Here is a 225,972-nt window from a genome sequence, read left to right as displayed (position 1 = left end):
TGGCCCTGGGCGGCCATCAGCCGGGCCAGCTTCTTGGCGATGATGGCGGCGATCTTGCGGCCGGCGCCGATGTCGACCAGCAGCTGTTCCGTGCCGGCACTGCCCGCCCAGGCAGCGAGGTCGTGCCAGATGGCGGCGGCCGGGTCGTCCACCTCCAGGCTGGGCAAGGCCAGGCCCTCCACGCGCATGGCCTGGGCCAGCATCTTCTCGCCCAGTTCGCGCGACTCCTCCTGCTCCAGGTCCTTCAGGTAATGGCGGATCTTGGAGCGCGCCCGGCCGGTGCGCACGAAGCTCAGCCAGGCGGGGTTGGGGCTGGCGCCGGGCGCCGTGATGACCTCGACGATGTCGCCGCTCTTGAGCTCGGCCCGCAGCGGCACGGCCTCGCCGTTGACCTGGGCGGCCACGCAGTGGTCGCCGACGTCGGAGTGGATGGCGTAGGCGAAGTCCACCGGCGTGGCCCCCTTGGGCAGGGCCATGATCTTGGACTTGGGCGTGAAGACGTAGATCGCGTCCGGGAAGAGGTCGATCTTGACGTGCTCGAGGAATTCGTTGGCGTCGCGCGTCTCGTCCTGGATGTCGATGAGGCTTTGCAGCCAGCGCGCATTGGCCTGCTGGGCGATCAACGCCGAGGCCTGCTTGCCGCGGCTCTTGTAGATCCAGTGCGCCGCCACGCCCTGCTCGGCGATCTGGTGCATGCCCTCGGTGCGCAGCTGGAACTCCAGCGGCGTGCCCAGCGGCCCCATCAGCGTCGTGTGCAGCGACTGGTAGCCGTTGTCCTTGGGGTTGGCGATGTAGTCCTTGAAGCGACCCGCCTGCGGCTTGTAGAGCTGGTGCAGCACGCCGAGGGCCGTGTAGCACTGCAGCGGCTCTTCGGTGAGGATGCGAAAGCCGAAGATGTCGCTGACCTGGGCGAAGCTCATCAGCCCCTTCTCGCGCATCTTCTTGTAGATCGAATAGACGGTCTTCTCGCGCCCGTGCACCTCCACGCGGAGGTTGGCCTTGGCGAAGGCCGAGCGGATCTCGCCCTCGATGCGCGAGACCAGGTCGCGCCGGTTGCCGCGGGCCTTGGCCACCGCCTTGGACAGCGCGGCATAACGCCATGGATGGAAGTACTGGAAGGACAGGTCCTCCAGCTCGCGGAAGGTCTGGTTCAGCCCCAGGCGGTGGGCGATGGGCGCGTAGATGTCGAAGGTCTCGCGGGCGATGCGGCGGGCCTTGTGCGGCGCCATCGCGCCCATGGTGCGCATGTTGTGCAGGCGGTCGGCCAGCTTGATGAGGATGACCCGCAGGTCGCGCGCCATCGCCAGCAGCATCTTGCGGAAGGACTCGGCCTGCGACTCCTCCTTGGTGGAGAACTGCAGCTTGTCGAGCTTGGTGAGGCCGTCGACGAGGTCGGCGGTGGTGGCGTCGAAGCGCTCGATCAGCTCGGCCTTGGAAACGCCGCAATCCTCGACGACGTCGTGCATCAGCGCGGCCATCAGCGCCTGCACGTCGAGCCGCCATTCGGCGCAGATGCCGGCCACCGCGATGGGGTGGGTGATGTAGGGCTCGCCGGTGGCGCGCTTCTGGCCGAGGTGGGATTCGTCGGCGAACTTGTAGGCCTCGCGCACGCGCTTGACCTCCGCCTTGCTCAGGTAGCCGAGCTTGGGCAGGAGGGCGTCGAACGAAGCCGCCTCCGCCGTGGTCGGAGGCGCCGCCTGGCGCAGACCGGGCAGCGTGAACCAAGCGGTGAGGGAGCGTTGGGCCATGGGGCGAATTTAGCCTATGCCCCAAAGGCAACGGGCGTCCAAGGACGCCCGTCATGCTGGGGAAACTTCGGGTTAGACCGGAACCTTGCGCAGCATCTCCACGCCCACTTCGCCGGCGGCGATCTCGCGCAGCGCGGTCACGCCCGGCTTGTTCTTGCTCTCGATGCGGGGGCTGTGGCCCTGGCTCAGCATGCGGGCGCGGTAGGTGGCGGCCAGCACGAGCTGGAAGCGGTTGGGGATCTTCTGCAGGCAGTCTTCGACGGTGATGCGGGCCATGGTGTTCCTTGAAAGATGCGGGTCGGAGCGCGATCAGGGCAGATCGAGCGCCTGAAAGACCGCCGAGCGGTTGCGGCGCTGAGCCGCGTATTTTAGCCGCTGGGCGTGGACGATGGTCTTGAGGTCGAAGACGGCGGTGTCGAACACCGCGTTGACGACGATGTAGTCGAAGTGCTGGGCCTGGGCCACTTCCAGGCGGGCATTGTTCATGCGCTTGGCGATCACCTCGGGCTCGGTGTCGCCTCGGCGGGCCAGGCGCAGCCGCAGTTCGTCCCAGCTCGGCGGGAGGATGAAGATCAGCACGGCGTGCGCAAAGAGCTGCTTGATCTGCAGGGCGCCCTGGAAATCGATCTCCAGCACCACGTCCTCGCCGCCCTGCAGCCGGCTCTCGATGCCGGCGCGGGACGTGCCATAGAGGTTGCCATGCACCTCGGCCCATTCGAAGAAATCCCCTCGCTCGGCCATGGCGCGGAATTCCTCCGGGGTGATGAACCAGTATTCCCGGCCGTGCTGCTCCTGACCCCGCGGTGCGCGGGAAGTGTGGGAGATGGAGACGGCCAGGCGGGCGTCGAGTTCGAGCAGGGCCTTGACGAGGCTGGACTTGCCGGCACCACTGGGTGCGGCGACGACGAAGAGATTGCCGGGGTATTCCATGGCGGAGCGGGGCGGTGTTCTGGGACCCGGGCTCGGTTGGCCGGGTCGGTGGCGGCGAGCCGGGACTGTAGCGCGCAGTCCTGCGGGACATCCCGGCGATGCGGCAAGCAAGCCCGTGCGTCGGCAACTATTGCCGCCGCGGCGGGCGCGGGGCGCCTTGGACGCCTCAGGGCGTCGATCCGGCAAAGCTGATCCTCAATTTGCCGCCCACCACCTTCACGTCGCGCACCGCCTGCCTGGCGAGCGCGCCCTTGGCCGTCGTGGTGTCCAGGGTGTAGACGGGGTGCGACTCCAGCGCCTGCCGGGCCGCCAGGGCGCCACGGGCCTTCACGAACTCGGCGTACTCGGGCGCCAGGCCCTCCAGCTCCAGCGTGCTGATCTCCAGGTCGTCGAGGAAGAGCTGCCCCTCCTGCGGGACATAGCGCGGCCGGCCGGACAACTCCAGCCGCCCCGCGCGCTCGCGCGTGCCCAGCAGTACCTTGACGTCGGCGGTGAGGCCGAGGCGGTCCTCGCCGTCCCGCAGCACCACCAAGGGATGGGACAGCTCCAGGCAGACGATGACGGCCTTGCACTGGCGCAGCGGGAAGCGCGGCGCAATGCGGGCCTGCAGCTGGGCCTGCTCGATGTCGAGGTGTCCCGTGGCCATGTAGCCGGCGATGCCGCAGCTGAGCAGCACGATGGCGGCGCACAGCGCCGCGGCGGCGAGGGACAGTCGGCGGATCATGGGATGGAGCGCAGGCGTGCCGGACGGAGTGCCGCGAGTATCGGGCCCCGAGTCGTTCGCGGCATTCGCGCTCGACGAGCGGGGTCATGAGCTGAAGTCGAGGCGTTAGCACGCCAGTGCATTCCCGGCAGAATGGGGTACAGGCATGCCGCTTGCCGGGCGGCATCGCACCGCTGCCAGGGAGGCTGCGCGATATGGCTTGCGTCAGACGAGAGCTTGCGCTTGGAGGCTGGGTGGCAGATGCCGCCCCGGGCCATCGTGGCTGGGCCGTGCGCCGCTTTTGTGCCCGGTTCGCTCTCGCCATGGCCTTCTTCTCGGCGCCGGCCATGGCGCAGGGGCGTGCCGCCTTGCCGGCCTTGAACAGCTATGCGCAGCCGCCGTTCACCAGGCCCGAGGGCGGGGGCCTGGCGGCGACCTTTGTAACGCTGCTGAACGAGGAAGCCATGCCAGGCGGCGCCAGGGCCTTCGTCGAGAGCATTCCCAGGCGACGCCTCGAGGCGGTGCTGAGTGAGCCGGCCTTCCAGGGCATGGCCCTGTTCCTGGCGCCAGAGTTCCTGCCCAAGGCCTTTTCGCGGCCGGTGCAGTGGTCGGCGCCGGTCATGGTGGACGAGAACCTCATCGTCAGCGTGAGGCCGCTGGCCATCACCTCGCTGGACGAGCTTTCGGGCCTGCGCTTCGGGGCCGTGGCGGGCCACGTCTACCGCCTGGTAGGGCCTCTCGTCGAGGCGGGGCGCGTGAAGCGCGACGATGCCCTCGACCACGTGGCCAACCTCAGGAAGCTCTGCCTCGGCCGAGTCGACTTCGTGGTCATCAGCAGGTCGGAACTGGCCGGCACCGTGCCCCTGGTGCAATGCCCGGTGCCGCTGCGGCCGACGGCCTTTCCGGAGCCGCAGGTGATCGTCCGCCGCGTGGCCGTGCGCATGGCCGACCCCCATGACGAGCAGGCTGTGCTCGATGCGCTCGCCCGCGTGGCCTGCAGCGACCGCTGGCTCGGCGCCCTGTCCGCGCTCGGGCTGTCGAGCGCGGGCTGCAGCTCGCGGGGGCGTTAGTGACCCGTGGTGCGCAGCGCCCGGGCTGCGGATTTGTGTCGCGCGCTATTCGAGGTTTTGCACCTGCTCGCGCATCTGCTCGATGGCCACTTTCATTTCCACCGAGATATTCGTCAGCTCCAGCGCCGCGGATTTCGAACCCAGGGTATTCGCTTCACGATGTAATTCCTGAATCAGGAAATCCAGGCGTTTGCCGAGTTCGCCGCCTTTTTTGAGCAGGCGACTGAGTTCGTCGAGGTGGGCGCGCAGCCGTGCCAGTTCCTCGGCCACGTCGATGCGGATGGCGAAGGCCGCAGCCTCGTTGAGGGCCCGCTCCTGCAGGGCTTCCTGCGGCACCGTGTTGGACGCGCCGGTGGCCGCCAGAGCCTCCTGCCAGCGCTCGAGGAAGCGCTGCTGCTGGCGGGCCACGACGGCCGGCAGCAGGGGCTCGGCCTCGTCGGCAAGCTGGCGCAGGCGCTGGATGCGTTCGTCCAGGATGGCCACCAGCTTCTCGCCCTCGCGCTCGCGGGACTCGGCCAGCCCCTCGACGCAGGCCCGGGCCGCTTCGAGGGTGGCGGTGTCGAGCTGGGCGGGCGCATTGCCTCCGCTCTTGCACCAGTTCAGCGCCTCGTGCACGGACAGCGGCGCGGCCTGCGGCAGCCAGGCCCGCACCTTGGCCTCCAGGCTGGCCAGGCGATTGAGCTGCTCGGGCTGGGGCTGCGGCCAGCTGCCGTCGGCCTCGCGCTGGGTGTTGATGCGCAATTCGATCTTGCCGCGCTTGAAGCGGGCCGCGACGAGTTCGCGCAACTGCGGCTCCAGCCCGCGCAGCTCTTCGGGCATGCGCATGGACAGGTCCAGAAACCGGCCGTTGACGGAACGTAATTCGACGCTGACGGCAGCCGGCGCGGTAGCGCTGCCATCTTCGGCTTTAGGGGGTTGCGCCAGGGAATTGGCGTACCCGGTCATGCTGTAGACTGGCATTTCGCACTCGCAAAACAGACGTTAACCAAGAGATTTAACGCGATTATGTCCAAGCCGAAGCCGGCGCCCCTGCCCGCAGGCACGGTGGTTGGGGGCTACCAGATCATCAAGCGACTGGCGGCGGGCGGTTTCGGTGTGGTCTACCTCGCCGAGGACCCCGACCATCACCTCGTCGCGTTGAAGGAATATCTGCCCTCGTCGCTGGCCGAGCGCTCGCCGGGCGAACTGACCCCTCGCGTCAAGCCCGAGAAGCAGCCGCTTTACCGGCTCGGCCTGAAGAGCTTCTTCGAGGAGGGCCGTTCGCTGGCGCAAATCTCGCACCCGAGCGTCGTGTCGGTGCTGAACTTCCTGCGCGAGAACGAGACCGTCTACATGGTCATGAACTATCTGCAAGGCGACACCTTGCAGGACTTCATCGTGACCGCACGCGACATGAAGCGCGACAAGGTCTTCCGCGAGTCGACCATCCGCAGCCTCTTCGACGAGATCCTGCGCGGCCTGCGCATCGTCCACCAGCACAAGATGCTGCACCTGGACATCAAGCCGGCCAACATCTTCATCACCAACGACAACAAAGCCGTGCTGCTGGACTTCGGCGCCGCGCGCGAAGTGCTGAGCAAGGAAGGCAACTTCATCCGTCCGATGTACACGCCCGGCTTTGCCGCCCCGGAGATGTACCGCCGCGACGGCTCGCTGGGGCCGTGGACCGACATCTACGCCATCGGCGCCTGCATCTACGCCTGCATGCAGGGCTACCCGCCCAACGACGCGCCGCAGCGCCTCGAGAAGGATCGCCTCTCGCTCAGCCTGTCACGGCTGCGCAATGTCTATTCCGACAACCTGCTCGAAGTCACTGAGTGGTGCATGTCGCTCGACCCGCTGTCGCGCCCGCAGAGTGTGTTCGCGCTGCAGAAGGAACTCGCCCGCGAGACCGAGAGGCGCTACACCAAACTTTCCTTCAGCGAGCGCCTCAAGCTCCAGTTGGAAAACCTCAAATCCGGGGCGAAGGCGTGAGGTTCAGCGTCTTCCAGGTCAGCCGCCGCGGTGGCCGTGAGACCAACGAAGACCGCATGGGCTATTGCTTCACGCGGGAAGCGGGTCTTTTCGCCCTGGCCGATGGCATGGGTGGCCACCCGGAGGGCGAGGTCGCGGCGCAGATCGCGCTGCAGACGCTGGCGGCCCTGTTCCAGCAGGATGCCCGCCCCGTGCTGGACGACCCCCAGCGCTTCCTGCAGGAAACCATCGTCATCGCCCACCACCAGCTGTTGCGCTATGCGCAGAGCAAGGGCCTGTCGGACACACCCCGCACCACCGTGGTCGCCTGCATCCTGCAGGGCAACCAGGCGTGGTGGGCCCACTGCGGCGACTCGCGCCTGTACCTCGTGCGTGCCGGCAAGCTGATCGCCCGTACGCGGGACCATTCCTACTCCGAGCTGCAGGAGGCCCTGGGCCGCGTCGGCCGCGGCGTGGAGCCTTTCAACCGCAACGTGCTCTTCACCTGCCTGGGCAGCCCCGGCAAGCCCATGGTGGACTGCCAGGGCCCACTGGTGCTGGAGCCGGGAGACCGCATCCTGCTGTGTTCCGACGGCCTGTGGGGTAGCGTGGAGGACCACGAGATCGTCCAGCAGATGGCCGACCAGGTCATCTCCGAGGCCGCGCCTGAACTCGTCGAGCAGGCCCTGCGCCGTGGCGGGGCGCGCAGCGACAACGTCACCGTGCTGTCCGTCGAATGGGAGGGCGAGGGCGACCCCTCGGGCGACACCACCCAGAACCTCGGCAATTCCGGTTTCGCCTCCACCATCCAGGGCGCGCTGGACGCCGACCTCGTCGCCGGCATGGACGAAGAGGAGATCGAGCGCTCGGTGCGCGAGATCAACGAAGCCATCCGCCAGTCCGGCCGCGGCATCCATCGCCGCTAACCTTTCTTCCGCCATGACCCAGAACTACACGCGCAGCGCAGGCCGCGCCGCCAACCAGTTGCGTCCCGTGCGCATCACCCGCGGATTCACCGTGCATGCCGAAGGCTCGGTGCTGATCGAGTTCGGCGGCACGCGGGTGCTGTGCACCGCCTCCGTCGAGGAACGCGTGCCGCCGCACAAGCGCGGTTCGGGCGAAGGCTGGGTGACGGCCGAATACGGCATGCTGCCGCGCGCCACCCATACCCGCGGCGACCGCGAGGCCGCCAAGGGCAAGCAGAGCGGGCGCACGCAGGAGATCCAGCGCCTCATCGGCCGCTCCCTGCGCGCGGTCTTCGACCTCGCCGCCCTCGGCGAGCGCACCATCACGCTGGACTGCGACGTGCTGCAGGCCGACGGCGGCACGCGCACGGCGGCCATCACCGGCGCCTTCGTGGCGGCCCAGGATGCCGTCAACAAGCTGCTGGCGGACAGCAAGCTTTCGCGCTCGCCGATCAAGGACTCGGTCGCGGCCATTTCGGTCGGCATCGTCGACGGCGTGCCGCTGCTGGACCTGGAATACGTCGAGGACGCCGCCTGCGACACCGACATGAACGTCGTCATGACCGGCTCCGGCGGCTTCGTCGAGCTGCAGGGCACGGCCGAGGGCGTGGTGTTCACGCGCGACGAGATGAACGCCCTGCTGGATCTGGCCGAAAAGGGCATCCGCGAGCTGCGTGCGGCCCAGCAGGCGGCGCTGGCATCGTGAAGCTGGTCCTCGCCTCCAACAACGCCAAGAAGCTCCTGGAGCTGCAGACCCTGTTCGCGCCGCTCGGCATCGAGCTGGTCAACCAGGGCAGCCTGGGCATCCCGGAGGCCGAGGAGCCGCACGCCACGTTCGCCGAGAACGCCCTGGCCAAGGCGCGCCATGCCGCCGCCGCCAGCGGTCTTCCGGCCCTGGCCGACGACTCGGGGCTGAGCGTCGCCGCGCTCGGCGGCGCGCCGGGCGTGCGGTCGGCCCGTTATGCGCTCGACGCTGGTGGCGACAAGGGCGATGCGGCGAACAATGCCCGGCTGCTGGCCGAGATGGCCGGTGTCGCCGACCGTCGCGCGCGCTTCGTCTGCGCCCTCGTCGCCGTGCGCAGCGCTGACGACCCCGAACCCTTGATCGCCATGGGCCGTTGGGCCGGCGAGATCCTCACCGCGCCCCGCGGCGAAGGAGGCTTCGGCTACGACCCGTTGATGAGCATTCCCGCGCTGGGCCAGACCGTGGCCAGCCTGCCGGCCGAGGTCAAGAACCGGCACAGCCACCGGGCGCTTGCCGCGGCCCAGCTGATCGCCCAGTTCCGCGAGGTCTGGCAGCTCGGTTGATCGCATGGCTGACCTGGCCCACCTGATGCGCCCCGGCACGCTGCAGCTGCCGGCATTGCCGCCCCTGGCCCTGTACGTGCACCTGCCCTGGTGCCTGCGCAAGTGCCCCTATTGCGACTTCAATTCGCATGAGGTGCGGGACGGCGCCCTGGCGGCCGACACGGCCGAGGCCTATCTCGCCGCCCTGCGCGCCGATCTGGAGGCCGCCTTGCCGCTGGTCTGGGGCCGGCCGGTCGTCAGCATCTTCATCGGCGGGGGCACGCCCAGCCTCTTCGACCCCGAGCAGATCGCGCGGCTGATCTCCGACATCCGCGCCCGACTGCCGCTGGAGCCGGGCTGCGAGATCACGCTGGAAGCCAACCCCGGGACCTTCGAGCGCGAGCGCTTCCGGGGCTTTCGACAGGCGGGCGTGACGCGGCTGTCAGTGGGCGTGCAGAGCTTCGATGACACCCAGCTCAAGACCCTCGGGCGCGTGCATAGCGCCACCCAGGCCCGCGAGGCCCTGGCCGAGGCGGCTGCCTCGTTCGAGACCTTCAACCTCGACCTGATGTACGCCCTGCCGGGCCAGACGCTGGACGATCTCGCCCGCGAGCTGGACACGGCCCTGTCCTTCGAGCCGCCGCACCTCTCGATCTACCACTTGACCATCGAGCCCAACACGGTGTTCGCCACGCGCACGCCGCAGCACCTGCCGGACGCGGACCTCGCCAGCGACATGCTCGACCTCATCACCGAGCGCACCGCCGGCCATGGACTGGCGCGCTACGAGGTCTCGGCCTATGCCCGCGAGGGCCATCGCTGCCTGCACAACCTCAACTACTGGCAGTTCGGCGACTACCTCGGCATCGGGGCCGGTGCCCACAGCAAGCTGAGCTTCCCGCACCGCGTGCTGCGCCAGGTGCGCTGGCGCGAGCCGGCGGCCTTCATGGCCCAGGCCGACAAGGTCAGCAACGAGCACGAAGTGGCGCGCAAGGACCTGCCCTTCGAGTTCATGCTCAATGCGCTGCGCCTGAAGGATGGCGTCGCGATGACGCAGTTCCTCGAGCGCACCGGCCTGCCGCCCTCGAGCATCGCGCCGGCCCTGCGGACGGCGCGCGGCCGCGGCCTGCTCAGCGCCGATCCGGCCCGCATCCAGCCGACCGAGCGCGGCTTCGACTTCCTCAGCGATCTGCAGCAGCTGTTCCTGTGACGGCGCCGGCCCCGGGGGCCTCGTTGAGCTGCTGCTGCAGCGTCGCCACTTCGGCATGCAGCCAGTCGCAGAAGGCGCGCACCGCCGGGTCGCTGCCCAGGGCCTCCGGGTAGACGACCTGGTAGTCGCGGGTGGCGTCCTCGTCGATCGCCTGGGCCGACACGCGGACGAGGCGGCCGTCGAGCACCGCGTCCGCGGCGAACAGCTCGCGCGTCAGCGCCAGGCCCATGCCCTGCTCGGCCGCCTGGCCCAGCAGGGCGGCATCGTTGAAGGTGGCGACCGGCGGCGGCACCGCGGCCTTGCAGCCGGCCTGGGCGAACCATTCGCGCCACAGGTCGGCGTCCCCCAGCAGCGGCTGCTGGGCCAGCAGTTCAGGCGGCTGGCCGATCAGGCGCTGGGCCAGGGCCGGCGCGGCGACGACGATATGGGGCGAGTGGAACAGCGGCTCGCTGGCCAGCCCGGGCCAGGGCCCGCGCCCGATGCGCAGGCCAAGGTGGAAGCCCTCGCGTTCCAGGTCCACCACCTGCTGCGAGGCGTGCAGGTCCAGCGCGATGCAGGGCTGCAACGCCTGCCAGCGTGGCAGCCGCGGCAACAGCCAGCGCTGGGCGAAGGAGGGGAGGGCGGTCACGCGCAGCGTCTGCGCGGCGCTGCCGTGCGCCTGCGCGGCGGCGGCGAGGCCCGCCTGCAGCTCGGCGAACACCTTGGTGACGGCGCGCTGCAGGGCCTGGCCCGCCGGGTTCAGCGCCAGGCGGCGGCCCTGGCGGGTGAAGACCTCGAAACCGAGCTGCGCTTCCAGGCCGCGGATCTGTTGGCTGACGGCACTGTGCGTGAGGTGCAGGCTCTCGGCCGCGGCGCGCAGGTTCTCGGTCTGGGCGGCGGCGCGGAAGGCCGCCAGGTAGTGGAGGGGAAACCGGTCGAGGGACGCCATCTGGTTAGCCGTTTGAACCAATCAGTGAAGAAAACAGCGCTTCTGGACTGCTCATTGGTTGCCTAGCATAACCAGCGCAACAAAAGGACTCGTCATGAACACCTCGCCTCGCTGGATGAACGCCCTCGTGATCGGCCCGCTCGCCGTCCTGACCCTCCAGGGCCTTACGGTCAATGCTTTCGCGCTCACCGACACCAATGCGGAACTCAGGGAGGCCGCGGCTGACCGGCAGGCCCACGTTGCCGCGCCCGCCACGAAGGCGGCCCGGCCCGCTCAGGTGGCCTGGGTGCCGGTCTCGGCCAAGCGCCTGGACGGCTTCAAGCCTGTGCTGCCGGCCGAGCGCGGTGACGTGCCGAGGCAGACCCTGGCCAGGGCCGATGCGCGCTGAGGCGGGCCCGGGCCGCTGAACCAGGAAGGGTCAGACGCGGTTCAGCGAGATGCCCGAGGTGGCGCGCAGCCGCTCCAGCACCTTGGCGGCGATCTGGTTGAGCGGCAGCACCTCGTCGGCCGCCCCGGCCGCGATGGCCTCGCGCGGCATGCCGAAGACGACGCAGCTCGCCTCGTCCTGGCAGTAGTTGTAGGCTCCGGCGTCCTTCATGACCTTCATGGCCCGTGCGCCGTCCGCGCCCATGCCGGTCAGCATGATGCCGATGGCGTTGGGACCGACGACCTTGGCCGCCGACAGGAAGAGGGCCTCCACGGACGGCTTGTGGCGGTTGATGGGCTCGCCGTCCTGGACGCGGGCGACATAGTTGGCGCCGCTGCGCTCGATGGTCAGGTGCAGGCCGCCGGGCGCGATGTAGCCGTGGCCGGGCAGGATGCGCTCGCCGTCCTGGGCCTCCTTGACGCGGATCTTGCACAGGCCGTCCAGACGGGCGGCGTAGCTCTTGGTGAAGCCGGGCGGCATGTGCTGGGTGATGACGACGGCGGGGCTGTCGGCCGGCAGGTTGATGAGCACGTCCTTGGTGGCTTCGGTGCCGCCGGTGGAGGCGCCGATGAAGATGAGCTTCTCGGTCGACGCCTTGCCGAGGCTGGCCATGGTCACCGGCCGCACGGGGGCCGGGGCGGGCGCGCCCGGTGCGGGCGGCGGCGGCGCGCGGCGGATGTGAGCCTTGGAGGCGATGCGGATCTTGTCGGTGATGTCCTGGGCCAGCAGCCGGATGCCGTCGGCCACGCCGATCTTGGGCTTGGCGACAAAGTCCACCGCGCCCAGCTCCAGGGCCTTGAGCGTCACCTCGGCGCCGCGCTCGGTCAGCGTGGACACCATCACCACCGGCATGGGCCGCAGCCGCATCAGGCGGGACAGGAAGTCGAGGCCGTCCATGCGGGGCATCTCGACGTCCAGCGTGATGACGTCGGGGTTGAGGTTGCGGATCATCTCGCGCGCCACCAGCGGATCGGAGGCGGCGCCTATGCATTCCATGTCGGGCTGGCGGTTGATGATCTCGCTGAGGATGGAGCGCACCAGCGCCGAATCGTCCACCACCACGACCTTGGTCTTGGGCATGTCGACTCCTAGAACAGATCGATGGAGCCGCCGCTGCTGGCCACCGGCTGCACCTTTTGGATGGCCGCCCGGTCCTGCTGGACCAGGGCTTCGGTATTCGTGGGCGCGAGGCGCTTGACCATCGCCTTGCCGCTGGCCGGCAGGAAGCAGACCTTGCGCGGGTACACGTCCATCACGTCCTTGGACACGATGGGAATGCGCTCGAGCTTCAGGTAGTCGATGACGAAGTTGGTGTTGCGCTCGCCGACGTTGAGGGAGTTCATGCCCGAGATGACGGCGCCGCCGCCGAAGATCTTGGCTTCCATGCGGGCCTTGCTGGCGCCGCGCTTCATCATTTCGTTGATCAGCAGTTCCATCGCAAAGGAGCCGTAGCGGCCCGAGTCGCCGTTGCCCTCGGGCAGCATGAAGTGGTTCATGCCACCGACGCGGGCCACGCGGTCCCACAGGCAGGCGGCGATGCAGGAGCCCAGCGTCGTCATGACCAGCAGGTCCTCCGTGTCGACGAAGTACTCGCCCGGCAGGATCTTGACGGCGGCGTTCTTGAAGTGGGCGTCGTAGAAGAAGAAGGAGGCCTCGCCCTGCTTGCGGGGCTGGGCCTTGAGCTGGTTGACCTTGGCCAGCGCGGCGGGGTTGCCAAGGGTGGACGCCGAAGCGAGGGGCGTGCTCATGATCAGACCCGTTCGTAGATGGTTTTGCCGCGGAGCTTGAACAGGTCGCGCGATTCGGTGAAGTTCTCGGAGTGGCCGACGAAGAGCAGGCCGCCCGGCCGCATGACGCGATGGATGCGCTCCAGCACCTTGCGCTGGGTGGGTGCATCGAAATAGATCATCACGTTGCGGCAGAACACCATGTGGAAAGGGTCGCCGAGCTGCCACTGGGTATCCATCAGGTTCAGCGGCCGGAAGTCGACCCAGCGCTGGAGCTCCGGCTTGACGCGGATCTTGCCCGCGTTGGCGCCCGTGCCGCGCATGAAGAAGTTCTTCAGCCGCGTGGCGTCCAGCCCGCGGGCGTCGGCGTTGTAGACCCCGCGCTTGGCCGTGGCCAGCACGTTGGTGTCGATGTCGCTGGCCACGAGCTGCACCGACGCGCCTGGCCCCAGGGCCTCGCTGCAGGTCATGAGGATGGAGTAGGGCTCCTCGCCGGTCGAGGCCGCGCAGCACCAGATGCGCACGGGCTTGCCGACGAAGGGCTTGAGGTCTTCCTTCAGCGCCTGGAAGTGGTGATCCTCGCGGAAGAAGGAGGTCAGGTTGGTCGTCAGGCAGTTGACGAATTCCTGCCACTCCGCCGCGCCGGAAGCGCCGGTGGAGGCTTCCAGCCACTGCAGGTAGTTCGCAAAGCTCTTGTGGCCGGTCTCGCGCAGGCGGCGCGACAGCCGGCTGTAGACCATCGCATGCTTGCCGTCGTGCAGGCTGATGCCGGCGTGCTTGTAGATCAGCTCGCGCACGCGATCGAAGTCCGCCTTGCTGAAGCTGAACTCGTGATCGAGCGAATCCGTGCCGTGGGCGAGTTCGGGTGCGGGCATGTCGTGAGATCGAATTTGTGGGTGCTCGCAGCAGTTCTGGCGTGGCGCGCCGATTCTGCATCGCCGGGCCCTTGTACGGCCTCCGGCCCGGGCCAGGATAGTGCAAACAGCCCGCAGGAACGTGCCTGTTTCACGACCTGTGCGAGACAGGGCCGCTGCTAGACTGCCCGCAAACCACAATCCGTCACCCGCTCAGTCAGACCGCCCCTTTGGAACACAGCCTGTCCGACCCTGTGCTGATCGACGCCGCCGCGCTCGATCTGAACCAGGCCCTGCAATTGCTGCAGCAGGCCGGTGCCCTGCTTCCGGACGAGGCACCGCGCAGCGCCGCGTGGCTGCAGGCCGTGATCGCCGCGCTCTGCGACCTCTCCAGCAAGGATGCGCTGACCGGCCTGGCCAACCGCCGCAGCTTCGAGATGGCCCTGGCCCGCGAGGTCGACCGCGTCGCGCGGGCGGGCGAGGCGGCCCTGCTGCTGATGCTCGACATCGATCACTTCAAGGCCGTCAACGACACCTACGGCCACGGCGTGGGCGACCACGTCATCCGCGGCGTGGCCGCCACCATCGCCCAGACCGTGAGGCCCATGGACTTCGTCGCCCGCATCGGCGGCGAGGAGTTCGCCATCATCCTGCCCAGCTGCGCCACCCACGTCGGCCTGGCCGTGGCGGAGCGGGTGCGCGAGCGGGTGTCCGAACTCAGCATCGATCTCGGCGGCGGCCAGGTGCTCAAGGTCACCGTCAGCCTGGGAGGGGCCTTCGCGCCGCCCTGGGTGCGTTCATCACCGCTGCTGTGGACGGAGCGCGCCGACCGCCAGCTCTACCGCGCCAAGGCCGAGGGCCGCAACCGCGCCTGCCTCGAGCCGCAGATCGATTCGCTGGTCAGCGCCGAAGAGAAGGGCCTGCTGTTCGCTCCCTTGAATCCCGAAATGCAACAGGACACGCCATGAGCATGACCCCCGATCCTGCTGCTCCCGCCTCGTCGCCCGGCCAGCCGCCGCGCCAGCCGCGCACTGGTGCCCGCACCCTGGCCATCACGAGCGGCAAGGGCGGCGTCGGCAAGACCTTCGTCACCGCCAACCTCGCCGCGGCCCTGGCTGCGCGCGGCCTGAAGGTGCTGGTGCTGGATGCCGACCTCGGCCTCGCCAACCTCGACGTGGTGCTCAACCTGCACCCCAAGCTGACGCTGCACGACGTCTTCACCGAAAAGGCCACGCTGGAGCAGGCCATCCTGCCGGCCCCCGGCGGCTTCTCCGTGCTGCTGGCTGGCTCGGGCATGGTCGAGTACTCCCGCCTGACGCCCGAGGTGCGCGACAAGCTGCTGCACATCATCGACCTCGTCAAGCCGCGCTTCGACTGGGTGCTGCTCGACACCGGCGCCGGCATCTCCGACGTGGTGCTATACGCCATCTCGCTGGCCACGGACGTCCTCGTCGTCGCCACGCCCGAGCCCACCTCGCTGACCGACGCCTACGCTACCATCAAGGTGCTCGCCACACAGCAGGAGCGCCGCCAGGTGGGCCTGCTCGTCAACCAGGCCAACCGCGTCGGCGAAGGCAAGCTGATCTGCGGCCAGTTGCAGCAGGTGCTGCAGCGCTTCGTCGGCCAACAGCCCGGCCAGCCCTTCCGACTGGAGTTGATGGGCGAGGTCAAGGCCGACCCGGCCGTGCGCCAGGCCGTGCTCAAGCGCCAACTCGTGCTCGAGCACTACCCAGGCTGCGACGCGGCCCAGGCCATCAAGGCGCTGGCCGCCAAGCTCCTTGGCTGACACCCCCGCGACGGCCTTCGACTGGCTGGGTGGCGAGGTGCGCGTGCGCGAGCTCGTCGACCGCTTCTACGACCTGATGGACCTGGAGCCCGCCTATGCGCGGCTTCGCGCCGCCCATGGCGCCTCGCTCGAGTCGGCCCGCGACAAGCTCTTCTGGTTCCTGTGCGGCTGGCTGGGCGGCCCCGACCACTACGTCAGCCGCTTCGGTCACCCGCGGCTGCGGGCGCGCCATTTGCCCTTTCGCATCGGCATCGTCGAGCGCGACGAGTGGCTGGCCTGCATGGCGCAGGCGATGCAGGAGACGGGGGTGGACCCGGCGCTGCAGGCGCGCCTGGCCGAGTCCTTCGCGGGCACGGCCGACTGGATGCGCAACGTCGGCGGCTAGCAGCCCCGGCCGCCGTGGCGGCAAGATGTAACGTCGTTTGCGAGCGGAATCTGCTCACGTAGCATGGCGTCGATGAGCCCTGCTGCCGACCCGCCCGATGTCCTGGTCGTCGACGACAACCCCGACGCCGCCGAGGTGCTCGCCCTGTTGATCGGCACGGAGGGCTTCAGCACCGCGACGGCGCATGGCGTGGCGCAGGCGCGCGAACAGATCGCCCGGCAGCGACCGCGCATGATCTTCCTGGACCTTCACCTGCCCGACGGCAGCGGCATGGAGCTGCTGGCCGAACTGAAGGCCGACCAGCTGAGCGCGGGCATCGAAGTCGTCGTGCTCAGCGGGCTGATGGAGGATGCGCTCAAGGAGCAGGCCCATCTGCTGGGTGCCTCGGCCTTCCTGCTCAAGCCGCTCGACCCCGAGCAGCTCACGGCCCTGCTGACCCGGGCGCGCTAGCGTCGCACGTCGGACGTCGGCCTGCCGGAGATGGATGGCCTGTCGCTGGTTCGCACCCTCCGCCGCCAGCCGCGCAACGCCAAGCTACCGGCGGTGGCGCTGACCGCCTTCGCCATGCTGTCCGACCGGCAGGCCGGCCTGGCCGCGGGCTTCCAGCGCTACGTCGCCAAGCCCATCGACATCCGCGAGCTGGGCGACGCCGCCCGCGGTGCCCTGCGCATGCCCGTCGACCTGGGCCGCGCAGGCGCCTGACTCACTCCAGCCGGAAGGCGAAGTCCTGCTGGAACATGGCGTCGCCCTGGCATTGGTAGCCGGCCAGGGCCGACTCCACCGAGCGCTGCAGGGCGCGTCGCGACCTCGCGTCAAGCGCGCCCTGGGCCACGCGGAATTCGCTGGCCACGACGCGCCCGCCGCGCACGGTAGCCAGCACCTGCAGCACGGCCTCGCCGCTCCAGTTGACCGAAGGCACCTCGGGCCGCGGCATCACCGAGCAGACGGCGCCCGGCGCGGCGATGCGCGGCCCTTCGGCGGCCTGGGGCTGCACCTGGGCGGCGCGGGTCGGCCCGGTCGACGGGGGCGGCGTGTCGGCGGTCAGCGGCGTGGTGGTGACGCTGTTGGCCGCCGTCGGCTCGATGAGGATGGGCGGCACCGGCACCTGGATGGGTTGGGGCACGTTCAGCACGGGTTTGTCGGCCTTGAACGGTTCCGGCAGGCGTGGCGGCTCCTTCGGCACCTCGGGAATCGGCGGCAGCAGGATGGTCGCCTCGTGCGGCTTGCCCGGCGGCTTGATCAGGCCGGCGCTGAGCGCATAGATGCCCGCGAGATGCAGGGCGACGACCAGGCCGATGCCCGCGTAGCGGGTGGGCGCAGGGGAAGGGCGGGACAGGTCCATGGGCTCTCCTCGAGGTGGGCTGGGGGAAACCGTCGTCGCGCGCCGTGGGCGGCTTTGGCCCAGGCTACTGCGGCCTAACGCCACCGGTCAATGGAGGTCCGTCCGCGTCGGCCGGGCGCCACGGCTGACCCTCCAGGCTAGGTCCGTCAGGGCGGTGTCAGGCCGTGCCGTTGAGCAACACGATGAGGGCGCCGGCGCCGCCTTCGCTGGCCCGGGCCTGTACGAAGGCCAGCACCTCGTGCTTCTGCACCAGCCAGCGCCTCACGCGGCCCTTGAGGACCGGTTCGCGGCCCGGCGAGCCATGCCCCTTGCCATGCACGACGCGCACGCAGCGCAGGCCGCGGCGGGCGCTGTCGTGGATGAACTGGCCCAGGGCCTCGCGCGCGGCGTCGCGCCGCAGGCCGTGCAGGTCGAGCTGGCCCTGCAGCGCCCAGTGGCCGCGGCGCAGCTTGCGCACGACCTCCAGGCCGATGCCCTCGCGGCGGAAGGAGAGGGTCTCGTCGGTGTCGAGCAGGCTGTCGATGTCGATCTCGTCGGACAAGGCCTGCAACAGCACGGCGCGCTCGTCGGCCTCGCGCTGGCGCGGCTCGGGCGTGGGTTGCTCGCGGTCGTGGATGACGCGGTCGACGCGGCGCAGCGGCGTCACCGGGCCGACCGTCAGCTCGAAGACCCGCCTCTCCTGCTCGGCCAGCCGCATGGCCGCGGCCAGGCGCTCGCGCTCGATCTCCGCGGCCAGGCGCGCCGAGGCCAGCTCGCGCGCCAGCGGCTTGAGGTCGGACAGGCTGCGCACCACCTTGGTCACAGCAGTCCCCGCTCGGCGAACGAGACCACCTCGCCGGCGCCGACGACGAAGTGGTCCACGACCTTCACGTCCACCAGCGCCAGCGCCTGCCCGAGGTGGCGGGTCAGCGATTCGTCGGCGCGCGAGGGTTCGGCGTGGCCGCTCGGATGGTTGTGCGCCAGGATGACCGAGCCCGCACCGAGGGCCAGGGCCCGCTTGACGATCTCCCGCGGATGCACGGTCGTCTGCGTGAGCGAGCCGTGGAAGAGCGTCTCCATCGCGATCAGCCGCAACTGCGAGTCCAGGAAGAGCACGGCGAAGACCTCCTGGCCGAGGCTGCCCAGGTGCAGGCGCAGATAGGCCTTGACGGTGTCGACGTGGTTCATGGCCGGCTTCTCGGCCAGGCGCTGGGCGAGCGAGCGGCGCGCGATCTCCAGCACGGCCGCGATCTCGGCCCGCTTGGCCGGGCCCAGGCCCTTGATCTTGGCGAGGTCCTGCACGCCCGCCGCCAGCAGGCCGGCCCAGCCGCCGAAGCGGTCGAGCAGGCTCTGCGCCAGCTGCAGGACGGGCAGGCCCTGCATGCCGGTGCGCAGCAGCAGGGCGAGCAGTTCGGCGTCGGCCAGCGCCTGCGGGCCGCGGGCAAGCAGCTTCTCGCGCGGGCGAGCGTCCGGGGGCAGGTGGGTCAGCGACATAAAATCCGCCCCCAGTCTAGCCAAGCGTTTGTCGTCCCCTCGCATGAACCCCATCCAGGCCGGGTCCTTCCTGACCTTGCATTACCGGCTCACGGGCCCGGACGGTGCCGACATCGTCAACACCTTCGGCGCCTTGCCGGCCACCCTGTCCCTGGGCGCCGGCCAGCTGTCGCCCGCCATCGAGGCGCGGCTCGTCGGCCTGCCCGAAGGCGCTCACGAGCGCTTCGAGCTGGCCCCCGGAGAGGCCTTCGGCGATCGCAATCCCGAGCTGCTGCAGCGCGTGAAGCTCACGCTGCTGCGCCAGCTCGGCGACCCGGACGAGGTCTACCACGTCGGCGACGTGGTGCAGTTCCCCGGCCCGGACGGGCAGGGCGGCTATGCCGGCGTGGTGCGCGAGCTCGGCGAGGAGTCGCTGCTGTTCGACTTCAACCACCCGCTGGCCGGCCAGCCGGTGAGCTTCGAAGTCCAGGTCATCGGGGTGCTGTGATGAACGAGATCGTGCATCCCCAGGAAGTGCTGCTGGCCGAGCCGCGCGGCTTCTGCGCCGGCGTGGACCGGGCCATCGAGATCGTCGAGCGCGCGCTCGTGAAGTTCGGCGCGCCCATCTACGTGCGCCACGAGATCGTCCACAACACCTACGTCGTCAACGACCTCAAGTCGCGCGGGGCCATCTTCATCGAGGAGTTGTCCGAGGTGCCGGCCGGTGCGACGCTGGTCTTCAGCGCCCATGGCGTCAGCCAGGAGGTCAGGCGCGAGGCGGCGGCCCGCGGCTTCAACGTCTTCGACGCGACCTGCCCGCTGGTGACCAAGGTGCACGTCGAGGTGGCCAAGCTGCACCGCGAAGGCTACGAGTTCATCATGATCGGCCACAAGGGCCACCCCGAGGTCGAGGGCACGATGGGCCAGCTCACCGAGGGCATCTACCTCGTCGAGGACGTGGCCGACGTCGCCAAGGTCCGCGTGCGCGACCCGGCGCGGCTGGCCGTCGTCACGCAAACGACGCTGAGCGTGGACGACGCCGCCGACATCCTCGCCGAGGTCAAGCGCGTGTTCCCCCAGGTGCGCGAGCCCAAGAAGCAGGACATCTGCTACGCCACGCAGAACCGCCAGGACGCGGTCAAGCTGCTCGCTCCCCAGGTCGACATCGTCATCGTCGTCGGCAGCCCCACCAGCTCCAACAGCAACCGCCTGCGCGAGCTCGCGGAGCGGCTCGGCACGCCGGGCTACATGGTCGATGCCGCGGAAGACCTGCGCGCCGAATGGCTGCAGAACCGCTCGCGGGTCGGCCTCACTGCCGGGGCCTCGGCCCCGGACGTGCTGGTGCAGGCCGTCATCGACCGCCTGCGTGCCCTCGGCGCGACCACCGTGCGCAGCCTGCCGGGCGTGGAGGAGCATGTGCGCTTCCCTCTGCCCCTGGGCCTGGGCGACAAGTCCATGGCCGAGGTGAGCGCCTCCCGATCTTGAAGCCGGCGCACCCAGCCTGCGGCGGCGCCTGACATCGGCGCCGCTTTCGTCTGTCGAATTCCGAAGGACATCCATGCTCGACATCACCCAGCTGCGCAAGGACCTCGACGCCGTCATCGAGCGCCTGAACGCACGCAAGAACCCGCAACCCTTCCTCGACGTCGACCGCTTCAAGGCGCTCGAGGCCGAACGCAAGGCCGTCCAGACCCGCACCGAGGAACTGCAGGCGCGCCGCAACAGCCTGTCCAAGCAGATCGGCATGGCCAAGGGCAAAGGCGAGGACGCCTCCGCGCTGATGGCCGAGGTCGGCGGCATCGCCGACGAACTCAAGGCCGGTGCCGAGCGGCTGGATGCCATCCAGGCCGATCTCAACGAGATGCTGATGGGCGTGCCCAACCTGCCCGACGCCAGCGTGCCCGCGGGCGCCGACGAACATGGCAACGTCGAGGTGCGCCGCTGGGGCCAGCCGCGTCAGTTCGATTTCGAGGTCAGGGACCACGTCGACCTCGGCGCTCCGCTGGGCCTGGATTTCGAGACCGGCGCGCGGCTCTCGGGCTCGCGCTTCAGCTTCCTCAAGGGGCCGGTCGCCCGCCTGCATCGCGCCCTCGCGCAGTTCATGCTCGACGTGCAGACGACCGAGCACGGCTACACCGAGTGCTACACGCCCTACATCGTCAACCGCGAGATCCTCGAAGGCACGGGCCAGCTGCCCAAGTTCAAGGAGGACATGTTCTGGGTGTTGCGCGGCGGTGATGCCGAGCATCCCGAGCAGTACCTGATCTCGACCTCGGAGATCTCGCTGACCAACACCGTGCGCGACAGCGTGCTCAAGGCGGAGGACCTGCCCGTCAAGCTCACGGCCCACAGCCCCTGCTTCCGCTCCGAAGCCGGCTCGGCGGGCCGCGACACGCGCGGCATGATCCGCCAGCACCAGTTCGACAAGGTCGAGATGGTGCGCATCGAGCAGCCCGAGCACAGCATGGCCGCGCTCGAGGAGATGACGCTGCACGCCGAGGCCATCCTGCGCAAGCTCGGCCTGCCTTACCGCACCATGCTGCTGTGCACGGGCGACATGGGCTTCGGCGCCACCAAGACCTACGACCTGGAGGTGTGGCTGCCGGCGCAGGACACCTACCGCGAGATCAGCTCCTGCTCGAACATGGGCGCCTTCCAGGCCCGCCGCATGCAGGCGCGCTTCAAGAACGCCCAGGGCAAGAACGAGCTGGTACACACCCTCAACGGCTCCGGCCTGGCGGTCGGCCGCACGCTGGTGGCGGTGCTCGAGAACTACCAGAACGCCGACGGCAGCATCACCGTGCCCGAGGCACTGCGGCCCTACATGGGCGGCGTGGAGGTGCTGCGCGCCTGACCGGTTGGCGGGCCAGAATTTCCGGCTACAATGCCGGGCTTCGCTCGCACCGAATCAGGAGAGGTGGCAGAGTGGTCGAATGTACCTGACTCGAAATCAGGCGTACGGTATCCCCGTACCGAGGGTTCGAATCCCTCCCTCTCCGCCAAGACAAGCCCGCCGGTTACCCCGGCGGGCTTTTTCTTTGATGCGCCGTCAACCTCGTTGCAGCCACGCCCGCGGGGACTGGCCCGTCTGCTGCGTGAAGCGCCGGCTCAGGGCCGACGGGTTGGCATAGCCGAGCTCGGCGGCCAGGACCTTGAGCGGCTTGCCCGCGCGAAGCTCGCCCCGTGCGATGGCCAGCCGCCATTGCGAGAGGTAGTCGGCCGGCGTCTGGCCGACCGCCTCCTTGAAGGCGAGGGCGAAGCGGCTGCGGGACATGCCGGCCTCCGCCGCCATCTGCGCCAGGCTCCAGGGGGCGCCCGGAAGCGAGTGCATGGCGGTGAGCGAGCGGGCGAGCCGCGGGTCGGCCAGGCCACGCAGCAGCCCGAGGGGCAGTGCCGCGTCGCGCTGGTCGAGCATCCATCGCAGCAGTTGCAGCAGCAGCACCTCGAAGAGACGATCTGCGAGCAGACGCTGACCGCAGCGCACCCGCTCCGCTTCTGCGAACAGCAACTGCAGCGTCGCCGCGATGCCGTCGACGCGGGCCAGCGGCAGCACAACCAGCGGGGGCAGGGCCAGCACGAGGGGATGGGCCTCGCCGGCGTCGAAGTCCAGGGTCGCGCAGACGAAGTCCGAGCCTTCGGCGGGCGCGTTGTGGAAGTCGTGGGCCAGGGGCCGCGGGTAGAAGACCAGGCTGGGCTCGGTCACCGACAGCCGCTGCACGAGGCCGCTGTCCGCCTCGTGGCGGATCTCCATCTCGCCGCGCCGCATGACGTGCAGGAAGCCGCGGCCGGGGTGGGCGTCGAAGTGGGTGACGCCGCACAGCGGCCCGGCGTGGAAGAGGCTGGCCCGCACGCGGAAGCGCTCGAACAGCGGGCTGAGTCGGTCGAGAGGGATGTCGGCAGGCACGGGACGAATGGATGTTTTTCTGAGACGGGATGGTACCTATCGTCCCGCGTCGGCGGCGACAGTGGAGGCCTTCATCCACTGCAACCGAAAGGTGATCCATGACCTCCCGAGTCCCTCTCGTTTCCGGCAACGACACGCCCGCCGCCAGCCGCGCCTTGCTCGACGCCGTCAACGGCGCCTTCGGCGCCACGCCCAACATGTTCCGTGCCGTGGCCAATTCGCCGGCCGCGTTGCAGGCGATGTGGGGCTTCTTCGGCGCGTTGGGCGGCGGCACCATCCCGCCCAAGCTGGGCGAGCAGATCGCCGTGGCCGTGGCGGACCGCAACGCCTGCGAGTACTGCCTGGCCGCCCACACCGCGCTGGGCCGCAAGGCCGGCGCGACGCCGGCCGAGATGAGTGCGGCGCAGGGCGGCGAGTCGGCCGACCCCGCGACTGCAGCGGCGCTGCGCTTCGCGCTGAAGCTGGTCGAGCAGCGCGGCCAGGTGGCGGACTCCGACGTGGCGGCGCTGCGTGCCGCGGGCTTCAGCGACGGCCAGGTCGTCGAGATCCTGGCGCACGTGGCGCTGAACCTGTTCACCAACTACGTGAACGTGGCGTTCGCCGTGCCGGTCGATTTCCCCGGCGTGAAGCTGCGCTCGGCAGCTTGAAGCCCGGGGTGGTGCAGCGATGATGGCGACCATGACCAAGACCGCCCTGGCGTTGCGCCACCTCGCCTTCGAAGACCTCGGGCTCATCGCGCCGCGGCTGTCGGCGCGGGGCCTGGAGGTGCGCTATCACGACGCCGGCGTCGACGACTTCCGTGCCGTCGACCTTGACGGAGTGGACCTGCTCATCGTGCTCGGCGGGCCGATCGGCGCGGAGGACGAGGCGCGCTTCCCCTGGCTCGCCGACGAACTGGCGCTCATCCGCCGCCGGCTCGACAGCGGGCGGCCCTTGCTGGGCCTGTGCCTGGGCGCGCAGCTCATGGCCCGGGCGCTGGGCGCGCGAGTGAAACCCATGGGAGTCAAGGAGATCGGCTTGTCGCCGGTCAGGCTGACAGAGGCGGGCAGGGCGTGCGTGCTGGCCGAACTCGGTGACCAGGCGGTGCTGCACTGGCATGGCGACCGGTTCGAGCTGCCGGCCGGGCTGGCCTCGCTCGCCTGGACGCCCACCTGCGACCACCAGGCCTTTGCGCCGCACGCCAGGGCGCTCGGCCTGCAATTCCATCCCGAGGTCGACCCCTCGCGTTTCGAGCAGTGGCTGGTGGGCCATGCGGGCGAATTGGAGCAGGCCGGCCTCTCGCCGGTTGACCTGCGCGCGGCGATGGCGCGCGAGTCCGATGGCTTGCGTGCCGCCCTCGGGCGGCTCATGGACCGATGGTTAGACCAGGCCCTGCTTTGACGCCAGCACGGCCGCCTCGGCGCGGCTGGACACGTTGAGCTTCTTGTAGATGCTCTTGATGTGGTCGTTGACGGTGAACCACTTGATGCCCATCAGGTTCGCGATCTCCTTGATCGTGAAGCCCTTGCTGAGGTAGGTCAGGACTTCGCTTTCGCGGGGCGTCAGGCGCTCCCATTCGGGCGGCGGGTCCAGCGCGACGCTGCGGCTGTTGCTGAAGGGCGCGTGCGAGGAGGACAACGAACCGAAGCCGGAGTTCAGCGGCATGGTGCCGCTGTCGCTGGAGGCGGGCCGGAAATGGGTCAACAGGCGGCGCGCGATGGCGGGCGACAGCGGAGGCTGGCCGCGCACGATGCGTTGCAGCTCTTCCACCAGGACCTCGAAGCGGTCCTCCTTCAGCAGGTAGCCGTCGGCGCCGCATTGCAGGGCGGGGAAGAGGTGGTCGTCGTCGGAGTAGAGGGTCGTGACGATCTTGATGGCCGTGGAGCCGGTGAGTTCGGTGAGGAACTCCATGCCATTGCCGTCAGGCAGCTCCAGGTCGACGAGGATGAGCTTGAAGCCTGCGTCGGGCGCGTTCGCGAACTTCGCAACTTGGCGGCGTGCGTTCTCGAGGTCGCCGACCTCGGTGATCTCCAGGGCATCGCTGAAGCTCTCTCGTACCACGCGGCACAGGAAGCTGCGGGCGACGGGGTTGTCTTCGATGATCAGGACTTTGACGGTCATGGCGATGCAAGGCGGCGGGGGGACGACTCGATCGCCGAATGTAGCCCATCGCCCTCGAAACACGCAGCGAGAACGCGGGGGCGACGCCCCCGTTTCAGGCTTCAAGCGACGGTAAGAACCACCTTGCCGACGACCTCGCGAGCCGCCATGCGCGCGAAGGCGACGGGCAGTTGCTCCATGGGCAGGACGCGGTCCAGCACCGGCTTGATCTTGCCCGCGGCATACCAGGCGGCCAGTTCGGCCAGCATGCGCGCATTGCGCGCTGGCTCCCGTTTGGCGAATTCACCCCAGAACACGCCGACGAGCGACGCGCCCTTGAGCAGGGCCAGGTTCAGCGGCAGGGCGGGGATGGCACCCTGGGCGAAGCCGATGACGAGGTAGCGACCACGCCAGGCGATGGAGCGGAAGGCCGGCTCGGCCAGATCGCCGCCGACGGGGTCATAAATGACGTCCGGCCCTTTGCCCTGCGTAAGGGCCTTCAGCTCGTCGCGCAGGTTGCCGCTGGCGTAGTTGATGGTGGCGTCGGCGCCGAGGGCTTTGCAGGCTTCACACTTGGCATCGCTGCCCGCCGCGGCGATGACGCGGGCGCCGGCCGCCTTGGCGATCTGCAGCGCCGCAGTGCCCACGCCGCCGGCTGCGCCGAGGATGAGGACGGTCTCGCCCGGCTGCAGGGCGCCGCGGTCCATCAGGGCGTGGTGGCTGGTGGCATAGGTGCAGATGAAGGCGGCGGCGTCTTCGAAACCGAAGCCCTCGGGCAGGGGCATGGCGAGCTGGGCCGGTATGCACACCTCGGTGGCGAAGCCGCCCAGGCCGCCGAAGGCGGCGATGCGCTGGCCGATGGCGAAGCCCTTGACGCCTTCGCCGACCTCGGTGACGACGCCCGAGAACTCCGTGCCGGGCACGAAGGGCAGGGGCGGCTTCATCTGGTACTTGTTCTGGACGATGAGCAGGTCCGGGAAGTTCAGGCTCGCGGCCTTGATCTGCACGCGGATCTGCCCGGCCGCCAGGGCCGGGGCGGGCAGTTCGCGCCATTGCAGCGCCTCGACGCCTACCGGGTTGTCACAGACCCATGCCTTCATCATCGTCTCCTCATTGGCTGAACCACCCATGATAGGAATCCGGAGGGTTACACCCGGTCTCGGAGGTGACGCCCTCCCTACAATTGGCCCACCATGCGCATCCTCATCTCCAACGACGACGGCTATCTCGCGCCGGGCCTCGCGGCCCTGGTGAAGGCCTGCGAGGGCCTGGGCGAGATCGACGTCATCGCCCCCGAGCAGAACGCCAGCGGCACGTCCAACTCGCTCACCCTCGGCCGCCCGCTGAACGTCTACCGTGCGGCCAACGGCTTCCGCTACGTGAACGGCACGCCGTCGGACGGCGTCCATCTGGCCCTGACCGGCCTGCTGGGCTACCGGCCCGACCTCGTCGTCTCCGGCATCAACAACGGCGCCAACATGGGTGACGACACCCTCTACTCCGGCACCGTCGCCGCGGCGACCGAGGGCTATCTCTTCGGCATCCCGTCCATCGCCTTCTCGCAGGTCGAGAAGGGCTGGGGCGAGCTCGATGCCGCCGCCCGCACGGCGCGGAGCGTCATCGAGAAGGTGCTCGAAGGCGGCCTGGAGCGGGGCTTCCTGCTCAACGTCAACATCCCCAACGTGGCGGATGCCGACAAGCTGCCGCGCCGCATCACGCGGCTGGGCCGGCGCCACGCCAGCGAGGGCATCATCGAGCAGATCAACCCGCGCGGCGAGACCATCTACTGGATCGGGCCCGCGGGCGACGCGCGCGACGCGGGCGAGGGCACGGACTTCCATGCCACCGCCAACGGCCAGGTGTCGATCACGCCCTTGCAGGTGGACCTGACCGAGCACGCCTCCCTTGCTTCCTGGGCCCAGCGCCTGGGGGCCTGAATGAGCGCACCCAAGCGCTTCCCGGCCTCCCTCAAGCCGGCCGCCGCGCCGCAGCGCGAGCTGCTGATGCCCCAGCGCCACCTGCGCCAGGCCACCGCCGACGCCGCGCGCCTGGCCCGGCCCAGCGGCACGGGGCTGGATAGCGGGGCGGTCCGCCAGCGCATGGTCGACCGGCTGCGCGCCGAGGGCAAGTTCGACGAGCGCGTGCTCGCCGCCATGGCGGCCGTGCCGCGCCACGAGTTCGTCGACAGCGCCCTCGCCGCCCAGGCCTACGAAGACACGGCCCTGCCCATCGGCCATGGCCAGACCATCTCCAAGCCCTCGGTCGTCGCCCACATGCTGGGCCTGCTCTTCGCCGGCCCGGCGGCGCGCCAGCGCGGCTCCCTCGGGCGGGTGCTGGAGATCGGCACGGGCTGCGGCTACCAGGCCGCCGTCATCTCGCTGCTGGCGCGCCAGCTCACGTCCATCGAGCGCCTGCAGGGCCTGCACGACAAGGCCAAGCTCAACCTCCAGCGGGTGGCCCTGTCGCGTTCGCCGCGCCTCATCTGGGGCGATGGGCGCGTCGGCCATGCGGCCAGCGGCCCCTTCGACAGCATCATCGCGGCGGCCGGCGGCGAGGACATTCCCTCCGCGTGGATGGAGCAGCTCGCACCGGGTGGGCGCCTCGTCGCGCCCACCGCCGCGGGCGGCCGGGGGCAGGTGCTGGTGGTGCTCGATCACGTCGTGGAGGCGGGCATCAGCCGCTGGGTTCGGAGCGAGCACGAGGCAGTTCTGTTCGTCCCCCTAAAATCTGGCGTTGTCTGACGGGGCCGCTGGCGCACCGCGCCACACAATCCGGGCGGCCTTCAAACGTGCGTTAGCCACACGATGCCCTCAAGCCTGCGCTACACCTTTCTCGTCCTCACCTCCTCACTGCTGCTGACTGCCTGCGGCACCTCGCTGCACCGCGCGCCGGTCGAGGACCGCAACCCGCAGCAGCCCAAGGCCAGTGCTCCCGCCGCGCCGGCCTCCGCGGCGTCGGCCGCGTCGGCGCCCGAAGTCAAGTTGCCGCCCGGCGCCGAGAACGCCGGCAAGCCGGGCTACTACACCGTCAAGCCGGGCGACGCTCTGGCCCGCATCGCCCTGGACAACGGCCAGAGCTGGCGCGACCTGGCGAAGTGGAACAGCCTCGACAATCCCAACCGCATCGAGGTGGGCCAGGTGCTTCGCGTGGTGCCGCCGGGCGTCGATGCCTCGGCTGTCACGGCCAAGCCGATTGCCAGCGCGGGCAAGGTCGAGGCCCGGCCGTTGGATGCCAAGCCGCCGGCGTCTTCGGCCAGCGCGGCATCGGCGCCGGCCACCCCCGCCGCACCGGCGCCGAGCCGCGAGGCGCCGGCTTCGGACGACGACAACCTCAACTGGGGCTGGCCCGTGGCCCAGCCCGTGACGGCCGGTTTCGACGAGCAGCGCAACAAAGGCCTGGACTTCGCCGGCAAGCCCGGCGACCCGGTGCTGGCTGTCGCCGATGGTCGCGTTGTTTACGCCGGTTCGGGGTTGCGCGGCTACGGCAACTTGGTCATCATCAAGCACAACAACACCTACCTGACGGCGTATGCCCACAACCGGGCGATGCTGGTCGAGCAGGATCAAGTCGTACGCAAGGGCCAGAGGATTGCCGAGATGGGTTCCACCGAGAGCGACACCGTCAAGCTGCACTTCGAAGTGCGCAAGCTCGGCAAGCCCGTCGATCCGGCCAAGCTGCTCCCTCCGCGCTGAGCGAGCGGCCAGTACCCTTGCACCGGGCCAGCGAACACGCCATGAAACGCGCTGTGCCCAAACTCAACGGTCACCATGACAGCGGCGCGCCCGGCGTGATGTTGTCCGCACTGGGTGGCGCCGAGCCTGATGCCGCCGCAGCGCCCGCGCCCGACGAGGACGTACAGGTGCTGCGCGGCGGCAGCGACGAGGTCGAGGTCGGCAACGCCCTGCAGGCCTATCTGCGCGACATCCGGCGCACGCCGCTGCTGACGCCGCAGCAGGAGTTCGACACCGCCCAGGCCGCACGCGCGGGCGACTTCGATGCCCGCCAGGCGATGATCGAGCACAACCTGAGGCTCGTGGTCAGCATCGCCAAGAACTACCTCGGCCGCGGCCTGCCGATGAGCGACCTCATCGAGGAGGGCAACCTCGGGCTGATGCATGCGATCAGCAAGTTCGAGCCGGAGCGGGGCTTCCGCTTCTCGACCTATTCGAGCTGGTGGATCCGCCAGAGCATCGAGCGGGCGCTGATGCACCAGGCCCGCCTCGTGCGACTGCCGGTTCACATCGTCCGCGAGTTGAATCAGGTGCTCAAGGCCCGGCGGGCCCTGGAGGCCCTGCAGAGCGCCCAGGGCGCCGAAGGCCGCGTGCGCGCCGAGGACGTCGCCCAGGCGCTGGGGCGCCCGGTGGAGGAGGTGGCTGAACTGCTGGCCTACGCGGAGTTGCCGAGTTCGCTGGACTCGCCGGTGGACCGCAACGGCGAGGGCGGTGAATCGATGCTGGACCTCGTCGCCGACGAGCAGGCCATCGACCCGATGGGCCTGCGCCTGTCGCACGAGGTCGAGGAGCTGCTGCGGCATGGCCTGGCCAGCCTGAACGACCGCGAGCGCGAGGTACTGGCGGGCCGTTACGGCCTGTCCGACCGGGAGCCGGAGACGCTGGATGTGCTGGCGATCCGCCTCAAGCTCACGCGCGAGCGCATCCGCCAGATCCAGATCGAGGCGCTGGCCAAGCTCAAGCGCAACATGATGCGCCACGGCGTGGACCGGGACAGCATCTTCTAGGTCCGCCGGGATAATCCCGGCCCTATGAATCAGACAACGGAATGGCTCAAGGTCGATTCGCTCGACCTCGAGGCGCAGGGCGTCGCGCACAACGCCGAGGGCAAGGTGGTCTTCATCGACGGCGCACTGCCAGGCGAGGTCGTGCAGGCGCAGATCGCCCGGCGCAAGAACAACTGGGAGCAGGGCACGCTGTCGGCGATCAAGAAAGAGAGCGCCCAGCGCGTGACGCCGGGCTGCCCGCATTTCGGCCTGCATGCGGGCGCCTGCGGCGGCTGCAAGATGCAGCACCTGCACCCGGCCGCGCAGGTGGCGGTGAAGCAGCGGGTGGTGGAGGACAACCTTTGGCACCTGGGCAAGGTGAAGGCCGAGACGCTGCTGCGGCCCATCGAAGGGCCGACCTGGGGCTATCGCTACCGCGCGCGCTTCTCGGTGCGCTACGTGGCCAAGAAGGGTGCGGTGCTGATCGGCTTCCACGAGCGCAAGAGCCGCTACGTGGCCGACATGCAGGTCTGCAAGGTGGTGCCGCGCCGGGTCAGCGACCTGCTGCTGCCGCTGCGCGGGCTGATCATGGCCATGGCCGAGCGCGACCGCCTGCCGCAGATCGAGCTGGCGATGGGCGACGAGGTCATCGCCCTGGTGCTGCGCCACCTCAACCCGCTGCCGCCCGGCGACCTGGCCCTGCTGCGCCAGTTCGCCGCCGAGCACGGCGTGCAGTGGTGGCTGCAGCCCAAGGGGCCGGACAGCGTGCGGCTGCTGGACGAGGGCGGCCCGCAACTCGCCTACGCGCTGCCGGAATTCGGCATCCGCATGCCCTTCAAGCCGACCGACTTCACCCAGGTCAATCCGCACATCAATGCGGCCCTGGTCGGCCGGGCGCTGCGCCTGCTGGCCGTGCGGCCTGGGGAGCGGGTGATCGACTGGTTCTGCGGCCTCGGCAACTTCACGCTGCCGCTGGCCACGCAGGCGCGCGAGGTGCTGGGCATCGAAGGCAGCGAGGCCCTGGTGGAGCGCTCGCGCGAGAACGCGGCGGCCAACGGCCTGGCGCACAAGACGAACTTCGTCGCCCGCAACCTCTTCGAGATGACGCCTTCGCTGCTGGCGGCCGACGGCATCGCCGACCGCTGGCTCGTCGACCCGCCGCGTGAAGGCGCATTCGCGCTGGCCAAGGCCGTGGCCGACATCGTGCAGGACCCCTCCCTGGCCCCGGGCTGGGCGCCACCCAGGCGCATCGTCTACGTGAGCTGCAATCCGGCGACCCTGGCGCGCGATGCCGGTCTGCTCGTGAACCTGGCGGGCTACCGCTGCACGGCGGCCAGCGCCGTGAACATGTTCCCGCACACGGCCCACGTGGAGAGCGTGGCTGTCTTCGACCGAGATGCGATGGCCTGAGGCGTTTTCGCCTTTTTAGTAAACACTCCCTTCGTCTTTGGCGGCATTGGAGGCTCATTGCCTCGATGGGCATCGGGTCAACCCGAGCTTTGTTCTGCAGGAATCTGCGGAAGAATAGATAAACAAAGAAAGTTTGTTTAGCTCTTCCGCCGGAGCCGGGATTCACTCGGCCCGGTGCCGTGAACCCTCAGGAGACCAAGAGGCCGGCCATGTTCCTCCGATCGAAACTCCCCCGCATGCTGGGCGCCGCCTGTCTGGCGCTCGGGCTGATCTCGTCCGCGTCCGCCCAGGGCGTCGACCTGCCGGCGCAGGCGCTCAAGCGCGGCGTCAACATCCTGGGCTACGACCCGCTCTGGACCGACCCGGCCAAGGCCCGCTTCCAGATGCGGCATCTGCAAGCCATCCGCGAGGGCGGTTTCGACCACGTGCGGCTCAACCTGCAGGCCTTCGAGCACATGGATGCCCAGGGCAGGCTGGCGCCGGCCTGGTTCAAGACGCTGGACGAGGTGCTTGCCTCGGCGCTCACTGCCGGCCTGCAGGTCATCGTGGACGAACACAACTTCACGGACTGCGCCAAGGCGCTGGACAGCTGCCGGGCCAAGCTCAAGGCCTTCTGGCGCCAGGTGGCGCCGCGCTACCGCGATGCCCCCGATGCGGTGCTCTTCGAGATCCTGAACGAGCCCAACGGCGAGGCCGATGCGCTGTGGAACGACATCCTCGCCGAGAACCTGCAGATCATCCGCGAGACGAACCCGAAGCGCCGCGTCGTCGTCGGCCCCAAGTTCTGGAACTCGATGGATCACCTCGACAGCCTCAGGCTGCCCGAGGCCGACCGCAACCTCGTGGTGACCTTCCACTACTACTCGCCATTCCCTTTCACCCACCAGGGGGCGCACTGGGTGGCGGACTTGAAGAACACTTCCGGCGTCACCTGGGGCGCGGCGGCCGAGCAGGAGCAGATCAAGAAGGACTTCGACAAGGTCAAGGCCTGGGCGCAGAAGACCGGCCGGCCCATCCTGCTGGGTGAATTCGGCGCCCTCGAGACCGGCCCGCTGGCCCAGCGCGTGGCCTGGACGTCCGCCGTCGCACGGGCCGCCGAGGCGCGCGGCTTTGGCTGGAGCTACTGGCAGTTCGATTCCGACTTCATCGTGTGGGACATGAAGGCCGATGGCTGGGTCAAGCCCATCCTGAATGCCCTCATTCCCTCGCCCGGCGCACCCGTGGCCACCGGCGCGGCGGCGCGCAGCAGCGACCCGGCGCTGGACCATCTCATCAACTCGGCCAAGGTGAGTGCCTGGTCGGTCTACGGCGATGGCCAGTCCACCCAGCAGGTGGCCTGCGAGGCCACCGGCAAAGCCTGCCTGCGCGTGGCGCTGCAGGGCCGGCGCCCCAACCCCTGGGACATCGGGGCCATCGCGCCCGTCACCGGCGACATCCGCAAGGGCGACAAGCTGCAGGTGCTGCTGTGGGCGCGCCTGGATACCGACGACACCAAGGCCCAGGCGACCGCGCCGGTGTCCCTTCAGCTCGGCGCTCCGCCCTACACGGCTCTCCTCTCCGGCTCGGCCGTGCTGACCGGCAAGCTCGAACCCGTCGTGCTGAGCGGCACGGCCCAGGCGGACCAGGCCGCGGGCACCGTCAACCTGTCGATGCAACTCGGCCAGGTCGGCCAGCCCGTGTGGCTGAGCGCGCCCTTCGTGCTGCGCAACTACACGCCGGCCAAATAAGGCTGCCGCTGGGGGGGCTGTGCCGGCAGCGAGCCGGCCACGAAAAAGGCGGCCCGCGGGCCGCCTTGTCACTTCGGGCGATGCGCCCGTTCAGTCGCGGTCGCCGCCGAAGATGCCGAGCAGGGAAAGCAGGCTCTGGAACACGTTGTAGAGGTCCAGGTAGATGTTCAGCGTCGCGCTGATGTAGTTGGTCTCGCCGCCGTCGATGACGCGCTTCACGTCGTAGAGCATGAAGGCGGAGAACACGCCCAGCGACAGCACCAGCACCGTCAGCAGCAGGGCCGACGACTGCAGGAAGACCGTGGCGATGCCCGCCACCATCAGCACCACCGCGCCCACCGTCAGGAACTTGCCCAGGGCGGAGAGGTCACGCTTGATGACGGTGGCCAGGCTGGCCATGGCGAAGAACACCGCCGCCGTACCGCCGAAGGCCGTCATGACCAGCGAGGTGCCGTTCTTGAAGCCGAGCACGTAGCCGATGAGCCGGGACAGCATCAGCCCCATGAAGAAGGTGAAGGCGAGCAGGGCGCCGACGCCCGCGGCCGACTCCTTGGTGCGCTCGATGACGAACATCAGGCCGAAGGCGCCGACGAAGAACACCAGCATGCTCACGCCGGGGCTCATCAGCCGGAACAGCCCGGTGGCGACGCCCACCCAGGCGCCCAGCACCGTGGGGACGAGGGACAGGGCCAGCAGCCAGTAGGTGTTGCGCAGCACGCGCTGGCGGTCGGCGGCTAGGCCCGCGCCGCCGTAGGCGTATTGGGTTTGCAGGCTTTCGTTCATGGTCGCGAATCTCCGAGGGATCGACAGGAAACAGCACGGATTCTAGGTCCGGGCCGGACGGCTACATTGGGGCCTTCCGCATGCAAATCAAGACCATGAAGCCGCAGATCCAACTTGAACTCGAAGACGTCAAGCGCATTGCCGCCGCCGCCGAAGCCCATGCCGTGAGCAAGGGCTGGGCCGTGTCCATCGCCATCGTCGACGCCGGCGGCCATCTGTTGTGGCTGCAGCGCCTGGACGGTGCGGCGCCCATCTCCGCCCAGATCGCTCCGGCGAAAGCCCATACCGCCGCCCTCGGTCGGCGCGAAAGCAAGACCTACGAGGACATGATCAACCAGGGCCGCGTCTCCTTCCTGAGCGCACCCGGCCTGCAAGGCCTGCTCGAGGGCGGTGTGCCCGTCCTGGTGGATGGCCAGTGCCTGGGCGCGGTCGGTGTCAGCGGCGTGAAGTCGTCCGAGGACGTGGAGATCGCCCGCGCCGGCATCGCGGCACTTTGAGGCGTCACGAGTGGGTCACGAAGCCTCCGTACTAACCCCAGTCGGCTATACTCGATGGGTTTATCTGAACCCCACTCGCTGCCCGCGCAAACCCACTCGGTTTCTTCAAGCTGATCCATCCTCGGACGGGTTGACGCTGGGCACGCCCCACTTGCGGAGACCTTTGTGCTGGCTGACCTCCTCCACCCCCCTCAGGCGATCTTGGCATTGGCGGATGGGACGGTGTTCCGAGGCCAATCCATCGGCGCGACGGGCCAGACGGTCGGCGAGGTGGTCTTCAACACCGCCCTGACCGGCTACCAGGAAATCCTGACCGATCCGAGCTACTGCAGGCAGATCGTCACGCTGACCTACCCGCACGTCGGCAGCTACGGCGTGAGCGAGGAGGACGTCGAGTCCGCCAAGGTCTTCGCCGCCGGCCTCGTGATCAAGGACCTGCCGCTGCGCGCGTCCAACTTCCGTTCCGGCCGCACCCTGGATGCCTATCTGCGCGAACAGGGAACCGTGGCCATCGCCGGCCTCGACACCCGCCGCCTGACCCGCGTGCTGCGCACCCGCGGCGCCCAGAACGGCTGCATCCTGGCCCTGGCGGCCGGCGAGGCGCTGACCCAGGCGCACATCGACCAGGCCGTCAGCGCCGCCAAGGCCGCGCCCTCGATGGCGGGCCTGGACCTTGCCAAGGTCGTGAGCCGGACCGGTCGCGAGGTCTGGACGCAGACGGAATGGAAGCTGGGCAGCGGCTACGGCACGCAGACCGCGCCGAGGTTCCACGTCGTGGCCTACGACTTCGGCATCAAGCACAACATCCTGCGCATGCTGGCCGAGCGGGGCTGCAAGGTCACCGTGGTGCCGGCCCAGACGCCGGCCAGCGAGGCGCTGGCCCTCAAGCCCGACGGCGTCTTCCTGTCCAACGGCCCCGGCGACCCGGAGCCCTGCGACTACGCCATCGAGGCGACGCGGCAGCTGATCGACTCGGGCCTGCCCGTCTTCGGCATCTGCCTGGGACACCAGATCCTGGCCCTGGCCAGCGGCGCCAGGACGTTCAAGATGAAGTTCGGCCACCACGGCGCTAACCACCCGGTGAAAGACCTGGACACCGGACGCGTGGGCATCACCAGCCAGAACCACGGCTTCGCGGTCGACCCCGACACCCTGCCGGCGAACCTGCGTGCCACCCACATCAGCCTGTTCGACGGCACGCTGCAGGGCATTGCCCGCACCGACAAGCCGGCCTTCAGCTTCCAGGGGCACCCCGAAGCCAGCCCCGGTCCGCACGACATCGCCTATCTGTTCGACCGTTTCGTGGCCTTGATGAGCAAGGCCTGAGGAGGCTGCGCATGTTCGGCATCACCGACCTCGGCACCTACCTGGCAGCGGCGATCTTCATCATCCTGCTGCCCGGGCCCAACTCGCTCTACGTGCTGTCCGTGGCGGCCCAGCGTGGCGTGCGCGCGGGCTACACGGCGGCCTGCGGCGTGTTCGTCGGCGACACGGTGCTGATGACGGCGGCCGCGGCCGGCGGCGCCTCGCTGCTGATGGCCAGCCCGCAGGTCTTCTTCGTCGTGAAGATGGCCGGCGCGGTCTACCTGGGATGGCTGGGCCTGCAGCTGCTGCGTGGCGGCCTGAAGAGCTGGCGCGGTGAGGCGCAGTCCGAAGCGCCGCGCGTCGTCGACGCTCGCCAGCCTTTCCGCAAGGCCTTGGTCGTCAGCCTGCTCAACCCCAAGGCCATCGCCTTCCTGCTGTCCTTCTTCATCCAGTTCGTCGATCCGGCCTACCCGCATCACGCGCTGACCTTCCTGATCCTCGGCACCATCATCCAGGTACTGAGCTTTCTCTACCTCTCGACACTGATCTTCGCCGGCGCCCGCCTTGCCGCGGCCTTCCGTGCCCGCCGTCGACTCTCTGGCGCCGCCAATGCCGGCGTCGGTGCACTTTTCGTTGGGTTCGGGGCCAAGCTGGCCACGGCCACGCTCTAAGCCCACTCGCAAGCCATGCCAAAACGTACAGACCTCAAGAGCATCCTCATCATCGGCGCCGGCCCGATCATCATCGGCCAGGCCTGCGAGTTCGACTATTCCGGTGCCCAGGCCTGCAAGGCGCTGCGCGAGGAGGGCTACAAGGTCATCCTGGTCAACAGCAATCCGGCGACCATCATGACGGACCCGGACACCGCGGACGTCACCTACATCGAACCCATCACCTGGCAGGTCGTCGAGAAGATCATCGCCAAGGAGCGGCCCGACGCCGTGCTGCCTACCATGGGCGGCCAGACGGCGCTGAACTGCGCCCTGGACCTGCACAAGCACGGCGTGCTGGCCAAATATGGCGTCGAGATGATCGGCGCCAACGAGACCGCCATCGAGAAGGCCGAGGACCGTCTCAAGTTCAAGGACGCGATGACCAAGATCGGCCTGGACTCGGCCAAGTCCGGCATCGCCCACACGCTGGAGGAGGCCTGGGCCGTGCAGAAGCGCATCCAGGCCGAGATCGGCGGCAGCGGCTTCCCCATGGTCATCCGCCCGAGCTTCACCCTCGGCGGCACGGGCGGCGGCATCGCCTACAACCCGGAAGAGTTCGAGACCATCTGCAAGCGTGGCCTCGACCTCTCGCCCACCAACGAGCTGCTCATCGAAGAGAGCCTGATCGGCTGGAAGGAGTACGAGATGGAGGTCGTCCGCGACAAGGCGGACAACTGCATCATCGTCTGCTCCATCGAGAACCTCGACCCCATGGGCATCCACACCGGCGACTCCATCACCGTGGCGCCCAGCCAGACGCTGTCCGACAAGGAATATCAGCTGCTGCGCAATGCGTCCCTCGCCGTGCTGCGCGAGATCGGCGTGGACACCGGCGGCTCCAACGTGCAGTTCTCGATCAACCCGAAGAACGGCCGCATGATCGTCATCGAGATGAACCCGCGCGTGTCGCGTTCGTCGGCGCTGGCGTCCAAGGCCACGGGCTTCCCCATCGCCAAGGTCGCCGCCAAGCTGGCCGTGGGCTACACGCTGGACGAGCTGAAGAACGACATCACCGGCGGCGCCACGCCGGCGAGCTTCGAGCCGAGCATCGACTACGTCGTCACCAAGATCCCGCGCTTCGCCTTCGAGAAGTTCCCGATGGCCGATTCGCGCCTGACGACGCAGATGAAGTCCGTGGGCGAGGTGATGGCCATGGGCCGGACCTTCCAGGAGTCCTTCCAGAAGGCCCTGCGCGGCCTGGAGACCGGCATCGACGGCCTGACGGAACGGTCCACGGACCGCGAGGAGATCGTCCAGGAAATCGGCGAAGCCGGCCCCGAGCGCATCCTTTTCGTCGCCGACGCCTTCCGCATCGGCATGACGCTGGATGAGATCCACGACGAGACCGCCATCGACCCGTGGTTCCTGGCCCAGATCGAGCAACTCGTGTGCATCGAGGCTGATCTCAAGGGCCGCTCGGTGGACTCCCTGAGTGCAGCTGAGCTGCGCCTGCTCAAGACCAAGGGCTTCTCGGACAAGCGCCTGGCCCAGCTGCTGGGCACCCACCAGCACGCCGTGCGCGCACGGCGCCATGCGTTGAACGTGCGGCCGGTCTACAAGCGCGTGGACACCTGCGCGGCCGAGTTCGCCACCCAGACGGCCTACCTCTACTCGACCTACGAGGGCGAGGACGCCGAGTGCGAGGCCCAGCCCACCGACAAGAAGAAGATCATGGTGTTGGGCGGTGGCCCGAACCGCATCGGCCAGGGCATCGAGTTCGACTACTGCTGCGTGCACGCCGCGCTCGCCATGCGCGAGGACGGCTACGAGACGCTGATGGTCAACTGCAACCCCGAGACCGTCTCGACCGACTACGACACCAGCGACCGCCTCTACTTTGAGCCCGTCACGCTGGAAGACGTGCTGGAGATCGTCGACAAGGAAAAGCCGGCCGGCGTCATCGTGCAGTACGGCGGCCAGACGCCGCTCAAGCTCGCGCTCGACCTGGAGCGCGCCGGCGTGCCCATCATCGGCACGACGCCCGACAGCATCGACATCGCCGAGGACCGCGAGCGCTTCCAGAAACTGCTGCACGAGCTGGGCCTGAAGCAGCCGCCCAACCGCACCGCGCGCACCGAGGAGCAGGCCGTGCAACTGGCCAACGAGATCGGCTACCCGCTGGTGGTGCGCCCGAGCTACGTGCTGGGCGGCCGCGCGATGGAGATCGTGCACGGTGACAAGGACCTGGAGCGCTACATGCGCGAAGCCGTGCGCGTCAGCGAGAAGTCGCCTGTGCTGCTCGACCACTTCCTGCAGGACGCCGTCGAGGTCGACGTCGACTGCATCTCCGACGGCACCGACGTGATGATCGGCGGCATCATGGAGCACATCGAGGCTGCGGGCATCCACTCCGGCGACTCGGCCTGTTCGCTGCCGCCCTACACGCTGGCCGCGGACGTGCAGGACGAACTGCGCCGCCAGACGGCCGCGATGGCCCGCGCGCTCAAGGTGGTGGGCCTGATGAACGTGCAGTTCGCCATCCAGGGCGACGTCGCCCGGGGCCTGGAACACTGCACGATCTACGTGCTGGAAGTGAACCCGCGCGCCTCGCGCACGGTGCCCTACGTCTCCAAGGCGACGGGCCAGCAGCTCGCCAAGATCGCCGCTCGCTGCATGGCCGGGCAGAAGCTCGCCGACCAGCGCGACCGCAAGGGCCGCGTGCCGGCCGAGGTCGTGCCGCCTTACTTCAGCGTCAAGGAAGCGGTCTTCCCGTTCAACAAGTTCCCCGGCGTGGACCCCATTCTCAGCCCCGAGATGCGCTCCACCGGCGAAGTCATGGGCTCGGCCCGCACCTTCGGCGAGGCCATGCTGAAGAGCCAGATCGGTGCCGGCTCCCGCCTGCCCCGCGAGGGCAACGTGCTGATCACGGTGAAGAACAGCGACAAGGTCCGCGCCGTGGAGGTGGCCAAGGAGCTCCATGCCCTCGGGTTCGGCGTGGTGGCGACGCGCGGCACGGCGGCGGCCATCGCCGAGGCCGGCGTGCCGGTCAAGCAGATCAACAAGATCAAGGACGGCCGGCCGCACATCGTCGACGCCTTGAAGGGCGGCGACATCCAGCTCGTCTTCACGACGGTGGACGAGACGCGCACGGCGATTGCCGACAGCCGCTACATTCGCCAGGCGGCCCTGGCCAACCGCGTGACCTACTACACCACGATGGCCGGCTGCGAGGCGGCGGTCGAGGGCATGAAGCACCGCGACGGCCTGCTCGTGCAATCCCTGCAAGAGCTGCACGCCGAGCTGGCTTAAACTACAGCCCAACGATTCCGCCGCAGCAGCCCTGAAACGGGGCCGCAGCGGCGGAACTCTTTTTGCCATCGAGTTTTGACATGACGACCATTCCCCTGACCAAGCGTGGCGCCGAGGCGCTCAAGGCCGAGCTGCACCGCCTCAAGACCGTCGAGCGTCATGCCGTCGTCCAGGCGATCGCCGAGGCGCGGGCCCAGGGTGACCTGAGCGAAAACGCCGAGTACGACGCCGCCAAGGACAAGCAGGGCTTCATCGAAGGCCGCATCCTCGAGATCGAAGGCAAGCTCGCGGCGGCGCAGATCATCGACCCGGCGGCCCTGGATGCCGGCGGCCGCGTGGTCTTCGGCGCCACGGTCGACCTGGAGGACGAGGACAGCGGCAAGGCCGTCACCTACCAGATCACCGGCGACGACGAGGCCGACATCAAGCTCGGCCGCATCTCCATCAGCTCGCCCATCGCCCGCGCCCTGATCGGCAAGGAAGCCGGCGACACGGCTGAAGTGCAGGCGCCCGGCGGTATCCGCCGCTACGAAATCATCAACGTCCGCTACGAGTGATGTTCGCCCGGGTGCAAGCCCTGCTGGCCGCCCTCTGGGGCGGCTTTTTGCTGTGCATCGCCTTCGTGGCGACGCCGAGCGCTTTCGCCGTGCTGGAGCGGGCGCAGGCAGGCGCCTTCGTGGCGCGCGTGTTCGCCATCGAAGCGCAGGTCAGCCTGGCCGTGGGCCTGGTGCTGATGATGATCGAGCGCCGCATCGCCCGGGACACCGTCGAAGCGGGCGGGCCGAGCCGGCAGTTCTCGATGCGGCTGCTGCTGCCGGTGGTGGCGCTGTTCTGCACCATCGCGGGCTACTACGGCCTGCAGCCGCTGATGGCGAGCGCTAGGGCCGGCACCGGCGTCGCGTCCTTCGCGGCCCTGCACGGCGTGTCGCTGGCCTTCTTCGGCGTGAAGGGCCTGGCCGTGCTGGCGCTGGCCTGGATCAGTCTGCGACGGACTTCTTGACGCTGGTCGGCTTGCGCTTCTTGGCGCGCTTGATCTCGCCGCCTTGGGTCACGCGCTCGTTGCCCATGACCTTGACCTTGGCAACGGTCGGCCGGGCATTGCCGCTCTTGGAGAACTTGACGATCTTCACGACGCGGGGGCCGGGCATCGCGCCTTCGCGCTCGGAGCGGGCCTTCTCGGGGATGGGGCGCCACAGCACCAGCAGCTTGCCGATGTGCTGGATGGGCGCGGCGTTCAGCTCGTCGCAGAGCTGGGCCAGCATGGCTTCACGGCCATCGCGGTCGTCGCTGAAGACCCGGACCTTGATGAGGCCATGGGCGTTGAGAGCGGCATCCGTCTCCTTGACGACGGCAGGGGTCAGGCCCTCGCCGCCAATCATCACGACCGGGTCTAGATGATGGGCATCGGCGCGCTTTTCCTTGCGCTGGGCGGGGGGCAGATTGATTTGAGGCATCTCCGTATTATCCGGTGGGTATGAAAACGCAGACAAAGAGCAAGAAGGTCAACAAGGCGTGGTTGAACGACCACGTCAACGACCCGTACGTGAGGCAGGCCCAGAAGGAGGGCTACCGGGCCCGTGCCGCTTACAAATTGAAAGAGATCGACGAGGAACTGCGCCTGATCAAGCCCGGCCAGGTCGTCGTGGACCTCGGCGCCTCTCCCGGCGCCTGGAGCCAGTACCTGCGGCGCCGGTTCGCCCCCAAGGAGGCGGGGCAGGGCGGGGCGGCGGTGGGTCAGCTCAACGGCACCATCATCGCGCTGGACCTGCTGGACTTCGAGCCCATCGAAGGCGTGCAGTTCATCCAGGGCGATTTCCAGGAGGAGGCCGTTCTCGCCCAACTGGAGCAGGCCCTGGCCGGCCGGCCGGTGGACGTGGTCGTGTCGGACATGGCGCCCAACCTGTCGGGCATCGCCTCCACCGACGCGGCACGCATCTCCGGCCTGGTCGAACTGGCCGTGGACTTCGCCGGCCGCCACCTCAAACCCGACGGTGCGCTGGTGGCAAAAGTCTTCCACGGCAGCGGCTACAGCCAGCTGGTGGACCTCTTCAAGGCGAACTTCCGCACGGTCAAGGCCCTCAAGCCCAAGGCCTCGCGGGATCGCTCTTCCGAGACATTTCTGGTGGGCCTGGGGTTGAAAAACCGCTGATTACAGGGGTAGCCCCCTTGCCTCACCTAAAATCACCCCCACTGTCCTGAAACCCGCGCTGGGCCATCAGGGCCAAGGAGTCGCAGTGAACAATCAGTGGTTTTCTAAGTTCGCCGTCTGGATCGTGATCGCATTGGTGCTGTTCACGGTCGTCAAGCAGTTCGGTGGAGCGACGGCGCCCGGCAACCAGATCGGTTACTCGGAGTTCCTCGACGAGGTGCAGGCGCGCCGCATCAAGCAGGTCACGCTGACCGAGGGCGGGGCCAGCGGCGCCGAGATCCTGGCGGAGACCACCGACGGCAAGAAGCTGCGCGTCACCGCCACTTACCTGGACCGCGGCCTGATCGGCGACCTGCGCAACAACGGCATCAAGTTCGACGTCAAGCCGCGCGAGGAGCAGAGCTTCCTGATCAGCATGCTGATCAACTGGACGCCCATGCTGCTGCTGATCGGCGTGTGGGTCTACTTCATGCGGCAGATGCAGGGGGGCGGCAAGGGCGGGGCGTTCAGCTTCGGCAAGTCCAAGGCCCGCATGCTGGACGAGGCCAACAACAGCATCACCTTCGCCGACGTGGCCGGCTGTGACGAGGCCAAGGAAGAGGTGAAGGAACTGGTCGATTTTCTGAAGGACCCGCAGAAGTTCCAGAAGCTCGGAGGCCGCATCCCGCGCGGCGTGCTGATGGTCGGCCCTCCCGGCACCGGCAAGACGCTGCTGGCCAAGTCCATCGCCGGCGAGGCCAAGGTGCCCTTCTTCACGATCTCGGGCTCCGACTTCGTCGAGATGTTCGTCGGCGTGGGCGCTGCCCGCGTGCGCGACATGTTCGAGCAGGCCAAGAAGAGCGCCCCTTGCATCATCTTCATCGACGAAATCGACGCCGTCGGCCGCCATCGTGGCGCGGGCCTGGGCGGCGGCAACGACGAGCGCGAGCAGACCCTCAACCAGATGCTCGTCGAGATGGACGGCTTCGACACCAACCTGGGTGTCATCGTCATCGCGGCCACGAACCGCCCGGATATCCTCGACCCCGCGCTGCTGCGGCCGGGCCGCTTCGACCGCCAGGTCTACGTCACGCTGCCGGACATCCGCGGTCGTGAGCAGATCCTGAACGTGCACATGCGCAAGGTGCCCATCGGCCAGGACGTGAACGCGTCCATCCTGGCGCGCGGCACGCCCGGCATGAGCGGTGCCGACCTGGCCAACCTCGTCAACGAGGCCGCGCTGTTCGCCGCTCGCCGCAATGCCCGCCTCGTGGAAATGATCGACTTCGAGCGCGCCAAGGACAAGCTCTACATGGGCCCCGAGCGCAAGAGCATGGTCATGACCGAGGACGAGAAGCGCGCCACGGCCTATCACGAGTCCGGCCACGCCGTCGTCGCCGAACTGCTGCCCAACACCGACCCGGTCCACAAGGTCACGATCATGCCGCGCGGCCGTGCGCTGGGCGTGACCTGGCAACTGCCCGAGCGCGACCAGCACAGCCTGTACTTCAAGCAGATGCTCAACAGCATCAGCATCATGTTCGGTGGCCGCATCGCGGAGGATCTGTTCGTCCACGACATCTCCACCGGCGCGTCCAACGACTACGAGCGCGCCACCCGCATGGCCCGCGACATGGTCACGCGCTACGGCATGAGCGAGCTGCTGGGCCCGATGGTCTATGCCGAGAACGAGGGCGAAGTCTTCCTCGGCCGCAGCATGACCAAGACGGCCAACATCAGCGAGAACACGCAGCAGAAGGTCGACGCCGAGATCCGCCGCATCCTCGACGAGCAGTACGCCGTTGCGCAGAAGATCCTGGAGGACAACCGCGACAAGGTCGAGGCGATGACCGAGGCCCTGATGAAGTGGGAGACCATCGACCGCGACCAGATCCTCGACATCATGGCCGGCCGCCCGCCGCGCGAGCCGGGCGGCACCCAGACGCCCAGCAGCGGCCCGACGGGCGGCACGCCGCCTGTCAGCACCGACGGCGCTCCCGCCGCGGCCTGACCCCCACCCCACTCGACGGGCCCGGCTTCCACCGGGCCCGTTGTCTTTGCGAACCCGCCCATGCACTGGCAGACCCGCCGCTTCCGCATCGACCTCAGCCGCCCGCGCGTGATGGCCATCGTCAACGTGACGCCCGACTCCTTCTCGGACGGCGGCCGGCACGGCGACAGCCGCGCTGCCATCGCCCACTGCGAGCGCCTGGTGGCCGAAGGCGCCGACATCCTGGACATCGGCGGCGAATCGACCCGGCCCGGCGCGCCACGCGTCGATGCCGACAGCGAATGGGCCCGCATCGAGACGGTGGTGACGGCCGCGGTGACCCTGGGCGTGCCGGTGTCCGTCGACACCTGCAAGACCGAGGTGATGCGCCGGGCCTTGGACGCGGGCGTCGACATCGTGAACGACGTGCAGGCGTTGCAGCAGCCGGGAGCGCTCGCCGCCGTCGCCGGCAGTGGCGCGGGCGTGTGCCTGATGCACATGCGGGGCGAGCCGGCGTCCATGATGGAACTCGCCGCCTATGACGACGTCGTGGCCGACGTTGCGGCCTTCCTGGCGCAGCGGGCCCGCGTGGCGCGCGAATCCGGCATCCCGGCCGAGTGCATCGTGCTCGATCCGGGCTACGGCTTTGCCAAGACCTCGACGCACAACCTGCAACTGCTCGCCGGCCAGCGCCGGCTGCTCGGCCTGGGCTATCCGCTGCTGGCGGGCTGGTCGCGCAAGCGCACCCTGGGCGACATCACCGGCCGGCCGGTGGACCAACGCCTGGCGGCCAGCCTGGCGGCGGCCTTGCGGGCCGCCAGCGCCGGCGCGAGCGTGCTGCGCGTGCACGATGTCGCGGCAACCGTGGACGCGCTCAAGGTCTGGGCCGCCGTCGATGCGGCGACAATTCCGGCCACTGAATATGAGGAAGAAGCTCGATGAGCCGCAAGTATTTCGGGACCGACGGCATTCGAGGCACGGTCGGCCAGGCCCCCATCACGCCGGATTTCATGCTGCGCCTGGGCCATGCCGTCGGCCGCGTCCTGCGCAAGACGGCCAAGCGCCCCACGGTATTGATCGGCAAGGACACGCGCATCTCCGGCTACATGATCGAGTCGGCCCTGGAGGCCGGTTTCGCCTCCGCCGGCGTCAACGTGCTGCTGACCGGCCCGCTGCCCACGCCGGGCGTCGCCTACCTGACCCGCGCCCTGCGCCAGGATCTCGGCGTCGTCATCAGCGCCTCGCACAACCCCTTTGCCGACAATGGCATCAAGTTCTTCTCCGCCAAGGGCGAGAAGCTGCCGGACGCCTGGGAGCAGGCGGTCGAGGCCGCCCTCGACGAAGCGCCCCAATGGGTGGATTCCGCCAGCCTCGGCCGCGCCAAGCGGCTGGAGGACGCCCGCGGCCGCTACATCGAGTTCTGCAAGAACAGCTTCGGCTCGGACCTGACGCTCAAGGGCCTGAAGATCGTCGTCGATGCGGCCCACGGTGCGGCCTACCACGTCGCCCCTGACGTCTTCCACGAGCTGGGCGCCGAGGTCGTGGCCATCGGCTGCAAGCCCGACGGCTTCAACATCAATGCCGGCTTCGGCGCGACGGCGCCTGCGGCGCTGGTCGAGGCCGTCAAGGCCAACGGCGCGGACTATGGCGTGGCGCTGGATGGCGACGCCGACCGGCTGCAACTCGTGGACGCCCAGGGACGCCTCTACAACGGCGACGAACTGCTCTACGTGATGGTGGCCGACCGCCTGGCCCAGGGCCAGCGCGTGCCGGGCGCCGTCGGCACCTTGATGACCAACATGGCCGTCGAGCTGGCCCTGCGTTCACGCGACGTCGAATTCGTGCGAGCCAAGGTCGGCGACCGCTACGTGCTCGAGGAACTGGCCGCCCGCGGCTGGCAACTGGGCGGCGAGGGCTCCGGCCACCTGCTGGCCCTGGACAAGCACACGACGGGCGATGGCATCGTCAGCGCCCTGCTGGTGCTGCAGTCCGTCTGCCGCAGCGGCCGTAGCCTGGCCGAGCAACTCGACGGCGTGGAACTCTTCCCGCAGACCCTGATCAACGTGCGCCTGTCGGCTGGCCAGGACTGGAAGGGCAGCACGCGTCTGGCCGAAGCCGAAGCCGCCGTGACGGCCGAGCTGGCCGACCGCGGACGGGTGCTGATCCGCGCCTCGGGCACCGAGCCGCTGCTGCGCGTCATGGTGGAGGCCTCGGACGCCGCACTGGCCCAGCGCTGCGCCCAACGGCTGGCCGAGGCCGTGGCCGCCTGAGGCCCAGGCGCCCGCCGCCCCCTCCGAAGCCGCCTTCGAGCGGCTTTTTCGTGTCCGCTGCGGAAAATGACAGTACGGTGACGGCCGAATGACGTTGTCACAAAAGGCGCGAGATGGCTTCACAGAGGATGTGCGACGCGCTCCAATGGCCCGATGCGTGAATCGATGGTCACCGATTCGTCACATTGCATCCCTAGGATGCCAGTCATCGTCAAACCCGCCACGCGGAAGGTGCTTCAGATGAATATGGTCCAGGTCAGCAAGTCGTTCGCCCTCGTCGCGGGGCTCCTCGGTGCCCAGGTGGCATTTGCCCAGGACGTGACCGGTGCCGGCGCGACTTTCCCCGCGCCGATCTACGCCAAGTGGGCCGACGCCTACGCCAAGGCGACGGGCGCGCACATCAACTACCAGTCCGTGGGCTCGGGCGCCGGCATCAAGCAGATCAAGGCCAAGACGGTCGACTTCGGCGCCTCGGACATGCCGCTGAAGGACGAAGACCTGGCCAAGGATGGCCTGCTGCAGTTCCCGACCGTCATCGGCGGCGTCGTGCCCGTCGTCAACATCAAGGGCATCGCTGCCGGCCAGATGAAGCTGACCGGCACCGTGCTGGCCGACATCTACCTCGGCAAGGTCACCAAGTGGAACGACCCCGCCATCACGGCCCTGAACCCGGGCGTCGCCCTGCCGGACGCCGCCATCGCCCCGGTGGCCCGCGCCGACGGCTCGGGCACGACCTTCATCTTCACGAACTACCTGTCCAAGGTGAGTTCCGAGTGGAAGGAGAAGGTCGGCGAAGGCACCACGGTCAAGTGGCTGGCCGGCACCGCCGGCAAGGGCAATGAAGGCGTGGCCGCCTTCGTGCAGCGCCTGCCCAACTCCATCGGCTACGTCGAGTACGCCTATGTGAAGCAGAACAAGATGACCTACGTCCAGCTGAAGAACAAGGACGGCCAGTGGGTCAGCCCGAACGACGACGCCTTCAAGGCCGCCGCCGCCGGCGCCGACTGGAACAAGACCTTCTACCAGATCACGACCGACCAGCCCGGCAAGGCCGCCTGGCCCATCACCAACCCGACCTACATCCTGATGTTCAAGTCGCAGGACAAGGCCGCCAACGCCAGCGCCGTGCTCAAGTTCTTCGAGTGGGCCTACAGCAGCGGCGACAAGATGGCCGACGACCTCGACTACGTGCCGCTGCCCGCCTCCGTGAAGGACCTGGTGCGCAAGCAGTGGGGCGAGATCAAGGACACGTCGGGCAAGGCTGTTTCCTACAAGTGATTCCTGGGGCGCTCGGCCCGGCCCGGCAATGCCGGGCTTTGCCACATCCGCGGCGCCCCTCACTCCTCAACACCTCGGAGGTTCCTTGGCCGCCATACTTCCCGCCGACAGCGCCGGCGCTGATCGCAGCGAACCTCAGCCGGACACCACTCCCATGAGCCCCCGGCCCGAGCGCCGCCGCGTGGCCCCCTGGGCCGATGCCCTGTTCGCGGCCCTCTCGCAGGGCGCGGCCTGGCTGACGCTGGCCCTGATGGTGGGCATCCTCGTCTCACTGATCGCCGGTGCCGCCCCGGCGCTGAAAGCCTTCGGGCTGGGGTTCCTGACCAGCGCGGAGTGGGACCCGGTGCAGGAGAAGTTCGGCGGCCTGGTGATGATCTACGGCACGCTGGCCACGTCCCTGATCGCCCTGGTCATCGCGGTGCCGGTCAGCTTCGGCATCGCCATCTTCCTGACCGAGCTGTCGCCCGGCTGGCTCAAGCGGCCCCTGGGCATCGCCATCGAACTGCTGGCCGCCGTGCCCTCCATCGTCTACGGCATGTGGGGCCTGCTGGTCTTCGGGCCCATCCTCGCCACCTTCGTGCAGGCACCGTTGCAGGCCGTCTTCGGCGGCGTGCCCCTCATCGGCTCGCTGTTCTCGGGCCCGCCGGTGGGCATCGGCATCCTGTCGGCCGGCATCATCCTGGCGATCATGATCATCCCGTTCATCGCCTCGGTGATGCGGGATGTGTTCGAGGTGACGCCGCCCATGCTCAAGGAGAGCGCCTACGGCCTGGGCGCCACGACCTGGGAGGTCGTCTCGCGCGTCGTGCTTCCCTTCACCAAGACGGGTGTCGTCGGCGGCATCATGCTCGGCCTGGGGCGTGCCCTGGGCGAGACGATGGCGGTCACCTTCGTCATCGGCAACATGAACCAGCTCAACTCGCTGTCGGTCTTCGAGGCCGCCAACAGCATCACCTCGACGCTGGCCAACGAGTTCGCCGAAGCCGGCGAAGGCCTGCACCAGGCCTCGCTGATGTACCTCGGCCTGGTGCTCTTCCTGATCACCTTCGTCGTGCTGTCCATCTCCAAGCTGCTGCTGCTGCGGCTGAAGAGGAACGAAGGGGCCCGTTCATGAGCACCGCAGTGCAACGCAGGGAGATTCGCTGATGTCCTCGGCACTCGACGCACGCCGCCTGGCGATGCACCACAAGCGCAAGCGCACCAACATCGTCGCGCTGACCCTGTCGCTCGGCGCCATGGCCTTCGGCGTGTTCTGGCTGGTCTGGATCCTGTTCGAGACCATCTACCTCGGCATCGGCGGCCTGAACTGGGCCATCCTGACCGAGATGACGCCGCCGCCGCAGGGCGAAGGCGGCGGGCTGGCCAATGCACTCTTCGGCAGCTTCGTCATGGTCGGCCTCGCCACCCTGGTGGGCACGCCCATCGGCATCCTGGCCGGCGTCTACCTCGCCGAATACGGACAGAAGAGCTGGCTGGGCAGCGTCGTGCGCTTCATCAACGACATCCTGCTCTCCGCGCCGTCCATCGTCGTCGGCCTCTTCGTCTATGCCGTCGTCGTGGCGCGAATGAAGAGCTTCTCGGGCTTCGCCGGCATGCTGGCCCTGGCCCTGCTGGTCATCCCCGTCGTCATCCGCACGACGGAGAACATGCTCTCCCTCGTGCCGAATGCGCTGCGCGAAGCCGCCTACGCCCTGGGCACGCCGAAGTGGAAGGTCATCCTTTCCATCACCCTCAAGGCGGCCCGCGCCGGCGTCATCACCGGCATCCTGCTGGCCCTGGCCCGGGTGTCGGGCGAGACGGCGCCGCTGCTCTTCACGGCGCTGTCCAACCAGTTCTGGACCTCCAACCTCGGTGCGCCCATGGCCAGCCTGCCGGTCACCATCTTCAAGTTCGCGATGAGCCCCTACGAGAACTGGCAAAAGCTCGCCTGGGCCGGCGTCTTCCTGATCACGATGGGCGTGCTGCTGCTGAACATCGTGGCCCGCGTGCTCTTCAAGAACAAACACTAAGGACGAACCGACCATGGACGCCAAGATCGAAACGCCCGTGGGTGAACGCGCCAAGCTCTCGGTGCGCAACCTGAACTTCTACTACGGCAGCTTCCACGCGCTGAAGAACATCAACCTCGACATCCCCGAGAAGAAGGTCACCGCCTTCATCGGCCCGTCGGGCTGCGGCAAGAGCACGCTGCTGCGCACCCTCAACCGCATGTTCGAGCTCTACCCCGAGCAGCGTGCCGAAGGCCAGATCCTGCTGGATGGCGACGACATCCTGTCCAGCAAGGACGACGTCTCCCTCATCCGCGCCAAGGTCGGCATGGTCTTCCAGAAGCCCACGCCCTTCCCGATGTCCATCTACGACAACATCGCCTTCGGCGTGCGCCTGTTCGAGACGCTGCCGCGCGTGGAGATGGACGAGCGCGTGGAGTGGGCGCTGAAGAAGGCGGCGCTGTGGACCGAGGTCAAGGACAAGCTCAACCAGAGCGGCTCGGGCCTGTCCGGCGGCCAGCAGCAGCGCCTGTGCATCGCCCGCGGCATCGCCATCAAGCCCGAAGTGCTGCTGCTCGACGAGCCCTGCTCGGCGCTGGACCCGATCTCCACCGGCAAGATCGAGGAGCTCATCCACGAGCTCAAGAGCGACTACACGGTGGCCATCGTGACTCACAACATGCAGCAGGCCGCGCGCTGCTCCGACTACACGGCCTACATGTACCTGGGCGACCTCATCGAATTCGGCCCGACCGCCGAACTCTTCATGAAGCCCAAGCGCAAGGACACGGAAGACTACATCACGGGCCGTTTCGGCTGACCCGCTAGGAGAACGGTATGGTGGACAAGCATCTCTCGACCCAGTTCGACGCCGAACTCAGCGGCATCTCGACCCGCGTGCTCGAAATGGGCGGCCTCGTGGAAGCCCAGGTGGCCCAGGCCGTGCAGGCGCTCAGCGACTTCAGTGCCGAGTCGGCCGACGAAGTGCTGGCGCGCGAAGGCCGTGTCAATGCGATGGAGGTCGAGATCGACCGCGACCTCTCCAGCATCATCGCCCGCCGCCAGCCTACGGCCCGCGACCTGCGCCTGTTGATCGCCATCTCCAAGAGCATCGCCAACCTCGAGCGCGTCGGTGACGAGGCGGCGCGCATCGCGCGCACGGTGCAGCGCCTGGTGGCCAGCGGCGTCTCCAGCCGCATGCGCGTGCCCATGTCCGACCTGGCCTTCGAGGCCGAGCTGGCGACCGGGCAACTCCGCAAGGCGCTCGACTCTTTCGCCCGCCTCGACGTGGAGCGGGCGCTGGACGTGCTCAAGCACGACGACGAGATCGACAAGGAGTTCGACGGCCTGCTGCGCAAGCTCATCACCTACATGATGGAAGACCCGCGCACCATCTCCTCGTCCATCGACCTCGTCTTCGTGGCCAAGGCCATCGAGCGCGTGGGTGACCACGCCAAGAACCTCGCCGAGGTCGTCATCTATGTGGTCAAGGGCACCGACGTCCGGCACAACAGCCCGGAGACCGTCGAGACCATGGTGCGCTGACCGCCACAAGGCAAAGGGGTGAACGAATGAGTCGAATTCTGGTGGTGGAAGACGAATCGGCGATCGCCGAGCTGATCTCCATCAATCTGCGCCATGCCGGCTTCGAGGTGACTCTGGCCGGCAGTGCCAGCCAGGCCCAGTACGAGGTGGACCGCGTGCTGCCCGACCTCGTCGTGCTGGACTGGATGCTGCCCGGGCAGAGCGGCGTCGCCCTGGCCCGCCAGTGGCGCGGCGCGGCGCGCACCAAGGAACTGCCCATCATCATGCTGACGGCCCGCGCCGACGAGGGCGACAAGATCGCCGGCCTCGACGCCGGTGCCGACGACTACGTCACCAAGCCGTTCTCGACCAACGAGCTGCTGGCGCGCATCCGGGCCGTGCTCAGGCGCAAGGCGCCCGAGGCGCTGGACAGCGCCGTCGAGGTCGGTCCGCTGCTGCTGGACCCGGGCACGCGTCGCGTCAGCCGCGACGGCGTGGAGGTCAAGCTCGGCCCCACCGAGTTCCGTCTGCTGCATTTCCTCATGACCCATCCGGAGCGCGTGCACAGCCGCTCGCAACTGCTGGACCGAGTCTGGGGCGACCATGTCTTCATCGAGGAGCGCACCATCGACGTCCACGTCAAGCGGCTGCGCGAGGCGCTTGAGCGCGTGCAGTGCGCGCGCATGATCGAGACCGTGCGCGGCGCCGGCTACCGGCTGACACAGCAGAGCAGCGTCCTTTCCGCCTGAGCCCCGTCCGCAGTACATGACCTGGTTGTTGCCTCGACTGTTGCTGGCCATCGGGGCGGCATTCGTTGGATTCATCGTCGGCGCTGCTGTGCATTCGGCCACCGGCTTCGAGGCCCTGGGCCTCGGCCTGGGCGTCACGAGCGGTGTCGCGCTGCTGCTGGTGGTCGACGCGGTGCGCGGCCACCGCCTGCTGAACTGGCTGCGCGGCAACCAGCAGGACAACGCGCCGCGCGATACCGGCCTGTGGGGCGAACTCGGCTACCGCGTGGAGCGCGCCATGCGCGACCGCGACCGCGCCCTGGCCCGCGGCCGGCTGGAGCTGGAGCAGTTCCTGTCGGCCATCGAGGCCTCGCCCAACGGCGTGCTGATGCTCGACGCCCAGGAGCACATCCTGTGGTGCAACCGCGTCGCGGCCGACCATTTCGCGCTGGACCCCCAACGCGACCTGCAGCAGCGCATCACCAACCTCGTGCGCGCGCCGGCCTTCGTCGCCTACCTGCAGGCCGGCCGTTATGGCGAGCCCCTCGTGCTGGGCAACGGCCGGGGGCCGGGCACACTGTCCATCACCGTGCGCGAGTACGGCGAAGGCATGCGCCTCGTGCTCTCGCTGGACGTGACCGAGCGCATGCGCAACGACGCCATGAGGCGCGACTTTGTCGCCAACGTCTCGCATGAGATCAGGACCCCGCTGACGGTGCTCTCGGGTTTCATCGAGACCCTGCACACGCTGCCGCTGACGGCGGTCGAGCGCGACCGCGTGCTCGTGCTGATGACTCAGCAGACCCAGCGCATGCAGACCCTCGTCGCTGACCTGCTCACCCTGGCCCAGCTGGAAGGCAGCCCCCGCCCGGCGTCCGACCGCTGGGTGGGCCTGGACGGCCTGCTGATGCGCGTGGCGGCCGACGCGGAGGCGCTTTCCGCCGGCCGCCACGCGCTGCGGCTGCGGCCCGAGACGCACGCCGAGCTGGCCGGCATCGAAAGCGAGCTGCTCAGCGCCGTCGCCAACCTCGTCACCAATGCCGTGCGCTACACGCCTGATGGCGGCGAGGTCGACGTGGCCTGGCGGCTGCTGGAAGACGGCAGCGGCGAGCTGACCGTCATCGACACGGGCCTGGGCATCGCGCGCGAGCACATCCCGCGGCTGACCGAACGCTTCTACCGCGTGGACGGCAGCCGCTCACGCGAGACCGGCGGCACGGGCCTCGGCCTGTCCATCGTCAAGCACGTCATGCAGCGCCACGGCGGCGAGCTGCTGATCCAGAGCGAGGTCGGCAAGGGGTCGCGCTTTCGCCTCGTGTTTCCCGCCGCGCGGGTGCGCCAGGCCAGCGACTCGGCCCTGGGCGACGAAGCGGCCTTCGGCGGCGCGGCCCTCTCCAACCATTGACCCCGGCGTGCCGGGCCCCGTTCAGGGCTTGCGCAACAGCACGAGGCCGGCGCTGCCGCTGCGGTCGGTCGGCCGCCTCACCTGGGCGACGACCTGCCAGCCGGGCGGCGTCGGCTGGCCGGCACTGATGACCGCATTGGGGCAGGCCGTGTGGGCCAGCGTGCCGCGACCCTGCACCTGCCAGCCGCCATGCCACTCCAGCGCCGACAGCGTCGCGAGGTTCTGCCCGGGGGCGGCCAGGCAGCCGGCGTCGGCCGGCATGTGGGCCTTCAGGCGCGACACCAGCGGCTCCAGGCTGCGGGCGTAATCCAGCGGCGGCAGCAGCAGGCTCATCACCAGCAGCCAGCCCAGCGCCACGCCGCCGGCCGGCAGGGCCAGGCTCTTCCACAAGGCGTGGCGATGCCGTGCCGTGCGCCAGCGCACCAGGGCCAGCCAGGCGGCCGTGGCGGCGATGGCCAGCACCAGCGCGACGAGGCTGAAGCGCGGCTCGAAGCCCTCGGCCAGGCGGCGCAGGTTGGCCAGCGGACGCTCCGGCCAGCCGGTGTGCATGGACACGTAATAGAGCCAGAAGAACAGCGCGGCGGCGCTGAAGAAGAACACCGAGAACCAGTCGACGGCCGCCGAGAAGCCACGGCTCAGCGTCGGCAGCGCGAAGGCCGCCAGGATGGCGAGCGAGGGCAGGGCCAGCAGCAGGGCGCGGTCCGAGCCGTCCATGGCGACGCAGGCCACCAGCGGCACGAGCAGGGCGATGGCCGGCACGGTGATGTGGCGGCGCAGGCCGTGGCGACGCCAGCGCCACAGCGTCCACAGGGCCAGCGGCCCGGCCGGCCAGCAGAACCAGGCCAGCAGGCGCAGCAGCGACGGCAGGTCGAGCCCGGGCTGGACACGCCAGGCCCAGCCGTTGAAGAACCAGGCCGCCACCACCGCCAGCGTCAGGGCGCCGAGCAGCCAGGCGCGCTGGTCCTTGGCTTCCTGGTAGCTGGAACGGTGGTTGAGCAGCACGCCGAGGACGCCCAGCAGGCAGGCCACCATGGGCGCGCCGCTGGCGGCCAGCACCGGCAGGGCCAGCAGCACCGCCAGGCGGGAGCGGCGCCGGCGGAAGGGCGCCGCCGCCAGGCCGTAGAGGTAGACCGACACGGCCAGCAGTTGCAGCAACTCGGGCGTTGTCTCGTGGCCGAGCTGCAGCAGCCCGAGCGAGGCCATCAGGGCGAGCAGGGCGCCATCGGCCAGCGCGCGGGCGTAGTCCACCACTTGCGCCTCGCCGCCGAAGGCGAAGGCGACCGGCTGCGCGGCCTCGGTGCGTGCGAGGTGGAAGCAGGTGTACCAAACGGCGATGAGCACGCCTACCAGCACGAAGGCATAGGGCAGGCGGGCGGCGACGGGGGCGTCCAGGAAGGGCAGGGCCTTGATGGCCAGGGCACCCAGCCAGTAGGGCAGGGGGCCGCCATCGGCGGGGATGCCGGCGATGGCCGGCTGCCACCAAGGTGCGCGGCCCTCGGCGATGCTGGCCATGAAGCCGAAGGCCGTCAGGTCGGCGTTGCGCCAGGGGTCGCGGCCGAAGATGCCTGGCAGGACATAGGCCGCGCACAGCAAGATCAGGGCCAGGCGAGGCAGGCGCTGGACGCCGCGCTCGGCGACGATGGCGGGGGTGGGGAGATTCACGCGGGGAACTTCGATGAGCCGGCCGGCATCATGCCGTCAAACGCCGCCCGGCAAAGCAAAAGGGCAGCCGAGGCTGCCCTTTGTCGTTGGCGCGGCGAAACAGCCGCGGCCCGATCACTTTTTGAGGTGGGCGAACTTGTTGCGGAACTTCTCGACGCGGCCACCCAGGTTGTCCACGCTCTTTTGCGTGCCCGTGTAGAAGGGGTGCGATTCGCTCGTCGTTTCCAGCTTCACCAGCGGCAGGGTCTTGCCATCGATCTCGATGGTTTCCTTGGTCTGGACGGTGGAGCGCGTCACGAACTGGAAACCGTTGGACAGGTCGACGAACGCGACGTCGCGGTAGTTGGGGTGAATGCCTTCTTTCATGGGAACCTCTCAGGTCTTCGGGAGCCACGTCGCGCCTCGAGGGGGCCAAGGCTTGGCGACGCACTTTCCAGGGTGTCAGGGCGGAAAACCTGCGATTGTAGCGGGCTCCCGTGGGGCTTGGCTAGTCGTTGGCTGGAAGGTCAGCCGCCGCGCCGCATCATGTCGAAGAAGTCCAGGTTGTTCTTCGACGCCTTCATCTTGTCGAGGATGAACTCCATCGCCTCGATCTCGTCCATGTTGTAGAGGAGCTTTCGCAGGATCCAGCTCTTCTGCAGGATCTCGGGCTTGAGCAGCAGTTCCTCGCGACGCGTGCCGGACTTGTTGATCAGGATCGAGGGGTAGACCCGCTTCTCGGCCATGCGGCGATCCAGGTGGATTTCGCAGTTGCCGGTGCCCTTGAACTCCTCGTAGATGACCTCGTCCATCTTGGAGCCGGTGTCGATGAGGGCAGTGCCGATGATGGTCAGCGAGCCGCCTTCCTCGATGTTGCGCGCCGCGCCGAAGAAGCGCTTGGGGCGCTGCAGGGCGTTGGCGTCCACGCCGCCGGTCAGCACCTTGCCGGAGCTGGGCAGCACGTTGTTGTAGGCGCGGGCCAGGCGGGTGATGGAGTCCAGCAGGATGATCACGTCCTTCTTGAGCTCCACCAGGCGCTTGGCGCGCTCGATGACCATCTCGGCCACCTGCACGTGGCGGGCGGCAGGCTCGTCGAAGGTGGAGCTGATGACCTCGCCGCGCACGGTGCGGACCATCTCGGTCACTTCCTCGGGCCGCTCGTCGACGAGCAGCACGATGAGGTGGCAGTCCGGATGGTTGGCCACCAGCGCATGCGCCAGGCTCTTCATCATCTCGGTCTTGCCGGTCTTCGGCTGCGACACGATCAGTGCGCGCTGGCCTTTGCCGATGGGGGCGATCAGGTCGACGATGCGGCCGGTGATGTTCTCCTCGCCCTTGAAGCCTTCACGCTCGAGCTTGAACTGCTCCTTGGGGAACAAGGGCGTCAGGTTCTCGAACATGATCTTGTTCTTGCTCTCCTCCGGCGTCTGGTTGTTGACGCGGTCGACCTTCACGAGAGCGAAGTAGCGCTCGCCGTCCTTGGGCACGCGCACCTCGCCTTCGACGAGGTCGCCGGTGTGGAGGTTGAAGCGGCGGATCTGGCTGGGCGACAGGTAGATGTCGTCCGTGGAGGCCATGTAGCTGGCCTCGATCGAGCGCAGGAAGCCGAAGCCGTCAGGCAGGACTTCGAGCACGCCATCGCCGAAGACCTGCTCGCCAGCCTTGGCGCGCTTCTTCATGATGGCGAACATCAGCTCCTGCTTGCGCAGGCGGGTGACATTGTCGATCTCCAGCTCTTCGCCCATCTTGATGAGGGCCGAGACGTGGAGGGCTTTCAGTTCGGAAAGATGCATGGGTGAACACCCGTCATGGGCCGCAGCACCAGCCAAGGCGCTTGCGGCGTTGTCACGGCCGCCCCGGAACAGGACCGAAAGGCTGTCGCTCAAACGGCGAGCGACGCGGATTCGACTTCTAGATTGGAGGGAGGGGGAGCCGAGTCCACGCTGGCTGGGCCTTGGAAACCCGGGGCGTGTTGGCTTTGGCTGCTGCGGCGGGGCGCCGAGAGGCGCCAGGAGCGCCGCAGCAGTTGGGCGCGATTATAGGTTCGCGTCGAGGAAGGCGGTCAACTGCGCCTTGGAGAGGGCGCCGACCTTGGTGGCGGCGAGCTGGCCGTCCTTGAAGAGCATCAGTGTCGGGATGCCGCGGATGCCGAACTTGGCGGGCACTTCACGGTTCTCGTCGACGTTCATCTTGGCGATCTGCAGCTTGTCGCCGTAGCCCGTGGCGACCTCGTCCAGGATGGGCGCGATCATCTTGCAGGGGCCGCACCATTCGGCCCAGTAGTCCACCAGCACCGGCTTGCCGGACTGGATCACGTCGGCGTCGAAGGACGCGTCGGAAACATGCTTGATCAATTCGCTGCTCATGGGAGGGTTCCTTGGCCTCAAAGGGGTGGCGGTCGCGCCGGGGCGCCGTCCGAATAGGCAAAATCATTGTGACATAGCCACTTTTGCCCCGACGGTCGCGAGGGTACCGAAAGCATGGCGAAGATGAGGGTGGAGGCCCGGTTTGCAATCCATGAGCCTGGGCCTGGTCCCTGGAGAAGACATCGACGGTTTCTGGCGCCGTGTTGCCGCCATCTGCGGCGACTGGCTGGCCGCGCAGGGGGCGCCGCTGCGCGACGCGGTGCTGCTGCTGCCCTTCGCCCAGCAACTGGCGCCGGCCCGCCGCGCCTTCCTGGCCCGCGGCGGCTGGCTGCCCGTGCTCGCGACGACGCACAGCCTCGCGTCGGCCCTGGGGCCTGCCCCCCTGGCCGCGCCCGGCCAGCTCAGCGGCGATGCCCCCGTCGACGCCCTGGCGGCCGATGACCTGCTGGCCCAGCAGTCATGGGCCCAGGCCCTGAAGCGCGACGACCCGCGCGCCTATCGCCTGGCGCTCGCCCGCCTGGTCGAGACGGCCCATGCCTTCGCCCGCGTCACCGGCCAGCGCGACCCCGCGTCCCGCGCGGCCTGGTTCGAGGCCGCCCGCCGCCACCTCGGTGACGACCCCGTCGGCGGCGTCGAGCGGGCGCTGGCCCTGGTCGCCCTGGTCTGGGCGGCCTCCGACGAGCGCGCGCCGGCCACCGACGCCCTGTTCCGCCATCGGCCCAGCGCGTGGATCGTCCTGCAGGCCGGCGGCCCCGACCCGCTTGCCGAGGCCCTGCTGGCGCGCTCGGAGGTGCCGGCGCTGCACCTGGTCGCCGACCTCGACCTGGACGGCCTCGCCGAGCCGCCCGCCCGTGTCGAGGAGGCCCTCTGCGCCGACTTCGAGACCCTGGCCCAGGCCAGCGCCGTCGCCGTGCTGCAGCATCTCGCCGCCGGCCGTGCGCCGGTCGCGCTGATCGCGCAGGACCGGGTCGTCGTGCGCCGCGTGCGGGCCCTGCTGACGCGCCAGGGCGTGCCCCTGCACGACGAGACCGGCTGGACCCTTGCCACCACGCCCGCCGCCTCGGCCCTGATGGCCCTGCTGCGTGCCGCCCTCGGCGGCGGCGCGGTGGACGACTGGCTGGCCTGGCTCAAGCTCTCGGCCGAGCCCTCGGCGGCCCTCGATGCCCTCGAAGCCTTCTGCCGGCGCCGCCACATCCGCCGTGCCGAGGCCCTGGACGCCTTCGACGCCCCGCCGGCCAAGGGCCTGTGGCAGTCGCGGCGCCAGGCCCTGGCGCCACTGTCGAGCGGCGGCCGGCGCACGCTGGCGCAGTGGCTCTTCGAACTCAAGCGCGCCCTCGGGCCCGAGCCGCTGGCCGGCCTCGAAGGCGGCGAGGGCGTGCTGACGGCGCTCTGGCTGTCGCGCAACCCCTGGCCGGGCAGCGCCCATGAAGGCGTGCTGGCCGGCGCGCGGCTGGACGGCTCGGGCTTCCTCGCCTGGGTGGGCGAGGTGCTCGAGAACGGGCAGTTCGTGCCCGACAACGCGGGCCAGGCCCCCGTCGTCATCACGCCGCTGGTGCGGGCCATGCTGAGGCCCTTTGGCGCCCTGGTGCTGCCGGGTGCCGACGCCGAGACCCTCGGCCGCGCCGGCCGCCCGCTGAGCCTCATCAGCGACGCCGATGCCGCCGCGCTGGGCCTGCCCACCCAGGCCGCTCAGCGCGAGGCCGAGGCCCAGGCCTTTGCCCAGGCGCTGCGCGCGCCGGTGTTGACGCTGCTGCGCTGCACGCGGGCCGGTGCCGAGCCGCTGCCCGCCAGCCCCTTGATCGACCGCCTTGCCGCGGCGGCCCGGCGCGACGGCCGGGCGTCACCGCTTCAGCCCTGGCGCGACGAGCGCCTGCCCCAGGGCGTCCCGCCCCGGCCGGCGCTGCGCGCCAGCACCGGCGCTGTGCCGCTGCCAGCCACGCTGAGCGCCAGCGCCGTCGAGGCGCTGCGCCGCTGCCCTTACCAGTTCTTCAGCCGGCATGTGCTGGGCCTGCAGGAGGCCGACGAGCTGGAGGCCGAGCCCGCCAAGCGCGACTACGGCACCTGGCTGCACGCCGTGCTGCATCGCTTCCACACCGCGCGCCAGCCCGGCGACGCGGCGGCCCAGCTGCGCGCCGCAGCCGCGGCCGAGAGCATCGGCCTGGACGATGCTGACTTCCTTCCCTGGCGGGCCAGCTTCGAGCGCCTGCTGCCGCGCTATGTCGACTGGCTGCGCGAGGCCGAGGGTCGGGGGCAGCAGTTCTCGCAGGGCGAACTCGACCGTGAGTGCCGGCCCTTCGAGGGCGCCGTGGCCGGCCTGGTGCTGCGCGGGCGCATCGACCGCATCGACACCACGCCGGCCGGCCAGCGCCTGCTCCTGGACTACAAGACCGGCAGCGCCAGCGGGTTGAAGGACCGCGTCGCCGAGCCGCTGGAAGACACGCAGATGGCCGTCTATGCGCTGCTGATGGAGGCGGCGCCCGACCTGGCGGCGGCCTACCTGGCGCTGGACGACCCGGGTGGCGTCGTCGCCATCGAGCATCCCGACGTGTCCGCGACGGCGCAGCGCCTGCGCGAGGGCCTGCAGTCCGACCTGTCGCTGGTGCAGCACGGCGCGCCGTTGCCGGCCCTCGGCGAGGGCAGTGCCTGCGAGCACTGCGAGGCTCGCGGCCTGTGCCGCCGGGATGATTGGGCATGAGTCCTTCCTACGCCTATCACGCCGACGGCCTGCTCGTGCCGCGCGAGCGCTTCTATGCCCTGGCCTGCGATCCCGCGCGCAGCGCCGTCGTCGAGGCCTGCGCCGGGGCCGGCAAGACCTGGATGCTGGTGTCGCGCATCCTGCGGGCGCTGCTCGCGGGCGCCCGGCCGCAGGAGATCGTCGCCATCACCTTCACCCGCAAGGCGGCCGGCGAGATGCGCGAGCGGCTGCTGCAATGGCTGGCCGAGTTCGCCGCCGCCGATGAGTCGCGGCGCGTGGCCGAGCTGGTGGCTCGCGGCATGTCCGACGCCGAGGCCCATGCCGCCGCGCCGCGGCTGGCCGTGCTGCAGCAGGAGCTGTTGCGCGGCGGCCGGCCGGTCGAGATCCGCACCTTCCATGGCTGGTTCTCGCAACTGCTGCGGGCTGCGCCGTTGGCACTGCTGCAGGCCGAAGGCCTGTCGGCCGAGCTGCAGCTCATCGAGGACGAAGCCGAGCTGATGCCGCCGCTGTGGCGGCGCTTCCATGCCCGCGTGCTGGCCGACGCGGGCCTGGCCGACGCCTTCCAGGCGCTGACCGAAACCCGGGGCCGCAACAACCTGCGGGAATGGCTGATGGCGGCCTTCGGCAAGCGGGTGGAGCTGCGCCTGGCCGCACGAGCCGGCGTGCTGGCCGACAGCATGCCCGACGTGCCGCGAGCTCTGGACGCCCTGGCCGGGCTGCGTCCTCGGCTCGCCGCCCTGGCGCGCCAGCTGGGCGCGGCCAAGGGCGTCAAGGCGCGCGACGCCGCCACGGCCATCGAGCAAGCCCTGGCGCTGGCCGACGACGCGGCCTTCCCGGCCTTGTGGAGCGCGCTCTTCACCAAGACGGGTACGGCCAAGAAGGGCCTGGGCGACTCGCCCGAGCAGCTCGACGCCGTCGCCGCGCTGGAGGCCATCGCCGCCGACCTCGCCCAGCACGAGGCGGCCGTGGAGCACGCTCGCATGGCGCGCCTGGCCGAGGTGCTGGTGGACGAGTTCGAGGCGCTCAAGCGCGAGCGCGGCCTCGTCGACATGAACGACCTCGAGCGCGGCGCCCTGGCGCTGCTCTCCCGGCCCGAAACGGCCGGCTGGGTCCAGCAGCGCCTGGATGCCCGCGTGCGCCACCTGCTGATCGACGAGTTCCAGGACACCAGCCCCCTGCAATGGCATGCCCTGCACGGCTGGCTGGCGGCTTATGCCGGCGCGGGCGGCAGCGCCATCAGCGTCTTCATCGTCGGCGACCCCAAGCAGAGCATCTACCGCTTCCGCCGAGCGGAGCCGCGGGTGTTCGCCGCGGCCGGCGATTTCGTCCGCGATGGCCTGGGCGGCGTGAGCCTGGCTTGCGATCACACGCGCCGCAACGCGCCCGAGGTGCTGGCAGCCGTCAACGCGGCCTTCGAGGCCCGCATGCCGGGCTTTCGCGCCCACACGACGGAGCAGGGCGCCGACACCGTGGCCGGCCTGTTCTCGCTCGACGGCCCGCTCGCCGCCGCCCTGGAGGGCACGGCCGCCGACCCCGAGCGCTGGCGGCCCAGCCTGACGGAGCCGCGCGTGGAGGCCGAGGTCGCCCGCCGTGCGCCCGAATGCGAGCGCGTGGCCCGCTTCGTCCGCAGCCTGCTGGCCCAGGGCTCGCGCCCGAGCGAGGTCTTCGTGCTGGCCCGCAAGCGCGAGCCTCTGCGCCAGCTGGCCGAGGCCCTGCTGGCCGCCGGCATCCCGCATGTGGCGCCCGAGGACAACCGCCTGGCCGACCTGCCCGCCGCCCAGGACCTCATCGCCCTGCTGGATGCGCTGGCTTCGCCCGGCCATGCCCTGTCGCTGGCGCAGGCCCTGCGCAGCCCGCTCTTCGGCGTCGACGAGGCCGACCTGCTGCGCCTGGCCGAGGCCGCCGGCAGCGCGGCCTGGCTGGGTGCGGCGCCGCGCGAACGGCGCAGTTGGTGGGACGCCCTGGACGCCGTCGCCGGGCAGCCCGACGCCGGCCCCGCGCTGGTGCGGGCGCGCGGCCTGCTGCTGGCCTGGCGGGAGGCCGCCCGGCGCTGCACGCCTCACGAGCTGCTGGACCGCATCGTCAGCGAAGGCGAGCTGGTGCCGCGCCTGCTCGCTGCGGCGCCGCCCTCGGAAGCGGCCCGCCGCGTCCAAACCGTCAACGCCGTGCTGCAGGCGGCGCTGGAGCTGGACGGTGGCCGCTTCGCCGAGCTCTACGGTTTCGTGCGGGCGCTGAAGAGCCGCTCTCCCAAGCTCGCGCCCGCGCCGGCCGAGGAGGCCGTCCAGCTGCTGACCGTGCATGGCGCCAAGGGCCTGGAGGCCGAGGTCGTCATCCTGCTGGACGCCGACTGCGCCCCCCCGCGGGCCGAGTCCCTGGCCCTGGCCTGCGACTGGCCGGTGGCCTCGCCCATGCCGGCACGGCTGGCCTTCCTCGTCTCCGAGCGCCGCCCCCCGCCAGCCCTGGCCCGCCTGGTGGAGGACGAGCGCGCCCTGCGCGAGCGCGAGGAGCTGAACGCCCTCTACGTGGCCATGACCCGGGCCCGGCGCCGCCTCGTCGTCAGCCGCACGCCGCCGCGCCGCGGTGCCTCGGAGTCGAGCTGGTGGGCGCGCCTGGCGCCGCTGGCCCGCCCGCTGGACCTGCCCGAACCCGCCGACGATGCGCCGCTGGCCCAGGCCGTGCCGGTCCATCTGCCGCTGCCGGCCTGGCAGGCGCCGCCTGCGTCCCTGCGCAGCGGTGCGGCCGACGATGCCGAGCAGGCCAAGCTGGGCGAGGCCCTGCATCGCGTGCTCGAATGGGTCAGCGCCGCCGGCCAGAACCAGCCGTTGGAGGTGTTGGTTGCCTCGTCTGGCCAGGCCTTCGGGCTGGACGCGCCGTCGCGCCAGCGCCTGGCCGCCGCCGCCGAGGCCATCCTGCAAAGCGCCGACTGCCGACCCTTCTTCGACCCTGCGCGGCTGCGCTGGGCGGGCAACGAGGTCGCCATCAACGCCGGCGGCGAGGACCGCCGCATCGACCGCCTCGTGCTGGCCGACGACGGCGTGTGGTGGGTGCTGGACTACAAGCTCGGCGCCACGCCGGAGCGCGAACCGGCCTATCTGGCGCAGATGCGCAGCTACGTGGCCGCCGTGCAGGCCCTGCAGCCCGGGGAGCCGGTGAGGGCGGCGCTGATCAGCGGCACCGGCCGCTTCGTTCCCGTCGACTAGAATGCGCGGCTTGTTCGGGGCGTAGCGCAGCCTGGTAGCGCATCTGCTTTGGGAGCAGAGGGTCGCGAGTTCGAATCCCGCCGCCCCGACCAAACCCTTTCCAACCCGCCGCGGCCCCGTGCCACGGCGGGTTTGTCTTTGTGAGGCCCCCGCATCCCGGGGCCCGGAGACTGGGGCATCCCCGAGGCCCGACCGATCGGTCGACCGGGACAATCCCCGGCTTTTGCTGCAACCCTGGCGCCGCCACAAGCCGCGCCCGAGATTTCCATGGCTCTCCAACACCTGACCGACGAGCAGATCGCCACCTGGACGCGCGCCCAGAAGGACGAGTGGTGGCTCAAGAACGTCTACCGCGGCGACATGGCGCAGTTGACGCTGCGCTCCGGCCTGACGGGTTTTCTGCTTGGCGGCATCCTGTCCGCCACCGGCCTGTACATCGGCGCCAAGACCGGCATCTCGCTCGGCGTCGGCCTCACGTCGGTGATCCTCGCCTTCGCGCTGTTCCGCGCGCTGCATTCGGCGGGCCTGGCGCAGGACTACACCATCCTCGAGAACAACTGCACCCAGTCCATCGCGACGGCCTCGGGCTATGTCGTCATGCCGCTGATTTCCAGCCTGCCGGCCTACATGCTGGTGACGGGCGTGGTGCCGCCCTGGTGGCAGCTGGCGATCTGGATCCTGCTCATCTCCGTCACGGGCGTGCTGGTGGCCTTCCCGCTGAAGCGGCGCTTCATCAACGAAGAGCAGATGCCCTTCCCGGAGGGCCGCGCCTGCGGCGTCGTGCTCGATTCGCTGTACCACGGCCAGGGCAGCGAAGGCATCTTCAAGGCCAAGCTGCTGGCGGTGGTGGCCGGCGGCGCGGCCTTCGTGCAGATGCTGCTGGGCGAAGGGTGGATGAAGCTCATCCAGTTCAAGCTGCTGATGCTCGACAAGTGGGCCGGCGTGACGGAGGTGTGGCACCTCCACGAGCGCATCGACGACTACTACTACGCCTGGGCGGCCAAGACCCATGCCTGGGTGCCGTCCATCATGGGCACCGACTTCAAGACGCTGGGCCTGCGCATCACGCTCGACGCCGCGCTCATCGGCACGGGCGGGCTGATGGGCATCGCCGTGGCCAGCAGCTGCTTCCTGGGCACGGTCATCAACTTCTGCATCCTGGCGCCCTGGATGATCCAGCGTGGCGACATCGCGCCGCGCATCGGCCTGAACGGCGCGCTGGTGCCCCTGAGCCGCATCGAGATCATGAACCAGTGGTCGCTGTGGTGGGGCGTCACCATCATGGTGGTGGGCGCCCTGGTGGCCCTGCTGGCCAAGCCGGAGATCGTCACGAGCCTGTTCAAGCGCAAGTCCGCCGCCAAGGCGGATGGCGGCAGCGACCTGCTCAAGGGCATCGAGGTGCCGCTGTGGGTGTCCTGGGTCGGCGTGCCGGTCTTCGCGGGGCTGGCCTGCTACGTGACGCACCTGTTCTTCGGCGTGCCGCTGTGGCTGACCGTCGTGTCGCTGCCGCTGATCTTCGTGCTGGCCATCATCTGCGCGAATTCCATGGCGCTCACGTCGTGGACCCCCACCGGCCCGCTGGCCAAGATCACGCAGTTCAGCATGGGCGTGCTGGACCGCAGCAACCCCGGCTCCAACCTGCTGCCGGCCGGCATGACGGCCGAGATCGCGGCCAACGCCTCCAACCTGCTGTCCGACATCAAGCCCGGTTACATGCTCGGCGGCAAGCCCCGCCACCAGGCCATCGGCCACGTCATCGGCAACGTGGCGGGTGTGCTGGTCTGCGCGCCGCTCTTCTTCCTGCTGTTCGTGAAGACCGACGCCCATGGCGCTGCGAGCGTGGCGGGCATGGTGTCCGACCAGTTCGGCTTCCCGGCGGCGCTGCAGTGGAAGGGCGTGGCCGACATCATCGCCAAGGGGCTGAAGAGCCTGCCCACGTCGGCCCTGATCTCGATGGGTGTCGCCGCCGTGGCGGCGGTGGCCATCGAGGTGATGCGCATCGTCAGCAAGGGCCGTTTTCCGGTCTCGTCGGTCGCCATCGGCCTGGGCGTGACGCTGCCGCCGCAGGCGCCGATCATGATGTTTGTCGGTGCCGTGCTGTTCTGGTTCATGGCCCGCAAGCACAAGACGCCGGGCACCCGGGGCCACCGCATCTGGGTCGAAGGCATGGAGCCCATCTGCGCTGGCCTGATCTCCGGCGCCGCGCTGATCGGTATCGGCGACGCCATCATCAATGTGCTGATCTAATCCGCCCCATCTGCCCGTAGCTCAACTGGATAGAGCAGCTGCCTTCTAAGCAGCAGGTCGGGGGTTCGAGTCCCTCCGGGCAGGCCATCACGGTGCTCGCGCCTCAGCTGCGCGAGGGCTCCGCGGCACTTTTCCGACCCGCTCGGCGCCGCCATCCTCCACCTCTTTTTTCTCCCAGGCCCGCTGGCGCCCGGCTCCATGGACATCGTCGTCAACGAAGAACTCAAGGCCTACATCGACCCATTGACGCCGCAGGAGTACGAATCCCTGGAGCGCAGCATCCTCGCCGAGGGTTGCCGCGACGCCCTGGTGCTGTGGGGCAACGTGCTGGTGGACGGCCACAACCGCTACGGCATCTGCCGCAAGCATGGCCTGCCGTTCCAGACGGTGCAGAACCCGCGCTTCAAGTCCATCGAGGACGTGCACCTGTGGATGATCGACCAGCACCTGGGGCGGCGCAGCATCTCGGACTTCCAGCGCGGCGTGCTCGCCCTGCGCAAGCGCGAGATCGTCGCCGCTCGGCGCGAGGGCGCTGCCGCGGCTGCCGCGCCGGTGGCCGAAGCGGAGGCACCGCCGGCTGCGCCCGTGCCGGATGCGCCCGCCCAGGACAGTCTGCAGACCCGGGAGGCGCTGGCCCGCGCCGCGCGCCTGAGCAGCAGCCAGGTCGTGCTCATCGAGAAGATCCAGAAGCAGGGCGCGCCCGAGCTGGTGGCCGCCGTCAGGGCCGGCGCCATCTCCATCAACGCGGCGGCGGCCGTCGCCACGCTGCCGGCCCAGGAGCAGGCGGCTGCGGCGGCTGCGGGCGCCGACGAACTCAAGCAGGTGGCCAAGCGGGTGCGCGAATCCCGGCGCAGGACGCCCGCTGCGGAGCCGGCGCCGGCCGAAGCGGCATCGGTTCTGAGCGACCCGCCCGCGCCGGTCGACACCGTCGAGTCGCTGCGTCAGCGCGTCGCCACGCTCGAGGCCGAGAACGCGGCGCTCAGGCAGGAGCTGTCGGCCCTTCGCGGCATGACGTCCTGAACGGCAGCCAAAAAAACCCCGGCGCAAGGCCGGGGATGAACACCATCGGAGTTGACTTCGCGCGGTGCCCTGCGAGGGAGGAAAGCAGGGGCCCGAAGGCGTGATCCAGTCTAGGCAGTTCGCCTGACCCGGGCTTGACGGCGATCAATCGGCGGGGCTCGCCCCGGGCAAACTGCCCACTGGCGCCGGTTCGAGCCATCGGCGCTAACGCCTGTGCGCCTAGACTGCGGCGTCCCGGCCCCTGACTTCGCCATCTTGCTGACACGCGCCCTCCTCGTTGACGACCATCCCATGTTCCGCGAGGGCCTGGCCCTGCTGCTGGCCCACGAATTCCCGCAATGGCAGCTGCTGCAGGCCGGCAGCCTGGAGCAGGCTGCGGCCCGCCTGGCCGAGACGCCGGACATCGGCCTCGTCATCCTGGACCTCTCGCTGCCCGATAGCACCGGCCTGGCCACGCTGACCCGGTTGCGGCTGCGCGCGCCGGCGCCGCGCTACGTGGTGTTGTCGGCCAACGACGACCCGGAGCTGGTCGTCGGCGCCGTCGAGCAGGGGGCGGCCGGCTTCGTGCCCAAGAGCTCGCAGACGGGCGCCATGCTGGGCGCCATGCGCACGGTGCTGGACGGCGGCGTCGTGCTGCCGGCACCGTTGGGCGCAGCCTCCACGGCACCAGCGCGTTCGGCCACCGAGGCCCTGGGCGTGTCGCCGCGGCAGAGCGAGGTGCTGCGCCTGCTCATCGAGGGCAAGACGAACAAGGCCATCAGCCGCGAACTCGGCATCGCCGAGTCCACCGTCAAGACGCATCTCGAAACCCTCTACCGCAAGCTGGACGCCACCTCGCGCACCCAGGCCGTGGTGGCGGCCGCGCGGCTGGGCCTGCGGCTGGACGGCGCCGAGCGCAGCGACGGTACGGAGCCTTAAGCCAGCTGCGCCAGGGCCACGCGGCCCAGCCAGGCGCGCAGCGCGGCCGGGCTCACGGGCTTGTGCATGACGGGGAGGTCGCTGGCCGCAATGTCGATGAGCTGGCTGGCGGTCACGTCGCCGGTGACGATGAGGGCGGGCACGTCGCTGGCGAGGCGTTCGCGCAGCCGGCCCACCAGCTCCACACCCGTGCCCTGCTCGAAGCGGTAGTCGCAGACGATGGCGTCGGGCGCCTCGGCCGCCGCGGCGAGGCGGGCCTCGGCCTCGGCGCCGTCGCGCGCCGCCAGGCATTCGCAACCCCAGGCCTCCAGCAGGCCCTGCAGCGCGAAGCGGATGGGGGCCTCGTCGTCGATCACCAGCACGCGCAGGCCGGCGACCGGCTCGGCCGGCGGGGCGGCGGCGGGCTGCGCTTCCTCCGGCGACGCTGGGGTGCTGCGCGGCACGACGAGACGGAACATCGAGCCGCGGCCCGGCCGCGACCGCACCTCGATGCGGTGCCCCAGCAGCTCGGCCGTGCGCCTGACGATGGACAGGCCCAGCCCCAGGCCCAGGCTGCGGTCCCGCTGCGGGTTGTGCAATTGCACGAATTCCTCGAAGACGGCGTCGAGCTGGTCGGCAGGAATGCCGATGCCGCTGTCCCACACTTCCAGCGCCAGGCCGTCGCCGCGCGGGCGCACGGCGACAAGCACGCCGCCTTGCGCGGTGTAGCGCAGGGCGTTGGCGACGAGGTTGTCCAGCATGCGGCCGAGCAGCACGCGGTCGCTGCGCAGCCAGGAGTCGGCGGCCGCCGCCCGCACTCGCAGCCGCAGCCCGCGCGCGGCCGCTTGGGGGCTGAACTGGCGGTCGATGCGCTCCACCAGTTCGCCGGCAGATAACGGGATCAGCTGGGGATGCTCGACGCCGGCGTCCAGCCGGGAGATGTCCAGGATGCCGTTGAGCAGCGATTCCATGGCTTCGGTGGACTGGCCGATGCGTTGTACGAGGTCGGGCACGCCGGGACCGCTGGCGCGCTCGCCGAGCAGGCCGGTGAGCAGGCTGATGGCATGCAGGGGCTGGCGCAGGTCGTGGCTGGCGGAGGCGAGGAAGCGCGTCTTGGCCACGTTGGCCTGCTCGAGGGCGTGGGTCTTGGCGGTCAGCTCGCCGACGAGCCGGGTGTTCTCGAAGCCCAGTTCGATGGCCCTCACGAAGCCGCGGTGGAAGGCCCGGCCATAGCCGATCAGCGTCCACATCAGGATGGCGAAGCCGGCGGCGATGCTCCAGGCGATGGTGCCGCCGCGCAGGGCATAGATGGCGGCCAGGCTGCCCAGGCCCGACAGCTGGAAGCCGTAGAGCATGGGCAGGTGGTGGGCGCTGAAGACGCTGCCCGCCGTGAAGATCACGCACAGGGCCAGGACGACGAAGGCCTCGTAGGTGAAGTCGTCGGGCCGCACCAGCACGACGCAGGCGGCCCAGGCCAGGCCCAGCACCACGCCGAGGACGGCGTAGCCGCGCAGGAAGCGGTGGTCGCTCGCCCGCGACAGCAGCCGCGGAAAGGCCAGTTGCAGCGCCAGCAGCATCAGCATGCCGCCGGCCCAGGCCGTGATGGCGGCGTGGCTGGCGTGGGCGTATTCGGCGAAGGCGACGACGGCCACGGCGCCGATCGAACCGAGCGCGTCGGCCAGCGTGCCTTCCTTCAGCAGCCGCCGCTCCTCGCCGGCGATGGCCTGGGGCAGGGGAAGCGGGGCAGGGCGGCTCGGGGGCATGGGGGAAGGTGGGACGGAGGCAGGGCTCGCATTCTCGGTGCGGCCCCGCCCGCCCGCCGTCCGTGTCGTCACTTGTCGATCGACACCGTCAGGAAGTGCTTGGTCGGCACCGAGCTCACCGTCATGACGAAGCCGCCGAACGGCAGCTGCACCACGCCGTTGCAGTTGAAGGCGCCGCCGGTAGACGATTTGCAGCCGCTGGCGGCGCGGTAGCGCGTGCCGTCGAACGGCGTGTTGAAGCTGACCGTGTCGGTGTGGCTGTCGGAGGCGAACTTGCGCGTCGCCGTGTTGGCGGCGGTGTCGACAGCCGTCACGGTGTTCGAGTCCTCGGTGATCGCGCTGAGCCCGGCCGTGTTGACCGTGAACTGCCAGTAGGCCGTGGCCTTGTCCACCGCCGGCAGGGCCAGCTTGTCCTTGCTGGCCAGGGCGATGAAGGTGCCGTCGGCCTCGGCGCCGATCAGCAGCATGCGGCCCGAAGCGTTGCGGAAGCCGAAGACTCGGGCCTGCGAGACACCGTTCTCCACATAGTCGAAGCCGCCATTGGCGTTGGCGACGAGCTTGCCCTTGGACTGCGTGTCCTTCACGCAGGCGCCGTAGCCCTGGGGGCAGTTCATCGAGACGCCGTTCTGGCCGTCGGCGGCGAACTCGGTGTCGCCGAACTCGCCCACCGTGGCGTCGAAAGCCGCCTGGTTGTACTGCACGCGGTCGTAGCTGCCGGCGACGGCGGCGACGTCGAGCTTCTGCTCGGGCACGGCCACCAGCACGTTGCCGCTCAGGCCGCTGCCCTGCAGCAGCACCGCGATGCCCGAGCGCGAGACCAGCACGCGGGTGGCGGCGGCGTCGTTGAGCTTGTAGCCGCAGGCGGCGGTCTTGGTGAGGGTGTACTTGGTGCCGCCCAGAGTCGCCGTCAGCGCCACGGCGTCGACCTGCACGAGGCTGCTGGAGCCGTTGGAGAAGTCCACCACGCGCAGCGTGCCGCTCTTCATGCCGCTGCAGTCCGGCACGGCCGGCGCCAGCACCGTGCCGATGGTGGAGGTGCCCGTGGCGCTGCCGAGCTTGCTCGTGGAGGCGACCGCGGCGGTCAGGTCCGCCAGCGTCGTGCCGGCGCTGGTCACCGTGGCCTTGAGCTTGTCCAGCACGCCGTCGTAGCCGGTGCCGCTGCCGGCCGTCAGCGCGCCGCCGACGATGTCGCCGACGGTTGTGGTGTCCACGCCTGCGGCGGTCAGCGTCTGCAGCAGGGCGGTCTGCGCGGTGGTGACGTCAGCCGTGCTGATGGGCGTGGTAGCGGTGAACGAGGCGACGAAGCTCTTGGGGTCGGTGCCGGCCAGGCGGGCGACGAGCAGCTCGCTCAGCGGCGTGATGTTGGCCGTGGTTTCGGCCTGGCCGGTGCCGGCGGCGACGGAATGCAGCTCGGTGGCGCCATCGCTGCTCGTGGCCGTTAGCACGCAGGGCAGGGCGCCGTTGGTGATGCTGACCGTGAAGCTGCCGTTGGCGCCGGCCGTGGCGGTGGCCGTGCCCGTGGCGCAGCTGACCTTGACGGCGGCATTGGCCATGGCCGCGCCCGTGGCCGCCGTGCCCTTGAGCGTCAGCGTCGTGGACACCGGCGTCGATGGCGCCGGGGCGCTGTCGCTGCTGCCGCCGCCGCAGGCGGCCAGGGCGGCGGGGAGGGCGAGAAGGGCGAACCGGCGAACAAGCCGGGCGTTGGACGTTTGCATGGGCACCTCTGTCGGGGTTTTTGAGAAGGGTGGGCGGGCGCCGTGGCCCGTGCCGCGGCGCATTTCAGGACGCCCTCGCGACCCTCGCCATCCGCCATCCGGCGGAGTGCCGCGTCAGAACGCGGGCAAGCGTGAACTTGTTGCCGGCCCCCGGAGGTTGCGACGTTCAAACGCTTTTTTTGATCGCACTCAATAAACGTGCAATTGTTTGCAGAGCGCTTTTATCAAAAATATCAAAAACCAGTTTGCATCCGGTAACCTGAATCCACTCTGAACCAGGACAACGGCGTTCCGCCACCCCGAAAGGCTCGTCAATGAACTTCTCTTCCATGACCGTCCGTATGAGGCTCACGGTTGCGTTCGGCACCCTCGCAGCTTTGCTGCTGCTGATCGCCGGCCTCGCATGGAACGCCTTGCAAACCCAGAGCCGGAGCTTCGAGAGCTTCGTGACCGGCATCAATGCCCGGGCGAGCGTGGCCAACGCGGTGCGGCTGGCGGTGGACGAGCGCGCCGTCGCGGCCCGCAACCTCGTGCTGGTGACCCGGCCCGAGGACCTCCAGGTCGAGCGCGCCAACGTGGAGCGGGCCCATTCGGCGGCGGCGACGCAACTGGCCAAGCTGGAGCAGATGTCGCAGGGCGAGGGCGTGTCGCCCCAGGCGCGCCAGCTCATCGCCGAGATCGCCCGCGTCGAGCAGCGCTATGCGCCGGTGGCCCTGGACATCGTCAAGCTCGCCCTCGACCAGAAGCGTGACGACGCCATCCGCCGCATGAACGAGGATTGCCGCCCTCTGCTGGCCGAGCTGGTGAAGGCGACCAACGCCTACACCGAATTCACCGCCAACCGGGCGGAAGAGTCGATCCGGGAGTCCATGGACCACGTCGCCGGCCAGCGCAATATCTTCGTGGCGGTCGTCATCGGCGCGCTGCTGCTGGCCACCCTCAACGGCGTGCTCATCGTGCGCAGCCTCTCGCGCGCCCTCGGTGCCGAGCCGGCCGACCTCAGCGCCGCGGCCGGCAAGGTGGCCACGGGCGACCTGGGCCCCGTGCCCGGCAGCGACCAGGCCCCGGCCGGCAGCGTGTTGGCCTCGCTGGGCGCCATGCGAGCCAACCTGGTGGGCATCGTGAAGCAGGTGCGCGACGCCTCCGAGTCCATCGCCACCGGCTCGGCGCAGATCGCCTCGGGCAACGCCGACCTGAGCCAGCGCACCGAAGAACAGGCCAGCGCCCTGCAGCAGACCGCCGCCACCATGGACGAACTCGGCACGACGGTGCGCAACAACGCCGACCACGCCGAGCAGGCCAGCCAGTTGGCCCGCAACGCCACGGACATCGCCAACCAGGGCGGCACGGTGATGGGCGACGTCATCGCCACCATGCGTGACATCGACGCCGGCTCCAAGAAGATCGCCGACATCATCGGCACCATCGACGGCATCGCCTTCCAGACCAACATCCTCGCCCTCAACGCCGCCGTCGAGGCCGCCCGAGCGGGCGAGCAGGGCCGGGGCTTCGCCGTCGTCGCCGGCGAGGTGCGCACCCTGGCCCAGCGCAGCGCCGTGGCCGCCAAGGAGATCAAGAGCCTGATCGACTCCAGCGTCGCCCACGTGGGCCGCGGCTCCACCCTGGTGGACCAGGCCGGCGCGACCATGCAGGAAGTGGTCGGCGCCATCGGCCGCGTCAGCAGCATCGTCCAGGAGATCAGCGTGGCCAGCCGTGAGCAGAGCACCGGCGTCGGCCAGGTCGGCGAGGCCGTGTCGCAGATGGACCAGGTCACGCAGCAGAACGCCGCGCTGGTGGAAGAGAGCGCTGCAGCCGCGGAGAGCCTGCGCCAACAGGCGGCGCAGCTTGTCTCCGCCGTGGGCGTGTTCTCCCTCTGACCTTCGGAAACGTACAACGCGTCGTTGTCCTACAAGGGCGGCCCGACCCAGGCCCTAGATTGGCGTCCGGGCGCAACGCCCCCTGCTCTTTCCCTCCCTGGAGCAGGCATCGCCGCCAAGCAGGCCGGCGATGTTCCTCACCCCGGCCCCGCGCCGGGGTTTCTTTCTTTTTGGCTCCACCCCCTTTCGGGGGAGAGGCGGGGGATGGAGGTGACGGCGGGCGCCGCCACCCCCTGACGTCCACCCCTAGGGCCGATGGCTCGGCGGGCCCGTTCTTCCGAGACTGCGTCATCGCTGCCCCGCCATCCCGGCGGGCCGCCATGGGAGGAGCCCCCGATGACCGACGCCCCGTCCACCCTTTCCACTCCGGCCATGCGGTCCGGCGCCGTGACCCCGCCGCCCGAGCCCCAGGTCGCCCGGTGGGAGTTCGATCCCGTCACCGGGCTGATCCTCGCCTTCGACGGCGACAACCGCCGCGTCATGTCCATCGCCGCCCATCCGCTCTTCGGACCGCGTCTGGCCGCGGCCTTCAGCTCGCCGGCCCCGCAGCCGCGGGCACGCAGTTTCGTGGGCCTGATGCTGCCGCCGCGTTGACCGGCGCCGTGCAAGGACCGGGCGGCCTCCTTATGCGCCGCTAACGGGTGGCCGAACACAGTGGTGGCTCCCACCACCACCGTGTTCCTCATGAACGCCCTGTACTTCCCGTCCGACCATCCCTGGCTCGCCGCGCTGGCCGTGGCTCTGCTGCTTGCCCTGGTCATGCACCGCCGCGTGCTGCGGCTATTCGGCTTCGTCATCGTGCCCGACGACTCCATCGGCACGGTCACCAAGAAGTTCGTCCTCTTCGGCCGCCACCGCGAACTGCCGCCCGGCCGCATCGTCGCGCTGTTCGGCGAGGCCGGCCTGCAGGCCGACACCCTCGCCCCCGGCCTGCACCTGGGCCTGTGGCCGTGGCAATACCAGGTCGAGCTCGTCAAGTTCACCATCGTGCCGGACGACGCCATCGGCATCGTCGAGGCCTGCGACGGCCTGCCCCTGCCCGACGGCCGCGTGCTGGCCCGCCATGTCGACTGCGACAACTTCCAGGACGCCCGCGCCTTCCTCGCCGGCGGCGAGCGCGGCCTGCAGATGAGCGTCGTGCCGCCCGGCGCCTGGCGCATCAACACGCTGCTCTTCACCGTGCACCTGGAGCGCATGACCGTCATCGAGCCCGGCAAGATCGGCATCGTCGAGGCCCGCGACGGCCGGCCCCTGGCCGGTGGCCGCGTCATCGGCCGCGCCGTGGCCTGCGACAGCTTCCAGGACGCCCGCGCCTTCATGGCGGGTGGCGGCGAGCGCGGCCCGCAGATGACCGTCATTCCGCAAGGCAAGTACCGCATCAACCCCAGCCTCTTCAAGGTCGTGCAGGTGCCAGTGACGGACGTGCCCGACAACCAGGTCGGCATCGTCACCACGCGCGAAGGCGCCTCGCTGCCCACGGGCGAGATCGCCGGCCCCGAGGTGCCCGGCCACAACCTCTTCCAGGACCCGCAGGCCTTCGTCGATGCCGGCGGCACCAAGGGCCTGCAGGAGCAGGTGCTGCTGGCCGGCCGCTACTTCATCAACCCGATGTTCGCCACCGTGGAGATCATCGCCATGACCGAGGTGCCCATCGCCTCCGTCGGCGTGGTCGTCGCCTTCGTCGGCCGGGCCGGCGAGGACGTGACCGGCGAGGGCTTCCGCCACGCCAACATGGTCCGCCGCGGCGAGAAGGGCGTGTGGGTGGACGTGCTCGACCCCGGCAAATACGCCATCAACACCTACACCCACAAGGTGCGCATCGTGCCGACGGCCAACGTCGTGCTGAACTGGGCCACCGGCAAGACGGAGGCCCACAAGCTCGACGCCAACCTGTCCACCATCACCGTGCGCTCGGCCGACGGCTTCACCTTCAACCTCGACGTGAGCCAGATCATCCACATCCCGCGCAACGACGCGCCCAAGGTCATCGCCCGCTTCGGCAGCATGGAGGCCCTGGTCACCCAGGTGCTGGAGCCCACCATCGGCAACTACTTCCGCAACGCCGCGCAGAACTCCGACGTCATCGACTTCCTGAAGAAGCGCAGCGAGCGCCAGGCCGAGGCCAAGGCCGCCATCGCCGCGGCCCTCAGGGCCTACGACGTGGGCGCCGTGGAAACGCTGATCGGCGACATCGTGCCGCCCGCCGAGCTGATGAAGACCCTGACCGACCGCAAGCTCGCCGAGCAGGAGAAGGTCACCTTCACCACGCAGATGGAGGCCCAGGGCGTGCGCCAGCAGCTCGAGCAGGCCACGGCCCTGGCACGCACCCAGGCTCAGGTCGTCGACGCCGAGCGCAAGGTGGCCATCGCCGAGTTCAGCGCCCAGGCCGCGGTCAAGACGGCCGACGGCGCGGCGCGCTCCAAGAAGATCACCGCCGAGGCCGACGCCGAGGTCACCCGCGTGACCGGCCAGGCCGAGGCCGGCCGCACGCTGGCCATCGGCGAGGCCGAGGCGGCCGTCATCCGCCAGAAGATCGACTCCATGGAGTCCGGCAACTACGCCATCGTGCAGGTGGCCCAGGCCCTGGCCGGCGCGGGCGTCAAGCTCGTGCCCGAGGTGCTGGTGGGCCAGGCGGCCGGGCAGGGGGGCGGCACCCTGGTCGACGTGCTGCTGGCCGGGCTGGTCAAGGACCGTATCGCCCGGCCCGCGCCGGTGCTGACCGACGTCGTGGGGGCCCCCTAAACTGGGCGCCCCCATGCTGCCCCGTCCCCTCGTCCAGTTCCTGCCCTGGATCGCCACCGGCTCGTTGATGGCCCTGGCCTGGGTGGGCTGGAAGCTGCGTCGCGCCTGGCGCGGCCTGCGCGCGGCGCAGCGGGCGGCCCGGCTGGAGCGGGCCCTGCGCGAGTTCGGCGACCTGATGCGCGACGCCGATCGGCCCGAAGTCCACGTCCACGAGCTGCTGCAGGCCCTGGCCACGCTGACCGGCCTGCCCGTGGCCGCCCTGCTGCGGCCCGGGCCGGGCGCGCAGGACGTGGTCATCGGCGACCCCGACGCCAACGCCCTGGCCGGCCTGCAACTCTGTGCCGACGCCGGCCGGGCGTTGGGCCCCGGCACCGCCCACCATGCCGGCGAACCCGACCTCTACCTGCCGCTGCGCGGGCGCGACGCCGCCCTCGGCGCCGTCACCCTGCGCGGCCTGGGCACGGCGGCCCTGCCGCCCGACCACCTCGCCCACGCCCAGGCCCTGTGCGACCAGATGGGCCTGGCCCTGCAGCGCCGCCTGGCCCAGGACGAAGCCCGGCGGGCGGGCGAGCTGGCCCAGACCCAGTCCACCCGCAACGCCCTGCTCGCCGCCATTTCCCACGACTACCGCACGCCGCTGGCCACCATCATGGGTTCGGCGTCCGCGCTGCAGGCCCAGGGCGAGCGGCTCACGGTGGCCCAGCGCGGGGAGCTGGCCGGCCGCATCGTTGACGAGACCGCCCGCCTCGTGCGCCTCACCGACAACACCCTGCAACTGGCCCGGCTCGGTGCACCCGGCGTGGCCCTGCGCTGCGACTGGGAATCGGCCGAGGAGATCGTCGGGGCGGCGCTGCGGCGCGTGCGCCGCCGGCCCGACGGTGCGCGCGTCAAGGCGCGCGTGGCACCGGCGCTGCCGCTGCTGTGGTGTGATGCGGCCCTGATGTCACAACTGCTGGACAACCTCATCGACAACGCCCTCAAGTACAGCCCCGCCGCCGCGCCGGTCGAAGTCCTGGTGCGCCCCGCCGGCCAGCAGGTCCTCGTCGCCGTGCGCGACCGCGGCCCCGGCATCGAGCCGGCCTGGCGCGAGCGCGTCTTCGACGCCTTCCAGCGCGGCGACCTCGCCGCCTACGCCCAGCGCCCGCCCGGGGCCGGCGTGGGCCTGGCCGTGTGCCGGGCCATCGCGGAGGTGCATGGCGGCGAGCTGTCCATGCGACCGCGCGGCCATGGCGGCTGCAGCTTCGAGTGCCGCCTGCCCCTGCGCGCCGCGCCCGAGATGCCGGAGGTGGCGTGAGGCTGCTGCTCGTCGAAGACGACCGCGAACTGCGAGTGACCCTGCGCGAGGCCCTGGCCGTGGAGGGCTACGAGGTGCTGACGGCCGCGAGCCTGGCCGACGCCATGGCCCAGCTCGCGCATGCCGGCGCGCTGGACGCCGTGCTGCTCGACCTCGGCCTGCCCGATGGCGACGGCGAGGAGCTGCTGCGGGCCCTGCGCCGCGACCGTGCCACGCCCCTCATCGTCATCTCCGCCCGCCAGGTGGAGGGCCAGAAGATCCGCCTGCTCGATGCTGGCGCCGACGACTACCTCGTCAAGCCCTTCGGCATTGGCGAGCTGCTGGCCCGGCTGCGCGTGGCCCTGCGCCACCGCGGCACGGTCGCCCAGCCGGCCGTCACCCTGTACCGCCGCGCCGGGCTTGAGGTCGACCTCGCCGCCCACCGTGTGAGGCGCGAGGGCGCCGACGTCCATCTCACCCCCACCGAGTTCAAGCTGCTCGCCCGCCTCGTGCGCCAGGCCGGCCAGGTGGTCACGCACCGCCGCCTGCTGGCCGACGTCTGGGGGGCCGACGCCACCGAGCAGACCCACTACCTGCGCCTGTACATGGCCCAGTTGCGCGCCAAGCTCGAGGCGGACCCCGCCGAGCCCTGCGTGCTGCTGACCGAGCCCGGGGTGGGCTATCGCATCGCAGAGCCGAGCTGAAGTGAAACGGCCCCCGGCCCAACCCCGCGCGCTGAACGCGGCGCGTGTCTGGTCCGCCCCCCGAGGGGGCGGCGATGCTTGCGGCATCGAGCCGCAAGCACATCGCCAGCGCGGGCCGGCTCGGGAGCGGCCCAGCGCTCGGCCCGCAAGACACTCGTTTCATGCGTCGTGCGTGCCGTGAACACGGAACGGACAACTGAAGCCATGCAGATCACCCACTGGATCCCCGTCGACGGCGCCGAGCTGGCCGTCGAATACCGCCCCCACGCCGACGGCCGGCCGCCGCTCGCCTTCCTGCATGCCGGCGTGTCCGACGGGCGGCTGTGGGACGGCGCCATGGCCGCCGCCGCGGGACAGCGTTCGGCCCTGCGCATGGACCGGCGCGGCTTCGGGCAGACGTGCGTGCTCGCCGCCCGGCCGCACGCGATGGCGGCCGACCTGCTCGCCGTGCTCGATGCCCTGGCGCTGCCGCACGTGGAGCTGGTCGGCTGCTCGCAGGGTGGGCGGCTGGCCATCGACTTCGCCCTGGCCCACCCTGACCGCGTGGCCGGCCTGACCCTGGTCGCTCCCGCGGTGACCGGTGCGCCCACGCCAGACCTGGACGCCCAGGTGCAAGGCCTCGCCGACGCCATCGAGGCCGCGGAGCAGGCCGGCGACCTGGACGAAGTCAACCGCCTCGAAGCCCGGCTCTGGCTGGACGGGCCGGCGGCGCCCGAAGGCCGCGTTGCAGGCGCCGCGCGTGCGCTCTTCCTGGACATGAACGGCCGCGCCTTGCGCTCGCCGCTTGCCGGCGATCTCGTCGACGCGCCGCCGGCCTGGCCAAGGCTGGAGGCTCTGCCAGGGCCGGTGCGGCTGGTGTGGGGCGACCTGGACCTGCCGCATCTCGTCGAGCGCTGCGAGCAGATGGCGCAGCGCCTGCCCGGCGCGCAGGCCTGGCGGCTGCGGGGCGCGGCCCACCTGCCGTCGCTGGAGGCGCCGCAGCGCTTCAACGACGTGTTGCGCGAGGCCGGCCTGCTGACGGCGTGACAGAGCGGCAGAGAGCCTGCTAGGCTGCCGCCCGCCATCGTTGGCGGAACGGGAGCGACAGGCATGGCGGAATTGACGGTCAACGGCAAGCGGGTGCAGTTCGAGGCGGAAGCCGACACCCCGCTGCTCTGGGTGCTGCGCGAGCAGCTCGGCCTCACGGGCACCAAGTACGGCTGCGGCGTCGCCCAGTGCGGCGCCTGCACGGTGCACATCGACGGCGCGGCCGTGCGCAGCTGCGTGATGCCGGCTTCGGCCGTGACCCCGGCGCAGAAGATCACCACCATCGAGGGCCTGGCCCCCGGCGCCTCGCATCCGCTGCAGAAGGCCTGGGACGCCCTCGACGTGCCGCAGTGCGGCTTTTGCCAGAGCGGCATGCTCATGGCCGCGGCGGCCCTGCTCAAGGACAAGCCCAGGCCGACCGACGCCGACATCGACGCCGCCATGACCAACATCTGCCGCTGCGGCACCTACAACCGCGTGCGCGCCGCCATCCACCTCGCCGCCGGACAGTTGGCGCGCAAGCAGATTCCCATCGTCATCGAGGGAGGCCAGGCATGAGCCCCGCCCTGAACCGGCGCGCTTTCCTGCACGCCACCTCGGCCGCGGCGGGCGGCCTGATGGTGGGCTTTCACGTGCCCGGGCTGGCGCAGGCCCAGGCCGCGCCGGAACTCAACGCCTGGGTGCAGGTGCTGCCCGACGAGACCACCGTCATCCGCATCGCCCGCTCGGAGATGGGCCAGGGCACGCTGACCGGCCTGGCCCAGCTCGTCGCCGAGGAGCTGGAGTGCGACTGGAGCAAGGTCAGGACCGAGTACCCCACGCCGGGCCAGAACCTCGCTCGCAACCGCGCCTGGGGCAGCATGAGCACCGGCGGCAGCCGCGGCATCCGCGAGTCGCACGAGTACGTGCGCAAGGGCGGGGCGCTGGCCCGGGCCCTGCTCATCCAGGCGGCGGCCAACCGCTGGAACGTGTCGGTGGTGGAGTGCTCGACGGCGGCCGGCTGGGTTGTCCATGGCAGCAAGAAGTTCAGTTATGGACAGCTCGCTGCCGAGGCTGCCCAGCTCGCCGCGCCGGCCGACATCGCCCTCAAGCCCGCCAAGGACTGGAGCCTGGCCGGCCGGCCGATGAAGCGGCTGGACACCCGCGCCAAGCTCGACGGCTCGCAGGTCTACGGCATGGACCTCAAGCTGCCCGGCATGCTCAACGCGGCCATCAAGGACTGCCCCGTCTTCGGCGGCCGGCTCAAGAGCTTCGACGCCGCCGCCATCGAAGGCCGGCCGGGCGTGAAGAAGGTGGTGAAGGTGGGCGACTCGGCGGTGGCCGTCGTGGCCGACACCTGGTGGCGGGCGAGGACCGCGCTCGAAGCCCTGCCCGTCGTGTGGGACGAGGGCCCCAACGCAGGCCTGAGCAGTGCCGACGTGGCCGCCACCCTGAAGGCGGGCCTGGACGCCGCCGATGCCGCCGTCGGCAGCAGCCAGGGCGACGTGGCCGCGGCGCTGGCCGGCGCGGCCAAGAGGGTCGAGGCCGTCTATGGCGCGCCCCACCAGAACCACGCCACCATGGAGGTCATGAACGCCACGGCGCGTTGGACGCCCGAGCGCTGCGAGGTCTGGACGCCCACGCAGAACGGCGACGCGGCCCTGGCCGCCACCGCCGAGGCCGCCGGCCTGCCGCCCTCGGCCTGCGAGGTCTACAAGCTGCACCTGGGCGGCGGCTTCGGCCGTCGCGGCGCCGTGCACGACTGGGTGCGCCAGGCCGTGGCCATCGCGCGCGAGCTGCCGGGCACACCGGTCAAGCTGATCTGGAGCCGCGAGGAGGACATGACCCACGGCCGCTACCACCCGGTCACGCAGTGCAAGCTGACTGCCGGGCTGGACGCGGCCGGCAAGCTCACGGCCCTGCACATGCGCATCTCGGGCCAGAGCATCCTTGCGAGCCTCTTCCCGCAGAGCATCAAGGACGGCAAGGACCCGGTCGTCTTCCAGGGCCTGAATGCCGGCGGCACCGAAGGCGCCTTGGGTTATGCAGTGCCCAACCTGCTCATCGACCATGCCATGCGCAACCCGCCGGTGCCGCCCGGCTTCTGGCGCGGCGTGAACCTCAACCAGAACGCCGTCTACCTGGAGTGCTTCATTGACGAGGTGGCCCACGCCGCCGGGCGCGACCCGCTGGAGCTGCGCCGCGAGCTGCTGGCCGGTTCGCCCCGCCACCTGGCCGTGCTCAACGCGGTCGCGGCCAAGGCCGGATGGGGCAAGCCCAGGGCCAAGGGCCGCCACCTGGGCCTGGCCCAGATCATGGGCTTCGGCAGTTATGTGGCCGCCTGTGCCGAGGTGTCGGTAGACGGCATGGGCGAACTCAAGATCCACCGCATCGTCGCGGCCACCGACCCCGGCCATGCCGTCAACCCGCAGCAGATCGCCGCCCAGGTCGAGGGCAGCTTCGTCTACGGCCTGTCGGCGGCGCTGTTCGGCGAGATCACGATCAAGGGCGGGCGCGTCGAGCAGCAGAACTTCGACACCTACCCGGTCATGAAGATGGCCGACATGCCGGCCGTCGAGGCCATCGCCATGCCGTCGGGCGGCTTCTGGGGCGGCGTGGGCGAGCCCACCATCGCCGTGGCCGCGCCGGCCGTGCTCAACGCCGTCTTCTCGGCCACCGGCAAGCGCATCCGCGACCTGCCGCTGCGCAAGCACAGCTTGGCCTGAAGTGAAACAGCCCCCGGCCCAGCCCCGCGCGCTGAACGCGGCGCGTGTCTGGTCCGCCCCCCGCGGGGGCGGCGATGCTTGCGGCATCGAGCCGCAAGCACATCGCCAGCGCGGGCCGGCTCGGGAGCGGCCCAGCGCTCGGCCCGCAAGACACCCGTTTCATGCGTCGTGGGTCGCGCACCGCGCGGTGGAGCAACTGAGATGGAACTGCCCCCGGCCCAGCCCCGCGCGCTGAACGCGGCGCGTGTCTGGTCGTCTTGCAGACCGCGCAGCCGGCAGTGCGGCTGCCCTTCGGCAGGCACGACAAGTCCACAGGACTTGCCGTGTCCGGCCTCAGCCCCCGCGGCGGCGGCGATGCTTGCGGCATCGAGCCGCGAGCACATCGCCAGCGCGGGCCGGCTCGGGAACTGGAGTCGGACACAAGCAGTCCCTGCGGACTGCTTGTGCCTACGACAGGCCAAGGGCCTCTGGCCCTTGGCAGCCTAGCGCTCGGCCCGCAATATCTAAGTTTCATTTGCTGAGGGTGGTGGCAAGCACCATGGATAACTGATGCGTGCCCTGTTGGCGCTCGCCCTGGCCGCCAGCGCGCAGGCGGGCGACGTGGAGCGAGGCCGCGCCCTGCTGGCCGACCGCACGCAGAGCCTGTGCCTGCTGTGCCACGCGCTGACGGCGGCGGGCGACCCCAACCAGGGCAACCTTGCGCCGCCGCTGGACGCGGCGGCGGCCCGGCTGTCACGCCAGGACCTGCGCGAGCGCATCGCCGACATGCGGCGCTTCAACGCCACCACCGTCATGCCGCCCTTCCGCTCGACCGAAGGCCTGCGCGACGTGGCGCCGGCCTGGCAGGGCCGCCCGGCCCTGACCGAGCAGCAGCTCGACGACCTCGTGGCCTATCTCACCACCCTGACCCCACCATGAGGCGGCGCGAACTGCTGGTCTCGGCGGTCGCCTTCGCCGCCCTGCCCGAGGCACGGGCCACCGAGGCGGCGATGCAGGCGGCCATCCGCGCCTGGGCCGGGCGCGAGCCCGAGGCCGGTCCGCTGAAGATCGAGATGGCCGAGCTCGTGGAAAACGGCAACGCCGTGCCCGTGCGGGTGCAGGCGTCGGAGCCGGTCGCGGGCCTGGCCCTGTTCACGCCGCTCAACCCTGAGCCTGGGGTCGTGCAAGTCGCCTTCGGCCCGGCCGTGGCCCGGCCGGAGTTCAGCACCCGCATGCGGCTGGCGCGCAGCCAGCGCATCGTCGCCGTCGCCAAGGCCGCGGACGGCCGCTGCTGGATGTCCGGCCTGGACGTCATCGTGACCCTGGCCGCCTGCGTGGAGCCCTGATGGCCGTGCGCGCCGTCATCACCCTGCCGCCGGCCGTCCGCGCCGGGGAGCCCTTCGAGGTGCGCGCCACCGTCGCCCATGCGATGGAGACGGGCTACCGCAGCGGCGACGACGGCGCACGCTTGGCGCGCGACCTCGTGCGCCGCTTCGAGTGCCGGCTCGACGGCGAACTCGTCTTCGCCGCCGACCTCTTCGCCGCCGTCTCGGCCAATCCTTACTTCGCGTTCTGGCTGCGGGCCGAGCGACCGGGCGAGCTGAGCTTCGCCTGGCGCGGCGACAACGGCTTCGAGCACCGCGAGGTGCGGGCCTTGAGTCCCACATGAAACCAAATACAAAGGCAACCACAGAGGCACAGAGGCACGGAGGCGGCGCGGGAACAGTCTCTCTGTGGCTCTGTGCCTCTGTGGTTGCATTCCTGCTTTTTGACGGGAGCGCCCGAGCCGACGACCGCCGCTCCGGCCGCGACACCATGAGCCCGGCCCTGCGCACGCTGCAGGCCGACGATGGCCAGCATCCGGCGCAGCTCGCCCTCGCGCTCGGGCGGGAGCTGTGGGCCGCGGGTGCCAGGTCTTGCGCCAGCTGCCACGGTGAGCCCGAGAAGCTGCGCGGCGTGGCGGCGCGCTACCCGGCCTTCGACGAGGGCCTCGTCGACCTGCCCGGCCGCATCCAGCGCTGCCGCGTGCGGCACCAGCAGTTGCCGGCCTGGGCCCCCGAGGCCGAGCCGTTGCTGGCGCTCACGGCCCTGGTGGCGCAGCAGTCGCGCGGGCTGCCGCTGCAGCCGCCGCGCGGCCCGGCGCTGGATGCCGCGGCGGCGCGCGGCCAGCGCCTCTTCACGGCGCGCACCGGCGCCCTCAACCTCGCCTGCGCCCACTGCCACGACGAGCGCGCCGGGCTGCGCCTGGGCGGCAGCCTCATCCCCCAGGGCCATGTCGACGACTACCCCGTCTACCGCCTCGAGTGGCAATCCCTCGGCAGCCTGCAGCGCCGCCTGCGTGGCTGCCTGAACGGCGTGCGCGCCGCGCTGCCCGCGTGGGACAGCGACGAACTGCTGGCCCTGGAGGTCTATCTTTCGCGCCGTTCCGCCGGCATGCCGATGCAGCCACCCGGCGTGCGTCCCTGATCCAGGTCAAGGCCGGCGCGCTCCCGGCCCGCGGCCCGCCGCGGTTCCCTCCGATTGAGGATGGCCCGCTGCCCAGTCCCTAACAAGCAGGATGACCGCGCCGCGGCCCCTTCCTAGGATGGGCTCGCCCTGGGTCCACCGGGGCGGGAGACCCGGTTGAACCACCCGTGCAGGCGAGGCCACTGATGGCCCGGTACGCAGCGATCCGCGCCGTCGGCGAGAGCGTGCTGGAGATGATGCGCGAGGCCTGCCCCGTGGCCGAGCTGCAGCTCGGCGCCTCGCCCCGCTTCGAGCTCGCCTCGCTGGGCAGCCTGACCGAAGGCCAGGCCGCGCCGGCCGAAGGCTTCTACCTCATCCTCTGGCGCGTGGGCATCGGCGGCTCGCCGCGCAACCTGCCGCCCCGCCGCACGCGTGACGGCCGCGTCTTCAAGCCCTCGCTGCCGGTGGACCTGTACTTCCTGCTGCTGCCCATCGCCGCCACGGCCGACAAGCAGACGCAGATGCTGGGCTGGGCGCTGGCCTTCCTGCACCAGATGCCGGCCCTGAGCGGCGCGGCCATCAATCGCTACACCAAGGGCAGCCCCGAGGTCTTCCAGCCTGAGGAGACGGTCGAGCTCATCGCCGACCCGCTCAGCACCGTCGACTACCTGTCGCTGTGGGACCGCGTCAAGAGCGGCTTCCAGGCCGGCATGACCTATGTGGCCCGCATGGTGCTGCTCGACATCGACCAGCCCGAGTCACCTGGCGCGCCCGTCACCGAGCGCCGCTTCGGCCTGGGCCGGCCCGGGGAGGATGCCTGATGCCCACCGCCCTGCTCGACGCGCCGCAGGACCTGCTGCGCCTGCCGGCCGGCGATGCCCTCGGCTTCGTCGACGCGGCCACCGGCGAGACCGTCACCACTGGTCTGAGCTGCACGTTGGTGCTGCGCCGCGGCGGGCGGCTGCTGGGCCGCGCGCAGGCCACGCGCTCGGGCCTGCACCATTGGCCCGAGCTGGCCGAGCGCTGGCGTGACCCCGCGCCGGCCGCGCCGGTGTTCGCCGACGTCCTCGTGCGCGACGCGCTGGAGCGCTTCCTGCCGCTGAGCCTGCCCTGGCCGCTGCCGGCCTCGCCCGTGGGGCAAGTCATCGGCGGCGCCGTCTTCGACGGGGCGCGGCTGCTGCGGGTGAGCCTGCTGTCCGCGCCCGGCCGCGCCGCCCCCGCGGGCCTGGCCAGCGCCTACGGCCTGCTGACGTGGCAGTCCAGCGGCGCCGCAGCCGCCTGGGCACGCGTCAGCTTCACCGACGGCGAGGGTCGCGTCTACGCCGGGGGCTGCGACGCCGAGGGCCGGCTGGCCCTGCACCTGCCCCTGCCGCGCCCCGACAGGCCGAGCCTGCCGCCCGGCCCGGCCGCCCGGCTGCGCGTCTTCGCCGACCCCGCCCTCGCCACGGCCGCCCTCGCCCTCGGCGCCCCCGACGTGCTGGCCTTCGCTGCCCAGCCCGAGGTGCTCGCCCTGGCCAATGCCGGTGGCGATGCGGCCTATGCGCCCCCCGTTTTCGTCCCCGGCGAGCCTCTCGTCCTCGCCACCCAAGGCCTGCCGCCGGCGCATCGCGAGCTGCGCCTCGCGCCGATCTGACCCAGAAGGAGACCGTCATGCCCGAATATCTTGCGCCCGGTGTGTTCGTCGAGGAGGTGTCCTTCCGATCGAAATCCATCGAGGGCGTCAGCACGACGACGACAGGCTTCATCGGCCCCTGCCGCTACGGCCCGGTGACCGAGGCGCCGGACATCCTCACCAGCCTCACCGAGTTCGAGCGCAGCTACGGCGACGGCAGCCTCATGGCCTTCGGCGCCGATGGCAGCACCACCGGCGCCAACTACCTCTGGCAGGCCGCGCGCAGCTTCTTCGAGGAGGGCGGCAAGCGGCTCTACGTGAGCCGGGTCTTCCGGCCGCGCAGCGGCAGTTACCCCACCACGCTGAGCGACGCCTTCGGCGCGGCGCCCTATGCCGACGGCCACGGCCGCCTGCTCGTGGGCAGCGCGCCCGATCAGTTCCGCATCGTCGCCCGCTACCCGGGGGCCATGGGCAACCTGCAGGTGCGCTTCGGCGTCAAGCTGGGGCCCAACGTGCTGGGCGCGCTGCCGGACCCCGGCGGCGGTGGCGGCCTCGTGCCGACGCTGGCCAACCTCGCCGACGGCGACGTGGTGTGGATCAGCACCGCCGGCGCCCACCTGGCCACGCCCGCCACCGGCGCCCATCCACCGGCGGCCGTGCGTGGCATCGGCGACCTGCCGCTGTACGTCGCCCGCCGGAGCGTGGCCGGTGTGTGGAGCTTCAGCGCCGGCGTCAGGCCCGATGCCGCCGCGCCCGCCGCCACCACGTTCTCGCTGGCCGACTTCGCGTTGACGCTCACGCCCGGCAGCGGCGACGCCATCCGCCCCGTGTCGCTGAGCCTGGAGGTGCTGACGGCCGACGGTCGCTCGCTCGGCGCCTGGGGCGGCCTGCCGCTGGAACCGGCGCACAAGACGGCCGGCGTACCCGATGGCGTCTTCGACCTCTTCAGCCTCGCCGGCCCGACCAGCGCGGGCCTGCCCGTCGTGCTGCTCAACGGCAGCGACGCCACGTCCAACCTCATCGACAACGGCAGCGATCTGCTCAAGGCCCTGGACGCGCTGAGCACCGGCCTGGACCTGAAGATCACCCAGATCGAATGGGACGACGCCGGCCAGAACGAGCTCGAGTCGCTGCGCCGCAAGTTCGAGCGCGGCCTCTCGGCGATGGCCTGGCTGGCCGGCGGCAACGACGGGCTGCTGCCCGGCCGCACCGAGTACGAAGGCCGGGCCGACCCGACCCAGGACTACGCCACCGGCCTCAAGCAGTTCGAGGCCATCGAGGACATCTCCATCGTCGCCGCGCCCGGCTCGACCTGGAAGGCGGCCTCCCGCGCCGACGACGTGGCCGCCATCACCAACCTGCTGATCGCCCACGCCGAGAAGATGCGCTACCGCATCGCCGTGCTGGACGCGCACGAGGGCATGAAGATCGCCGACGTGCGCAAGCTCAAGGCCAAGCTCGACAGCAAGTACGCCGCCCTCTACTACCCCTGGGTCACCGTCTTCGACGGCATCACCCGCCAGCCGCTGAACCTGCCGCCCTCGGGCTTCGTCGCCGGCATCTACGCGCGCAACGACACCGAGCGCGCCGTCTACAAGGCGCCGGCCAACGAAGTGGTGCGCGGCGCCATCGGCTTCGAGACCCTGATCAACACGGCCCAGCAGGAGGTGCTCAACCCCGAGGGCATCAACTGCTTCCGCTTCTTCGAGGGCCGCGGCAACCGGCTCTGGGGCGCGCGCACCATCAGCTCCGACCCCGAGTGGAAGTACGTCAACCTGCGGCGTTATTTCGCCTACCTCGAGCGCAGCATCGACAAGGGCACGCAGTGGGCCGTCTTCGAGCCCAACGGCGAGGCCCTGTGGGCCAACGTGCGCGCCACGGTGCGCGACTTCCTCGTCAATGAATGGGCCGGCGGGGCGCTGCTGGGCGACAAGCCCGACAAGGCCTTCTTCGTGCGCTGCGACCGCTCGACGATGACGCAGAACGACCTCGACAACGGGCGGCTGGTCTGCCTGATCGGCGTCGCGCCGCTCAGGCCGGCCGAGTTCGTCATCTTCCGAATTGGCCAGTGGACGGCCGATCAAAAGTCTTGATCCCAGGAGCACACCATGGCCGTCGTTCGTGATCGCCCCTACGTGCAGTTCAACTTCCACGTCAACCTCGGCGACGGGGTGACCAACACGCCCCAGGCCGGCTTCCAGGAAGTCAGCGGCATCGGCATGGAAGTCACCATCACCGAGTACCGACCGGGCAACTACGCCTTCAACAACGTCATCAAGACCGCCGGCCTGAACAAGGCCACCGACGTGACGATGAAGCGCGGCGTCATCGGCTCGCTGGACCTCTACAAATGGCTGGACGATGTCCGCAACGGCTCCACCAACGGCCTGCGCACCGTCACCGTCGAGCTCAAGAACGAGGACCGCAGCCAGACCGTGCAGACCTGGCGCCTCATCAACGCGCGGATCATGAAGCACGTTTCCGGCCCCTTCAACGCCAAGGGCACCGACGTGGCGATGGAGGAGCTGACCCTCTCCTACGAACGCCTCGAGATGGAGTGAGGCGGGCCATGGCCGTGGGCGTGCGCATCGTCGACGACCCGTCCCCCGGGGGCGACGGCCTGCCCGTCATGGACGTGCCCGTCTTCGTCGGCTTCGCGGCCAGGGGGCCTCTGCACCGCCCCGTGGCGCTGGACAGCGCCGCCGCCTATGCCGAGGTCTTCGGCGGCGGCCTCGACCTCGTGCAGGCGGGGGGCGACCCCGCCGAGCGCCTCGTGGCCCACCTGCCCGCGGCGGTCGAGGCCTTCTTCGCCGGCGGCGGGCGGCGCTGCCACGTCATCCGCGTCGCCGCAGGCACCGCCTCGGCGGCCCGCTTCACGGTGCCCGGCCTGCGCCTGGCCTCCCGCGACAGCCAAGGGCACTGGCAGCTGGCCGGCGCCGACTTCCCGCTGCGGGCCGCCAGCCCCGGCGACTGGGCCGACCGGCTGCAGCTGTCAGCGCGCTTGCGCAGCCAGGCCCTGCACGCCGCCGACCGCGTCGCGCCGGGCGACCTGCTGCGGGCCAGCCAGCCATCGCGTCCCGGCGTCGCGGCCTGGACGCGCGTGGCCCTGGCCGGCTCGCTCGTGCAGGCCCTGGCCTCGGAGTGGCTGTGGCCCCAGGGAGGGGCGGTCCCCATCGACGCCGAGGCCTGGCTCATCGAGCGCGTGCAGGTCGATCTGGCCCTGCGCGCACCCGGCCAGCCCGTGCAGCGCCTCGACGCCTGCGGCCTCGCCCCCGGTGCCGACAAGCTGCCGTGGTGGGCGCCCGATGCCGACGGCCTTTACGACGCGGGCGCCGAGCCTGCCGGCTGGCCGCTCGCCGGCATGGGAGGCGCACCGGCCGGCGACTGGCTGCTGCTGCCTCTCGCTATGGCCGATGACTTCGCTGACTGGACCCCGGCCGCGACCGACGGCCGCGACGCCCTCGCGCGCAACGGCCTGGACAGCTTCGGCCCGGCCCTCTTCGTGGACCCGGCCTGGACGCCCGGCCTGCGCGGGAGCCGGCTGATGGCCTGGGCCGACGAACTGCGCTTCTTCGGCGACGCGCCGCGCCGCCTGCGGGGCCTGCACGGCGCCCTCGGCCGCGACGACGCCTGCGCCGCCGAGGCCAGCTGGGTGCTGGTGCCCGATGCCGTCCACCCGGGCTGGGCCCGGACGGCGCCGCTGCCGGGCCGCGACATCGTCGTGACGACGACGCCCGACCCCGTCTGCACCTGCCCGCCCACCACCTTCGACGATTGCGCGCCGCCGCCGCCCCAGCCGCCGCAGCCGCCGCGCATCGGCTTCGATCCGGGCGTGCCGGGCCTGCCGGCGGTGCTGCCGGCCGACCGCGACGTCAGCCTGCGCCTGCGGGCCGACCCCACCGACGGCGGCGGTGCCCAGCTGCTGGAAGTGCAACTCGCCGGCCAGCCCGATTTCTCCGACCTGCGCGTCGTGGCCAACCTGGTGCCTGCGGCCGAAGTGACGCTGCGCCTGTCGGCCGGCGCCTGGTGGCTGCGCGCCCGCGCCCGGCGCAACGGCCTCTCCAGCGGCTGGAGCACCACCGCCGAGCTGGACGTGCGCGCCAGCGGCTGGCGGGCGCTGGCGGGCGCCGCCGCCGTCGATGCGGCCACGCCGATCAATGCGGCCCTGCTGGCCCTGTGCGCCGCCTCGCGCGAGCACTTCGCCTTGCTGTCGGTGCCGCTGGACTGGCCCGCGCCGGCCATCGCCGGCCACGTGGCTGCGCTGCGCGACGAAGCGGGCCGCGTGGACAGCGCCGAGGCCGGCAGCGCCGCCAGCTTCGCGGCCATCCACCACCCCTGGCTGCTGCAGCGCGACGCCGACGACCGCCTGCGCCGCCACCCCGCCGCGGGTGCGCTGATGGGCCTGCTGGCGCGCCGCAGCCGCCTGCATGGTGCCTGGGGCGCGCCCGGCGCCGAGCCGCTCGCCACGGCCCTGCAGCTGGCCGGCGAACTGCAGGACGCGGCGACGCTCGAAGCCCTGGGCGCCAACCCCCTGGCCCTGCGCACCGACGCCAATGGCACCGGCATCGCCGCCGTGCGCAGCCAGACCCTGTCGCAGGACGCCGACTGGACGGCCCTCGGCGTGCGCCGCCTCTTCATCCTGCTGCGCCGCCTGTGCCGTCGCGAGGGCCAGCGCTTCGTCTTCGAGCCCAACGACCTGGCCCTGCGGCGCGGCCTGGAGCGCAGCTTCGACGCGCTGCTGCACCGCCTGATGCAGCGCGGCGCCTTCCGCGGCGCCGACGCCGCTTCGTCCTACCTGCTCAAGACGGCGGCAGGCGCCGACGCCGCGCGCGAGATGGAGCGCGGCGAATGCAGCCTGCTCATCCAGGTGGCGCCCAGCCGCCCGCTGCGCTTCCTGACACTGCACCTGCGCCGCAGCGGCGAGCAACTCGTGATCGAGGAGCGGTGATGGTGCCCCCACGTTCACTTCATTCACGGCCCCCCGAGGGGGCGTCATCGCCCTTGGGGCGGCCCGGCGGACGATGATGACGGACGCCTGGCAACCCTTCCCGGCCTTGAACTTCGTCGTCGAGATCCTGCCCGACGGCGACAGCAAGCCGCTGGCCGGCGCCGCCTTCTCGGACTGCGACGGGCTGGAGGTGTCGCAGGAGGCCAAGACCCTCAGGGAGGGCGGCAACCCCAACCGCGTGCACCGCCTCGCCGGCGCCGTCAGCTTCGGCCAGCTGACGCTCAAGCGTGGCGTCACGCGCGGCACCGACCTGTGGAAGTGGTTCGACCGTTCACTGGCCAACCCCTCCCTGCGCGCCGGCATCACCATCAGCGTGCTGCGCCACGACAAGAGCGAGTGGGGCCGCTTCGTGCTGTCGCGCTGCCTGCCCATCAAGCTCAAGGCGCCGGTGCTCAACGCCCGCGACGGCAACGTGGCGGTCGAGGAGATCCAGGTCGCCTACGAGGCCTTCAAGTGGGAGGACAAAAGTGGCGCCTGATTTGAGACCCCCGCTGCACGCCGCGCGTGCGGGCGCCACCAGCGGCCCGGCGCGCCGGGTCCGCTCGAACCCACGGAGCTGCCATGCCTGAGTTGGAGATCCAGCACGCCAAGCTCATCGAGCTCAAGGACGACCTCAGCGACGTGATGCCCGGCGGCAAGTCGCTGACGGTGCAGTTCAACCCCGAGACGCTCAAGCTCTCCTACGCCAACCAGGTCAAGGAGCAGCCGAATTCCTCGGGCGGGGCCAGCGGCGGCGGGGCAGGGCGGGGCAATCAGAGCCAGGGCAGCGCGGCGCGCCAGTTCGTCGGCACCGGCACCACCAAGCTCTCGGTGCAGCTGTGGTTCGACGTGGCCGCGGCGACGAGCGCGCCCTTCATCGTCGACGACGTGCGGCGCATCACCGCCCAGGTGCTGTACTTCATCAAGCCCAAGGCCGCGCCAGCCGGCGCGCGCGACACCGCCCAGCGCACGCCGCCGGGCCTGCGTTTCTCCTGGGGCAACTTCCTGTTCGATGGCATCGTCGAGTCCATGGAGGAGAGCGTCGAGTTCTTCTCGCCCAAGGGCGAGGCCCTGCGCGCCAGCATGGCCATGACCCTCGTCCAGCAGGAGATCCTCGTGCCCGCCTTCAGCGGCGACGGCACCGTGCCCGGCGCGCGGCCGTTGTGGCCAGCCGGTGGCGGGCAGTCGCTGCAGGCGCTGCAGGACGCGGCCCGGGCCTCGGGTGCGGCGCCGTCGGGCGCGGCCGGCGGCAGTGCGGGGCTGGGCACAGGTGGCGGCCTGGGTGGCAGCCTCGGGGGCGGACTCGGCGGTGGCATCGGCGGTGGCATCGGCGGCGGCATCGGCGGCGGCATCGGCGGCGGTGCCGCCCTCGGCCTCAGCGCCGGCGCGGCCTTCCAGGGCGGGGGCTGGCAGGCCGTGGCCCTGGCCAACGGCATCGAGAACCCGCGCGCCATCCCGCCGGGCCAGCTCATCGACCTGTCCGCCACCAAACCCCGCATCGTCAGCGGTTGAGGAGCCCGGCCATGCCCGTCGAGATCCACGAATTCGAAGTCAGCCCCGCCCCGGCCCCACCGGCAGCACCCGGAGGCGGCGCACCCGCACCCGCTGCGGCGCCGGCCCACGAGCCCGACCTGGAACACCTCGCCCGCGCCCGCCGCATGGCTACCGCGGTGCGCGAGCTGCAGCTGCGCGTCTTCAGCCACTGAAGCCCATCGACTGCCATGCCCATGCCCATGAACACAGCCACAGAGACACAGAGACACGGAGAGACCTGGCACTGTCTCTGTGCCTCTGTGTCTCTGTGGCTGTGTTTCTTGTGCGAATGCGTAGAGCCACATGCCTGAAGCCTCCATCCCCCTCGGCAGCGGCCGGCCTACCCTCGCCATCGAAGGTCAGGTCGCCTCCGACCTGGCCGCCGCGCTGGTGGCGCTGGAGGTGCGCGAGCGTATCGACGGGCTGGCCCAGGCCCAGCTCGCCTTCGGCAACTGGGGCACGCGTGACGGCGCGCCGGGCTACACCCTCTTCGGCCGCGACCGGCTGGAGTTCGGCAAGCGGCTGGAGGTCAGGCTGGCCGACGCCGTGCTCTTCGCCGGGCGCGTCATGGCCCTGCAGGCCCGCTTTCCCAAGGCCGGCGCCGGCGAGGCCGAACTCGTCGTCCAGGTGGAAGACGCGCTGCAGGACCTGCGCATGAAGCGCCGCAGCCGCGGCTTCGAGCAGGCCTCGCTCGCCGACGCCGCCCAGCGCATCGCCAGCGACCACGGCCTCACGGCCAGCGTCGAGGCCGACGCGCCCACGCTGCCCCTGCTCGCCCAGGTCAACCAGAGCGACCTTGCCTTCCTGCGCGGGCAGGCCCGCCGCTGCGAGGCCGAGGTCTGGCTCGACGGCACGACCCTGCACCTGGCCGCCCGCCGGCGCCGTGGCGGCGAGACCCTGTCGCTGGACTATGGCGGCCGGCTGATGGGCTTCGACGTGCGGGCCGACCTCGCGCTGCAGCGCACCGAACTCAGCGTGGCCGGCTGGAGCGTGGCCGACAAGCAGGCCGTGAAGGAGACCGCCGACGCGGACAGCCTGCTCGGGGCCGAGGTGAGCGACGGCGAGGCCGGCGCCGCCCTGCTGCGGCAGAAGCTCGGTGCGCGGCCCGACACCGTCGCCCACCTGCATCCCGGTTCGGCCGACGAGGCCCGCCAGCTGGCCGAGGCCTGGCTGCGCCAGATCAACCGCCGCTTCGTCGTGGGCCATGGCATGGCCCAGCCGGACGCGCGGCTGCGCTGCGGCGCCAGCGTCGAGCTGACCGGCCTGGGGCCGTTGTTCAGCGGCAAGTACAGCCTGTCCGAGGTGACCCACCGCTTCGACATGGCCGAGGGTCTGCGCACCGAGTTCGTCGCCGAGCGGCCGTGGATCGGAAGGGGAGGGTGATGGGCGAGACGGTGTGTATCCCATCGAGGGCCGGCCATGTCGCTGTTTGACCTCAGCCCCGCCGAGGCGCTCTACGCCGACCGCCATCCGCAAGGCTGGGGTGGCCGCTGGTATGGCTGCCACGTGGCCGAGGTGGTGGACCTCGTCGACCCCGACGGCCAGGGCCGCGTCAGGATCGCGCTGCCCTGGGCGCCCGACGGCGACGGCCAGCGCTACGAGGCCTGGGCGCGCATGGCCACGCTCTTCGCCGGCAAGGACCGCGGCGCCTGGTTCATGCCCGAGGTGGGCGACGAGGTGCTCATCGTCTTCCAGGGCGGCGACCCGCGCTGGCCCTTCGTCGTCGGCGGGCTCTGGAACGGCCAGGACACGCCGCCCGAGTCGGCCAGCGCGCAGAACCACCACAAGGTCATCAAGAGCCGCAACGGCGTCGTCATCACGCTGGACGACCAGGACGGCCAGGAACGCGTGCAGCTCGAAACCCCCGGCGGCTGCAAGCTCACGCTGAAGGACGGCCCCGGCTCGGTCACCGTCGAGGACAGCAACGGCAACAGCATCAAGCTGGAGACCGCCGGCATCACGGTCACGGCCTCGGCCAAGGTCACGGTCAACGCCAGCCAGGTAGCGGTGTCGGCCGGCATGGTGCAGGTGGATGCCGGCATGTCGCGCTTCTCGGGCGTGGTGCAGGCCGACACCGTCATCACCAACACCATCATCGCGGCGACCTACACGCCCGGTGCGGGGAACATCCTGTGAGGACGCCGTGAACGCCCCGCACGTACTGCGCTGGGTCGGCGGCCAGAGCTTCGTGGCCGCGCCGGTGGACGGCGCGCCCACGCTGCTGCGCTTCGACAGCGACGACTTCATGGACCGGCTGCTCGCCATGCTGGCCGAGGCGCCGCAGACGCTGCCCGAGTTCGTCGCCCGGCCCGAGTCGTGGCAGCAGCTCGGCGAGCCCACGCCGGCTCCGGCGCTGGCGCCGCCCACGTCGGCGCCGGCCCGCGCCCTCGCGCGGCGGCGTTCGCTGCTGGGCTTCCGGCGCGAGGTGCCCCCGCCACCGCCGCCCTCGGCGCTCAAGACGCTCAAGCTCTTCCAGCCCGTGCACCAGCGCTTCTACGTCGCGGCGGCCCATCTCGTCTGCGAGAAGCCCGGGCTGCCCACGCGGGCCACTTCGGGTGGCGACAAGAGCGGCATGCTGCTGCGGCGCCTGCTGCCCGGGGGGCGCGAGGCGGCCTTCGTGAAGCGGCCCGGCCAGCCCGGCCGCTGGCAGCCCCTGGACGACGCCGGCCAGCCCCTGCCCGGGGAGGAGTGGCTGTCGGTCTTTCCGCTGGCCTACACGTCGCCCGACGGCCATCCGCGCAAGCTGCTGGCCGGCCTCGTGCCGGCGGCGCGGCACGACGATTTCCGCTTCGCGGCCCTGCAGCCGGCCAAGCTTCCCACCGTGGCCGACGACCTCAAGGCCGGTGCGCGCATGACCTTCATCGCGCCCTGGCAGGGGCTGATCGAGCGGGCGCGCGCCACGCGCGACGCGGCTGGCGGGCCGGTGGCGGATGCGCCGTGGAGCGACGACTCCGGCGCCCGCGACGCCGCGGCCCGCAGCAGCCTGCCGGTGGCCAACGACCAGTTGCAGGAGTCCTCATGGCGGCTGCTGCAGGACATGAACGACTGGCTGGCCGCCCACCTGCCCGACGTCCACGCCCGGCTGGCGGGGGGCACCACGGGCCGGGCGAAGGCCGACCGCCTGCTGCTGCGCCTGCAGGGGGCGGTCTTCGATGCGGCCAGGCGGGCCGAGGCCGGCTTCAAGGACGTGTTCTCGCCGAACGTGCTTCCCACGGCGCGGAACATCGCCGCCGTCACCCATCTGCGTGCGGCCTTGGCCCGCATCGGCGAGGTGTCCGACGCGCTGGACGCGCTGGCGACGGCTTTCCCCGCCAAGGCGGCGGACGGCCACGACCCCTGGCCCAGCTGGGCCTTCCCGCTGGCCGTGGCCACGCGGGGCGGCGCCCTCGAAGGGCCGTTCTGGTCCTGGTCGGCCTCGCCGCCGGACGTGCTGGCCGACAAGCAGGACGAGGCGAATGCCCTGCTCGAGCTGTTGCAGGCCGACCTCGAGGCGGCCATCGACGAAGCCTTTGCCGCCGGCCGCCTCGGCCCGGCGCGTGCCCAGGCGCCGGAAGCCGCCCGGCTCGCCCACGAGCTGGCGGCCACCCTGGAGGCTGACGCCGGACCACCGCGTTATGTGCTGCGCTTCGTGCACCAGCGCTGCGACTGCGGCCCGCTGCATCCGGCCGTCATGTCGGCGCCCAGCGAGGTGTTCGAGCTGGCTGGCTTCTTCGACGTCGAGGCGCCGCTGCGCCCCATCCGCATCGCGCTGCCCTTCGACACCTCGCCCGGCGGCCTGCGCAAGTTCGGCAAGAACAGCGCCTTCATCATGAGCGACCTGTTGTGCGGGCAGATGAAGCGGGTGCGGCGGCTGGGCTTCGGCGACCTGGTGCTGTCGGTGCTGCCCTGGCCTTTCCACAAGGACTTGTCGGTGTCCGACGGCGGGCCTTGCGGGGGCACGGGCGCGGGCAGCTTCGGGACGATCTGTTCGCTGTCGATCCCGATCATCACGATCGTGGCGTTCGTGTTGTTGATCGTGATTGCGACGCTGCTGGACCTGATCTTCCGCTGGCTGCCTTTCCTGATGGTGTGTTTCCCGGTGCCGGGGTTGAAGGGGAAGAAGCCATGAGGCGGGCGCGGTGCGTTGTGTCCTTGGATGCTTTTGCGAGGAGCCTTTCGACTCGGTGCACCGAGCCGGGAGTCCGCCCCGGCGGGCGGGTAACTTTTCTCTGTCGCGCCAGAGAAAAGTCACCAAAAGAGAGGCGCTCTAAAGCGATCGCCCCGGCGCGCTTGAAGCTCAGGCCGGGCTACAAGCGACCCGCTTCGCTCTCGCTGCTGTCCTTATCCCGAGCACCATCCATCGCGTCGCATGGCCGCCTAACGCGCGGCTGCACGCCGTGCTCACGAGTGGAAAACCAAGCGCCGCTCGGGCGGCGCGTCGGCGCATGGGGTGCCTTCATTGGTGAGCCCGGCGTGCAGCCGGCGTTAACCGGCGTGAAGGCACGATCTGTGATGTCCTGGATAGGGACAGCGGCGAGAGCGAAGCGGGTCGCCTCGGGGCGCTTCTCGCCGTTCAACGCATCAAGGCGCTGGGTTTGGAGCGCCTCTTCTTTGGTGACTTTCTTCTGGCGCCGACAGAAGAAAGTTACCCGCCCTCGCGGGGCGGATTCCCGCGGCGGTGCACCGAGTTGCAAAGGCTCGAAGCAAAAGCAACCTACGACAAACGGCCCGAGTCCAAGAGCCCCCGGCAACAGCCCCCAGAGCCCACAAGGCCAGCAGGCCCCCACGCCATGACCGACCAAGCCGCCCTCTACGGCCGAGGCGTCGCCTTCCCCCCGCGCCTCACCCCCGAAGGCCGCCTCGCCTGGAGCGACGGCGAAGCCAACGTGCGCGAGTCCATCCGCATCCTCCTGCTCACCGCCCAGGGCGAACGCCTGCGCCGCCCCGACTACGGCGCGGGACTGGAGCGCTTCCTGTTCGAGCCCAACGTGCCCACCACCTGGCGCGCCATCGAGGAATCCATCCGCCGCCAGCTCGCGCGGTGGGAGCCCCGAGTCCAGGTCGAGGCCCTCAAGGTGGCCGCCGACCCGGCCGACCCCGAGGCCGCCATCGCCGAACTCAGCTTCACGCTCGTCGCCACCGCCCAGGCCGGCCGCATGAGCCTGTCCATCCCGGTCCAGGGGAGGTGAACTCGCCATGCCCATCCAGCTCCCCGCCATCGACGACCGCGACCATGCCGCCCTCGTGCGCGACACGCTGGCCCTGGCCGCCGTGCATGCGCCCGAGTGGACGCACACCGGCCCCAGCGACCCCGGCGTCACCCTCGTCGAGCTCTTCGCCTTCATGGCCGAGAGCCTGCTCTACCGCGCCAACCTCATCCCCGAGCGCAACCGGCTCAAGTTCCTGCAGCTGCTGGGGGTGGGCCTGCGGCCTGCGCAGCCGGCACGCGCCCTCGTGCAGTTCGCCAACGAGTCCGGCGAGCGCAAGACCCTGACGCTGCCCTCGGGCCTGCCGCTGCTGGCCGGCGCCGTGCCCTTCCTCAGCGACACCGGGCTGGACCTACCGCCCGTCACCGGCCTGGTGGTCTTCAAGCGCGTCGCCGGCACGCCCGACCCCGCGGTGCTCGACTACTACCGCCAGCTCTACGAGGCCACCGGCCGCGACTTCGCCGGCAACGCCGTTGCCGGCGTCGAACCCGTGCTCTACGACAGCGTGCAGCTGGCCGACCTCGCCGGCCCCATCGACCTGGGCGCCGAGACGGTGGACGGCGCGCTGTGGATCGCGCTGCTGGCGCCTCCCAAGCCGAGCGCCGCCGACCTCACCCAGGCGCGGGCGGAACTGGCCGGACGCACCCTGTCCATCGGCCTCGTGCCCCAGCCGCCCGAGACGCGCGCCCGCATCCAGCCCGGGCGGCCGGCCACGCCGCCGCCCAGCCTCAGCGCCTGGATACCCAAGGCCAACGCCGTGGGCAGCGGCACGCCCGGCGAATACCGGCGGCTGGATGCCGTGGCGCCCACCGGCTTCCCGCAGCAGGCCGGCATCCTGCAGGTCACGCTGCCGGCCCATGCCGACGACATCGGCACCTGGGCCGAGGCCGAGCCGCTGGAGGCCGGCGTGGGCGAGCTGCCGCCCCAGCTCACCGACGCGGCCCTGGCCGACCGGCTCCTCACCTGGCTGCGCATCGACGGCCTGGCGCCGGCCGGCGTGCAGCTTGCCTGGGCCGGCACCCACTGCGCTGCCGTGCGCCAGCGCAGCCGCGTGATCCGCGAGCTGCTGCCGCCGGGCGACGGCTCGCCCGAGCAGCGCCGCCGCCTGAGCCACGGCCAGGTGCTGGCGGATTCCGTGCAACTCCTGGTGGGTGGCCAACTCTGGGCGTTGACCGACGAACTCGAAGCCGCGCCCGCCGAGGGCCAGCCCGGCGCCCAGGTTTTCGCGCTGGACGCCGAGGGCGGCGAGCTGCGCTTCGGCGACGGCATGCGCGGCGCGCGGCCGGCGGCCGGAGCCGAGATGGCCGTGCGCTTCGACTGGTCGTCAGGTGCGGCCGGCAACGTCGCCGCCGGGGCCATCAAGCTCGGGCCGACGCTGCCACCGGGCGTCAAGCTGTCCAACCCGCGGCCCGCCGACGGCGGCATCGACGCCGAGAGCGCCGCCGACGGCGAGAAGCGCATCCCCCTCGTGCTGCGTCACCGCGAACGCGCCGTCAGCGCCGAGGACTTCGACGCCATCCTGCGCGAGACGCCGCAGGCCGACGTGGGCCGCATCGAGGTGCTGCCGGCCTGGCATCCCGAACTGTCGCCGGGCCTGCCGGGCGACCAGCCGGGCGTCGTCACCTGCATGGTCATCCCGCGGCAGGACCCGCGCCGGCCCGACTACCCGCTGCCCGACGCAGACTTCATCGACGCCCTGTGCGCCTGGCTGGCGCCGCGGCGCCTGGTCACCTGCGAGGTGCTGCTGCGCGGCCCGGCCTACGCCGGGCTGTGGATCAGTGTCGGCATCGAGCTGCACGCCGGCCAGGGCGTGGCCGAGGTGCGCGAGCGGGTGAAGGCTGCGCTCAAGGCCTTCCTTGCGCCGCTGCCCGGCCCGGCGAGCGCGAGCGGCTGGCCCCTCTTCAAGGCCGTGGCCGCGCTGGAGCTGGCCACCGTGGCCGCCCGCGTGGAGGGCGTGCTCGGCGTCACCGGCCTGCTGCTGGGCGACTCGACCGGCGCCCGGCGCGACAGCGTGCCCCTGGCCGGCCTGCAACTGCCCCTGATCGCGGGGCTGTCGGTCTCCCTCGGCGACCCGGTGCCGCTGTCCGACCTCATCGGCCAGGGCACGGGCAGCGCCGATGGCGCTCCCGCCGCGGCCCTGCGCCTGCCCGTCCCGCGCGTGCCGGAGAACTGCTGAGATGGACGCCAAACAAAGCCACAGAGGCACAGAGGCACAGAGGCAGCGGGACCAAGGTCCCTCTGTGTCTCTGTGCCTCTGTGGCTGTGTTTTCTTGCTGCACGCCGACTCGTGTTTCATGTGCCGCGAACGCGGGATGGACCGCTGACATGGACGCCAACGGCAGCCGCTACCACGCCCTCGTCACCCGGGGCGACTGGACGGAGGCCGCCCAGCCGGACGAGCACTGGGCCTGGCGGCCCGCGGACCCGGCCCACCCGGCGGCCCTGGGCCAGCTCGTGCTCAAGCCCCTGCTCTTCGAATTCAAGGCCAGCAGCGCCGCGCCCCTGCCTGAGCCCGGTGCGCGTGCCGGCGCCAGCTTCGATGCCTACGGCAACCTTTATGCGCTCGATGCCGACGGCAGGTCCATCCGCGTCTGGTCCAGCGGCAGCGGCACCATCACCGACTTCTGGCCCCTGCCGCAGGCGCCGGCCGCAGAGGCCGAGGCAGGCGCCTTCGGCCCCTGCGCACCGGCCGGGCCGGCCACGCCGCCGCGCATGGATGCCCTGGTGGTGACCACGGGCCACTACCTCGTCGCCGCGAGCCGCGAGGCCGGCGGCCTGCTGATCTTCGACCTGCATGGCGGCGGCCCGCCGCTGCCCCAGCCCTGGCCCCACATGCCCGCGCCCGAGGCCCTGCTGGCCCTCGACGATGGCGGGGTCGCCCTCTTCGCGGCCGGGGTGCTGCACCGCCTCGGGCCCGACCTGCGGCCCTGCCTGCCGCGCACCGCCAGCCCCACCGCGTTCTCGCCCGGGCCGGCCCCGCTGCCGCCGCCCGCCGAGCCGCCCTGCCAGCTGGTGCTCGGCGCCGATGCCACCGCCGTGGCGGCCTTGCCCGCGAGCCGTTTCCTGGTGCTGCGCGTCAAGATGGACGGCCTCTACCTGTCGGTCATCGACTGGGCCGGCACCGAGGGCGTGTCCGTCGGCCCGCTGGAGGAGCAGATCGAGCAGGCCACCGCCGACCAGGAGCCTACCCTGCTGTCCACGCGGACCCTGGCCATCGAGTGGCCGGCCGATGCGGCGACCGAGGGCTTCGACGCCGTCGTGCTGGCCGCCAGCGGCGACCAGGCCTTCCGCTTCGCCGCGTCCGAGACGGCTCCCGGCACCTGGACCTTCGAGCTGCAGCGCGACTTCATCCCGCTGCGGCGTTACGAGGCCGGCGGCCTGGCCAGCCTGGCGCGCGGCCAGGTGCTGCATCGCTTCCCGTCGGCGCGCGCCTTCTACGCCGGCGCCGGCCGCTGGCTGCCGCTGCTGACGCTGCCGCGCCCGCGCTGCGAGCGCGAGGGCGTGCTCGTCGGCCCCGTGTGGGACAGCGCCGTGCCGGGCTGCGTCTGGCACCGCGTGGCCCTCGATGCCCGCCGCCCGCCGGGTGGCGCCCTCAGCCTGCAAAGCCGCGCCGCCGAAACGCCCGAGGGCCTGGCCCTGCAGCCCTGGCGCGCCGAGCCCGAGCTGCTGCCACACCCGGCCGGCTCCGAGCTGCCCTGGCGCGACGCCGCGCACGGCAGCTGCGGCGAAGTGCAGACCCTGACCTGCCTGCTGCAAGCCGCCACCGGCCGCTACCTGCAACTGCGCATCCAGGCCAGCGGCGACGGCCAGCAGAGCCCGGGCCTGGCGACCCTGCGCGCCTGGTATCCGCGCTTCAGCTACCTGCAGCACTACCTGCCCGCCGTCTACCGGGCCGACGCGGCCGGCAGCGCCTTCACCGAACGCTTCCTCGCCTTGTTCGAGGGCGAGTTGACGCGCTGGGAGGACCGCATCGCCGCCGCCCAGCTGCTGCTGGACGCACGCACCGCGCCGCAGCAGACCCTGCAATGGCTGGCCGGGTGGCTGGCGATGGAATTCGACGGCTCCACCGGCCCCGCGCGCCGCCGCGCCCTGCTGCGCCATGCGGCGAGCGTGCAGGCACGCCGCGGCACCGTGCCGGGGCTGCTGCTGGCGGCGACCCTGGCCTGGGAGCCCGACGAGGTCGACGCCGAGGCCTGGCTGGCGGCGCCGCAGAACCTCCCCGAACGGCTGCACGGCCTGCGGCTGCAGGAGCTTTTCGGCCTGGCGCCGCCGTTGAGCGGCAGCGCCTGGCGGCCGGCGCAGGGGCGGGCGGTGCTGCTGGCGGCGCTGAATGGCGAGGAGTCGCTGCTGGCCGACGCCGCGACGCTGCAGAAGGCGTTGGGCTTCCTGCCGCGCGCGGCCCGCGAAGAGGCGGCGCTGATGGCGTCCTGGCGGCTGGCTGAGCTGCCCGAGGACGAGCCCCGGCCGGCCGGGGGCGACGAGGCGCTCGCCTTCGACGCCTACCTCGCCGCCACCCAGGCCTGCGCGCCGCTGCGCCAGCGCTGGCAGGACTACCTGGCCCGCCGTTGGCGTGGCATCCAGGCGCTGAACGCGGCCTGGGGCACCGGCTGGCGGGGCTTCGACCGCATCCCCAGCCCGCTCTACCTGCCCGCGGGCTCGGCGGCGCTGGCGGACTGGTGGCGCTTCGAGGCCCAGGTCGTGCGCGGCCTCGGGCCGGCCCATCGCTTTCGCGTCGTGCTGCCGCTGCCCGGCGACACGGCGGCGCTGGACTTCGACGAGTTGGCCCGCCGCCGCGCCGCCGTCGAGCGCGCCGTCGAGCGCGACAAGCCGGCCCACACCGTGGCGGAGATCCGCTTCGGCTTCGAGCTGTTCCGCGTCGGCGAGGCCCGGCTGGGCCACGACACGCGCCTCGAACACGGCCTGCTGCGCCGGCCCGAGCTGGCCGCGCTGGCCACCCTCTCCATCTGGCCGCCCCTCGTGCTCGGCGAGCGCGATCTCGGGGGCGGGCAACTCACGCATCCGCGACCCCTGCCACCGCCCGACCGGGTGGGGCTGGACCGCTGAACTTCCGGGAGACCCACCATGGGCTGCTGCACAGGCTCCACTTTCACCCCCGCCCCCGACGCCGCGCTCGACCCGCTGCAGCGCGTCAACTACAGCTTCGGCATGGTGCTGGGCGTGGACGACTTCCGCCAGGAGCACGCCTACCTGGCCGCGCGCGACGAGCGGGCGCTGCGCGAGACCATCGGCTACGGCGTCATCACCGGCCTGGGCGTGGCCGCGCCCAAGCCGGCCTCGGCCAGCGAGGGCCAGCAGGTGAGGGTGGCGCCCGGCCTGGCGCTGATGCCGGACGGGCACCTCGTCGCCGTGGCCGCCGAGCAGTGCGCCAACCTGCAGGCCTGGCTGGACGCCGAGAAGGCGCGCGACGCCACCACCGCCAGCCGCCCCACGGTCTACGTGCTGCTGCGTTTTGCCGAGGCCAGCGGCTCGCCCGTGCCCATCCCCGGCGAGCCCTGCCGCGACGAGAGCGAGCTGAGCGCCGACGCCCGCGTCGTCGACGGCTTCGCGCTGGACTTCGCCTGGACGCCGCCGGATGCGAGCGAGGACCTGGCGCTGCGTGCCGTCGTCGCGTGGATACGCGGCATCAAGGTCCGCCCGACGGCGCCGGCAGGGCAGACGCTGGCCAGCTTCCAGCGCCAGGTGGAGGCTGGGCTGAAGGAGGCCATCACGGCGGCCTGGGGCGACCCGCACGCGCCCACGCCGCCCATGCCGGCCGCCGCCACGCCGCCGCTGCCCCTGCCCAGCCACGTCAGCCTGCCGGCGCCGCCCACGGAGCTGCAGATTCCGCGCGCCGAGGTGGCGGCCTACTACGCCGCCGCCTTCGAGGTCTGGACGCGGCTGCTGCGCTCCGGCTTCATGGCCCACCATGGCCCGGTGCCGGGCGCCGAACCACTGGCCGAGCGGGCCCTGCTGCTGGCCGCCGTCGATGCCAAGGCCGGTGCCGACGGCACGCGCGCCGTGCGCATGCTCGGCCGGCCGCAGCTGCTGCACCTGCGCCTGCTGCAGGAATGGCTGCTGCGCGACGGCAGCCAGGACGCCCCGCGTGAGGCCCACTACGTGCTCGGCAAGGGCGACCCCGAGCTCGACCATGCCCAGGACCTGCTGGCCGACTTCGCCGCTGCCAACCACGCGATGACGCGCATCGACATCGTGCCCGACACCACCGACGGCGGCAGCGGCAACAAGGCCCGCATCGTGCCGGCGGTGAAGTGGCCCGGCGGCGGCCCTGGCGGCGGGCCCGACTACTACGGGCCGGGCATGAGCCAGCCCATCCCGGTGGCCGATGGCGGCACCGGCCAGGCCGTGGCGCCCGCCACGGGGGCGCTGCTGGTGGGCCGGGCAGCCTCGGGCACGGCGCCGGCGCGCTTCGAGTTGGGGGGCCTGGCCGGCGCGCCGCTACCCAAGCCGGCCGCGCCTTCGCCCAACATCCTGGTCGACGCCACCGGAGCCGCGCCCACCATCCGGCTCGACACCGTGCAGGACATCGGCACCGACGCCAGCCCCAGCTTCGCGAGCCTGGACCTGAGCGGCGACCTCGGCGTGGCCGGGGGCCTCTCGGTTGACGGCGAGGTGGTGCTGGGCCAGCCGCTGAACCGCCTGTTGGCGACCGACGAGCAGGGTGTCGTCGTCGCGGCCCGGCCCTGGGACGGCGACGAAGGCGCGCTGGACGCCGGCAAGCCGCCGCCCTACGCCTACCAGCCCAACCAACCGGCGCCGGTGCGCATCGAGGATGGCGGCACCGGCCTGCAGCAACGGCCCCGGCAGCTGCAGGTGCTGGTGGGGCTGGAGCCTCGCATCGACAGCCTGCGCAGCCAGGGCGGCGACTACGTGCTGGCCACGCTGACGCCGGGCGCCAACACCGACATCACGCTGACCCAGGGCGAAGGCCGCGACTGGCAGCTCGTCGTCGAAGCCGGGGGCGGCACGGCGACCCAGGTCGTCGCGGCCGGCGACGCCAGCTCGCCGCCGAGCCTGACCGCGGTGACCAATGGCAACGTCGTCACCATCGACACCGTGCAGCCCCTGCACACCGCGGCCTCGCCCCGCTTCTCCGCGCTCAGCCTCAGCCGGCCGCCCCGGTCAGAGGCGCCCGACGCGATGGTCGGCTGGCGCAAGCAGGACGGCCAGCTGGTGCTGACGCAGCCGCCGCCCGCGGCCGACGTCGGCGTGCAGCCCATCCGCTACATCGGGCGCGCCGAGGAACTCAAGCTCGTCAACGACGACCACGTCGTCGTCGTCGCGGCCATGCCCCTGACCCGCCTCGTGCAGTTGGCCCTGCCTGAGCCGAAGGCCGGCGGCTTCGACGAGGGCCGGGTGATCACCGTCAAGGCCCTGGGCGGCCTCGCGGTCAGCGGCGTCGAGGGCGACAAGCGCATCGGCCTGGAGGCCGGCAACTCGGTGACGCTGATCGCCTCGGTCCGCATGGGCCAGTGGCTGGTCATCGGACGGAGCTGAGCCATGGCCACCGTGCTGAACGCGCGCCTGAACCAGGTCGTGGCCGTCGATGGCGAGCCGCGCAGCTTCTTCTTCAACGGTCGCCTGCTCAGCGCCGAGGACCTGAGCCGCGAACAGGCCGCGCGCGACGGCGCCGAGCGCCGGCTGGCGCGGCTCATCGGCTGCGGCGTGGCCGAGGGCCTGACGGTGACGGCCGGCACGGGCAGCCTGCTGCACATCGCGGCGGGCCTGGGCGTCACGCCCTCGGGCGCCGTCATCGACATCGGCAACCTCGACCTCGACCTCAGCAGCGCCGGCCGCGGCGCCTCGTTCAGCGGCTTCGGCAACTGCGCGGCGGGCCTGGCCGAGGGCCAGCCGCTGGCGGGGCTCTACCTGCTGACGCTGACGCCCGCCTGGGCCGGGCAGGGGCGGGCGGCGACGCTGCTCGGCGAGGTCGGGGCCTGCAACCGCCGCACCGAGCAGCCGGCCGTGCGTGCGCGCCTCGTGGAGGTGCAGCCGCCGGCCGGGCTGTCGGCCGCGTCGGTGCGCAACGAACTGGCCGTGGCGCTGCTGTCGCCCGGCTGGGGCCTGGGCGCCGTGCCCGAGGGTGCGCGGGTGGGCTGGTGGCTGCGCCAGCGCATCGGCGGCGGCGCCGCGGCGCCGGGCCTGGGCGCCGACGAGCTGCCCCTGGCCCTGCTGCAGATTGACGCTGCCGCCACGCCGCTGTGGCTGGACACCGACAGCGCCCGCCGCCGCCTGGCCGTGCCGCCCGGCGGCGCGGGCGATGCGGCCTGGCCCGAGTCCTGGGCCGTGGAGATGCAGGCCTTCGCGGCCCAGTTCACCGCCGAGCTGATGGAGGCCCGGGCCACAGGCGCCGCCTTCGCCTGGCTGCCGCCCACGCTGCCGCTGACGGCGGCCGGGCTGGCTCAGTTCCGCAAGTTGATCGGCGGCCTGCCGGCGGCGCCCGAACTGCTCAACCGCACGCAGTTCGCGCGCGCGCTGCTGGACGGCTGGCAGGACGTGCCGCTGCGCCGCGGCGCCGCCCGGCTGCACCTGGCCCAGCTCGAAGGCCACCCGGAACGGCTGCTGCTGCGGGCCACCGCCCTGGAAGACGCCGACGGGCGCCTGCCGGGCGGCGGGCCGGGAGAAAGGACGTCGGCGCGCGTCGCCTCCGCGGCGGCGCGCATCCTCAACGCCGGCCGCCGCGGCGAGGGCCGGCCGAGCAAGGACGAGCTGTCGGTGGCGGCCTCGGCGCTGACGCAGGCGCCCGATCGCAAGCGGCGTTAGGGCCATGGCCGGGCTCGCCATCCGCAAGCTCAGCGCGCGCACGCCGGCCTCGGCCGAGCCCGTGGCGGCGCGCCTGGCCTTGCAGGCGTTGGCCGCCGACCTGGAGGACGCCCTGCCACCCGGCCTGCCGCCCCAGGCCCTGCTGTGGCTGCGCCGCCTGCAGCTGCAGGCTCCCGAGGCGGCGCTGCGGCGCCTGCCCGCGGCGGCCGGCCGGCGCGACTGGATCGCCCGTGGACGCGAGCAGCTGGAAGCGGCCTGGATGCAGGCCGCGCGGCCCGCGCTCGGGCCGGTGCCCGAGACGGCGCCGGCCGTGCTGTTCGCGGACGCGGCCGAGATGCTGGCCTGCCTGGCGCTGGCCGCTCAGGCCGGGCAGTTGGACCGCTGGTGGTGGCGCGGCCTGCTGGGCCGGGCCTGGCCCCGATGGCAGCAGGCCTGGGCCGCGCGGCCTCAGGCCCAGGCCGCGGCGGTGCGGCTGCTGATGCGCAGTGGGCAGGTGAAGCCGGCGGGGCAGGTGCTGCCGGTGTCGCCGTGGATGCTGCCGCAGCACGCCTCGCGCGAGGCCGGGGCGCCCTCGCTTTCGGCAGTGGCGCCCACCGCTGCGGTCCCGGAGCCGGCCACAGGCGCGGGTCCGAGGGCGGACCTTGCCGTGGGCACGGTCCGTCAGGCACAAGCACCGGCCGCGCCTTCGGCCCCGGCTGCCGACAACGCACTGCGAGCGCCACCGTCGAGCGGCAAGCCTCGGGCCGGCACCGCTGCGCAGCGCCGCGTCGATGTCGCGACGCCGCGCACTTCGACAGCGCTGCGCACGGACGGCCCGGCCCCTTCCGGCGCCGGGGCCGCAGCGCCCGGGCGGCGCCCTGCCGCTGCCGTCGACAGCGGGCCGTGGCGCCCGCCCGAGTCGCCGGCCGTGGCCGCGCCGGCTCCGCCGGACCCCGGGTCGCCCACGCCTCGGCAGGTGGCCGGCGAAGCTGGGGAGGCGCCAGTCGCCGTACTTCCGGCCGCGGCGGCCGAGCCCTCAGTGGCCGCCACGGCCCGCCTCCAGTCCCCGGCCGCCTTGCCATCCACGCGGCCCATGGCCGTGCCTGGCGCCGTCAACGAGCCGGCCTCGGGCCGCCTCGTGGAACCCGGCCTCGGCGTTGCGGCCCCGGCCCCGCCAAGCCCATCGCCCGGGCCTGGTCTCCTCGTGGCCGATGCCGCCATGGCCTGGCCCTGGCCGCAGGCGCTGGCCAGCCGGCAGGCGCCGCTGCTCTTCATCGTCAATGCGCTGCTGGAGGACGGCCTTTACCCCGACTTCACCCGCCCGGCCGACCCCGGCCTGCCAGTGCCGCTGTGGGCCTTGCTGGCGGCCCTGGCCCGCGCCTGGCGGCTGCCGGCCGACGACCCGCTGCCGGGCGTGCTGGCAGCCGCCTGTGCCGGCTGGACGGCGCCCGGGGTCATGCCGGCGGCGCCGGGCGTTCCGGCCGGCCTCTGGCCCGCCTGGTTGGCTGGTTATGCCCGCACGCTGCGGCGGCGCCTGTGCCGGCGCCTGGGCCTGCGCGCCTCGGCCTGGCGGGCTGCCCTGGTGCTGCCGCGGCCGGCGCGCCTGTGGTTGAGCGAGGCGGAGTGGGTGGCCGAGTTCGACCTCGCCGCCCATGACCTCGCCTGGCGCCTGGCCGGGCTGGACCGCGATCCCGGCTGGCTGCCGAGTGCCGGCCTCACGCTGCGTTTCCGCTTCGTCGGCTGACACCGCTATGCGCGCAGAAGCCCCTCCCGATCTCTGGCCCGAGGCCGCGACGGCCTTGCAGGCCCTGCTGCTGGCGGCGGCCTGGCGGGTGGTGAGCGATGCGCAGGAACTGCTGGGCGAGGCGGAGCTGGTGGAGCGTTTCGGCTTCGCTCTGGGCTATGCCTCGGCCTTCGAGGCCCTGGGGGACGAGCCGCCCCGCCACCCCGGCCTGTCGGCCCTGGCGCGCGACTGGCCGGAGCAGGCGGTGGCGCTGTGGCTGGTGCACGGCCTCGTCGAGGAGGACCGGCGCTTCGGCCTGCTGTTCGAGGCCCTCAACCAGGCCCTGGGCGAGGAGGGTGCCCAACCCGGCCCGGCCTGGCTGCAGCGCAGCTTCGGCAGCCTGCCGGGCCAGGGCCTGAGGCCGGCGCTGCGGGCCTTGCTGCAGGCGGGCGTGCTCAGGCCCGAATCGCCGGGGCAGCCGCGGGCGGCGCAGCGCTTCGAGGTGGACGAGGCCTGCTGGGCGGCCTTGCGCGGCGAGCCCTTCGCCGAGCCGGCACCGGGCCTGCGCCTGCAGCCTTTGGAGGCGGCGCCAGCCCTGGACGAGCTGGTGCTGCCCGAGGCCGCCCGCGAGCGCCTGGCCGGCTGGCGCCCGGGGCAGGCGCTGCTGGTGCGCGGCCCCGAGCACAACGGCCGCGGCAGCCTGGTGGCGGCGCTGGCGCGCGAGTGGGGCCGGCCGGTGCTGGCCTGCCGGCTGGAGGCCGGCAGCGCCCCGCCGCCGACGCTGGGCGCCCTGGCGGCACTGTGCGGCGCCCTGACGCTGCTGCGCGTGGAGGCCGCGCCCGGCGAGGCGCTGCGCCTGCCGGTGCTGGCCGAAGCGCCCGCCATCGTCGCGGCCGAGGAGGACGGCCTCGAAGGCCTGCCGGCCGACGCGCTCGTGCTCACCCTGCCGCTGCCCGACCATGGGCTGCGGCTGGCGCTGATCGAACGGCTGCGGCCCGGCCTGCCCGATGCTGCGGGCCTGGCGGCGCGGCTGCACCTGGCCTGCGGTCACCTGCACCGGGCGCTGAACAGTGCGGCCGGTGCCGACGAGGCCGCGCTGCGCGAGGCGGCGCTGGCCGGTGGCGCGGCGGGGCTGGCCCGCTTGGCCCAGCGGCTGGACCCGGAGCAGGCGCCGCCGCAGGCCCTGGTGCTGGACGAGGTCCTCAGCCGCGACCTGGCCGCGCTGGCCGCGCGCTGCCAGCAGCGCGACCGGCTGCGCGGGGTGCTGCCGGCGGCCTTTGCGGCCCGGCTGAATGCGGGCGTGCGGGCCCTGCTGGCGGGGCCTTCGGGCACGGGCAAGACGCTGGCGGCCCAGGTGCTGGCGCGCGAGTTGGGCCTGCCGCTGTACCGGCTGGACCTGTCGGCCGTGGTGAGCAAGTACATCGGCGAGACGGAGCGCAACCTGCATCGCCTGCTGTCGGCGGCTCAGGCGCTGGACGTGATGCTGCTGCTGGACGAAGGCGACGCGCTGCTGGCGCCGCGCACGGAGGTGGGCTCCAGCAACGACCGCTACGCCAACCTGGAGACCAACTTCCTGCTGCAGCGGCTGGAGAGCCACCAGGGGCTGGTGCTGGTGACGACGAACGCGCAGGCGCGCATCGACCGGGCCTTCATGCGGCGCTTCGATTTCGTCATCCCCTTCCGCGCGCCGGAGGTGGCGGAGCGCCTGCGCCTGTGGCAGGCCCATCTGCCGGCCGACCATGCCTTGAGCGAAGCGCAGCTGGCGGCGGTGGCGGAGGCCTGCACGCTGGCGGGCGGGCAGGTGAGGAATGTGGTGCTGGACGCGGTGTCGGCGGCGTTGGCGCGGGGGCGGGGTGTGGACGCGGAACTGGTGTTCGAGGCGTTGCAGAGGGAGTACAGGCGGGGTGGGGGGTTGTGTCCGTTGAAGGGGTTGTGATGGGGGCGCGGTGCGCTGTGTTGTTGGTTGCTCGTGCCGAGGGCCTTTTGGCTCGGTGCGTTGGTGGTCGGGGTGCTTTTGCATGGAGCCTTTCGACTCGGTGCACCGAGCCGGGAGTCCGCCCCGGCGGGCGGGTAACTTTTCTCTGTCGCGCCAGAGAAAAGTCACCAAAAGAGAGGCGCTCTAAAGCGATCGCCCCGGCGCGCTTGAAGCTCAGGCCGGGCTACAAGCGACCCGCTTCGCTCTCGCTGCTGTCCTTATCCCGAGCACCATCCATCGCGTCGCATGGCCGCCTAACGCGCGGCTGCACGCCGTGCTCACGAGTGGAAAACCAAGCGCCGCTCGGGCGGCGCGTCGGCGCATGGGGTGCCTTCATTGGTGAGCCCGGCGTGCAGCCGGCGTTAACCGGCGTGAAGGCACGATCTGTGATGTCCTGGATAGGGACAGCGGCGAGAGCGAAGCGGGTCGCCTCGGGGCGCTTCTCGCCGTTCAACGCATCAAGGCGCTGGGTTTGGAGCGCCTCTTCTTTGGTGACTTTCTTCTGGCGCCGACAGAAGAAAGTTACCCGCCCTCGCGGGGCGGATTCCCGCGGCGGTGCACCGAGTTGCAAAGGCTCGATGCAAAAGCAACCGAAAAGCGTGGAGTCCAACTGGCTCGATGCAAGGGCAAGCCGGCGCCCTGACGCCCTGAAGGCCTGACCATGCTCGCCCCCCGCACCTTCGCCCCCCGCGTCGCCAAACCCAAGAGCGACCCCCGCTTCGTCGCCGTCACGGAGCAGGCCAAGGCCGCGTCGCAGAAGCTGAAGCAGCATCCCCCCGCCGCCCGGAAGATCAAGGAGGCCAGCAAGTCCGCCAAGCCCCCCGCCAACGAACGCCTCGCCGGCGCCAAGGCCAAGGTCGTCGATGCCGTCAAGGAGGCGCCCGCGCCCAAGCCGCAGCCTGCCTCCTTCAAGGCCCTGCTGCGCGCCGAGATCGACAAGGCCATGCCCAAGACACTGGGCGACACCGAGAAGTTCATGGAGGGCGGCGCCCAGGGCCAGATGAAGGAGGCGGCCAGCGGCGGCGTGGCCCGGCAGAAGGACGCCGCCACCGGGCCCGCCGACCAGGCGGTGAAGCAGGCGCCCAACCCCGGCGCCGTGCCCGAGCAGCCGAGCACGCCCCTGCCCGCGGAGGCGCCGGCCGCCGCGCCACCCATCGCCGGCGACAAGGCCATGCCGCTGCCAGCCACGGCCCAGGAGGCCTCGCTGCAGGAGACCAAGAAGGACACCGACCAGGCCCTCAAGGACGAGAAGGTCAAGCCCGAGAGCCTGGCCCGGGCCAACGACCCGCGTTTCTCGGCCGTGGCCGAGGCCAAGGGCAAGGTCGCGAGCCAAGCCGACCGCGCGCCGGCCCAGTTCCGGGCCAAGGAAGGCGCGGTGCTGGCCGGGGCCGGGGCGAAGGCCGCCAGCTCGGCGCGCAACGGTGCGCTGCTGATGGCCGGCCGCCGGGGCGCCGGCCAGGCCAAGGTGCTGAGCCGCCAGCAGCAGCAGGCCGCCAAGGAGGAGGCCGAGCGCGCCAAGGTCGCCGCCAACATCGAAGGCATCTACGCCCGCACCAAGGCGCGCGTCGAGGCCAGGCTCGGCGGGCTGGACGCCGAGGTGGGGGCACTCTTCGACCCCGGCGTGGAGGCGGCCATCGCGCAGATGAAGCGCTTCGTCGACGACAAGCTCTTCGACTACAAGCTGCGCCGCTACCTGAGCATTCCGCTGGTGGGCCTGGCGCGCTGGCTGCGCGATGCGGCCCTGGGCCTGCCGGACGAGGTCAACGTGTTCTATGCACAGGGCCGGGCGCTCTTCACCAAGGCCATGGACGCGCTGATCGACCGCGTGGCGGCCCTGGTGGAAAGGCGCCTGGCCGAGGCCAAGGCCGACGTCGCGGCGGGCCAGGCCGAGATCCGGGCCTACGTGGCCTCGCTGCCCGCCCAGCTTCAGGCCGCGGGCAAAGCGGCCGAGAGCGCCGTGACCGACCGCTTCAAGGAGCTGGAAGCCGGCATCGAGAGCAAAAAGAACGAGATCGCCCAGGGTCTGGCGCAGAAGTACAAGGAGGCCTTCGACAAGGCCGACGAGGCGCTCAAGCAGATGCAGGAGGAGAACAAGGGCCTGGTGGCCGGCTTCCTCGAAAAGCTCGGCGAGATCGTCAAGGCGCTGATGGAGTTCAAGTCCAAGCTGCTGGGCCTGCTGAAGAAGGGCATGGAGACCATCCAGCTCATCCTGGACGACCCCATCGGCTTCCTCGGCAACCTGCTGGCGGCGGTGAAGGGGGGCTTCAACGCCTTCATCGGCAACATCTGGACCCACCTGAAGGCGGGCTTCTTCAAGTGGCTGCTGGGCTCGCTCGCCGCGGCGGGCATCACGCTGCCCAGCGACCTGAGCCTGATGTCGGTGTTCAAGCTGGTGCTGGACGTGCTGGGCATCACCTATCCCAAGCTGCGGGCCAAGGCCGTCAAGCTCATCGGCGAGACGGCGGTGACCGTCATCGAGAAGCTCGCCGAGTACGTGCAGGCACTCTTCCAGGGCGGCGTGGCGGCGCTGTGGGAGAAGGTCAAGGACGACCTGTCCAGCCTCAAGGACATGGTCATCGGCGCCATCCAGGACTGGCTGATCGAGACGGTGGTGAAGCAGGCGGTGACCAAGATCGTCTCGATGTTCAACCCGGCCGGCGCCATCGTGCAGGCCATCATCGCCATCTACAACGTCGTCATGTTCGTCATCGAGAAGGCGCAGCAGATCATGGCCTTGGTCGAGGCCGTCATCAATTCGGTCCATGCCATCGCGACCGGCGCCATCGGCGGGGCCATTGCCTGGATCGAGAAGTCGCTGGCGGCGGCCGTTCCGGTGGTCATCGGCTTCCTGGCGCGGCTGCTTGGCCTGTCAGGCATCAGCGACAAGATCCGCGGCTTCATCCAGAAGGTGCAGGCCAAGGTGGACGCGGCCATCGACAAGGTCATCGGCAAGATCGTCGGCGTGGTCAAGAAGCTCTTCGGCAAGCTCAAGGCCGGCGCGGCCAAGGTGGTGCAGTGGTGGCGGCACCGCAAGGCCATCAACGTCGAGGGCAAGCGGCTGACGCTCTACACCGAGGGCAGCGAGGCCAGCACGCGGGTGCTGGTGGCCAGTTCGCCCGGCGTGCCCTGGTCCACCTATCTGGCGCGCAACAAGCCGGCCAAGGCCGCGGCGCCGGCACTGAAGGCGGCGCATGCCACGGCCTCGGGCCTGGCCGCCAAGATCGAGGCCGGCAAGCCGCACGGCGGCGACGCCGCCGTGCACGCGCAGAACGTCGAGCAGTGGTTCAACGAGCTGGCCGCGCAGATCGAGATCCTGAACAAGGACGAGGACAAGCCGGCTTCCGTCATCACCTACGGCGGCACCGACGGGCAGGGCGGCGGCATCCATGCCGAAGCGGTGGTGCTCAGCCACAAGCACCCACCCGGCAACCCGCCCGGCGACAACGCGCCGATCTGGGACCGTCTGGCCGACCTGGGCGCGGGCAAGGGCAAGTCGGTGCGCGGCTCGCACTACGTGCAGGGCCACCTGCTCAACCACAACCTGGGCGGACCGGGCCTGCGCTTCAACCTCACGCCCATCACCAAGCGTGCCAACAACAAGCACAAGGCCGACGTCGAGAGCACCATCAAGGACGAGGTCAACAAGGCCAAGGGCAAGGTCATCTATTACAAGGTGACGGCCCTGGGCCAGCCGCCGCGCGGCGCCAACCCGCGCCTGGCCGAACTCAAGGCCAAGCAGGCCTCGCAGAAGGCCAAGGGGCGCGACCTGACGAAGAACGAGCAGGCGGAGATGCTGTCGCTCAAGGCCCTGGGCATGCTGACCTCGGGCTTCAAGTGCCAGGCCTGGGAGCTGGAGAAGGACAGCAGCGGCGAGTGGACGAAGAAGGGCAAGATCCTCGGCAAGCTCACCACCACCATCGAGAACAACATCGAGGACGGCGGCCGGACCTACGGCTACTGAGGCTCAGCGCTGCTCGAGCTGGCGCTGGCCGAACAGGGCCTCGCGGGCCTTGTCGTCAGTGAGCGGCCTGCGCGCGCCGGCCAGCACCTCCAGGCCGCGCTGCACGGCCGGGCGCTTGGCGATCTCGTCGAACCAGCCCTTCAGGTGCGGGTAGTCGGCCATCTGCACGCCCTGGTTCTTCCAGGAGCGCAGCCAGGGGAAGACGGCGATGTCGGCGATGCTGTACTCGTGGCCGCCGAGGTAGGTGGAATGCGCCAGGCGCTTGTTGATGACGCCGTACAGCCGCCGGGCCTCGTTGGTGTAGCGCTCGACGGCGTAGTCGATCTTCTCGGGGGCGTAGATGCGGAAGTGGTGGGCCTGGCCGAGCATGGGGCCGACGCCGCCCATCTGGAACATCAGCCACTGCAGCACCTCGTACTTGCCGCGCACGTCGGCAGGCAGCAGGCGGCCGGTCTTGCCGGCGAGATAGAGGAGGATGGCGCCGCTCTCGAACAGCGAGATCGGCTGGCCGTCGGGGCCGTCGGGGTCGGTGATGGCGGGGATCTTGTTGTTCGGGCTGATCGCGAGGAAGGCAGGCGAGAACTGTTCGCCGGCGCCGATATCCACGGGATGGACCCGGTAGGCGAGGCCGCACTCCTCCAGCATGATGTGCACCTTGTGCCCGTTGGGGGTGGGCCATGAATACACTTCGATCATTCGTCGCCTCCGTCCGGTGCGCTCCAGGTGAACCCTGGCAAGCGGCCCCATTCTCAGACTTCTCACGACTCATGGTGGTAAAGCAAGTCAAGCACTGGCTGGTGACGCGCGCCAACGCTGCGCGCTGGCGGCCCATCCAGGACTGGGCCGAGGCGCGCGGCGCCGCATTCAACCAGACGCGCGACGGCCAGGGCTTCCTGATCGAGCAGCCCAAGGCACAGCCGGGGCCGTTGCGCATCGAATGGGGCGTGTCCCAGCGCAGCTACCTGCCGGGCACGGAGCTGCGCATGCGCTGCGAGATGGGCCTGCACCACGACCTGCAACTGATGGTGCTGTGCCGTACCCTGATGGAGAACCTCGAGCGCGCCGTCTTCGAGGCCTACACCGACACGCTCAAGACCCGCATCGACACCGACACGCCGGAGGAGATGCGCTGGCTGGTCATGTTCCCGAAGTTCAACGGCGCCGGCTCGCAGCTGCTGCGCCAGCGTTACGGCCTGGTCGGCGTGACCAAGGAGCTGACGGGGGCGTGGGTCGAGGGCGAACTCGGCGAAGCCCTGGTGCAGGCCAGCCAGGACCTGCTGCCCGACGGCCATCCCTTCGTGCTGATGTGCATGCGCGGCAACCTCTACCTGCGCACCGAGATGACCGAGCCCGACCTCTCCCGGCTGCAGGCCTTCGTGCGGCTGCTCGAGTGCGCGGCCCGCGAGGCCCAGCGCATCAGTGGCCGGCTCTCGGAGGCGGGGGCGTGGCCCACGACGACGTCCATCGCCTGGACGCACTCGACGCGCCCCGGCGACGCGAGCTGAAGGCGGGCGCTCAGTCCTCAGGCCCTCAGGCCTTCTGGGCGAAGCTCCAGGCCAGCTCGGACAGCGGCCGGGCGCTGGCCGCCGTCTCGCGGGCCTGGGCGCTGGAGGCGGTGCCGTCGACGACGCGCTTGGCGATGCCCTGCACGATGGCCGCGATGCGGAACATGTTGTAGGCCATGTAGAAGTTCCAGTCGGCCATGACGGCGTCGACGTCGGCCCGGCCGGTGCGCTCGCAATAACGCTGCACGTACTCGCGCTCGCTCGGGATGCCGAGCTCGGCGAGGTTCTTGCCGCCCAGGCCGCGCGCGGCGCCCGAGGTACGGATGTGCCAGCTCATGCAGTGGTAGCTGAAGTCGGCCAGCGGATGGCCGAGGGTGGACAGCTCCCAGTCCAGCACGGCGATGATGCGCGGCTCCGTCGGGTGGAAGACGACGTTGTCCATGCGGTAGTCGCCATGGACGATGGCGACCTCGGCCTCGTCCCGCGCCGAGGCCGGGATGTGGGCGGGCAGCCATTGCAGCAGCGCGTCCATCGCCGGGTTGGGCTCGGTGATGGAGGCGAGGTACTGCTTGCTCCAGCGGCCGATCTGGCGCTCGAAGTAGTTGCCCGGCTTGCCGTAGTGCTCCAGTCCGACGGCCTTGAAGTCGACCTGGTGGAGGGCGGCGATGACGCGGTTCATCTCGTCGTAGAGCGCCGCCCGCTCGGCATTGGCCATGCCGGGCAGGCTCTGGTCCCACAGCACGCGGCCGGGCATGAACTCCATGACGTAGAAGGCGCGGCCGATGACGGATTCGTCCTCGCACAGGGCCAGCATGGCGGGCACCGGCACGTCGCTGCCGGCCAGGGCGCGCATGACCTGGAACTCGCGCTCGATGGCGTGGGCCGAGGGCAGCAGCTTGGCCACGGGGCCGGGCTTGCTGCGCATCACGTAGCGCGCGCCCGGCGTCGTCAGCAGGTAGGTGGGGTTGGACTGGCCGCCCTTGAACTGCTCGATGGACAGCGGCCCGGCGAAGCCATCGACGTGCGCGTGCAGCCAGGCCTCGAGGGCCGCGGTGTCCAGGGGCTGGGCGAGGGGACGGGTGCCGGTGAATGCTTCCATCCGGGGATTGTGCAAGTGCAGTGCTCGCCAGCCTGTCCCGCCAGTGTCATGCAATGCCGGGCCGAGCGCCGGGCCGCCCCAAGCCGGCCCGGTGGCGATGTGCTTGCGGCTGGATGCCGCAAGCATCGCCGTCCCCACGGGGGACCGACCAGTCAGCGCGCGTTCAGCGACGCCGGACTGGGCGAGGGGCTTCAACGAGCCGCTGCGGCCAGGAGCTTTTCGCGGCTCAGCACGACGAGCCGGGTCGGCTCGACGCGCACGGCGCCCTCGCGCTCGAAGGTCTTGAGCTCCTGGTTGACGCGCTGGCGCGAGGCGCCGAGCAACTGGGCCAGGTCTTCCTGGGCCAGCTGCAGGCCGATGCGGATCTCGTCGCCTTCCTGCACGCCGTAGGACCGCGCCAGCAGCAGCACCTGCTTGGCCAGCCGGGCGGCCAGGGGGCGGGTGTTGAGGTCCTCGATCATGTCGAACATGAGGCGCAGGCGCCGGCAGTTCAGGCGCAGCAGGGCGTCGTAGAGCTCGGAGTGGGCCTGCAGCAAGGCGCGGAAGTCGGCCTTGCGCACGCACAGCAGCGTGGTGTCGCCATGGGCGTAGGCGTCGTGGGTGCGGGGCAGGCCATCGAACAGGGCGATGTCGCCGAACCAGGTGCCGGGCTCGACATAGGTCAGGGAGATCTGCTTGCCGGCCAGCGAGACGGAGCTGACGCGCACGGCGCCCTTGGCGACGCCGCACCATTCCTCGGCGGGCTCGCCGCGGTGGGACAGCATGGTCTCGTCGGCCAGGCGCCTGACGTAGGCGCGTTGCAGGATGTCGTTGCGCAGCGCCTCGGACAGCCTGGAGAACCAGGCGCCTTGGTCGATCTGCTGGCGTTCGGCGGGAGTGAGGCTGAGTGCGTTCATGGCTGCCTGACATTGTGACGCGTGGAGGCGGGCGCCCCGTGGCCCCCGCGGTGCCGGCGTCGGGATGGCGTCAGGGTGCCCATGCTAGAGTGCCCGCGCTGTTTCAACCCTTCGTTCAACCGCATCGCTAGCCGCCTGCAGCCAATGCCCTTCACGGCCCCGCGCCCGTCGTTGCTGGGTGCTCTCACTCCCGCCTTGGCACTGCTGCTCGGCCTGGCGCCCCAAGGCGCCCAGGCCCTGGGTGTGGGCCGGCCGCAGGTGCAGTCGGCCCTTGGCAAACCGCTGGACGTCAGCCTGCCGCTGACGCTGGCCGATGGCGAAGCACTCAGCGACGGCTGCCTGCGCGCCGAGGTCATGGCAGGCGACGCGCGCGTGCCGGCCGGCCTGCTGCAGCTGCGCGTCGAGGGCGAGCCTGGCGACCGACGCATCCGGCTGCGCAGTGTCGTTCCCGTCGAAGAGCCCGCACTGCGCATCACGCTGGCCCTGGGCTGCCCGGTGCGCCTGACGCGCGAGTTCAATGCCTTCGTCGACCCCCCGGCTTCGGCCGCCGCGCCTGCGGCTGCGCAGCCGGCTCCGGCGCCGGCACCGATGCCCGCCGCCGCCGTGCCCGCCGAGCCGCCGAGGGCCGTGGCGGAGGCGCCCGCCGCGCCGCGGCCGCGTCCGCCGCGGCGCACGAGGCCGCAGGCCAGCGGTCCGCGGCTGGTGCTGGAACGGCCGGAGGTGCTCGTCAGCCAGGCGCCGCAGCGGCCGGCCGCCGCCAGCGCCCCCGAGATGGAGCTGACGCCCGAGCTCGAAGCCCAGATCAGCCAGCTGGAGCAGACCGTCGCCCAGCTCAAGGCCGAGCTGGAGGCGCGGCAGGCGGCCTCGGCGGCGGCCTCCATGCCGGCCTCGGCGGCCGTCGCCGCCACGCCTCCTGCTTCCGTACCCACCGCGCCCGTCGTAGCGGCAACGGTGCCCAGCCCGCATGTCGCGGCCTACCGCGACCCCTGGACGTGGTTGTTGACCCTGGGCCTGGGCCTGGTGGCGGGCACGGCGGCCTTCCGCGCCGGCCGCTGGATGGACCAGCGGTCCCGCCGCGAGACCGCCTACTGGCGGGCCCTGGAGGCGACGGCCGAAGGCGCCGCCGTGGCGCCGCCGCCCACGCCCGCGTCGCCCGGCATGGCGCCGTCGGTCCAGGCCGGCACGGCTTATCCGTTGCCCGACGAGGGCCAGCACACCGCCACGCGCCCCCAGCCCCGGCCGATGGCATGGCCGCCTCCGCCGCCTGCCATGCCGCCCGTGCCGGTGCCGGCCCGAGGCGCCTCCACGCCCGACCCGGCCATGATGGCCACGCAGCCGCTGCCGGTCCAGGCCGCCGCCGCGCCTGTGCTGTCGCAGGAGCTGGCCGTGGCCGACGAACTGCTCGACCTGCAGCAGCAGCTCGACTTCCTGCTGCTGCTCGGCCAGCACGAGGCCGCGGCCGAACTGCTCGCGACGCGGATCAGGCAGGGCGCGGGCAGCCCCATGCCTCACCTGATGCTGATGGAGCTGTGCCAGCAGCGCGGCGAGCCCGAGGCCTTCGCCGAACTGGCCCGGCAGTTCGCGCAGCGGTTCAGGTTGCCGGTGCCGGCGTGGGAGCACAGCCTCTCCCAGGGCCGGACGCTCGATGCCTGCACCAGCGTCATCGCCCACATCCAGGTCGCATGGGCCGACCCGGCTGCGGCGATGCAGCTTCTGCAGACCTTGCTGGCGCAGGGCGGCGGCCCCGGCGTGCCCAGCTTCGAGCTGCCGTCCTACCGCGACCTGCTGACGCTCTATGGCGTGGCGCGCGACCTCTACGAGGCTGGCCTGCGCAGCGACGGCGTGGACCTGATGCTGCCGCTCGATTCGCAGTTCTAGGGCCTGTTCACACTACGGCAGGGGTCGCGAAGGCCATCCCCCAGGGGCCAATCAAGGCGCAGCGCGCCGCCCGCATTGATATGCGGGCAAGCGGTGCAACGCCGAGTGGCCCCTGGGGGATGGCCTTCCCTTCGGGTTGTGACCAAAAGGCCCGCGCGCGGCGTTGCGAAGCCTCGCTTGGGGCCTACCCAAGCTTCGTTTCGCGCCTTGCTCGCGGGCCTTTTGGTCGCAACGCGACCCCTGCCGTAGTGTGAACAGGCCCTAGTCCACCGCGTCACAGGCTGAAGTCGTCGGCCTCGCCGGTCATGGCCTTCTCGATGAGCTTGCGGCTGAGCCGGTCCGACAGCAGCTCGGCGAAGGCGTAGACGTAGTTGCGCAGGTAGGCGCCGCGCTTGAAGGCGATGCGCGTGACGTTGCTGCCGAGCAGCGTGCCCAGGGGGCGCGCGACAAGGTCGCTCGTCGGTGGCTCCTCGCGCATGGCCATCTCGGCGACGATGCCCACGCCCATGCCGAGGCGCACATAGGTCTTGATGACGTCCGAGTCGATGGCCTCCAGCACGACATTGGGTGTGAGATGACGCGAGGCGAAGGCCTTGTCGATGCGGGTGCGGCCGGTGAAGCTCGGGTGGTAGGACACCAGGGGCTGTGCCGCCAACTGCTCCAGGCTGACGCGCTCGACGCCCGCCAGCGGATGGTCGCGCGGCACCACCATCACGTGCTGCCACTCGTAGCAGGGCAGGGTGACCAGCTCGGGATACTGAGCCAGCGACTCGGTGGCCAAACCCAGGTCGGCCGTTTCGTCGATGAGCATGCGGGCGACCTGGTCGGGGCTGCCCTGGTGCAGGCTGATGCGCAGCTGCGGCAGCTGCTTGCGCAGTTGCGCCACCGGTGCAGGCAGCACGTAGCGCGCCTGCGTGTGCGTCGTGGCGATGGAGAAGGTGCCGCTGTCCTGGCGCGAGTATTCCTCGCCGATGCGCTTCAGGTTGGCCACCTCGCGCATGATGATCTCGATGCAGGCCAGCACCTGCTGGCCCGGCTCGGTGATGCGGCGCAGCCGCTTGCCGTGGCGCGAGAAGATGTCCACGCCCAGCTCCTCCTCCAGCTCGAGGATGGCCTTGGACACGCCCGGCTGCGAGGTGAACAGGGCCTTGGCCGTCTCGGTGAGGTTGAGGTTGCGGCGGGCGGCTTCCTGGACGAAACGGAATTGGTGGAGGTTCATTCGAGCTTGCTGAGGCAGGCGTCACACATGGCCTGGAGAACGGCGTCGTGCTCGCCGAGCGGGGCGTGCAGCAGCCATTCGACGGCGTCGCCGTGCCGGGCGCGCAGGCGGTCCAGGAGGAGGGGCACGTCGCGGCGCACATGGCCGCCGGTGCCGAGGAACAGGGGCAGCACGTGCACGCGGGTGCAGCCCCCGGCGGCGAGCTGCGCCGCGGCCTCCTCCATGCCGGGCGACATGAACTCGAGATAGGCCAGCGCCACGGGCGTGCCGGGCCGCGCGGCGCGCAGCCGCTCGGCGACGGCCTCGAAGGGGCGTGCCCAGGCCGGGTCGCGCGCCCCGTGGGCAAACAAGAGCAGCCCCTCGGTCATCGATAACGCACCAGCCAGGTGAAGGCCGCCATCGACAGGCCCAGGTAGAGCAGGCTGGGCGTGGCGGCCACCACCCAGGGTGTCCAGTTCTTGAGCAGGCCGAGGTGGCCGGCGACGTTGTTCAACAGCACGAAGCTGATGCCCAGCATGATGCCGCCGAAGACCTTGATGCTGATGCCGCCCGAGCGGCCGTGGAGGTAGGCGAAGGGCAGGGCCAGCGCCACCATGACGAAGCAGGCGAACGGATAGAAGGCCTTGCGCCAGAACTGGATGTTGTGGGCCTGCGCCGACTGCTCCTGCGCCGACAGGTGCTTGGTGTAGCGGTAGAGCTCGAGCGTGGACATCGACATCGCCGGCAGCACCGCCGCGGCGATGACGCCGGCGTGCAGCGAACTCTGCCAGTCGAACTTGTCGAACTGCTGCTCGCTGACGACGACGTCCCCGACCGGGTTGGCTTCGGCGGCGGCGCCGGGGTTCCAGATCGTGCGGCGCACCGACTGCAGGTGCCACACGCCCTGGGCGTCGACGTCGACCTTGCCGGCCTGGGTGCGTGAGATCAGCCGGCCCTCGGGGTCGAACTCGTAGATGTGCACGTCTTGCAGCTCGCCGCCGCCGCCGACGCGACCGACCTTGACCGAATAGCTGCGCTCCTGGCCGTCGACCTTGCGGTGGTCCTTGAGCCAGGCGCCGCGGTTGTCCGTGCTGGCGTCGTGGCTGAAGCGGGCGCGCATGTCGTCGCTCTTGCGCTCGACCTGGGGCGCGACGTAGTCGCCGACCGCGAAGGTCAGCACGGCGAACACGGCGGCGAGGCCCGCGAGCAGGGACAGGGCCCGCGCCGGCCCGAGCCCGCCGGTGCGCAGGATGGTGAACTCGCTGCTCTGCGCCAGCCGGGCCAGGGCGAGGATGGCGCCGATCAGCACGGCGATGGGGAAGAGCTCGTAGAAGCGCCCCGGCGTCTGCATGGCCGCGAGCAGGGCCGCCTTGCCCGCACCCGCCCCGACGCGCGACATGCGTTCGAGCTCGTCGACGAAGTCGAAGAAGAAGAACAGCGACAGGAAGGCCAGGGTCACGAGGACGATGGAGCCGACGATGTCCTTGTAGAGCAGGCGGCGCACGGTCCTCATGCGGCGGTCTCCTTGGCGCGCCGGCGCAGGCAGAAGCGGTTGCCGTTGTCGCGCAGCCAGATGGCCGCCAGGGCCAGCAGCAGCGCGCCGCCGTGCAGGCCGACGAGGGCGCGGGGCAGGCCGACCCGGCCGTTGCCCACCCAGTTCTGCGACAGGTTGATGAGGTTGAAGTAGACGATGAAGGCCAGCAGTGCGAACAGCAGGTTCCAGTTGCTGGCGCGGCGCGGGTTGCTGGCCGACAGGCCGATGCCCAGCAGCGCCATGTTGATGCCGCCGAGGATCATGCCGAAGCGCCAGGCCAGCTCGCCCTGGTTCTTGGCCGTCGGGGCGCGCAACAGGTCGAGCGTGGCCATGGCCTTGGGCGGCAATTGGCTGGCGTTGCTCGCCACCGGCGCGTCCGTCATGACCTGGTAGCGCTCGAAGCGCGCCAGGCTCTTCTCGCCGGTCTTGAGCTGGGTCTCGTTGCGCTGGCCGTGGTCCAGCACGAGGAAGCGGTCGTCGCCCTCGATCTCGATGCGGCCTCGCGCCGACGTGGTGACCGATTCGCGGTCGTTCTGGTTGGCGAGGATGAAGACGTTGCGGCCGACGGTGGCGTCGTCGCCGTCGCGCTCGATGAAGAAGACGCGGCTGCCGTCGCGCGAGGTCTGGAACTGGCCTGGTGCCACGCGCGAGAGGTCGCCGCGCTTCTGGTAACGGTCGCGCAGCTCGGCGCTGTTCTGGTTGCCCCAGGGCCAGACGAAGAGCATCAGTGCCACCACCGCCAGCAGGATCGGCCAGGCCGTGCGCAGCACCGGCCGCACGAAGCGCGCCAGCGGCACGCCGCTGGCGAACCAGATCGTCATCTCGGATTCGCGGTAGATCCGGCCGAGGGTGGCGACGACGGCCACGAACAGCGACAGGATCAGCATCGTGGCCAGATGGGAGATGGAGGCATAGCCCATCAGCAAGACGACGTCCTGCGGCGCCACATTGCCCCCCGCCGCCTGGCCCAGCGTGCGGATCAGGATGGACGTGAGCACGATGGTGAGGATGACCACCAGCGTGACGCCGAAACTGCGTGCCAGCTCGGACCGCGTCGATGAATCGAATAACATCAAATCACTCTATCTACTTCCAGTCATTATGGACTTCAAGATTCAAACCGCAGAGCTGGACGGCCTTGCGGGCGCGGGGGCTGACGCCCTGATCGTGGTGATTGGTGGCGAGGCCCTGCCCAAGGGGCTGGACGCCGCCGTCGCGCGGCACGCGCAGGCCGCCGTCAAGCTCGGCGATTTCGATCTCAAGGCCGGCCAGGCGTTGACCCTGGTGCAGGCAGAGGGCGTGAAGGCGCCGCGCCTGGTGCTCGTGGCCAGCGGCAAGACGACGCTGGCCGCCGCGCGTGCGGCCCTGGCCGCCGGCCTGGCCCAGGTCAAGTCGCGGGGCGCGGTCAGTGCGGCCGTCGCGTTCGCGGGCTTCGAAGCCGCGCTCGCGGAGTCGCTGGCCGAGCAGGCCGCGCTGGCCGCGACGGATGCCGTCTATGTCTACCGCCACACCAAGCCGAGCGCCCCCGCGGCGCCCAAGCTGGCCAAGGTCAGCCTGCTCGTGGGCAAGGCCGATCTCAAGGCCGCCAAGGCCGGCCTGGCGCGCGGCCAGGCCATCGCCGCCGGCGTCGAGCTGGCGCGCGAGTGCGCCAACCGGCCGGCCAACCATGCCACGCCGACCTATCTCGGCCAGGTCGTGCAGCAACTCGGCAAGACCCATGGCCTCAAGGTCGAGGTGCTGGACCGCAAGGCGGTCGAGAAGCTCGGCATGGGCAGCTTCCTGGCCGTGGCCCAGGGCTCGGACGAGCCGCTGCGCTTCATCGTGGCCCGCTACGACGGCGCCCCCAAGACCGTGGCGCCCGTGGTGCTGGTGGGCAAGGGCATCACCTTCGACACCGGCGGCATCTCGCTCAAGCCCGGTGCCGAGATGGACGAGATGAAGTTCGATATGGGCGGCGCTGCCAGCGTCATCGGCACGCTGCGCGCGGTGGCCGAGTTGAAGCCCAGGCTCAACCTCGTCGTGATCGTCGCGGCCTGCGAGAACATGCCCAGCGGCCGGGCCGTCAAGCCGGGCGATGTGGTCACGTCGATGTCGGGCCAGACCATCGAGATCCTGAATACCGATGCCGAGGGCCGCCTCATCCTCTGCGACGCGCTGACCTATGCCGAGCGCTTCAAGCCCGCGGCCGTGGTCGACGTGGCGACGCTGACCGGCGCCTGCGTCATCGCCCTGGGCGGCGTGCGCAGCGGCATGTATGCCAGCGACGACGAACTCGCCGGCGCGCTGACGGCCGCCGGCGATGCGGCCCTGGACCCCTGCTGGCGCATGCCCCTGGACGACGACTACGCCGAAGGCCTGAAGAGCAACTTCGCCGACGTGGCCAACATCGCCGGCCGGGCGGGCGGCTCCATCACGGCGGCCAAGTTCCTGCAGCGCTTTGCCGGCAAGTACCGCTGGGGCCACCTCGACATCGCCGGCACCGCCTGGAAGGGCGGCGCCGCCAAGGGCGCCACGGGCCGGCCGGTGGGCCTGCTGACCCACTTCGTGCTCAGCCAGGCCAAGTAAGGCCGTGGCCCTGCAGGTCAGCTTCTACAGCGACGCGGCCGACCCGCTGCATTTCGCCTGCCGGCTGGTGCGGCGCGCGCTGGCTGCCGGCAAGCCGGTGGGCGTGCGCGTGCCCCCGGCCCAGGCAGCGCGGTTGGACGGCCTGCTGTGGAGCTTCGAGGCCGCCGAGTTCATCCCGCACCGGCGCTGGGACGGCGTCTCGCCGGCCGTGCCCGGCGAGGTGCTGCTGGTCGACGATGCGGCACGCCTGCCGCATCGCGGCCTGCTCCTCAACCTTGCGGACGAGATGCCCGAGGCGGCCTTCGAGTTCGAGCGCATACTCGAAGTCATCGGCCGGGAGGCCGACGGCGTTAAGGCGGGGCGTGTGCGCTATCGCGTCTACCAGCAGGCCGGTGCCAGGCTGGACCACTTCTCCGCAGCGGGTTGACAACGTCGCTTCCACGCTTTCCCGAATGAGAGCCCCCCGGATTTGGGGTATGTTCAATTGGTTGAAAACTCAACGTTCGTCTGTTCGTTCCTTTCCATTTCAAACCGGAGTTGATCCATGCAAGTCAAAGTGAATGTGGTGGTGGGTGCCGTCGCCGCGCTGCTCAGCGGTGTCGCGATGTCCCAGGAGCTGGTGGTCAAGATCGGTCACGTCGGCCCGACCAGCGGCCAGATCGCCCACCTCGGCAAGGACAACGAGCTGGGCGCCCGCCTCGCCATTGAAGACCTCAACGCCAAGGGCCTGACCATCGGCGGCAAGAAGGCCAAGTTCGAGCTGCTGGCCGAAGACGACGCCGGCGATCCCAAGCAAGGCACGGCCGCCGCCCAGAAGCTGGTCGACGCCAAGGTCAACGGTGTCGTGGGTCACCTGAACTCCGGCACTTCCATCCCGGCCTCCAAGGTCTACAGCGACGCCGGCATCCCCCAGATCTCGCCGTCCGCCACCAATCCCAAGTTCACCCGCAACGGCTACAAGACCACCTTCCGCGTGGTGGCCGACGACGTGCACCTGGGCGGCACGCTGGGCAAGTACTCGGTCACGCAACTGCACGGCAAGTCCATCGCCGTGATCGATGACCGCACCGCCTACGGCCAGGGCGTGGCCGACGAGTTCGAGAAGGGCGTCAAGGCCGCTGGCGGCAAGGTCGTCGGCCGCGAGTTCACCAACGACAAGGCCACGGACTTCACCGCCATCCTGACCTCCCTGAAGGGCAAGAAGCCCGACGTCGTCTTCTTCGGCGGCATGGACGCCGTGGCCGGCCCGATGCTGCGCCAGATGAAGCAACTGGGCATCGAAGCCAAGTTCATGGGCGGCGACGGCATCTGCACGGGTGAGCTGCCCAAGCTGGCCGCCGGCACCATGGGTGACGGCCAGGTCGTCTGCGCCGAGGCCGGCGGTGTCGAGGGCGAGGCCAAGAAGTCCATGGACGACTTCAAGGCCAAGTTCAAGTCCAAGTTCAACGTCGACGTGCAGATCTACGCTCCCTACGTCTACGACGCCGTCAACGTGATGGCCGCCGCCATGGTCAAGGCCGGTTCCGCCGAGCCGGCCAAGTACCTGCCGGTGCTGGCCAAGACCTCGGGCTACAAGGGCGTGACGGGCACCATCTCGTTCGACGAGAAGGGTGACATCAAGAACGGCGCCCTGACGCTCTACACCTACAAGGGCGGTGCCCGCGAGCAACTCGCCGTCGTGCGCTGATCTTCAGCTCTCCCGAGCAAACGCCCGCCGTCCGGCGGGCGTTTTTCTTTTGTGCGCCCAGCATGGGCGCATTCCTACGGGTGCAAGTCCCGTCGTAAGTTGATCACGACGAACGAAGCGAAGCGCAACTGCGTGAGGGCGACCGAGCGTGGGAAGGAAGCGTGAAGCGTAAATCGCGAGCCGATGAACAAGAACTGCATAGAAGGCGCTGCCAAGCAGGGCGAGCGGGCAAAAGGCCGCAAAGCTCTTGTGATCAAGGCGAGGTGGCGTAGATGCTGCGGCTGTGCGATGAAGGAGTGCGCGCCTTACCTGGGGACGCCTCGCCTTGCGGCTGAAGGGCCGACGGCGGTGCCGGAGCGAGGTCTCAGCAGAGGTCGTAGTAGCTGGGTAGCGGGGCCGCTGAGGCCGCCAGCGAGAGGCGAAGGACCGAACGAGAGCAAGTGACCGAGGACGTGGGAATGTCAAAGGCCATGCGTCAGACGCTGGAGCAATCCGGGCGGGCGGGTGTAGCGCGCGGTGAAGCCGGGCGTGATCCTGCCAGCGACGAAGCCTGCGGCCCGTTCCGCGAACACCAGGGCACAGGGTCGGCAATGCCGAGGGCAGGGGCTGGCACCCTGCTGGAGGCGGCGCTGACGAGAGAGAACCTGCAGGCGGCTTGGAAGCGGGTCAAGGTCAACAAGGGCGCCGCGGGCGTGGACGGGCTCGACATCGAGCACACCCAGCGTCTGCTGCAAACGACGTGGCCACGGATTCGCCAAGAGCTGCTGGAGGGGAAGTACCGGCCGATGCCGGTACGCAGGGTGATGATCCCGAAGCCGGATGGCAGCCAGCGCGAACTGGGCATCCCGACGGTGACGGACCGGTTGATCCAGCAGGCACTGCTGCAAGTGCTGCAACCACTGATCGACCCTACCTTCAGCGAGCATAGCCACGGGTTCCGGCCGGGCCGGAGTGCGCACGACGCGGTCAAAGCCGCACGGGCCTACGTCCAGTCCGGCAAACGCGTGGTGGTGGACGTGGACCTGTCGAAGTTCTTCGACCGGGTGAACCACGACATCCTGATGGACCGGCTCTGCAAGCGCATCCCGGACAAGGCTGCTCTGCGGCTCATCCGTGCGTACCTGAACGCCGGCATCATGGATGGCGGGGTCAAGGTGGAGCGGCACCTGGGCACGCCGCAAGGCGGGCCGCTGAGCCCGCTGCTGGCCAACGTGCTGCTCGACGAAGTGGACAAGGCACTGCAGGCGCGAGGCTACGGCTTCGCGCGCTACGCCGACGACTGCAACGTCTATGTAGGCAGCATGAAGGCGGGTGAGCGGGTGATAGCGTGGCTGAGGAAGTTGTACGGCAAGCTGAAGCTTCAGATCAACGAAGCCAAGAGCGCCGTATGCAGCGCCCTCGGGCGCAAGTTCCTGGGCTATGAGCTGTGGGTGGCCAAGGGGCGCGAGGTGAAATGCAAGGTGGCCCAAAAGGCCATGAGCACCTTCAAAGCGCGCATCCGACAACTCACGAGTCGCTCAGCTGGACGCAGCATGGAGCAAGTGGTGCAGAGGCTGCGGCCCTACCTGCTGGGCTGGAAGGCGTACTTCGGGCTGGCGCAAACGCCCAAGGTCTGGCGCGAGCTCGACGAGTGGCTGCGCCACCGACTCAGGGCGATCCAGCTCAAACAATGGAGACGTGGCACGACCATGCACCGGGAGCTACTAAAACTGGGTGCTACGCCCACTGTTGCTCGACACGTGGCGGCCAACGGTCGCTGCTGGTGGCGCAATAGTGCCATGGCGCTCAATACCGTGCTCACCCTCGCCTGGTTCGACGGCCTGGGACTCCCGCGCCTCTCATGACCTCAAACTCTCGAACCGCCCGGTGCGGACCCGCACGCCGGGTGGTGTGGCAGGGGTGCTTCCTATGATGGGAGCCCCCTATGCCGATTGCGCGCCGGAAATCCAGCCGGCATATAGGCAGACGACAAATCCAGGCCGGCTGCGACGGCATTTCCGGAAGAATCTCGGTTCCGGTGTGCCTGCAAATACTTGTGGAATATTCACGGCCGGCGCACGACGCCGTCCAATCCTGGTTAGGGCGGGGTGTCCGAAAACCGGTTTCGTGCGGTTCCAGGCGGCGGCCCGTGCGATCCGCACGCTTTGCGACCCCTTCCGGCGGCAGGCGTCATGGTGGCGTCGCCGGCTTTGCGGTCTACTGCCGCCCGTCGTGAAAACGACCGTTGCCTTCCTCTGACGGACGAGACGGATTCAAGGGGCACGCCCCCTCCAAACGGGGGGCTTTCAAGCCCTGGGGCCAGAGGCATGATGCCGGCGCGATCAAGGTCGGGCTGACCGGTGTTCGCTGTGGCGTCAAGCCCGGGACATCCTCAGTCCGGCCCGGTGTCTGCCCGGAGTCCGTCATGGCGGGGCCGGAGGTCGGCAGGCGATGCGAGGGGCGGTCGTTGCGACGGAGTCGGGAATATCGATATTCAATCGAATTTCCAGTTCCGAATGCGAATGCCGGAAAACACCAAGCAGAAGTGATCGGGGATGTAGATGATTCGAATATTCAACCATTACCTGCACAAGCAGACCCTGCTTCAGGTCTTCTTCGACCTCGGCCTCATCGTCTTCGCCGTCATTGCCGTGGTCCTGAGCCAGGGGGAGGCTGCACAGACGGTGCTGCCCTTCGCTGCATCCCACGGCCTGTCGCTGGCCGGTTGCATGTTCGTGATCAATTCGGCTACAGGTTTCTACCAGCACGTGCACAACCGCTCGATCACCGAGTCCTGCGCACGCGCCTTGTTCGGCCTGCTGTTCGGCCTGCCGCTGGCCTATGCCATCTTCAGCCTGGTGCCGTCCAACACCAGCCACCGCGACCTGCTCACCCTCGTGGCCATGGCCGCCGTCGCTGCCGTCATGATCCACCGCGTCTATGCCGCCCATTCGGGCGCCCAGGCGCGCATGCGCAGCCGCATCCTCATCTTCGGCACCGGCGCGGCGGCTCGCGCGGTCGGCAACACGCTGCGTGCGTCCGACCCGCATGCCCAGATCGTCGGTTACTACGCCGGCCCGAACGAAGAGCAGCATGACGTGCCGGGCTCGGAGATCATCAACGACGGCGCCAACCTCACCGAGGCCGCCCTCAGGCACAACGTCGATGAGATCGTCGTCGCGCTGACCGAGCGTCGCGGTGGCAGCATGCCGTTGCGCCAGTTGCTGGACTGCAAGCTCTCCGGCGTGCGCGTCGTCGACATCGCCACCCACTTCGAGAAGACGCTGGCGCAGATCAACATCAAGCACGTCAACGCGGGCTGGCTGGTGTTCGGCGACGGCTTCAGCCAGGGCATGCTGCGCGCGGCCATCAAGCGTATCTGCGACATCGTCTTCGCGACGCTGATCCTCATCGCCACGCTGCCCATCATGCTGTTCACGGCCCTGGCCATCCGCCTGGAGTCGCGCGGCCCGGTGCTCTACCGCCAGGAGCGCGTGGGCCTGAACGGCGTGCCCTTCAAGGTGATCAAGTTCCGCAGCATGCGCACCGATGCCGAGAAGGACGGCAAGCCGCGCTGGGCCACCAAGAACGACGACCGCGTGACGCGCGTCGGCCGTTTCATCCGCAAGGTGCGCATCGACGAGCTGCCCCAGCTCTTCAACGTGCTCTGGGGCGAGATGAGCATGGTCGGCCCGCGCCCGGAGCGCCAGTTCTTCGTCGACGAGCTCATCGCCAAGATCCCCTACTACGCCGTGCGCCACAGCGTGAAGCCGGGCGTCACCGGCTGGGCCCAGGTCCGCTACGAATACGGCTCGACGATCGAGGACTCGGTCGAGAAGCTGCAGTACGACCTCTACTACGTCAAGAACCACTCGCTCTTCCTCGATCTGCTGATCATGCTGGAGACGGTGGCGGTGGTGCTGACGGGCAAGGGCGCCCGTTGAGCGTCTCGGCGTAAGCGCCGATGCCCCGCGTGCTGGGGCGTGCTTGAATCCTGCATGCCTCTCGCCGAATCGGACTCCCCCTCCAGAGGCGCCTTCATCGAGGCCCTCGCCCCGCTCGCCTCCCTGGGCCACCTGGGCGATCTGGTCTGCAGCGTCGCTTACGGCGTGTTCGCGCTGTACTTCGCGCAGCGGCTGCTGCGTGGCAGCCTGCCCGTCAAGGCGCTGGCCCTCGTGTTCCTGGCCGCCCTGGTGGCCAGCTCGGCGTGGGCCGCCGCCGCCCTGGTCGAAGGCCTGAGCCACTGGTCCAGCCGCCCGCCCGCCTGGCTGGTGCCGGGTCTTGACCTGTTGCGCTTCGCGCTCTGGTTCGCCTTCATGCTGATGCTGCTGCCGGCCAGCCGCAACGGTGCGGAGCTGGGCTGGGCCCGGCCCGTGGCCGCGGCGGAGGTGCTCCTGCAGCTGGGCGTCGTCGTGGCCGGGCAGTGGATGCCCGCCGAGGCGCTGGCGCGGCCCCAGGCCTTCACGGCGCTGGGCCGGGCGGTGCTCGGCCTCGTCCTCATCGAGCAGATGCTGCGCAACGCCTCGGCGGATGCGCGCTGGAACGCCAAGCCCGTGGCCCTGGGGCTGGGCGCCATCTTCGTCTTCGACCTCTTCATCGGCTCGCAGGCCGCGCTGTTCGAGCGTTTCGACGGCGACGCCGTCAGCGTGCGCGCCCTCGTGCACGCAGCGGCGGTGCCGCTGCTGTACGTGGCCTCGCGCCGGCATGCCGACTGGCTCGGCAAGCTGCACGTGTCGCGCGCCGCCGTCTTCCATTCCGCGGCGCTGCTGCTGGTCGGCGCCTACCTGCTCGTCGTGGCGGGGGTGGGCTACTACGTGCGCTACACGGGCGGCGAGTGGGGCAGGGCACTGTCGGTGGCCTTGGTGTTCGTCGCGCTGGTGGCGCTGGCGCTGCTCGTGGCGTCGGGCTCGATGCGCTCGCGGCTGCGCGTCTACATCAGCAAGAACTTCTTCAGCTACCGCTACGACTACCGGGAGGAGTGGCTGCGCTTCACGCAGCTGCTGTCCAGCAGCGCCGCGCCGCAGGACACCGCCGAGACCGTCGTGCGCGCCCTGGCCAACCTGGTCGAGAGCCCGAGCGGCATGCTGTGGCTGCAGCGCTCCGCCGACGCCGACTTCGCCCAGGCCGCGCGCTGGAACCTGCCCGCCCAGGCCGGCAGCGAGCCGCGCGACGGCGGGCTCGCCAGCTTCTGGCGCGAGCGGGCCTGGATCATCGACGTGGACGAATGGCGCGAGCGGCGCGAAGCCTATCCGGGGCTCGACCTGCCCGACTGGCTGGCCGGCGAGCCTCGCTGCTGGCTGATCGTGCCGCTGCTGGTGCGCGAGGCGCTGATCGGCTTCGTGGTGCTGGGCCGTCCGCGCGCCGTCGTCGAGCTGAACTGGGAGGTGCGCGACCTTCTGCGCACCGCGGCCAGCCAGGCCTCGGGCTACCTGGCCCAGGCCCAGGCCACCGAGGCCCTGCTGGAAGCGCGCAAGTTCGACGCCTTCAACCGCATGTCGGCCTTCGTCGTGCACGACCTGAAGAACATCGTGACGCAGCTGTCGCTGATGATGAAGAACGCCAAGCGCCTGCGCGACAACCCCGAGTTCCAGCAGGACATGCTCGACACCGTCGAGAACTCGCTCGAGAAGATGCGCCAGCTCATGCTGCAGCTGCGCGAGGGCGACAAGCCCCACGGCGTCACCAGCGGCGTCGACCTCGAGCAGATCGCGCGGCGCCTGGCCGCGGCGGCGGCGAGCAAGGGCCGGGTGCTGCAGCTTCAGCTGCAACCGGGCGTCAGCACGCGCGGCCACCCGGAGCGCGTGGAGCGTGTGCTGGGCCACGTGGTGCAGAACGCCTTCGACGCCACGCCGCCCGGTGGCGACGTTCGGCTCATCCTCGATGCGCAGGGGAGCCAGGCCCGCGTTCGCGTGGAGGACACGGGCTGCGGGATGAGCGAGGATTTCATTCAGAATCGGCTCTTCAAGCCGTTCCAGACGACGAAATCGAGCGGCATGGGCATCGGTGCCCACGAGAGCTACCAATACGTGCAGGAACTGGGAGGCAAGATCAGCGTGCACAGCGAATTGAACCGGGGCACCACGGTGACCCTCCTGCTGCCTTTGTTCCACGCCCAGGCCGACGCGCCTCTGGCCACGCTCGACGCGCGATGAGCACGCCCCGCCACGCACCGCTGCTGATCGTCGAGGACGATCTCGCGCTGCAGAAGCAGCTGAAGTGGTCGCTCGACCGCTTCGAGTCCGTCACGGCCGACGACGTCGCCAGCGCGGTACTGCAGTTCCGCCGCCATAACCCCGCCGTCGTCACCATGGACCTCGGCCTGCCGCCCGACCGCGACTCGGTCTCCGAGGGCTTCAAGTGCCTGGAGAAGCTGCTCGAGCTCGACCCGGGCGTGAAGGTCATCGTGCTGACCGGCCAGAACGACCAGGACAACGCCCTGCGGGCCATCCGCATGGGGGCCTACGACTTCCTGGCCAAGCCGGTCGACCCCGACGTGCTGAGCCTCACGGTCGAGCGCGCCTACCGTCTCTACGAGCTGCAGCAGGAGAACCGCCGCCTGCAGATGCAGCAGAGCAGCGACGTGTTCTCGGGCCTCATCACCCGCGACCCGGGCATGCAGCGGGTCTGCCGCATGATCGAGAAGGTGGCGCCGAGCGACGCCACCGTGCTGCTGCTGGGCGAGAGCGGCACGGGCAAGGAGGTGCTGGCCCAGGGCCTGCACGACGCCTCCAAGCGCAAGGGCCGCTTCGTGGCCATCAACTGCGCCGCCATCCCCGAGACGCTGCTGGAGAGCGAGCTCTTCGGCTACGAGAAGGGCGCCTTCACGGGGGCGACCAAATCGACGCTGGGCAAGATCGAGACGGCCAACGGCGGCACGCTGATGCTCGACGAGATCGGCGACCTGCCCATGCCGCTGCAGGCCAAGCTGCTGCGCTTCCTGCAGGAGCGCGTCATCGAGCGCGTCGGCGGCCGGCAGGAAATCCCCATCGACGTGCGCGTCGTCGGGGCCACCCACCAGGACCTCAAGGCCCGCATCGCCGACGGCCGCTTCCGCGAGGACCTCTTCTACCGCCTCGCGGAGATCGTCGTCGAGATCCCGCCGCTGCGCGACCGCGTGGGCGACCCGGTGCTGCTGGCCCATGCCTTCGCGCGCCGCTTCGCCACCGAGATGCGCCGCCCCGTGCCCACGCTGGCTGACGACGCCGTGCGTGCACTCGAGGCGCACCGGTGGCCCGGCAACGTGCGCGAACTGCAGAACATGCTCAAGCGGGCCGTCATCATGGCCGAGGACGACCGCATCACCGCCCTGGACCTCGGCCTGCGCGCCGCGCCCCAGCCGGCCGAGGAGCAGGCGACGCTGGACCTGCGCACCGTGCGCGAGGCTGCCGAGCGCCAGGCCGTCATCACCGCCCTGGCCCGCACCGACGGCAACATCGTCCGCGCCGCCGAACTGCTCGGCGTCAGCCGGCCCACGCTGTACGACCTGATGGAGCGGCTGCAGATCAAGTAGCCGCCTGGGGCGCCTGCGCCCCCGCCGACCTTCCCCAAATCACCTGCCTTTGCCCGAAACCATGACCGCTTCACGACAACACGGCCCCCTGCGTCGCCCGGCGCTTGTGCCCCTGCGCCGGCTTGCCGGCTGGCCCGCGGCCGGCCTGCTGAGCCTGGCGCTGAGCGGCTGTTTCGAGCCTTCGGCGTCGGAGCAGGTCGCACAGGCCAAGGCGCGGCTGGACAAGGGCGAGAACGCTGCGGCCGTCATCCTGCTGAAGTCGGCGCTGCAGCAGGACGCCAAGGCGGTGGAAGCGCGCTTCCTGCTGGGCCGCACCCTGCTGCAGACGGATGACGCGGCGGCCGCCGAGATCGAGCTGAACAAGGCCCTGGCCGGCGGCTATGCCAAGGAGCAGGTGGTGCCGTTGCTGGCCGAGGCCCAGGTCAAGCAGGGCCAGTACGACAAGGCCCTGAGCGCCTACAAGGACACCCAGCTGGCGGCGCCCAAGCAGCAAGGCGCCCTCAAGGTGGCGCTGGGCAACGCCTATCTCGGCGTGCAGAAGTTCGACCTGGCCCGGGCCTCGGCCGACGAGGCCTTGAAGCTGGACGCCGACAGCCTGCCGGCCGTCCTGCTGGACGCTCAGCTGCTGTCCGTCGACCGTCAGTACGACCGGGCCCTGCAGAGGCTGGACCAGGCCCTCGCCCGCTGGCCCAATGCGTCGGAAGCCTGGGAGCTGAAGGCAGCGGTCCTGCAGGCCCGCGGGGCCAGCCAGGCCGACGTGGGCGCGGCCTTCGCCGAGGCCGTCAAGCATGCACCGCGCAGCCTCACGGCCCTGTCCGGGCTGTTCTCGAGTCAGCTGGGCCAGGGCGACACGGCTGCGGCCCGCAAGACGGTGGAAGCGCTGCGCAAGGTTGCACCCAAGGGCGGCCAGACGCTTTATGCGCAGGCCATGCTCGCCTTGTCCGAGCGCGACTACAAGAGCGCTTCGGAGTTCTCGCAGGCCCTGCTGAAGCTGGCGCCGGAATCGTCGCGCGCGCTGCACCTGGCGGGCGCGGTCGACTACGAGCGCGGCGCGTTCCTGCGGGCCGAGGCGTCGCTCGCCAAGGTCGTGCAGGCCCATCCCGAGGCGCGCACGGTGCGGCTGCTGCTGGCGCGCACCTACGTGCGCCTGGAGGAACCGGCCAAGGCGCTGCAGACGCTGCAACCCCTGCTGTCGGCCGCCAATCCCGGCGTCGACGTGCTGACCACTGCCGGCCAGGCCAATCTCGCCCAGGGCAAGCCTGCCGAGGCAGAGAAGTTCTTCGCCCGCGCGGTGGCCGCCGACCCCAAGGACTACCGCGGCCGCACGGCCCTCGCCGTTGCGCGGCTGGAGCTGGGCCGCGAGGAGCAGGGTGTCGAGGAACTGGCGCGCATCGCGGCCCAGGACCGCGAGCCGCGCGCCGACATGGAGCTCATCTCGGTCTATCTGCGCCGGGGCGACCTGGCACGCGCCCAGCAGGCCATCGACGCCCTAGACAAGAAGCTGCCCAAGGGTGTCGAGGCGCCCATGCTGCGGGCCCAGTTGGCTCTCGCCCGCGGCGACACCGCCCAGGCGCGCGCCGCCCTGGAGGCCGCCTTGCAGCGCCGGCCCAGCCATCTGCCGGCCGCCCAGGCCCTGGCCGAGCTGGACGTGAAGGACAAGAAACCCGCGGACGGCCTGGCCCGGCTGGAGAAGCTGCTCAAGGTCGACCCGGGCAGCGCCCAGGCCCGCCTCGCCGTGATCGGCCTCAAGCGCCAGATGGGCCTGAGCCGCGAGGACGAGCGCAAGGCGGTGGAGGAGGCCATCAAGCTGCATCCCAACGATGCGCTGCCGCGCCTGGCGCTGGCCGACTTCCACCTCGCGGGGCGCGACTACAAGGCCGCCCTCAACGTGGCGACGGACGGCGCCGCGCAGTTTCCCGACGATCCGCGCTTCTACGACCTGCTCGGCCAGGCGCAGCAGGGCGCCGGCGACCTCAACCAGGCCAAGCAGAATTTCCAGAAGGCGGCCACCCTGCAGCCGCGCTCGCCGCTGCCGCACATGAAGCTCGCGGGCCTCTACATCGCCGTCAAGGACGCACCCAGCGCCATCGCCAGCCTCAAGCGCGCGACCGCCGTGCGTCCCGAATACGTGCCGGCCCACGCGATGCTGGTGGGCATGCTGGCCGGCGCCGGTCGCTTCGACGAGGCGCGTGCCGAGGTCAACGAGGTCCGCAAGCTCGAGCCGGGCACGCCGCAGAGCTGGATCCTCGAGGGCAACCTGCTGGCCCTGCAGAAGAACTGGAACGGCGCCGCGACGGCCTATGCCAAGGCGCTCTCACTGCGCCCTGACGGCGACGTCGCGGTGCGCCTGTACAGCGCCTACCAGGGCGGCGGGCGTGCCCGCGACGCCGCCAAGTTCGAGAGCGAATGGCTGGCCGCGCATCCCCACGAATTGAAGATGCAGCTCTTCCTGGGTGACAACGCGCTGGCCCGCAAGGACCTCGACGAAGCCGCGCAGCGCTACACCGACGCCCTCAAGGGCGCGCCCGACCTGCCGGTGCTGCTCAACAACCTTGCCTGGGTCTATCAGCTGCAGGGCAAGCCCGAAGCCATCGACCTGGCGCAGCGTGCCCTCAAGCTTTCGCCCAACGTGCCGAGTTTCCTGGATACGCTCGCGCGCGCCTATGCCGCCAACAAGCAGGCGGACAAGGCTGTGGCGACCCAGACGCAACTGCTTGCCTTGGACCCCAACGAGCCCGAACATCGGCTCCACATGGCCGAGTACCAGATCCAGGCCGGCAACAAGGACGCCGCTCGCGAACAGTTGAAGACGCTGGCGGCCATGGGCAAGAAGTTCTCCGGACAGGCCGACGTGCAGCGGCTGTTGCAATCGTTGTGAGGATGGCCAGGGGCGGCAGATGATCCGCAAATCAAGCGCCAAGAAGCGATTCCGCCAGTTCCTGCGGAACGCCTTCGCTCGCCTGCCGCGCGACCTGCGGCACGCGATCTACCGCGCCATGATCGATTGCGACCCGGCGCCGGACTCGCGGCTGGAGCTCAAGGTGGCCGACACCCGCGAGGAGCTGGAGGACTGCTTCCGCATCCTGCATGACGCCTACGTCGCCAGCGGCTTCATGAAGCCCGCGCCCTCGGGCCTGCGCGTGACCATCTACCACGCCCTGCCCACGACGACGACGCTGTGCGCCAAGTACGACGGACGGGTCGTCGGCACCATGTCCATGATCCGCGACGGCGTCTTCGGCTTTCCGCTGCAGTCGGTGTTCGACATCAGCGAGCTGCGGGCGCAGCCCGGCCACATCGCCGAGATCTCGGCGCTGGCCGTGCATCCGGACTTCCGGGCGACGGGCGGAGCCATCCTGTTCCCGCTGATGAAGTTCATGTACGAGTACTGCACCCAGTACTTCGACACGCGCCATCTCGTCATCGCCGTCAACCCCGACAAGATCGAGCTCTACGAATCGCTGCTCTTCTTCGAGCGGCTGCAGGAGAACGTCGTCGACCGCTACGACTTCGCCAACGGCGCGCCGGCCGTCGGCGCGACGCTGGACCTCCAGCGCGCGCCCGAGATCTTCCGCCGTGTCTACGGGGACAAGCGCCCGCGCAAGAACCTCTACGACTACTTCGTCTCCCGCCGCCTGCCCAACATCAAGCTGCCGCGGCGCCGCTACTACACCACCAACGATCCCGTCCTCACGCCGGCGACGCTGAACTACTTCTTCAACGAGCGCTGCCAGGTCTTCGACTCGCTGGACGACCGCCGCCGGGCACTGCTGTGGTCCATCTACGACCAGCCCGAATACCGCTCCGTGCTGCCCCTGCTCAGCGAGAAGGCCCAGGTGGCGCCCGTCATGCGGCGACACCAGCGGTTCTCGCTGCGCTGCCCGGCGGAGATCCGCTTCGAGTCCGAAGGTCAGGTCCACTCCTATGCCGTCACGGTGATCGAGATCTCGCTGACCGGCTTCCAGGTCAGCTCGCAGTCGCCCATCCCGCTCGGCCAGCCGGGCGACGCCATCGTCGAGCTCGGCGCGGAGGAGTCGTCGCGGATGCGGGTTCGGCCGGTGCGCGAGCATCACGCGGCCAACGAGTTCTTCTACGGCTTCCAGCTCCAGGAGCCGGACAGCACCTGGCGCCGCTGCGTGGGCGCGCTCGAAACCCTGCAGACGGGGACCGAACTGTGAAGCCAGGTCTTTCGCGCCGCAGTGTGGTCCGTGCGGCCGCAGCCGCTGCCGTGGGCGGGACCGGTGTGCTGCCCCTGCGGGCCGAGGAGGTGCCGGACCTCATCGCCCGGATCAAACCCTCCATCGCGCTGGTGGGCAGCTACGCGGAGACCGACAGCCCCCGCTTCACCTTCTTCGGCACCGGCTTCGCCGTCCGCGACGGCAACACCCTCGTCACCTGTGCCCACGTCGTGCAGCTGGAGATGAGCGCCACCGCCGAGCGGAAACTGTCCGTCCAGGTCAGGACGAGCACTGGCTGGGAGCAGCGCAACGTCACCTCGGTCAACAAGGACGTGCCGCGCGACCTGGCCATCCTGCGCTTCGACGGTCCGCCGGTTCCCGCGCTGCAGCTCGCGGCGGGCGACACCGTGCGGGAGGGGGAGTCCGTCCTGACCATCGGCTTCCCGCTCGGCGGCGCCCTCGGCTTCAGCCCGGTGGCCCATCGCGGCATGGTCGCGGCGCGGACGGCCATGGTGCCGCCGGCCAACCGCGCCGCGGGCCTGAACGAACGTGCCATCGCGCAACTGCGCCAGGGCCGGCTCGAGGTCTATCAGCTCGACATGACGGCCTATCCCGGCAACAGCGGCGGGCCGCTGCTGGACATCGCCTCGGGGCGGGTGGTGGGCGTGGTCAGCAGCGGCATCGTGAAGGCCAGCCGCGAATATGCCCTCAGCTCGCCCAGCGGCATCACCTATGCCGTGCCCGTGGGCTGGCTGCGCACGACGGGGCTGCTGGAAGGGAACTGAGGGCGCGGCCCGGCCGTCAGTCGGTGCGGGCAGGGTAGACGCCGAAGCGCTGCAGCAGCGGCAGCGCCAGGCGGTGCAGCAGGAAACCCACGCCGCCCCACAGCGTCACGAACCACGGCGGCACGCCGCCCAGCGGCGGGTCAGGGTACTGCCACAGGCCCGCATGCACACCGGTGTACTCGAAGGCGGCCCCCATGGCGATGAAATAACCCGTGTAGAGCAGATCGCGCGGTTCGTGGAAGCGGGCCAGGCCGGCCAGCAGCAGGATGCCCGAGCCGATCAACAGCGGCCAGCCGCCGCCGAGGGCCGCGAAGCAGGCCGAATACAGCACCGTGAGCGGCACGATCCAGCGGGGCTCGAATTTCGGCGCGGCCGGGCCGAGCAGGCGGATCGTGTGCAGGACGTAGAAACCCCACATCAGCAGCTCGAAGTAGGGCTGGGCCAGGACGTCGGGCTGGGTGAAGGAAAAAATGCCGGCTTTCAGCGACGCGGCGTTCATCCCGGTAAAGAAAACGCAGATGATCGCGGCGAAAACCAGCTCGCCCCGGCTCAGGCGGCCAAACGTCAGGGCCCAGCACACCAGCAGGGCGAGCACGCGGGCGAGATTGCTTGGCGCCCAGACCAGGATGATCAGGGTCAGCGGGAGTTGCGCCAGAATCCTCCAGCGCTGATCGAATCGAATCTGTTGCATGGTTCAGGTCAAGTCAGGATGCGCCAGGCTCGCAATATCGACGAAAACCCACGGCGCATGGAAAGGACTGCAATTGAAGCCCATCAAATTGCTGCAACTGCTGGTGCGTGAGCATGGCATGGCCCGCACGCTGCAAAGAACCCCCGAATCTGAGCAGATGAACGATGCGGCCCAGGTGGCGGCCTTCCACGAGGCCGGCGAGAAATACCTCGTGGGCCTGTATCACTTCAACGCCATGGCCATTGCCGCCATGGTGCCTGAAGGCGGCAGAGTCGTCGACCTCGGCAGCGGGTCGGCCCAGTTCATCGCCCACCTGGCGCAGGTCAGGCCCGACCTCAAGATCGTCGGCATCGAACTCGCCGAACGCATGGTTCTGCAGGGCCGGCAACTGCTGGCCCAAAAGGGATTGAGCGAGCGCGTCGAAATCTGGCAAGGCGACATGACCGACTTTTCCCGCTTGATGCGCGAGCCGGTATCGCTGGTCAGTTCGGTGTTTTCCCTGCATCACCTGCCGGCGCTCGAGCATCTGGCGCGGTGCCTGGCAGAGATCCACTGCATACGTCGGCGCGATGGGGCTGCGGTCTGGGTCTTCGACCACGCCCGCCCCCGCTCGCTGGAGAGCGCCAGGCGTTTCCCCGAAATCTTCACGCCGGAGGCGGCGCCGGTTTTCAACCTCGATTCGACACAGTCGCTGATGGCGTCGTGGACGCTCGAGGAGATGTCGGGCGAATTCACGCGGGCGGGTTTGGCCGAGGGCCAGCATCTGCGTTCGAGAATCCTCCCGCTTTACCAGGTGCACCGCCTGCCGCCTGCCGCCGCCGGAGCCGTTGCGGATGCGGCTGGGCTGGTTTCGCCCCTGCCTTTGTCGGCCCAGGCCAAAAAGGATTTCGACGGTTTGCGCTGGCTGTTCCCGGCACTTTGAGCGGGCGCGGCGCCGCTGCTGCGGTGCTACCAAGGCAGCGGACCGGCCAAAACAAAACAAAAGCGGCACCCGAGGGTGCCGCTTTGCATGTCGCCCGGCGCGGGTCCGGGCGAGATCAGCTGGCGATCAGCCTTGACGGCGGCGGCGGGCAGCGCCCAGGCCCAGGAGGGCCAGGCCAACCAGCGTCACCGAACCCGGCTCGGGCAGGGCGAAGGCGCGGGCGGGGTCGTTGCTGCGCAGGCCTTGGACGGCGGGGCCGTTGTCCCACTTGTCGAGGTTCTGATAGAAGGTGCTGAAGCGCAGGTCACGCTTGGCGATGGCACCGGTGCCCGTGGGGTCGGTGTAGAACCAGTTGCTGTCCAGCACGCTGGCCCAGGCACCGTCGGCAGCGTCGATGACGCCGTCGCCGTTCACGTCCATGACGCTGGCGAAGCCGTCAGCCAGACCCACGCCGCTGAAGTTCAGCGGGTCGACCGAGCTGGTGACCGTGGTGGTCGTGTCGCCGGTGATGGCGCCGGCCTGGTAGCCCAGGCGAGCCAGCAGCGTGCCAGCCGTGAACTTGCCCATCTGGTTGAAGCCAGTGCGGTTCGCGAAGCTGTAGTTGCCGTTCAGGTCGGAGTTGGTGATCAGGCCGTTGCCATCGGTCCAGTACAGGTCGATGTAGCCGCCGGTCAGCTTGGTGCAACCCACGGGGTTGGCGCAGTTCAGCTGGAAGCCGTAGAAGATGCCGTGGATCTGGCCGCCCGACAGGCCGTCGGCGAAGTAGGTCGTGCCGCCGGAGATGTCCGTGTGGTCGGTGGCGACGCCGCCAGCCTGCACGGAGCTGACGTTGAACACGCCCCAGTTGAACTCGTTGCTGCCGGTGGTCAGGCTGCGATCAGCACCGTCCAGCTTGCCCAGGTAGGTGTTGGCGAAGCCGCTGGTGTTGATCAGGCCGGCTTGTTCCATGTTGTTGAACTGGACGTAGACCGGGCCGGGTTGCAGGGCGATCGGCGAGGCCAGGGCGCTGCCCATCGCCAGAACGGTGGCCGCTGCGGTGAAGAGGCGCGAGAGCTTCATCATGAATTCTCCAGTTGAGCGTGAGAGATTGCGAACGCTCCACATAAAGCAGCTCCCGTGCCAGGTTGGTTGGGTGTTGTCTAAGTGGTTGATCCGCTGGAGATTTCCTGAATTTCTCCGCTGCCCGCCCGAGCGGCGCCGGCCTGGGTGTAAAGAACTCCGACAGGGGTCTCGGGGCCTTGCTCGGCGTAGCGGCCGGGGGAGAGGATGCCTGCGGGGTCCAGGTTTTCCCGGATGCGGCGGTTCAGTTGCGCATCGTCCGGCTCGGCGCTCGCCAGCCATTTCATGCTGTCGATGCCGAAGCGATAGGGCAGCCAGCCGCGTTCGCGGCCGGCCTGGAAGAGCGCGTCATAGCAGGCGTGGGCCTGGGCCACCGCATCGGCGGACGAGCGGTCGAAGCGCAGGGGCACGGTGCTGTCGAACAGCGAGCCGCCCTGGGTGGTCAGGGTGATCAGCGGCTCGATGCCGAAGTCGGGGGTGATGGCGCTGGCCATGCCGACGAAGTCGACGACGTCCTGGCCGCGCATCGGCACCAGGGGGGCGTACCAGAGCAGCCCACAGCCGTCGCGCGCCGGGTCCATGGGCTGGTTCTTGGGGGCGGGCGTGCCGAGCGAATAGGCCAGCGGCAGTGCGGTCTCGTTGGGTTCGCCGTCGACGAGCTGCAGCGAGGAATTCAGCGTGCCCGTCAGTCGCGCGAGGCCGCCGATCGGCAGCCGGCTCGCAATGCCATGCAGCATGCGGGCCCGGCCGGGCGAGACGAACAGCATGCGGCGCCCGACCGGCCCCAGCAAGGCCTTGAGCTCCGCCTGCGCCGCCTTGAGCGTCCGGCGGGTGCCGTAGAGCGTCGCGAAGCCGGTCCAGGCGTCGACCCGGTGCTTGCGGCCGAGCTCGCGCAGTTCGGCCTCCGACAGGCCCTTCATCTGATCGGGTGCCGTCATGCTCAGCACGCGGCGCTGGTTCATCAGGTTGATGCCGCCCACCAGGCCGCCGAGGGTGCCCATGGCCGTGCGGATGGCTTCGACCGCCGGCGCCAGGTCGGCGTCGCTGCGCAGGCCGAACAGGCAGGCCTTGACCGCCTGGGGGCGCCGCGCGAGCTGCAGCGTCATCCGCGTCACGACGCCCAGGCCGCTCTGGGCGAAGAGGCCGTTCAGATGGGGGCCGACGTTCCAGCGATAGAGCCTGGCCACCTCGCGGCCGCCCAGCCGGCTCAGCAGCGAGCGGTGCACACTGCCATCGGGCAGCACGGCCTCGATGTCCGTGACGGCCGAGCAGTGGTCGACGATGGGCGTGATGCCGTAGCCGCGCTCCAGCGCATTGGCGAGCAGGCTGGTGCTGGGGCCCGCTCCGGTGGTGGGGACGAGGAAGGCGGCGCCCTTGGCCTTGAGGAATTCGGCCAACTGGCCCTGGGTGACGCCGGGTTCGACCGTCACGACGCCGAGGACGGGGTCGAAGTCGAGGATCTGCCGCATCTGCGAAAGATCGAGCAGCACGCAGCCGTCGGCAGAGGGCAGGGCGGTGCCGTAGCCCCAGTTGCGTCCCGTGCTTATGGGGTACACGCGAACGCGATGTTGTTGTGCAATGCGCAGGCATGCACCCACTTCATCCGCCTGCTTGATGAGCAGGCAGGCGGGGACCTGCCTGATGGACCCGCCCGTGTCGGCAAGATACCGCTGGACGGCCTGCCCCGTCAGGACGCGGTCCCTGCCGAGCGCGGTTTCCCAATGCTGCAGAGCATTCGTGACGCCGTTCGCGCTTTCGGTCAGCACGGCGTTTGCGCCGCCTGTCTGGCGTTCGATGGTGCGGTTTGTGGGTGATAGTGCATGTGGGCGTATGGCATCATGACCGCTTCGCCGGCGCCCGGTGGCGCTCGGGTGTGCGCGGCTCTTTCGCCGTGCGAACAAGAGTGTATGGAGCTTTGGCTTGGAGGGGAATCGACATGAGCTTTGACGCCCGCCTGATGTGGCGCTGCAAATCCCTGATGGTGGCGGGCCTGGCCCTGCTGCTGTCGGCCTGCGCGACGACCCGTTCGGCGACTCCCGCGCCGGCCAGCGTCGCCCTGGACGACTACAGCTACATCATCGGTGCCGGTGACAACCTGAGCGTGCAGGTCTGGCGCAACCCCGAGTTGTCCATGTCCGTGCCCGTGCGGCCCGACGGCAAGATCTCCGCCCCGCTCGTGGAAGAGCTGCTCGTGCAGGGGCGCACGCCCGTGCAGGTGGCCCGCGAGATCGAGAAGGCGCTCGGCAAGTACGTGCGCGACCCGGTCGTGACGGTCATCGTGACCAACTTCGTCGGTCCCTACACCGAGCAGATCCGCGTGGTGGGCGAGGCGGCCAAGCCCCAGGCCCTGCCGTTCAAGCAGAAGATGACTGTGCTCGACGTCATGATCGCCGTCGGCGGCCTCACCGATTTCGCGGCCGGCAACGATGCCACCATCCTGCGCACCTCCGAGGGCAACAAGCAGTATTCGGTGCGCCTGAAGGATCTGATCAAGCGCGGTGACGTTTCGGCCAATGTCGAGATGCGGCCGGGCGACATCCTGATCATTCCCCAGAGCTGGTTCTGAGCTCGCGAGGCCGCGCGATGCGGCCTTTCTTCCCTGTTGATCTGAACGAGACCGTTGTCGATGGAATTGCTGATTGCCCAGTTGCTGATCATCGTCCGGCGGATGTGGAAATACCGCTGGGTGGGCCTGGTCGTGGCCTGGGTGGCCGGCATCGTCGGCGCCGTGGTCGTGTTCGTGCTGCCTGATCGCTACGAGGCCAGCGCCCGCATCTACGTGGACACCCAGTCCATCCTCAAGCCGCTGATGTCGGGCCTGGCGGTGCAGCCCAACGTAGAGCAGCAGGTGACGATGCTCAGCCGCACGCTGATCAGCCGGCCCAACGTCGAGAAGCTCGTCCGCATGGCCGACCTGGACCTAAAGAACCAGTCCAAGGCGCAGCAGGAGGCCACCATCGAGACGGTGACCAGCAACCTGTCCATCCAGAGCAGCGGACGCGACAACCTCTACATCCTCGGCTACCGCGACAGCGACCCCGAGACGGCCAAGCGCGTCGTGCAGTCCCTGGTGTCCATCTTCGTCGAGTCCAGCCTCGGCGCCTCGCGCAAGGACACCTCGACGGCCGCCACCTTCATCAACGAGCAGATCAAGGCCTACGAGGCCAAGCTCGAGGAGGCCGAGACGCGGCTGAAGGAATTCCGCCTCAAGAACCTGTCCAACATGTCCGGCGACGGCAAGGATGCCGCGGCCCATATTTCCGAACTGAGCGGCCAGCTCGAGCGCGCCCGCCTCGAATACCGCGAGGCCGTGAATGCCCGCGACGCTGCCAAGGCCCAGCTCGAAGCCGAGAAGGCCCGCGGTGGCGCCCAGACGACGACGCAGAGCCTGTTGCAGGAGTCCAGCACCAACGTCGCCACGCCCGAGCTGGACGCCCGCCTGGCCGACCAGCGCCGCAACCTCGACGCCCTGCTGCAGCGCTACACCGACCAGCACCCGGACATCATCGCCACCCGCAAGCTCATCAAGGACCTCGAGGAGCAGCGCAAGCGCGAGCAGGCCGAACTGCGCAAGGCCGCCATGAACACGCCGACGGTCGCCGTGGGCCAGAGCTCCGGCTCGCTGGCCTCGCAGGAGCTGACCCGCATCCTGGCGACGACCGAGGTGCAGGTCGCCTCGCTGCGAGCCCGTGTTGACGAGTATTCGGGCCGTTATGCCCAGGCCCTGGCGGCGCTGAAGACGGCGCCCCAGATCGAAGCCGAGGCGGCCCAGCTCAACCGCGACTACGCCATCCACAAGCGCAACTACGAGGAACTGGTGCAGCGGCGCGAGCAGGCCTCCATCTCGGGCGAGCTCGACGTGGCCTCCGGCGTGGCGGACTTCCGCGTCATCGACCCGCCGCGCGCCAACCCCAAGCCAGTCGCGCCCAACCGCCTGCTGCTGCTGGCCGGCGCCATGGCGGCGGCCCTGGGCGTGGGCGTGTTCACGACCTTCGCGGCCAGCCAGCTCAGGCCGGTCTTCCACGATGCTGACGACCTGCGCGCCCGCGTCGAGCTCCCCATCCTCGGCGTGGTGACCCGCCTGGTGACCGACGCTGACCGGGCCCGCCAGCGCGTCGACCTGATCCGTTTTTCCGCAGGTGCCGGAGGGCTGTTGGTGATGTTCGCCATCGCGCTCACGGTGCTGGCCGTGCAACTCAGCCGGCAGGTGATCTGACATGAAGCAAGCCCCTCGCCCGGTCTCGCTCCGGCTGAACGCCGGCAAGTCCAGTCGGTCTTGCAGACCGCGCAGCCGACAGAGCGGCTGCCCTTCAGCAGGCACGGCGAGTCCACAGGACTTGCCGTGTCCGGCCTCAGCCCCCGTGGGGACGGCGATGCTTGCGGCGTCGAGCCGCGCGCACATCGCCAACGCGGGCCGGCTCGGGAACGGCCCAGCGCTCGGCCCGCAATACCCCGGTTGCATGCGTCGTGGGTGCCGCGCACGCGGAATGGATATCTGACATGACGAGCTTGATCGAACAGGCCGCCCAGCGGCTCGAGCAACTGCGCCAGGCCGGCGTGGTGCTCCCCGGCGACGAGCAGGTCGTGCCCGGCACGCCCCCGGCCGCCGTGCCGGCCACGCCGGCTGCCGCACCCGTTGTGGCCGCCCCCGTTGCCGCCGAGGCTCCGCCCAAGGTCGGCCTGTCGGTGCAGGGTGACGGCGCCAACATCTCATCCAAGCGCGTCGAGCTCGACGTCGTCGCGCTGGCGGCCCAGGGCTTCCTGATGCCGCACATGCCGCGCTCGCACACGGGCGACCAGTACCGCGTGATCAAGCGTCCGCTGATCAAGAACGCGATGGGCAAGGGCGCCGCCACCATCAACCATGCCAATCTGCTGATGGTGACCAGCGCACTGGCCGGCGAGGGCAAGAGCTTCACGTCCATCAACCTGGCGCTGAGCATCGCCGCCGAACTGGACAACACCGTCATGCTGGTCGACGCCGACGTGGCCAGGCCTTCGGTGCTGCGCATGCTCGGCCTGCCGCAGGGGCCCGGCCTGCTCGACGTTCTGGAGGAGCGCGTCGACATGTCCGAGGTGCTGCTGCGCACCAACGTCGAGAAGCTGACCATCCTGCCCAGTGGCACGCCGCATCCGCGCGCCACCGAGCTGCTGGCCAGCGATGCCATGAGCCACCTGCTCGACGACATGGCCAAGCGCTACCCCGATCGCATCATCATCTTCGACTCCCCGCCGCTGCTGCTGACGACGGAATCGCGCGTGCTGGCTTCCCACATGGGTCAGATCATCGTCGTCGTCCATGCCGAGAAGACGCCGCAGAGCGCCGTCCAGCAGGCCCTCGCCACCATCGAGACCTGCCCGGTCAAGATGATGCTGCTCAACCAGGCCAGCCCCAACGCCGCGGGCGGATACGGCTATGGGTATGGCTACGGCTACGGTTACGGTTACGGCTACGGATATGGTGGCAATGACTCGGCGCAGAGCTGAGCCGCGCTGCCTCGCGCTCGCGCTCGCCATCGCCGTTTGCGCGATGGCCGCGCATGCCCAGGATGCCCGTCTCGCCGTTGCGGCGGGCCAGGGCGGGGGCACCTCCATCCAGCCCCGCCTGACCGTGATGGAGACCTGGACGGACAACCTCACCCTGTCGGACCGGAACAAGGATGCGGCGCTCATCACCACCGTGTCGCCCGGCATCACCATCAGGAGCACCGGCGGCGCTGTGCGCGGCACGCTGGACTATTCGCTCAACGGCATCGCCTACATCAAGTCCGACCAGCCCTCGCGGGTGCAGAACTCGCTCTCGGCAAGCGGCCAGGCCGAGCTGATCAGCCGCACCCTCTTCGTCGACATGCGCGCCAGCATCGGCCAGCAGAACGCTTCGGCCTTCGGCCTGCAGAGCACGCCGACCCTGGGGTCCCAAGGCGCGATTTCCAACCTCGCCAATTCCAACCAGCACGAGACCGGCACGCTGAGCGTGTCGCCGCTGCTGCACGGCCAGCTGGGCGGGCTGGCCAGCTTCGACCTGCGGGGTGATTTCAGCCGCACCGAAGTGCGCGGCAGCAGCCTCGGCGACAGCCGCGCCACCGGCGGCTCCCTCGTCGTCAACCAGCTCAACGGCGGCCTGCTGGCCTGGTGGCTGCGCGCCAGCACCCAGGAGGTCAAGTCGTCCTCGGCGGCCTCCAACCGCAGCTCGACGATGACCGGTGGCCTGAACTATCGCCCCGACCCCGACTGGTTCTTCACGGCCAACGCCGGCCGCGAGCGCAACGACTTCCTCGGCGGCAGCTCGCAGAGCGGCGTCACCGGCGGCGTCACCGGCCAATGGACGCCGACGGCGCGCACCCGCGTCAACGGCGACTGGCAGCGCCACAACTATGGCAACAGCCACGGCCTGACCTTCGAGCACCGCATGTCGCGCTCGGTCTGGCGGCTGTCCGACACCGTCTCCACCATGCTGGGCAACACCGGCGCCACCGGCGGCGTGCGCAGCAACTACGACCAGTTCTTCCTGATGTTCGCCTCGCTGGAACCCGACCCGGTCAAGCGCGACGTGCTGGTGCGCGCCTTCCTGCAGGCGCAGGGCATCTCGCCCGACGCCCCGGCGGCGCTGGGCTTCCTGTCCACGGGGCCGAGCCGGCTGCACAGCCAGCTTGCCAGCATCACGCTCCAGGGCGCCCGCACCACGCTGGCCGCCCAGGTCAGCCGCTCGGTCACCAGCCGCCTGGGCAGCAACCTGAACCAGGGCGACCTCGCCAACACCGCCCACGTGGAGCAGCGCTCGTATTCGCTCACGGGCAGCCACCAGCTGACGCCCTCGTCCAGCGCCTCGCTGACGGCCTCGCGCCAGGAGACGACGGGCGACGCCGGCACCCCTTCCGCCAGGCTGACCAGCCTCACCGCCAACTGGAACGCCCGCCTCGGCACGCGTTTGAACGTGATGCTCGGAGGGCGCCACAGCCGCTTCGCCGGCACCACGTCCTACTCCGAGAATGCGGTCTACGCCAACCTGACGCAACTGTTCTGAAGTGAAACAGCCCCTCGCCCACCCTCGCATCGCTGAACGCGAGCGAGTCCGGTCGGTCCCCCGCGGGGACGGCGATGCTTGCGGCATTGAGCCGCAAGCACATCGCCAGCGCGGGCCGGCTCGGGAGCGGCCCAGCGCTCGGCCCGCAATACCCGGGTTTCATCAACTGTGGGTGTTGCGTAGCGCTATGGACAACTGACATGTACGAAGCCTTCTACGGCCTGAGCAGCAAGCCCTTTCAGCTCAGCCCGGACCCGAACTTCTACTACGGCAGCAAGCAGCATCGCCGGGCCAAGGCCTACCTGGACTACGGCGTGCTGCGCAACGACGGCTTCATCGTCATCACCGGCGAGATCGGCGCCGGCAAGACGACGCTGCTGCGCGGCCTGCTCGACAGCCTGAACCGCAGCAATGTCGTCATCGGCAACGTCGTGACGACCCAGCTCGATGCCGAGGACACGCTGCGCATGGTGGGCGCCGCCTTCGGCGTGCGCGTGAAGGACGCGCCCAAGTCCGAGCTGCTGATGACGCTGGAGGCCTTCTTCGTCAACCAGGTGACCCAGGGCAAGCGCTGCCTGCTCATCGTCGACGAGGCCCAGAACCTCACGCCGCGTGCGGTGGAGGAGCTGCGCATGCTCTCCAACTTCCAGTTCGCCAACCAGTCGCTGCTGCAGACGTTCCTGGTCGGCCAGCCCGAGTTCCGCGGCATCCTGCAGAAGCCCGAAATGGAGCAGTTCCGCCAGCGCGTCGCGGCCACCTGCCACATCGGCCCGCTGGACGAGGACGAGACCCAGCGCTACATGGAGCACCGCCTGAAGTGCGCGGGCTCCACCGGCAAGCCCACCTTCGACCACGACGCCTTCCCGGCCATCCACAAGGCCAGCAACGGCATCCCGCGCCGCATCAACCGCCTGTGCGACCGCCTGCTGCTGCTGGGCTTCATGCAGGGCCGCACCCACCTGACGCTGGCCGACGTGAAGGAGGTGCTGCGCGACATCGCCCAGGAGAGCGAGGTGCCGCGCCACAGCGACGTCAGCCCGCTCGACAGCGTGCCCGCGCGCCTGCCCGACAGCCGCCCCGGCGCCCTGGACAGCGCCCCGGGTGCCCTGGACGTGAACAAGCTGAAGATGAGCGTCGCCGAGGTGGAGGGCCTGTCGTCCGAGATCGCGGCGCTGAGTGCCGACCACCATACCGACCGCCTGCAACGCCTGGAGCGCAGCATGATGCGCCTGGAGCGCATCAACCTGCAGACGCTGGCGCTGCTGCAGAAGCTGGTGGACGCCGTCAAGCAGCAATGACAGGACGCTGGCCATGCTGATGCCCACCCCGACCCCGGCCCTGCGCAATGCGATGAGCATCGACGTGGAGGACTACTTCCAGGTCTCGGCCTTTGCGCCCTACATCCGCCGCGAGGACTGGAACGGCCTGGAGTGCCGCGTCGAGCGCAACGTCGACGCCATCCTCGCGCTGCTGGCCGAACAACAGGTGAAGGCCACCTTCTTCACCCTCGGCTGGATCGCCGAGCGCTATCCGCAGGTCGTCAAGGCCATCGTGGCCGGCGGCCACGAGCTGGCCAGCCACGGCTACGGCCACGAGCGTGCCAGCGACCTCAGCCCCGCGGCCTTCCTGCAGGACATCGCCAGCGCCAAGAAGCTGCTCGAGGATCTCGGCGGCGTGCCGGTCGTGGGCTATCGCGCGCCCAGCTTCTCCATCGGCAAGGGCAACCTCTGGGCCTTCGACGTGCTGCGCGATGCCGGCTACCGCTACTCCAGCAGTGTCTACCCCATCGCCCACGACCACTACGGCATGCCGGACTCGCCGCGCTTCGCCTACCCGGTGCGCGAGGGCCTGCTCGAGATCCCGGTGACGACGCTGCGCATGGGCTCGCGCAACCTGCCCAGCAGCGGCGGCGGCTATTTCCGGCTGCTGCCCTATGCGTTGTCGCGCTGGATGATCCGCCGCGTCAACGAGGTCGACGGCGAGCCGGCGGTCTTCTACTTCCATCCCTGGGAGATCGACCCCGACCAGCCCCGCGTGGCCGGCATCGACGCCAAGACGCGCTTCCGCCATTACGTCAACATCGCTCGCACCCAGGGCCGCATCGTGCGGCTGCTCGGCGACTTCCGCTGGGGCCGCATGGACGACATCTTCCTGGGCCGCGAGGCCAGCCCGCGCGTGCCCGCGCCCTCGCTGAGCCCCGCCTAGATGAGTGCACCGATCCGCATTGCGCGCCTCGCCGCGCAAGACCAGGCTGCGTCCACGCGCTGGGACGCCTTCGTGCAGTCCTGCCCCCAGGCCACCTTCTTCCATCGCAGCGGCTGGCTGCGCATCATCGAGTCGGTCTTCGGCCATCGGGGCTTCTTTCTCTACGCCGAGCGCGACGGCGCCATCGAAGGCGTGCTGCCGCTGGCCGAGGTCAAGAGCCGGCTCTTCGGCCATTCGGTGGCCAGCCTGCCCTTCGCCGTCTACGGCGGCGTGGCGGCGCTGAACGACGAGGCCGCCGCGGCGCTGGAGGCCGAGGCCGAGAAGATCGCGCGAGGGCAGGGCGCCGAGCATCTCGAATACCGCTACCTCGGCAGCGCCCGCCACCCCGACTGGCCGCGCCAGGACCTCTACGTCACCTTCCGCAAGGAGATCCTGCCCGACGAGGAAGCCAACATGCTCGCCATTCCGCGCAAGCAGCGGGCCATGGTGCGCAAAGGCATCAAGAACGAACTGCGCGCGCAGATCGACCCCAACGTCGACCGCTTCTTCGACCTCTACGCCGACAACGTGCACCGCCACGGCACGCCGGCCATGCCCAAGAAGTACTTCCAGGCCCTGCTGGACGAATTCGGCGCCGATGCCGAGGTGCTCACCGTCACCGCCCCCGACGGCAAGCCGCTGTCCACGGTGCTGACCTTCTACTTCCGCGACGAATGCCTGCCCTACTACGCCGGCGACGACGAAGCGGCGCGGGACCTGGCCGCGAACGATTTCAAGTACTGGGAGCTGATGCGGCGCGCCTGCGCCCGTGGCCTCAAGGTCTTCGACTACGGCCGCAGCAAGCAGGGCACCGGCCCCTACGCCTTCAAGAAGAACTGGGGCTTCGAGCCGCAGCCGCTGTCCTACGAGTACCGGCTGTTCAAGCGGGACGCCATTCCCCAGAACAACCCCAACAACCCCAAGTACCAGTTCCTCATCAAGACCTGGCGCAAGCTGCCCATCGGCGTGGCCAACTGGCTCGGCCCCTTCATCGTCAAGAACCTGGGCTGAGAGCGCCGGCATGAAGCTGCTCTACCTCGTCCACCGCCTGCCCTATCCGCCCAACAAGGGCGACAAGGTGCGCTCCTACCACCTGCTCAAGCACCTGGCGGCGCGGCACGAAGTCCATCTCGGCACCTTCATCGACGACCCCGACGACGAGGTCCACCTGCCGCGCGTGCGCGAACTCTGCGCGGGGTTGCATGCCGTGCGCCTGAACCCGCGCACGGCCAAGCTGGCGAGCCTGCGCGGCCTGCTCAGCGGCGAGGCCCTGAGCCTGCCCTATTACCGCGACGCCGGCCTGCAGGCCTGGGTGGACGAGGCCGCGGCCCGCGTCGGCTTCGATGCCGTCGTCGTCTTCAGCGGCGTGATGGCCCAGTACGCCGCCGGCCTCAAGGGCGTGAAGACGCTGGTCGACTTCGTCGACGTCGACTCCGCCAAGTGGCGCGACTATGCCCCCGAGCATGCCTGGCCGATGTCGTGGCTGTACCGCCGCGAGTCGGCCAAGCTGCTGGGCTTCGAGCAGCGCGTGGCGCGCGAGGCGGCCTGCAGCTTCTTCGTCACCGACCACGAGGTGGCGTTGTTCCGCGAGCTCAGCCCCGGCCAGCCGCTGCGCCTGGCCGCCCTCGGCAACGGCGTGGATGCCGACTTCTTCGCGCCCGATCCGGCGCGGGCCAGTCCGTTCGCCGCGGGGGAGCTGCCGCTCGTCTTCACCGGCGCCATGGACTACTGGCCCAACGTCGACGCGGTGAGCTGGTTCGCCCGTGAGATGCTGCCCGCGCTGCGCGAGCGCTTTCCCGCGCTGCGCTTTCACATCGTCGGCCGCAGCCCGGCGCCGGCCGTGCAGGCCCTGGCGGGCGAGGCCGTCAACGTCACCGGCACGGTGGCCGACGTGCGGCCCTGGCTGCAGCACGCCGCCGCCGTCGTCGCGCCGCTGCGCCTGGCGCGCGGCATCCAGAACAAGGTGCTGGAGGCCATGGCCATGGCGCGGCCGGTCGTGGCCGCGGGCGACTGCGTGCGCGCCATCACGGCCCAGCCCCAGCCGGGCCTGCAGCCGGCCGACGACGCGTCGGCCTATGTCGAACGCGTCGGTGCGTGGCTTGCAGACCGGGCCGCCGCCGACGCCGCCGGCCGCAGCGCCCGCGAGTTCGTCGTCGACGGCTACAGCTGGGATGCCCACCTGGCCGGCCTGGACCGTCACCTGGAGGCCGCGTGATCCATCTGCCCACCGCCTGGCGACTGCCCCTGCTCGGCCTGGCCCTGGCCTGGTCGCTGCTGGCGGCGCTGTACTTCTCGACCGGCGCGGCCATGGTCGAGATCTGGAACCGCTCCGAGACCTTCGCCCATGCCTGGGTCGTGCCGCCCATCTCGGCCTGGCTGGTCTGGCGCCGCCGGGCCGACCTGGCCCCGCTCACGCCGCGCGCGGCCCCGCTCTGGCTGTGGCTGCTGCCGCCGCTGGGCCTGTTGTGGCTGGCGGGCGACCTCGCCGCGGCCAACTCGGCCACGCAGTTCGCCCTGCTCGGCATGGCCGTGGCCCTGGTGCCGGCCCTGCTCGGCACGGAGGCCGCGCGCCGCATCGCCTTCCCGCTGGGCTTCCTCTTCTTCGCCGTGCCCTTCGGCGACTTCCTGACGCCCTGGCTGATGGAGCGCACGGCCGACTTCACCGTCATCGCCCTGCGCGCCAGCGGCATCCCGGTGTTCCGGGAAGCGCTGCAGTTCATCATTCCTTCGGGGTCGTGGTCGGTGGTGCAGGCCTGCAGCGGCATCCGCTACCTGATGGCCTCGGTCATGGTCGGCACCCTGTTCGCCTACCTGAACTACCAGAGCCCCCGCAAGCGCTGGGCCTTCGTCGGCGTCGCCATCGTCACGCCCCTGGTGGCCAACTGGCTGCGCGCCTACATGATCGTCATGCTGGGCCACCTCTCGGGCAACAAGCTGGCCGTGGGGGTGGACCACATCATCTACGGCTGGGTCTTCTTCGGCCTGATCATGCTGGCCATGTTCATGATCGGCTCGCGCTGGGCCGACCCCGACGCCGCCCCCATCCCCGCGCCGCCGCCGGAGCCCCTCTCCCGCGCACCGGGGCCGCGCGCCGCGGCCATCCTGGTGGCCGCCCTGCTGCTGGTCGCCGCCCCGCCCGCGCTGCGCGCCCAGGCTGCGCGAGCCGGTGCGCACGGCACGCCCCTGCTCGCCGCGCCGGCCCTGCCGGGCTGGACCTGGTCCGCCGAGCCCATGACGCGCTGGCAGCCGCATTTCATGAACGCCGCCTCTTCCCTGCACGGCCGCTTCGAGCCGGTGGCACGCGGCGCCCCGGTGGGCCTGTTCATCGGCTACTACCGCGACCAGCGCTACGGCCGCCAGCTCGTCACTTCGGTCAACGACCTCGTCAACGTCGAGGAAGACAAGGAATGGGCCCGCACCGCCGCCGGCCGTGCCGAGGTCGACGGCCAGCCCTGGCGCACCGCCGAGTTGCGCGGCCAGGCCCTGAACCGCGTCAGCGGCGACGGCAGCCAGGCGCCGCGCCTGCGTGTCTGGCAGGTCTACTGGATCAACGGCCGCCCCTTCACCAGCGACTGGCAGGCCAAGGTCTACGGCGCCTGGCGCAGCCTGCTGGGGCAGGGCGACGACGCGGCCGTCGTGCTCGTCTACGCCGACAAGGCCGCGGCGGGCCCGGACGACGCCCTGCTGCGTGATTTCGTGCATGCGAACTGGGCCACGCTGGACACCGCTTTGCGTGGGGTCCGCGACCGCGGCGATCCGCCCCAGCGTTGACAATCACGCGCGATTCCACATTCACAGCAACGAGAACCTATCCATGAACACGCTCGCAGTCATCGGCCTCGGCTACGTGGGCCTGCCCCTGGTGGTGGAGTTCGGCAAGCAGATGCGCACCATCGGCTTCGACATCGCCAAGAACAAGGTCGAGGCCTGCCGGCGCGGCACGGACCCGAGCCGCGAGCTCAGCGACGAGGAAGTCCAGGCCGCCAAGCACGCCATCTACACGGACGACCCGGCGCTGCTGGCCGAGGCCGACGTCATCATCGTGGCCGTGCCCACGCCGGTGGACGAGGCCCACATCCCCGACTTCCGCCCGCTGGTCGGCTCCTCCACCAGCGTGGGCCGCCACATGAAGAAGGGCGCCATCGTCGTCTACGAGAGCACCGTCTACCCCGGTGCCACCGAGGAGGTCTGCATCCCCGTGCTGGAGCGCGAATCCGGGATGAAGTGGAAGCAGGACTTCTTCGTCGGCTACAGCCCCGAACGCATCAACCCCGGTGACCGCGAGCACACCCTGACCAAGATCCTCAAGATCGTCTCCGGCGACACGCCCGAGACACTGGAGAAGGTGGCCCAGGTCTACGAAAAGATCATCCAGCCCGGCGTGCACCGCGCCTCCAGCATCAAGGCCGCCGAGGCCGCCAAGGTCATCGAGAACACCCAGCGCGACCTCAACATCGCGTTGATGAACGAGCTGGCCATCATCTTCGACAAGCTCGGCATCGACACCTCCGAGGTGCTGGAGGCCGCCGGCACCAAGTGGAACTTCCTGAAGTTCAAGCCGGGCCTGGTGGGCGGGCACTGCATCGGCGTCGACCCCTACTACCTGACCCACAAGGCCGACATGCTGGGCTATCACCCGCAGGTCATCCTGGCGGGCCGGCGCATCAACGACGGCATGGGCAAGTTCATCGCCGAGCAGACCATCAAGCAGATGATCGCCAGCGGCAGCTACATCAAGGGTGCCCGCGTCAACGTGCTGGGCCTGACCTTCAAGGAGAACTGCGGCGACCTGCGCAACTCCAAGGTCATCGACATCATCAACGAGCTCAAGAGCTACGGCGTCGAGGTCTTCGTGACCGACGCGCAGGCCGAAGCCGAAGAGGCCATGCACGAGTACGGCGTGCGCCTGATGCCCTTCGACGAGCTGCCGCGCGCCGACGCCATCGTGGCGGCCGTCTCGCACCGCGAGTACGCGGCGCTGAGCATGGAAGACATCGGCAAGAAGCTGGTCAAGGGCGGCGCCTTCATCGACGTGAAGGCCGCCTTCGACGCCAAGGCGATCGAAGGCGCCGGCTACCGACTCTGGCGCCTGTGACCGCGACGGGCGGTGAAGACGGACGGCCCCTGGTCGTCCACCTGCTGCACCGCTTCGACACCGGCGGGCTGGAGAACGGCGTCGTCAACCTCATCAACCACCTGCCGGCCTTCCGGCATGCGGTGGTGGCGGTGACCCAGATCACCGCCTTCAAGGAACGCGTCAAGGCGCCCGGCACCCGCTTCATCGCCCTGGAGAAGCCGCCGGGGCAGGGGCTGTGGCTCTACCCGCGCGTCTACCGGCTGCTGCGCGAGCTGCGCCCGGCCGTCGTGCACACGCGCAACCTCGGCGCCATGGAATTCCAGCTGCCGGCCTGGGCCGCCCGTGTGCCGCTGCGCGTGCACAGCGAGCATGGCTGGGACGTGGGCGACCTCGGCGGCGTCAACCGCGCCAACCAGCGGCTGCGCCGCATCTACGGGACGGGCGTGCACCGCTTCGTCGCGCTGTCCAGGGCCATCGAGACCTACCTGACCGGTCCGGTGGGCTTCGCGCCGGCTCGCGTGCAGCGCATCTGCAACGGCGTCGACACCCAGCGCTTCAAGCCCGGGGCCGAGGCGCCGCCGGACTGGCCCTACCGCCGCGGCGAGCACCTCGTCGTCGGCGCGGTCGGCCGCATGCAGGCCGTCAAGGACCCGCTCAACCTCGTCGACGCCTTCCTGCGCCTGCGCGAACTGCGCCCCGCCGACTGGCCGCGCCTGCGCCTGGCCATGCTGGGCGGCGGCCCGCTGCTGGAGGCTGCACGCGCACGGCTCGCCGAGGCCGGCGCGGCCGGCCAGGCCTGGCTGCCCGGCGACCGCGGCGACGTGGCGGCCCTGCTGCCTCAGTTCGACGTCTTCGCGCTGCCCTCGCAGGCCGAAGGCATCAGCAACACCCTGCTGGAGGCCATGGCCTGCGGCTGCGCGCCCGTGGCGACGGACGTGGGCGGCAACCCTGAGCTGGTGCAGTCGGGCGAAGGTGGCAACGGCCTGCTCGTGCCCGCTCGCGACAGCGCCGCCCTGGCCGCGGCCCTGGCGCGCCTCGTGGGCGACGCGCCGCTGCGCGCCCGCCTGGCCGAGGCCTCGCTGGCGCGGGCCCGCGCCGAGTTCAGCCTCGACACCATGGTCTCGGCCTACGGCGCGCTGTACGCCTCGGCGCCTGCCCGCTGAACGCGCCGCGTTCCGTCGCAATGCCGGCGGCACATCCCCTGGACAGGGGGGCAAGACGTGCCCCAGATCACGCTGGCACCGGCTGGCCGCCGGCGGCGACACCAAGCTCGGTAAGAATCCGCCTTTACCCGCGTTAGAGGCCCCGGGCCGGCGCGGACCCTTCCATCGATTGGCTGAACCAGGTCCAACCCATGTGCGGCATCACCGGTCTGTTCGACACCCGCGGCCAGCGCCTCCCGGAGCGCGAGCGCCTGCACCGGATGAACGAGTCCCAGCACCACCGCGGGCCGGATGAGGGTGACCTGCACATCGAGCCGGGCGTCGGCTTCGGCCACCGGCGGCTCTCGGTCATCGACATCGCCACCGGCCAGCAGCCCATCTTCAACGACGACAAGTCGGTGGCCCTGGTCTTCAACGGCGAGGTCTACAACTACCTCGAGCTGATGGACGAGCTGCGCGGCCACGGCTATGTGTTCCGCACCAAGAGCGATTCGGAAGCCATCGTGCGCGCCTGGGAGCACTGGGGCGAGGACTGCGTGCACCACCTGCGCGGCATGTTCGCCTTCATGATCCACGACCGCCGCCGCGACTGCCTCTTCATGGCGCGCGACCGCATGGGCGTGAAGCCGCTGCACTACGCCGTCACGGAAGACGGCTGGCTGCTCTTCGGCTCCGAGCTCAAGAGCCTGATGGCCCACGGCGGCCTGCGCCAGGAGATCGACCCGCGCGCCGTCGAGGCTTATTTCGCGCTGGGCTACGTGCCCGACCCCTGGACCATCTACCGCCACGCCCAGAAGCTGGCGCCGGGCCACCGCCTGCTCGTCAAGCGCGGCCAGCCCCTGGGTGAGCCGCAGCGCTACTGGGACGTCAAGTTCACGCTGGACGCCAAGATCGGCGAGGAAGAGGCCGCCGAGGAGCTGCGCCGGCGCCTGACCGAGTCCGTCAAGCTGCGCCTGAAGGCCGAGGTGCCGCTCGGCGCCTTCCTCTCCGGCGGCGTGGACTCGAGTGCCGTGGTGGCGGCCATGGCGCAGCTCGACGGCCAGCCGGTCAACACCTGCTCCATCGGCTTCGACGACCCCAAGTTCAACGAGACCGAGTTCGCCCAGATGGTGGCGGATCGCTACCACACCAACCACCGCACCGAGACCGTCTCCAGCGACGACTTCGGCCTCGTCGACCTGCTGGCCCACCTCTACGACGAGCCCTACGCGGACTCCTCGGCCATTCCCACCTACCGGGTCTGCCAGCTGGCGCGCAAGCATGTGACGGTGGCGCTGTCGGGCGACGGCGGCGACGAGAGCCTGGGCGGCTACCGCCGCTACCGCCTGCACATGATGGAAGAGCGCATGCGCCGCGCCTTCCCGCTCGCCCTGCGCCGTGGCGTGTTCGGGCCGCTCGCCCGCGTCTACCCCAAGGCCGACTGGGCGCCGCGCGTCTTCCGTGCCAAGACCACCTTCCAGGCCATCGCCCGCAACTCGGTCGACGCCTACTTCAACACCATGGGCCTGGTGCGCGACCCGCTGCGCCAGCAGCTCTTCAGCGACGGCTTCAAGCGCGACCTGCAGGGCTGGCATGCCAGCGAGGTCTTCCACCACCACGCCCGTCGCGCCGGCACCGACGACCCGCTGGCCCTCATCCAGTACCTCGACATCCACACCTACCTGCCCGGCGACATCAACACCAAGGTCGACCGCGCCAGCATGGCCCACAGCCTGGAGGTGCGCGAGCCGCTGATGGACCATCCCTTCGTCGAGTGGATCGCCACGCTGCCGTCCGACCTCAAGCTGCGCGGCCCCGAGGGCAAGTACATCTTCAAGAAGGCGCTGGAGCCCATGCTGCCGCACGACGTGCTCTACCGGCCCAAGATGGGCTTCGCCGTGCCGCTGGCGCGCTGGCTGCGCGGCCCCCTGCGCGAGCAGACGCGCCAGGCCCTGCAGCAGGGCGCCCTCGCCCAGACGGGCTGGTTCAACCCCGCCACCATCGCCCGGCTGCTGGACCAGCACGAGCGCGGCGCCATGGACCATGCCCAGCCGCTGTGGGCGCTGCTGATGTTCGACGCCTTCCTGCGCAACGCGGGCCTGGGCGCCGCGACCGCGCGCGCCGCCGCCTGAAGTCATTCCACAGGATCAAAGGGACAACATGAAGGTTTCGGTTTTCGGTCTCGGCTACGTCGGCGCGGTGTCCTGCGCCTGCCTGCCCGAACTCGGCCACGAGGTGGTGGGCGTGGACATCAACCCGCTCAAGGTCGAGCTCATCGCCTCCGGCCAGTCGCCCGTGGTGGAGGAGGGCATCGAGGAGCTGATCGCCGCCGCCGTCAAGGCCGGCCGGCTGACGGCCACCGCCGACGTTGCCGCCGCCGTGCGCGACACCGAGATCTCGCTGATCTCCGTGGCCACGCCGGCCCTGCCCAACTACATGCCTGACCTGACCGCGCTCGACGCGGTGGTGGGCCAGATCGGCGCCGAGATCGCCCGCAAGGATGGCCCCCACACCCTGGTCATCCGCAGCACCGTGGCGCCCGGCACCACCCGTGTCCGCATCGCCCCGTTGCTGGAGAAGGCCGCGGGCCGCCGCATCGGCGACCGGCTCTCGCTGGTCTTCAACCCCGAGTTCCTCCGCGAAGGTTCTTCGGTCGCCGACTTCCACAAGCCGCCGCAGACCATCGTCGGCAGCCTCGACGAAGCGGGCGTGGAGGTCATGAAGCGCCTGTACGCCGGCGTGCCGGGCAACTTCGTCGCGGCCGACGTGGGCGTGGCCGAGTCGGTGAAGTACCTGTGCAACGTCTTCCATGCGCTGAAGATCGTCTTTGCCAACGAGGCCGGCGCCGTGCTGAAGGAAACCGGCCTGGACTCGCGCGACGTGCTGGAGCTGTTCTGCCGCGACACCCAGCTCAACATCTCCAAGGCCTATCTGCGGCCGGGCTTCGCCTTCGGCGGCTCCTGCCTGCCCAAGGAGGTCAAGGGCTTCCTCACCATCGCCCGCGAGCGCGGCGTCGACATCCCCGTGCTCGGCTCCCTGCTGGACAGCAACGAGGCCCACATCGGCCGCGCCTATGACCTCGTTGCTGCGGCCGGCCGCAAGCCGGTGGCCCTGTTCGGCCTGGCCTTCAAGCCCGGCACCGACGACCTGCGCGACTCGCCCCTCGTGGTGCTGGCCGAGCGCCTGCTCGGCAAGGGCTTCGACCTCGCCATCTACGACAAGTTCGTCAAGGTCGCGCGGCTGCTGGGCAAGAACAAGGAATACATCGACCGCGAGATCCCCCACCTCGACCGGCTGCTGCAGGAGACGCCCGACGCCGCGCTCGCGCGCGCCGAGATCGTCGTCGTGGGCCACGCCGACGCCGAGACCCGCCAGCGCATCGTCGCCCTCGCCAAGGGCGCCCGCGTCGTGGACCTGAACGGTTATGCCGACCTGCGCGACGCGGGCTTCGCGGCCTACGAGGGCATCTGCTGGTGAAGCCAGGCCCCTTGAAGGTCGCGTTCGTCTCGCCGGTCTTCCTCTTCCCGGCCGATGCCGGCGGGAAGATCCGCACGGGCAACATCCTGCGCGGCCTCAAGGAAAGCGGCCGCTTCGACATCACGCTGCTGTCGCCGGCCACGGCCTCGCAGCAGGCCCAGTGGCAGGGCGAGCTCGACCGGCTGTGCCACCGCTTCGTCGGCTGGGCGCCGAGCCCGCCGCGGCCACGCTGGCAGCGCGCGCCCGACCTGCTGTCCTCGCTGCCCATCAACGTCGCCGCCGACCGCACGCCGGCCGCCCTCGCCGCGGTGGAGCAGGCCCTGGCCGCCGAGCGCTTCGACGTGGTCGTCTTCGACTTCGTGCACGCCGCGGTGCTGCGTCCGCGCGGCCTGGAGGGCGCCACGGTCTGCTTCACGCACAACGTCGAGGCCGAGATCTTCGAGCGCCATGCCAAGACGGCGGCGAGCGCGCCGCTGCGCTGGCTCTGGGCCTCGCAGGCCGCCAAGATGCGCCGCTTCGAGCGCGAGGCCCTGGCCGGCTTCACGCGCGTCGTCACCGTCTCCGAGCGCGACGCGCGGATGTTCGAGAAGAACGACGGCCTGCGCACGGCGCGCGCCATCCCGACCGGCGTCGACCTGGACTTCTTCTCCTGGCAGGCCCCGGCGGCCGGCGAACCCACCGTCGTCTTCACCGGCTCCATGGACTGGGAAGCCAATGTCGACGGCATCCGCTTCTACATCGAGGAGGTGTGGCCGCGGGTGCGCGCCGCGGTGCCGGGTGCCCGGCTGCGCGTCGTCGGCAAGAACCCGCCCGCCTCGCTGGTGCAGCGCAACCTGCCCGGCGTGAGCTTCACCGGCTTCGTCGACGACGTGCGCGACCATGCCCGCGACGCCCAGGCCTTCGTCATCCCGCTGAGGGTGGGCGGGGGCACGCGCATCAAGGCCTTCGAGGCCATGGCCATGGGCCTGCCGGTGGTGTCCACCACCATCGGCATCGAGGGGCTGGACGTCGAGGACGGCACCCACTTCCTGCGCGCCGATGGCGCCGAGGCGCTGGCCGAGGCCACGCTCAGGCTGCTGGCCGACGCCGAGCTGCGCCTGGCGCTGTCGCGGGCGGCGCGCGAGCTGGTGGAGGCGCGCTTTGGCCACCGCGTCGCGGCCGAGGTCTTCGGCGGCATCCTGGCCGAGGCCGCCCAGGCCGCGGGGGCGGCGTGAAGCGCTTGAAGCTGCTGACCTTCTCGTCGCTCTTCCCCAGCAGCGCCCGGCCGCACCACGGGCTCTTCGTCGCGGCCCGGCTGCGCGAACTGCGCCGTCGCCATGACATCGACGCCGACGTGATCGCCCCCGTGCCCTGGTTCCCGGTCACGTCGCCGGCCTTTGGCGAGTACGCCGCCTGGGCGCGCACGCCGCGCCGCGAGGACTGGCAGGGCCAGCCGGTCGGCCATCCGCGCTACCTGATGCTGCCCAAGGTGGGCATGCGCTGGCAGCCCGACGCCATGGCCCGCGCCTCGGCCCGGTGGATCGACCGCCACGGCCTGGAGTTCGACCTGATCGACGCCCACTACTTCTACCCCGACGGCGTGGCCGCCGCCCAGCTTGCGCGGCGCTACGGCAAGCCGCTGATGATCACCGCGCGGGGTTCGGACCTCAATCTCATCGGCCAGGACCCGCTCGCCCGGCGCCGCATGCTGGACGCCTGCGAGCAGGCCGGCGCCTGCGTCGGCGTCAGCCAGGCCCTGGTGGACATCCTGCGCGGATGGGGCGTGCCGGATCGCAAGCTGCACGTCATCCGCAACGGCGTCGACCTGGACCGCTTCGCGCCGCAGGACCGCGGCGCGGCCCGGGCCGCCCTCGGGCTGGATGCCTCCGCACCGCTGCTGCTGAGCGTGGGCAACCTGCTCGAACTCAAGGGCCATGCGCTGATCGTCGACGCGGTCCACGCGCTGTCGCAGGACTGGCCCGGCCTGCAGCTGGTGATCGCCGGCGAAGGCCCCGAGCGCGCCGGGCTGCAGGCGCAGATCGAGCGCCTCGGCCTGGCGGGCCGCGTGCGGCTGCTGGGCGCCGTGGCCAATGCCGACCTCGGCACCTGGTATGCCGCGGCCGACCTCTTCCTGCTGCCCTCCAGCCGCGAGGGCCTGCCCAATGCACTGCTGGAGGCCCTGGCCTGCGGCACGCCGGTGCTGGCGACGGCGGTGGGCGGCATCCCGGAGGTGCTGGAGGGCGCGCCCGCGGCCGGCGAACTGCTGGCCGAGCGCTCGGCCGCCGCCATCGCCGAGGCGCTGCGCCGCTGGCTGCCGCGCGACCCCGACCGGGCTGCCATCCGGCAGTTCGCCCTCAATTTCTCCTGGGCCCGCAGTGCCGCGCAACTCGCGTCGCTGATGCGGGACCTGGCCGGAGGTGTCTCCCATGCGTGACCTCGTCCTGCTGGTCATCCTCGGCTGGATCTTCGTCCAGGCCTTCCGCCGGCCGTGGATCGGCATCCTGGGCTGGACCTGGCTCAGCATCATGAACCCCCACCAGCTCAGCTGGGCGCTGCGCGACATGCCCTTCGCCGCGGCCGTGGGCGGCGCGACGCTGATCGGCCTGTTCGCCACCAAGGACAGGCGCGACTACTCGCAGAGCCGCGAGGGCATCACGCTGATGCTCTTCATGGCCTGGATGTGCATCACGCTGCCCTTCTCCATGCTCTTCGACGACAGCTTCGACCTGTGGAAGCGGGTCATGAAGATCGACCTGATGATCCTCGTGGCCATGGTGCTGCTGCACAGCAAGCGCCACATGATGCTGCTGACCTGGGTGCTGGTGATCTCCATCGGCTTCTTCGGCGTCAAGGGCGGTGCCTTCACGGTGCTGACCGGCGGCAGCTACAAGGTCTGGGGCCCCGAGAACACCTACATCGAGGGCAACAACGAGGTGGCGCTGGCCATCGTCATGACCATCCCGTTGATGCGCTTCCTGCAGATGCAGATGACCGCCAAGTGGGCCAAGACGACCATGACGGTCTGCATGGTGCTGATGGCCATGGCAGCCCTGGGCAGCCATTCGCGTGGCGCCCTGCTGGCCATCGCGGCCATGGCCCTGGTGCTGTGGTGGCGCGGCAAGAACAAGGTCGTGGGCGCGGTGGTGATGGTGGTCGTGGCGGTGGCGCTGCTGTCGGTCATGCCGGCCGAATGGTGGGAGCGCATGAACACCATCAAGACCTACCAGCAGGACGAGTCCGCCATGGGCCGCATCAACGCCTGGGGCATGGCCTGGAACCTGGCCAAGTCCAACTTCTTCGGCGGCGGCTTCTACATCTGGACGGCACCCATCTTCGTCATCTACGGCCCCGACCCCCTGAACGTGCACGCCGCCCACAGCATCTACTTCATGGTGATGGGCGAGCAGGGCTTCGTCGGGCTCTTCCTGTTCCTGACGCTGTTCACCATGGTGTGGTTCACCGGCGGCTACCTGCGCAAGCAGGGCAGGAAGCAGCCCGAGACGCAGTGGCTGTCCGACCTCGGCGGCATGCTGCAGGTGAGCCTGGCCGGCTATGCCGTGGGCGGGGCCTTCCTGAGCCTGAGCTACTGGGACTTCCCGTACAACCTGCTCATCCTCGCCGTCCTCGGCCGGCGCTGGCTGGACCGCAAGGAGTGGCTGAAGGAGAAGGCGGAGCCGGTCGTCTACTGGCCCGACTTCCTCAAGAAGCGCTTCCAGAAGAAGAACCGGGCCCCCCTGCTGCCATGAAACCGCTGTTCAGCCTGTTGTCACCGGCGGGTGCGCGTGCGCGCCTGAACGTGCTCATCTTCCACCGCGTGCTGCGCGAGCCCGACCCGCTCTTTCCCGACGAGGTCGACGCCGCCCGCTTCGACGAGCTGCTGGGCTGGGTCGGGTCGTGGTTCAACGTGCTGCCGCTGGACGAGGCCGCCCGCCGCCTGGCCGAGGGCAGCCTGCCGGCACGCGCCGCGGCGCTGAGCTTCGACGACGGCTATGCCGACAACCACGACGTGGCCCTGCCGCTGCTGCGCCGGCACGGGCTGCCCTGCAGCTTCTTCGTCGCCACGGGCTTCCTGGACGGCGGGCGCATGTGGAACGACACGCTGATCGAGTCTGTGCGCCGCAGCGCGCGGCCCGAGCTGGACCTGCGCGGCCTGGTGGACGGCCAGGGCCAGGACCTCGGCCGGCATCCGCTGGGCGACACCGCCAGCCGCCGCGAGGCGCTGGGCCGGCTGATCGGCCGCGTCAAATACCTGCCGCCCGAGCCGCGGGTCGCCTGCGTGGACGCCATCGCCGCGCGTGCCGAGGTCGCGCCGCCCGGCGACCTGATGATGACGAGCGCCCAGGTGAAGGCCCTGCGCGACGCCGGCATGCAGATCGGCGCCCACACCGTCAGCCATCCCATCCTCGCCACGTTGGCGCCGCGCGAGGCTGCCGACGAGATCGAGCGCAGCCGCGATGCGCTGCAGGCCCTGCTGGGCGAGAAGGTCGGCCTCTTCGCCTACCCGAACGGCAAGCCGGGCACCGACTACCTGCCCGAGGTCCACCCCGGCATCGTGCGCGAGCTGGGCTTCGACGCCGCCGTGTCCACGCGCTGGGCCACCGCCCGCCGCGGCGACGACGTCTTCCAGATCCCCCGCTTCACGCCCTGGGACCGGGGCCGGCTCAAGTTCGGCCTGAGGCTGGTGCGCAACCTGTCGAATTGACGGGCGGGCGACCCGGAGCGCCCGCCGGGCGGCGGACAATGCGGGCCGCCTCCCTGCTTTCCCGCCGACCCGCATGCAACAGTCCCGTCCCCCCGTCACCGGCCGCCGCGTGCGCTTCGCGCTGATCGGCTGCGGCCGCATCGCCCAGAACCACATGGAGGCGGTCCGCAAGCACGCCGAGCGTGCCGAACTCGTGGCCGTCTGCGACACCGACCCGGCCGCCCTGCAGGCGGCGGTGGCCAAGACCGGGGCCCGCGGCTTCGCCTCGCTGGCCGAACTGCTCGCCGCCCAGGGCCAGCTCGGCATCGACTGCGCCGTGCTCGCCACGCCCAGCGGCCTGCACCCGCGTCAGGCCATCGAGGCCGCGCGCGCCGGCCTCGACGTGATGACCGAAAAGCCCATGGCCACGCGCTGGCAGGACGGCCTGGCCATGGTCAAGGCCTGCGACGACGCCGGCGTGCGCCTCTTCGTCGTCAAGCAGAACCGCCGCAACCCCACGCTGCAGCTGCTCAAGCGCGCGGTGGCCGAAGGCCGCTTTGGCCGGCTCTACAACGTTGCGGTCAACGTCTTCTGGAGCCGCCCGCAGGCCTACTACGACAGCGCCGAGTGGCGCGGCACCTGGGAGTTCGACGGCGGCGCCTTCATGAACCAGGCCAGCCACTACGTCGACCTGCTGGACTGGATCTGCGGGCCGGTGGAGAGCGTCATGGCCTACACCGGCACCCTGGCCCGCAACATCGAGGTCGAGGACAGCGGCGTGGCGGCGCTGAAATGGCGCAACGGCGCCATGGGCACGGTCAACGTCAGCATGCTGACCTACCCGAAGAACTACGAAGGCTCCATCACCCTGCTGGGCGAGAAGGGCACGGTGCGCGTCGGCGGCCTGGCGGTCAACGAGATCCAGCACTGGCAGTTCGACACGCCGCACGAGATGGATGCCCTCATCGACGACGCCAGCTACCAGACCACCTCCGTCTACGGCTTCGGCCATCCGCTCTACTACGACAACGTCATCCGCACGCTGCGCGGCGAGGCCCAGGCCGAGACCGACGGCCGCGAGGGCCTGAAGTCGCTGGAGCTGCTGATCGCCATGTACATGAGCGCCCGCGACGGCAAGCGCGTGAACCTGCCGCTCAACTACTGATGACCACCACCATCCACCCCAGCGCCATCGTCGACGAAGGCGCCCAGCTCGGCGACGGCTGCCGGGTCTGGCACTTCGTGCACATCTCGGCCGGCGCGCGCATCGGCCGGAGCTGCTCCTTCGGCCAGAACGTCTACGTCGGCAACGACGTGAGCATCGGCGACAACGTCAAGATCCAGAACAACGTGTCGGTCTACGACGCCGTCACGCTGGAGGACGACGTCTTCTGCGGCCCGAGCATGGTGTTCACCAACGTCTACAACCCGCGCTCGGCCGTCGCCCGCAAGGACGAGTACCGCCGCACCCTCGTGCGCCAGGGGGCGACGCTGGGCGCGAACTGCACCATCGTCTGCGGCACGACCATCGGCCGCCACGCCTTCGTCGGCGCCGGGGCTGTCGTCAACCGCGACGTGCCCGACTTCGCCCTGATGGTGGGCGTGCCGGCGCGGCAGATCGGGTGGATGAGCCGGCACGGCGAGCGCCTGCCGCTGCCGGTGAAGCCGCCTCCGGGGGCCGACATCGTCTACGCTCAGTGCCCCACGACCCACGAGGTGTATCGGCTGGTGGCGCGTACCGGTCAGCTTGAACTGACGGACATCCAAGCGCCTCCGGGCACGTTCTGAATCGACACCGCATGGACTTCATCGACCTCAAGAGCCAGTACGCGGCCCTGCGCGACAACATCAACGCCCGCATCCAGAAGGTGCTGGACCATGGCCAGTACATCCTCGGCCCCGAGGTGAAGGAGATGGAGGCCGCGCTGTGCGCCTACACCGGCGCCCGCCACTGCATCAGCGTGGCCAGCGGCACCGAGGCCCTGCTCATCGCGCTGATGGCCCTGGACCTGCAGCCCGGTGACGAGGTCGTCACCAGCCCCTTCACCTTCGCCGCCACGGCCGAGATGATCGTGCTGGCCGGCGGCGTGCCGGTCTTCGTCGACATCGAGCCCGACACGGCCAACCTCGATGCCCGTCTCGTCGAGGCCGCCATCACGCCGCGCACCCGTGCCGTCATGCCGGTGAGCCTGTACGGCCAGGTGGCCGACATGGACGCCATCAACGCCGTCGCCGCCCGCCACGGCCTGGCCGTCATCGAGGACGCGGCGCAGAGTTTCGGCGCGAGCTACGGCTCCAGGAAGAGCTGCAACCTCTCGACCTTCGGCTGTACCAGCTTCTTCCCGAGCAAGCCCCTGGGCTGCTATGGCGACGGCGGCGCCATCTTCACCAGCGACGACCGCCTCGCCCAGGCCTGCCGCGAGATCCGCACGCATGGCCAGAGCCAGCGCTACCTGCACACGCGGCTGGGCGTGGGTGGGCGCATGGACACGCTGCAATGCGCCGTCGTGCTGGGCAAGCTGGACCGCTTCGAGTGGGAGATCGCCCGCCGGCTGCAGCTGGGTGAGGCCTACCGGCGCAAGCTGCAGGCGGCGGTGCCGGCGCTGCAGCTGCTGGCCGTGCGCGAGGACCGCGACTGCGTCTGGGCCCAGTACACCGTCTTCGTGGACGACCGCGAGGCGGTGCAGGCGCGCCTGAAGCAGGCCGGCATCCCGACCGCCGTGCACTACCCGCGCCCGCTGCATCACCAGCCCGCCTACGCGCGCTACGCCGAGGCGGACGCCTGCCCCCACAGCATCGCCGCGGCGCGGCGCGTGATGAGCCTGCCCATGAGCGCCGACCTCACCGACGCCCAGCAGGACGAGGTCGTCGCGGCGCTGGCGCGGGCCCTGGCTGCCTGAGGCCCGGGCCCAGGGTCAGGCCAGCCGGTAGTCCGGCGCATGCCGGCGCAGCCACTGCTCCAGCATCATCAGGATCCACACCATCTCGCCGTAGTAGCCGGCGTGCTCCTTGAGGCGGCGCGTCAGCAGGCTTTCGACGAAGTCGGCACGCACCAGGCCGCGGGCGACCACGCCGCGCAGCGACTCGGCCGCCAGGGCGTTGAGGGCCGCGTCCTTGACGGCCCAGGGGCCGAAGGGCAGGCCGAAGCCGTGCTTCTTCTTGGTGAGGATCTCGTCGGGCAGGAAGCCGCGCAGGGCTTCCTTGAAGAACCAGCGCAGCTTCAGGCCCTTGAGCTTGTAGCTCGTGGGCAGCTTGAGGGAGAAGTCCAGCAGCCGTGTGTCCAGCAGCGGGAAGCTCACGTCCACGCCGGCCATGGCCGTGGTGCCGACGACCTTGGGCAGGTCGTTCTCGGCCAGGGTGTAGCGCCAGTCGAAGGCGAGCATCTGGTTGACGAGGCTGGCGTCGTGCGGGCCGGCGGCCCAGGTGGCGCGCTGGTGCTGGCGCGGGGCATCGGTGTCCACGGCGGCGAGGAAGGCCGGCGTCAGCACGTCCGCGAGGCCGAGGCGGTCCAGCAGGTTGTAGCTCTGCATGCGGTCGGGCATGGGCACGCGGGCCTGGCGGATGTAGCTGGTGCCCTTCTTGAGCAGCGGGATGCTGCCGGTGACCGGGTTCATGAACAGCGGATGCAGCACGCCGGCGCGCAGCGGCGACGGGATCTGGCTGTAGACGTGGAAGACCCTCTCCTTGGCGTAGCGGGTGTTGCCGCCGAAGAGCTCGTCGCCGCCGTCGCCCGCCAGCATGCGGGTGTAGCCGTCGGCGCGGGCCTTGCTCGCGCAGTAGAAGGCCGGCACGGCCGAGGAGTTGCCGAAGGGCTGGTCGTAGTGGGCCGCCACGTCGGGGATGGCCTTGACGAGGTCGGCCGGCGTCACGTAGTACTCGTGGTGCTGGGCGCCGAAGGCCTTGGCGGCGATGCGGGCGTAGGCCATCTCGTCGTAGCCCTCGGCCTCGAAGCCGATGGAATAACTCGCCGGTGCGCGGCCCGTGGCCTCGCCCAGCAGGCCGCAGACGGTGGAGCTGTCGGTGCCGCCGCTGAGGAAGCAGGCCGTCTGGCCGGCGCCGTCCAGGCGCTCCTTGACGGCGGTGCGCAGGATGCCGCGGAACTCCTCGCGCAGGGCGTCGAAGCTCGGCTGGGCCAGCTCGTCGAAGCGGGCCGTCCAGTAGGGGGCGACGGTGAGCTGGCCGTTCTCGAAGCGCGCGTAGTGGGCCGGAGGCAGGCGCAGGATGCCGGCGTAGATGGTGCGCGGCGAGGGGATGCAGTGATGGAAGAGGTAGTTGAAGATGGCCTGCGGGTCGATGTCGCGGATGCCCAGCCGGCGGGCCAGCACGTCGGCGCGCGTGGCGTAGTGCAGGCGGCCGTCGTGCACGGCGTAGCACAGGCTGTGCACCGCGAAGCGGTCCACGGCGAGGTAGGCGCCGCCGCCGGGCAGGTCCAGGGCCACGGCGAACTCGCCGCCCACGTCGGCCGCGCAGGCGACGCCCTTGGCGGCATAGGCCTGGCGCCAGGACTGCAGGGCGTCGGGAGCCGGGGCGGCGAAGCGCGGGGTGCCGGAGGCGAAGGGCGTGTCGGGCGGCAGGTCGTGGGCTTGCATCTGGGTCGTCGCTCGGGATTCAGGCGGGCGGATTGTCGGGCCGGGGCGCGGGTTTGGGGCGCAGGCGGCGCCAGGTCTCGCCCACGGCCTGGCGGGCCAGGCCGATGAGGCCGCGCAGGGTCAGCGGGTCGTAGGCGACCAGGCCGAAGCGCTCGCGGCGCTCGCTCATCCAGGTGGCCTTGTAGGGGTCGTCGCCGATGAGGTAGTCGACCTCGGTCACGCGGTCGGTGTCGAGGGCGTATTCCATCAGCAGGGCGGTCACGAGGGTGCCCGAGGTGAGCGCCTTGAAGCGCTCGTCGTAGGCCACCTTGACGATGTTGGCGCGGCCGTGGGCGGTGATCCAGAGCTGGGCCGCCGTCGGCACGCCGTCCAGCCAGGCGATGCCCAGGCGCAGCCAGCCGCGCCGGGCGCACAGGCGGGCCAGGCCGGGGACGAAGTCGGGGTAGGGCTCGGCGTTCTTCCAGCTGTTGGCGTACACCGACTGGAAGGCCGCGATGCCGGCCTCCAGGCGCTCGCCGCCCTGCACGATCTCCAGCGTGCCGCCCTCCTGGGCGAAGCGCTTGCCCATGCGCTTGATGGTGTTGCGCATCTTGCTGCTGCGCTCCTTCAGGTAGCCGGCCCAGTCCTGGCGGACGGGCTCGAACCAGTTGCCGAAGGCGAAGTAGGCATGCGTGCTCAGGCCGGCCAGGGCCAGGGCGCGCTTGAGCAGGGCGAACTCGCGCGACTGCGGGTCCATGGGCGCGAAGCGGTAGGCCGCGGCCCGGCCGCTGTCGCGGCGCAGGGCGCGAGTGAGCGGCAGCAGGTCGTCGGCGTCGAGGTCGTCCTCCAGCGCTGGCGCGTAGATGGCGGTGTAGAAGTTGGACAGGGCGCTCACCTCGCGCCCGAGGCCGCTGCGCTGGGTCACCACCGGCAGCACGGCGAGCACGCGGCCCTGGCGGCGCAGCACGAGGAAACGCACGCTGGCCCCCGCCGGCTCGTGGGCATAGACGGTCTCCACGAGGTTGGCATACCAGTCGGCGCCGAACTCGACGCGCTGCTGCTCGGCGCGGCTCATCAGCGCCACGGCATCGGCCGGCAGCTCGCCGACGCCGGCATAGGCCTCGATGCTGGCGCCGCTGCGGTGGGCCATCGTGTCGGCGTCGACCGGCCGCTTGCCGCGCCTCAGCAAGCCCCGGGTGCCGCGGCGCAGCAGGCCGTAGAGGGCCGGCAGGCCGCTGTGGCGGTAAAGGCTGACGTGGTTGATCCAGCGCTGCGAGGTCGACCAGGCCAGCAGGTCGGGCTCGGCGTTGGTGTAGAACTCCACGACGCCGCCGGGCAGGCGCGTGAACAGGTCCTCCAGCGTGCGCAGCAGCAGCACGCGGCCGGGGGCGAAGCGCTCGAAGTTCTCGTCGAACGAGGTCTTGAGCATCACGACCATGCCGGCGCGGATCAGCAGCATGCGGGAGGCGAGCAGGTCTTCGCCCAGCCACAGCTCGTAGACCAGGGCCTCCCCCCGCGCGGCGAAATCGCCCATCACCTCGGCGTAGAAGCGCCCCTGGGGGTTGTCGCTGGCGACGGCCGTGCCCTCGCGGCCCTTCCAGCCGCGGCTTTCCAGCGCCGCATAACGCGCCACCGCCGCGGGCATGGCGGCCGGGTCGCCGACGATGTCCAGGCGCTCGGGCGTGGGTTCGGACTGCAGCCGCCGCAGGTAGCGACGCATGTTCTGGATGAGCTTGCGCGGGCGCTGTGCCCAGTAGTCGTCGAACGCGCCCTTCAGGGCGACGCTCATGGTCAGCGCATGCGGCAGGCTGCCCACGGCCCGCACGGGCAGCTCGCGCAGGTCGCCGAAACGCGGGTCGTTGCACAGCAGGTCGAGTTCGCTGGCGTAGCCGGGCAGGGCGGCGAACAGGCCGCGCAGGTCCAGCCCCGCGGGAATGAGGGTGGGGCCGATCTGTGTCTGCGCCGGCAGGTAGCTCGACCACACGCCCAGGCCGCGCGTCTGCCGGTTCAGCAGCAGCATGGCCACCGTCTCGCCGTCGCGAACGGCGCGCGCCAGCAGCACGCCGCCCGTGCCGAAGTGGCGCAGCATGGCGTCGACGAAGGCGCCATCCAGCATGCCGTGGCCGGCCATCAGCCGGGTGTTCAGGCGGTCCCAGTCGGCGCGCAGCGGGCCGAGGCCCTGGGCGGGGTCCAGCGTTTGCAGGTACCACTGCAGGCCAGCGTTCATCGGGGGTGTGCGTCGAGGGAGTGGAGGGACATGGCGTGCTTGCGGCAGCGTTCAGCCGCTGGCCTTGACCTTGGCGTCGAGCACCTCGAGATAGGCCCGGCCCCAGCGGCGGCCCGGCTCCAGGTGGTTGCCTTCGGCCCATTCGTTCCAGGACTTGATGAAGAGGAAGTCGTCCTCGCGCTCACGGCGGCGCCACAGCGACAGGGCCCGGTCCAGCGCGGCACCGAACTTCTGCGGCGTGGAGTTCTCCAGCACGACGCCGCGCGGACCGCTGCGCGGCGTGTTGTCCCAGTTGGGCAGCACGCAGGGAATGGCCAGCGGCGAGGCCTGGTCGGGCAGCAGATAGGGCTGCTGGGCTTCGTAGTCGAACACCGAGGGCCGGCCCAGCCAGTCGAGGATCTTGTTGCGGATCTTGGCGATGGGCTGGGACCAGGGCGTCCAGGTGCGGCGGCGCAGGAAGCTGGGCTTGAGCACGAAGGCGTCGAAGCCCTTGGCGCGGGCATCCCAGAAGGGATCGCGGTGCTCGGCCAGCAGGTACAGGCCGGGCAGGCCGGCCTGCTCGGCCAGCCGGCGCCAGTGCGAGGTGAAGGCGACCGGGTCGGGCAACTCGTCCGGTGCGTAGACCATGAAGACGGGCTTGCCCTTCACGCGCAGATAGCGCCGGTCGCGGAAGGCGGGCAGCAGGGTCTCGAAGTGGGCCTTCTCGTCCTCAGGCCCCGGGTAGAGCTGTTCGGCCAGGATGCGCTTGTCCAGGCCATGCCAGACGCCCGACCAGGTCTGGTTGGCCCAACAGACCATGAAGGGAAAGTCGGGCTTGCCGCTGGCCAGCACTTCGTCGAGCGGGCGCTCCAGCAGGCGCCGGCCGTGGCCGAACCAGTAGTGGTAGTAGCAGAAGGCGGCGACGGAATGCGCCTTGGCCAGCGCCGCCTGGGCCTCGCGGGCCTCGGGTACGCGCAGGTCGTACAGGCCCAGCTCCGAGGGCAGGTTGGGCTGGTAGTGCCCGCGGTAGAGGGGCTTGGCCTTGGTGACGTTGGTCCACTCGGTGAAGCCGGGCTCCCACCACTCGTCGTTTTCCTTGATCGGGTGGTACTGGGGCAGGTAGAGCGCGATGACTTCGGGTTTCATGGCGTGCCGGTAGCGGTTGCGCGCCTGCGGCGCAGCTTGTTCAGTTCGAGGGCCAGCGGATGCTTGAACACCACGGCGAGGGCCAGGCAGGCGAGGGCGCCGCAGCCCATGGCCAGGGCCAGGTTGAGGACCAGCGGCAGCTGCAGCCACAGGGCCAGCGAGCGGCCTGCCCAGGCGGCCGCGGCGGCGCCCAGGCCGATGACGGCCGTGGGCCCCATGCCGCGGACGATGGCCATGGTGGAGATGCCGCAAAGCCGGTGCGCCGCAGCGGCCAGCAGCAGCAGGCGCACGACGTGGGCCAGCACCGACAGCGCCGCGGCCGCCACCAGGCTGTGCATGGCGCCCACGACGAGGCAGGTCGCCAGCGTCACGCCGAACACCAGGTTGACGCGCAGCTGCGCGCCCATGGCGCCGTAGGCGGTGAGCAGCGGCGTGCAGAGCATGAAGGGCGAATAGATCAGGCCCTGGATGGCGCCGATCTGCAGGATGGGCACGGCCTCCAGCCAGGCCGGCCCGAACAGCAGCAGGATGATCTCGTGGGCGCAGATGCCCATGAGGCCGAAGAACAGCCACTGCACGGCGGCCATCAGCAGGGTGACGCGGCGGTAGTCCTCGAAGATGTCGCGTTCGGCATGCCGGGCGCGGGCCATCAGCGGCGAGGCCACGCTGACGACGGCCGAGGCGAAGAAGGTGTAGAAGCCCGCGTTCAGGCTGTTGGACTTGCTCAGGATGCCGCTGCTGTGGAAGCCCAGCATGCCGCTGATGATGAAGTCGTCGGCGCGCGTAGAGATGCCCTCGACGAGGCGGGACATGGTGTTCTGCCCGCCGAACTTGAGCACGTGGCGCAGGTTCCCGAGGCCCGGACGCATCATGACGGCATGGGGCTGCATCACCAGCAGCAGGGCGAAGGTCGTGACGATGCTGGCCACCGACCCCCAGGCCGGGCTGGTGTAGCTGAAGCCCTTGAGGGCGCAGACGACCGTGACCGCGGCGCCGATGAGGGCCGAGGCGGCCTGGATGACGAAGACGGTGTCGAACTTCAGTTCCTTGACGAGCATCGCCAGGGCGGTCGCCCCGAGGGGCAGCAGCATGAAGTTCAGGCACAGGATGTGCATCACGTGCGCGACGCCGGGCTCGTGATAGGCCGCGGCGAGCGGGTAGGCGGCCAGGGCGATGACGAGGGCGATGCTCCACGCCACGCCGATGGTCACGGTGAAGGCGGCGCGCACCTTCTCGGGCGTCATCTCCTTCTGGCTGACGATGTAGTCGCCGATGCCGAACTCGCGCACGATGCCGCCGATGGCCACGGCCGTGGCCGCGAGCGAGAAGATGCCGGTCTCCTGCGGCGTCAGCAGCCGTGCCATGACGATGGACGTGCCCAGCTGAAGAGCGAACGAGAAGTAGCGCTGGGCGAAAGCGAACAGGACGGCGCGGCGGGCGGATGGGGTGGCGGTCTGGGTCATCGTGGACATGGGGTCAGGCCGCCAGGCCGGCATGGCTCAGCGCCGCGCTGGCGATGGACGTCCACTGCCAGGCCTCGCAGGCCCGGCGGTTGGCCGCGCCGTCGGCGGCGGGGTCGGGCCGCGCCATCGCCGTCCGCATGGCCTCGCACAGGGCATCGACGTCGCCGGCCGGGTAGCTGACGTTGTGTTCGCCGCCCAGGGTCTCGCCGATGCAGCCCAGCCGCGGCCCGACGACGATGCGCCCGAAGCTCATGCCCAGCACCGCCACGCCCGAGTTGAGCCCCGCCGTGTGGCTGAGCACGACGCAGTCCGCCGCGTTCATGTAGACCTGGATGCGGTCGGAGTCGATGGGGCGGCCGTGCAGCAGGAAGTCGCGCGCGGTGCGCTTGCGCCAGGCCAGGCGCAGCCGGTCGCGCAGGGCGCCGGGCCCGGTCGGCGGCGTGTACAGGCCGGCCACGAGCAGGAACTTGCGGTCGAGCTGGAGCCGGTCGAAGGCGGCCAGCAGCAGGTTCAGGCCCTTGTAGCCGCGGATCTGGCCGAACTGCAGGAAGACGCGGGCGTCCGCCGGAATGCCGAGCTCGCGCCGGGCCTCGTCGCGGCCGATGGTGTTGGGGTAGGAGAAGTAGTGGCCGTGGGCCTGCACGAACTGCGGCTTGCCGGCCGGCACCGCGTAGCGGCCGGCCAGGGCCTCGATGGAGCAGCCGCAGTGGTGGTGGATGGCGTCGGCGGCCTCGATGACGGCGCGGTAGACCCGCGCGTCGACCTCGGCGTCGGCGATGTCGTGGGGGGCGAGGTTGTGCACCGTCCAGACCATGGGCACGCCGGCGCGCTTCAGCTCCTCCAGGCGGGCCAGGAAGTGCTCGGCCCGGGCCGCGGTGCTGCCTTCGCCGCGCCAGCGGTAGAACTCCTCGGGCCAGTGCATATGGAGCAGGTCCGGGCGGATGTTGCCCTCGAGCAGGTTCTCGGGGCCGTAGATCGGCGTCCAGCCCAGCGCCGCGTAGGCCCGGCCCAGTTCGCGGATGTAGATGTTGCCGTTGGCCTGGTGGGGGAGCAGGACGAACGGCATCTCAATAGACGTTCTGGCGCTTCTGGGAGCGCGCTTCCACCCAGGCGGGATAGGCGGCGGGCCGCAGCCTGGACATCCAGCGGCTGGCGACCGTGCCCCAGGCCCGCCACAGGCGCAACTCGCGCAGGAAGCGGTCCGCCGGCGGCTCGCCGCGCAGCGGCGCCACCAGCCAGGCCAGGGCGTCCTGCACCATCTGGCGGTACAGCCACAGCGGCACCCACGCGAGATGACGCACGCCGGGGGCCATGTCCTTCCAGGGCGAGATGCCGGCCTTCAGCGACCAGCGCCGGAAGTAGCGCTGCGTGACGATGGCCGGGTCCACCGGGGCCACGACCGAGACCGAGGGCACGTAGGCCACGCATTCGCCGCGCGCCGCCACGCGCTGGCCGAACTCGTAGTCCATGTGGCGGAAGTGCGTCTCCGAAAAACCGCCGACGCGGTCGAAGAGGTCGATGCGGGTCAGCAGGTTGGTGCCGGCCGGCGAGTAGCCGGGCGGCGGCGGGCACAGCCGCTGGTCGCCGATGTCGACTTCCGCGACGATGGCGCCCATGTTGCGGTGGTACCAGGGCGGGGGCTCGCCGCCCGGCCAGGTGACGCGCGTCTTGCCGCCGGCCAGCGCCGGTCGTTCGGGCCCGTCCTCCATGGCGGCCAGCACGGCCTCCAGCCAGTCGGCCGGGAAGAAGACGTCGTCGTCCGTGAAGGCGATGAGGGTGCAGCCGAGTTCCTTGGCGTAGGCGATGCCACGGTTCAGTGCGAACTGCTTGCCCTGGCGGGGTTCGAACAGCGCATGCAGCCGGCCCAGCGGCCAGTCGGCCTGGCGGGCCTTGAGATGGTCCTGGGTGGTGTCGCGGGAGTTGTTGTCCACCACCAGCACATCGACCGGCACGCCCGCCGGCGCGCGCACCTGGGCGAGGCTCGTCAGGGTCTCGGCGAGCACGTCGACACGGTTCCAGGTGCAGATGATGACGGCGATGTGCGCGGGCATGACGGACTCGTTCTGTGGGCGCCTGCCGGAGGCCGCGCCGAGCGGGGCGCGATGGCGCGGGCTGTCAGGCGCTGGCATGGCGTCTCGACGGAGTCGCGCGGGCGACGGCGGGATTGGGAGGCGCTGCAGTGTAGTGCCGGGTTTTTCGGCCGCAGGCCGGGCGGCCCCCCGCGATTGAGCAGTTCGCCCGCTCTGGGGCGTCCAGGTGCTCCCCTATGATGAAGGACTTGCGCGCGGCCCGGGCCGCGCTGCATGCCGGCCGCTGCGGTGCCGGCCGGCCAGGATGGCCGGTCGACCGGCCTTTCCCTCCAGGTTTTCTCGTCTGAATCCAATGACAGCCAACCCAGCGCGCCCCGCCCGATGCCTCATCACCGGAGCCTCCGGCTACATCGGCGGCCGGTTGCGCGAGCGCCTGGTGGAGCACGGCGGCCCGCAGCACGTCGCGCTGGTACGCAGCCCGGCGGCGGCCGCGGCCATGCGGGCCGGCGGCGGTGCGGCGGTGGCCGCCGACCTGCTCGAGCCGCAGAGCCTCGCGTCCGCGCTGCAGGGCTGCGACACCGTCATCCACCTCGCCCACGGCGACCGCGGGCCGCAGGCGACGCGCCATCTCGTCGAGGCGGCCGTGCGGCAGCAGGTGCGCCGCTTCGTGCACATCAGCACCATGTCCGTCCACGGCCCGGCGCCCGGGCCCGAGGCGGCGCATGAGGCCGCCGCCCGCATCGGCCGTTATGGCGAGCCCTATTCCGACTCCAAGGCCGAGCAGGAGGAGATCGTGCAGGCGGCCCACGACCGCGGCGACCTGTCGGTGGTCATCCTGCGGCCGACGGTGGTCTACGGGCTGGGCGGTCATTTCGAGCGCCAGGTCCTGGCCCAGGCGCGCGCCGGCGAGGTGACGTTGTTCGACGGCGGAAGCGGCCTGTGCAACGCCGTCTTCGTGGACGACGTCTGCGACGCCATCGAGGCGGCTCTGGTGCGCGACGAGGCCCTGGGCGAGGCGATGTTCGTCACGGCCGACCGGGCCATCACCTGGGGCGAATTCATACGCGCCTTCGCGGCGCAGGTCGAGCCGGCGCCGCGGTTCGTCGACCTGTCTGCCGCCGATGCGAAGCGCTACTGGGCCGAGCATCCGCCCGAGCCGGTCGGCGGCATCCCGGCGCGGGTGTGGCGCAAGCTCAAGCGCCTGGCCGGCTGGCAGCCGCCGGTGGCGCCCTGGCCGCCGCTCGGCCGCGTCATGCGAGAGACCTTCCCCATCGCCTTCTCCAACGAGAAGGCCAGGCGACTGCTCGGCTGGGCGCCCCGCGTCGACTTCCCGCAGGGCGTCGCCCTGACGCGCGACTGGCTGCGCGCCCACGCCGACGCGGCGCGATGAAGCCCCGCGCCGTCATCGTCGGCGCGGGCCTGGGCGGCTGCATGCTGGCCCACGCGCTGCTGCCGACCCACGACGTCGTCATCGTCGAGCGCGGCGCCGAGGTCGAGGACCCGCGCTACCCCGTCGTCGACGTGGGCCTGCCGGCCGTCACCCAGCCCCACGTCGGCGCCGGCCTCGGGGGCTCGACCCAGCTCTGGCACAACGGGCTGATCGAGATCGACGAGGAGATCTTCGCGGCGCACTGGCCCTTTCCCAAGGCCGAGCTCGATCCCTTCTACGCCCAGGCCTTCGAGCTGCTGGCGGACACCCCGCTGGCCCACGTCCGCGAGGCCATCGAGCGGCTGCGCCAGCGCTACCGCGAACTCGGCCTGCCGCCCGGCCTGATGCAGGGCCTGTACTACCCGCGCTGGCCGCGCAACCTCTGGACCTCGCTGCAGCTCCAGGGGCGCGTGGAGGTCGTGCGGGGCAACGTGGTCGACTTCGAGCTGGGCGATGGCGGCGCGCTCGCTGCCCTGACGGTGGAGGAGGGCGGCGAGCGGCGCCGCGTCGAGGGCGATGTCTTCGTCCTCGCTGCCGGCGGCCTGGGCACGCCGGTGCTGCTGCAGAAGCTGGCCCGGCACCTGCCGCTGCCCGGCGCGGTCCATGCCGGCGCGCACTACGAGGACCATCCCATGACCTTCGTCGGCGAGGTCGAGGTGACGGTGCCGCTGTACCGGCTGTGGAACTACCGCGTGCCCGGCACGGACGGCAACCTGCGCCTGCCCCTGGTCGTCAAGCGCGCGGGGCTGCACATGTCCTTCCAGCTGCGGCCCGCGGCCAACTACTACCGCGCCAGCCGGCGTGAGCAGGTCGGCAGCGTGCTCAACGACCTGCGCCGCAACCCCTGGAACCCGCTGCACTACGCCAGGCTCTTCAAGCACTGGGACGACATCCTCGACATCCTGTCCTTCAAGTTCGGCATCCACCTGCCGACGCGGCACTACACCCTGCTGCTGTGCGCGCAGATGCCCACGGCGCCGGAGCGCTCGGTGTGGAGCCAGCCTGCACAGGACGGTGCCGGCGAGGCCGGCGTGCGCTGCTGGACGCTGCCGCAGGCCTTCCGCGACCACATGGACCAGGCCGTGCAGGACGTGCTGGCCTGGCTGGCGCCGGTGACGCGCAGCGCCCGCATCTTCAGCGGCTGGCAGGGCGACCTGCGCTCGGCGGCCCACCACTCGGGCACGGCCCGGCTGTCGGCCGATGCCACGGCCGGCGCCTGCGACGTCGACGGGCGGGTGCACGGCATGGCCAACCTCTACGTCTGCGACGGCGCCCTCATCCCGGCCAGCGGCATCGCCAACACGGGCCTCACCATCGCCGCCCTGGCCCTGCGCCTGGCGGCCCATCTGCGCGGACGACCGGCCGCCGCGCCTCGAGCCTCATCCCAGCCATGAACCTGCATGTCGCCATGGTCGCCCGCACCCTCAACGTGCGGCATCTGCGCGGCACCGGCCGCTACGTGCAGGAGATCCTGCGCAACGCCCGGGCCGCCGACCACATCCGCTGGACGGCCTACGGCCACGACCCGGCGCTGCCGTTTCGCGTGCCCGAACCGCTGCTGGGCCGCGCGGAGGTGTTCGAGTTCCGCGGCGACCGCTTCCACCTCTGGGAACAGATCGGCCTGCCGATGCGGCTGCGGCAGTCCGGCGCGCAGATCCTGCATTGCGCGGAGAACACCGCGCCCATCTGGCAGCCCATTCCCACCATCGTCACCATCCACGACACGGTGCCCTGGGAGGAGGACACGCGCGGCCTGGACCGCTTCTACCTCCACGACATCCAGAAGATCGCCCTGCGGCGCTGTGCCCACGTCATCACGATCAGCGAGTCCTCCCGGCGCGACATCGTGGCGCGCTGGCCCTTCCTGGCCGACCGGCTGACGGTCATCTCGCACGGCATCGCCGACGAGTTCTTCAGCGAGGAGCGCGCTCCGCTGCCGGCGGCGCTGGCCCAGGCCCTCGGCGACGCGCCCTACCTCGTCTATCTGGGCGGCGCCCAGCCGCGCAAGCGCTTTGACTGGGCCATGGAGCTGCTGGCCCGCTGCGGGCGGGACGACCTCCACCTGGTGGGCTGCGGCTTCGGGGCCGGCACGGCGCCGCTGGACCGCATCCCCGAGGTGCTGCGCGGGCGGGTGCATTTCGCGCCCTTCCTGGAGGACTGCGAGCTCGTGAGCCTGTACCGCGGCGCCCAGGCAGCCGTCTACCCGACGCTGTACGAGGGCTTCGGCTTCCCGGCCGTGGAGGCCCAGGCGGCGGGCACGCCGGTGCTGTTCAGCCCGGTGAGCAGCCTGGTGGACCTCGTCGGCCCGCTGGCCTGGACGAACGAACCCCAGGACTTCGACGCCTGGCTGGCTTCGCTGAAGGAAGTCCTCGCTCTGCCGGCGGCGGTGCGGGCCGAGCGAGCCGAGGCCGGCATGCGCTGGGCCCGGTGCTTCTCGTGGCGCAGCAGCGTCGAGAAGCACTTCCAGGTCTACCGTGAGGTGCTGGCTCGCGCGTAGTGCGGTGGATCCGCCGAGATCAAAACCTCTGTATTCGTTTCATCCGTCGCGGGTGCCGCCAAAGCGGAACGGATCGCTGAGACGAAGCCTCAGTCGTGGCGCGGCACCCAGCGGCGCACGAGGGACTTGCCCATCTTGGTCAGGGTGGCGCCGCGGTAGGGGCCCGTGGCCAGCAGGTGGGCGAAGGTCTTGAGGCCCAGCCCCAGGTCGCCCTTGGCGACGTGCGAGTCGGCGAAGTTGCACCAGCCGCGGTGCTGGAAGCGGCGCAGCGCCTGCGGGTCCACGTCGTGGCCGGGCGGCGCGCTCATGCCGAAGCGGCGGATCAGGTCGGCGCGCATCAGCTCGGTGCTGTTGACGGGCGCGATGCGGCGCGACAGCGAGACTGGATGCTGCCGGTACAGCACGAAGGACTCGGCCAGGCGGATGAAGCGGTGCTGGGTGCTGGCGCGCACCAGGTATTCCCAATCGTCGGTTTTCTGGTCGTCGGTCAGGAAGCCGCCCATGCGGTCCCAGGCACTGCGCCGCCAGACCACCGAGGAGGGCAGGGCATGGTTGTCGAGGATGAGGCGGGGGTAGATCCAGCCCGACAGGCTCTCGTCGACGCGGCCGTCGCGCGGCTCGCTGAAATAGGCCGGCCGGGGTTCGCCATGCCAGACGTCGAAGGCCGTGTAGCAGAAGTCGTGGTCGGGCCGGCTCTGCAGGGCCTGCAGCTGCAGGCGCAGCTTTTCGGGGTGCCAGAGGTCGTCGGCGTCCAGCAGGGCGACGAATTCGGAATCCACCTCGGCCATGCCCCGGTTGCGCGAGCGGGACATGCCGCGGTTCTCCTGCGAGATGACCCGCACGCGCGGGTCGTCCTGGGCCGCGCGCGCGGCGGTGGCGTCGCTGGAGCCGTCGTCGATGACGGTGACCTGCAGGTCGGTGAAGGTCTGGGCCAGGGCCGAGCGCACGGTCTCGGCGATGAAGGCTTCGGCGTTGTAGGCGGGAACGACGATGTTGACGCGGGGCATGGGCGGCGGCTAGCGGGCGGGCTGGGAGGCGGCCACGGGCGCGGAGGCTGCGGAGGCCGCGGCGTCGGGGGCGGCGGCCTGCTCCGGCTCCTGCCAGCGTCCGACGGCGGCGAGGCGGTCGCGCAGCTCGGTGCGCGTCATGCCCATGGACATGGCGCGATGGGCCTGGGCCAGCGCCTTGTCGTAGTGCTTCATGTCCGCGTAGAGCATACCCGCGTTGAAGTGCGTCAGCGCGTTGTCGCCGGCCTGGGTGACGACGTAGTCCAGGAAGCGCTCCGCATCGTCGATGCGTTCGCGGTGGATCAGGAAGTTCACGTAGAGCATCCGGAAGACGAGGTCGTCCGGCGCGAAGTTCATGCCCCGTGCGTAGTAGCACTCGATGCTCATGTCCACGCCGGGAGGCGAGTCGTTCTTCTCCTTGGCCACCAGGCGCTCCAGCGTCAGGATGGCGCGCGCGTGGTTGGGGAAGACGGCCAGCGTGTAGGCGATGTCGCCGCCGAAGGCGCCCGTGGCGCCCTTGGTCAGCGTCTCCACGCCGCGCGTGAAGTGGGCGTTCTCGACGATGAAGCGCTGCTGGGGCTGGGCGGTCCGGTAGTCGAAGGGGCCGTAGAGGTTGTGGGTCTCGCCGCAGCCTTCGGGCGCTGGCGCGCGGCCCGCGGCCTGCACGGCGGGCGCCAGCGCGGCGAGCGCCAGCATCAGGGCGAGGCGACCCATGCGGTCGGATACACGGAGGTTCATGTGGCGTCCGGCGTCAGGCATCGCGTCCTCAACCAGTCCAGGCACAGGCGGCTCTGGGTGTCCTGGTCCGCGATGGTGGAAAAGGTGTGGTCGGCCGTCGGCAGCTCGTGGCGTTCCACGCGTGGCGAGGCCAGCAGGCCCTGCCAGGACGGTGACGAACGCGAGTGTTCGACGAACTCGCGGGCAGTGTAGTCGTCGCCGCTGAGCACCAGCAGCACCGGCCCGCCGAAGCCGCTCAGTCCGGCCGCCATGCGATCCTGGAAGCTGCGCGGCCCGGCCGGCGCGCCCGCGCCGCGCGCCAGGCGCAGGTTGGCGCCCAGGCCGCGCAGGGCCGCGAGGCCCACGCCGCCGCGCAGCAGCTTGAGCCAGAACGCCTTCTCGCGCAGGCGCCGCCAGTAGTAGTGCTTGACGTGGGCCTGGGCCAGGCTCGCGGCCGAGCGCACCCAGGGGTTGAGCAGGGCGACGCCGGCCACGCGGGGGTCGCGGGTCGATTCCAGGTAGAGCAGGGCGGCCGAGGCGGCGTCGCACAGGCCCCAGAGCACCACGCGGCGCAGGGCCGGCCGCGCGGCGAGCAGGGCGGTGATGGCCGCGTCGATGTCGGCCTCCACGGCCTCGAAGTCGCGCGCCTCGCCGGGGCTGTCGCCCATGCTGCGGTAGTCGAAGCGCAGGGCGGCGAAGCCGTGTTTGGCCAGGTCGCGGGCTAGCAGGGTGAACTGCCGGTGGCTGCCCACGCGGTACTGCGGGCCGCCGACGACGATGAGCACGCCGACCTCGGACGCATCGCCGTCGGGCTCGGCCAGGATGCCCACGAGCGGTTGGCCTTCGCAGGCGATGGCGAACACCGATTCCTTCACGACAACGCCTCCACGGTGGCGGCGATCAGCGCCGGTGCGAGTTCGATCTCGGCCGAGGCCCAGAAGCTCGGGCCCGCGACGATGCGCGAACGCAGCGACCAGCCGGCGTCCTGCCAGGCCTGGGCCGCCTGCTCGCTGGCCGGTGTGAGCGTCGCATCCTCGCGGGTGCTGACCTCCAGCCATTCGACGCGGCCGGGCGTGCCCGACGGCGCGAGCCGCGCGCCTTCGAGGCCGGCGGCCAGGCCTGCGCCGACGCGGTAGCCCGCCACCTCGACGTGGCGGCCGGCCGCCAGCTCGGCCTTCATCGCCTCCATCAGCCCCTTGCCGGCGCCGCCGGCCATCTCGGCGGCCAGCTTCAGGCGCAGGAACTGCTGCAGCGCCAGCTTGCCGCTGGCCATGGGCTGCCAGAACAGATGGTTGACCGGCCGCCCCCAGTCGGCCGCCGCGAGCAGGCAGCCGGCCCGCAGGCCCCAGAGCCACAGCGGCGCGTCGCCGGGGGCGCGGGCCTCCAGCTCGGCCAGACCGAGGCGCACGTCGGCCTGCCAGTCGGCCCAGCTCGCGTCGCCGAAGTCGGCCGAGGAGTCGCCGCAGCCGCGCAGGTCCAGCTGCAGCACGGCATGCCCGGCCTCGGCCAGGGCACGGCAGGCGAGGGCGGCCATGCGGCGGGACTTGTTCATCTCCTCGGCGAACGGGTGCAGGTAGAGCACCCGGCCGCGGGGCGTGCCCCGTGGCGCGTGGAAGAGGCACAGGCGCTGCTCGCCGCCCGGGGCGGGCAGGAAGAAGACGTCGGGGTGCGGGATCAACCCAGCCGGGCCGCGACGAAGTCGGCCAGCGAGCCCACCGTGGCGAAGGTGTCGCCGTCGATGTCATCGTCGTCGACGACGAGGCCGAGCTGTTCCTCCATCGCCGTGATCAGGCTGACCACCGCCATCGAGTCCAGCTCGGGCAGGGCGCCGAGCAGGGCGGTGTCGCGGGTGAAGGTCTTGGCGCGGCCGTTCAGGCTGAGCACGTCGTCGAGAAGCCTCTGCACGTGGCCGAGGACTTGAGCGTTATCCATCGTGGGGAACCTGTTGCGGGCGTCCGGAAATCGAGCGCGGCAGTTTAGCGGGCCGCCCCCTCGGCTCCGGGGGCGGCCACCCCTTGCCCCAGGGGCGCGTGAGATACTTTTTTCACTCTTATCGCCCTCTCAGAGGCCGCGCCCACATGCCCGAATCGACCCTGCTGAACGAGTTGGTGGCCGTTGCCGCCGAGCGCACGCCCGACGCCCCCGCCCTGACCTACGGCAGCTCGACGCTGAGTTATGGCGAGATCGACGCCGCCGTGCGCGGCTTTGCCGCCGGGCTGATGCACCTCGGCCTGGCCCGCGGCGAGCGTGTCGCCATCTACCTGGAAAAGCGCTTCGAGACGGTCGTCGCCAGCTTCGGCGCGCCGGCGGCGGGCGGCGTCTTCGTGCCGCTGAACCCGCTGCTCAAGCCCGAGCAGGTCGGCTTCATCGTGCGCGACTGCGACGTGCGCGTGCTGGTCACCTCGCCCGAGCGGCTGGCCCAGCTCGGCGAGGTGCTCACGCAGTGCCCGTCGCTGCGCCACGTGGTGCTGACGAGCGGGAGCGGCTCGGCCCCGGTGCCGGTGCACGACTGGGCCGCACTGCTGGCCTCGCCCGCGCGCGCCGGCCACCGCGTCATCGACACCGACATGGCGGCCATCCTCTACACCTCCGGCTCCACGGGCCGGCCCAAGGGCGTGGTGCTGTCCCACCGCAACATGGTGGCGGGCGGCAAGAGCGTGGCGAGCTACCTCGACAACCGCGCCAGCGACACGCTGCTGGCAGCCCTGCCGCTGTCCTTCGACGCCGGCTTCAGCCAGCTCACCACAGCCTTCCACAGCGGCGCGCGCGTCGTGCTGCTGAACTACCTGCTGCCCCGCGACGTGCTCAAGGCCATGGAGCGCGAGAAGGTCACCGGCCTCACGGCCGTGCCGCCGCTCTACATCCAGCTGACCCAGCTCGACTGGCCGGCCGCCATCGACCAGCACCTGCGCTACTTCGCCAACACCGGCGGGCGCATGCCGCGCGCGACGCTGGACCTGCTGCGCGCCCGCGTGCCGTCGGCCAGGCCCTTTCTGATGTACGGCCTCACCGAGGCCTTCCGATCCACCTACCTGCCGCCCGAGGAGGTCGACCGCCGGCCGGACTCCATCGGCAAGGCCATTCCCAACGCCGAGATCCTGGTGCTGCGCGAGGACGGCAGCGAATGCGCGCCCGACGAGCCCGGCGAGCTGGTGCACCGTGGCGCCCTCGTCGGCCTGGGCTACTGGAACGACGCCGAGAAGACGGCCGAGCGCTACAAGCCGCTGCCGGTGGGCATCGGCGGCCGCGAGGCCGGCCTGCAGCTGCCGGAGTTCGCCGTGTTCTCCGGCGACACGGTCAGGCGCGACGCCGAGGGCTTCCTCTACTTCGTCGGCCGCCGCGACGAGATGATGAAGACCTCGGGCTACCGCGTCAGCCCCACGGAGGTGGAGGAGATCCTCTACGCCACCGGCCTGGTGGGCGAATGCGTGGCCTTCGGGGTGGACCACGACACCCTGGGCCAGGCCATCCAGGTCATCGCCACACCGCCCGAAGGCGCCGCCGACCTCGACGCTGCGGCCCTGCTGGCGGCCTGCAAGGCCCGCATGCCGGCCTACATGGTGCCCCATGGCATCGAGGCCCGGCCTGGCCCGCTGCCGCGCAACCCCAACGGCAAGATCGACCGCAAGACCCTCTCGACCGACTGGGTCGAGCGCCACACCGCATGAGCGAACCTACTCCGCCCAAGCGTGCCCTCGAGCACGCGCCCGTGCTCTTCCCTCGCGACGCCCACGGCGAGCTGCTCGTCGGCGGCCAGCGCCTGTCGGTGCTGGCCGAGCGCGTCGGCCAGACGCCCTTCTACGCCTACGACCGCGGGCTGCTGAAGGCGCGCGTCGATGAGCTGCGTGCCGCCCTGCCTGCCGGCATCGAGCTGCACTACGCGATGAAGGCCAACCCCATGCCGGCCCTGGTGGGGCTGATGGCCGGGCTGGTGGACGGCATCGACGTGGCCTCCGCCGGCGAACTGCAGGTGGCGCTGAACGCCGGGGCCGATCCGCACGAGATCAGCTTTGCCGGGCCCGGCAAGCGCGACGTCGAGCTGGGCCAGGCCGTGGCGGCCGGCGTGCTCGTCAACGTGGAGTCGGCCCGCGAGCTGCGCGTGCTGGCCGCGGCCTCGCAGCGCCTGGGCCTGCCCGCGCGCGTGGCCCTGCGCGTGAACCCCGACTTCGAACTCAAGGGCTCGGGCATGCGCATGAGCGGCGGGCCCAAGCAGTTCGGCATCGATGCCGAGGTGGTGCCCGAGGTGCTGGCCGAGGTCGGCCGGCTGGCCGCCGACGGCGTGGCCTTTGAGGGCTTCCATCTCTTCGCCGGCTCGCAGAACCTCAAGGCCGAGGCCATCTGCGAGGCGCAGCTCAAGAGCTACGAGCTGGCCCTGAGACTGGCGGAGTCGGCGCCCGCGCCGGTGCGGTTCCTGAACCTGGGCGGCGGCTTCGGCATCCCCTACTTCCCCGGCGAGGCGCGGCTGGAGCTGGCGCCCATCGCCGCCAACCTCGCAGCCCTGCAGGCCCGCGCCAAGGCCGATCTCCCGCAGGCCCGGCTGGTCATCGAGCTGGGCCGCTACTTCGTCGGCGAGGCGGGCGTCTACGTCTGCCGCATCGTGGACCGCAAGATCTCGCGCGGCCAGGTCTTCCTGGTGGCGGACGGCGGCCTGCACCACCATCTCTCGGCCTCTGGCAACTTCGGCCAGGTGCTGCGCAAGAACTACCCTGCCTCCATCGAGCCCCAGGGCCGCCGAGAGGCAGCGACCGGGGCGGCGACCGAGCCGGCCAGCGTGGTCGGCCCGCTGTGCACGCCGCTGGACCTGCTGGCCGACCGCATGGAGATGGCCCGCGGCGAGGTCGGCGACCTGGCCGTCATCTACCAGAGCGGTGCCTACGGCCGCAGCGCCAGCCCCGAAGGCTTCCTCGGCCATCCGGCCTGCGTGGAAGTCTTGGTTTGAGCGGCCGGCGTCAGGCGTCCGTCCAGACGCCGTTGCGCAGGATCTGGTGCGGCCGGAAGCCGGCCTTGTAGGCCATCTTGGGGCTCTCCTCGATCCAGTAGCCCAGGTAGACGTGGCTGAGTTTGAGCTCGCGCGCCTGCTGGATCTGCCACAGCACGCCGTAGGTGCCGAAGCTGGCCTCGATGTCGGGGTCGTAGAAGGTGTAGACCGCCGACAGGCCGTCGCTGAGGATGTCGAGGATGGACACCATGCGCAGCGGGGCGCTGCCGTCGGGCTGGGGTTCGCGGAACTCCACCAGGCGCGAGTTGATGCGGCTTTGCAGCAGGAACTGGGTGTACTGGTCGACGCTGTCGTGGTCCATGCCGCCGCCGCTGTGGCGGCCCGCCTGGTAGCGCAGGTACAGGGCGTAGTGCTCGGGTGAATAGCCCAGGCGCATCACCTTGGCCTGCAGGTGGCGGTGGGCCTTGAGGGCGCGCTTCTGGCTGCGGCTGGGCTGGAAGCGTTCGACCGGCAGGCGCAGCGGAACGCAGGCGCGGCATTGGTCGCAGTAGGGCCGGTAGGTGAACAGGCCGCTGCGGCGAAAGCCGGCCGCGACGAGGTTGGAATAGGCGTCGGCGTGGATCAGGTGGCTGGGCGTGGCGACCTGCGAACGCGCCTGGCGACCTGCCACGTAGCTGCACGGGTAGGCGGCGGTGGCATAGAACTGGATCTGCGCGAGCGGCAGTTCTTTGGGGTGGGTCACGTCGAGGTCGGGGGCAGCAGGTGGTGCCAGTGGTCCCGATGATAGGTCCAGGGCTCCGGCGACGGCTCGCCCACGTGGGCGGCGAGGTGGGCTTCGAACACGTTTCTCGGCATTTCGGCGGCCCCCAGGGAGGCGAGGTGGCGGGTGTTCTGCTGGCAGTCGATCCAGGGGATGCCGAATTCGCGGCACAGACAGACCAGGGCGCACAGGGCGATCTTGGAGGCGTCGGTACGCCGCATGAACATCGATTCGCCATAGAACATGCGCCCGAGGTTGACGCCGTACAGGCCGCCGACGAGTTCGCCGTCCACCCAGGTCTCGACGCTGTGCATGGCCGGCCAGGCGAGGTAGGCGGCCTGCAGCTCGGGCACGATCCAGGTGCCGGCCTGGCCCTCGCGGGGCGCTTCGGCGCAGGCGCGCAGCACGGCGGCGCGGTCGTGGTCGACGCGGATCTCGCAGCCGGGCGCCTGGCGGAAGCGCTGCACCGTCTTGCGCAACGAGCGCGAGAGCTTGAAGTCGGCCGTCTTCAGCACCATGCGCGGGTCGGGCGCCCACCACAGCGGCGGCTGGCCCGGGCCGTACCACGGGAAGATGCCGCGCCGGTAGGCGGCCTCCAGCCGCTGCGGGCTCAGGCTGCCACCCGCGGCGAGCAGGCCGGGGGCGTCGGTCTCGGGGCCGAGCGCGCGGTGGCTCGGCGGGAATTCCAGGGAGTCCTCGTCAAGCCAGTCGATCATGGCCGCATGGTACGGTGGCGGCCCATGATCACCGTCTACGGCATTCCCAACTGCGACACCGTCAAGCGCGCCCGCGCCTGGCTGGCCGAGTGCGGCCTCGACGCGGCCTTCCACGACTTCAAGAAGCAGGGCGTGCCGGCCGAATGGCTGCCGGCCTGGCTCCAGGCCTTCGGCCGCGACCGGCTGGTCAACCGGGCCGGCAACACCTGGCGCAAGCTGGACGACGCGGCCAAGGCCGCCATCGTCGACGACGGCGGCGCCATCGCCCTGATGATGAGGGAGCCCAGCGTCATCAAGCGCCCGGTCGTGCACTGGCCCGACGGCCGATGGACGCTCGGATTCAGTGCGGACGAGTTCGAGAAGAGTGCATTGACCGCACCAAAAAAGAGCTGAACGCCGCATCCTGGTGCTGACCAGGCCGGCGCGAGCGCCTTGAAACCGGGCATCGAACTTGCAATTTCGGTGCGGGCTGGTTCGGCTTGGTGCATGTCGCCCAAGTCTGGGAGCCGGCGGCCGGAGACAGCGTTGGAGTCATCGATCAAACAAGGCGCGGACGCGCTTTTCATCCTCCTGGGCGCCATCATGGTGCTCGCCATGCATGCGGGCTTCGCCTTCCTTGAGCTGGGCACCGTGCGCAAGAAGAACCAGGTCAATGCGCTGGTGAAGATCCTGGTGGATTTCGCCGTCTCGACCCTGGCCTATTTCCTCGTCGGCTACCTCATCGCCTACGGCACCCACTTCTTCACCGGCGCCGAGACGCTGGCCCAGAAGAACGGCTATGAGCTCGTCAAGTTCTTCTTCCTGCTGACCTTCGCGGCGGCCATCCCGGCCATCGTCTCGGGTGGCATCGCCGAGCGGGCGCGCTTCGGCCCGCAGCTGGCGGCCACCTCGGTCATCGTCGGCTTCGTCTATCCCTTCTTCGAGGGCATCGCCTGGAACCAGGCCTTCGGGATGCAGGCCTGGCTGAAGGCGGCCACGGGCGCCGAGTTCCACGATTTCGCCGGCAGCGTCGTCGTCCATGCGGTGGGCGGCTGGATCGGGCTGGCCGCCGTGCTGCTGCTGGGCCCGCGCATGAACCGCTACCGCAAGGACGGCGCCATGAGCGCCCATCCGCCGTCGAGCATCCCCTTCCTGGCCCTGGGCGCCTGGGTGCTGACGGTGGGCTGGTTCGGCTTCAACGTGATGAGCGCGCAGACGCTGGACAAGATGTCGGGCCTGGTCGCGGTCAATTCGCTGATGGCCATGGTGGGCGGCACGCTGGTGGCCGTGCTGCTGGGCCGCAACGACCCGGGCTTCGCCTACAACGGGCCGCTGGCCGGCCTGGTGGCCGTCTGCGCGGGTTCTGACGTCATGCATCCGTTGGGCGCCCTGGTCACCGGCGGCGTGGCCGGCTGGCTCTTCGTGCAGTTCTTCACCCTCACGCAGAACCGCTGGAAGATCGACGACGTGCTGGGCGTGTGGCCCCTGCACGGCCTGTGCGGCGCCTGGGGCGGCATCGCCTGCGGCATCTTCGGCCAGAAGGCCCTGGGCGGCATCGGCGGCGTGAGCCTGGGCGCGCAGTTCGCCGGCACGCTGGGCGGCGTGGCCTGGGCCCTGGCCGGGGGCTTCGCGGTCTACGGCGCCATCAAGGCCGTCGTCGGCCTCAGGCTCGACGCCGAGCAGGAGTTCGAGGGCGCGGACCTGTCCATCCACAAGATCGGCGCGACGCCCGACCGGGAGGTCAGCTGGTAAGCTGGCCCGATGTTCACCGGTATTGTCCAGGGCGTTGCCCGCGTCGAATCCATCGAGGCCCGCGAGGGCCTGCACACCCTGCACCTGAAGCTCCCCGAGGGCTTCGACCAGGACCTCGCCATCGGCGCCAGCGTCTCCTGCGACGGCGTCTGCCTCACCGTCACCGAGCGCCCGGCGCCCGGCACGGCCAGCTTCGACGTGATGGCCCAGACGCTCAGGCTCACGACGCTGGGCGGCCTGTCGGTCGGCTCGGGCCTGAACGTCGAGCGTGCGGCCAAGGAGGGCGTCGAGATCGGCGGCCACCCGCTGTCGGGCCATGTCGACGTGTCGGCCCGCATCGCCGAGGTCCGCACGCCCGACAACAACCGCGTGCTCCGCTTCGCGCTGCCCGCGCCGTGGATGCGCTATGTCTTCGCCAAGGGCTACATCGGCGTCAACGGCTGCAGCCTGACCGTGGCCGAGGCCCAGCGCGAGCGCGACGGCTCGGGCTGGTTCGAGGTCTGGCTCATCCCCGAGACCCTGCGCATGACGACCTTCGGCGACAAGGCCGTGGGCGACGCCGTGCACATCGAGATCGAGCGCAGCACCCAGGTCGTGGTCGACACCGTGCGCGATGCCCTCGACGAAAAGCTCGGCGCCCTGCTGCCGGTGCTTGAAGCGATCGCGCGCGACCGCGGCATCGACGTCACCCAGCTCGTGCTGCCCAAGGCTTGACGACCGGCGCGGGCCGCCTGCCATGCTGATCAACAGCGCCGTTTACGACGATGGCCGCATCGTGGCCGAACCGGGCCTGGACGGCGTTTCCGAGGCCCTGGCGCGGCAGTCGGGCTTCGTCTGGATCGCCCTGCGCGACCCGACCGACGACGAACTCGGCCGCCTGCAGCACGAGCTGGACCTGCCGCCGCTGGCCGTCGAGGACGCCCGCAAGGGCCACCAGCGGCCCAAGGTCGAGGAGTACGGCGACATGCTGTTCGCCGCCATGCACCTGCTCGACGCCGGCCCCGATGGCGAACTGCAGGTCGGCGAGGTGCACGTCTTCGTCGGCGCGCGCTTCGTCGTGTCGGTGCGCCATCGCAGCGACCGCGGCTTCCTGGGCGTGCGTGACCGCTCCGAGCGCGAGCCCCACCTGCTGCGCCTCGGGCCGGGCTTCGTGTTCTATGCCTTGATGGACGCGGTGGTGGACCGCTACTTCCCCCTCATCGATGCCGTCGAGGCCGAGCTGGAGCACCTCGAGGCGACCATGTTCCAGGCCGGGCAGGACCGCCAGGCCGTCGTGCAGCGCCTGTTCGCCCTGAAGCAGCGCCTGGCCACGCTGCGCCACGCGGTCACGCCGCTGCTGGAGGTGACGGCCAAGCTGCACGGTGGCCGCGTGCCGGCGGTGTGCAAGGCCATGCAGGACTATTTCCGCGACGTCTACGACCACCTGGTGCGCATCCAGGCCAGCATCGACGCGGCCCGTGAAACCATCATCGCGGCGACCCAGGTCAACCTCACCCTCGTCACCATCGACGAATCGCTGGTGACCAAGCGCCTGGCCGCCTGGGCCGCCATCTTCGCGGCCTCCACGGCGCTGGCCGGCATCTGGGGCATGAACTTCGAGAAGATGCCCGAGCTGAAATGGGCCTTCGGCTACCCCATGGCCCTGGGTGCCATCGGCCTCGTCAGCGGAGCGCTGTACTGGCGCTTCAAGCGCCTGGGCTGGCTGTGACGCGGCCGTCCGGAGCCGTCGGACGCCCGGCCCAGGTGGCGGCCTACATCCGCGCCTGACGAGGCGGGCGCAAGATGGCGCCCGTCATGAGCACCGGCCGCCTGCCTCGCCAGCCGTCCCCGCACCGGGGGCGCTGGCTGCTCGCACTGCCGGGCTGCGCGCTGGCGATGCCCTCGGCCCGGGCCGAGGACCTGCCCGGCACGCGCGCCTGCCGCGAGGCTTTGCGCCAGCTCGACCAGGCCGAGGAGGCCCTGATGTCCGCCCCCGCCACGGCGGCGTCCGCGGCCTCGGCCTCGGCCGGCGCCGACCGGCAGCGGATCGCCGCCGCCCGGCTGCAGCCGCTGCGCCAGCGTGTGGCGGACGTCTGCCTGGGCGGGCAGGTCACCTCCCCGCCGCCGTCGCAGCACGGCTGGGTGCCGCTGGCGCCCGCCGCGCCGGGCCGGCTGCCGTCGGCCCCGCCTCGGCCGCCCCAGGTCGCCATGCCGCCGCTGCCGCCGGTCAACGTGCCTGCGCCCCGCGTCGAGCCGCCGGTGACCGTGAGCCACTGCAATGCGGCCACCTGCCTCACCAGCGACGGCTCGACCCTGGTGCGCGTCGGCCCGACGCTGCTGGGCCCGCGGGGCGCCTGCACCGTGCAGGGCGTCTTCGTCCACTGCCCCTGACGCCGAACTGACAACGCTCATAACGCTGTCACGACGCTGACAGCGACGGCGTCGCACCCCTGTCCGCCTGCCCCCGTTCGAGGGGATGCGCGGATGTTTCAAATGGATACAGTTCCGTCCATCGCGCAGTTGCAAACGCATTCATGCGCGGACGAGATGTGGCGGGGCGCTGACGTGCCCCAGCGCACGCCAAAGGGGGGAACGAGGCCAATGCGGACCAGCGTCCGCGGCCCATAGGGAGCCATGAATGTGGCTCGATCCAGATCCCGATGCCGTGCGGACCAGCAGGTGCGAGGCGCTCCGAGAGCGCCTTGCCGCCGCTCCACGCGCGGCATCCCATCGCCTGCCGAAACGTGGAATCCAATACTGCCTTTGCCCCGTTCCCTGCCGGGGCGTTCGAGTCGTCCCGCAACGTCGCCGCCCGCGACGCCGCCGACCTCATCGTCGATGCCCTGGCCGCCCTCGGCGTCGAATATGTCTTCGGCGTGCCCGGTGGTGCCATCGAGCCGCTGTACAACGCCCTGGCCCGCAGCGGCCGGCGCGGAGGCCCCCAGGCGATCGTCGCCCGCAACGAGCAGGGCGCCGCCTACATGGCCGACGGCTATGCCCGCGAGACGGGCCGCCTGGGCGTGTGCATCGCCACCTCGGGGCCGGGCGCCACCAACCTCATCACCGGGGTGGCCTGCGCCTACGACAACAACGTGCCTTTGCTGGTGCTGACCGGCCAGCCGCCGATCAAGAACTTCGGCAAGGGGGCGCTGCAGGAGTCGAGCTGCACGGGCATCAACACCATGGCGATGTTCCGCCCCTGCACCCGCTACAACTCGCTGGTCTCGCATGCCGAGCAGTTGCCGGTGAAGCTCTTCAATGCGCTGATGCAGGCCCAGCGCTCGCCCAGCGGCCCGAGCCACCTGTCCATCCCCGTGGACATCCTGCGTGCCCCACTTTCAAGCGACGTGGAAACCCCCGACTTCGCCGGCCTGCTGCGCCGCGCGCCGGCCCTGGTCGACCTGCCTGCCGTGCGCCAGCTCGCGCGGCTGCTGTTCTCCGCCCGCCAGCCGGTCTGGCTGATCGGCGACGGCTGCGGCGAGGCGGCCAATGACCTGATGCAACTGGTGCAGCGAACCGACGGCAGCTTCATCACGACGCCCGACGGCAAGGGCTTCGTCAATCCGCGGCATCCGCGCTTTCGCGGCGTCTTCGGCTTCGGCGGCCATGCCAGCGCGGCCGAACTGCTGTCGGGCGAGCCCGACCTCGTCATCGCCCTGGGCACCGGCTTCGGGGAGTTCAACAGCGGCGGCTGGTCGACGGCCCTGTTGAACAGCCGCCTCGTCCACGTCGACGACAGCGACGAGAACCTGATGCGCTCCCCGATGGCGCGGCTGCATGTGCGCGGCCACATCAAGTCGGTGTGCGAGCAGTTGACCGCGCTGCTGGCGTCGCCGCAGGAGGCGGCCCTGCTGCCTTTCCTGCACCCGCAGGTCGGCCGCCAGGCCTACGAGGCCATGGTGGACCGGCCCGAGGCCCTTCACGGCGATTCGGCACCGGTCAAGCCGCAGCGCCTGCTGGCCGCGCTGGGCGAGCGCTGCCCGCCGCAGACGCGCTTCGTCGCCGACGCCGGCAATAGCGCGGCCTGGGCCGTGCACTACCTCGCGCCGCATGACCAGCGCAGCGGGCGCATGCCGGGCAACGCCTATCTGCCGGCGGGCCAGGAGCGCCGGGTGCGCCACTCCAGCTGGCTGCGCGTGACCATGGACTTCGCGCCCATGGGCTGGGCCATCGGCTCGGCGGTCGGCATCGCCATGGCCAACCGCCGCTGCCCCGTCGTCTGCCTCACCGGCGATGGCAGCTACCTGATGAACGGCCAGGAGATCACCGTGGCCGCCGAACTGGGCCTGCCGGTGCTCTACGTGGTGCTCAACGACGGCGCGCTGGGCATGGTCAAGCACGGCCAGCGCCTGGCGGGCGCCGAGCCCATCGGCTTCCAGCTGCCCAAGGTCGATTTCGCCGCCATGGCCGAGGCCATGGGCATCCCGGGCGTGGTCGTGCGCTCGACGCAGGACCTCGACGCCCTGGACTTCACGGCCCTGCTGTCGCGCCGCGGGCCGACGCTGCTGGACGTGCGCATCGACGGCGAAGAGGTGCCGCCGATGAACCTGCGCATGAAGACGCTGGGAACGGCGCGATGACGGCGGCAGCCCCCCGTGGGCAGGTCCGCACGCGCATCTGGCAGGAGGTGGCCGAGCCCGACAACGCCTTCGCCACGCAGCGCGCGCTTTGCCACGGCTATGACGTCTACGGCGACATGCTGGGCCAGGCGCGCTGGGTGGACATGCTCTACCTGCTGTTGCGCGGCGAGGCCCCGGGCGCGCCGGCGGCGCAGCTGCTGGAGGCGCTGGCCGTGGCCCTGGCCAACCCCGGGCCGCGCGATGCCGCGGTGCACGCCGCGATGTGCGCCGGCGTCGGCGGCTCGACCTCGGCCTCGGCGTTGATCGCGGCGCTGTCGGTTGGGGCCGGGCGCAGCGGCGGTGCGCGCGAGGTCTGGGCGGCGATGCAGCTCTTCCAGGCCTGCGGGCGCAGCCCGGCCGCCTGGGAGCGTGCGCTGGCCGCGCCCGCCGAGGAGCGGGCCGGCATCTGGCCGCAGGCCGAGCACCCCCCGGGCTTCGACGCCCATGCCACCGGCAGCTGCGGCATCGTGCGGCGCACGCTGGCCGTGCTGGCCTCCCTCGGCGACTGGCCCGTGCTGGCCTGGCTGCAGCACAGCCGCGAGCCGCTGGAGCAGGCGGCGGGCCGCGGCCTGTCCATGGCTGGCGTGGCCGCTGCCGCCCTCGTCGACCTGGGCTTCACGCCCGAACAGGGCGAGATGCTGCACCTGCTGCTGCGCCTGCCCGGTGCCGCCGCGCATGCGCTGGAGCAGGGCGCACTGGGGCACAAGGCCTTTCCCTTCTTCGCCCTGGACCTGCAGGACGACCCGGGAGCGCCGTCATGAAGGGACCGCAGGCATTGCTGGACAGCGTCGACCGCATGGCCACGCGCATGGGCCAGGCCTTCGTCGGCAGCCGGGCCGTGTTCCGCGGCCAGGACCTGCATGCAGAGCTGCGCCACCTGGACTGGATGGCGCTCTACGTGCTGGGCATCACCGGCCGCCATCACGGCGCGGCCCAGGTCAGGCTGCTGCACGCGCTGTGGGTCTGCACCAGCTACCCCGATGCGCGCATCTGGAACAACCGCGCCGCGGCGCTCGCCGGCTCGGCGCGCAGCACGCCGGCGCTGGGCATCGCCGCCGCGCTGGCCATGTCCGAGGCCACCATCTATGGCGGCCATCCCTACGTCAGCAGCATCGACTTCTTCATCCGCGCCCGCGCCCACGTCGATGCGGGCGGCGCGCTGGGCGATTTCATCGAGGCGGAACTCGCCCGCGGACGCATCTACGGCTATGGCCGGCCCATCGCCAGCATCGACGAGCGCCTGCCCTGGGTGCTGGGCATCGCCCGGGAGCTGCAGCTCGACGGCGGGCCGCATCTGCGCATCGCCCTCGAGGCCGAGCAGCTGCTGGTCGCGCGCAGCCCCAAGCTGCGCATGAACTACGCCGCGCTGATGTCGGCCCTGTGCGCCGACCTCGGCTTCTCGCCCGGGGAGATGCACCACTTCCAGGTGCCGGTCTTCATGGCCGGCATGTCGCCCTGCTTCATCGAGGCGGCCGAGCGGGCGCCGGGCACGGTGTTCCCGCTGTCCTGCGAGCACGTCGCCTACGAAGGGCCTGCGCCGCGCCGCTGGCCGTCCACGCCTACACAACCATGACCATGCACATCGATCCCTATCCGCACTACGCCCACATGCGCGCCACGGCGCCGGTGCACTTCAACGACACGCTCCAGGTCTGGGAGGTCTACGGCTACCACGACATCCAGACGGTGCTGGGCGACGCCAAGACCTTCTCCTCCGACCTGTCGGACGGCAAGATGATGGTCTTCATGGACCCGCCGCGGCACACCCAGTTCCGCCGGCTGGTGGCGCGGGCCTTCACGAGCAAGGTCATCGCCGACCTGGAGCCCAAGGTGCAGGCCATCACCGAGGCCCTGCTCGACCGCGTCGAGGCCGCGGGCCGCATGGACCTGGTCAAGGACCTGGCCTTCCCGCTGCCCGTCACCGTCATCGCCGAGCTGCTGGGCCTGCCGGCGGCCGACCACGACAAGTTCAAGCAGTGGTCCATCCCGGCCATCCGCGCGGCCGAGATGGAGCTCATGGGTCAGGTGCCCGCGCCCGAGTTCGTCGCGGCCGTCGACGAGCTCGACGCCTACCTGGCCCGGCTGATCGCCTCGCGGCGCGACCACCCCACGGGCGACCTCGTCAGCGGCCTGCTGGCCGCCGAGGTCGACGGCGAGCGGCTGACGCTGCCGGAAGTGGCCAGCACCTGCCGCCTGCTGCTGATTGCCGGCTTCGAGACCACCACCAACCTCATCGGCAACACCCTGCAGCTGCTGCTGGCCCATCCCAAGGCCTTGCGCCAGCTCGAGGCCGACCCGGAACTGCTGCCCTCGGCCATCGAGGAGGCGCTGCGCTTCAACACGCCCTTCCAGTTCTTCGCCCGCCGCGCGACGCGCGACGTGGAGCTGGGCGGCCAGCTCATCCGGGCCGGCCAGCAGGTCATGACCTTCAACGCCTCGGGCAACCGCGACGAGTCGGCCTTCCCGCATGCCGACCGCTTCGACATCACCCGCACGGCCAACCGCCACCTGAGCTTCGGCCACGGTATCCACTACTGCCTCGGCGCGGGCCTGGGCCGGCTGGAGGCGCGGGTGGCGCTGTCGACGCTGCTGCGCCGCTTCGGCCAGCTGCGCCTGGACGAGGGCAGGGCGGCCGAGCCGCTGCAGTCGGTCGTGCTCTTCGGCTTCAGCAGCCTGCCGGTGGTGTTCGAGACGTCAGAGGCGGTAAGCGAGCTGAACGTAGAGTGAGCGCCGCGCCAGCGGGATGTCGTTGGGCAGGGCCAGGCCCGGCGCCATGCTGGGCTCGCGGGCATCGGCGTTGAAGAGGTTGCGCACCGAGGCGGCGAAGGACCAGCCGTCCTTGCCGGCCGCCGTGCGCAGCGTCAGGTCGGCCGTCGTGTAGTCAGGGATGGGCGCGCGCGCATCGCCGGCCGAGCGCTTGCGCTCGGCAACGTGGTTGACCTGGCCGCTGAGCCGCCAGCCGGTCGTCAGGCTCCAGTCGGCCCGCAGGTTGAAGTGCAGGCGCGGCGCGTAGCCGGCGTCCGTGCCCGTCATGTCCTCGATGGAGTGCTGCAGCGCCAGGTTGCCGCTCAGGCGCAGCTTGCGTGTCGCGTCCCACAGGCCCTCCAGCTCAACGCCATTGCCATGCTGGGCGCCGATGTTGTTGAACTGGGCGGTGCCGCCGCCGGCGTCGGTGGTGCGGATGATGTTCTTCATGTCGTAGCGGAACAGGCTCAGGTTGAGCTGGGCGTCCGCCTGCACCTGCCAGGAGAACGCCGCCTCCCAGGTGCTGATGGTCTCGGGCCGGAGGGCGGCATTGCCGCGGATGACGGGGTTGTTGATGCTGTACTGCTCGGTGAAGGCCGGCGCACGGAAGGCGCGCCCGTAGAGCAGCTTCACCGTGAGGTCGAGGTTGGCATCCCACACCAGGGCGGCGCGCGGGTTGGTGGTGCTGCCGAAATCGGAGTAGCGGTCATGCCGCAGGCCGGCCGTCAGCGTCCAGTCCTTGGCCACGCCCCATTCGTCCTGCACGTAGACATAGCTGACCTGGCGGCGGTGGGGCTCGGCGAAGGAGGCCGCGGCGGGGAACTCCTGGAGCTGGCCGTCGGCCGTGGGCACGGGCAGGCCGACGGCCGGGCCGCTGGCGATGATGGTGAAGTTCTTCAGCTCCCGCGTGCGGTACATGTCGAGGTCGTCATGCCCGGCGCCCAGGCGCAGGCTGTGGCCCTTGAAGCCGCCGTAGGAGGCCACGGCCGCCAGCCGCAGCTGGCGCTCCCAGCTGCTCGGCGCGCCCAGCATGCCGTTCGGAAAGCTGCCGCCGAAAGCCCCCGGCGGGAAGAGCTGCAGCGGCACGTTGAAGGTCTGCGCATAGCTCAGATAGCTGGCGGTCAGCGTGCCGCGCCAGTCGGGGCCGAGGTCGATGTCCGACCAGGACAGGTCCGAAGTGACGCGCTCGATGCGGTAGCGGCCGACGGGGTCCAGCGCGGCGGCCACGCCGGCACCCGTCTGCAGGTCGTCGCGCAGCTTGTAGCTGGCGCGCAGGCGGAACTTGTCGCGGGCGACCTCGGCATTGGCGTCCACGGCCTTGAAGCCCGTGTTCATGTGCCCGGGCGCGAGGCTGGCGTGGGTGCCGAACACGGTGTCGAGCAGGGTCTGCTGATCGGCCGTGACGGTCTCTCGCTGGCCGTCGGTGTCGCCCAGGCGGAGGTAGGCGGCGACGTCGTAGCTGCCCAGCCTGCCGCCGTACTGCCACCAGCCGTCGCGGCTCTTGAACGAGCCCACGCGGGCGCCGAACTCCGTGCCGCCGACGTCGGCGGCCGTCTTGGTGATGACGTTGATGACGCCGGAGAAGGCGTCGGCGCCGTACAGGGCCGAGCCCGGGCCTCGGATGATCTCGATGCGCGCGATGTTCTCGACCGGCATGTCGCCCCAGCCCAGGCCGCGGTTGCCGACGAACAAGGTGGTCAGCGGCACGCCGTTGAGCAGCATCAAGGTCTGCGCATTGAATTCGCTGTGGATGCCGCGGATGAGGTAGAGCGGGGCGTAGGTGTTGTTGCTGCGGCTGACGTGGATGCCGGGCACGCTCTCCAGCACCTCGTCGATCCCGGTGGCGCCCATGGCCGCGATGTCCTGGGCCGTGATGACCGTGGCGACGGCCGGGGCGCGGCGCAGGGCCTGGGGCGCGCCGGTGGCGATGGAGACGACGCTCTTGTCGCCATAGACCTGGGCCAGGTCCTCCTCGTCGCCGGGCACCTGGGCCGAGGCGGCGGGCGGCATCGCCAGGCCGCAGGCGCCGGCCAAGATCGCCAAGCCAACGATAGGTCTCATGAGCCAGCTTCTCCCGCGACGGTGATGTCCACCTATTGTGCGGTTGGGCGGCGGGGTCAAGCCCCTTCGAGGGGGTGGAGTGTGGCGTGTTCGTGAACTACGCCCGGACCCCCGGTTCAGGCGACGGGCGGTCTGCCCAGCGTCTGCATAATGCGCCACCCTTTGTCCAGCGTCGCATCGCTACGAACCCAAGTTGAAGGTCCCCGGCTGCTCCTCGGACGCCACTCGCCGCGCTCTGCTGCGAAGGGCTTTCGGTGGCATGGCCGTGCTGGCCGCGGCGCGGGCCGGCGCGGCCGAAGGAGGGCGCCCGGTGACCGTCGTCTACCCCGAGTTGGGCGAGCCCTTCAGGCAGGTCTTCGCCGCCATCGTCGAGGGCATCGAGGAGCGGCTGCATGGCTCGGTGACCAGCCTGGCGATGAGTGCCGCCGCCGCGCCCGCGGACGTGGCCGAGGGCCTGCGCAAGCGTGATGCCAAGGTCGTCATCGGGCTGGGGCGCGGCGGCATGCGCGTCGCCGCCTCGCTGGCCGGCGAACTGCCGGTGCTCGTGGGCTGCGTGGTGTCGGTGCAGGAGGCCGAGGCGCGGGCTTTTCCGGTGTACACGCTGGCGCCCGACCCGGCCCAGCTGCTGGCGCGGCTGCGGCGCCTGGTGCCTGGCGCGCGCCGCGTGCACCTCGTCTTCGATCCCCGGCTCAACGGCTGGCTCGCGCGGCTGGCGCGCGAGGCGGCGCGGGCCGAGGGCCTGGAGCTGCTGGCCCAGGAGGCCATGGACCCTGCCGAAGCCTTGCGCGCCTACTCGCAGCTGCTGGCGGCGGCCGACCCGGCGCGCGACGCCGTGTGGCTGCCGCAGGACCCGACCACCGTCGACGACAACGCCGTGCTGCCCCTGGTGCTGAAGGAAGGCTGGAACCGCAACATGGCGGTGTTCTCCAGCCACGTGGCCCACGTCAAGCGCGGCGCCCTGTTCTCGCTCTATCCCGACAACGTCGAGCTCGGCCGCACGCTGGCCGCATCGGCCCAGCGGCTGTTGACCGCCCCGCGGGGCAGCTCGGCCGGCGTCCTGCCGTTGCGCCAGACCCGCGCTGCCCTCAACATCCGCACCGCTGCCCACCTGGGGCTGGAGGTGGGTGCCGTGCAGTCCGGGTTCGACCTGGTCTATCCCTCCAACTGAGGTCACCGCTTGTCGCCCACCCAACCACTCGACAGCCAGCCGCCTGCCCTGCTGCGCGAGGGCGCTGCGGGCCCGGCGCCGGATGCCGTGCAGCGGCCCTGGCCGCTCAACGTCTACGCGCGCTGGCTGCGCGAGACCTCCTTCCGCCGCCACCTCAACGTGGCCGTCACGCTCGCGGCCTTCTGCCTGGCCCTGGTGGTGGCTGCCGTCAATGCCTGGCAGGGCGGGCGCCAGGTGCGGGCCATGCTGATGGAGCAGGGCGGCCGGATCGCCGCCAACCTCGCCTCCAACAGTTCGCTGGCCCTGCTCTACGCCTCGGCCGACAACGCCGACGAGGCGGTGCGGGCGTCGCTGGCCTTTCCGGACGTGATGGCCATCGAGATCCGCGACACCCACGGCCGGCTGCTGGCGGCGCTGGGCCCGGGCCGCAACGTCCTGGCAGAGGCCGCCCCGCCGGCACGCGCGGCCAGCGAACCCTGGCTGGACCAGGAAACCGAGGACAGCTGGGCCTTCGCCGCGCCGGTGTGGACGCGGCCCGAGGCCTCGCCCTTCGACGTCACCCTCAAGCCGGCCCAGTTGCTGGGCCATGTGCGGGTCATCCTCAGCAAGTCCACGTTGCGCCGCACCCAGGCCTCCCTCTTCGTCGCCAACTTCGGCGTGGCGCTGGTGTCGGCGCTGCTCTTCCTCTTCGCGGTGCGCTTCCTGGCGCTGCGCCTGACGCGTCCGTTGGCGGCCCTGTCCAAGGCGATGGAGCGCGTCGAGCGTGGCGACAGCGACGCCCGCGCGCCCGCCGGCGGTCCGCGTGACATCGCTGCCATGGCCGACACCTTCAACCGGATGATCGCCTCGCTGCAGGAACGCGAGACCGAGCTGGCCGCCCATCGCGACCACCTCGAGGAACTGGTGCGCGAGCGCACGCTGGAGCTGGTCGCGGCCAAGGAGCGCGCCGAGGTGGCCAGCCGCGCCAAGAGCCAGTTCCTCGCCCGCATGAGCCATGAGCTGCGCACGCCGCTGAATGCCGTCATGGGCTATGCGCAGATCCTCAAGATGGACACCAACCTGACCGCCAAGCAGCGCAGCGGGCTGGACATCATCCACGGCAGCGGCCAGCACCTGTTGACGCTGATCGTCGACATCCTCGACCTGTCGCGCATCGAGGCCGGCAAGGCCGAGCTGCGCCTCGCGCCGGTGGAGCTTGCCGCACGGCTGCAGGCCGTCGTCGACATCGTCAAGGTCATGGCGGTAGGCAAGCAGATCACGCTGGAGCTCGAACTCGACCCGGCCTTGCCCGCCCTGGTGCTGGCCGACGAGAAGCGCCTCAGCCAGATCCTGCTCAACCTGCTCGGCAACGCGGTGAAGTTCACCCACGCCGGCGGCGTGACGCTGCGCGCGCTGGCGCTGGCCCCGGCCGGCGACGGCCAGGCGCTGATCCGCTTCGAGGTGGAGGACACCGGCGTGGGTATCGCCGAGGACCAGGTGGAGCGCCTCTTCGAGCCCTTCGAGCAGGCGGGCAACGCCGAGCAGCGCGTGGCCGGCACCGGCCTGGGCCTGGCCATCAGCCGCCAGCTGGTGCGCATGATGGGCGGCGAGATCCGGCTGCAGAGCCGCCTGGGCGAGGGCAGCCGCTTCTGGTTCGAACTCAGCGTCGCCGTGCTGGCCACGCCGCCGCGGCCCTAGGCCCCTTCCTACACGCACAAGCGCCGGGCATCACCCGGGCCGCACCCGGCTGCCTACAAGCTGACCCGCGCGGCCGGGGCAGAGTGGCTTCCATGCACTCGTCACGCTCCAAGGAGGTCACGATGTCCCGGTTGTCCCCTTCCAGTCCTGCCGCCTCAACCCCTCGCAAGGCCGAGCAGGCGACCCATCTGCTTCACTTCGAACCGCTCACCGCCGGCGACGCCGGGCTTGACATCCCCTGCGATCCGAGTGGCCGCGTCGGCCTGGACGCCCTCGGCGAGAAGCTGCGCAACGACTACTTTTTCGCCCGCACCCTGATCGGCCGCCTCTTCGCCGCGCCGACGGTGCGCCACGCCCGGGCGATGACGGTGCGCAGCTGAGCGAATCGGCCTCGTCCTACAGCTTCGTTGCCATGCGCCCGACGGAAGTGTCATGAGCGCCTGGCAGGATGGCGCCCCATGTCCAAGAATCCCGCGTCTTTCATGCTTCCGCTGCAGACTTTGCCGGTGGCGCCCGACGATGACGTCGTGGACGCCGACCTCGACGTCGCCCTGAGCACGCCGATGACCCTCGTGGTGAATGCCCGCCTCGAAGTCGCCGCGCCCGACGCGAGCGGCCCCGGCAGCCTCGACCTGGCTCTCGTGATCCCGCGCTCCAAGTGCCGGGGTGAGCGACCGCGCCTGTCGGCGCTGCTGGACGCCGCACGCGCCGCCGTGGCCCGCGTCACGCGCGCCGGCACCCAGCCGCTGGGCTGGCTGCCGCGGCGCGTCGTCACGCTGGTCGCCGGGCGTCCCTATCTGATCCCGGTGTTCGACTGACCGCAGCGTTGCGGTCGAGGCGGTCCCGCAGCCGCAGGCCGGGCCGCTCGATGCCGTAGTGCAGGGACGCGCCCAGCACCAGGATGGCGACCGCATAGACCGGGAACAGGGCGATGCCCTGCAGCGGCAGCAGCGGGGCCAGCCATTCGTGGACCGCGTGCATCGCCAGCTTGTGGCTGAGGTAGAGGCTGTAGGAGACGCCGGCGAGCCAGGCCGCGCCCGGCACGGCCCGGCCGCCCAGCCAGCCGTCTGCGGCCGTGGCCGAGAGCACCAGCAAGCCGAAGCCCCAGGACAGCAGCGGCCAGCCCAGCGCGTTGGCGACGAGGCCCGTGCGGTCGCGGAACAGCCAGAAGGCCAGGGCGGCCAGGGCGAGGCCGGCGAAGAGCAGCCAGGTCGAGCGGGCCTGCAGCCGCGCCCAGACGGTGGGCCGCCAGGCGCGCAGCGCCGCGAGCACCACCCCCACGAGCAGCCCGTCCAGGCGCATCCAGGTCGGGTAGTAGATGTCCTCGATGAACCAGTTGCGCTCCGGCTGCAGGGCGGCATCGTGCAGCCAGACGCCCGTGCGTAGCGCAATGCCGCCGAGCACGAGGGCGAGCGCCAGCGCCGCCACGCCGCGCGCCGTGGCGCGTCCCGCCATCGCCCCGGCCAGCAGCGGGAAGACGAGATAGAAGTGCTCCTCCACGCACAGCGACCAGGCGTGCGAGAAGGCCGGGCTGCTACCGTAGTCGATCAGCAGGTTGAGGGTGAAGCTGGTGAACTGCCACCACGGTGCCAGCCCCGGCGCCTCGCGCAGGACCGGGAAGGCGACGTAGACGGCCAGCACGACGGCGAAGGCCGGCAGGATGCGCCAGGCCCGGCGGCGGTAGAAGTCGAGCAACGACAGCGGCTCGCCGCGCTGCAGGCCACGCAGCAGCTGCGAGCCGATCAGGAAGCCGCTGAGCACGAAGAAGATGTCCACGCCGGCCCAGCCGAAGCGGGACAGCCATTCGAAGCGCGGCCCCAGGCCGTCCACCAGGAAGCTGTGGAAGAGCATCACCCAGACGATGGCGATGCTGCGCAGCAGGTCGAGGCCGGGAAGTCGGTGCATGGGCGGTGGTGGCGGTCTTGCGACAAAAGGGTCGCAGCTTAGGGCAGGGCCCTGCCGCCCAGCGCCAAGTCAGTGCGGTCAGCGTGCCAGCGTCAGCTCGCCGCAAGCCTGGTCCCGGCCCTGGTGGCGGTCCCGCGGGCGCGGCGGCGTGCCGCTGGCCATCACGTCGTGCCAGCGCCAGGCGGCGCGCAGCGTGACGGGGCCGGAGGCGGGCAGGGCGTAGGCGTCGGCCAGGGGCAGCTCAGCGCTCAGCGCCTGCCCGGGGGCCAGGCGCAAGTAGTCCTGGGCCGACGGGTCGCCACGCTTGCGCAGGGCACCCTGGAAGGGCAGCTCGCCCTGAGCCGTGCTGGCGCGCACGAAGGGCGCGAACCAGGCGCCCTCGAAGGGGCTGCCCCAGCGCAGCAGGTGAAGCTCGCGCGAGCCGGCGTTGCGCAGCGTGAACTTCAGCATCACTTGACCGGCCGCATCGGTCGTCGCCTCGAAGCGGCAGGCCAGTTCCGCTGGCGCAGGCATGCCGCCGCCGGCCTGGGCCAGCGGGGCCGCCATCAGCATCAGGAGCCCGGGCAGGCGGTGCAGTACCTTCATGCGGCTAGCCTAACCGGGGTCCCGTGCGGGCGGGTCAGTTCTTGAAGGGGTTGTTCTCGGCAAAGTATTCGTGGTTGTCCGAGTTGTCCAGGGCCTTCGTGGGGTTGGACTGGGCGAGGCTCAGCGCGGCCGACTGGCCGTAGGCCCAGTCGTCGGTGCTGGCGACGACGTTGAAGTGCATCATCTCGTGCACCAGCGTGCCGCCCTTGCTGTCGGTGCCCGTCATGGGCGCGCTCCAGAAGGCGCCGCAGACGTAGATCTTGTACGGCTGGGTCGGATAGACGTAGGCATAGGTGCCGCTGTCCTTGCAGCTGCAGTCCAGCGTCAGCGCGGCGGTCTGGAAGGCGTTGCGGGCCTTGACGAAATGGTCCTTGGCGGTGTTCCAGCGCGTTTGCGTGTAGGCGCCGAACCAGCTCGTGTAGCGCGGCGTGGCCGAGGGCGTGCCGCTGAGGTAGGTGGCCGAGCTGGCGCTGTAGTCGGTGGCTGCCGTGACCGCCTGGGCCAGGGTGGACTTCTGGCTGCTGGTGCAAGCGCCGGTGTAGCTGATGCTGGCGGCGGCGGCCGTGGCGGTGGGCGCCGCGGCCAGGGCTGCCGCGTCGTCGGCGTTGGCGGACTCCAGGCGTTCGTTGCGGCCTTCGGCCCACAGGTAGGCGGCCGTGGCGCTGTGCAGGGCCTGGGCGCCGGAGCCATGGGTGCCGCGGTCGCTGTGGAACTCGATGGCGTAGCGGCCGTTGCGGCTGAAGTCGTACTGGCCGGTCAGCTCGACCTGGTAGTTCAGTGTGGCGCCGGCGGCGATCTGGACATAGTCCTTGGCCGTGGGCGGGGCGCGCTTGACCACGGGGCCGGTGTAGCGCACGGGGCGGTCGTCGCGCGTGACGGTGAAGAGGGCGCCGCTCATGGCGTCGCTGGGCAGCTGCCAGCGCAGCACCTGCACCGGCACGCGGCAGAGGTTGGTGACGGCGACGTCCACGTGGACGTCCACGTCGCCGCGCAGGATGGGCGACGCGCTGCTCACGCGCACGTCGAGGCAGCCGGTGCTGGCGGCATGGCTGCTGCCGGCGGCCAGCACGGCGAGGGTGGCTGCGGAGAACTTGGACCAGGTCTTCATGCAAGCTCCTGTCGGCCCCCGGGAGGGGGCGCTGGTGGGATGGAGCTGGCGATTCTGTTGAGCGGACCCGCCCGCGTGTCGTGGGACAAACCTGTCCCGGAAAGATGTCTGGACAGGCGGGCGCCGCCGGGGCTCAGGCGGCCAGGAGCTGGCGCAGCACGAAGGGCAGGATGCCGCCGTGGCGGTAGTAGTCGACCTCGATGGCGGTATCGATGCGCAGGGTCAGGGGCACGGCCTGGGTGCTGCCGTCGGGGCGGGTGATGGTCATGGACGCGTCGCCCTGGGGGCGGATGTCGTCGGCCAGCGCGATGTCGATGACCTCGCTGCCGGTGAGCCCCAGCGTCTCCCAGCTGACGCCGCTCTTGAACTGCAGAGGCAGCACGCCCATGCCGATGAGGTTGCTGCGGTGGATGCGCTCGAAGCTGCGCGCGACGACGGCCTTGATGCCCAGCAGCAGCGTGCCCTTGGCGGCCCAGTCGCGGCTCGAGCCGGTGCCGTATTCCTCGCCGGCGAAGACCACGGTCGGCGTGCCCTCGGCGATGTAGGCCATGGCGGCTTCGTAGATGGTGGTCTTCTCGCCGTCCTTCAGCGTGTAGCCGCCCTCGTCGCGGGAGCCGTCGGGCCGCGCGGGCAGCATGAGGTTCTTGACGCGCACGTTGGCGAAGGTGCCACGCATCATCACCTCGTGGTTGCCCCGGCGGGCGCCATAGGAGTTGAAGTCGGCCTTGGCGACGCCGTTCTCGATGAGGAACTTGCCGGCCGGCGTGGTCTCCTTGAAGGAGCCGGCAGGGCTGATGTGGTCGGTGGTGATGGAGTCGCCGAAGAGGGCCATGATGCGCGCGCCCTTCACCCCGGCCTCCAGCGGCGGCGGCTGCATGGTGAAGTGCTCGAAGAAGGGCGGCCGGGCGATGTAGGTGCTGCGTGGCCAGTCGTAGACCTGGCCGTGCACGCCCTGGATGGCGTCCCAGAGCTTGCCGGGTTCCCTGGCGACCTTGTCGTAGTTGGCCTTGAAGGCCTTGGGGTCCATGGCGTACTTCATCAGCTGGTAGACCTCGTCGCTGGTGGGCCAGATGTCGCCGAGGTAGACCGGCCGGCCGCCGCTGCCGATGCCGACCGGTTGCGTCATCAGGTCGCGCGTCACGTTGCCGGCGATGGCGTAGGCCACCACCAGCGGCGGGCTGGCCAGGAAGTTGGCCTTGAGGTTGGGGTGAATGCGGGCCTCGAAGTTGCGGTTGCCCGACAGCACGGCGGCGCAGACGAGGTCGTTGTCCTGGATGACCTTGTTGAGTTCGGGCGCCAGGTCGCCGGCGTTGCCGATGCAGGTCGTGCAGCCGTAGGCGGCGACGTTGAAGCCGAGCTTTTCCAGGTAGGGCAGCAGGCCGGCCTTGCGCAGGTATTCGGTGACGATACGCGAGCCGGGCGCCAGCGAGGTCTTGATGTGGGGCTGCACCACCAGCCCGGCCTCGACGGCCTTCCTGGCGAGCAGGCCGGCGGCCAGCAGCACGCCCGGGTTGCTGGTGTTGGTGCAGGAGGTGATGGCGGCGATCAGCACGTCGCCGTTGCGGATCTCGAGGCCGGAATCGGTCCTGAAGGTCTGGGCGAGCTTGTCGGCCGGCTGGTTGAAGCCGTTGTCGGCGATGGGCTTGCTGAACAGCTCCGCGAAGCGCGAGGACAGCTGCGTGATCTCGATGCGGTCCTGCGGGCGCTTGGGGCCGGCGAGGCTGGGCGCGACCGTGCCCAGGTCCAGCGAGACGACGGCGCTGTAGTCCAGCTCGCCCTTCTTCGGGATGCCGAACATCTGCTGGGCCCGCCAGTAGGCCTCGAAGGCCTCGATCTCCGCGTCCGTGCGGCCGGTGCCGCGGAAGTAGTCCACCGTCTTGGCGTCGACCGGGAAGAAGCCCATGGTGGCGCCGTACTCGGGCGCCATGTTGGCGATGGTGGCGCGGTCGGGCACCGACAGGCTCTCGGTGCCCTCGCCGAAGAACTCGACGAACTTGCCCACCACCTTGTGCCTGCGCAGCAGCTCGGTGACGGTGAGCACCAGGTCGGTGGCCGTCACGCCTTCGCGCAGCTGGCCCGTCAGCTCGAAGCCGACGACGTCGGGCGTCAGGAAGTAGACCGGCTGGCCGAGCATGCCGGCCTCGGCCTCGATGCCGCCCACGCCCCAGGCGACGACGCCGATGCCGTTGATCATGGTGGTGTGGCTGTCGGTGCCGACGAGGCTGTCGGGGTAGTAGACGCCCGCCTTGTTCCTGTGCACGCCACGGGCGAGGTATTCCAGGTTGACCTGGTGGACGATGCCGAAGCCGGGCGGCACGACGCCGAAGGTGTCGAAGGCCTGCATGCCCCACTTCATGAATTCGTAGCGCTCGCGGTTGCGCTCGAACTCCAGCTTCATGTTCAGGTCCAGCGCCTGGTTGCTGCCGTAGTGGTCGATCATGACGCTGTGGTCCACCACCAGGTCCACGGGCACCAGGGGCTCGATGGTCTTGGGGTCCTTGCCGAGGTCGGCGGCCACGTTGCGCATGGCCGCGAGGTCGGCCAGCAGCGGCACGCCGGTGAAGTCCTGCAGCACCACGCGGGCGACGACGAAGGGAATCTCGTCGACCCGCTCGGCCACCGGCTTCCAGTTGGCGAGCTGCTCGACGTGCTCGCGCGTGACCTTCCTGCCGTCGCAGTTGCGCAGCACGCTCTCCAGCACGATGCGCAGCGACACCGGCATGCGCGCGACGTTCGGGTAGGCCTCGGCGAGGCGGGGCAGCGAGAAATAGCGCCCGGTCTTGCCGGAGGCGGTGTTGAACTCGGCCCGGGTGGCGGCGAACGCGTGGGCGGCAGGTTTCGGCATGGTTACTCCTTTAGCATGCGGTCCATTTTGGCGAGCTTGCCTTGACCTGTGTGAATCCCGCCGATCGGACTCGGCCATGACCCTTCCCTACGCTCGCCCCCGCCTCTTTCCGCTGACCTGGCCGCTGCTGCTGGAGCTGTTGCTGGGCATAGGCATCGGCGTGGTCGGCACGGGGCTGGCGGCCCGGCTGTCGGACAACAGCGGCGCCGCCTTCGGCCTGGCCAACCAGGTGTTCGCGGCGCTTTTCGTGCTGTTCCGGGTGATCGGCGCTGGCGTCAGCGTCGCGGTGACCCAGGCGCTCGGCGCGGGCCGGCGCGAGCAGGCCGATGCCGTCGCCCGGGCCACCGTCGGCGCGAGCACCTGGCTGGGCCTCGGCGGTGCCGTGGTGGCGCTGGCCGCCGCCGGGCCGATGCTCGCCCTCGTCAATGCGCCGCCGGAGGTGGCGCCGCTGGCCGCCGGCCTGCTGCGCGCCCTGGCCCCGGCCCTGCTGCTGGATGCGCTCAACGCCACCATGGCCAGCGTCATGCGGGCCCACTTGCGCAGCCGGGAGGCGCTGATGGTGGTGGTCGCCATCCAGCTCGTGACGCTGACGGTCGCGCTGCTGGCCATGCCCCACCTCGGCCTGGTCGGCTATGCCCTGGCCTGCCTCTTCGGCCGCGGCACCGGCCTGGTGCTGCACATCATGCTGTGGCGTTCGCGCCTGGGCCTGCGGCTGCGCGGGCCGGACTGGTGGCGCCTGGTGCGCGCACCGCTGGCCACGGTGCTGCACATCGGCGTGCCGGGCGCCGCCGAGAACATCTCCTGGCGGCTGGCCTTCATGATCAGCCTGGCGGCGGTGGCCCAGCTCGGCGCCCATGCGCTGGCCACCCATGCCTACACGGTGCAGTTCCTGCACGTGATCCTGATGTTCGGGCTGGCCATGGGCTTCGCGGTGGAGATCCTGGTAGGCCACATGATCGGGGCCGGCCAGTTGCATGCCGCCCACAGGCTGGTGCGCAAGTCGCTGCGCCTGGGCTTCGTGGTGGCCTTCCTGGTGGCGGGCAGCTTCGCGCTCGCCGGGCCCTGGCTGCTGGCCCGCTTCACGTCCGACCCGCAGATCATCGAACTCGGCTGCCGGCTGCTGTGGTGGACGGTGCTGCTGGAGCCCGGCCGCACCTTCAACCTCGTCGTCATCAACGCGCTGCGCGCCACGGGCGACGCCCGCTACCCCGTCGCCGCCGGGGCGGCCTCCATGGCCGTGGTGCTGGCCGGGGGCAGTTGGTTCCTGGGCGTGCACCTGGGCTGGGGCCTGGAGGGGGTGTGGATCGCCTATGCCGCCGACGAGTGGATACGCGGCCTGCTGATGTGGCGGCGATGGGCGACACTCGGCTGGCTGCCGCACGCCCGGTCGGCCCACCGCAAGCTGCGGCGCGCCAAGGCCGGGTGAATCGGTGTTTTCCTAGTCAGTAAAACTTGAGGGATGTTTTCTACAATGCGCCCCTTTCGCCGGAACAACGCCTCCCGCCCCATGACGTCCACCCTGACTCGTCTTTCCCTGGCCCTGTCGCTCGCCTGCGGCGCCGCCCAGGCCATGGCCCAGTCCCAGCCCGCGGTGATCTTCGACATGGGCGGCAAGTTCGACAAATCCTTCAACCAGGCCGGCTACCAGGGCGCCGAACGCTGGAAGAAGGAATCGGGCAAGGCCTATCTCGAGTTCGAGATCAGCAACGACACCCAGCGCGTGCAGGCCATCCGGCGCATGGCCGAGCGGGGCGCCAGCCCCATCATCAGCATCGGCTTCGCCCAGGCCTCGGCCCTGCAGCAGGTGGCCAAGGACTTCCCCAAGACCCAGTTCGCCATCATCGACGCCAAGGTCGACCTGCCCAACGTGCAGTCCGTGCTCTTCAAGGAGCACGAGGGCAGCTACCTCGTCGGTGCCATGGCGGCCCTGGTCAGCAAGACCGGCAAGGTCGGCTTCGTGGGCGGCATGGACATCCCGCTGATCCGCAAGTTCCAGTGCGGCTACGAGCAGGGCGCCAAGGCCACCAACCCCAAGATCGAGGTCTTCGCCAACATGACGGGCACCACCTCCACGGCCTGGAACGACCCGACCCGCGGCGGTGAACTGGCCAAGGCGCAGTTCGCCAAGGGTTCGGACGTGGTCTTCGCCGCGGCCGGCGGCACGGGCGTGGGCGTCTACCAGGCGGCCAAGGACGCCGGCAAGCTCGCCATCGGCGTGGACAGCAACCAGAACCACCTGCAGCCCGGCACCATGCTGACCTCCATGGTCAAGCACGTGGACGTGGCCGTCTACAACGTGCTCAAGGCCTGGAAGCCCGGCGTGCAGGTGCTGGGCCTGAAGGAAGCCGGCGTCGACTACGCGCTCGACGAGAACAACGCCAAGCTCGTGACGCCCCAGCTCAAGGCCAAGGTCGAGGCGATCAAGGCCGACATCGTCGGCGGCAAGATCAAGGTGGCCGACTACATGGCCGACAACGCCTGCAAGTTCTGAGCGGCGCCGTGAGCGGCCCCGCCAGCGACACCCTGCCGGCCGTCCGCCTGCAGGGCATCTCAAAGCGCTTCGGCGCCGTGCAGGCCAACCGCGAGGTGTCCTTCGACATCGCCGCGGGCAGCGTGCACGGCCTGGTCGGCGAGAACGGTGCCGGCAAGAGCACCCTGATGGCCATCCTGTACGGCTACTACCACGCCGACTCGGGGCACATCGAGCTCGGCGGCCGGCGCGTGCACATCGCCAACTCCCAGCAGGCCATCCAGTTGGGTATCGGCATGGTCCACCAGCACTTCATGCTGGTCGACACGCTGAGCTGCCTCGAGAACATCATGCTGGGCGCGGAGGGCGGCTTCTTCCTGGCGCCGTCCAAGGCCAAGGTCAGGGCCAGGCTGGAAGCGCTGATGGCCGAGACCGGCCTGCAGGTCCACCTCGATGCCCTGGTCGGCGACCTGCCCGTCGGCGAACTGCAGCGGCTGGAGATCCTCAAGGCCCTCTACCGCGGCGCCCGCATCCTCATCCTGGACGAGCCGACCGCGGTGCTGACGCCGCAGGAGACCGACCAGCTCTTCGTCACGCTGCGCCGGCTGCAGCAGCTCGGCACCACCCTCATCCTCATCACGCACAAGCTGCGCGAGGTGATGAACCTGTGCAGCGCCGTGACGGTGATGCGGGCCGGGCAGGTCGTCGAGACCCGGCCCATTTCGGGCTGGAGCGAGGCGTCCCTGGCGGAGTCCATGGTCGGCCGCAAGGTGACGCTGGGCCGCCCCGAGGGCCTGGAGGTCCACGCCGGCGAGGTGCGCCTGCAGGCCACCGGCCTGAGCCTCAGGCATGCCAACGGCGTCGCCGCGCTGAAGGACGTGGGCCTGACCCTCAAGGCGGGCGAGATCGTCGGCGTGGCGGGCGTCTCGGGCAACGGGCAGAGCGAGCTGCTGGAGGTGCTGTCGGGCCTGCGCGCGCCCGAGGGCGGGCGGCTGGAACTCGGCGGCACCGCCTTCACGCCCGAGGCCTGGCTGGACACCGCCCGCGCCCGCACCTTGCGCCTGGCCCACGTGCCCGAGGACCGGCACGCCGTCGGGCTGGTGATGAGCTTCCCGGCCTGGGAATCAGCCGTGCTGGGCTACCAGGACCTGCCCAAGTACCGCCGCGGCGCGTCCATGGACCATGCCGCCATGCGCGAGGCGACCCGGCGCATGCAGGAGCGCTTCGACGTGCGCCCGCGCGACGAGAACCTCGGCTCCAGCAAGTTCTCCGGCGGCAACCAGCAAAAGCTCATCCTCGCCCGCGAGATCGGCGAGGCGCCGACGGTGTTGCTGGTGGGCCAGCCCACGCGGGGCGTGGACATCGGCGCCATCGAATTCATCCACGGCCAGTTGCGCGCGCTGCGCGACGCCGGCTGCGCGGTGCTGCTGGTCAGCAGCGAGCTCGACGAGATCCTGGCCCTGGCCGACCGCGTCGTCGTCATGAACTGCGGCCGCATCACCGGCGAGCTGGCGATCGACGAATGCGACGAACGGCGTCTGGGCCTGTTGATGGCATCACAAGAAGCAGCCTGACATGCAAAGCGAATTCAAACAAAGCCACAGAGGCACAGAGGCACAGAGGGGCCTCCATGACGCCCTCTCTGTGCCTCTGTGCCTCTGTGGCTGTGTTCCTGGGCGTTGCCAATGAGCCAGCCCATCCAACTTCCGAAGTGGATCGACATCGGCCTGCTGCCGCTGTGGAACCTGGCCGTCGCCCTGGCGGTGGCCGGCCTCGTCGTCATGGTCATCGGGCACAGCCCCTGGCAGGCGCTGGCGGTGCTGATCAACGGTGCCCTCGGCAGCGTGCGCGGCCTGGGCTATTCGCTCTATTACGCGACGACCTTCATCTTCACCGGCCTGGCGGTCGCGGTGGCCATCCATGCCGGTCTGTTCAACATCGGCGGGGAAGGGCAGGCGACGCTGGGCGGCATCGGCGTGGCCCTGGCGGCCTTGTGGCTGGGGCCGAAGCTGCCGGCCGTGGTGCTGTTGCCGCTGCTGGTCGTGGCCGCGGCCCTGTTCGGCATGCTGTGGGCGGCGCTGCCGGCCTATCTGCAGGCCTGGCGCGGCAGCCACATCGTCATCACGACCATCATGTTCAACTTCCTGGCGGCGGGCCTGAACGGCTACCTCCTCGTGAACTGGCTGCGCCCGGCGGACAGCATGGCGGTGGAGTCGGCCGAATTCGCCGCCAGCGCCCGCATGCCGGCGCTGCACCAGATCGCCGCCGCCTTCGGCGTCGAGCTGCCGTCCTCGCCACTCAATCTCAGCCTGCTCATCGCCCTCGCGGCCTGCGTCTTCGTCGCCTGGTTCCTCTGGCGCAGCGCCGCCGGCTACGCGGTGCGGGCCGTCGGCAGCGCGCCGCGGGCGGCGCACTACGCCGGCATCCGGCCGCGCGCCCAGATCCTGCTCGCCATGGCGCTGTCGGGGGCCCTCGCCGGCATGGTGGGCATCAACGAGATCTCCGGCGTGCAGGGCAAGCTGACGCTGGACTTCGTGGCTGGCGCCGGCTTCACCGGCATCGCCGTCTCGCTGATGGGCCGCAACCATCCGGTGGGCATCGTGCTGGCCTCGCTGCTCTTCGGCGTGCTCTACCAGGGCGGCGTCGAGGTGAGCTTCGAGCTGCAGGGCTTCAGCCGCGAGATGGTGGTGACGGCCCAGGGCCTGATCGTGCTGTTCTCGGGGGCGATGGCCACGGTCAGCGCGCCGCTGTTCGCCCGCGTCTACGCGGCACTGAAGGGAGGCCGCCGTGGATGAAGTCCTGATCGCCTCGGTGCTGGCGTCGACGCTGCGCGTCAGCGCGCCGCTGCTGCTGTGCGCCATGGCCGGCGTGCTGTCGGAGCGTTCGGGCGTCGTCGACCTCGGCCTGGAAGGCAAGATGCTTTTTGCCGCCTTCGCTGCCGCCGCGACGGCCTCGGTCACCCACTCGACCGGCCTGGGCCTGCTCGCCGCCGTCGGCGTGGCCTGCCTGGCGTCGCTGCTGCATGGCTTCGCCTGCGTCACCCACCGCGGCGACCAGGTCGTCTCCGGCGTGGCGCTGAACATGATCGCCGCGGGCCTGACGGTGGTGCTCGGCATCGCCTGGTTCCAGCAGGGCGGGCAGACGCCGCCCATCGACCCCGAGGTGCGCCTCACGGCCCTCGCGCCGGCCTTCGCCGAGCCTCAGCCCGGGCACTGGCTCGCCTCCGTCTTCGGCCACGGCCTGCTCAGCCATAACGTCCTGGTCTATGTCGCCTTCCTGATGGTGGCGGCGGTGTGGTTCTTCCTCGAGCGCACGCGGCCGGGGCTGCGGCTGCGCGCCGTCGGCGAGAACCCGGCCATGGTGGAGGCGGCCGGCATGTCCGTGCAGGCCCTGCGCTACCAGGCCCTGCTGATGAACGGCGTGCTCTGCGGCCTGGCGGGCTCTTACCTGACGCTGGCCCAGAACGCCTCCTTCTCGCCCAACATGACGGCCGGCCGCGGCTTCATCGCCCTGGCCGCGATGATCTTCGGCAAATGGAAGCCACTGCCCACGATGGCGGCCTGCCTGCTGTTCGGCTTCCTGGACGCGGTCGCCATCCGCATGCAGGGCGTGCAGCTTCCGGGCGTCGGCGAGGTGCCGGTGCAACTGATCCAGGCGCTGCCCTACATCCTGACCGTCGTGCTGCTGGCCGGCTTCATCGGCTCGGCGATCGCGCCCAAGGCCCTGGGCCGGCCCTACGTGAAGGAACGCTGATGGACCTCTCCCAAGACCTGCTGGACCGGCTGCTCGCCGAATCCCTGCGCGCCCGCGAGTTCTCGCATTCGCCCTACTCGAAGTACAAGGTCGGCGTGGCCATCCTGGACGAGCAGGGCCGCATCCACATCGGCGCCAACATGGAGAACGCCTCCTACCCCCAGGGCTGGTGCGCAGAGCCCTCGGCGCTGACGGCCATGATCATGGCCGGCGGCAAGCAGGCCCGGGTCGCCCTCGTCACCGGCCCCGGCCCGGACATCATCACCCCCTGCGGCGGCTGCCGCCAGAAGCTGCGCGAGTTCTCGGTGCCCGAGGAGCTCGTCATCATCGCCGGCGACCCCGGCGGCATCCGCCAACGCTGGACCCTGGCCGAACTGCTGCCCCACAGCTTCGGGCCCAGTCATCTGAACTTCTGAGGTTTCCCATGATCGACAACAAGACCCTCGACGTCGCGATCGCCGCGAGCGTCGACAAGCTGCAATCCCTGTTCGGCGCCGCCCCTGAAGTCGCCGTCGTCCTCGGCTCCGGCTGGGCCGGCGCCGTCAGCCACGTGCAGGATGCCAAGGCGCTGCCCTACACCGAGCTGCCTGCCTTTCCCCAGCCCAAGGTGGAAGGCCACGTCAACGAGGTCGTCTGCGGCCGCATCGGCGGCCAGCGCGTCATCATGCTGCGCGGCCGGGCCCACACCTACGAAAGCGGCGAGTGCACGGGCATGGCCGGCGCCCTGCGCACCCTCAAGCGCTGGGGCGTCAAGCTGCTGCTGCAGACCAATGCCTCGGGCTCGCTGCGCAGCCATATGCCGCCCGGCAGCCTGATGCTGATCGCAGACCACATCAATGCGCCGCAGCGCAGCCCGCTGGTGGGCGAGCCCGGCAGCCAGCGCTTCGTCGACATGGTGGGTGCCTACGACCCCGAACTGCGCCAGCACGCGCTGGCGCTGGCCAAGCGCGAGAACCTCATGCTGGGCGAGGGCGTCTACTGCTGGGCCCTGGGCCCGCAGTTCGAGACGCCCGCCGAGATCCGCATGTTCGCGGCCTGGGGCGCGGACGCCGTCGGCATGAGCACCGTGCCCGAGACCATCCTGGCCCGCCACGCCGGCCTCAAGGTCATGGGCCTGGCCCTGATGACCAACATGGCGGCCGGCCTGTCGGCCGAGGCGCTGACCCACGACCTGACGCTCAAGCAGGCGCAGATGTCGGGCGAGCGCGCGGCGGCCTTCCTGGCGGCCCTGGTCGCCAGCTTCGCCGAGCTGACGCTGTGAAGGCCGACCCCAAAACCGAACTGAAGGCCGCGGCCCGCACGGCCCTGGCCTGCCTGGACCTCACCAGCCTGAACGACGCCGACACCGCAGCCGACATCGAGGCCCTGTGCCGGCGCGCGCAGACGGCCCACGGCCCGGTGGCTGCCGTCTGCGTCTGGCCGCGCTTCGTCGCGCAGGCCCGGGCCGCGCTTCCCGCCGCGATCAAGGTGGCGGCCGTGGCGGACTTCCCCGACGGTGCCCTGGACCTGCCGCGGGCCCTGGCCGACGTGGCCGAGATCGCCCAGGCTGGCGGTGACGAGGTCGACGTGGTGCTGCCCTGGCGCGCGCTGCTGGCGGACCAGACCACCGAGGTCGCGGAGTTCCTGTCGGAGGTGCGGTTCGCCAGCCGCCCGCTGACGCTCAAGGTCATCATCGAGTCTGGCGAGCTGGGTTCCGCCGACCGCATCGCCCAAGCCACGCGCCTGGCCCTGGCCGCCGGTGCCGACTTCGTCAAGACCAGCACCGGCAAGACGAAGACCGGCGCCACGCCGGAAGCCGCCGCCGTGATGCTCAAGGAGATCAAGGCCAGCGGCCTGTCCTCCGCCGGCTTCAAGGCCTCGGGCGGCGTGCGCTCGGTGGCGGACGCCGCCGGCTACATCGCCCAGGCCGAGGCCATCCTCGGTGCCGCGGCCCTGAACCCGCAGCGCCTGCGCTTCGGAGCGAGCGGCCTGCTCACCGACATCGAAGCCGTCCTTTCAGGCGCCGCCTCGGCCGCCTCGACCTCCGCCTACTGACCATGCTCGCCCAAGAAATCATCCGCGCCAAGCGCGACGGCCAGGCGCTGAACGAAGCGCAGATCAACCACTTCGTCCGCGGCCTCGTCGACAACTCCTGGAGCGAAGGCCAGGTGGCGGCGCTGGGCATGGCCGTCTTCCTGCGCGGCATGGGCCGTGACGAAGCCGTGCTGCTGACCCGCGCCATGATGAACTCCGGCCGCGTCATGCGCTGGCCCGGCATGTCCGGCCCGGTGCTCGACAAGCACAGCAGCGGTGGCGTGGGCGACAAGGTCAGCCTCATGCTCGCGCCCATGGTGGCGGCCTGCGGCGGCTACGTGCCCATGATCGCCGGCCGCGGCCTGGGCCACACCGGCGGCACGGTGGACAAGCTCGAGGCCATTCCCGGCTACACGACGACGCCCGACCCGGCACGCTTCGATCAACTGGTGCGTTCGCTGGGTTGCGCCATCATCGGCCAGACGGCCGACCTGGCTCCCGCCGACAAGCGCTTCTACGCCACGCGCGACGTGACGGCCACGGTCGAGAGCGTGCCCCTCATCACCGCCAGCATCCTGTCCAAGAAGCTCGCCGCCGGCCTCGAAGGCCTGGCCATGGACATCAAGTGCGGCAACGGCGCCTTCGCCGCCACACCCGAGTTCGCGCGGGAACTGGCCGAGAGCATCGTCGCCGTCGCGGGCGGCGCCGGCCTGCGCACCCGCGCGCTGATCACCGACATGAACCAGATCCTGGGCACCGACGTCGGCAACGCGCTGGAGATCTGGGAGACGCTGCGCTACCTCAAGGGCGACGGCCCGCGCGAGGCCCGTCTGCACGAGGCCACGCTGGCTTTGTGTGCCGAGATGCTGGTGCTGGGCCGGCTGGCGGCCGACACCGCCGCGGCCCGCGTGAAGCTGCAGGCCGCGCTCGACAGCGGCGCCGCTGCCGAGAAGTTCGCACAGATGGTGGCCGCCCTGGGCGGCCCGGCCGACCTGCTCGACAGGCCAGCGCAGTACCTGGCCGCCGCACCCGTCGTGAAGCCTGTGCCCGCGCCGCGCGCCGGCGTGCTGCAGGCCATGGCCACGCGGGACCTGGGCGTGCTCATCGTCGAGCTGGGCGGCGGCCGCCGCAAGGCCGGCGACGCCATCGACATGCGCGTCGGCTTCTCGGCCGTGCGGCCGGTCGGCACGCGCTTCGCGCCCGGCGAACCGCTCGCCATGGTGCATGCGGCGGACGAGGCGTCGGCGGACCGCGCGGTGGCGTCCTACCTGGCCGCCTGCACGCTGGGCGATGCCGACGTGGCCGCCTCGCCCATGGTCATGGCCGAGGTGGGTTGATGGGCGAGGACGACCAGGCCGCAACGCCGCGCCGCGCCATCAAGAGCTTCGTCACGCGCGCCGGCCGCATGGGCACGGGCCAGATCAAGGCCCTGGCCGAGCTGGGCCCGAAATTCGTGCTGCCCTACAAGGCCGAGAAGCTCGACTTCGCCGCCACCTTCGGCCGCCAGGCCCCGGTCGTGCTGGAGATCGGCTTCGGCATGGGCGGCGCCACCGCCGAGATCGCGGCCACGCTGCCCGACCACGACTTCATCGGCTGCGAGGTGCATGAGCCCGGCGTGGGCGCGCTGCTCAAGCTCATCGATGAAAGGCGGCTCACCAACATCCGCATCGTTCAGCACGACGCGGTGGAGGTGCTGCGCGACATGGTGGGCGAGGGGGCGCTGGCGGGCGTGCACATCTTCTTCCCAGACCCCTGGCACAAGAAGCGCCACAACAAGCGCCGCCTCATCCAGCCGGCCTTCGTGGCGCAGCTGGTGAAGCACCTGGCGCCCGGCGGCTACCTGCACTGCGCGACCGACTGGCAGCCCTATGCCGAGCAGATGCTCGAAGTGCTGTCGGCCGAGCCTGCCCTCCTGAACACCGCGGCCGGCTATGCTGACAAGCCCGCCTACCGGCCCCTGACCAAGTTCGAGGCGCGAGGGCTGAAGCTCGGGCACGGCGTCTGGGATCTGGTGTTCAGGAAGCGCGGCACATGACGAGTCCACTACACGGCAAGCACATCCTGCTCGCAATGACCGGCGGCATCGCCGGCTACAAGATCGCCGAGCTGACCCGCCTCTTCGTGAAGGCCGGCGCCACCGTGCAGGTCATGATGACCCAGGCGGCCGAGCAGTTCATCACCGCGGTGACCATGCAGGCGCTGTCGGGCCGGCCCGTCTACACCTCGCAATGGGACGCCCGGCCGGCCAACAACATGGCCCACATCGAACTCAGCCGCGAGGCCGACGCCATGCTGGTGGCCCCCGCGAGCGCCGATGCCATCGCCGCGCTGGCGCAGGGCAGGGCGGACGACCTCGTCAGCCTGACCGCCCTGGCCCGGCGCATCCATGAATGCCCGCTGCTCGTCGTGCCGGCCATGAACCGCGAGATGTGGGCCCACCCGGCCACGCAGCGCAACCTGGCCCAGGTCAAGGCGGACGGCGCCACCGTCATCGGCCCGGCCAGCGGCGACCAAGCCTGCGGCGAGATCGGCGATGGCCGCATGCTGGAGGCGCAGGAGATCTTCGACGACGTCGAGGCGCTGCTTGCGCCCAAGCCGCTGCGAGGCCGCCGCCTGCTCGTCACCGCGGGTCCGACCTTCGAGCCCATCGACCCGGTGCGGGGCATCACCAACCACAGCAGCGGCAAGATGGGCTTCGCCATCGCCCGCGCGGCCGCTGAGGCCGGCGCCGAGGTCACGCTGGTGGCCGGACCGGTGCAGCTGGCCACGCCCCGCGGCGTCCAGCGCCTGGACGTGCAGACGGCGCAGCAGATGCACGACGCCGTGCTGTCGCTGGCGCCGCGTCAGGACGTTTTCATCGCCACGGCCGCCGTGGCCGACTGGCGGCCGGCCCAGTCCCACGAGCACAAGCTCAAGAAGGCCGAGGGCGGCGCGACGGCGCCGGTGATCGCGATGGCCGAGAACCCCGACATCCTCGCCGCCGTGGCGCGTCTGCCCGACCCGCCGTTCTGCGTCGGTTTTGCCGCCGAGAGCGAAAAGCTCGAGGAGCACGCCGACGCCAAGCGCCGCCGCAAGGGCATCCCGCTCATCGTCGCCAACCTCGGTCCGGCCACCTTCGGCCGTGACGACAACGCGCTGCTGCTCATCGACGAGCGCGGCCGGCGCGAGCTCCCTGAAGCCGGGGGGCGGGCGGACAAGCTGAGCCTCGCCCGCGAACTGATCCGAGACCTTTCGACCCGACTCTGATGCACGCCATCGACCTTCAAGTGCTCGACGCCCGCATGGCCGAGCAGATTCCCGCCTACGCCACGCCCGGCAGCGCCGGCCTCGACCTGCGCGCCTGTCTGGACGAGCCCATCACCCTGGCCCCCGGCCAGACGACGCTCCTCCCCACGGGCCTCGCCATCCACATCGGCGACCCGGGCCTGGCCGCCTTCATCCTTCCGCGCTCGGGCCTGGGCCACAAGCACGGCATCGTGCTGGGAAACCTCGTCGGCCTCATCGACAGCGACTACCAGGGCCAGCTGATGGTGAGCTGCTGGAACCGCGGGCAGGCCGAGTTCACCATCCAGCCCTTCGAGCGCATCGCCCAGCTCGTCATCGTGCCGGTGGTGCAGGCGCAGTTCCGCCGCGTGGACAGCTTCGATGTGTCGGAGCGCGGCGCCGGCGGCTTCGGCTCCACCGGGAAGGCCTGACGGCGCGCCGGGGACGGCGTCCGCTTGTCAGTGGATGGAGGCGTCAGGCGGCGCGCCGGTCTGCACCATGAAGATGGGTTCGCCCACCGAGCCGGCATCCACTTCCTCCGCCGTGGCGGGGCGCACGTCCATCAGCTTGAGGTGCATGCGCAGGCCGATGCCCGCCAGCGGATGGTTGCCGTCGAGCACCACGTGTTCCGGATAGACCTCGGTGACCGTGTAGACCGCATCCACGGGCATGCCTTCGGTCACCGCGCCTTCTGGCAGGCCCTCGAACTGCATGCCGGGCTCGACGTCCTTGGGGAAGAGGCCGCGCGCCTCGAAGCAGACGAGGCCGGAGTCGTAGTCGCCGAAGGCCTCCTCGGGCTGCAGCGCGAGGTCGGCCTCGAAGCCGATCTCCTGGCCCTCCAGCGCCGCCTCCACCTTGGCGAACAGGTCGTCCCCGCCGTGCAGGAACTCCATCGGCTCGGCCAGCTCGTCAATGAGCTGGCCCTGGGCATCTTCGAGTCTCCAGCGCAGGGAGACGACACAGGGGCGGGTCACTTGCATCGCGGTATTTTGGCATCGGCACAATGTCCGCATGCAGACCGACCTCCCGACCCCCATGCTCGCCGGCCTGACGCCGGCGCAGTTCATGCGCCGGCACTGGCAGAAAAAGCCGCTGCTGGTGCGCCAAGCCTTCGCCGATGCGCGGCCGCCGGCTTCGCTGAAGGAACTTGCGGCGCTGGCCGCCCGCGACGACGTCGAGTCGCGCCTCGTCACGGCCTTCGACGGGCAGTGGAAGTTCAGGCACGGCCCCATCGCGCGCCTGCCGGCCATGGGCAAGCCGGGCTGGACGCTGCTGGTGCAGGGCCTCGACCAGCACTTGGCCGAGGCACGCCGCATGATGGACCTGTTCCGCTTCATCCCCGACGCGCGGCTGGACGACTTCATGTTGTCCGTCGCCAGCGACGGCGGCGGCGTAGGCCCGCATTTCGATTCCTACGACGTCTTCCTGATCCAGCTTGCCGGCCGCCGCCGCTGGCGCATCGCGCCGCAGAAGGACGCCGTGCTGCGCGACGACGTGCCGCTGAAGATCATCGCCAACTTCAAGCCCGAACAGGACCATGTGCTGGAAGCCGGCGACATGCTCTACCTGCCGCCGGGCTGGGCGCATGATGGCGTGGCCGTCGGGCCGGGGTGCATGACGGGGTCGGTGGGCTTTCGGGCCCCGACGGCCGACGGGCTGGCGGCCGAACTGCTGCCCCGGCTGCTGGACGACGTGGACGGCAGCGGCAAGCTCTACGCCGACCCGCGCCAGGAGGCGTCCACGGAGCCGGGCCGCGTGCCGCCCTCGCTGCTGGACTTCGCCCGCCGCGCCGTCGAGGCGGCCGTGCAACGCCCTCACGCCGTCGAGCGCGCGCTGGGCGAGGCGCTGACGGAACCCAAGGCCCAGGTGTGGTTCGAGCCGGGCGAGGTGCTGCCGCCGGGGCGGGGCGCCCGGCTCGACCGGCGCAGCCGCATGCTCTACGACACGACGCACGTCTTCCTGAATGGCGAGAGCTTCCGGGCCGGCGGGCGGGACGCGGCGCTGATGCGCGGCCTGGCGGACCGGCGCGAGCTGAGCGCGGCCGAAGTCGGGTGCCTGTCGCTGGAGGCGCGCGAACTGCTTGATCAGTGGACAGAGGACGGTTGGGTGCAGCCGCTGGAACCGTGATGCAGGCGCAGGCCTTCGCCAGCCGGGCCGATTTCCAGGGGCTGCTCGTCGAGGCCCTGTCCTGGGCGGCCGAGGCCGGGCTGCGTGAACTGCACGCCTGGGATGCCAGCTTCGTCGACTGGCCGCTGTCCGACGCCCGCGTCCTGGAGGCGCTGACCGCCTGGGCGGGGCCAGGCCGGCAACTGCACCTGCTGGCCCTGCAATACGACGATGTGGTGCGCCGACACCCGCGCTTCGTGCGCTGGCGTCGCGACTTCGCGCACTGCGTGACGGCGCGGGCCGTGGAGCCTGAGCTCAGGCTGGAGGCCGCGCCGGAGAGCCTGCTGCTGGGCCTGGGCGGCGACATGTCGCTGAGCCTCAAGCTGTTCGACCGGCATTTGTGGCGTGGCGAACTGAGCCTGGACGCCGCCCACCGCCAGCGCGGCCTGGAGTGGTTTGATGCCCTGGCGCAACGCTCCAGCGACTCATTTGCGCCCACGACTTTGGGACTGTGAGTGAATGCGACACGCAAACCCCTATAATTGCTGGCTAGGCGAGGGAAGCGCTCGAGGTTTTCCGCGTCTTGTTCTGTGGGGGTTGGCGGTCGATGAACAAACATCGGCGAGCGACCCCAAAAGTATGGTGTGCACCGTCGTTTAAACGTTTGAGGACAAGTATGAAAAAGTCGATCCTGTTGGCTTCCCTGCTGGCTGCCGTGGCTCTGAGCGCTTGCAGCAAGAAGGAAGAACCCAAGGTTGAGACGGCTCCGGCCGTGACCGCCCCGGCTCCGGCTCCGGAAGCCTCCGCTGCCGCCAGCGCAGCTGACGCCGCCGCTTCGGCCGCCTCGGTTGCCGCCGACGCCGCCGCTTCGGCCGCCTCGAAGTAATTCACTTCGTCCCCGCGGAAAAAGCCGCCGCTGCGCATGCAGCGACGGCTTTTTTCTTTTTCGCGTCGCCGGTCGAGTATCGGGCCGCGCCGATTACAAAACTTTGCGCGGTTCGAATCGCCTCGGCGAGCGGGCCTGCCGGCCTCGCCAGCGCTCAGCCGACGTTCAGCCAGCCAAAGCCCAGGGATGGGTCGGCGACCCGAATATCGTCGGGCTTGCAGTCGAGCACCGGTGCGAGGGCCGCGCGGGCCAACTCCGGCGAATTGTTTCGTTCGCTCAGATGGGCCGCCACGACGGCGCCCAGAGCCGCATGCCGGCAACGTGACAACAGCTCGGCGGCCGCCGTGTTGGACAGGTGTCCATGCGTGCCCAGGATGCGCCGCTGCAGCGACGGCGGGTAGGGGCCGGCGCGCAGCATCGCCTCGTCGTGATTGCTCTCCAGCAGCAGGGCATGGCAGCCCCGGAGGGCCTGTGCGACGGCAGCCGGCGCGCAACCCAGGTCGGTGACGATGCCCAGCCGCACGGCGCCGTCGCCCAGGCAGAGCTGAAGCGGCTCCAGCGCGTCGTGCGGGACCGAGAAGGGCCGCAGTTCCATGTCGCCCATGACGACGGCTTCCCCGCTGCGCACCAGTCGCAGCAGGGCCGTGTCGAAGTCCTCACGACCGACGGCCCGCCAGGTGCCACGGCTCGTGACCACGGGGATGCGATGGCGGCGCGCGAAAGCCAGCGAGCAGCCGACGTGATCGCCATGCTCGTGGGTGATGAAAACCGCGTCGATGTCGGCCGGCTCGCAGCCGGCGCGCGCGAGTCGCCGCGCCAGCTCACGCTCGCTGAAGCCCGCGTCGATGAGGACGCGCGTGGTCGTGATGCCCTGGCTGGCCTCGACGAGGGTCGAGTTGCCGCCGCTGCCGCTGCCGAGGCTGCAAAACCGCATCACGGCAGCGCTTCCCGACCTGCCAGAGGGCTTACTTCAGGTCATCCATCAGCAGGCTGAGGATGCGCTTGGCGTTGTCGTCGGCAATGGCCTGGCCGCGATCGTCGAGGACACGCACCGTGCTCTTGTCGCCTTCGGCCTTGACGGAGACGCGGTAGCGCACCGGCGTCACGGCCTTGGCGCCGAAGAGGCGCTGGAAGAAGTTGGGCTCGTCCTGGCCGGCCTTCTCGGGGTCGGCGTAGCGCAGGTAGAACAGGCCGGCGGCGCGGTCACGGTCTTCGATGGTGAAGCCATGGCGGTCCAGCGACAGGCCGACGCGGCGCCAGGCGCGGTCGAAGCCCTCGTTGACGCTGAGGCTGTCGGGCACTTCGGACAGCGGGCGGCGGGCGCGGGGCTCGTCGCCGCCGATCTTGAGCGTGCTGGCCGACGGCGCGGGCGCGGGCTTGCCGGCCTCGGCGACGACGGCCTTGGCTGCATCTTCCTTGCCGCCGAGCTTGAGCATCAACCGCGACAGCATCTCGGCTTCGAGGTAGGGGTCGCTCGGACGGTTCTGCCAGGCGGTGGAATCGCGGCCCTGGGTGGTGTAGACCTCCTGCATGCCGCGGTGGCTGATGAAGATGTCCGTGCCGTTGGCGCCGCGCTCGACGCGCGTGCGGTACATGTCGCGCTCGCCGGTCGAGTACAGGCCGTCGAAGACCTTGCCGATGGTGGAGCGGATGATGTCCTGCGGCAGCTTGGCGCGGTTCTCGGCCCAGTTGGTCTCCATCACGCCGACCTCGGGCTGCTCCTTGACGACCTCCAGGCCGCGTTCCTGCCAGAAGCTGCGGATCTGCGGCCAGAGCTGTTCGGGCGTGGCGGAGGTGTGCAGCCAGCGGTCGGTGCCGCTGCGCTCCAGGCGCACGTCGCCGGCGGCGTTGCTGGCCACGCTGCCCGCGGGCAGGCCTTGTGCGCCGGAGGTGGTGGCCGGCCGCGCAGCCGTCAGGGCCGAGGCGGTGATGGAGCCGCCCTGCACCTGGGCGCGGCTGTCCTTGGCGAGCTGGGTCAGGTCGGGCGGGACGTCGAGGCCCTGGGTCTGGCGAGAGGCGGTCTTGTAGTCCACCTTGTCGCTGGAGAACATGTTGTCGAAGGTGCTGCAGCCGGTGAGCGACAGGACAAGCGCCGAGCAGGCCAGGCAGGTCGCCGTCGGGCGAATCGAGGGAAGGGACGTCACGCTGGAAATCTCCGGGAACAAAGGCGCCGGGCGGCGCCGGCGCAGCCGCGCATTAGACCAGAGGCTCAGAGGAGTCCGGCTTCGTTCATCGCCTGGCCGACGCCGGCCTGGCCTGCCGCCGTCAACGGCGTGATCGGCAGGCGCACCGTGGCGCCGCAACGGCCCAGGCGCGACAGCGCCCACTTGGCCGGACCGGGGCTGGGTTCGCAGAACAGCTGCTTGTGCAGGCCGAGCAGCTTGAGGTGGATCTTGCGGGCCTCGACGGCATTGCCGTCCAGCGCCAGGCGGCACAGCTCGGCCATCTCGCGGGGCGCGACGTTGGCCGTCACGCTGACGTTGCCATGGCCGCCCAGCAGCATCAGGGCCACGGCGGTGCCGTCGTCGCCAGAATAGACGTGAAAGCCCTGGGGCGCATGCTTGATGAGGTAGGCCGCGCGTTCGATGTTGCCCGTGGCCTCCTTGATGCCGAAGACGCCGGGCAGCGCGGCGCAGCGCAGCGCCGTCTCGGGCGCCATATCGGCCACGGTGCGGCCGGGCACGTTGTAGAGCATCATGGGGATGTCCACGGCCTCGGCGATGGCCTTGAAGTGCTGGTAGATGCCTTCCTGCGACGGCTTGTTGTAGTAGGGCACGACGGACAGCGTGCAGTCGGCCCCGACTTCCTTGGCGTAACGGCTGAGTTCGATGGCCTCGGCGGTCGAGTTGGCGCCGGTGCCGGCCAGGATGGGCACGCGGCCCTTCGCATGCTCGACCGCGACGCGGATGATCTCGCGGTTTTCTTCCATGCTGACCGTGGGCGACTCGCCCGTGGTGCCGACCACGCCGACGCAGGCCGTGCCCGCTTCGACGTGCCAGTCGATCAGGCGGCGCATGGCCGGGTAGTCGATGCTGCCGTCCTCGTTCATGGGAGTGACGAGGGCGACGATGCTGCCGAGGATGGGCTTCATGATGTGCTGGTGCTGTGAATCGAAAGATTTTAGGCCGTGCGGACAGCGGCAACGCGCTGGACGAAGCGCGGGTTGACGCCCTCGCGCCCCGGCTCCAACAGGTCTTCGTAAGCCACGATGCGCCAGTCGTGGCAGACGCGCAGGAGCTCGCCGCGCTGCAGCAGGAATTCAGGCCGCGACGGCCGGCCTATCGCCTGTTGTCCGTCGGCGAAGGTTTCCCACAGCAGCATGCCGCCCGGCCTGACGGCCGATTTGATCGCATCGAACAAGGGCCGCCACAGGTAGTTGCAGACGATGACGAGATCGAACTCCCGGCCGGCCAGCGGCCAGGGGCCGGCCTCGATGTCGGCGTCGAGGATTTCGGCGATCGGCCGCAGCGGCGCGGTGGCCGCCGTATCGCGGTCCACGCCCGTGACGCGCCAGCCCCGCTCGGCCAGCCAGCACAGGTTGCGCCCGCAGCCGCAGGCGACGTCCAGCGCCGTGCCCGGAGCTTCGGGGACGAAGCGCTGCAGCCAGGTCGACGGGTTGCCCTTCATCCGAAGCAGGCCCAGATCTGCTCGCTGAGCTGCACCATGACGGCCGGCTGCAGGTAGGCCAGGCAGGCCGCGCCAAGAACCACCGCAACACCGGCGGCCCAGAGCAGGCGCCGCGTCGGCTTCATGCGGGCCGTGCCCTCAGGATGGGCGCCTCGCGCACCGGCAGGTTGGCCAGCATGGCCATGACCCCCAGCGCGATGGCCAGCCACCAGACGACGTCATAGCTGCCGGTGGCGTCGTAGAGCTTGCCGCCCAGCCAGACGCCGAGGAAGCTGCCGATCTGGTGGCTGAAGAAGACGAAGCCGCCCAGCATGGAGAGGTGCTGGGCGCCGAAGATCTGCGCGACGA

201 protein-coding genes and 3 tRNA genes (2 of these 204 only partly in view) are annotated in these 225,972 nt (G+C 70.6%); 145 read left to right on the top strand and 59 right to left on the bottom strand.

From position 1 onward, the window contains the following. From LXT12_RS06125 to LXT12_RS06110, 4 genes are all read right to left on the bottom strand, one after another. Positions 1–1,748, bottom strand: partial view of a RelA/SpoT family protein gene (locus LXT12_RS06125; RefSeq protein ID WP_233390466.1) — the 5' portion only. It extends 511 nt beyond the left edge of the window; only the first 1,748 of its 2,259 coding nucleotides appear in the window; the start codon lies at positions 1,746–1,748; its stop codon lies beyond the left edge, outside the window. Between the two features lie 72 nt (positions 1,749–1,820). Continuing rightward, positions 1,821–2,024 (bottom strand): DNA-directed RNA polymerase subunit omega, encoded by a 204-nt coding sequence (rpoZ, locus tag LXT12_RS06120; protein WP_233390464.1) that lies wholly within the window; start codon positions 2,022–2,024, stop codon positions 1,821–1,823. 33 nt (positions 2,025–2,057) lie between these two features. Further along, positions 2,058–2,678: a guanylate kinase gene (gmk, locus tag LXT12_RS06115; RefSeq protein WP_233390462.1), complete on the bottom strand. Its 621-nt coding sequence runs from the start codon at positions 2,676–2,678 to the stop codon at positions 2,058–2,060. 166 nt (positions 2,679–2,844) lie between these two features. Beyond that, positions 2,845–3,402 (bottom strand): DUF1439 domain-containing protein, encoded by a 558-nt coding sequence (locus tag LXT12_RS06110; RefSeq protein WP_233390460.1) that lies wholly within the window; start codon positions 3,400–3,402, stop codon positions 2,845–2,847. A 302-nt stretch (positions 3,403–3,704) separates the two neighbouring features. Here LXT12_RS06110 and LXT12_RS06105 point away from each other — a divergent pair, with 302 nt between their 5' ends. Next, entirely contained in the window at positions 3,705–4,451 is a 747-nt protein-coding gene (locus LXT12_RS06105; protein ID WP_233390458.1) for a type 2 periplasmic-binding domain-containing protein, read from the top strand. Positions 4,452–4,496: 45 nt separating this feature from the next. On the opposite strand, the gene LXT12_RS06100 is transcribed toward LXT12_RS06105, so the two are convergent. After that, the gene (locus tag LXT12_RS06100; protein ID WP_233390814.1) at positions 4,497–5,396 is read right to left on the bottom strand and encodes a YicC/YloC family endoribonuclease; all 900 of its coding nucleotides are present in this window, start codon (positions 5,394–5,396) and stop codon (positions 4,497–4,499) included. A 60-nt stretch (positions 5,397–5,456) separates the two neighbouring features. Here LXT12_RS06100 and LXT12_RS06095 point away from each other — a divergent pair, with 60 nt between their 5' ends. From LXT12_RS06095 to hemW, 5 genes are read left to right on the top strand one after another with little or no spacing between them, the layout of a single operon-like run. Further along, complete coding sequence (locus LXT12_RS06095) at positions 5,457–6,425, top strand: serine/threonine protein kinase (RefSeq protein ID WP_056264626.1); 969 nt, start codon at positions 5,457–5,459, stop codon at positions 6,423–6,425. Next, positions 6,422–7,330: a PP2C family protein-serine/threonine phosphatase gene (locus tag LXT12_RS06090; protein WP_233390457.1), complete on the top strand. Its 909-nt coding sequence runs from the start codon at positions 6,422–6,424 to the stop codon at positions 7,328–7,330. The genes LXT12_RS06095 and LXT12_RS06090 overlap by 4 nt, the downstream gene beginning before the upstream one ends. Positions 7,331–7,343: 13 nt before the next feature. Next, entirely contained in the window at positions 7,344–8,075 is a 732-nt protein-coding gene (gene rph / locus LXT12_RS06085; protein WP_233390455.1) for a ribonuclease PH, read from the top strand. Then, the gene (rdgB, locus tag LXT12_RS06080; protein ID WP_233390453.1) at positions 8,072–8,677 is read left to right on the top strand and encodes an RdgB/HAM1 family non-canonical purine NTP pyrophosphatase; all 606 of its coding nucleotides are present in this window, start codon (positions 8,072–8,074) and stop codon (positions 8,675–8,677) included. Before rph ends, rdgB begins: the two co-directional genes overlap by 4 nt. A 4-nt stretch (positions 8,678–8,681) precedes the next feature. Continuing rightward, positions 8,682–9,866: a radical SAM family heme chaperone HemW gene (hemW, locus tag LXT12_RS06075; protein WP_233390451.1), complete on the top strand. Its 1,185-nt coding sequence runs from the start codon at positions 8,682–8,684 to the stop codon at positions 9,864–9,866. Here the strand turns inward: hemW and LXT12_RS06070 are convergent. Further along, complete coding sequence (locus LXT12_RS06070) at positions 9,838–10,794, bottom strand: LysR substrate-binding domain-containing protein (RefSeq protein WP_233390449.1); 957 nt, start codon at positions 10,792–10,794, stop codon at positions 9,838–9,840. The genes hemW and LXT12_RS06070 overlap by 29 nt on opposite strands. A 94-nt stretch (positions 10,795–10,888) precedes the next feature. On the opposite strand from LXT12_RS06070, the gene LXT12_RS06065 reads away from it, so the two are divergent. Next, positions 10,889–11,182 carry a hypothetical protein gene (locus LXT12_RS06065; RefSeq protein WP_233390447.1) on the top strand — a complete coding sequence of 98 codons (294 nt, stop codon included), beginning with the start codon at positions 10,889–10,891 and terminating at the stop codon, positions 11,180–11,182. 30 nt (positions 11,183–11,212) lie between these two features. Here the strand turns inward: LXT12_RS06065 and LXT12_RS06060 are convergent, their stop codons facing one another. From LXT12_RS06060 to LXT12_RS06050, 3 genes are read right to left on the bottom strand one after another with little or no spacing between them, the layout of a single operon-like run. Then, positions 11,213–12,301, bottom strand: coding sequence for a protein-glutamate methylesterase/protein-glutamine glutaminase (locus LXT12_RS06060; RefSeq protein ID WP_233390445.1), 1,089 nt, complete (start codon positions 12,299–12,301; stop codon positions 11,213–11,215). An 8-nt stretch (positions 12,302–12,309) separates the two neighbouring features. Continuing rightward, entirely contained in the window at positions 12,310–12,969 is a 660-nt protein-coding gene (cheD, locus tag LXT12_RS06055; RefSeq protein ID WP_233390443.1) for a chemoreceptor glutamine deamidase CheD, read from the bottom strand. A 2-nt stretch (positions 12,970–12,971) separates the two neighbouring features. Further along, positions 12,972–13,823, bottom strand: a complete 852-nt coding sequence (locus LXT12_RS06050) for a CheR family methyltransferase (protein WP_233390441.1) — start codon at positions 13,821–13,823, stop codon at positions 12,972–12,974. Between the two features lie 209 nt (positions 13,824–14,032). On the opposite strand from LXT12_RS06050, the gene LXT12_RS06045 reads away from it, so the two are divergent. The 5 genes from LXT12_RS06045 (at position 14,033) to LXT12_RS06025 (ending at position 16,675) form a co-directional block, all read left to right on the top strand. Continuing rightward, a complete protein-coding gene (locus LXT12_RS06045; RefSeq protein WP_233390440.1) occupies positions 14,033–14,770 on the top strand; it encodes a GGDEF domain-containing protein in 738 nt (245 codons plus the stop codon). A 2-nt stretch (positions 14,771–14,772) separates the two neighbouring features. Next, positions 14,773–15,588 carry a MinD/ParA family protein gene (locus tag LXT12_RS06040; protein WP_233390813.1) on the top strand — a complete coding sequence of 272 codons (816 nt, stop codon included), beginning with the start codon at positions 14,773–14,775 and terminating at the stop codon, positions 15,586–15,588. Beyond that, complete coding sequence (locus LXT12_RS06035; protein WP_233390438.1) at positions 15,581–15,973, top strand: group II truncated hemoglobin; 393 nt, start codon at positions 15,581–15,583, stop codon at positions 15,971–15,973. The genes LXT12_RS06040 and LXT12_RS06035 overlap by 8 nt, the downstream gene beginning before the upstream one ends. A 72-nt stretch (positions 15,974–16,045) precedes the next feature. Then, on the top strand, positions 16,046–16,423 hold the full coding sequence (locus tag LXT12_RS06030) for a response regulator (RefSeq protein ID WP_233390436.1): 378 nt from the start codon (positions 16,046–16,048) through the stop codon (positions 16,421–16,423). 21 nt (positions 16,424–16,444) lie between these two features. Next, complete coding sequence (locus tag LXT12_RS06025; protein WP_255763510.1) at positions 16,445–16,675, top strand: response regulator; 231 nt, start codon at positions 16,445–16,447, stop codon at positions 16,673–16,675. A 1-nt stretch (position 16,676) separates the two neighbouring features. On the opposite strand, the gene LXT12_RS06020 is transcribed toward LXT12_RS06025, so the two are convergent. The 3 genes from LXT12_RS06020 to radC form a co-directional block, all read right to left on the bottom strand. Continuing rightward, complete coding sequence (locus tag LXT12_RS06020) at positions 16,677–17,315, bottom strand: hypothetical protein (protein ID WP_233390431.1); 639 nt, start codon at positions 17,313–17,315, stop codon at positions 16,677–16,679. 157 nt (positions 17,316–17,472) lie between these two features. Next, the gene (locus LXT12_RS06015; protein ID WP_233390429.1) at positions 17,473–18,117 is read right to left on the bottom strand and encodes a Smr/MutS family protein; all 645 of its coding nucleotides are present in this window, start codon (positions 18,115–18,117) and stop codon (positions 17,473–17,475) included. After that, a complete protein-coding gene (radC, locus tag LXT12_RS06010) occupies positions 18,114–18,788 on the bottom strand; it encodes a RadC family protein (protein WP_233390427.1) in 675 nt (224 codons plus the stop codon). The genes LXT12_RS06015 and radC overlap by 4 nt, the downstream gene beginning before the upstream one ends. 43 nt (positions 18,789–18,831) lie before the next feature. Between radC and LXT12_RS06005 the strand changes: the two genes are divergently transcribed. The 4 genes from LXT12_RS06005 to LXT12_RS05990 all read left to right on the top strand — a co-directional run bounded on the left by LXT12_RS06005 (position 18,832) and on the right by LXT12_RS05990 (position 21,769). Further along, positions 18,832–19,275 carry an FKBP-type peptidyl-prolyl cis-trans isomerase gene (locus tag LXT12_RS06005; RefSeq protein WP_233390425.1) on the top strand — a complete coding sequence of 148 codons (444 nt, stop codon included), beginning with the start codon at positions 18,832–18,834 and terminating at the stop codon, positions 19,273–19,275. Further along, on the top strand, positions 19,275–20,252 hold the full coding sequence (gene ispH / locus LXT12_RS06000; RefSeq protein WP_233390423.1) for a 4-hydroxy-3-methylbut-2-enyl diphosphate reductase: 978 nt from the start codon (positions 19,275–19,277) through the stop codon (positions 20,250–20,252). The genes LXT12_RS06005 and ispH overlap by 1 nt, the downstream gene beginning before the upstream one ends. Before the next feature lie 73 nt (positions 20,253–20,325). Next, positions 20,326–21,621, top strand: coding sequence for a serine--tRNA ligase (serS, locus tag LXT12_RS05995; protein ID WP_233390421.1), 1,296 nt, complete (start codon positions 20,326–20,328; stop codon positions 21,619–21,621). 57 nt (positions 21,622–21,678) lie between these two features. Beyond that, positions 21,679–21,769 (top strand) — tRNA-Ser (locus tag LXT12_RS05990). A 47-nt stretch (positions 21,770–21,816) separates the two neighbouring features. Here LXT12_RS05990 and LXT12_RS05985 read toward each other — a convergent pair. Beyond that, positions 21,817–22,671, bottom strand: a complete 855-nt coding sequence (locus LXT12_RS05985; protein ID WP_233390419.1) for an AraC family transcriptional regulator — start codon at positions 22,669–22,671, stop codon at positions 21,817–21,819. A gap of 98 nt (positions 22,672–22,769) precedes the next feature. Here LXT12_RS05985 and LXT12_RS05980 point away from each other — a divergent pair, with 98 nt between their 5' ends. After that, complete coding sequence (locus LXT12_RS05980) at positions 22,770–23,318, top strand: carboxymuconolactone decarboxylase family protein (RefSeq protein WP_233390417.1); 549 nt, start codon at positions 22,770–22,772, stop codon at positions 23,316–23,318. A 31-nt stretch (positions 23,319–23,349) separates the two neighbouring features. After that, positions 23,350–24,051 carry a glutamine amidotransferase gene (locus tag LXT12_RS05975; RefSeq protein ID WP_233390415.1) on the top strand — a complete coding sequence of 234 codons (702 nt, stop codon included), beginning with the start codon at positions 23,350–23,352 and terminating at the stop codon, positions 24,049–24,051. On the opposite strand, the gene LXT12_RS05970 is transcribed toward LXT12_RS05975, so the two are convergent. Further along, entirely contained in the window at positions 24,031–24,771 is a 741-nt protein-coding gene (locus LXT12_RS05970) for a LuxR C-terminal-related transcriptional regulator (RefSeq protein ID WP_233390413.1), read from the bottom strand. The two genes, LXT12_RS05975 and LXT12_RS05970, sit on opposite strands and share 21 nt — an antisense overlap. Before the next feature lie 101 nt (positions 24,772–24,872). Beyond that, complete coding sequence (locus LXT12_RS05965) at positions 24,873–25,850, bottom strand: NADPH:quinone oxidoreductase family protein (protein ID WP_233390812.1); 978 nt, start codon at positions 25,848–25,850, stop codon at positions 24,873–24,875. Positions 25,851–25,943: 93 nt separating this feature from the next. Here LXT12_RS05965 and surE point away from each other — a divergent pair, with 93 nt between their 5' ends. The 6 genes from surE to LXT12_RS05935 all read left to right on the top strand — a co-directional run bounded on the left by surE (position 25,944) and on the right by LXT12_RS05935 (position 32,604). Further along, positions 25,944–26,687, top strand: a complete 744-nt coding sequence (surE, locus tag LXT12_RS05960; RefSeq protein ID WP_233390411.1) for a 5'/3'-nucleotidase SurE — start codon at positions 25,944–25,946, stop codon at positions 26,685–26,687. Further along, the gene (locus tag LXT12_RS05955) at positions 26,688–27,491 is read left to right on the top strand and encodes a protein-L-isoaspartate(D-aspartate) O-methyltransferase (RefSeq protein ID WP_233390409.1); all 804 of its coding nucleotides are present in this window, start codon (positions 26,688–26,690) and stop codon (positions 27,489–27,491) included. 63 nt (positions 27,492–27,554) lie between these two features. Then, entirely contained in the window at positions 27,555–28,442 is an 888-nt protein-coding gene (locus tag LXT12_RS05950) for a peptidoglycan DD-metalloendopeptidase family protein (RefSeq protein ID WP_233390407.1), read from the top strand. Positions 28,443–28,540: 98 nt separating this feature from the next. After that, positions 28,541–29,488: an RNA polymerase sigma factor RpoS gene (gene rpoS / locus LXT12_RS05945; RefSeq protein WP_419964762.1), complete on the top strand. Its 948-nt coding sequence runs from the start codon at positions 28,541–28,543 to the stop codon at positions 29,486–29,488. A gap of 24 nt (positions 29,489–29,512) precedes the next feature. Continuing rightward, on the top strand, positions 29,513–30,877 hold the full coding sequence (rlmD, locus tag LXT12_RS05940) for a 23S rRNA (uracil(1939)-C(5))-methyltransferase RlmD (protein ID WP_233390403.1): 1,365 nt from the start codon (positions 29,513–29,515) through the stop codon (positions 30,875–30,877). A gap of 209 nt (positions 30,878–31,086) precedes the next feature. Continuing rightward, positions 31,087–32,604: a glycoside hydrolase family 5 protein gene (locus tag LXT12_RS05935; protein WP_233390401.1), complete on the top strand. Its 1,518-nt coding sequence runs from the start codon at positions 31,087–31,089 to the stop codon at positions 32,602–32,604. Between the two features lie 90 nt (positions 32,605–32,694). On the opposite strand, the gene LXT12_RS05930 is transcribed toward LXT12_RS05935, so the two are convergent. Then, positions 32,695–33,387: a Bax inhibitor-1/YccA family protein gene (locus LXT12_RS05930; RefSeq protein ID WP_233390399.1), complete on the bottom strand. Its 693-nt coding sequence runs from the start codon at positions 33,385–33,387 to the stop codon at positions 32,695–32,697. Between the two features lie 95 nt (positions 33,388–33,482). On the opposite strand from LXT12_RS05930, the gene LXT12_RS05925 reads away from it, so the two are divergent. The 6 genes from LXT12_RS05925 (at position 33,483) to LXT12_RS05900 (ending at position 40,151) form a co-directional block, all read left to right on the top strand. Next, complete coding sequence (locus LXT12_RS05925; protein WP_233390811.1) at positions 33,483–33,884, top strand: GlcG/HbpS family heme-binding protein; 402 nt, start codon at positions 33,483–33,485, stop codon at positions 33,882–33,884. 165 nt (positions 33,885–34,049) lie between these two features. Beyond that, positions 34,050–35,210 carry a glutamine-hydrolyzing carbamoyl-phosphate synthase small subunit gene (carA, locus tag LXT12_RS05920; protein WP_233390397.1) on the top strand — a complete coding sequence of 387 codons (1,161 nt, stop codon included), beginning with the start codon at positions 34,050–34,052 and terminating at the stop codon, positions 35,208–35,210. 11 nt (positions 35,211–35,221) lie between these two features. Beyond that, positions 35,222–35,860, top strand: coding sequence for a leucine efflux protein LeuE (gene leuE, locus LXT12_RS05915; protein ID WP_233390395.1), 639 nt, complete (start codon positions 35,222–35,224; stop codon positions 35,858–35,860). 15 nt (positions 35,861–35,875) lie between these two features. Beyond that, positions 35,876–39,151 carry a carbamoyl-phosphate synthase large subunit gene (gene carB / locus LXT12_RS05910; protein ID WP_233390393.1) on the top strand — a complete coding sequence of 1,092 codons (3,276 nt, stop codon included), beginning with the start codon at positions 35,876–35,878 and terminating at the stop codon, positions 39,149–39,151. 80 nt (positions 39,152–39,231) lie between these two features. Beyond that, positions 39,232–39,708, top strand: coding sequence for a transcription elongation factor GreA (gene greA / locus LXT12_RS05905; RefSeq protein WP_233390392.1), 477 nt, complete (start codon positions 39,232–39,234; stop codon positions 39,706–39,708). Further along, the gene (locus tag LXT12_RS05900) at positions 39,708–40,151 is read left to right on the top strand and encodes a DUF4149 domain-containing protein (RefSeq protein ID WP_233390390.1); all 444 of its coding nucleotides are present in this window, start codon (positions 39,708–39,710) and stop codon (positions 40,149–40,151) included. Before greA ends, LXT12_RS05900 begins: the two co-directional genes overlap by 1 nt. Here LXT12_RS05900 and LXT12_RS05895 read toward each other — a convergent pair. Then, complete coding sequence (locus tag LXT12_RS05895) at positions 40,129–40,605, bottom strand: YhbY family RNA-binding protein (RefSeq protein WP_233390388.1); 477 nt, start codon at positions 40,603–40,605, stop codon at positions 40,129–40,131. The genes LXT12_RS05900 and LXT12_RS05895 overlap by 23 nt on opposite strands. A gap of 20 nt (positions 40,606–40,625) precedes the next feature. Here LXT12_RS05895 and LXT12_RS05890 point away from each other — a divergent pair, with 20 nt between their 5' ends. From LXT12_RS05890 to phoR, 11 genes are all read left to right on the top strand, one after another. Beyond that, positions 40,626–41,300 carry an RlmE family RNA methyltransferase gene (locus LXT12_RS05890; RefSeq protein WP_233390386.1) on the top strand — a complete coding sequence of 225 codons (675 nt, stop codon included), beginning with the start codon at positions 40,626–40,628 and terminating at the stop codon, positions 41,298–41,300. A gap of 85 nt (positions 41,301–41,385) precedes the next feature. Continuing rightward, positions 41,386–43,290 (top strand): ATP-dependent zinc metalloprotease FtsH, encoded by a 1,905-nt coding sequence (gene ftsH, locus LXT12_RS05885; protein ID WP_349255009.1) that lies wholly within the window; start codon positions 41,386–41,388, stop codon positions 43,288–43,290. Between the two features lie 60 nt (positions 43,291–43,350). After that, a complete protein-coding gene (folP, locus tag LXT12_RS05880; RefSeq protein ID WP_233390384.1) occupies positions 43,351–44,211 on the top strand; it encodes a dihydropteroate synthase in 861 nt (286 codons plus the stop codon). Beyond that, positions 44,208–45,539: a phosphoglucosamine mutase gene (gene glmM / locus LXT12_RS05875; protein WP_233390383.1), complete on the top strand. Its 1,332-nt coding sequence runs from the start codon at positions 44,208–44,210 to the stop codon at positions 45,537–45,539. Before folP ends, glmM begins: the two co-directional genes overlap by 4 nt. A 246-nt stretch (positions 45,540–45,785) precedes the next feature. Beyond that, a complete protein-coding gene (gene pstS, locus LXT12_RS05870) occupies positions 45,786–46,817 on the top strand; it encodes a phosphate ABC transporter substrate-binding protein PstS (RefSeq protein ID WP_233390809.1) in 1,032 nt (343 codons plus the stop codon). Between the two features lie 154 nt (positions 46,818–46,971). Then, positions 46,972–47,931 (top strand): phosphate ABC transporter permease subunit PstC, encoded by a 960-nt coding sequence (pstC, locus tag LXT12_RS05865; protein ID WP_233390380.1) that lies wholly within the window; start codon positions 46,972–46,974, stop codon positions 47,929–47,931. Positions 47,932–47,962: 31 nt separating this feature from the next. Continuing rightward, positions 47,963–48,826, top strand: a complete 864-nt coding sequence (gene pstA, locus LXT12_RS05860) for a phosphate ABC transporter permease PstA (protein ID WP_233390377.1) — start codon at positions 47,963–47,965, stop codon at positions 48,824–48,826. A 13-nt stretch (positions 48,827–48,839) separates the two neighbouring features. Next, complete coding sequence (gene pstB, locus LXT12_RS05855) at positions 48,840–49,625, top strand: phosphate ABC transporter ATP-binding protein PstB (RefSeq protein WP_233390375.1); 786 nt, start codon at positions 48,840–48,842, stop codon at positions 49,623–49,625. Positions 49,626–49,642: 17 nt separating this feature from the next. Beyond that, positions 49,643–50,350 (top strand): phosphate signaling complex protein PhoU, encoded by a 708-nt coding sequence (gene phoU / locus LXT12_RS05850; RefSeq protein WP_233390373.1) that lies wholly within the window; start codon positions 49,643–49,645, stop codon positions 50,348–50,350. 26 nt (positions 50,351–50,376) lie between these two features. Next, complete coding sequence (phoB, locus tag LXT12_RS05845; RefSeq protein WP_233390371.1) at positions 50,377–51,078, top strand: phosphate regulon transcriptional regulator PhoB; 702 nt, start codon at positions 50,377–50,379, stop codon at positions 51,076–51,078. A gap of 16 nt (positions 51,079–51,094) precedes the next feature. Next, positions 51,095–52,462 carry a phosphate regulon sensor histidine kinase PhoR gene (gene phoR, locus LXT12_RS05840; protein ID WP_233390370.1) on the top strand — a complete coding sequence of 456 codons (1,368 nt, stop codon included), beginning with the start codon at positions 51,095–51,097 and terminating at the stop codon, positions 52,460–52,462. Between the two features lie 21 nt (positions 52,463–52,483). Here phoR and LXT12_RS05835 read toward each other — a convergent pair whose 3' ends face one another. The 4 genes from LXT12_RS05835 to trxA all read right to left on the bottom strand — a co-directional run bounded on the left by LXT12_RS05835 (position 52,484) and on the right by trxA (position 56,469). Then, positions 52,484–54,124: a hypothetical protein gene (locus LXT12_RS05835; protein WP_233390368.1), complete on the bottom strand. Its 1,641-nt coding sequence runs from the start codon at positions 54,122–54,124 to the stop codon at positions 52,484–52,486. Positions 54,125–54,238: 114 nt separating this feature from the next. Then, positions 54,239–54,490, bottom strand: coding sequence for a type B 50S ribosomal protein L31 (locus tag LXT12_RS05830; protein ID WP_233390366.1), 252 nt, complete (start codon positions 54,488–54,490; stop codon positions 54,239–54,241). Positions 54,491–54,630: 140 nt separating this feature from the next. Next, complete coding sequence (gene rho / locus LXT12_RS05825) at positions 54,631–55,896, bottom strand: transcription termination factor Rho (RefSeq protein ID WP_233390364.1); 1,266 nt, start codon at positions 55,894–55,896, stop codon at positions 54,631–54,633. A 243-nt stretch (positions 55,897–56,139) separates the two neighbouring features. Further along, on the bottom strand, positions 56,140–56,469 hold the full coding sequence (gene trxA, locus LXT12_RS05820; protein ID WP_056195487.1) for a thioredoxin TrxA: 330 nt from the start codon (positions 56,467–56,469) through the stop codon (positions 56,140–56,142). 151 nt (positions 56,470–56,620) lie between these two features. Here trxA and LXT12_RS05815 point away from each other — a divergent pair, with 151 nt between their 5' ends. From LXT12_RS05815 to LXT12_RS05785, 7 genes are all read left to right on the top strand, one after another. Then, entirely contained in the window at positions 56,621–59,164 is a 2,544-nt protein-coding gene (locus LXT12_RS05815; RefSeq protein WP_233390362.1) for a PD-(D/E)XK nuclease family protein, read from the top strand. Further along, positions 59,161–62,364 carry a UvrD-helicase domain-containing protein gene (locus tag LXT12_RS05810; protein WP_233390360.1) on the top strand — a complete coding sequence of 1,068 codons (3,204 nt, stop codon included), beginning with the start codon at positions 59,161–59,163 and terminating at the stop codon, positions 62,362–62,364. The genes LXT12_RS05815 and LXT12_RS05810 overlap by 4 nt, the downstream gene beginning before the upstream one ends. A gap of 15 nt (positions 62,365–62,379) precedes the next feature. Then, a tRNA-Pro gene (locus LXT12_RS05805) sits at positions 62,380–62,456 on the top strand. A gap of 175 nt (positions 62,457–62,631) precedes the next feature. Continuing rightward, entirely contained in the window at positions 62,632–64,611 is a 1,980-nt protein-coding gene (locus LXT12_RS05800) for an OPT family oligopeptide transporter (RefSeq protein ID WP_233390358.1), read from the top strand. A 10-nt stretch (positions 64,612–64,621) separates the two neighbouring features. Further along, positions 64,622–64,698 (top strand) — tRNA-Arg (locus tag LXT12_RS05795). A gap of 111 nt (positions 64,699–64,809) precedes the next feature. Then, positions 64,810–65,631 carry a ParB N-terminal domain-containing protein gene (locus LXT12_RS05790; RefSeq protein WP_233390357.1) on the top strand — a complete coding sequence of 274 codons (822 nt, stop codon included), beginning with the start codon at positions 64,810–64,812 and terminating at the stop codon, positions 65,629–65,631. Positions 65,632–65,886: 255 nt separating this feature from the next. Next, complete coding sequence (locus tag LXT12_RS05785; RefSeq protein ID WP_233390355.1) at positions 65,887–66,549, top strand: LuxR C-terminal-related transcriptional regulator; 663 nt, start codon at positions 65,887–65,889, stop codon at positions 66,547–66,549. Here LXT12_RS05785 and LXT12_RS05780 read toward each other — a convergent pair. From LXT12_RS05780 to LXT12_RS05770, 3 genes are all read right to left on the bottom strand, one after another. Further along, positions 66,546–68,291 carry an ATP-binding response regulator gene (locus LXT12_RS05780; protein ID WP_233390353.1) on the bottom strand — a complete coding sequence of 582 codons (1,746 nt, stop codon included), beginning with the start codon at positions 68,289–68,291 and terminating at the stop codon, positions 66,546–66,548. The genes LXT12_RS05785 and LXT12_RS05780 overlap by 4 nt on opposite strands. Positions 68,292–68,359: 68 nt before the next feature. After that, positions 68,360–70,006: an Ig-like domain-containing protein gene (locus LXT12_RS05775; protein ID WP_233390351.1), complete on the bottom strand. Its 1,647-nt coding sequence runs from the start codon at positions 70,004–70,006 to the stop codon at positions 68,360–68,362. A 166-nt stretch (positions 70,007–70,172) separates the two neighbouring features. Beyond that, complete coding sequence (locus LXT12_RS05770; protein WP_233390349.1) at positions 70,173–70,337, bottom strand: hypothetical protein; 165 nt, start codon at positions 70,335–70,337, stop codon at positions 70,173–70,175. Between the two features lie 10 nt (positions 70,338–70,347). Here LXT12_RS05770 and LXT12_RS26885 point away from each other — a divergent pair, with 10 nt between their 5' ends. The 31 genes from LXT12_RS26885 (at position 70,348) to LXT12_RS05610 (ending at position 112,494) form a co-directional block, all read left to right on the top strand. Continuing rightward, positions 70,348–71,883, top strand: coding sequence for a methyl-accepting chemotaxis protein (locus LXT12_RS26885; protein WP_304622753.1), 1,536 nt, complete (start codon positions 70,348–70,350; stop codon positions 71,881–71,883). Positions 71,884–72,219: 336 nt separating this feature from the next. Then, positions 72,220–72,477 (top strand): hypothetical protein, encoded by a 258-nt coding sequence (locus LXT12_RS05755; RefSeq protein ID WP_233390347.1) that lies wholly within the window; start codon positions 72,220–72,222, stop codon positions 72,475–72,477. A 63-nt stretch (positions 72,478–72,540) separates the two neighbouring features. After that, complete coding sequence (locus LXT12_RS05750) at positions 72,541–74,625, top strand: SPFH domain-containing protein (protein WP_233390345.1); 2,085 nt, start codon at positions 72,541–72,543, stop codon at positions 74,623–74,625. A 13-nt stretch (positions 74,626–74,638) separates the two neighbouring features. Continuing rightward, entirely contained in the window at positions 74,639–75,919 is a 1,281-nt protein-coding gene (locus LXT12_RS05745; protein ID WP_233390344.1) for a sensor histidine kinase, read from the top strand. Next, positions 75,916–76,602 (top strand): response regulator, encoded by a 687-nt coding sequence (locus tag LXT12_RS05740; RefSeq protein ID WP_233390342.1) that lies wholly within the window; start codon positions 75,916–75,918, stop codon positions 76,600–76,602. Before LXT12_RS05745 ends, LXT12_RS05740 begins: the two co-directional genes overlap by 4 nt. A 204-nt stretch (positions 76,603–76,806) precedes the next feature. After that, positions 76,807–77,628, top strand: a complete 822-nt coding sequence (locus LXT12_RS05735; RefSeq protein ID WP_233390340.1) for an alpha/beta fold hydrolase — start codon at positions 76,807–76,809, stop codon at positions 77,626–77,628. Between the two features lie 63 nt (positions 77,629–77,691). Next, positions 77,692–78,186: a (2Fe-2S)-binding protein gene (locus LXT12_RS05730; protein ID WP_233390338.1), complete on the top strand. Its 495-nt coding sequence runs from the start codon at positions 77,692–77,694 to the stop codon at positions 78,184–78,186. Beyond that, positions 78,183–80,333 (top strand): xanthine dehydrogenase family protein molybdopterin-binding subunit, encoded by a 2,151-nt coding sequence (locus LXT12_RS05725; RefSeq protein WP_233390336.1) that lies wholly within the window; start codon positions 78,183–78,185, stop codon positions 80,331–80,333. Before LXT12_RS05730 ends, LXT12_RS05725 begins: the two co-directional genes overlap by 4 nt. A 549-nt stretch (positions 80,334–80,882) precedes the next feature. Continuing rightward, the gene (gene soxX, locus LXT12_RS05720; RefSeq protein WP_233390334.1) at positions 80,883–81,251 is read left to right on the top strand and encodes a sulfur oxidation c-type cytochrome SoxX; all 369 of its coding nucleotides are present in this window, start codon (positions 80,883–80,885) and stop codon (positions 81,249–81,251) included. Further along, a complete protein-coding gene (locus LXT12_RS05715) occupies positions 81,248–81,658 on the top strand; it encodes a thiosulfate oxidation carrier protein SoxY (RefSeq protein ID WP_233390332.1) in 411 nt (136 codons plus the stop codon). Before soxX ends, LXT12_RS05715 begins: the two co-directional genes overlap by 4 nt. Then, on the top strand, positions 81,658–81,981 hold the full coding sequence (locus tag LXT12_RS05710; protein ID WP_233390330.1) for a thiosulfate oxidation carrier complex protein SoxZ: 324 nt from the start codon (positions 81,658–81,660) through the stop codon (positions 81,979–81,981). The genes LXT12_RS05715 and LXT12_RS05710 overlap by 1 nt, the downstream gene beginning before the upstream one ends. Before the next feature lie 146 nt (positions 81,982–82,127). Beyond that, positions 82,128–82,778, top strand: a complete 651-nt coding sequence (gene soxA / locus LXT12_RS05705) for a sulfur oxidation c-type cytochrome SoxA (RefSeq protein ID WP_233390329.1) — start codon at positions 82,128–82,130, stop codon at positions 82,776–82,778. Between the two features lie 185 nt (positions 82,779–82,963). After that, positions 82,964–83,578, top strand: a complete 615-nt coding sequence (locus LXT12_RS05700; protein WP_233390327.1) for a Pvc16 family protein — start codon at positions 82,964–82,966, stop codon at positions 83,576–83,578. Further along, a complete protein-coding gene (locus tag LXT12_RS05695) occupies positions 83,578–84,390 on the top strand; it encodes a hypothetical protein (protein WP_233390325.1) in 813 nt (270 codons plus the stop codon). Before LXT12_RS05700 ends, LXT12_RS05695 begins: the two co-directional genes overlap by 1 nt. Positions 84,391–84,407: 17 nt before the next feature. Beyond that, complete coding sequence (locus tag LXT12_RS05690; protein ID WP_233390324.1) at positions 84,408–86,462, top strand: phage tail sheath family protein; 2,055 nt, start codon at positions 84,408–84,410, stop codon at positions 86,460–86,462. Between the two features lie 15 nt (positions 86,463–86,477). Then, positions 86,478–86,930, top strand: coding sequence for a phage tail protein (locus LXT12_RS05685; protein WP_233390321.1), 453 nt, complete (start codon positions 86,478–86,480; stop codon positions 86,928–86,930). 8 nt (positions 86,931–86,938) lie between these two features. Next, the gene (locus LXT12_RS05680) at positions 86,939–89,317 is read left to right on the top strand and encodes a hypothetical protein (protein ID WP_233390317.1); all 2,379 of its coding nucleotides are present in this window, start codon (positions 86,939–86,941) and stop codon (positions 89,315–89,317) included. Positions 89,318–89,390: 73 nt separating this feature from the next. After that, on the top strand, positions 89,391–89,855 hold the full coding sequence (locus LXT12_RS05675; protein WP_233390315.1) for a phage tail protein: 465 nt from the start codon (positions 89,391–89,393) through the stop codon (positions 89,853–89,855). Between the two features lie 83 nt (positions 89,856–89,938). Continuing rightward, a complete protein-coding gene (locus LXT12_RS05670) occupies positions 89,939–90,868 on the top strand; it encodes a CIS tube protein (RefSeq protein WP_233390313.1) in 930 nt (309 codons plus the stop codon). 11 nt (positions 90,869–90,879) lie between these two features. Then, complete coding sequence (locus LXT12_RS05665) at positions 90,880–91,062, top strand: hypothetical protein (RefSeq protein ID WP_233390311.1); 183 nt, start codon at positions 90,880–90,882, stop codon at positions 91,060–91,062. Positions 91,063–91,192: 130 nt separating this feature from the next. Next, a complete protein-coding gene (locus LXT12_RS05660; RefSeq protein WP_233390310.1) occupies positions 91,193–92,272 on the top strand; it encodes a phage late control D family protein in 1,080 nt (359 codons plus the stop codon). Positions 92,273–92,308: 36 nt separating this feature from the next. Beyond that, the gene (locus LXT12_RS05655) at positions 92,309–93,025 is read left to right on the top strand and encodes a phage baseplate assembly protein V (protein ID WP_233390307.1); all 717 of its coding nucleotides are present in this window, start codon (positions 92,309–92,311) and stop codon (positions 93,023–93,025) included. 7 nt (positions 93,026–93,032) lie between these two features. Further along, positions 93,033–94,997, top strand: coding sequence for a hypothetical protein (locus LXT12_RS05650; RefSeq protein WP_233390305.1), 1,965 nt, complete (start codon positions 93,033–93,035; stop codon positions 94,995–94,997). Positions 94,998–95,658: 661 nt separating this feature from the next. After that, a complete protein-coding gene (locus tag LXT12_RS05645; protein ID WP_233390303.1) occupies positions 95,659–96,057 on the top strand; it encodes a GPW/gp25 family protein in 399 nt (132 codons plus the stop codon). A gap of 7 nt (positions 96,058–96,064) precedes the next feature. After that, the gene (locus tag LXT12_RS05640; RefSeq protein ID WP_233390301.1) at positions 96,065–98,251 is read left to right on the top strand and encodes a baseplate J/gp47 family protein; all 2,187 of its coding nucleotides are present in this window, start codon (positions 96,065–96,067) and stop codon (positions 98,249–98,251) included. Positions 98,252–98,400: 149 nt separating this feature from the next. Continuing rightward, a complete protein-coding gene (locus LXT12_RS05635; RefSeq protein ID WP_233390299.1) occupies positions 98,401–101,139 on the top strand; it encodes a phage tail protein in 2,739 nt (912 codons plus the stop codon). Positions 101,140–101,157: 18 nt separating this feature from the next. Then, the gene (locus LXT12_RS05630; RefSeq protein WP_233390297.1) at positions 101,158–103,590 is read left to right on the top strand and encodes a hypothetical protein; all 2,433 of its coding nucleotides are present in this window, start codon (positions 101,158–101,160) and stop codon (positions 103,588–103,590) included. A 3-nt stretch (positions 103,591–103,593) separates the two neighbouring features. Beyond that, entirely contained in the window at positions 103,594–104,856 is a 1,263-nt protein-coding gene (locus tag LXT12_RS05625) for a hypothetical protein (protein ID WP_233390295.1), read from the top strand. Positions 104,857–104,860: 4 nt separating this feature from the next. Beyond that, positions 104,861–106,579: a hypothetical protein gene (locus LXT12_RS05620; protein ID WP_233390293.1), complete on the top strand. Its 1,719-nt coding sequence runs from the start codon at positions 104,861–104,863 to the stop codon at positions 106,577–106,579. Positions 106,580–106,586: 7 nt separating this feature from the next. After that, complete coding sequence (locus tag LXT12_RS05615) at positions 106,587–108,494, top strand: ATP-binding protein (protein WP_233390291.1); 1,908 nt, start codon at positions 106,587–106,589, stop codon at positions 108,492–108,494. 700 nt (positions 108,495–109,194) lie between these two features. Continuing rightward, positions 109,195–112,494 (top strand): phage tail protein, encoded by a 3,300-nt coding sequence (locus tag LXT12_RS05610; protein WP_233390289.1) that lies wholly within the window; start codon positions 109,195–109,197, stop codon positions 112,492–112,494. Between the two features lie 3 nt (positions 112,495–112,497). On the opposite strand, the gene LXT12_RS05605 is transcribed toward LXT12_RS05610, so the two are convergent. Further along, positions 112,498–113,190: a glutathione binding-like protein gene (locus LXT12_RS05605; RefSeq protein ID WP_233390287.1), complete on the bottom strand. Its 693-nt coding sequence runs from the start codon at positions 113,188–113,190 to the stop codon at positions 112,498–112,500. A gap of 71 nt (positions 113,191–113,261) precedes the next feature. Between LXT12_RS05605 and LXT12_RS05600 the strand changes: the two genes are divergently transcribed. Then, positions 113,262–113,999 (top strand): hypothetical protein, encoded by a 738-nt coding sequence (locus LXT12_RS05600; protein WP_233390285.1) that lies wholly within the window; start codon positions 113,262–113,264, stop codon positions 113,997–113,999. Between the two features lie 25 nt (positions 114,000–114,024). Here LXT12_RS05600 and LXT12_RS05595 read toward each other — a convergent pair whose 3' ends face one another. Both LXT12_RS05595 and LXT12_RS05590 read right to left on the bottom strand, forming a co-directional pair. Continuing rightward, complete coding sequence (locus LXT12_RS05595) at positions 114,025–115,098, bottom strand: phosphotransferase (RefSeq protein WP_233390283.1); 1,074 nt, start codon at positions 115,096–115,098, stop codon at positions 114,025–114,027. A gap of 191 nt (positions 115,099–115,289) precedes the next feature. Next, positions 115,290–115,994 (bottom strand): Crp/Fnr family transcriptional regulator, encoded by a 705-nt coding sequence (locus LXT12_RS05590; protein WP_233390281.1) that lies wholly within the window; start codon positions 115,992–115,994, stop codon positions 115,290–115,292. A 195-nt stretch (positions 115,995–116,189) separates the two neighbouring features. Here LXT12_RS05590 and LXT12_RS05585 point away from each other — a divergent pair, with 195 nt between their 5' ends. Further along, the gene (locus LXT12_RS05585; protein WP_233390278.1) at positions 116,190–117,872 is read left to right on the top strand and encodes a type IV pilus assembly protein FimV; all 1,683 of its coding nucleotides are present in this window, start codon (positions 116,190–116,192) and stop codon (positions 117,870–117,872) included. A 274-nt stretch (positions 117,873–118,146) separates the two neighbouring features. Here LXT12_RS05585 and LXT12_RS05580 read toward each other — a convergent pair whose 3' ends face one another. From LXT12_RS05580 to lptF, 4 genes are read right to left on the bottom strand one after another with little or no spacing between them, the layout of a single operon-like run. Next, positions 118,147–119,091 carry a CysB family HTH-type transcriptional regulator gene (locus LXT12_RS05580; RefSeq protein ID WP_233390277.1) on the bottom strand — a complete coding sequence of 315 codons (945 nt, stop codon included), beginning with the start codon at positions 119,089–119,091 and terminating at the stop codon, positions 118,147–118,149. Further along, complete coding sequence (locus tag LXT12_RS05575; RefSeq protein ID WP_233390274.1) at positions 119,088–119,459, bottom strand: sirohydrochlorin chelatase; 372 nt, start codon at positions 119,457–119,459, stop codon at positions 119,088–119,090. The genes LXT12_RS05580 and LXT12_RS05575 overlap by 4 nt, the downstream gene beginning before the upstream one ends. After that, on the bottom strand, positions 119,456–120,583 hold the full coding sequence (gene lptG, locus LXT12_RS05570) for an LPS export ABC transporter permease LptG (RefSeq protein ID WP_233390272.1): 1,128 nt from the start codon (positions 120,581–120,583) through the stop codon (positions 119,456–119,458). Before lptG ends, LXT12_RS05575 begins: the two co-directional genes overlap by 4 nt. After that, positions 120,580–121,677 (bottom strand): LPS export ABC transporter permease LptF, encoded by a 1,098-nt coding sequence (gene lptF / locus LXT12_RS05565; protein ID WP_233390270.1) that lies wholly within the window; start codon positions 121,675–121,677, stop codon positions 120,580–120,582. The genes lptG and lptF overlap by 4 nt, the downstream gene beginning before the upstream one ends. Positions 121,678–121,705: 28 nt before the next feature. Here lptF and LXT12_RS05560 point away from each other — a divergent pair, with 28 nt between their 5' ends. The 10 genes from LXT12_RS05560 to LXT12_RS05515 all read left to right on the top strand — a co-directional run bounded on the left by LXT12_RS05560 (position 121,706) and on the right by LXT12_RS05515 (position 137,308). Then, a complete protein-coding gene (locus LXT12_RS05560; protein WP_233390269.1) occupies positions 121,706–123,169 on the top strand; it encodes a leucyl aminopeptidase in 1,464 nt (487 codons plus the stop codon). Between the two features lie 4 nt (positions 123,170–123,173). Then, entirely contained in the window at positions 123,174–123,596 is a 423-nt protein-coding gene (locus LXT12_RS05555; RefSeq protein ID WP_233390267.1) for a DNA polymerase III subunit chi, read from the top strand. Positions 123,597–123,713: 117 nt separating this feature from the next. After that, complete coding sequence (locus LXT12_RS05550) at positions 123,714–124,856, top strand: branched-chain amino acid ABC transporter substrate-binding protein (protein ID WP_233390265.1); 1,143 nt, start codon at positions 123,714–123,716, stop codon at positions 124,854–124,856. A gap of 452 nt (positions 124,857–125,308) precedes the next feature. Continuing rightward, positions 125,309–126,700 carry a group II intron reverse transcriptase/maturase gene (gene ltrA / locus LXT12_RS05545; protein ID WP_233390808.1) on the top strand — a complete coding sequence of 464 codons (1,392 nt, stop codon included), beginning with the start codon at positions 125,309–125,311 and terminating at the stop codon, positions 126,698–126,700. A 696-nt stretch (positions 126,701–127,396) separates the two neighbouring features. Continuing rightward, on the top strand, positions 127,397–128,779 hold the full coding sequence (locus LXT12_RS05540; protein ID WP_233390263.1) for a TIGR03013 family XrtA/PEP-CTERM system glycosyltransferase: 1,383 nt from the start codon (positions 127,397–127,399) through the stop codon (positions 128,777–128,779). A gap of 54 nt (positions 128,780–128,833) precedes the next feature. Continuing rightward, complete coding sequence (prsK, locus tag LXT12_RS05535; protein WP_233390261.1) at positions 128,834–130,987, top strand: XrtA/PEP-CTERM system histidine kinase PrsK; 2,154 nt, start codon at positions 128,834–128,836, stop codon at positions 130,985–130,987. Continuing rightward, complete coding sequence (gene prsR / locus LXT12_RS05530; RefSeq protein WP_233390259.1) at positions 130,984–132,345, top strand: PEP-CTERM-box response regulator transcription factor; 1,362 nt, start codon at positions 130,984–130,986, stop codon at positions 132,343–132,345. The genes prsK and prsR overlap by 4 nt, the downstream gene beginning before the upstream one ends. A 61-nt stretch (positions 132,346–132,406) precedes the next feature. Continuing rightward, complete coding sequence (gene prsT / locus LXT12_RS05525; RefSeq protein ID WP_233390256.1) at positions 132,407–135,223, top strand: XrtA/PEP-CTERM system TPR-repeat protein PrsT; 2,817 nt, start codon at positions 132,407–132,409, stop codon at positions 135,221–135,223. 19 nt (positions 135,224–135,242) lie between these two features. Next, positions 135,243–136,523, top strand: a complete 1,281-nt coding sequence (locus tag LXT12_RS05520; RefSeq protein ID WP_233390254.1) for a PilZ domain-containing protein — start codon at positions 135,243–135,245, stop codon at positions 136,521–136,523. A 50-nt stretch (positions 136,524–136,573) separates the two neighbouring features. Beyond that, on the top strand, positions 136,574–137,308 hold the full coding sequence (locus LXT12_RS05515) for a S1 family peptidase (RefSeq protein WP_233390251.1): 735 nt from the start codon (positions 136,574–136,576) through the stop codon (positions 137,306–137,308). A 16-nt stretch (positions 137,309–137,324) separates the two neighbouring features. Here LXT12_RS05515 and LXT12_RS05510 read toward each other — a convergent pair whose 3' ends face one another. Beyond that, positions 137,325–137,999: a hypothetical protein gene (locus LXT12_RS05510; protein ID WP_233390249.1), complete on the bottom strand. Its 675-nt coding sequence runs from the start codon at positions 137,997–137,999 to the stop codon at positions 137,325–137,327. Between the two features lie 73 nt (positions 138,000–138,072). On the opposite strand from LXT12_RS05510, the gene LXT12_RS05505 reads away from it, so the two are divergent. Continuing rightward, positions 138,073–138,921 (top strand): class I SAM-dependent methyltransferase, encoded by an 849-nt coding sequence (locus LXT12_RS05505; protein ID WP_233390247.1) that lies wholly within the window; start codon positions 138,073–138,075, stop codon positions 138,919–138,921. Positions 138,922–139,047: 126 nt separating this feature from the next. On the opposite strand, the gene LXT12_RS05500 is transcribed toward LXT12_RS05505, so the two are convergent. Together LXT12_RS05500 and LXT12_RS05495 are read right to left on the bottom strand one after the other, a co-directional pair. Next, entirely contained in the window at positions 139,048–139,983 is a 936-nt protein-coding gene (locus LXT12_RS05500; protein WP_233390245.1) for a PEP-CTERM sorting domain-containing protein, read from the bottom strand. A gap of 77 nt (positions 139,984–140,060) precedes the next feature. Beyond that, positions 140,061–141,746 (bottom strand): FAD-binding oxidoreductase, encoded by a 1,686-nt coding sequence (locus LXT12_RS05495; protein WP_349255008.1) that lies wholly within the window; start codon positions 141,744–141,746, stop codon positions 140,061–140,063. A gap of 170 nt (positions 141,747–141,916) precedes the next feature. On the opposite strand from LXT12_RS05495, the gene LXT12_RS05490 reads away from it, so the two are divergent. The 20 genes from LXT12_RS05490 (at position 141,917) to LXT12_RS05395 (ending at position 166,504) form a co-directional block, all read left to right on the top strand. Further along, positions 141,917–142,546, top strand: coding sequence for an XrtA/PEP-CTERM system exopolysaccharide export protein (locus tag LXT12_RS05490; protein WP_414708899.1), 630 nt, complete (start codon positions 141,917–141,919; stop codon positions 142,544–142,546). A gap of 60 nt (positions 142,547–142,606) precedes the next feature. Next, the gene (locus tag LXT12_RS05485; protein ID WP_233390243.1) at positions 142,607–144,196 is read left to right on the top strand and encodes an XrtA system polysaccharide chain length determinant; all 1,590 of its coding nucleotides are present in this window, start codon (positions 142,607–142,609) and stop codon (positions 144,194–144,196) included. A 284-nt stretch (positions 144,197–144,480) separates the two neighbouring features. Next, the gene (locus LXT12_RS05480) at positions 144,481–145,467 is read left to right on the top strand and encodes an XrtA-associated tyrosine autokinase (protein ID WP_233390241.1); all 987 of its coding nucleotides are present in this window, start codon (positions 144,481–144,483) and stop codon (positions 145,465–145,467) included. A 43-nt stretch (positions 145,468–145,510) separates the two neighbouring features. Further along, on the top strand, positions 145,511–147,004 hold the full coding sequence (locus tag LXT12_RS05475; protein WP_233390239.1) for a TIGR03016 family PEP-CTERM system-associated outer membrane protein: 1,494 nt from the start codon (positions 145,511–145,513) through the stop codon (positions 147,002–147,004). A gap of 200 nt (positions 147,005–147,204) precedes the next feature. Continuing rightward, positions 147,205–148,302 carry an XrtA/PEP-CTERM system-associated ATPase gene (locus LXT12_RS05470; RefSeq protein ID WP_233390237.1) on the top strand — a complete coding sequence of 366 codons (1,098 nt, stop codon included), beginning with the start codon at positions 147,205–147,207 and terminating at the stop codon, positions 148,300–148,302. Between the two features lie 13 nt (positions 148,303–148,315). After that, entirely contained in the window at positions 148,316–149,209 is an 894-nt protein-coding gene (locus LXT12_RS05465) for an XrtA system polysaccharide deacetylase (RefSeq protein ID WP_419964760.1), read from the top strand. Next, entirely contained in the window at positions 149,210–150,259 is a 1,050-nt protein-coding gene (locus LXT12_RS05460) for a FemAB family XrtA/PEP-CTERM system-associated protein (RefSeq protein WP_233390236.1), read from the top strand. It abuts the gene before it with no gap. Between the two features lie 10 nt (positions 150,260–150,269). Beyond that, entirely contained in the window at positions 150,270–151,463 is a 1,194-nt protein-coding gene (locus LXT12_RS05455) for a TIGR03087 family PEP-CTERM/XrtA system glycosyltransferase (protein WP_233390234.1), read from the top strand. Then, positions 151,460–153,019, top strand: a complete 1,560-nt coding sequence (gene xrtA / locus LXT12_RS05450; protein ID WP_233390232.1) for an exosortase A — start codon at positions 151,460–151,462, stop codon at positions 153,017–153,019. The genes LXT12_RS05455 and xrtA overlap by 4 nt, the downstream gene beginning before the upstream one ends. Before the next feature lie 43 nt (positions 153,020–153,062). Further along, on the top strand, positions 153,063–154,343 hold the full coding sequence (locus LXT12_RS05445; protein WP_233390230.1) for a nucleotide sugar dehydrogenase: 1,281 nt from the start codon (positions 153,063–153,065) through the stop codon (positions 154,341–154,343). Further along, the gene (locus LXT12_RS05440) at positions 154,340–155,488 is read left to right on the top strand and encodes a TIGR03088 family PEP-CTERM/XrtA system glycosyltransferase (RefSeq protein ID WP_233390229.1); all 1,149 of its coding nucleotides are present in this window, start codon (positions 154,340–154,342) and stop codon (positions 155,486–155,488) included. The genes LXT12_RS05445 and LXT12_RS05440 overlap by 4 nt, the downstream gene beginning before the upstream one ends. Before the next feature lie 191 nt (positions 155,489–155,679). Continuing rightward, a complete protein-coding gene (locus tag LXT12_RS05435) occupies positions 155,680–157,599 on the top strand; it encodes an XrtA/PEP-CTERM system amidotransferase (protein ID WP_233390227.1) in 1,920 nt (639 codons plus the stop codon). Positions 157,600–157,627: 28 nt separating this feature from the next. Further along, a complete protein-coding gene (locus LXT12_RS05430) occupies positions 157,628–158,944 on the top strand; it encodes a nucleotide sugar dehydrogenase (RefSeq protein ID WP_233390226.1) in 1,317 nt (438 codons plus the stop codon). 11 nt (positions 158,945–158,955) lie between these two features. Then, the gene (locus LXT12_RS05425; protein WP_233390224.1) at positions 158,956–160,158 is read left to right on the top strand and encodes a glycosyltransferase family 4 protein; all 1,203 of its coding nucleotides are present in this window, start codon (positions 158,956–158,958) and stop codon (positions 160,156–160,158) included. After that, the gene (locus LXT12_RS05420) at positions 160,155–161,357 is read left to right on the top strand and encodes a glycosyltransferase (protein ID WP_233390222.1); all 1,203 of its coding nucleotides are present in this window, start codon (positions 160,155–160,157) and stop codon (positions 161,355–161,357) included. Before LXT12_RS05425 ends, LXT12_RS05420 begins: the two co-directional genes overlap by 4 nt. Beyond that, positions 161,350–162,669, top strand: a complete 1,320-nt coding sequence (locus LXT12_RS05415) for a putative O-glycosylation ligase, exosortase A system-associated (RefSeq protein ID WP_233390220.1) — start codon at positions 161,350–161,352, stop codon at positions 162,667–162,669. The genes LXT12_RS05420 and LXT12_RS05415 overlap by 8 nt, the downstream gene beginning before the upstream one ends. Continuing rightward, positions 162,666–163,625: a polysaccharide deacetylase family protein gene (locus LXT12_RS05410; protein WP_233390217.1), complete on the top strand. Its 960-nt coding sequence runs from the start codon at positions 162,666–162,668 to the stop codon at positions 163,623–163,625. Before LXT12_RS05415 ends, LXT12_RS05410 begins: the two co-directional genes overlap by 4 nt. Before the next feature lie 73 nt (positions 163,626–163,698). Beyond that, positions 163,699–164,769 (top strand): Gfo/Idh/MocA family protein, encoded by a 1,071-nt coding sequence (locus LXT12_RS05405; protein WP_233390215.1) that lies wholly within the window; start codon positions 163,699–163,701, stop codon positions 164,767–164,769. Next, positions 164,769–165,392: an acyltransferase gene (locus tag LXT12_RS05400; protein WP_233390213.1), complete on the top strand. Its 624-nt coding sequence runs from the start codon at positions 164,769–164,771 to the stop codon at positions 165,390–165,392. Before LXT12_RS05405 ends, LXT12_RS05400 begins: the two co-directional genes overlap by 1 nt. An 11-nt stretch (positions 165,393–165,403) precedes the next feature. Further along, complete coding sequence (locus tag LXT12_RS05395) at positions 165,404–166,504, top strand: DegT/DnrJ/EryC1/StrS family aminotransferase (protein WP_233390212.1); 1,101 nt, start codon at positions 165,404–165,406, stop codon at positions 166,502–166,504. Positions 166,505–166,519: 15 nt separating this feature from the next. Here LXT12_RS05395 and LXT12_RS05390 read toward each other — a convergent pair whose 3' ends face one another. Genes LXT12_RS05390 through LXT12_RS05365 form a run of 6 tightly spaced genes read right to left on the bottom strand, consistent with a single transcriptional unit; the run spans position 166,520 to position 175,038 of the window. Then, positions 166,520–168,193, bottom strand: coding sequence for an asparagine synthetase B family protein (locus tag LXT12_RS05390; protein ID WP_233390209.1), 1,674 nt, complete (start codon positions 168,191–168,193; stop codon positions 166,520–166,522). 19 nt (positions 168,194–168,212) lie between these two features. Further along, positions 168,213–170,399: a GNAT family N-acetyltransferase gene (locus tag LXT12_RS05385; protein WP_233390207.1), complete on the bottom strand. Its 2,187-nt coding sequence runs from the start codon at positions 170,397–170,399 to the stop codon at positions 168,213–168,215. A 51-nt stretch (positions 170,400–170,450) separates the two neighbouring features. Next, positions 170,451–171,524 (bottom strand): glycosyltransferase WbsX family protein, encoded by a 1,074-nt coding sequence (locus LXT12_RS05380; RefSeq protein WP_233390205.1) that lies wholly within the window; start codon positions 171,522–171,524, stop codon positions 170,451–170,453. Further along, positions 171,521–172,987, bottom strand: a complete 1,467-nt coding sequence (locus LXT12_RS05375) for an oligosaccharide flippase family protein (protein WP_233390204.1) — start codon at positions 172,985–172,987, stop codon at positions 171,521–171,523. Before LXT12_RS05375 ends, LXT12_RS05380 begins: the two co-directional genes overlap by 4 nt. A gap of 13 nt (positions 172,988–173,000) precedes the next feature. Then, a complete protein-coding gene (locus tag LXT12_RS05370) occupies positions 173,001–174,053 on the bottom strand; it encodes a glycosyltransferase (RefSeq protein WP_233390202.1) in 1,053 nt (350 codons plus the stop codon). 1 nt (position 174,054) lies between these two features. Next, positions 174,055–175,038, bottom strand: a complete 984-nt coding sequence (locus tag LXT12_RS05365; protein ID WP_233390200.1) for a glycosyltransferase family 2 protein — start codon at positions 175,036–175,038, stop codon at positions 174,055–174,057. A 331-nt stretch (positions 175,039–175,369) separates the two neighbouring features. Between LXT12_RS05365 and LXT12_RS05360 the strand changes: the two genes are divergently transcribed. The 3 genes from LXT12_RS05360 to LXT12_RS05350 are packed head-to-tail and all read left to right on the top strand — an operon-like array spanning position 175,370 to position 178,943. Next, positions 175,370–176,407 carry an NAD-dependent epimerase/dehydratase family protein gene (locus LXT12_RS05360; protein ID WP_233390198.1) on the top strand — a complete coding sequence of 346 codons (1,038 nt, stop codon included), beginning with the start codon at positions 175,370–175,372 and terminating at the stop codon, positions 176,405–176,407. Then, positions 176,404–177,840: a GMC oxidoreductase gene (locus LXT12_RS05355; protein WP_233390196.1), complete on the top strand. Its 1,437-nt coding sequence runs from the start codon at positions 176,404–176,406 to the stop codon at positions 177,838–177,840. Before LXT12_RS05360 ends, LXT12_RS05355 begins: the two co-directional genes overlap by 4 nt. Next, positions 177,837–178,943 (top strand): glycosyltransferase family 4 protein, encoded by a 1,107-nt coding sequence (locus tag LXT12_RS05350; RefSeq protein ID WP_233390194.1) that lies wholly within the window; start codon positions 177,837–177,839, stop codon positions 178,941–178,943. The genes LXT12_RS05355 and LXT12_RS05350 overlap by 4 nt, the downstream gene beginning before the upstream one ends. An 89-nt stretch (positions 178,944–179,032) precedes the next feature. Here the strand turns inward: LXT12_RS05350 and LXT12_RS05345 are convergent, their stop codons facing one another. From LXT12_RS05345 to LXT12_RS05325, 5 genes are read right to left on the bottom strand one after another with little or no spacing between them, the layout of a single operon-like run. Continuing rightward, positions 179,033–179,950 (bottom strand): glycosyltransferase family 2 protein, encoded by a 918-nt coding sequence (locus tag LXT12_RS05345; RefSeq protein ID WP_233390192.1) that lies wholly within the window; start codon positions 179,948–179,950, stop codon positions 179,033–179,035. Between the two features lie 9 nt (positions 179,951–179,959). After that, complete coding sequence (locus tag LXT12_RS05340; RefSeq protein WP_233390191.1) at positions 179,960–180,688, bottom strand: ABC transporter permease; 729 nt, start codon at positions 180,686–180,688, stop codon at positions 179,960–179,962. Further along, the gene (locus LXT12_RS05335) at positions 180,685–181,542 is read right to left on the bottom strand and encodes a hydrolase 1, exosortase A system-associated (RefSeq protein ID WP_233390189.1); all 858 of its coding nucleotides are present in this window, start codon (positions 181,540–181,542) and stop codon (positions 180,685–180,687) included. The genes LXT12_RS05340 and LXT12_RS05335 overlap by 4 nt, the downstream gene beginning before the upstream one ends. Continuing rightward, the gene (locus LXT12_RS05330) at positions 181,539–182,345 is read right to left on the bottom strand and encodes a hydrolase 2, exosortase A system-associated (RefSeq protein WP_233390187.1); all 807 of its coding nucleotides are present in this window, start codon (positions 182,343–182,345) and stop codon (positions 181,539–181,541) included. The genes LXT12_RS05335 and LXT12_RS05330 overlap by 4 nt, the downstream gene beginning before the upstream one ends. Continuing rightward, positions 182,342–182,599, bottom strand: coding sequence for an acyl carrier protein (locus LXT12_RS05325; RefSeq protein WP_233390185.1), 258 nt, complete (start codon positions 182,597–182,599; stop codon positions 182,342–182,344). Before LXT12_RS05325 ends, LXT12_RS05330 begins: the two co-directional genes overlap by 4 nt. Before the next feature lie 146 nt (positions 182,600–182,745). On the opposite strand from LXT12_RS05325, the gene LXT12_RS05320 reads away from it, so the two are divergent. Together LXT12_RS05320 and LXT12_RS05315 are read left to right on the top strand one after the other, a co-directional pair. Beyond that, entirely contained in the window at positions 182,746–184,335 is a 1,590-nt protein-coding gene (locus LXT12_RS05320) for an acyl-CoA ligase (AMP-forming), exosortase A system-associated (RefSeq protein WP_233390183.1), read from the top strand. Continuing rightward, on the top strand, positions 184,332–185,606 hold the full coding sequence (locus LXT12_RS05315) for a pyridoxal-dependent decarboxylase, exosortase A system-associated (protein WP_233390181.1): 1,275 nt from the start codon (positions 184,332–184,334) through the stop codon (positions 185,604–185,606). The genes LXT12_RS05320 and LXT12_RS05315 overlap by 4 nt, the downstream gene beginning before the upstream one ends. A 10-nt stretch (positions 185,607–185,616) precedes the next feature. Here LXT12_RS05315 and LXT12_RS05310 read toward each other — a convergent pair whose 3' ends face one another. Together LXT12_RS05310 and LXT12_RS05305 are read right to left on the bottom strand one after the other, a co-directional pair. Beyond that, on the bottom strand, positions 185,617–186,348 hold the full coding sequence (locus LXT12_RS05310; protein WP_233390179.1) for an arginyltransferase: 732 nt from the start codon (positions 186,346–186,348) through the stop codon (positions 185,617–185,619). After that, positions 186,345–187,082: a leucyl/phenylalanyl-tRNA--protein transferase gene (locus tag LXT12_RS05305; RefSeq protein ID WP_233390177.1), complete on the bottom strand. Its 738-nt coding sequence runs from the start codon at positions 187,080–187,082 to the stop codon at positions 186,345–186,347. The genes LXT12_RS05310 and LXT12_RS05305 overlap by 4 nt, the downstream gene beginning before the upstream one ends. Before the next feature lie 24 nt (positions 187,083–187,106). On the opposite strand from LXT12_RS05305, the gene LXT12_RS05300 reads away from it, so the two are divergent. From LXT12_RS05300 to LXT12_RS05260, 9 genes are all read left to right on the top strand, one after another. Beyond that, positions 187,107–187,475 carry an arsenate reductase gene (locus tag LXT12_RS05300; RefSeq protein ID WP_233390175.1) on the top strand — a complete coding sequence of 123 codons (369 nt, stop codon included), beginning with the start codon at positions 187,107–187,109 and terminating at the stop codon, positions 187,473–187,475. Positions 187,476–187,664: 189 nt separating this feature from the next. After that, the gene (locus LXT12_RS05295) at positions 187,665–188,813 is read left to right on the top strand and encodes an ammonium transporter (RefSeq protein ID WP_233390801.1); all 1,149 of its coding nucleotides are present in this window, start codon (positions 187,665–187,667) and stop codon (positions 188,811–188,813) included. 9 nt (positions 188,814–188,822) lie between these two features. Next, positions 188,823–189,527 (top strand): riboflavin synthase subunit alpha, encoded by a 705-nt coding sequence (locus tag LXT12_RS05290; RefSeq protein WP_233390172.1) that lies wholly within the window; start codon positions 188,823–188,825, stop codon positions 189,525–189,527. A 22-nt stretch (positions 189,528–189,549) separates the two neighbouring features. Continuing rightward, positions 189,550–190,521, top strand: coding sequence for a magnesium and cobalt transport protein CorA (locus LXT12_RS05285; protein WP_233390170.1), 972 nt, complete (start codon positions 189,550–189,552; stop codon positions 190,519–190,521). 86 nt (positions 190,522–190,607) lie between these two features. Further along, positions 190,608–191,183 (top strand): hypothetical protein, encoded by a 576-nt coding sequence (locus LXT12_RS05280; protein ID WP_233390168.1) that lies wholly within the window; start codon positions 190,608–190,610, stop codon positions 191,181–191,183. A 353-nt stretch (positions 191,184–191,536) separates the two neighbouring features. After that, positions 191,537–193,372, top strand: coding sequence for a thiamine pyrophosphate-binding protein (locus LXT12_RS05275; protein ID WP_233390166.1), 1,836 nt, complete (start codon positions 191,537–191,539; stop codon positions 193,370–193,372). Further along, positions 193,369–194,172 (top strand): citrate synthase family protein, encoded by an 804-nt coding sequence (locus LXT12_RS05270; RefSeq protein ID WP_233390164.1) that lies wholly within the window; start codon positions 193,369–193,371, stop codon positions 194,170–194,172. Before LXT12_RS05275 ends, LXT12_RS05270 begins: the two co-directional genes overlap by 4 nt. Continuing rightward, complete coding sequence (locus LXT12_RS05265) at positions 194,169–194,984, top strand: citrate/2-methylcitrate synthase (protein WP_233390162.1); 816 nt, start codon at positions 194,169–194,171, stop codon at positions 194,982–194,984. Before LXT12_RS05270 ends, LXT12_RS05265 begins: the two co-directional genes overlap by 4 nt. 2 nt (positions 194,985–194,986) lie before the next feature. Beyond that, on the top strand, positions 194,987–196,138 hold the full coding sequence (locus LXT12_RS05260) for a cytochrome P450 (protein ID WP_233390160.1): 1,152 nt from the start codon (positions 194,987–194,989) through the stop codon (positions 196,136–196,138). On the opposite strand, the gene LXT12_RS05255 is transcribed toward LXT12_RS05260, so the two are convergent. Beyond that, positions 196,106–198,217: a TonB-dependent receptor plug domain-containing protein gene (locus tag LXT12_RS05255; RefSeq protein WP_233390158.1), complete on the bottom strand. Its 2,112-nt coding sequence runs from the start codon at positions 198,215–198,217 to the stop codon at positions 196,106–196,108. The two genes, LXT12_RS05260 and LXT12_RS05255, sit on opposite strands and share 33 nt — an antisense overlap. A 259-nt stretch (positions 198,218–198,476) precedes the next feature. Here LXT12_RS05255 and LXT12_RS05250 point away from each other — a divergent pair, with 259 nt between their 5' ends. From LXT12_RS05250 to LXT12_RS05235, 4 genes are all read left to right on the top strand, one after another. Continuing rightward, positions 198,477–199,385, top strand: coding sequence for an ABC transporter substrate binding protein (locus LXT12_RS05250; protein ID WP_233390155.1), 909 nt, complete (start codon positions 198,477–198,479; stop codon positions 199,383–199,385). A gap of 9 nt (positions 199,386–199,394) precedes the next feature. Then, positions 199,395–201,062, top strand: a complete 1,668-nt coding sequence (locus LXT12_RS05245) for an ATP-binding protein (protein WP_233390154.1) — start codon at positions 199,395–199,397, stop codon at positions 201,060–201,062. 122 nt (positions 201,063–201,184) lie between these two features. Continuing rightward, entirely contained in the window at positions 201,185–201,442 is a 258-nt protein-coding gene (locus LXT12_RS05240; protein ID WP_233390151.1) for a hypothetical protein, read from the top strand. A gap of 78 nt (positions 201,443–201,520) precedes the next feature. Next, entirely contained in the window at positions 201,521–201,880 is a 360-nt protein-coding gene (locus LXT12_RS05235; protein WP_233390149.1) for a hypothetical protein, read from the top strand. Here LXT12_RS05235 and LXT12_RS05230 read toward each other — a convergent pair. The 4 genes from LXT12_RS05230 to acnA all read right to left on the bottom strand — a co-directional run bounded on the left by LXT12_RS05230 (position 201,834) and on the right by acnA (position 207,505). Continuing rightward, a complete protein-coding gene (locus LXT12_RS05230; protein WP_233390147.1) occupies positions 201,834–202,967 on the bottom strand; it encodes an acyltransferase family protein in 1,134 nt (377 codons plus the stop codon). The two genes, LXT12_RS05235 and LXT12_RS05230, sit on opposite strands and share 47 nt — an antisense overlap. Positions 202,968–203,045: 78 nt before the next feature. Beyond that, positions 203,046–203,552, bottom strand: coding sequence for a M35 family metalloendopeptidase (locus LXT12_RS05225; RefSeq protein ID WP_233390145.1), 507 nt, complete (start codon positions 203,550–203,552; stop codon positions 203,046–203,048). A gap of 34 nt (positions 203,553–203,586) precedes the next feature. After that, positions 203,587–204,660: a M35 family metalloendopeptidase gene (locus tag LXT12_RS05220; protein WP_233390143.1), complete on the bottom strand. Its 1,074-nt coding sequence runs from the start codon at positions 204,658–204,660 to the stop codon at positions 203,587–203,589. Positions 204,661–204,793: 133 nt separating this feature from the next. Beyond that, positions 204,794–207,505 (bottom strand): aconitate hydratase AcnA, encoded by a 2,712-nt coding sequence (gene acnA / locus LXT12_RS05215; RefSeq protein ID WP_233390141.1) that lies wholly within the window; start codon positions 207,503–207,505, stop codon positions 204,794–204,796. 76 nt (positions 207,506–207,581) lie between these two features. Here acnA and LXT12_RS05210 point away from each other — a divergent pair, with 76 nt between their 5' ends. The 12 genes from LXT12_RS05210 to dut all read left to right on the top strand — a co-directional run bounded on the left by LXT12_RS05210 (position 207,582) and on the right by dut (position 219,436). Then, entirely contained in the window at positions 207,582–208,931 is a 1,350-nt protein-coding gene (locus tag LXT12_RS05210) for an MATE family efflux transporter (protein WP_233390138.1), read from the top strand. 81 nt (positions 208,932–209,012) lie between these two features. Next, positions 209,013–209,996, top strand: a complete 984-nt coding sequence (locus LXT12_RS05205; protein ID WP_233390137.1) for a BMP family lipoprotein — start codon at positions 209,013–209,015, stop codon at positions 209,994–209,996. An 8-nt stretch (positions 209,997–210,004) separates the two neighbouring features. Continuing rightward, on the top strand, positions 210,005–211,549 hold the full coding sequence (locus tag LXT12_RS05200) for an ABC transporter ATP-binding protein (protein WP_233390135.1): 1,545 nt from the start codon (positions 210,005–210,007) through the stop codon (positions 211,547–211,549). Between the two features lie 111 nt (positions 211,550–211,660). After that, complete coding sequence (locus LXT12_RS05195) at positions 211,661–212,770, top strand: ABC transporter permease (RefSeq protein ID WP_233390134.1); 1,110 nt, start codon at positions 211,661–211,663, stop codon at positions 212,768–212,770. Continuing rightward, positions 212,763–213,728 (top strand): ABC transporter permease, encoded by a 966-nt coding sequence (locus LXT12_RS05190; RefSeq protein WP_233390132.1) that lies wholly within the window; start codon positions 212,763–212,765, stop codon positions 213,726–213,728. Before LXT12_RS05195 ends, LXT12_RS05190 begins: the two co-directional genes overlap by 8 nt. Continuing rightward, positions 213,728–214,144: a cytidine deaminase gene (cdd, locus tag LXT12_RS05185; RefSeq protein ID WP_233390130.1), complete on the top strand. Its 417-nt coding sequence runs from the start codon at positions 213,728–213,730 to the stop codon at positions 214,142–214,144. Before LXT12_RS05190 ends, cdd begins: the two co-directional genes overlap by 1 nt. An 8-nt stretch (positions 214,145–214,152) precedes the next feature. Continuing rightward, positions 214,153–214,989, top strand: a complete 837-nt coding sequence (locus LXT12_RS05180; protein WP_233390128.1) for a purine-nucleoside phosphorylase — start codon at positions 214,153–214,155, stop codon at positions 214,987–214,989. After that, a complete protein-coding gene (gene deoC / locus LXT12_RS05175) occupies positions 214,986–215,762 on the top strand; it encodes a deoxyribose-phosphate aldolase (protein ID WP_233390126.1) in 777 nt (258 codons plus the stop codon). The genes LXT12_RS05180 and deoC overlap by 4 nt, the downstream gene beginning before the upstream one ends. A gap of 2 nt (positions 215,763–215,764) precedes the next feature. Further along, positions 215,765–217,078, top strand: a complete 1,314-nt coding sequence (deoA, locus tag LXT12_RS05170; protein WP_233390124.1) for a thymidine phosphorylase — start codon at positions 215,765–215,767, stop codon at positions 217,076–217,078. Further along, positions 217,078–217,776, top strand: a complete 699-nt coding sequence (trmB, locus tag LXT12_RS05165) for a tRNA (guanosine(46)-N7)-methyltransferase TrmB (protein WP_233390121.1) — start codon at positions 217,078–217,080, stop codon at positions 217,774–217,776. The genes deoA and trmB overlap by 1 nt, the downstream gene beginning before the upstream one ends. Next, complete coding sequence (coaBC, locus tag LXT12_RS05160; protein ID WP_233390119.1) at positions 217,773–218,987, top strand: bifunctional phosphopantothenoylcysteine decarboxylase/phosphopantothenate--cysteine ligase CoaBC; 1,215 nt, start codon at positions 217,773–217,775, stop codon at positions 218,985–218,987. The genes trmB and coaBC overlap by 4 nt, the downstream gene beginning before the upstream one ends. Further along, positions 218,987–219,436 (top strand): dUTP diphosphatase, encoded by a 450-nt coding sequence (dut, locus tag LXT12_RS05155; RefSeq protein WP_233390117.1) that lies wholly within the window; start codon positions 218,987–218,989, stop codon positions 219,434–219,436. Before coaBC ends, dut begins: the two co-directional genes overlap by 1 nt. A 27-nt stretch (positions 219,437–219,463) precedes the next feature. Here the strand turns inward: dut and LXT12_RS05150 are convergent, their stop codons facing one another. Continuing rightward, positions 219,464–219,985 (bottom strand): FKBP-type peptidyl-prolyl cis-trans isomerase, encoded by a 522-nt coding sequence (locus LXT12_RS05150; protein WP_233390116.1) that lies wholly within the window; start codon positions 219,983–219,985, stop codon positions 219,464–219,466. Between the two features lie 31 nt (positions 219,986–220,016). On the opposite strand from LXT12_RS05150, the gene LXT12_RS05145 reads away from it, so the two are divergent. The 3 genes from LXT12_RS05145 (at position 220,017) to LXT12_RS05135 (ending at position 221,997) form a co-directional block, all read left to right on the top strand. Next, the gene (locus tag LXT12_RS05145; RefSeq protein WP_233390114.1) at positions 220,017–221,132 is read left to right on the top strand and encodes a JmjC domain-containing protein; all 1,116 of its coding nucleotides are present in this window, start codon (positions 220,017–220,019) and stop codon (positions 221,130–221,132) included. Continuing rightward, positions 221,132–221,626 carry a hypothetical protein gene (locus LXT12_RS05140; protein WP_233390112.1) on the top strand — a complete coding sequence of 165 codons (495 nt, stop codon included), beginning with the start codon at positions 221,132–221,134 and terminating at the stop codon, positions 221,624–221,626. The genes LXT12_RS05145 and LXT12_RS05140 overlap by 1 nt, the downstream gene beginning before the upstream one ends. Positions 221,627–221,787: 161 nt before the next feature. Next, positions 221,788–221,997, top strand: coding sequence for a hypothetical protein (locus tag LXT12_RS05135; RefSeq protein ID WP_233390110.1), 210 nt, complete (start codon positions 221,788–221,790; stop codon positions 221,995–221,997). A gap of 154 nt (positions 221,998–222,151) precedes the next feature. Here LXT12_RS05135 and LXT12_RS05130 read toward each other — a convergent pair whose 3' ends face one another. From LXT12_RS05130 to LXT12_RS05110, 6 genes are all read right to left on the bottom strand, one after another. Continuing rightward, complete coding sequence (locus tag LXT12_RS05130) at positions 222,152–222,931, bottom strand: MBL fold metallo-hydrolase (protein ID WP_233390799.1); 780 nt, start codon at positions 222,929–222,931, stop codon at positions 222,152–222,154. Positions 222,932–222,962: 31 nt separating this feature from the next. Continuing rightward, positions 222,963–224,141, bottom strand: coding sequence for an outer membrane protein assembly factor BamC (bamC, locus tag LXT12_RS05125; RefSeq protein ID WP_233390107.1), 1,179 nt, complete (start codon positions 224,139–224,141; stop codon positions 222,963–222,965). 65 nt (positions 224,142–224,206) lie between these two features. Further along, entirely contained in the window at positions 224,207–225,088 is an 882-nt protein-coding gene (gene dapA, locus LXT12_RS05120; protein ID WP_233390105.1) for a 4-hydroxy-tetrahydrodipicolinate synthase, read from the bottom strand. A 29-nt stretch (positions 225,089–225,117) separates the two neighbouring features. Then, entirely contained in the window at positions 225,118–225,624 is a 507-nt protein-coding gene (locus tag LXT12_RS05115) for a class I SAM-dependent methyltransferase (RefSeq protein WP_233390103.1), read from the bottom strand. Then, positions 225,621–225,749, bottom strand: coding sequence for a hypothetical protein (locus tag LXT12_RS26690; protein WP_255763474.1), 129 nt, complete (start codon positions 225,747–225,749; stop codon positions 225,621–225,623). The genes LXT12_RS05115 and LXT12_RS26690 overlap by 4 nt, the downstream gene beginning before the upstream one ends. Next, positions 225,746–225,972 carry the final stretch of an MFS transporter gene (locus LXT12_RS05110; protein WP_233390102.1) on the bottom strand. It continues 991 nt past the right edge of the window, so the window shows 227 of its 1,218 coding nt (coding positions 992–1,218); its start codon lies off the right edge, out of view — the gene reads right to left on this strand; its stop codon occupies positions 225,746–225,748. Before LXT12_RS05110 ends, LXT12_RS26690 begins: the two co-directional genes overlap by 4 nt.

Source organism: Pelomonas caseinilytica (assembly GCF_021353235.1).
GTDB classification, from domain to species: domain Bacteria; phylum Pseudomonadota; class Gammaproteobacteria; order Burkholderiales; family Burkholderiaceae_C; genus Pelomonas; species Pelomonas caseinilytica.
Note: the sequence above shows the minus strand (reverse complement) of the source record. Positions and strands in the feature narration are given on the sequence as shown.

What these genes read in the sequence shown, in the direction of transcription:
- rpoZ (WP_233390464.1), bottom strand. Translation starts at nt 2,024, where the DNA reads ATGGCCCGCATCACCGTCGAAGACTGCCTGCAGAAGATCCCCAACCGC.
- gmk (WP_233390462.1), bottom strand. Translation starts at nt 2,678, where the DNA reads ATGGAATACCCCGGCAATCTCTTCGTCGTCGCCGCACCCAGTGGTGCC.
- LXT12_RS06110 (WP_233390460.1), bottom strand. Translation starts at nt 3,402, where the DNA reads ATGATCCGCCGACTGTCCCTCGCCGCCGCGGCGCTGTGCGCCGCCATC.
- LXT12_RS06105 (WP_233390458.1), top strand. Translation starts at nt 3,705, where the DNA reads ATGGCCTTCTTCTCGGCGCCGGCCATGGCGCAGGGGCGTGCCGCCTTG.
- LXT12_RS06100 (WP_233390814.1), bottom strand. Translation starts at nt 5,396, where the DNA reads ATGACCGGGTACGCCAATTCCCTGGCGCAACCCCCTAAAGCCGAAGAT.
- LXT12_RS06095 (WP_056264626.1), top strand. Translation starts at nt 5,457, where the DNA reads ATGTCCAAGCCGAAGCCGGCGCCCCTGCCCGCAGGCACGGTGGTTGGG.
- rph (WP_233390455.1), top strand. Translation starts at nt 7,344, where the DNA reads ATGACCCAGAACTACACGCGCAGCGCAGGCCGCGCCGCCAACCAGTTG.
- hemW (WP_233390451.1), top strand. Translation starts at nt 8,682, where the DNA reads ATGGCTGACCTGGCCCACCTGATGCGCCCCGGCACGCTGCAGCTGCCG.
- LXT12_RS06070 (WP_233390449.1), bottom strand. Translation starts at nt 10,794, where the DNA reads ATGGCGTCCCTCGACCGGTTTCCCCTCCACTACCTGGCGGCCTTCCGC.
- LXT12_RS06065 (WP_233390447.1), top strand. Translation starts at nt 10,889, where the DNA reads ATGAACACCTCGCCTCGCTGGATGAACGCCCTCGTGATCGGCCCGCTC.
- LXT12_RS06060 (WP_233390445.1), bottom strand. Translation starts at nt 12,301, where the DNA reads ATGCCCAAGACCAAGGTCGTGGTGGTGGACGATTCGGCGCTGGTGCGC.
- cheD (WP_233390443.1), bottom strand. Translation starts at nt 12,969, where the DNA reads ATGAGCACGCCCCTCGCTTCGGCGTCCACCCTTGGCAACCCCGCCGCG.
- LXT12_RS06050 (WP_233390441.1), bottom strand. Translation starts at nt 13,823, where the DNA reads ATGCCCGCACCCGAACTCGCCCACGGCACGGATTCGCTCGATCACGAG.
- LXT12_RS06040 (WP_233390813.1), top strand. Translation starts at nt 14,773, where the DNA reads ATGACCCCCGATCCTGCTGCTCCCGCCTCGTCGCCCGGCCAGCCGCCG.
- LXT12_RS06030 (WP_233390436.1), top strand. Translation starts at nt 16,046, where the DNA reads ATGAGCCCTGCTGCCGACCCGCCCGATGTCCTGGTCGTCGACGACAAC.
- LXT12_RS06020 (WP_233390431.1), bottom strand. Translation starts at nt 17,315, where the DNA reads ATGGACCTGTCCCGCCCTTCCCCTGCGCCCACCCGCTACGCGGGCATC.
- radC (WP_233390427.1), bottom strand. Translation starts at nt 18,788, where the DNA reads ATGTCGCTGACCCACCTGCCCCCGGACGCTCGCCCGCGCGAGAAGCTG.
- LXT12_RS06005 (WP_233390425.1), top strand. Translation starts at nt 18,832, where the DNA reads ATGAACCCCATCCAGGCCGGGTCCTTCCTGACCTTGCATTACCGGCTC.
- ispH (WP_233390423.1), top strand. Translation starts at nt 19,275, where the DNA reads ATGAACGAGATCGTGCATCCCCAGGAAGTGCTGCTGGCCGAGCCGCGC.
- serS (WP_233390421.1), top strand. Translation starts at nt 20,326, where the DNA reads ATGCTCGACATCACCCAGCTGCGCAAGGACCTCGACGCCGTCATCGAG.
- LXT12_RS05980 (WP_233390417.1), top strand. Translation starts at nt 22,770, where the DNA reads ATGACCTCCCGAGTCCCTCTCGTTTCCGGCAACGACACGCCCGCCGCC.
- LXT12_RS05975 (WP_233390415.1), top strand. Translation starts at nt 23,350, where the DNA reads ATGACCAAGACCGCCCTGGCGTTGCGCCACCTCGCCTTCGAAGACCTC.
- LXT12_RS05970 (WP_233390413.1), bottom strand. Translation starts at nt 24,771, where the DNA reads ATGACCGTCAAAGTCCTGATCATCGAAGACAACCCCGTCGCCCGCAGC.
- LXT12_RS05965 (WP_233390812.1), bottom strand. Translation starts at nt 25,850, where the DNA reads ATGAAGGCATGGGTCTGTGACAACCCGGTAGGCGTCGAGGCGCTGCAA.
- surE (WP_233390411.1), top strand. Translation starts at nt 25,944, where the DNA reads ATGCGCATCCTCATCTCCAACGACGACGGCTATCTCGCGCCGGGCCTC.
- LXT12_RS05955 (WP_233390409.1), top strand. Translation starts at nt 26,688, where the DNA reads ATGAGCGCACCCAAGCGCTTCCCGGCCTCCCTCAAGCCGGCCGCCGCG.
- LXT12_RS05950 (WP_233390407.1), top strand. Translation starts at nt 27,555, where the DNA reads ATGCCCTCAAGCCTGCGCTACACCTTTCTCGTCCTCACCTCCTCACTG.
- rpoS (WP_419964762.1), top strand. Translation starts at nt 28,541, where the DNA reads ATGTTGTCCGCACTGGGTGGCGCCGAGCCTGATGCCGCCGCAGCGCCC.
- rlmD (WP_233390403.1), top strand. Translation starts at nt 29,513, where the DNA reads ATGAATCAGACAACGGAATGGCTCAAGGTCGATTCGCTCGACCTCGAG.
- LXT12_RS05935 (WP_233390401.1), top strand. Translation starts at nt 31,087, where the DNA reads ATGTTCCTCCGATCGAAACTCCCCCGCATGCTGGGCGCCGCCTGTCTG.
- LXT12_RS05930 (WP_233390399.1), bottom strand. Translation starts at nt 33,387, where the DNA reads ATGAACGAAAGCCTGCAAACCCAATACGCCTACGGCGGCGCGGGCCTA.
- LXT12_RS05925 (WP_233390811.1), top strand. Translation starts at nt 33,483, where the DNA reads ATGAAGCCGCAGATCCAACTTGAACTCGAAGACGTCAAGCGCATTGCC.
- leuE (WP_233390395.1), top strand. Translation starts at nt 35,222, where the DNA reads ATGTTCGGCATCACCGACCTCGGCACCTACCTGGCAGCGGCGATCTTC.
- carB (WP_233390393.1), top strand. Translation starts at nt 35,876, where the DNA reads ATGCCAAAACGTACAGACCTCAAGAGCATCCTCATCATCGGCGCCGGC.
- greA (WP_233390392.1), top strand. Translation starts at nt 39,232, where the DNA reads ATGACGACCATTCCCCTGACCAAGCGTGGCGCCGAGGCGCTCAAGGCC.
- LXT12_RS05900 (WP_233390390.1), top strand. Translation starts at nt 39,708, where the DNA reads ATGTTCGCCCGGGTGCAAGCCCTGCTGGCCGCCCTCTGGGGCGGCTTT.
- LXT12_RS05895 (WP_233390388.1), bottom strand. Translation starts at nt 40,605, where the DNA reads ATGCCTCAAATCAATCTGCCCCCCGCCCAGCGCAAGGAAAAGCGCGCC.
- LXT12_RS05890 (WP_233390386.1), top strand. Translation starts at nt 40,626, where the DNA reads ATGAAAACGCAGACAAAGAGCAAGAAGGTCAACAAGGCGTGGTTGAAC.
- folP (WP_233390384.1), top strand. Translation starts at nt 43,351, where the DNA reads ATGCACTGGCAGACCCGCCGCTTCCGCATCGACCTCAGCCGCCCGCGC.
- glmM (WP_233390383.1), top strand. Translation starts at nt 44,208, where the DNA reads ATGAGCCGCAAGTATTTCGGGACCGACGGCATTCGAGGCACGGTCGGC.
- pstS (WP_233390809.1), top strand. Translation starts at nt 45,786, where the DNA reads ATGGTCCAGGTCAGCAAGTCGTTCGCCCTCGTCGCGGGGCTCCTCGGT.
- pstC (WP_233390380.1), top strand. Translation starts at nt 46,972, where the DNA reads ATGAGCCCCCGGCCCGAGCGCCGCCGCGTGGCCCCCTGGGCCGATGCC.
- pstA (WP_233390377.1), top strand. Translation starts at nt 47,963, where the DNA reads ATGTCCTCGGCACTCGACGCACGCCGCCTGGCGATGCACCACAAGCGC.
- pstB (WP_233390375.1), top strand. Translation starts at nt 48,840, where the DNA reads ATGGACGCCAAGATCGAAACGCCCGTGGGTGAACGCGCCAAGCTCTCG.
- phoU (WP_233390373.1), top strand. Translation starts at nt 49,643, where the DNA reads ATGGTGGACAAGCATCTCTCGACCCAGTTCGACGCCGAACTCAGCGGC.
- phoB (WP_233390371.1), top strand. Translation starts at nt 50,377, where the DNA reads ATGAGTCGAATTCTGGTGGTGGAAGACGAATCGGCGATCGCCGAGCTG.
- phoR (WP_233390370.1), top strand. Translation starts at nt 51,095, where the DNA reads ATGACCTGGTTGTTGCCTCGACTGTTGCTGGCCATCGGGGCGGCATTC.
- LXT12_RS05830 (WP_233390366.1), bottom strand. Translation starts at nt 54,490, where the DNA reads ATGAAAGAAGGCATTCACCCCAACTACCGCGACGTCGCGTTCGTCGAC.
- rho (WP_233390364.1), bottom strand. Translation starts at nt 55,896, where the DNA reads ATGCATCTTTCCGAACTGAAAGCCCTCCACGTCTCGGCCCTCATCAAG.
- trxA (WP_056195487.1), bottom strand. Translation starts at nt 56,469, where the DNA reads ATGAGCAGCGAATTGATCAAGCATGTTTCCGACGCGTCCTTCGACGCC.
- LXT12_RS05815 (WP_233390362.1), top strand. Translation starts at nt 56,621, where the DNA reads ATGAGCCTGGGCCTGGTCCCTGGAGAAGACATCGACGGTTTCTGGCGC.
- LXT12_RS05810 (WP_233390360.1), top strand. Translation starts at nt 59,161, where the DNA reads ATGAGTCCTTCCTACGCCTATCACGCCGACGGCCTGCTCGTGCCGCGC.
- LXT12_RS05800 (WP_233390358.1), top strand. Translation starts at nt 62,632, where the DNA reads ATGGCTCTCCAACACCTGACCGACGAGCAGATCGCCACCTGGACGCGC.
- LXT12_RS05790 (WP_233390357.1), top strand. Translation starts at nt 64,810, where the DNA reads ATGGACATCGTCGTCAACGAAGAACTCAAGGCCTACATCGACCCATTG.
- LXT12_RS05780 (WP_233390353.1), bottom strand. Translation starts at nt 68,291, where the DNA reads ATGCCCCCGAGCCGCCCTGCCCCGCTTCCCCTGCCCCAGGCCATCGCC.
- LXT12_RS05775 (WP_233390351.1), bottom strand. Translation starts at nt 70,006, where the DNA reads ATGCAAACGTCCAACGCCCGGCTTGTTCGCCGGTTCGCCCTTCTCGCC.
- LXT12_RS05770 (WP_233390349.1), bottom strand. Translation starts at nt 70,337, where the DNA reads ATGGAAGAGAAGTTCATTGACGAGCCTTTCGGGGTGGCGGAACGCCGT.
- LXT12_RS26885 (WP_304622753.1), top strand. Translation starts at nt 70,348, where the DNA reads ATGAGGCTCACGGTTGCGTTCGGCACCCTCGCAGCTTTGCTGCTGCTG.
- LXT12_RS05755 (WP_233390347.1), top strand. Translation starts at nt 72,220, where the DNA reads ATGACCGACGCCCCGTCCACCCTTTCCACTCCGGCCATGCGGTCCGGC.
- LXT12_RS05745 (WP_233390344.1), top strand. Translation starts at nt 74,639, where the DNA reads ATGCTGCCCCGTCCCCTCGTCCAGTTCCTGCCCTGGATCGCCACCGGC.
- LXT12_RS05735 (WP_233390340.1), top strand. Translation starts at nt 76,807, where the DNA reads ATGCAGATCACCCACTGGATCCCCGTCGACGGCGCCGAGCTGGCCGTC.
- LXT12_RS05730 (WP_233390338.1), top strand. Translation starts at nt 77,692, where the DNA reads ATGGCGGAATTGACGGTCAACGGCAAGCGGGTGCAGTTCGAGGCGGAA.
- LXT12_RS05725 (WP_233390336.1), top strand. Translation starts at nt 78,183, where the DNA reads ATGAGCCCCGCCCTGAACCGGCGCGCTTTCCTGCACGCCACCTCGGCC.
- soxX (WP_233390334.1), top strand. Translation starts at nt 80,883, where the DNA reads ATGCGTGCCCTGTTGGCGCTCGCCCTGGCCGCCAGCGCGCAGGCGGGC.
- LXT12_RS05715 (WP_233390332.1), top strand. Translation starts at nt 81,248, where the DNA reads ATGAGGCGGCGCGAACTGCTGGTCTCGGCGGTCGCCTTCGCCGCCCTG.
- LXT12_RS05710 (WP_233390330.1), top strand. Translation starts at nt 81,658, where the DNA reads ATGGCCGTGCGCGCCGTCATCACCCTGCCGCCGGCCGTCCGCGCCGGG.
- soxA (WP_233390329.1), top strand. Translation starts at nt 82,128, where the DNA reads ATGAGCCCGGCCCTGCGCACGCTGCAGGCCGACGATGGCCAGCATCCG.
- LXT12_RS05700 (WP_233390327.1), top strand. Translation starts at nt 82,964, where the DNA reads ATGGCCCGGTACGCAGCGATCCGCGCCGTCGGCGAGAGCGTGCTGGAG.
- LXT12_RS05695 (WP_233390325.1), top strand. Translation starts at nt 83,578, where the DNA reads ATGCCCACCGCCCTGCTCGACGCGCCGCAGGACCTGCTGCGCCTGCCG.
- LXT12_RS05690 (WP_233390324.1), top strand. Translation starts at nt 84,408, where the DNA reads ATGCCCGAATATCTTGCGCCCGGTGTGTTCGTCGAGGAGGTGTCCTTC.
- LXT12_RS05685 (WP_233390321.1), top strand. Translation starts at nt 86,478, where the DNA reads ATGGCCGTCGTTCGTGATCGCCCCTACGTGCAGTTCAACTTCCACGTC.
- LXT12_RS05680 (WP_233390317.1), top strand. Translation starts at nt 86,939, where the DNA reads ATGGCCGTGGGCGTGCGCATCGTCGACGACCCGTCCCCCGGGGGCGAC.
- LXT12_RS05675 (WP_233390315.1), top strand. Translation starts at nt 89,391, where the DNA reads ATGATGACGGACGCCTGGCAACCCTTCCCGGCCTTGAACTTCGTCGTC.
- LXT12_RS05670 (WP_233390313.1), top strand. Translation starts at nt 89,939, where the DNA reads ATGCCTGAGTTGGAGATCCAGCACGCCAAGCTCATCGAGCTCAAGGAC.
- LXT12_RS05665 (WP_233390311.1), top strand. Translation starts at nt 90,880, where the DNA reads ATGCCCGTCGAGATCCACGAATTCGAAGTCAGCCCCGCCCCGGCCCCA.
- LXT12_RS05660 (WP_233390310.1), top strand. Translation starts at nt 91,193, where the DNA reads ATGCCTGAAGCCTCCATCCCCCTCGGCAGCGGCCGGCCTACCCTCGCC.
- LXT12_RS05655 (WP_233390307.1), top strand. Translation starts at nt 92,309, where the DNA reads ATGTCGCTGTTTGACCTCAGCCCCGCCGAGGCGCTCTACGCCGACCGC.
- LXT12_RS05645 (WP_233390303.1), top strand. Translation starts at nt 95,659, where the DNA reads ATGACCGACCAAGCCGCCCTCTACGGCCGAGGCGTCGCCTTCCCCCCG.
- LXT12_RS05640 (WP_233390301.1), top strand. Translation starts at nt 96,065, where the DNA reads ATGCCCATCCAGCTCCCCGCCATCGACGACCGCGACCATGCCGCCCTC.
- LXT12_RS05635 (WP_233390299.1), top strand. Translation starts at nt 98,401, where the DNA reads ATGGACGCCAACGGCAGCCGCTACCACGCCCTCGTCACCCGGGGCGAC.
- LXT12_RS05630 (WP_233390297.1), top strand. Translation starts at nt 101,158, where the DNA reads ATGGGCTGCTGCACAGGCTCCACTTTCACCCCCGCCCCCGACGCCGCG.
- LXT12_RS05625 (WP_233390295.1), top strand. Translation starts at nt 103,594, where the DNA reads ATGGCCACCGTGCTGAACGCGCGCCTGAACCAGGTCGTGGCCGTCGAT.
- LXT12_RS05620 (WP_233390293.1), top strand. Translation starts at nt 104,861, where the DNA reads ATGGCCGGGCTCGCCATCCGCAAGCTCAGCGCGCGCACGCCGGCCTCG.
- LXT12_RS05615 (WP_233390291.1), top strand. Translation starts at nt 106,587, where the DNA reads ATGCGCGCAGAAGCCCCTCCCGATCTCTGGCCCGAGGCCGCGACGGCC.
- LXT12_RS05610 (WP_233390289.1), top strand. Translation starts at nt 109,195, where the DNA reads ATGCTCGCCCCCCGCACCTTCGCCCCCCGCGTCGCCAAACCCAAGAGC.
- LXT12_RS05605 (WP_233390287.1), bottom strand. Translation starts at nt 113,190, where the DNA reads ATGATCGAAGTGTATTCATGGCCCACCCCCAACGGGCACAAGGTGCAC.
- LXT12_RS05600 (WP_233390285.1), top strand. Translation starts at nt 113,262, where the DNA reads ATGGTGGTAAAGCAAGTCAAGCACTGGCTGGTGACGCGCGCCAACGCT.
- LXT12_RS05595 (WP_233390283.1), bottom strand. Translation starts at nt 115,098, where the DNA reads ATGGAAGCATTCACCGGCACCCGTCCCCTCGCCCAGCCCCTGGACACC.
- LXT12_RS05590 (WP_233390281.1), bottom strand. Translation starts at nt 115,994, where the DNA reads ATGAACGCACTCAGCCTCACTCCCGCCGAACGCCAGCAGATCGACCAA.
- LXT12_RS05580 (WP_233390277.1), bottom strand. Translation starts at nt 119,091, where the DNA reads ATGAACCTCCACCAATTCCGTTTCGTCCAGGAAGCCGCCCGCCGCAAC.
- LXT12_RS05575 (WP_233390274.1), bottom strand. Translation starts at nt 119,459, where the DNA reads ATGACCGAGGGGCTGCTCTTGTTTGCCCACGGGGCGCGCGACCCGGCC.
- lptG (WP_233390272.1), bottom strand. Translation starts at nt 120,583, where the DNA reads ATGAGGACCGTGCGCCGCCTGCTCTACAAGGACATCGTCGGCTCCATC.
- lptF (WP_233390270.1), bottom strand. Translation starts at nt 121,677, where the DNA reads ATGTTATTCGATTCATCGACGCGGTCCGAGCTGGCACGCAGTTTCGGC.
- LXT12_RS05560 (WP_233390269.1), top strand. Translation starts at nt 121,706, where the DNA reads ATGGACTTCAAGATTCAAACCGCAGAGCTGGACGGCCTTGCGGGCGCG.
- LXT12_RS05550 (WP_233390265.1), top strand. Translation starts at nt 123,714, where the DNA reads ATGCAAGTCAAAGTGAATGTGGTGGTGGGTGCCGTCGCCGCGCTGCTC.
- LXT12_RS05540 (WP_233390263.1), top strand. Translation starts at nt 127,397, where the DNA reads ATGATTCGAATATTCAACCATTACCTGCACAAGCAGACCCTGCTTCAG.
- prsK (WP_233390261.1), top strand. Translation starts at nt 128,834, where the DNA reads ATGCCTCTCGCCGAATCGGACTCCCCCTCCAGAGGCGCCTTCATCGAG.
- prsR (WP_233390259.1), top strand. Translation starts at nt 130,984, where the DNA reads ATGAGCACGCCCCGCCACGCACCGCTGCTGATCGTCGAGGACGATCTC.
- prsT (WP_233390256.1), top strand. Translation starts at nt 132,407, where the DNA reads ATGACCGCTTCACGACAACACGGCCCCCTGCGTCGCCCGGCGCTTGTG.
- LXT12_RS05520 (WP_233390254.1), top strand. Translation starts at nt 135,243, where the DNA reads ATGATCCGCAAATCAAGCGCCAAGAAGCGATTCCGCCAGTTCCTGCGG.
- LXT12_RS05510 (WP_233390249.1), bottom strand. Translation starts at nt 137,999, where the DNA reads ATGCAACAGATTCGATTCGATCAGCGCTGGAGGATTCTGGCGCAACTC.
- LXT12_RS05500 (WP_233390245.1), bottom strand. Translation starts at nt 139,983, where the DNA reads ATGATGAAGCTCTCGCGCCTCTTCACCGCAGCGGCCACCGTTCTGGCG.
- LXT12_RS05490 (WP_414708899.1), top strand. Translation starts at nt 141,917, where the DNA reads ATGAGCTTTGACGCCCGCCTGATGTGGCGCTGCAAATCCCTGATGGTG.
- LXT12_RS05485 (WP_233390243.1), top strand. Translation starts at nt 142,607, where the DNA reads ATGGAATTGCTGATTGCCCAGTTGCTGATCATCGTCCGGCGGATGTGG.
- LXT12_RS05480 (WP_233390241.1), top strand. Translation starts at nt 144,481, where the DNA reads ATGACGAGCTTGATCGAACAGGCCGCCCAGCGGCTCGAGCAACTGCGC.
- LXT12_RS05475 (WP_233390239.1), top strand. Translation starts at nt 145,511, where the DNA reads ATGGCCGCGCATGCCCAGGATGCCCGTCTCGCCGTTGCGGCGGGCCAG.
- LXT12_RS05470 (WP_233390237.1), top strand. Translation starts at nt 147,205, where the DNA reads ATGTACGAAGCCTTCTACGGCCTGAGCAGCAAGCCCTTTCAGCTCAGC.
- LXT12_RS05465 (WP_419964760.1), top strand. Translation starts at nt 148,316, where the DNA reads ATGCTGATGCCCACCCCGACCCCGGCCCTGCGCAATGCGATGAGCATC.
- LXT12_RS05460 (WP_233390236.1), top strand. Translation starts at nt 149,210, where the DNA reads ATGAGTGCACCGATCCGCATTGCGCGCCTCGCCGCGCAAGACCAGGCT.
- LXT12_RS05455 (WP_233390234.1), top strand. Translation starts at nt 150,270, where the DNA reads ATGAAGCTGCTCTACCTCGTCCACCGCCTGCCCTATCCGCCCAACAAG.
- LXT12_RS05445 (WP_233390230.1), top strand. Translation starts at nt 153,063, where the DNA reads ATGAACACGCTCGCAGTCATCGGCCTCGGCTACGTGGGCCTGCCCCTG.
- LXT12_RS05435 (WP_233390227.1), top strand. Translation starts at nt 155,680, where the DNA reads ATGTGCGGCATCACCGGTCTGTTCGACACCCGCGGCCAGCGCCTCCCG.
- LXT12_RS05430 (WP_233390226.1), top strand. Translation starts at nt 157,628, where the DNA reads ATGAAGGTTTCGGTTTTCGGTCTCGGCTACGTCGGCGCGGTGTCCTGC.
- LXT12_RS05415 (WP_233390220.1), top strand. Translation starts at nt 161,350, where the DNA reads ATGCGTGACCTCGTCCTGCTGGTCATCCTCGGCTGGATCTTCGTCCAG.
- LXT12_RS05410 (WP_233390217.1), top strand. Translation starts at nt 162,666, where the DNA reads ATGAAACCGCTGTTCAGCCTGTTGTCACCGGCGGGTGCGCGTGCGCGC.
- LXT12_RS05405 (WP_233390215.1), top strand. Translation starts at nt 163,699, where the DNA reads ATGCAACAGTCCCGTCCCCCCGTCACCGGCCGCCGCGTGCGCTTCGCG.
- LXT12_RS05400 (WP_233390213.1), top strand. Translation starts at nt 164,769, where the DNA reads ATGACCACCACCATCCACCCCAGCGCCATCGTCGACGAAGGCGCCCAG.
- LXT12_RS05395 (WP_233390212.1), top strand. Translation starts at nt 165,404, where the DNA reads ATGGACTTCATCGACCTCAAGAGCCAGTACGCGGCCCTGCGCGACAAC.
- LXT12_RS05390 (WP_233390209.1), bottom strand. Translation starts at nt 168,193, where the DNA reads ATGCAAGCCCACGACCTGCCGCCCGACACGCCCTTCGCCTCCGGCACC.
- LXT12_RS05385 (WP_233390207.1), bottom strand. Translation starts at nt 170,399, where the DNA reads ATGAACGCTGGCCTGCAGTGGTACCTGCAAACGCTGGACCCCGCCCAG.
- LXT12_RS05380 (WP_233390205.1), bottom strand. Translation starts at nt 171,524, where the DNA reads ATGAAACCCGAAGTCATCGCGCTCTACCTGCCCCAGTACCACCCGATC.
- LXT12_RS05375 (WP_233390204.1), bottom strand. Translation starts at nt 172,987, where the DNA reads ATGACCCAGACCGCCACCCCATCCGCCCGCCGCGCCGTCCTGTTCGCT.
- LXT12_RS05370 (WP_233390202.1), bottom strand. Translation starts at nt 174,053, where the DNA reads ATGCCGTTCGTCCTGCTCCCCCACCAGGCCAACGGCAACATCTACATC.
- LXT12_RS05365 (WP_233390200.1), bottom strand. Translation starts at nt 175,038, where the DNA reads ATGCCCGCGCACATCGCCGTCATCATCTGCACCTGGAACCGTGTCGAC.
- LXT12_RS05360 (WP_233390198.1), top strand. Translation starts at nt 175,370, where the DNA reads ATGACAGCCAACCCAGCGCGCCCCGCCCGATGCCTCATCACCGGAGCC.
- LXT12_RS05355 (WP_233390196.1), top strand. Translation starts at nt 176,404, where the DNA reads ATGAAGCCCCGCGCCGTCATCGTCGGCGCGGGCCTGGGCGGCTGCATG.
- LXT12_RS05350 (WP_233390194.1), top strand. Translation starts at nt 177,837, where the DNA reads ATGAACCTGCATGTCGCCATGGTCGCCCGCACCCTCAACGTGCGGCAT.
- LXT12_RS05345 (WP_233390192.1), bottom strand. Translation starts at nt 179,950, where the DNA reads ATGCCCCGCGTCAACATCGTCGTTCCCGCCTACAACGCCGAAGCCTTC.
- LXT12_RS05340 (WP_233390191.1), bottom strand. Translation starts at nt 180,688, where the DNA reads ATGAACCTCCGTGTATCCGACCGCATGGGTCGCCTCGCCCTGATGCTG.
- LXT12_RS05325 (WP_233390185.1), bottom strand. Translation starts at nt 182,599, where the DNA reads ATGGATAACGCTCAAGTCCTCGGCCACGTGCAGAGGCTTCTCGACGAC.
- LXT12_RS05320 (WP_233390183.1), top strand. Translation starts at nt 182,746, where the DNA reads ATGCCCGAATCGACCCTGCTGAACGAGTTGGTGGCCGTTGCCGCCGAG.
- LXT12_RS05315 (WP_233390181.1), top strand. Translation starts at nt 184,332, where the DNA reads ATGAGCGAACCTACTCCGCCCAAGCGTGCCCTCGAGCACGCGCCCGTG.
- LXT12_RS05305 (WP_233390177.1), bottom strand. Translation starts at nt 187,082, where the DNA reads ATGATCGACTGGCTTGACGAGGACTCCCTGGAATTCCCGCCGAGCCAC.
- LXT12_RS05300 (WP_233390175.1), top strand. Translation starts at nt 187,107, where the DNA reads ATGATCACCGTCTACGGCATTCCCAACTGCGACACCGTCAAGCGCGCC.
- LXT12_RS05295 (WP_233390801.1), top strand. Translation starts at nt 187,665, where the DNA reads ATGGTGCTCGCCATGCATGCGGGCTTCGCCTTCCTTGAGCTGGGCACC.
- LXT12_RS05290 (WP_233390172.1), top strand. Translation starts at nt 188,823, where the DNA reads ATGTTCACCGGTATTGTCCAGGGCGTTGCCCGCGTCGAATCCATCGAG.
- LXT12_RS05285 (WP_233390170.1), top strand. Translation starts at nt 189,550, where the DNA reads ATGCTGATCAACAGCGCCGTTTACGACGATGGCCGCATCGTGGCCGAA.
- LXT12_RS05280 (WP_233390168.1), top strand. Translation starts at nt 190,608, where the DNA reads ATGAGCACCGGCCGCCTGCCTCGCCAGCCGTCCCCGCACCGGGGGCGC.
- LXT12_RS05270 (WP_233390164.1), top strand. Translation starts at nt 193,369, where the DNA reads ATGACGGCGGCAGCCCCCCGTGGGCAGGTCCGCACGCGCATCTGGCAG.
- LXT12_RS05265 (WP_233390162.1), top strand. Translation starts at nt 194,169, where the DNA reads ATGAAGGGACCGCAGGCATTGCTGGACAGCGTCGACCGCATGGCCACG.
- LXT12_RS05260 (WP_233390160.1), top strand. Translation starts at nt 194,987, where the DNA reads ATGCACATCGATCCCTATCCGCACTACGCCCACATGCGCGCCACGGCG.
- LXT12_RS05255 (WP_233390158.1), bottom strand. Translation starts at nt 198,217, where the DNA reads ATGAGACCTATCGTTGGCTTGGCGATCTTGGCCGGCGCCTGCGGCCTG.
- LXT12_RS05250 (WP_233390155.1), top strand. Translation starts at nt 198,477, where the DNA reads ATGGCCGTGCTGGCCGCGGCGCGGGCCGGCGCGGCCGAAGGAGGGCGC.
- LXT12_RS05240 (WP_233390151.1), top strand. Translation starts at nt 201,185, where the DNA reads ATGTCCCGGTTGTCCCCTTCCAGTCCTGCCGCCTCAACCCCTCGCAAG.
- LXT12_RS05235 (WP_233390149.1), top strand. Translation starts at nt 201,521, where the DNA reads ATGTCCAAGAATCCCGCGTCTTTCATGCTTCCGCTGCAGACTTTGCCG.
- LXT12_RS05230 (WP_233390147.1), bottom strand. Translation starts at nt 202,967, where the DNA reads ATGCACCGACTTCCCGGCCTCGACCTGCTGCGCAGCATCGCCATCGTC.
- LXT12_RS05225 (WP_233390145.1), bottom strand. Translation starts at nt 203,552, where the DNA reads ATGAAGGTACTGCACCGCCTGCCCGGGCTCCTGATGCTGATGGCGGCC.
- LXT12_RS05220 (WP_233390143.1), bottom strand. Translation starts at nt 204,660, where the DNA reads ATGAAGACCTGGTCCAAGTTCTCCGCAGCCACCCTCGCCGTGCTGGCC.
- acnA (WP_233390141.1), bottom strand. Translation starts at nt 207,505, where the DNA reads ATGCCGAAACCTGCCGCCCACGCGTTCGCCGCCACCCGGGCCGAGTTC.
- LXT12_RS05210 (WP_233390138.1), top strand. Translation starts at nt 207,582, where the DNA reads ATGACCCTTCCCTACGCTCGCCCCCGCCTCTTTCCGCTGACCTGGCCG.
- LXT12_RS05205 (WP_233390137.1), top strand. Translation starts at nt 209,013, where the DNA reads ATGACGTCCACCCTGACTCGTCTTTCCCTGGCCCTGTCGCTCGCCTGC.
- LXT12_RS05195 (WP_233390134.1), top strand. Translation starts at nt 211,661, where the DNA reads ATGAGCCAGCCCATCCAACTTCCGAAGTGGATCGACATCGGCCTGCTG.
- cdd (WP_233390130.1), top strand. Translation starts at nt 213,728, where the DNA reads ATGGACCTCTCCCAAGACCTGCTGGACCGGCTGCTCGCCGAATCCCTG.
- LXT12_RS05180 (WP_233390128.1), top strand. Translation starts at nt 214,153, where the DNA reads ATGATCGACAACAAGACCCTCGACGTCGCGATCGCCGCGAGCGTCGAC.
- deoA (WP_233390124.1), top strand. Translation starts at nt 215,765, where the DNA reads ATGCTCGCCCAAGAAATCATCCGCGCCAAGCGCGACGGCCAGGCGCTG.
- trmB (WP_233390121.1), top strand. Translation starts at nt 217,078, where the DNA reads ATGGGCGAGGACGACCAGGCCGCAACGCCGCGCCGCGCCATCAAGAGC.
- coaBC (WP_233390119.1), top strand. Translation starts at nt 217,773, where the DNA reads ATGACGAGTCCACTACACGGCAAGCACATCCTGCTCGCAATGACCGGC.
- dut (WP_233390117.1), top strand. Translation starts at nt 218,987, where the DNA reads ATGCACGCCATCGACCTTCAAGTGCTCGACGCCCGCATGGCCGAGCAG.
- LXT12_RS05150 (WP_233390116.1), bottom strand. Translation starts at nt 219,985, where the DNA reads ATGCAAGTGACCCGCCCCTGTGTCGTCTCCCTGCGCTGGAGACTCGAA.
- LXT12_RS05145 (WP_233390114.1), top strand. Translation starts at nt 220,017, where the DNA reads ATGCAGACCGACCTCCCGACCCCCATGCTCGCCGGCCTGACGCCGGCG.
- LXT12_RS05140 (WP_233390112.1), top strand. Translation starts at nt 221,132, where the DNA reads ATGCAGGCGCAGGCCTTCGCCAGCCGGGCCGATTTCCAGGGGCTGCTC.
- LXT12_RS05135 (WP_233390110.1), top strand. Translation starts at nt 221,788, where the DNA reads ATGAAAAAGTCGATCCTGTTGGCTTCCCTGCTGGCTGCCGTGGCTCTG.
- LXT12_RS05130 (WP_233390799.1), bottom strand. Translation starts at nt 222,931, where the DNA reads ATGCGGTTTTGCAGCCTCGGCAGCGGCAGCGGCGGCAACTCGACCCTC.
- dapA (WP_233390105.1), bottom strand. Translation starts at nt 225,088, where the DNA reads ATGAAGCCCATCCTCGGCAGCATCGTCGCCCTCGTCACTCCCATGAAC.
- LXT12_RS05115 (WP_233390103.1), bottom strand. Translation starts at nt 225,624, where the DNA reads ATGAAGGGCAACCCGTCGACCTGGCTGCAGCGCTTCGTCCCCGAAGCT.
- LXT12_RS26690 (WP_255763474.1), bottom strand. Translation starts at nt 225,749, where the DNA reads ATGAAGCCGACGCGGCGCCTGCTCTGGGCCGCCGGTGTTGCGGTGGTT.